Below are 226,444 nucleotides of genomic sequence, written 5' to 3' on the forward strand. Positions count from 1 at the left end.
CGGGTCGACAGCCGCGCGAAGCACGACCCGTTCCGGCTGCCGGAGAAGGTGTCGACGTCGTACGTCCGGCTGCAGCACGGCTCGACGCTGCCGGAGGACCACGACCACGTCTGGATCGCGCTGCTGCTCAACAAGGCGGGTCACCCGGAGATGTGGGACCTGGAGCAGGTCGAGGCGGACCCCGGCGGGGAGGGGATCATCCAGATCCAGGACCCGAACGGCGGCCTGAAGACGTTCCGGATGATCGGCCGGATCTTCGACGACACCACGGGGATCTTCATCGACCACGACCGGTGGGCGGTGTGGAACATCGTGCACGTCGCGAACGGCGGGCCGGCGCACCCGGTCCACATCCACCTGACCGAGTTCCAGGCGCTGTTCCGGCGGAAGTTCACCACGACGTTCGACCAGGCCACCGAGCGGACGACGGCGCCGATCGACGGCTTCACCGACGTCCCGCTGGAGAAGTACGAGGAGGGCTGGAAGGACACGATCATCGTGAACCCCGGCCAGTGGGTGAGCGTGGCCGGGCAGTTCGGCGGCGGCACCGGCCAGTTCATGTACCACTGCCACATCCTCGACCACGAGGACGAGGGCATGATGCGGCCGTTCGTGGTGCACCCGCCGGAGGTGGCCAAGTTCCACGTCCACCCGGGCGGCGGCCACCACCACGACGGCTGACCCCGGGACTCAGGGGGCCGCGGCCGGGTGCACCGCCACGGTCGCGGCCTTCACCGACAGCGTCACCGCCGAGCCGGGCTCCAGCGCGAGCTCGGCCACGGCGGCCGGCGTCAGGTCGGCGGTCAGGCCGTGCGCCCAGCCGTCGCCCTCAGCGCGCAGCCGGATCACCGGCCCGTGCGGTTCCAGCGCCGAGACGACGGCGTCGGTGGTGTTGCGCGGGCTGCCGCGGTGCTCGCCGTCGTGCGGGTAGACGGCGACGGCGTTCGGCGGGAACACCGCCACCGCCGGCTCCCCGGGCACCACGTCGGCCGCCGGGATCCCGCTCACGACCTCGCCGGACGCGGTCCGCAGCCCGCCGGGAACCGCGGTGCCGGCGACCAGGTTGAGCCCGGCGATCCGCGCGGTGAACGCCGTCCGCGGGGCCGAAAGCACTTCTCGGGTCGGGCCGCGTTCGACGACGCGGCCGCCGTTCATCACCGCGACGTGGTCGGCGAGCGCCAGGGCGTCCAGCGGGTCGTGCGTGACGAGCACGGTCGTCGGCCCGGTCCTGAGCACGCGCCGCAGCAGGCCGCGGATCGCGGGCGCCGCGTCGACGTCGAGGGCGGCGAACGGCTCGTCGAGCAGCAGCAGGTCCGGCTCGGCGGCCAGCGCCCTGGCGATCGCGACGCGCTGGGCCTGGCCGCCGGACAGCTGCCCGGGCCGCCGGTCCGCCAGCGCGACGGCGTCCACTTCGGCCAGCCAGTAGAAGGCCCGCTCCCGCGCGGCGCGGCGGCCGGCGCCGGTCGAGCGCGGTGAGAACGCGACGTTGTCGGCCACGGACAGGTGCGGGAAGAGCAGCGCGTCCTGGGACAGCAGGCCGATCCCCCGCCGGTGCGGCGCGACGCCGGCCAGCGCGCGCCCGGCCACGGTGATCTCCGCCGACGTCGGCGTGATCAGCCCGGCGAGGCAGCCCAGGACCGTCGACTTGCCGGAGCCGTTCGGCCCGAGCAGCGCGAGCACGTGCCCGGCCGGCACGTCGAGGCCGACGTCGAGGGAGAACGAGCCGCGGACGGCCTCGATCCGGGCGGTCAGGCTCACCGCAGGCCGCCTTCCCACGAGCGCGGCCGCGCGACGGCGATGACCAGCACCGCCACGACGATGAGCAGCAGGGACAGCGCGACGGCGCTGTCGATGTCCACTTCGGCCTGCGTGTAGACCTCCAGCGGCAGCGTGCGCGTGACGTCTTCGAGGCTGCCGGCGAAGGTGATCGTGGCGCCGAACTCGCCGAGCGCGCGGGCGAAGCTGAGGACGACGCCGGAGCCGAGCGCGGGCAGCAGCAGCGGCAGCGTGACCCGGCGGAACACGGTCCACGGGCGCGCGCCGAGCGTCGCGGCCACCTGCTCGTAGCGGTCGCCGGCGTTGCGCAGCGCGCCTTCGAGGCTGACGACGAGGAACGGCATCGCGACGAACGTCTGCGCGATCACCACCGCGCCCGTCGTGAACGGCACCGATTCCCCGGTCAGCGTGGTGATCAGCATGCCGAGGAAGCCCTTGCGGCCGAGCAGGTAGAGCAGTGCGAGGCCGCCGACGACCGGCGGCAGCACCAGCGGCAGCAGCACGACCGAGCGCAGCAGCCGGACCCCGCGGAAGCGGGCGCGCGCCAGCACGACGGCCAGCGGCACGCCCAGCAGCACGCAGGCCACGGTGGACAGTCCCGCGGTGATCAGCGACAGCCGCAGCGCGTGCCACGACGACGGCGTGGCGACCAGCGACGGCAGCCGCGTCAGGTCCGAGCGGACCAGCAGGCCGACGACCGGCAGCACGACGAGCGCCAGCGCCAGCGCGGCCGGGATGCCCAGTACCCACGGGACGCGCGAACGGCCGGCCGGGACGGATCCCGGCCGGCCGTTCGGGCGTCGCTCACTGCGCAGGACCGAACCCGGCCTTCGTCAGCTCGTTCTTCCCCTCGGTGCCGAGGACGAACTCCTCGAACTGGTGCGCCAGCTCGGCCTGCCCGCCCTTGACCGCGGCGATCGGGTAGCTGTTGACCGCCTGCGCGGCCTCGGGGAAGTCGACCTTCTCGACCTTGCCCGCGGCGGAGGTGGCGTCGGTGACGTAGACGAGGCCCGCGTCGGCGTCCCCGGCGGCGACCTTGTTCAGCACCTGCTTGACGTCCGGCTCCTCGCTCTTCGGCTTGAGCGTGACGCCGGTGTTCTGCTCGACCTTCTTGGCCGCCGCGCCGCACGGCACCTGCGGCGCGCACGTCACGACGTTCAGGCCGGCCTTGTTGAGGTCGGCGAAGGACTTGATGCCCTTGGGGTTGCCGGGCGCGACGGCGATGGCGAGCTTGTTCGTGGCGAACACCGTCGCCTGGCCGTCGATCACCCCGCCCTGGTTCGCCTTGTCCATGTTGGCCTGGTCGGCCGAGGCGAAGACGTCGGCCTTCGCGCCGTTGGTCAGCTGCTGCACCAGGGTGGACGAGCCCGCGAAGCTGAACTTCACGGTCACGCCGGAGTGCTGGGCTTCGAACTCCTTGCCGAGCGCGGTGAACGACTCGGTGAGCGACGCGGCCGCGAACACGGTCAGCGTGCCGCCGCCGGCGTTCCCGGACCCCTTGGGCGCGGGCGCGGTGACCGACGACCCGCCGGTCTGCGTGCTGGGCTCGTCCGAGCTGCTGCACGCGCCCGCGAACAGGGCGACGGCCGCGACGGCGAGAGCGAGCTTCTTCATCGACTTCCTTCCGGTGTTTCCACCACAACGGTGGTCGCCTTGACCACTGCAACCGCGAGCACTCCGGGGCGCAGGCCCAGCTCGCGGACGGCTTCCGTACTCATCAGGGACACCACCCGGTGCGCCCCGCACTGCAGTTCCACCTGCGCCATCACCTTGTCGGCGATGACCTCGGTGACCAGCCCGACGAACCGGTTGCGGGCGGAGCGGCCGACCGTCGACGGGTCTTCGGGGCCGGCGGCCTGCGCCCGGGCGAACCCGGCCAGCTGGGCGCCGTCCACGACCTTGCGGCCGGCGGCGTCGTCGGTGGCGGTCAGCTGCCCCGCGCGCACCCACCGGCGCACGGTGTCGTCACTGACCCCGAGCAGGCGTGCGGCCTCGGACAACCGAAATTGCGGCATGCCTGAGACATTATCTCCGCAGTTGAGGGAAAGCTACGTGGGGCGGCCATTGTCGAGGATTTCCGCGCGCAGCTGTTCGAGCATGACGTTCTGATAACGCTCGATGGCTTTTCGCTCGGTCGGGGAGAACTGCGCCAGGGTCTCGCGAAGGGCGTCGAAGGCGGACTCGAAGAGCGGCGCGAAGCGCTCCGCGGCCCCCGGCACGACGGCCACGAGGACCTTGCGGCGGTCCTCCGGATCGCGGACGCGGCGGACCAGCCCGACCTTCTCGAGCCGGTCGATGACGCCGGTCACCGCCCCGGTCGACAGGCCGGTCAGCTCGGCGATCCGCCCGGCGGTCAACGGTCCGCCCGATTGCACGACCAGGTCGAACGTCTTGTGGTCGGTACCGGACAGGCCCATCCGCTCGGCGATCCGGGCGTGCCGGAGGACCGTCAGCGTGCTGCCCTGACGGCCCAATTCCGCGAAGCGGAAGAGTTCATCGTCGGTGACCGGGTAGGTCTTTTCCGTCACGGGACCTCTTAGTTCGGCAACTGAACCACTCACTCGTCAAAGTATCGTAGCGAGCCACTCACTTCGGGCGTTCCGGAGCTACGCTGTGCGTAATGACGGCAGTGGATCTCGGGTTTCCTCGCGTCCCCGGTACACGAGGGTCATCTCGCGTGCCCAGGCCCGAGAACCCGCACCTCATCGACACCTTCGGCCGGGTGGCCACCGATCTCCGGGTTTCCCTCACGGATCGGTGCAACCTGCGCTGCACCTACTGCATGCCCGCGGAAGGCCTCGACTGGATGCCGGGCGACCAGGTGCTGACCGACGACGAACTGGTCCGCCTGATGCGGATCGCCGTCGAGCGGCTCGGCATCACCGACATCCGGCTCACCGGCGGCGAACCGCTGCTGCGCCCGGGCCTCGAGGACCTCGTCGGGCGGATCACGGCGCTTTCGCCGCGGCCCAAGCTGTCCATGACCACGAACGGGATCGGCCTGGCGCGCCGGGCGGCGGCGCTCGCCGAGGCGGGCCTGAACCGGATCAACGTCTCGCTGGACACGATCGACCCGGAGCTGTTCAAGACGATCACCCGGCGCGACCGGCTCTCGCACGTGCTGGCCGGCATGGCGGCCGCGCGGGACGCCGGGATGTCGCCGGTGAAGGTCAACGCGGTGCTCATGCGCGGCGTCAACGAGTCCGAAGCCGTGCCGCTGCTGAAGTTCTGCCTGGCCGAGGGCTACCACCTGCGGTTCATCGAGCAGATGCCGCTGGACGCCCAGCACGGCTGGAACCGCGGCGAGATGATCACCGCGTCGGAGATCCTTTCGATGCTGGAGGAGTCGTTCGAGCTGACGCCGTTCCCGGCGGCGCGGGGCGGCGCCCCGGCCGAGCGCTGGCTGGTCGACGGCGGCCCCGGCGACGTCGGCGTGATCGCCTCGGTGACCAGGCCGTTCTGCGCGGCGTGCGAGCGCACCCGCCTGACCGCCGACGGCGCGGTCCGCTCCTGCCTGTTCAGCAACGACGAGACGGACCTCCGCTCCCTCGTGCGCGCGGGCGCGCGCGATGAGGAGGTGGCGGACGCCTGGCGGGCCACGATGTGGGGCAAGCTCGCCGGCCACGAGATCAACGACGCCGGATTCGCCCAGCCGATCCGGCCGATGAGCGCGATCGGCGGTTGAGATGACGACCCTGACCATCGTGGTCCGCTACTTCGCCTCGGCCCGCGCGGCGGCGGGGGTGGACGAGGAGAAGGTCCAGCTGCCGTCGGGAGCCTCGGTCGCCGACGCGGTGAGCGAACTCCGCCGCCTGCACCCGGAGGGCCTGCCGCGGGTGCTGGACGCGGTCAGCTACCTGCTGGACGGGGTCGCGGTGCGCGACCTCGGCCGGGTGCTGGTGGACGGGGCGGAGCTGGACGTGCTGCCCCCGTTCGCCGGGGGCTGACGCAGCCTCTTCGCCTGGACGCGCTGCGAGGCTCTGACAGCCCGTACGACGGTCTCCTCTCGCGCTGAGCGCGGAGCAGCAGCCCCCTCATGCGCCGCCCACCTGCGGGCGCGACTTCGCCCCTCCCGTTATTTCCCCACCGCTCGGGCGGCGCGGCCGACCGCTCGCCGACCGCCCTCCCGGGCCTCGGCGTGACGCGTCATCAAATCCGGGTGTTCGCGAGAAGCTGATCCGAGCCCGCCGCGACGCCCATCCGGTGACCCGTTTCGCCTGGTCGGTCGCGGTGCGTGGCCCCCACCCGGGGGCATCGCCCCTTCGACCGGCTTCGGCCGGGGATTCAAACCCCACTAACAGGTGGGGCTGATGTGACTCGTGGGGCATGAGTGACTGGATTGTCAAGTCTGGCGCACTCCGGCCAGCGGTCATAAGATGCGCGCTTCAATCGCCGAGCGGGCGACGCGAATGGTCCATTCGCTGCGCGAATCACGTGATGCAAGCCTCACGATCCGTGTTTTGTCTCGGCAAGGAAACGGGCAGATAACGGCCCTCTGACCTGCGCAAACAGCCGTATCGACCGAGGTTGCGTGCTGTTACTGTGACGTAGGTCACGCCCCGAATAATTTCCGATCACGGCGATCGTTACGTACCGTCGCTTTTCGGTTGGCCCCGACCAGCCAGCAAGACCGGGAATCCGTAGCGCCTAGCCCTGTCCACCGGATCCCCGGACCCATACCCCGAGCGAAAGCATTTCCGGACAGGGACGAGGGGACGACGAAGACGCGCCGTGCGTCGGACTCGTCTGCCGGCCTGAGACGGCCGGCGCCAGGACCCCGATCCTGACCCTCAGCACCGGCTCGTAGGCGCAGGAAAACCGAGATGCATTCAGATGTCTTACCGAGGCAAGCACCGCAAGATGTCCGCTGCCACCCGCACCGTCGCTCGCGTCGCCATCGCGGGCATCGCGGTCGGCGCTCCCCTCGCGATCGCCGCGACCCCCGCGTCGGCGACCAACTGGGACGCGATCGCGCAGTGCGAGAGCGGCGGCAACTGGAGCACCAGCACCGGCAACGGCTACTACGGCGGCCTGCAGTTCACGCAGAGCACCTGGAAGGCCTACGGCGGCACCGGCAGCCCGCAGAACGCGTCCCGCGAGCAGCAGATCGCCGTGGCCGAGCGCGTCCTGCAGGGCCAGGGCATCGGCGCCTGGCCGGTCTGCGGCAAGAAGGGCGGCGGCTCGTCGGCCCCCAAGGCGAAGACCAGCACCACCAAGAAGGTGACCCCGAAGAAGAGCACGACCGCCCCGAAGGCGGCGGCTCCGAAGGCGGCCCCGGCGGTGTCCGGTGTCAGCAGCTCGAACCCGGCCGGTGACTACACCGTCGTGGCGGGCGACACCCTGTCCAAGATCGCCAAGCAGTTCAACGTCCAGGGCGGCTACGCGAAGCTGCAGGAGCTGAACGCGAAGTACATCCCGAACGCGGACCTGATCCTCGTCGGCCAGAAGATCGCCACCAAGTGACGATCGCGCAGCGATGCGCAAGTCCGGCCTAGCGCCGTGACTCCTCACAGCCCTCCACCGCCGATCCCCCGGGCGGTGGAGGGCTGAGTGGTTCCCGGGCCCGGATCCGGGCGGCTTCCGCCCGCTGCATCCGCTCGCCCTTCCGCAGCACCTCGATCACCAGCGCCAGCTGCTCCGGCGCGTAGTCCTCCAGGATGGCGCGGCCCGCGCGCTCGATCGGCGCGTAGATCTCCGCCAGCAGCTCCGCCGCGCCCGGCGTCAGCTCCACCACCGCCCGGCGCCGGTCGTCGGCGTCCGTCCGGCGGGTCAGGTGCCCCGCCCGCGTCAGGCGCTGGATCGCCGTCGTCGTCGCCGCGGGGCTCAAGTTCGCCTCCGCCGCCAGCCGGCCCGCCGTCAGCGCGCCCGATGCCGCGACCAGGCCGATGATCCGCAGGTCCGTGCGGTTCACCCCGAACGCGGCCGCCGCGGCTTCGTCCACCACGTCGTTCGCCGCGCCGAAGTCCGACGCCGCGTGGGTCGCCTCGGTGACCAGTGATTGCTTCGACACTCGAAAGAGTCTACCTTGGCGAGCAAATATTTCGATCGTCGAAAGGTTTTGCCGCCATGCGGACCCGAACCGCCCTGCCTCGCTGGCTCCGTCCCGCCAACCGCGTCGTCCGGCTCCTGACGCGGCTGGGGCTGCGCCTGGGCACCATCCACGTCCTGACCGTCCCCGGCCGCCGCTCGGGCGCGCCACGCCCCACGCCGGTCTCGCCGCTGACCGTCGACGGCCACCGCTACGTCATCGCGGGCGTGCCCGACGGCGACTGGGCGCGCAACGTCCGCGCCGCCGGCCGGGGCGAGCTGGCCCACGGGCGCCGGAAGCAGGCCGTGACGCTCGAGGAAGTCACCGATCCCGGCGTCCGCGAGCAGGTCATGCGGGCGTTCCCGCGCGAGGTGCCGCACGGGGTGCCGATGTTCGTGAAGCTCGGCCTCGTCGACGGCGCCGACCCGGACGGGTTCGCCGCGGCCGCCGGGCGCGTGGCCGTCTTCCGGCTCAGGGCGAGTTGACCCACTCGTCGGTGCCGTCGGTGAAGTGCTGGTGCTTCCAGACCGGCAGCCGCGCCTTGACCTCGTCCACGAGCTCCGCGCACGCCGAGAACGCCTGGCCGCGGTGCTCCGCCGCCACGGCGCACGCCAGCGCGACGTCGCCGATCGTCAGCGGCCCGACGCGGTGGCTCACCGCCACCGCGCGGACGCCGGTCCAGCGCGCCGCCAGGTCCGCGACGACGTCCGCGATCACGTCGCCCGCGCTGGGGTGGCCTTCGTAGGTCAGGTCGCGCACGCCCTTGCCGCCGTCGTGGTCGCGGACGACCCCCGCGAAGGTCGCGACCGCGCCCGCGGCGTCGTCCTCGACCAGGCGGGCGTGCTCCTCGACGGACAGCACGTCCTCGGTGACGAGCGCCCGTGCCACGCGGACCGCCGGGCCGGCCGCGACGGGCCGTGGGTGGTCTCCGCCCGCCAGCTGGTCGACGGCGTGGTCCAGGATGCCGTCCAGGACGCCCAGGCCGTCCTTCACGCCGCCGCTGGAGCCCGGGAGGTTGACGACCAGGGTCCGCCCGGCCACGCCAGCGACCCCGCGGGACAGGACCGCCGTGGGCACCTTGGGCAGCCCGGCCGCGCGGATCGCGTCCGCCACACCCGGCAGCTCGTGGTCCAGGACGGCGCGGGTGACGTCCGGCGTGCGATCGGTCGGCGAGATGCCGGTGCCGCCGGTGGTGAGCACGACGGCGACGCCGTCCGCGAGCGCGGCCCGCAGCGCGACCCCCACCGGCTCGCCGTCCTCGACGACCACCGGCGCCGGCACGTCGTACCCGCGCCCGGCCAGCCAGGCGACGATGACCGGCCCGGTCTTGTCCTCGTAGACGCCCTTCGCGGCGCGGTTGGACGCCACGATCACCCGCGCGGTGCGCTTCACGGCCGCTCCCAGGTTCCGGTCTTGCCGCCGTCCTTGCGGAGCAGGCGGACCTCGTCCAGCGTCGCCGCCGGGTCGACGGCCTTGATCATGTCGTGCAGCGTCAGCCCGGCGACCGCAACGGCGGTCAGCGCCTCCATCTCGACGCCGGTGACGTCGGTGGTCTTGGCCGTCGCGCGGATCCGGACCTCGGCCTCGCCCAGCTCGAACTCCACCTTCACCCCGGACAGCGCGATCTGGTGGCACAGCGGGATCAGCTCGGGCACCCGCTTGGCACCCATGATCCCGGCGATCCGCGCGGTGGCGAGGGCGTCGCCCTTGGGGAGGCCGTCGCTCGCGAGCAGCCGGAGCACCTCGGCGGTGGTCCGCACGGTCCCGGCCGCGAGCGCGGTGCGCGCGGTGGCGGTCTTGCCGGAGACGTCGACCATCCGGGCGGCGCCGGTTTCGTCGACGTGGCTGAGTTCACTCACACGCCGAGGCTACTTCCGGCGCCGGCGGGCGGGTCGCCGCGACCCCTTGATTCAGGATCTCGGAATCTGATAATCTGAATCTCGTGATCGAACTATCCGCTTCCGAGGCCTCCAGGTCGTTCTCGGCCGTGCTCGACGAGGCGGAGAACGGCGAAACGATCGCCGTCACCCGCAACGGCAAGCGGGTCGCACTGATCACGCCCGCCCCGCACACGAACGGCGTCGCGGTGTGCGCGGTGTTCCACCGCTGGGCCGGCAAGCTCGACGTCGACGACCGGTTCGCGGAGAACGTGGCCAAGGTCCGCGAGACAGCGTCGGCCGAGCTGGACAGCGACCCGTGGCACGACTGATCCTCGACACCGGAATCCTCATCGACGCCGCCCGCGGCCGGCTGCCGTCGGGAGCCATCGGGGATGACGATGACGTCGCCGTCCCGGCGCTGGTGGTCACGGAGTACCAGGCAGGCCTGTTGCTCGACCCGAACCCGGCGCGGCGGGCGGCGCACAGTGCGTTTTTGACCGAGCTGCTGGCCGTGACGCCGGTTGTCGATTACTCGGCGAGTGTGGTCGAGCACCACGCTGAGCTGCTGGCTCATCTGCGGCGGGGTGGGCAGGTGCGCGGGGCGCACGACCTGATCATCGCGGCGACTGCTCGGGCTACCGGCCGGGTTTTGGTGACGACGGATGGGCGGGCGCGGTTCGAGGATCTGCCGGAGGTCGAGGTGCGGGTGCTGCAGCGGAGCTGGTGAGCGGCTGCCGGGGCTTGGTTGAGCGTGAACTGGGATGCCGCCGAGCGCCTGGGCGGCGGGGTTGAGCGGCTTGGCTGCCCGGGGACGCCGGGTTGGTGAGCTGGGCAGCTCGGCTGCCGAGGGCGGCGCCCGACGGGATGGGCGGCGCAGCCCTCGTTCACCTCGGCTGGCTGAGCGGACGAGGCGGGCAGGCCGCCAGCCCGGCTCGGCCAGCTGAGCGGACCGACGGGATGAGCGGCGCAGCCCTCGTCCACCTCGGCCGCCCCAGGACACCGGGGGCAGCGAGCTGAACAACTCGGCTACCGAGGGCAGCGCCCGGCGGCATGGGCGGCACAGCCCTCGTCCACCTCGGCCGCCCGAGGACACCGGGGCAGCGAACTGAACAAATCGGCTACCGAGGGCAGCGCCCGACGGAATGGGCAGCACAGCCCTCGTCCACCTCGGCCGACTGAGCGGACGACGCAGGCAAGCCAGCCAGGCTCGGCCAGCTGAGCGGACGAGGCCAGCCAGGCTCGCGCGACTGAGCGGACGAGGCGGGCAGGCCGGCCAGCCAGGCTCGGGCCGACCGGACTAGCCCGACTGGCTCTGCGGGCGGCGCCGGTCAGTGGGCCGGGTGAGCCTGGCCGGCCGCGCGGGCGGAGCCGCGCAGGTGCTGGGCTAACTCCGGAAGAGCCCCACCCCCAACCCCGCCGCCAAGCGCAGGTGGGCTTGCGCCGCCGGAGCGGGGCGGGAGGGCTCGGCGGCGCAAGCCTTGTCCTGTGGCGGGCGGAGTCCCGTCGTCAGGAAGGCCGTCACCGTGTCGTTCGCGCAGCTGTTGGTGCCGAACAAGTACGTGCCGTGGCCGCCTTGGTCAGCTGTCACCAGGCGGGCTCGGTTGCCCAGTGCCTGGCGTAGTCGCAAAGCGCCGGTCAGTGGGGTTGCCGGGTCGCGGAGGTTCTGGGCCAGCAGCACGTTCGACGGGCCTCGGTCGCTGATGCGGACCGGGGGTTCCAGCGGATCCGTCGGCCAGTACGCGCAGGGCCAGATGTTGGCCGCCGCCGGGCCGAACAGGGGGTGGTGGAAGCGGTTCAGGGCTACGTTCTTCTGGTACGTCCAGACCGACTCGGGCCAGTTCGAGTCGCCGCAGATCACGTACAGCTGGCTGGACAACAGGTTCTCGATGCCCGGGATCGTGTCGCCGGGTGGGGGTGCGATCGGCTGGCCGGTGTCGAGGGCGTGCCACGCCGTCGCCAGGTACGGGAGGGTGGCGTCGTAGTACAGCATGCCGAACGTGAGCTGGCGGAACAGCTTGCCGTCGATGCCTTGCGAGTTCGGGACCGCGTCCAGGCGACGCGCCAGGTCGAAGTACTTCGCCGTCACCTGGGCCGGCGAAGTACCCAGGCCGTTCTCCGGGTGCGACGCGGCGTACGCGGCGAAGTCCGGGAAACGGTCGTCGAAGCCCTGGGCCAGCAGGCGGGAGCCCGTGAGGTCCAGGCCGCCCGTGGAAGTGTTGCTGTCCAGCACGATCCGGTCGCTGCGCTGCGGGAACAGCGTTGTGTACACCGCCCCGAGGTACGAGCCGTACGAAACGCCGTAGTACGACAACTTCGGCTCGCCCAGTGCCGCGCGGATGCGGTCCATGTCGCGGGCCGTGTTCGCCGTTGTGACGTACGGCAGCAGCCACGCCGATCGCGACGTGCCGCACTGGTGCGCGATGCCCTTCACGTACTCGGCGCGTGCTGCCACGTCGGCCGGGTTCGTGGCGTACGGCGGGACGTTGCTCCTCAGCTGCGCCGGGGCCAGGTCACACGTCACCGGTGTGCTGTGGCCGACGCCGCGCGGGTCGAAGCCGATGACGTCGTACGCGTCCAGCACTCCTTGCGGCAGCCCGATCAGCTTCAGGGCCGCCGGCAGGTCGAGGCCCGGCCCGCCGGGGCCGCCCGGGTTGGTCAGCAGCACGCCACGGCGGTGCGCCGGGTTCGTGCTCTTCAGCCGCGAGACGGCGACCTCGATCTGCGTGCCGTCCGGCTTCCGGTAGTCGAGCGGGACGTCGAGCGTCGCGCACTCCAGGCCCGGCAACGTCACGTCCGCCGGGCACGCGCCCCACGTCAACGGAACAGACGCCTCCGCCACCGCGGGCGCCAACGTCACGGTCATGGCCGCCACCACGGCGGCCAGCGAACTCCTCAGCATGTGATCTCCCCCTGGTGAGTCGCCTCTCAGCCTAGGGAAGGGAAGGACCCCGGTCGTCCTGCGAAGGAACGATTCCGGGGTCCTCCGAAGTGATGACTCAGCCCTGCTCGGCGCGCACGGCCTTCCGCACGGCCTCGGCGACCGCCGGCGCCACCGCGCTGTCGAACACGCTCGGGACGATGAACGACGCGTTGAGCTTGCCGTTGTCGACGACGTCGGCGATCGCGTCGGCCGCCGCGAGCAGCATCGAGTCGTCGATGTTGTGCGCGTGCGCGTCCAGCAGGCCGCGGAAGACGCCGGGGAAGGCCAGGACGTTGTTGATCTGGTTCGGGAAGTCGCTGCGGCCGGTGGCCACGACGGCGGCGTGCTTCTGCGCTTCCAGCGGGTCGATCTCCGGGTCCGGGTTGGCCAGCGCGAAGACCACGGCGTCCTTGTTCATCGTCGCGACCTGCTCGGCGCCGAACAGGTTGGGCGCCGAGACGCCGATGAAGACGTCCGCGCCGGCCAGCGCCTCGTGCAGGGTGCCGCTGACCTGCTCCTTGTTCGTGTGCGACGCGATCCACGTGAGGTTGTCGTCGAGATTGCCGCGCGCGGAGTGGACGACGCCGTCGATGTCCGCGGCGACGATGTCGGCCGGGTTCTTGTGCAGCAGCAGGCGGATGATCGCCGAGCCGGCCGCGCCGACGCCGCTGACCACGATCTTGCAGTCCTCGATGTTCTTGCCGACCACGCGCAGGGCGTTGCGCAGCGCGGCCACGACCACGATCGCGGTGCCGTGCTGGTCGTCGTGGAACACCGGGATGTCGAGCTGCTCGCGCAGGCGCTTCTCGATCTCGAAGCAGCGCGGCGCGGCGATGTCCTCGAGGTTGATGCCCGCGTACACCGGGGCCAGCGCCTTGGCGATCATGATGATCTCTTCGGTGTCCTGGGTGTCCAGGCAGACCGGCCACGCGTCGACGTCGGCGAACTTCTTGAACAGCGCCGCCTTGCCCTCCATCACCGGCAGCGCCGCGGCCGGGCCGATGTTGCCGAGGCCGAGCACCGCGGAGCCGTCGGTGAGCACCGCGACGGTGTTGCGCTTGATGGTCAGCCGGCGCGCGTCCTCGGGGTTGTTCGCGATCGCCTGGCAGACGCGGGCGACGCCCGGCGTGTAGGCGCGGGAGAGGTCGTCGCGGTTGCGGAGCGCGACCTTGGGGGTGACCTCGATCTTGCCGCCGAGGTGGATCAGGAACGTCCGGTCGGAGACCTTGCGGACCTTGACGCCGGGCAGCGAATCGAGCGTCTGCGTGATGTCGTTCGCGTGGTTCTCCGACAGCGCGTTGGCGCTGATGTCGACCACGATCGAGTCCGAGTGCGACTCGACGACGTCGAACGCGGTCAGCACGCCGCCGACCCGCCCGACGGCGGTGGTGAGGTCACCGGCCGCGCTGGACGAAGCCGGGGCCTCGACCCGGACGGTGATCGAATATCCGGGACCGGGAACCGGCATGGCACTTACCCCCGCATGGGAAAGGTGGCTGGGACGGGTGCGAACCTACTCCCGTGACCGCCCTCACGAGGGGCCGATACCGGTACTGACCAGTAACTTTACGGCTGGCGGTTGATCTCGGTCTCGGGGTGCACGTAGGGCACCGAGTCGAGCGGGAAGGTGATGTCGCCGAACGGCGACAGCGAGCCCTGGCGGTCGGACGCGAGCTCGGTCACGGGGTGCTCGCCGGCCTCGCCCGGCCAGGTCGGGTCGATGCCCTTGTGCTTCTTCTCACCCTTGGCCACAACGTCCTCCACAGCTGTGCTCGGTTCTCCGACCACAGTCTGCCTGAGCCCGGCGGCGCGGTCGCAACCGCCCGGTATCCTGGTCGTCTATGCCCGCGACCTCTCTGGCGGACTGGCTGCGCGCGGAGTCCGACGGCGCACTCACCGAACTGCTCCGCACGCGGCGCGACCTGTCCACGCCGCCGCCCTCCGACAGCACGGTGCTGGCCACCCGGGCCGGCACGCCGGGCTCGGTCGCGCGTGCCTGCGAAGACCTCGACAGCTTCACCCTCGCCGTGCTCGAAGCCTGCTTGCTGGCCGGCGCGGACCGCGACCCGGTGCCGGTCGAAGACGTCGCGAAGCTGGTCGGCGCCGACGTCGCCGAGCCGCTGACCCGGCTGCGCAAGCGGGCGCTGGCCTGGGGTACCGACGACGCCGTGCGCGTGCCGCCCGCGGCCAGGGAGGCGCTCGGGCCGTTCCCGGCCGGGCTGGGTGCCTCCTCGCCGTCGCTCGCCGGCGAAGACCTCGAAGCGCGGCTCGCCGAGCTGTCCGACGACGAACGCGGGGTGCTCGCCGCCCTCGCCGCCGGGCCGCCGATCGGCCGGACCCGCGACGCCGGCCTCGACCTCTCGCTCGAGAAGGCCGAGACGCCGGTGCAGAAGCTGCTGGCCCGTGGGCTGCTGCTGCGCCGCGACGACCAGACCGTCGAGCTGCCGCGCGAGCTCGGCATCGCGGTGCGCGGCGGGGCCTTCGCGCCCGGGACGCTCACCGAGCCCGCCCTGCCGGTGCACCCGCACCAGCCGTCCACTGTGGACCAGGCCGCGGCCGGCGAGGCGATGGAGTTCCTGCGCCACACCGAATCCCTGCTGCGGGCGTGGTCGGCCGCGCCGCCGCCGGTGCTCAAGTCGGGCGGCCTCGGCGTGCGCGAGCTGAAGAAGCTCGCGAAGGACCTGGAGATCGACGAGGCGCAGGCGACCCTGCTGGCCGAGCTGGCCGTGGGCGCCGGGCTCGTCGCCGACAGCGAGACGACCGCGCCCGAGTGGGTGCCGACGACGCTGACCGACTCGTGGCTCGCGTCGCCGACCGCGCAACGCTGGATGACGCTGGCCCAGGCGTGGCTGGAGCTGCCGCGGCTGCCCGGGCTGGCCGGCGGGCGCGACGCCAAGGACAAGCCGGTCGCGCCGCTGTCGGAGGAGCTGCGCCGCCCGCTCGCGCCGGTCGCGCGGCGCCGGGTCCTCGCGGCACTGGCCGACCTCCCCGAGGGTGCCGGGGTCAAGAGCGTCGACGAGCTCGTCGCCGTGCTGGCCTGGCGGGCGCCCCGGCGCGGCGGGCGGCTGCGGGACGAGACCGTGCGCTGGACCATGGCCGAGGCGAGCGCGCTGGGCCTGGTCGGGCTCGGCGGCGTCACGACGGCGACGCGCGCGCTGCTCGCCGATGACCGGCCGGGCGCCGTCGAGGCGATCCTGGACGCGCTGCCCGCGCCGGTGGACCACGTGCTGCTGCAGGCCGACCTGACGGTGGTCGCACCGGGCCCGCTGGAGCCGGAGCTGGCCGCCGAGATGGACGCGGTCGCCGACGTCGAATCGGCCGGGCACGCGACCGTCTACCGGATCACCGAGGCCTCGGTGCGGCGCGCGCTGGACACCGGCCGCACCGCCGACGAGCTGCACGCGCTCTTCAAGGCCAAGTCGGCGACGCCGGTGCCGCAGGGGCTGAGCTACCTGGTCGACGACGTCGCCCGGCGGCACGGCAGGCTGCGCGGCGGGGTCGCGGCGTCGTTCCTGCGGTGCGACGACGAGGCGCTGCTGGCGGAGGTGCTGGCCCACCCGGTCGCGGCGGAGCACGACCTGCGGCTGATCGCGCCGACCGTCGTGGTCAGCCCCGACCCGCTGCACGAGGTGCTGGCCGGGCTGCGCGGGGCCGGGTTCGCCCCGGCCGCGGAGGGTCCCGACGGGCGGGTCGTCGACATCCGCCCGGGTGGCAGGCGGCTGCCCGCGAAGGCGCGCGCGGCCCGCCGGAACCCGGGTGAGCAGGCGGTGCTGACCGAAGACCAGGCGACCCGGATCGTGTCCAACCTGCGCGCGGGCGACGCGGCTTCGGCCCGGCGCCGCGGCTCGGCGGTGCGCGCGCCGGTCGGCGGCGGCGCGGACACCTCCGCCACGCTGGAGCTGCTGTCCCGGGCCACGCTGGAGCGCCGTGAGGTGTGGATCGGGTTCGTGGACTCCCGCGGCACGGCCAGCCAGCGCGTGATCCGGCCGGTGCGGGTCGGCGGCGGGATCCTCGAGGGCGAGAACAACGAGCGGTACTCCCTCCACCGGATCACCTCGGCGGCGATCGTCGAGGACTGAGGCTTATTCTGGTTAGGCCGCCACGCCCCACGCTGGATACCGCTGGTCACTGCGAAAGTCATGTGGCGGCCGACGGCTGAATAAGCCTCACTGATTCCGGTGAATCCCCACCGGACCGTCGTCGCAGGTGGTAAGCCTGGTCCATGAAGTGGGGAACGCGGGTGACCGCCGTAGCGGCGGCGACGATCGTGGGTGGGGCGGGCTTCTCCGGAGCGGCCGAGGCAGCCGGGCCGCCGGTCTACTCGAAGTACACCGTCAGCGGGACGACGCACATCGCGAAGCCGGGCGCCGAGCTGAAGCTCGGACCGGGGCAGTTCGACATGTACACGCAGATCGGCTCGTACACCTTCTACGGCACGATCACGCTGCCGCCGGTGAAGGTGACCAAGGTGGTGCCCGGCATCGGCGCGGTCAGCGGCACCGTCACGCTCGGGCCCGGCAGCGCCGGCGGCTCGGTCTTCGGCGGCTTCACCGGCTCGGCGACCTGGCCGGTCAAGCTGTCGGACGTGCGCGTGAACGGCGTCCCGTACGACGTCGGCGCGTCCTGCGGCACCGCCCAGCCGGTGACGACGGAACTCGTCTCGGACGGCTTCGTCACGGGCCAGGGCGGCCGCCTCACCTCGACGTACTCGCTCGGCGAGTTCGCGAACTGCGGGTCGGCGACGCCTGTGCTCAACACGGCGGTGGCGGGGCCGGGCAACACCCTGGCCCTCGACCTCACCGCGGGTTAGAGGGCGCGCAGTCCCGCGAGCACGCGCTCCATGAACTCGCGGGACGAGCGGTCGCCGAGGATCAGCTCGGTCTGGTGGATCAGCACCAGGCCGATGTCGGCCATGTCGCCGACGAGGATCTTCACCACGCCCAGCGGCAGCCGCAGGTGGGCGGCGATCTCGGCGACCGACCGGGTGTCCAGGCACAGGTCGCAGATCCGGCGGTGCTCGACCGACCGGACCCCGCGGTACCGGCGGCCGTCGTCGGACGTCGAGACCAGCGCCTCCAGCGCCAGGTTGTGGTCGGACCGCGTGCGCCCGCCGGTGCGGGTGTACGGGCGGACCCGTGAGTTCGCCGAAGCGACCGGCACCGGGCTCGCGACGCGGGCCGGTTCGTTCCAGGCCGGGTCCTCCCACGGCTCCGGCTGCGGGATCCAGCGGGTCTCCGGGTCCGGCGGGGGCGTCCACGAAGGCGGGGCCGCCATCGGGGGCCGGGGCGCGGGCGGGCGCGGTGGCCGAGGCGGCGCGGGCGGCCGGGCACCCCGCGGCGGGGTCCAGGCCGGTTCCAGTGCGGGCGGCTCCGGCTCGTAGACCTCGCCGTCCTGCCACTCGGGCTCGGCCGGGTCGTAGTCGTCCTCGGCGTAGTGGGTTGCCTGCGCGTCCGCGTAGTCGTCGCGGCGCCGGTGGCCGCCGGTGTACTCCTCGTCGGCCGCCGACGAGCCCCACTCACGGGTGTCCTCGTCGGTGTAGCCCTGCGGGTCCGGCTGCGGCCGTGACGGCTTGCGCTTGGGCATGATCATCGACAGCGTCGACATGTCGAACTTGCTGGGCGAATCGAAACCCTCGCGCTCGGTGCCGCGGTGCAGTGCGTCCCAGCCGCTGGAGTCCGGATCGTCGAATCCCGAAATCCTCATCTCGACCTACCCACGCACGCCGCCCTGGAGCTGCGCGCGCAGCTCGGGGGTGATCTGCTGGCCGACGCGCTCGACGAGCAGGGTCATCTCGTAGGCGACCGTGCCGATGTCGCACGTCGGGGCGGCCAGCACCGCGAGCGACGAACCGTCCGAAACGGACATCAAGAACAAGTAGCCGCGCTCCATCTCCACCACGGTCTGGTTGACGCCACCGGCCTCGAAGCAGCGCGCGGCGCCCTGCGTCAGGCTGATCAGCCCGGACGCGACGGCGGACAGCTGCTCGGCGCGCTCCTGCGGCAGCCCTTCCGACGGCGCCAGGAGCAGCCCGTCCGCGGACACCAGGACGGCGTGCGCCGCACCCGGTACCCGGCGCACGAAGTCCGTGATGAGCCAGCCGAATGTGCCTTGGCCGGAAGCCGTCACTACTGCCCCTCCTTGCTCGTGCGGCATCGCGCGCCGCACCCCGGAGCGTCCGGCACGGCCGGTCGACAACGCCACGGTAAAGCGTATTCGCACCGCCCGTGGTGTCGAGTCCACCACGGGCCGGCCGCTGCGCACCCTACGTGTGCGCGTGGCCGCGCTCCGCGCCGACCCGGACGGGGTCACGCTTCCGGGCGACAGCCGACGACGCCGGTCCCGCACCGCCACCGCGAGGTGTCGGCGCAGGTCAGCCGGTGTGCCGCCGGCCACGACCCGCGGCCGCGCCGCCGGTCGCCGCGGACCGGCGGGGCCGGCCACTGCTCCGGACGGCAGCACCACTCCCCGAAGTGGGTGAAGCACGCGGAGTTCACTCCAACGGCCGCATCCGGTTCGGGAGATCATCCGCTATCCCGCGCGCAACGCCGAATCGTGCGCGATCGCGTGCTGGACGACGGAGATCAGCACCTGCTTGGCCGAGTCGCGCTCGCGCGCGTCGCACGCCATGATCGGGACCGACGGCGCGATGGTCAGCGCGTGCCGGACGTCCTCGATCTGGTGGTGCAGCAGCCGGTCGAAGCAGTTGATCGCCACGACGTAGGGCAGCTTCCGGTTCTCGAAGAAGTCGATCGAGGGGAACGCGTCGGCGAGGCGCCGCGTGTCCACCAGCACGACCGCGCCGATGGCGCCGACCGCGAGGTCGTCCCACATGAACCAGAACCGGTGCTGACCCGGCGTGCCGAAGACGTACAGCACGAGGTCCGAGTCCAGCGAGATGCGCCCGAAGTCCATCGCCACGGTGGTGGTGGTCTTGTTGGGCGTGGCCGAGGTGTCGTCGTGCCCGACGCTCGCCTCGGTCATCATGGCCTCGGTGGTCAGCGGGTCGATCTCGGAGATCGCCCCGACCAGCGTTGTCTTCCCCGAACCGAACCCGCCGGCGACCACGATCTTGGCCGACGAGGTCGGACCCGTCACCTGCGGCGCGTTCGCGTCGGAGTCAAATTCTCCGAAGCCCACTGAGCACCCTTTCCATGAACTCGATACTCGGGCGGTCACCCACGGTCGGGCTGCTGGAGTGCACCAGCACCAGCCCGAGGCCCGCCACGTCACCAATCAACACCCGCACCACGCCGAGCGGCAGGCGCAGCAGCGCCGCCACCTCGGCCACCGACCGGGTGTCGAGGCACAGGTCGCAGATCGACCGGTGCTCGGGCACCCGGACCCGGTCGAGCATCCGGCCTTGTTCGCTGGTCGAGATCAACGCCTCGATGGCGAGGTCGAGCGTCGCCTTCGTCCGCCCGCGGGTCCGGAAGTACGGCCGGACCAGCCCGGACGTCTCCATCTCCGTCGGCGGCGGCGCGTCGACGTACTCCTGGTGGGCCTGCTGCGGCAGCGCCGCGGCGAACTCACCGGAGTCCGGCCCGCCCGCCCCGAAGTCCCGCTCGGTGCTGTACGCGGCGAACTCCTGCGCGTCGTACAGCGGCCCGCTCGAACCGCCGAACAGCTCCGCGCCCGGCCCGCCGAGCAGCCGGTCGCGGTACTCGGTGCCGCCCGCGATCGGCCGGATCGGTTCCTGCCCGGCATTGCTGTCCGTCAGCCAGTTCGGCGGCTCCCGCACGGGGTCGCTGTCGGACGCCTGCACCCGCCTCGCCCGCCATTCGCGGTCGACGCGGTCCCGGAACGACTGCCAGTCCTCCCGGCCGTCGTCGCCCTGCTCGGACCAACCACCGGAGAAGTCGTCACCGAGCCGGCCATCACCCCTCAAGCGCCCGTCGTCCACGGCTCTCTCCTCGGTTCCCAGGTCCTCAGCGGCGGACGGCCGCGCCCTGCAGTTGCGCCCGCATCTCCGGAGTCAGCTGCTGGCCGACCCGCTCCACCAGCAGGGTCATCTCGTAGACGACCAGGCCGATGTCACTCTCCGGCGATCCCAGCACCGCCAGACACGAACCGTCGGAAACCGACATGAGGAAGAGGAAGCCGTTGGCCATCTCGACCACCGTCTGCGCCACCGTGCCGCCCTCGAACACCTTGGCCGCGCCGCGCGCGAGGCTGGTCAGCCCCGACGCCACCGCGGCCAGCTGGTCCGCCCGGTCCTTCGGCAGCCCTCGCGAGGCCGCGAGGAGCAGGCCGTCGGCCGACACCACGACCGCGTGGGCCGCGCCGGGCACCCGGTGCACGAAATCCGTGATCAGCCAAGCGAAGCTGCCGGCATTGTTCGCCTTGGCATGCGCCTGGCCGTTCGGCTGCGCGGAGCCACCCGGCTGCATTGCACCCGCCCGTGTCACTTTCACTCCTCACTGCTGTCTGTGGTGTTGCCACTCACCGGAACCTCGTCGCCCGGTCGCTCCTTCAGCGCATGGCGCCCCGAGGTGTACCCACGTTGGAAGCTTGCCATCCGGTTCCGCGCCGCGGACGCCGAGCGGGTGATCGCACCCGTTCCGGGCATGCCCGCCGTGGCATCCGCGAAGTTGTTCTGCGCCGGCGCGTCGGGGGTCGAGCTCGGACCGCCGATCGAACCGGGCACCAGGTAGGCGTTCGGGATGCGCTTGGGCAGCCCGGCCGTGGTGATCTCCTCGTTCTTGGACTCGAGCAGCGACTGCGCCGCCTGCCAGCCGTCGTCGGAGGCGCTGTGCCAGCCGTCGTCGGGCGGGAGGAGCGGGTGGCGGGTGGCCGCCGTCGGCTGCAGTTCGTCCACGGGTTCCGGTGCGGGTTCGTCGCGGCCGGTGAGGGGCGGCAGGTTCGGGTCCTCGCCCGCGTCCTGCGCGCTCCGGTGGCCCTGGTCGCCCTGCGGCACCGGGTCGGCAGCCGCGTCGTCGCCCTCACTGAACCAGCGTGACAGCACCGACTGGTAGATGGGCAGCCGCCGGGTGGGTACATCGTCCTCGAGCGCCGACGAGCCGACCTCCGCCGCGGGCGGCGGCGCCGGTGGCGGCTCCTCCGGCGGGACGAACTTCGGCTCGCGCTTGGGCAGCACCAGCGGCGCGAACTGGGTGTCGCCGGCCCGCGAGCTGGCCCCGTCGCCGTTCGACGACGGCGTCAGCGGCGCGAGGTCCTCCGCGGTCGGCCACGCCGGGACGTCCGGCTTGGGCAGCTCGGGCGACAGGAACGGGCCCGCCGCGCGGCCACCGCTGACCAGGTCGTCCAGGCTGATCGGCTGGTCCAGCGGGACCAGGCCGCCCTGGTTCGCCACCGGCTCGTGCGCCGGCGGGGCCGGGGGTGGCGGCGGCGCCGGGGTCGGCGTCGAAGGCGGCGGGGTCGGCTTGAACGCCTGCGTCTGGTCGAAGTCCGAGCGCGCGGCCGGGATCGGGATGCTCGGCAGCGACGTGGACGTCTCGGACCGGCCCGGCGGCGGCGGGGTCTGCCGCGACATGCCGGGGCGGAGGTGGGTCAGCAGCTCCGCCGGGACGACGACGCGGGCGATCACGCCACCCTCGATGTCCTCGTTCTCGCGCAGCCGGACCTCGATGCCGTGGCGCTTGGCCAGGCGCGAGACCACGTACAGACCCATCCGCCGGGTCACCGACACGTCCAGGTCCGGCGGCTCGGCGAGCCGCGCGTTGACCTCGGCCAGCCGATCCTCGCTCATGCCGACACCGTGGTCGGTGACCTGGATGGCGAGCGCCTTCCGGCGGGTCACCACGGCCCGGACGATGACCTTCGTCTCCGGCTCGGAGAAGTAGGTCGCGTTGTCGAGCAGCTCCGCGAGGACGTGCACGAGGTCGTGGATCGCCAGGCCCTGGACCGCGACGTCGGGCACGATGCCGACCTCGATCCGGGCGTACTGCTCGATCTCGGACACCGCGGCGCCGATGACGTCGGCGGCCGGCACCGGCTTGGGCACGGACTTCGCCAGGCCGGCGCCGGAAAGCACCAGCAGGGACTCACCGTTGCGCCGCAGCCGGGTGGCCAGGTGGTCGAGCTCGAACAGGCTCGCCAAGTGGTCCGGGTCCTGCTCGTCGGCCTCGAGCCGGTCGATGACGCCGAGCTGGCGTTCCACCAGCCGCTGCGACCGCCGGGAGAGGTTCACGAAGATGCCGTTGACGTTCTCGCGCAGGAGGGCCTGCTCGGCGGCCATCTTGACGGCCTGTTCGTGGACGATGTCGAACGACCGCGCGACCTCGCCGATCTCGTCGCGGGAGGTGACGGGCACCGGCTGGACGGCCTTCTTGGAGGCGCCGACCGGGTCCGGGTCGTCGAGGATCGCCTGCACGGTTTCGGGCAGCCGGGTGTAGGCGACGTCCAGCGCGCTGCGGCGCAGCACCCGCAGCGGGCGCAGCATCAGGCGGGCGACGATGAGCATCAGCGCGATCGCGGCGGCCAGCGCGGCGAGCACCACGGCACCGCCGACCCACGCCGAGTTGACCGCCGCCGTGGCGAGGTCGTCCGCGCGGGTCTTGAGCTGGGCCAGCAGGTTCGACTCGACCGCGTGCAGCTTGTCCGCCGACACGGTGCTGTCCTTGCCGAGCGCCGTGGTGTCGATGTTCGGCGCCTGGTCCAGCTGGGCGAAGGCGAACGCCGCGGTCTGGATCCGGCGGCGGTCGTCGACCTCCGGGCCGGAGTAGGTGTCGTTGTAGAGCTGGCGCTGGTCGTCGTCGGCGTTCGCGAGGAACGCCTGGACCGAGGCGTCCGCGCTGGAGGCCGACGCGCGCGTCTGGTCCAGGAGGTCGCCGGGGAAGCTCCCGCGGAACGCGGCGATCTGCAGCTCGGCGTCGGAGCGGGTGGTGAACTCCTTGGCCTCGCTGATCGCCTGCGTGCTCGTGCCCAGCCGCAGCACGTCCCGGTCGGTGACCGCGGTGGTCACCTCGCGGCCGAGCTCGATGAGCGAGTCGAGGATGCCCGAGTAGGCCGTCATCACGGTGATGTCGGGCAGGCCGTTCTGCGCGTTGAACGCGGCGCGCAGCGGGCGCAGGGCGTCGAGGCGCTGGATACCGCGGGTGTAGCGGTCCTTGGTCGCCTGGTCGTCGTAGTTGAGCGTCGACGCCGCCGAGCGCAGGTCCGCGACCTCGCGGTCGACCTTCGCGATCTGCGAGTCGAGGCCGGTCTGCAGGAGCGAGTTGCCGGACGCGATCCGGGCGACGGCCAGCGAACGCTCGTTCTGCAGCTCGTGGACCACCGTCGTGACCTTGACGGCGAACGCCACCTGGTCGGCCGTGCGCTGGAACTCCGCCGCTTCCCTGGCGTCGTCGACCACGCGCAGTGCCCCCAGCACCGCCGCGGTCAACGTCGGGATGATCAGGACGGCGGCCAGCTTGGAGCGCAGCCGCCAGTCGCGCATGCCGGAGAAGAACCCGGCCTTCCGGCCCGGACTCTCTCCGGGCGACTGCGCGGGGGCCCCTCCTACCCCCGCGGCGTCTTCGTTCGGCACCGCCGCACCACCATCGTCGTTCGTGCTCGTGAAACCCTGGTCGGTCCAGCGCCCACCCGGGCGCATCGCGTTCTCGTCAGCCACTCGTCTGCACGCTCCCGGCGCTCAAGCGCAGCGGCAGGTCGGAACGAGCCCAGCGCGAGACGGTACCCGTACGGGTGAAAAGATCGTCTTCGGTGGGCGTTCCTGAACCCCGTCCGACTGGACGGAATCGGTTCAGCTCGAGCATCACGGTCGGGTCCCTGCGCTGGTCTCGCATCGGTCTGTTGGTTCGGCCTAGCCCACCGGCGCGGCGGCTGTGCCCGGCCAGGCAGTGGCCTCTGCGGGGACGAATCTCTCAGGAAAAGCACAGCGTGCCCTGGTAAACCGGGGATCGACTTGATCGGCCATCCAGGCACTCTCTCTCACTACATCGGAGGTTGATACCTCCCCGCAGGTGCAGAGGGTAGCGAACGGCCGGGGAAGATGTAACCCTCCCGACAGGACGCGCTCGATGTTGCACAGCGTTCGCTCAGTCGGCACACAGCTGGACATCTCTTATTCAGGATCTGGGCCCTACGCTGGGTGAACGCTTACGGCGAGTGGAGCAGTGGGTCTAGACCAGAGGCCAAAAGAGTGACGTGCGCCACCCTCTCGGGTATTGATCCCACCCGTTGTGAGCAAGCTGTCACGTTCTCTACAGTGGCCGCGTACTCCCGAGAATGAGTTACGTACTTCCCCGGGATTCGGTCCATCAACCGTCACTTTTTTCACCCAAGGAGCAGGCCTTGCTTGGAAACGCCATGAGCAGTGGCCGGGTTCGCACTCGCCGCGCCGCGCTCGGGCTCGCCCTCACCGTCGCAGCAGCGACAGCCCTCACGGGCTGCAGCGCCCTCGGCTCGGACGACTCGAACGCCTCGTCGAACGGGGGCGGCCTGGAGAAGTCGAAGATCAAGGTCTCGATCATGCCGACGACGGACCTGGCGCCGTTCTGGCTGGCCTTGGACGGCGGGTACTTCAAGGCCGAGGGTCTCGACGTCGAGCAGATCGTCGCCAAGAGCGGCCAGGAGTCGATGACGAAGGCGCTGAACGGCGAGGCCGACATCGCGCTCTCGACCTACACGCCGTTCTTCGTCGCCAAGAGCAAGGGCGCCGCGGACATCTCGCTGGTCGCCGACGCGACGTCGGTCAACGCGAAGAGCAACGCGATCGTGACCGTGCCGACCTCCAACGTGAAGACGGTCAACGACCTGGCCGGCAAGCGAATCGCGATCACGGCGATGAACACCGCGTCCGACATCCTCACCAAGTCCGTCATGAAGGACCACGGCGTCGACTTCAGCACGGTCAAGTGGACCCTGGTCCCGCTGCCGAACATGGCGGCGGCGCTGAAGGACAACCAGGTCGACGCGGCCTACATGCCGGAGCCGATGCTCTCGCAGTCGGCGAAGACCGTCGGGGCGACCCCGGTCATCGACATCAACACCGGCGCCAGCCAGGACTTCCCCCTGACCGGCTACGGCTCGACGACGAAGTGGGTCCAGGCGAACCCGAAGACCCTCGCGGCCTTCCAGCGCGCCATGAAGAAGGCCACCAGCGACGCGCTCAACGACCGCTCGAAGGTCGAGCCGCTGCTGGTCAAGTACGCGAAGATCGACGAGGACACGGCCAAGCTGCTCACCCTGCCGGGTTACGGCTCCACGCTGGACGCCCGTCGCCTGCAGCGGGTGCCCGACCTGCTGCTGCAGATGGGCGTCATCACCAGCAAGGTCGACGCCGCGCCGATGATCGCCCCGCAGGCGACCAGCTGACGTGAAGAAACTGCTCCGCGGCCTGGCCGGCCTGGTCGGCTTCCTCCTGCTCTGGGAGGTCGTCGTCCAGGTCGGCCTGGTCAGTAAGACGTTCACCCCGCCGCCGAGCGTCGTCCTGGTCACCGTCGGCGACCTGCTGGGCGACCCCGAATTCCTCCGCGACATCATCGCGACGATGCTGGCCTGGCTGATCGCCATCGCGATCGCCATCGCCATCGGCGTACCCGCCGGCTTGCTGCTCGGCAGCGTCCCGGTGCTGCGCACCGCCACCGCCGCGATCGTCGAGTTCCTCCGCCCGATCCCGGTCACCGCGCTCGTGCCGCTGGTGCTGCTGGTGATCGGCTCCGGCCCCGACGCGAAGATCACCCTCGCGGTGTACGCGTCGCTGTGGCCGATCATGTTCAACACCATCTACGGCATGGGCGAGATCGACCCGGTGCTGATGGAGACCGCGCGGGCGTGCGGGACCAGCCGGTTCCGCATTCTGACCTCGGTCGCGCTGCCGCAGACCGCGCCGTTCGTCTTCACCGGCCTCCGGCTGTCGGCGACCATCTCGCTGATCGCCGTCGTCAGCGTGGAGTTCCTGGCCGGTTCCCAGGTCGGGCTCGGCAGCTTCATCCTGATCGCGAGCAGCGGTTCGGCCCGGTTCGACCTGGTGCTCGCCGGTACCGTGGTCGCGGGGGTGCTGGGCTACCTCATCAACGAGGGGCTCGAACAACTGGGCAAGCGGCTGTTCCGCTGGAGCAGCGTCGACCGGGAGGCGATCGCGTGACCGCGGCAACTCTTTCCGGCCGGGTGGGCCGCCGGGCCGCCCGCGGCGCCGCCGCCGTCGTCCGCAACTGGCTGCTCTTCGCGATCCTCGTCGTCGGCTGGGAGTTCGCCGCCCGCGCGGGCGGCAGCAAGTTCTTCCCGCCGCCGACGGAGATCGCGACCACCGCCGCGAAGCTGTGGTTCACCGGTCCCGCGTCCCAGCTCTTCCTCACCGACGCCGTCTTCGACAACGTCTTCCCCAGCCTCGGCCGGATGCTCGGCGGCTGGGGGCTGGCCGCCGTCGTCGGCGTCGCGCTCGGGGTGCTGGTCGGCCGGTCCGACACGGCGATGGACTACGTCGGCCCGCTGTTCGCGTTCTTCCGCTCGATCCCGCCGCCCACGCTGATCCCGGTGTTCGCGGTGCTCTTCGGGCTCAGCTCGGGCATGCAGATCGGGTCGATCATCTTCGGCGCGGTGTGGCCGGTGCTGCTCAACGCGGTCGACGGCGTCCGCTCGGTCGACCAGGTGAAGGTGGAGACGGCGCGGTCCTTCCGCACGCCCCGCCGGTACTGGATCGGCCTGGTCGTCCTGCCCGCCGCGGCCCCGAAGATCTTCGCCGGCCTGCGGGTCAGCCTGTCGATCTCGCTGCTGCTGATGGTCGTCTCCGAACTGGTCGGCGCGTACAACGGGATCGGCCGGGCGCTGCTCAACGCCCAGCAGGACTTCGACTTCGCCATCATGTGGTCCTGGCTGGTGCTGCTCGGCATCCTCGGCTACGTCTTCAACACGATCTTCCTGGTCGCGGAACGGCGGGTGCTGGCCTGGCAGCCGACCCGCCTCGGCCGCGACTGACGCTGGAAAGGCCTCTCCCCATGTCCACCATGCTCGAAGTTTCCGGCCTCAGTCACCGGTACGGCACCGGCGCGAAGGCGCACACCGCGGTCAACGAGCTGTCGTTCACCGTCGAAGCGGGGCAGCTGGCCAGCATCGTCGGCCCGTCGGGCTGCGGGAAGTCGACGCTGCTGCGCTGCATCGCCGGCCTGACCCCGCCGACCGAGGGCGCGGTGAGCCTGCACGGCGACCGCGTCGACGGCGTGCCGGACGACCTCGCCGTCGTGTTCCAGGACTACAGCCGTTCGCTGTTCCCGTGGCTTTCGGTGCAGAAGAACGTCGAGTTCCCGCTGCGGTGGCGCTCGCTCGCCAAGGCCGAACGGCGGAAGCGCGCGGCCGAGGCGCTGGAGCAGGTCGGCCTGTCCGCGGTCGGCGGCAAGTACCCGTGGCAGCTCTCCGGCGGCATGCAGCAGCGGGTGTCGATCGCCCGCGCGCTGGCCAGCCGCCCGGCACTGCTGCTGATGGACGAGCCGTTCGCCTCGGTCGACGCGCAGACGCGCTTCGAGCTCGAGGACCTGACCCGGCGCGTGCAGCGCGAGCAGGGCAGCACGATCCTCGTCGTCACGCACGACATCGACGAGAGCGTGTACCTGTCCGACCGGGTGCTGGTGCTGTCGAAGTCGCCGGCGTCGATCGTGGCGGACCTGCCGGTGGGCCTGCCCGCCGAGCGCGACCAGATCACCACGCGCGAGTCGGCGGAGTTCGTGACGCTGCGCGGCGAAGTGGCCCGGCTGCTGCACGGCGGTACCCCCTCTTCGGAAACCGCTGCGTCTGCCACGGCGGCGTCGGACGCCGCAGAATGGGACCTGGCCGAGCACGCGTCGGACGTGACGGAGACCAAGACCGGGAGCTGACGAACCACGGGGGGAACCATGGCGAGGGCGGTACTGGCCGGACTGCTGGCGTTGCTGCTGGCGGGTTGTTCGGCGCTGAGCGGCTCCTCGTCACCTCCCGCGGCACGGGACAAGCTGCGCGTGTCGATGATGTCGACCATCGACACGGCCCCGTTCTGGCTGGCCAAGGACGGCGGGTACTTCGAGCGCGAAGGCCTGGACGTCTCGACGACCGAAGCCGCGACCGGGCAGGCGTCGCTGACGAAGCTGGTCAGCGGCGAAGCCGACATCGCGTACTCGAGCTACACGCCGTTCTTCGTCGCGCGCAGCAAGGGAACGGCGGACATCCGGCTGGTGGCCGACGCGTCGTCGGCGGGCCCGCGCTCGACGGGCGTGGTGGCGCTGCCCGCGTCCGGCATCCGTTCGGTGGCCGACCTGGCGGGCAAGCGGATCGGCATCTCGGCGCCGAACACGATCGCCGACACGCTGACGAAGTCCGTGCTGGCCGACCACCACGTCGACGCCGCGGGCGTCAAGTGGGTCCCGCTGCCCCTGCCGAACACGGTGGCGGCGCTGAAGAACGGCGACATCGACGCGGGCTTCCTCACCGAGCCGTTCATCACGCAGGCTTCGCGGTCGGCGGGCGCGGTGCTGGTGGCCGACACCGGCACGGGCTCCACAGTGGACTTCCCGACCGCGGGCTACGGCGCACTGGGCTCGTTCACCACGGCCTCCCCGCGCGCGGTGGCGGCGTTCCAGCGCGCCATGGCGGCGGCGACCCGGGACGCGGCGGCGGACCGGAAGAAGATCGAGCCGCTGATGGTGAAGTACGCCAAGATCGACGCGGCCACCGCGGCGAGCACCGGGCTGCTGACCTTGCAGTCCACTTTGGACGCCCGTCGGCTGCAGCGGGTCCCGGACCTGCTGCTGAAGACGGGCGTCCTGACCACCCCGGTGGACGCCGCGGCGATGGTGGTGCACTAGCAGTCGTGAGTGTTCAGTCGGGCCGCCCGCAGCGGCCAACTCATGCACCGGAACGGCCAACTCGCCGGCGGTGTGGGTGTGTTGGCTGTTCCGGCGGGTGAGTTGGCCGCCGGGGGCGTTGTGGTCGGTGTTGCTGCTGGCGGCTGACTCCAACCCGACTGAACACTCACGACAAGTCAGTACAGCGTCCGGTCCGACGGTGCGACCTTGACGTGCACCAGGGTCGGGCGCGGGTCGGCCAGTGCCGCCGTCAAGCCCGGTGCCAGGCCGGCCGGTTCGGTGATCGTCACGCCGTGGCAGCCCATGCTCGCCGCCAGCGCCGCGAAGTCGATGCCGCCGAGTTCGGTGCCCGGGAGCTTCGCGCCGCCGATCGTCTCGCCGAGGATGCGGACCGCCGCGTACTCCGTGTTGTCCATGATCAGGATCGTCACCGGGAGCTCCTCGCGCGCGGCCGTCCACAGTGCCTGGATGCCGTACATGCTGGAGCCGTCGCCGACGACACCGACGACCTTGCGGTCCGGGCGGGCGAGCGCCGCGCCGACCGCGCCCGGGACGCCGTAGCCGAGCGTGCCGCTGGCCATCGTCAGGAAGCCCGTGTCCGTGGCCGTGATCGGCAGGTGGTCGTGCAGGATGCCGCGGTGGCTCGGCGTCTCCTCGACGACGATCGCGTTGTCCGGCAACAACTCCGCCAGCGTCGAGTAGACGTACTCGGCGGTGAGCTTCTCGTCTCCGGGCTTCGCGGGACGCTCCAGCGGGGCCGGCGCGGGCCTGCCGCTGCGGTCGACGACGTTGAGCAGCGCGCGGATGCCGAGCTTCGGCGTGGCGCGGATGCCGGTGCCTTCGAAGGCGCGCGCGAGGATCTGCTCGTCGTCGCTGAGGACGAACAGCGGCGGCAGCGGAGCTTCCCCGCGCCCGCGGTCGACGTGGTAGGTGAACGCTGGCGCGCCGAGCACCAGGACGAGGTCGTGCCCCGCCAGCTTGTCCGAGACGGCACCGCGTTCGGGGTCCAGGAAGCCCTGGAACAACGCGTGGTCTTCGGGGAACGAGCACCGGAACGACATCGGCGCGACGTACACGGCGGCGTTGAGCCGTTCGGCGAGGGCGACGGTCTCGACGACCGCGCCGTCCTGGTCGACGGCTCCCCCGACGACGATCGCCGGCCGCTGCGCCGCCTCGAGCGCGGCCACCAGCTCGTCGACGGACTCGGGATCCGGCGCGAAACCCCGGATGCGCGGCCGCGAGACGATGGGCCGCTCGGTGGTGGCGGTCCAGTCGTCGGCGGGGACGGACACGAAGACCGGGCCGGACGGTGCCTGCGTCGCGACGTGGTAGGCCCGCGCCAACGCGGCCGGGACGTCCTCGGCGGTGGCGGGCTCGATCGACCACTTGACGTACGGCTTCGGGAACTCGGGCGCTTCCATCGCGCCGAGGAAGGGGTCGTGCGGCAGGAGCGCGCGGTTCTGCTGGCCGGCCACGATGATCAGCGGCGTCCGGTTGCGGTAGGCGTTGAAGAGGCTGCCGAGCCCGTGCCCGACGCCGCCCGCGGAGTGCAGGTTGACCAGGACGGCCTGGCGCGTGGCCTGGGAGTAGGCGTCGGCCATCGCGACGACGGCGGATTCCTGCAGGCCGAGGACGTAGTCGAAGTCGTCCGGCCAGTCGGTGAGGAAGGGGACCTCGGTGGTGCCGGGGTTGCCGAACACCGTCGTGAGGCCCAGTTCGCGGAGCAGTTCCCTGGTGGCGTCCAGCACCGTGCGCTTGATCATGCCCCCAGGCTAACGCTTAGCGTTGCGAAGAAAATCCCCCGAATGCCGGGCACGGGACCGCGCGGCCCGTGCCCGGCAACGCGGTCAGCCGATCAGGCCCGAGAGCCCGGTGCCCTTGAACGAGCCCCAGCCGGTCACCTGGTCGTACTTCGTGCCGGCGGTGAAGCCGGTGGTGCCGTGCAGGGAGTTGTTGCCGGTCGTCACGTCGTGGAAGCCGGTGGCGTAGGACGAGCCGTTGCCGATCGAGTAGAACTTCGGGTTCAGGTTGCCCAGGCCACCGCCGTGGACCTGGTTCTGCAGCGTCGCGAAGGCCGCCCACAGCGGTGCCGCGCCCGACGTGCCCCAGACCGTTTCCCACGCGCCCGCGGTGTAGATGTAGTAGCCCGAGCCGCTCGCCGCGTCCGCCGAGACGTCCGGCACCTTGCGGTAGGTCGTGCTCTGCGCGGACTGCCACGACGGCGCCGTGAAGACCGTCGAGGTGCCGCCGCCGGTCGAGCCGTTCGACGCGCCGTCGTTCCAGGCGGTCTCGCTGCTGTAGGTGTTCGAGGACGTGACCGTCAGCTGCGTGCCGCCGACGCCGGTGACGTTCGGGCTCGACGCCGGGAAGTCCACCGCCTTCGCCGTCGAACCGGTCTGGCGGTAGCAGTCGGTCGTACCGTCGTCGCCCGCGGCCGCGAAGTACGAGATGCCCTCCGCGGTGCCGGTCGCGATCGCGCTGCTGACGCTCTTGGCGGCGCTCGAACCCTCGGCGGATTCGCAGGCGCCCCAGGAGATCGAGACGACGTTGACCGTGTGGTCGGACGCGATCTTCTGGTACATCGCGAGTTCGCCGGCGCTGGAGTTCGGCGCTTCGTAGACGTAGTCGCTCGCGGCGGCCGCCAGCGCGTGCACGACCTCGATGTCGAGCTCGACCTCGATCTGGCCGTCGCCCGGCGAGGAATCGTAGTTCGCGCCGCTGACCGGCACCGTGGTGACCGAGCCCGCCGAAAGGCCGTACGTGCTGTCGTACTTGGTGATGTTGGCCTTCTGGTAGCCGTCGAACTCGACGAAGCCGACCTTGACGCCGCTGCCGGTCGCCGAGAGACCGCTGGTGCCGTAGGCGGTCTTGAGCACCGGCGGGGTCACGGCCTTGACGGCGTTGGGCTTGACCGCCGCCTTCGACGAGTGGGTGCGCACCGCGTGGTCGTCGAGGCCGACGACCCCGCTCACGACGTCCGAGACGCCGGCGGGGACGGCGGGCGCGGCGTCGTTGGCGAAGAAGTCGCGGCCGGAGACCTGGTCGTGGTAGGTCCCGATCCGGGTGCCGAACGCCGATTCGAGCCGCGCCGCCGACCCGGTGAACGTGACGGCCTGCCGGTTCCCGGAAACCTTGATCCCGGTGGCGCCCGCTTTCCCGAGGAATGAGACGGCCTTGTCGACGTCGGCCTGCGTCGGACCGAACCGGGCGTTGAACTGCGCCGGGGTCAGAAACCGGTGGTATTGCGGTGAAGCGGGGTTCTGCACGTCGGCGAGGAACTTTTCCAGTGCCTGCTGGTCGTGCAGTTTCAGCGAGAGCGCCGCGGTGATCGGCCGGTCCGGCGCGACGTCACCGGTGCGGACGCTGTTGATCAGCGGAGCCGCGTTGTCGGCCAGTGTGACCAGGGGTTCTGGCGCCGCGGCGGCCGGGACGGCCACGGCGAGGCAGAGCAACGCAGGCAACGGCACAGCGGCCGCGACGAGCTTGCGCAAGCGCATGGGGGAATTTCCTCTCGGCGGTGGGGACCGGGCCTGCGCGGAATGCTCGCCGCAGGTTGCCGAGAAGCATAAGAAGCCGCTATTGCGTCAGGAACCTACTTTCGGTTGCCTTTCACGTTTTGCGAATGGTTTACCCTTCGATTATTGTCCGGAATGCCGGAGAACGTCGACGCGGTCGGCGATATCCTGCGCGTCCGCATTGCCGGAAAAGCGCCGGGCGGCCGTGGCGAGCGAATGCAGCCGCTGCCGGGTCCGCGGCGACCGCAACGCGGCCGCCAGCTCGATCGCCTCCTCCCCGACGGCCGAGGCGACGTCGAGGTCGCCGTCCAGCGCGTGCACGGTGGCCAGCCAGATCAGCGTCAGCGACCGGCTGCGGGTCATCCCGCGGCCGTACCCGGCGATCGCCTCGGTGAGCGCGGGGATCCCGTCCCGGCCGTGCCGGATGTCGACCACCTGCGCGAGTTCCGCGTGCACCGTGCCGATCATCGCCGCCAGGTCGGTCGGCCCGAAGAACTCCGCCCACGGCGAGGGCTCGCGGTCGGCGGCTTCGGCGAACTCCTCTCGGGCGCGGCGCAGGTAGGTCAGCGCGCCGCCGACATCGGCCTTCTTGGCGTAGGCCCAGGCCTGGTTGGCCGACAGGATCGCCTGCGCGAGCTTGGAGTGCGCCAGCAGCGCCGCGTCCCGGCCCCGCTCGAACTCCGCCAGCGCCGCGTCGACCGCGCCGTAGTGCAGGTGCAGCCGTCCGGTGCGGTAGTGGATGTTGGCCTGGAGGTCGTCGTTGCCCGCCTGCCCGGCGAACTCCAGCGCGCGCCGGAACGCGGCCAGCGCGGCGGCCGGGCGGTCCTGGTCGAAGCTGGTCCAGCCGGCGAGGTTGTAGAGGTCGGCGACGGCGGTGCACAGCCGGGCCAGCACCACGGTCTTGGTCACGCCGTCCAGCAGGGCGACGGCGGCCGGGAGCCGCGCCTCGACGGCCGCCCTGCAGGCGCCGCCGCCGTAGCGGTAGTCCAGCGCCCGCAGCTCCGCGACCGTGTCCTCCAACCGCCGCACGTCGGCGATCCCCACACGGGTACCGCGGAGGTCTTCCTGCCCGTCGTTACCGGTCATGGTGGCCCTCCGTCCGAAGAGAGCCGCCGCGGGCAGCCCCCTGGTCATTCCCCGCCGGGCCAGGCCGGTGCCTTCTCCTTCGGGGTGCTGGCACCGGGGAGCACCCCGGTGGCGGTCAACACCACGCCGGTGGCGGTTTCCGCGATCTTGACAGCGGCCAGGAGGCCGGTGAGGGCGAGCGAGCCGCCGAGCCCCAGTCGGGCGAACTCGTCTTCGGAGGTTTCGGTGCCGCGCTGCCGCGGTAGCGCGCCGGTCACGATTCGGTCTTCCGGCTCGTTCCGGACGCGCTCGAGCGGTAGTCGCGTTGAATCAGCCGCTCCCGGGCGGCGGAAATCCACCGGATGGTCGACATCCTGGTTTCTTGATGACTCCTCATTGAATTGACCGCGAACCGAATACGCGCGCTCACAGCGCCGCCTCCTGTGTTGGCCGAACAATTCTGGCACCGCCCGGGCAGGCTTCTCGCTCACGATAGCCAGCACCTGCCACGGCTTCAGCCCCCAAGCAGGCGAACCAGGTCAGTGCACGTGCAGTTGCACGACCGACGACGGAGCAGCATTCGCAAGAACCGAATGCAATTTCATTTCGCCGATTCCAGGAAATCGAATACTGGTATGACCGGCTGCGGATTCCCGGACGGAACCACGGCACGCGTGCGGGTTTCGCAGTGGATCAGGATTTGACGAGATCCACCCAGTGGCGCACGGTTTCCGCGTCCACCGGCGCCTGCCACCCGCCCGGCCGCACGGCGCTCCCGACATGGAACCCGCGCACCCCGCCCGCGCGCAACAGGTGCACCTGCTGCGCCCGCAAACCACCGCCCACGAGCAGTTCCGGCCCGCTCTCCCGCTGCGCCAGCCGCTGCAGCACGGAAAGCCCGCTCGCGACGCCGTTCGGGTGGCCGGCGGCGAGGACCGTGTCGCAGCCGAGCGCCGTCAGCTGGTCGTACGCGCGCAAGGGGTCGCGTGTCCGGTCGATGGCGCGGTGGAACGTCCACGGCAGGCCGTCGATCTCCTTGATCAGCGCTTCGCAGGCGTCCACGTCGATCTCGCTGTCGATGTTCAGGAAGCCGAAGACGAACTCGCGCGCGCCCGCGTCGATCAGCCGGGCGGTGTCCGCGCGCAGCCCTTCGAGGTCGCCGACGGCGAAGGAACCGTTGTCCCGCAGCATCACCCGGACCGGGAGGTCGGTGGCGGACAGGACGTCCCGGAGCGTCTCGACCGACGGCGTCAAGCCGTCCTGCGCCATGTCCGCGACCAGTTCGAGGCGGTCGGCCCCGCCCGCCTGCGCGCCTTCGGCGTCCGCCGCGTCCAGCGCGATCACTTCCAGCAGGGGCGTCTTCGAGCTCATGCCTCAATCCGTTCACTGGTTCCGGGTGTCGTCTCCCCTCGCGTGCCGCCCTCGCCGGAAGCCGCCTTGAAGGCTCGTCATCCGCTCGCGCACCGCTTCCGGGGAAAGTGAGAGTATCGGCCGCTGTTCCGGCACCGCTCCCGGCCCGGCGGCCACGTCGCCGGTCTGCAGGAACGGCCAGGTGTCCTCCGCGCCGTCTTCCTGTTCCAGCTCGGCCGGGGTCGGCCACTCGTACTCGGGCTCGATCGCGGCCGGCGGCGACACCGGCCGCAGCCGCGGTTCGGTGTCCTCGTCGTCCGGGTCCGGCGCCGCACTTTCACGTGAAAGTGCGGCTTTGCGCGGCAAAGCGGAGCTTTCACGTGAAAGCGGCGGGGGTGGTGGGGGTGGCGCGGCGAGGGCGTGGCGGGGCTCCGGGTCGGCCGGGCGCGGTTCTTCGGCGACCGGGAGGGGTTCCGCCGGGCGGCGCGGCTGTTCGGGCGCCGCGGCCGCGTCGAACCAGCGGGACAGGACGTCGCGGTAGGCGGGCATCCGCTCGGTCGGCGCGTCGAGATCGAGGTGGTTGTCGTCGTCCGCCGACGGCCATTCCGGCGCCTGTTCGCGGGCCACCACCGGGGCGCGGCGCGGCGGGCCCGCCTCGATCGACGGCGGGCTCAGCTCTTCCGGTTCCGGTTCCGGTTCCGGCTCGGGTTCCGCCGGCGTGAGCGGGGCGAGCGGCGCCAGCAGTTCGGGTTCCGGCTGCGCCACCGGCTCGGCGGGCGGGGGCGGCGCCGGCATCGGCGGCAGCTCGACGATCAGCGCCGACGGCACCAGCACGGTCGCGACCAGCCCGGACTCCGCGCCCGCGCTCAGCTTGACGTCGATGTGGTGCCGGGTGGCCAGGGTCGCCACCACGAACAGCCCCATCCGGCGCGACACCTCGACGTCGACGTCCGGCGGGTGCGCGAGCCGCACGTTGGTGCGGTCGATCTCCGCCTGGGGCATGCCGGCGCCGTGGTCGACGATCTCGATCTGCCAGTCGCCGTCGTGGGTTTCGGCGCTGGACACGGTGACCGTCTCGTCGCCGGAGTAGCGGGTCGCGTTCTCCAGCAGCTCCGAAACGACGTGCACGAGGTCGTTGACGGCCTCGCCGCGCACCGCGACCTGCGGCGCCGGCCCGAGTTCGATCCGCTGGTAGTGCTCGACCTCCGAGAGCGCGGCGCCGACGATCTCGTCGGCCGAGACGGCGCCGGCGTCCTCGCGTGCGGAGTCGTGGCCGGAGAGCACCAGCAGGTTCTCGCTGTTGCGCCGCATCCGCGTGGCGAGGTGGTCGAGCTCGAACAGCCCGGCGAGGGTGTCCGGGTCCTGCTCGTCGGCCTCCATCCGGTCGAGCACCGACAGCTGCCGCTCGACTAGGTCCTGGCTCCGCTGCGAGAGGTTGACGAACATCGCGTTGACGTTCTCGCGCAGCATGGCCTGTTCGCCGGCCAGCCGGACGGCCTCGCCGTGCACCGCGTCGAACGCGCGGGCCACCTGGCCCACTTCTTCGCGGGTGAACACCGGCACGGGCGCGACCGCCAGCCGTTTCCGCAGGTTTTCCGGGGCGGGCTCGGGATCGGTGAGCAGGTTCTGCACGGCCGCGGGCAGCCGGTGCTCGGCGACCTCGAGCGCCGTCCGGCGCAGGATCCGCAAGGGGCGCAACAGGGACCGCGCGATGACCACCGACAGCACACCCGCGACGAGGAGGACGCCGAGCACGACGCCGCCGTCCCAGAGCGCCGCCGTGCGGGCCTGCGCCGCCAGCGCGTCGGTGCGTTCCTGCAATTGCACGAGCAGCGCCTGCTGCACCTGGTGGGCGAGGTTCACCGTGTGGGTCGCCGAGGTGTCCCACTGGTTCGGGTCGAGACCCGAGAGGTTCTGGTTGTTTTCGGTGCGGGTGAGCGCGGATTCGACCATGTCGTTGCCGATGTCGACGACCAGGCCGATCACCGTGTCGTCGAACATCCGCTGCTGGTCGGGCGTCGCGAAGGTGCGGTAGTCGTTGCGCGCGGCGGCCAGCTCGGCTTCCGCGCCGAGCAGCGCGCGCGTGCGGTCGCGGTCGAGCGTGCCCACGGCGAGCGCCTCGCCCAGCACCGCCCGCTTGACCGACATCTGGTCCTTGATGCGGGCCAGCGCGTTGCCCGCCAGCCGCAGCCGCGCGAGCTCCGGGTCGGAGACGTCGGCGGCGGCCGAGTCGCTGATGTCGAGCAGGCCGGAGATCAGCTCGCTGTAGGAGCGCAGCACGGCGTCCGCGGGGAACGCCGAGTGCTCCGCGGAGAACCGGAGCCCGCCGAGCACGCGCAGCCGGTCGTCGGTCTGCTGCAGGCTGTCCGCGGCCTTCGCGTCGAGCCTCGGCTTGCTGTCGGCGAGCGTCCGTTCGAAGGTGCCGATGGCCTGGTCGACGCGGTTGCGCTGGGCGGTGAGGTCGGCGGTGTCGCCCTGCCGGTTCTGGGCGACGAACCGGACGGTGAGGTCGCGCTCGCGCTGCAGTTCGTGGACGGCTTCGGCGACGGTGCTGTCGACGCGGCCGCGGGTGGCGAACTCGGCGAGCTGCTGCGCGTCACGCAGGTCCGAGCTGATCCGCAGGCCGACGAGCGCGATCACGGCGAGCGCCGGGATCAGCAGGACGGCGAAGAGCTTCGTGCCGAGGCGCCAGTTCCGCAACCGCCAGCGGCCACCGGCCGGACGCGGATCCGCCGCGTCGCCGCCCTTGCGGGGACGCTTGTCGCGACGGGTCACCTGGTTTCCTTTTCCGCCGCGGGCGGGAACCCGCGGATCTGACAACACTCGAACCTACTGAACGGTAGCCCGCACCGTGAAGATCCGAAAGCCGCGCTGGCGCGATCCGGCCCTGCCCGCGATCGTATGGGGCGCGGACCATACGATCCAGCACGAGAACCAGATTCTCGCGGTAGGTGAAGGTTCATGATCAGACGCGGACGGACGATTCCGCTGGTGGCGGCGCTCCTGGCGACCGCCGGGTGCAGTGTGTTCTCTTCGGGCACCCCGGCGGCCCCACCGCCACTGGAACGGACCACCCTGCGCGTCGGTGTGGGCAACGCCATCGACACGGCCCCGCTGCGGATCGCCGTGGCGAGCGGGAAGTTCGGCGCCTCCGGGCTGAACGTCCAGCTGGTGGAACTCGGCGCCGAAGACGGCCTCGCCAAGGTGGCCGCCGGCGACCTCGACGTCACCTTCGCCTCCGACATCGCGATGTTCCGCGCGGCGGCCGGCGGATCGGCGTTGCAGCTGCAGGGCGAGGCGTACACGTCCGGCCCCAACACGATGGCCCTGGTCACCCTGCCCGGCTCCGGCTACACCGTGCCGACGGCGAAGAAGTCCCCCGAGATCGCGGTCAACATGCTCGACGACATCGGCGCGCTCGTCGCGCGGTCGGTGCTGGTGACGGCGGGCGTCGACGGAGCGAAGATCAAGTTCCGGCAGGTGGCGTTCGACGGGATGCCGCAGGCGCTGCAGGCCGGCGACGCGGACGCGGCGCTGATGGTCGAGCCGTACATCACCCGCGCCGAGAAGGACCTGGGCGCGCACATCCTGGCCGACGGCGCGCGCGGTTCGACGCTCGACTTCCCGCTGTCCGGCTACGCGTCGGCCAAGCCGTTCGCGCAGGCCAACCCCCGCACGCTGGCGGCGTTCCGGACGGCGCTGGGCGCGGCCCAGCAGAGCGCGACCGACCCGGCGGTGGTCCGCGACGCGCTCCCGAAGTTCTCCGACATCGACTCGACGACGGCGGCGTTGATCTCCCTCGGCTCGTACCCGGCCTCGCTCAACGGCATCCGGCTGCAGCGGGTGGCCGACCTGATGCACAACTCGGGGTTGCTCGCGGACCGCCTCGACGTCCAGGCGCTGCTGCCCGACCAGACCGGTTATTAGCTTCCCCACGCGGGACGTCAGCGGCGCGGCCGGGCACTCTGCCACCGGTCACCCGCTCCCCGGCGCGACCTTGCCGAGCCCCTGCCGTCCCCAAACTTGCACTTGGTCTACTTTTGCACTCAGTCTACTTGAAGGAGTGCGCAATGACCGACGTCCTGATCGCCGGAGCCGGCCCCACCGGGCTGGTGCTCGCCGCCGAACTCGCCATCGCCGGCGTCGAGGTGACCGTCCTGGACCGCCGCGACGGGCCCGGCCTCCCGCGGCCGGTCGGGCTCCAGCCCCGGACCGCCGAGCTGCTCGAACTCCGCGGCCTCGACCCCGCCCGCCCCGAGGCCGACGGCCCGAGCGGGCACTTCGCCGGTCTCCCGGTGCCGCTGGACCACAGCGTCTGGCGGACCCGCCAACCCCGTGTGCTCAACCGCACCCAGGACGACGTCGAGGCGATGCTGGCCGAGCACGCGGTCAAGCACGGCGCGGTCGTCGAACGCGGCCACGACGTGACCGCCGTCGAGGCCGACGGCGACGGCGTCACGGTCGATGGCCGCCGGGCCCGCTGGCTGGTGGCCTGCGACGGCGCGCACAGCACCGTCCGGCGGCTGCTGGGAGTGCCGTTCCCCGGCCGCACCGAGACCTACGTCGCCACGCTCGCGCACGTCCGGCTCGCCGCGGCGTCCGCGCTCGTCCCCGCCCGCGCCACGCACTTCAGCGAGGTCACCCGGCAGGCGAACGGTTACTGGGCGATGCTCACCCCGCTCGGCGACGGCGGCCACCGGTTCGTCTTCGGCTCGGCCACGCGGCAGCCCGGCCGCGACGCGCCGGTGTCGGACACCGAAGTGACCGAAGCACTCACAGCCTTGTACGGCGCTGAGACGCGCTTGGGCGAGCTGTACGGCGCTTCGCGGTTCAACGACGCGACGCGGCAGCTGGAGCGCTACCGGCACGGCCGCGTGCTGTTCGCCGGCGACGCCGCGCACATCCACCCGCCGCTCGGCGGGCAGGGCCTCAACCTCGGGGTGCAGGACGCGATGAACCTCGGCTGGAAGCTGGCCGCGACCGTCCACGGCACGGCGCCGTCCGGGCTGCTGGACACCTACCACGCCGAGCGCCACCCGGCGGCCGAGCGCGTGCTGCGGCACACGGCGGCCCAGCGCGTGTTCACCGCGCCGGAGCGGAGCGAGAACGTCGAGGCGCTGCGCGAGATCGTCGTCGACCTGATGCGCACGCCGGACGGCAACCGGTACTTCAGCGGGCTGCTGTCCGGCCTCGGCCTCGGCTACCCGGGCGCGCACCGGGTCCCGGACCTCGACCTGACGACGGCGGACGGCCCGGCGCGGCTTTCGGCGTTGCTGCGGGACGGCCGCGGCCTCCTGCTCGACCTCGGCGACCACCCGGTCCCGGCGGGCTTCACCGGGCAGGTGCGCCGGGTGCGCGCGAGCACCGGCGACGCCGAGTACCGCGGCCGGCTGCTGCTGGTGCGCCCGGACGGGTACGCCGTCGACCCTGCCGAGCTCGACCGCTGGTTCGGCTAGATGTTCTCGCCGGGCGGCGCCAGGCACACCAGGCGAATCGGCGGACCGGTGTAGACCCGGATCTCGTCGGCGTCTTCGCAGTCGGTGCGGTCGCGGGAACCGGTGAGCACCTCGACGCGTTCCGTCGCCGCCGGGTCGGAGCAGCTCACCTTGGCGACCGTGACGTCGTCGTCGATGTCGCGGAGGCAGTCACCGGTGCGGACGTTCAGGGCGAGGCAGAGCGTCCGCCCGGTGCCGGAGCCCGTCGTGGTCTTGAACCGCACGTAACCGTTGGAGGGACAGCTCGAGGACCCGCTGTAGACCCTGTCGACCTGGTACGTCGCGCTGTCGGAGCCGCAGCCGACGCGGTGGTAGGCGGTCCGGTCGCCGCTCTCGCGCGTCAGGTACAGGCAGTCGCCGTTCGACGGCGTGCCGCTGCCGCCGAGCGAGTTGAGGCCCAGCGCGGCCAGCGAGCCGAGGGCCAGCGCCAGCACGACGCAGGCCGCGAGCGTGATCCGCACCTTCACGGTGAACCAGTGCGGGATGGCCGGCTGCCCCGGAACCGGCGCCATCGGCGGGTACTGCGTCGCGTAGTCGGGCGTCCGGAACGGGTTGTCGTCGGACGGTGGTGTGGTCAACGTGCCCTCCAGTGATCCCCTCGGCACCTCGTCCCATCGACGCCGGCCGCGAGCGAGGCACGTATAACAGTAGTTGTGACTGATGGCCCGCTGATCGTCCAGTCCGACAAGACCGTGCTCCTGGAGGTCGACCACCCCCAGGCCGATGACGCGCGGATCGCCATCGCGCCGTTCGCCGAGCTCGAACGGGCGCCGGAACACGTGCACACCTACCGGATCACGCCGCTGGCGTTGTGGAACGCGCGCGCCGCCGGCCACGACGCCGAGCAGGTCGTCGACGCGCTGACGACGTACTCGCGCTTCCCGGTGCCGCAGCCGCTGCTGATCGACGTCGTCGATGTCATGGGCCGGTTCGGCAGGCTGCAGATCGCCAACCACCCGGCGCACGGGCTGGTCATGTCGACCACCGACCGCGCGGTGCTGGCCGAGGTGGTCCGGAACAAGAAGATCAGCCCGATGCTCGGGGCGCGGATCGACGAAGACACCGTCGTCGTGCACCCGTCCGAACGCGGGCGGCTCAAGCAGGCGCTGCTGAAGGTCGGCTGGCCTGCCGAGGACCTCGCCGGGTACGTCGACGGCGAAGCGCACCCGATCGCGCTCGAGGAAACGGACTGGCAGCTGCGCGACTACCAGCGCCAGGCCGCGGAGGCGTTCTGGGCGGGCGGCTCCGGCGTCGTCGTGCTGCCGTGCGGCGCGGGCAAGACGATGGTCGGCGCGGCGGCCATGGCGAAGGCCGCGGCCACGACGTTGATCCTGGTGACGAACACGGTCGCCGGGCGGCAGTGGAAGCGCGAGCTGATCGCGCGGACGTCGCTGACCGAGGAGGAGATCGGCGAGTACTCCGGCGAGAAGAAGGAGATCCGGCCGGTCACCATCGCGACCTACCAGGTGATCACCCGCAAGACCAAGGGCGAGTACAAGCACCTGGAGCTGTTCGACTCGCGCGACTGGGGCCTGGTCGTCTACGACGAGGTCCACCTGCTGCCCGCGCCGGTGTTCCGGATGACGGCCGACCTGCAGTCCCGGCGACGGCTGGGCCTGACCGCGACGCTGGTGCGCGAGGACGGCCGCGAGGGCGACGTCTTCTCGCTGATCGGGCCGAAGCGCTACGACGTGCCGTGGCGCGACATCGAGGCGCAGGGCTGGATCGCGCCGGCGGAGTGCACCGAAGTCCGCGTGACGCTGACCGACGCCGAACGCCTCGAGTACGCGACGGCCGAGGCCGACGAGCGGTACAAGCTGGCCGCGACGGCGCTGACCAAGACCCCGGTGATCAAGTCCATCGTGGCGAAGCACACCGGCGAGCCGACGCTGGTGATCGGCGCCTACCTCGACCAGCTGGAGATGCTCGGCGACGAGCTCGACGCGCCGGTCATCCAGGGCGCGACCCGCAACAAGGAGCGCGAGGAGCTGTTCGACAAGTTCCGCCGGGGCGAGATCCGGACGCTCGTGGTGTCGAAGGTCGCGAACTTCTCGATCGACCTGCCCGAGGCGTCGGTGGCGATCCAGATCTCGGGCACGTTCGGCTCACGGCAGGAGGAAGCCCAGCGCCTCGGCCGGTTGCTGCGCCCCAAGGGCGACGGCAGGCAGGCGCACTTCTATTCGATCGTCTCGCGCGACACGGTCGACACGGAGTACGCGGCGCACCGGCAGCGGTTCCTCGCGGAGCAGGGGTACGCCTACCACATCGTCGACGCCGACGACCTGCTCCGGCCGCTCTAAGCGGGCTTCTCGAGCAGCGCTCGCGCCTCGGCGGCCGCCGAGGCTGCGGTCCCGTCGGTGGCCAGCTGCGCCAGGACCCGCTCGACCGCGGCGGCTTCGCGCTCGTCGCGAAGCACGCCGTCGGCCACTCCGGCCAGCTCCGCCGCCGCCCATGGCAGGTTGGAACGCGCCTCGGCGAGCAGCGCGAGGAGCTCGACCAGCCGGCCACGCGCCTGCGGCCGTCGCACGCCCGACTGGGCCGCGCGCATCCGGTTCCACCACTCGGCCGTTCGCCGGGCTTCGTCCTCGGACTCCCACAAGCGCATCGCCCGGTCGTCCAGCGGCAGGCGCAGGTCCCGGAGGACGGCGGGGCTGTAGACCCCGCGCACCCGGAAGTCCTCGAGGTGGTGGCGCCCGACGACCAGCCGGGCGAGCCGCCCCCGGCCCCGGCCGCGGTGGCGCCCGAGGACGACCACGCTTTCCCCGCCATCGCCCCACTGCGGCGGCAGCACCCACACCTTCGCTCCCGGCGCGAAGTGCTTCAGGCCGCGCTGGACGTCTTGCCCGCCTTCACCGTGCGTCGTCTCGGCGAGCACGTTCGCGACCACACACCACGCCAGGAGTTCCCCCTCGTTCACGGGAGCAGCCTAGCCCGGCCACCCCTTCGGCCCAGCGAATCGTCACAGCAGCAACTTCCACCACTTGCGTCCCGGTCAGGCTTCTGACCTGCGGATTTGTGGATTCACTCGAACGGATGAGCGGGTCGAACGCTGGAAATTGTCGGACCCTCGAACTACTGTTCGAGATGCAGTAGCCGAACACAAGTTCGAGGGGACGTCCATGACGATCGCACCGCTCCGCCCCGGTACGCCCGCGCCGCCGGTCCAGACCCTGCCACCGGGGTCGTGGCACGGCCGGCTGTGGGTGTCCGACCTGCCCTTGAGCCGGCCGGAACGCTTCCTCGGCTGCGTGGCCGAGTTCGAGCGGTCCGGCCTGTGGCCGGTGCTGATCCCCCACGACCAGCGCTTCGCGGCGAACGGCGAGGACTGGATCGACGACCGCGGCCGCCTGGCCCCGGCCGGCCACCGGGTGGCGTCCGCCGACCCGGCGGCGGCCCTGTCCCGCTGGTGGGACACCTCCTGCTGCGACGGCGCCTGCCTCCGCCCGTTCGGCGCCCGCTTCCCCGGGCTGGCGAAGCGCAGCCCCCGCAAGTCGGACCCGCTGGCGGAAGCGGGCAACACGGGTTCGATCCTGGCCACCCGGGCCCCGCACCGCCTGGGCCTGGTCCAGACCGAGCGCCCCGCCGACATCCCGGCGCTGCTGGGCTGGACGGGGATGATCAAGTGCACGGACCAGGTGGCCGAACTGTCGGCGGTGCTGCGCAGCTGGGAGGACCGCTTCGGCGCGACGCTGGTGGTACTGGGCTTCGACGCGATCGAGTTGTCGGTGTCGGCGCCGCCCCGGAACCAGGCCCGAGCGTTGACGGTGGCGGCGGAGCACCGGGCGTTCAGCTTGCCGACGTTCGCCGGGCAGCCGGGGAATTTGAGGGAGTACGCGTCGGGGTTGGTGCAGTCTCGGCATTGGAGGTTTTCCTGGGCGTAGCGGGGATCGATCGCGGGCAAGGGATCCCGGGGAGGTCGGCCGGTCCGGGCCGGGCGGCGATTCGAGTCCGGCGCCACGAGCCGCACGACGCGGCGACGCGATCCGGCGACGCAGGCCCGGCCAGGGCGGCGCGGCAGCGCGGGCCGCAGCGACTCCAGTCCGGCAGCACGAGCCGCACAGCGCGGCGGCGCAATCCGGCGACGCAGGCCCGACCAGGGCGACGCGCCGTTCGGGCGGCGCGGCAGCGCTGGCCGGGCGCGGCGGCGGCGCGGATCGTCCGGCGGCGCCGGGCGGGGCAGCGGGCCCAGCGACCACGGCAAAGTCGCCAAGGCGACCACCCCAGCCAGCGAAGCAAGCCCACTTCCCCCGCCCCGGCGACCGAAACCGAACCCAGCCAACCAACTCCAACCACCCGGCGGTGCTATGAGCAAACGCTTCAAAGGCCCCTTGAGACGCCCGTCCCCAAACTCAGGTCACTTGTCCCACCCCGCGGCCCACCAGTCCGGCAGGCACCGAGTTTCGACCCGCCGCCGAACGGGAATCACCTTCCGCGGGAACGGAAAGGCGGTGACGGCGATCGCCGAAATCCGGATCGGGACATCGGGTTGGCGCTATCCGCCCTGGCGTGGCGTTTTCTACCCGCACGGGCTCGCGCAACGGCGGGAGCTCGAATACCTCTCGCGGCGGATGAACGCCGTCGAGATCAACGGCTCCTTCTACTCGCTCCAGCGCCCCGAGCGGTACCGCGCCTGGTTCGACGAGACGCCCGCGGGCTTCCTCTTCGCCGTCAAAGGCGGCCGCTTCATCACGCACATGAAGCAGCTTCGCGACGTCGAAACCGCGCTCGCGAACTTCTACGCCTCCGGTGTCCTCGCGCTCGGTGCGAAGCTGGGCCCGTTCCTCTGGCAGCTGCCACCGCGGCTCGCGTTCGACCCGGATCGGCTCGCGAACTTCTTCGCGCTCCTACCCCGGACCACCACCGAAGCCGCCGAGCTGGCCAAGAAGCACGACGACAAGCTCAAAGGCGATCCCTACCTCGAAAGCGGCCCGAAAAGACCACTGAAACACGCGCTCGAAGTGCGGCACCCCAGCTTCGCCCAGCCCGCGGCGACGCAGCTGCTGCGGGAGCACGACGTCGCGCTCGTCGTCGCCGACACCGCGGGCAAGTGGCCGTTCCTCGAAGAGCAGACCGCGGACTTCAGCTACGTCCGGCTGCACGGCGACGAGGAGCTCTACGTCAGCGGCTACTCGGACCAAGCCTTGCGCACCTGGGCCGACAAGATCCGGGCCTGGCACGACGGCGGGCGGCGGGACGTGCACGTCTACTTCGACAACGACGTCAAAGTGGAGGCTCCGCGCAACGCCGAATGCCTCGCCGAGCTGCTCGGGACGCGTGGGCAGTGAGTGGACAGTGAGCGGGGTCCGCTTGACTCGTCGGGCAGGCGGACCGGCTTGCGTGCTGTCGCTGGGGGTCGGCACGCGGGCGGTCCGCCGCACGTCTTTCAGGCGCCCGCGCTGACCAGTGCCGCCAGTTTGGCCCGGACGTCGTCCGCGTCGGGGTGGCCGAGTTCCGTCAGCAGCCGGACCGATCTGACCCAGCACTCGCGGGCCAATGCCTCCTCGCCGTACCGCGAATAGATGGTGCCCAGCTGGGCCAGGACGTCCGCGGCTTCGTACTGCTCGCCCATCTCGAAGAACATCGCGACCGAGTCGCGGATGCAGGCAATGCCCTCGTCGAACCGGCCGAGGCCGATCAGGGCGAGGCCGCGCGTGTGCTGGGTGAACCGGGTGTCGACCGGGCGGCCGTCCGGGCCGACCACGGCCAGCGCCGCGTCCGCCAGGCGCAGGGCCTGCTCGTGGTCGCCCATCGACGTGCAGACGTCGCCGAGCGCGCGCAGCACGCTCGCTTCGAACTGGCCCATCCCCAGCTCGCGGACGATCTCCAGGGCCTGCTTGCCGTGCTCGTACGCCGAGGCGTACTCGTCGAGGTTGTGCGACGCCAGCGCCAGGTTGTACTGCGCCCGCGCCTCGCCCTCCCGCGAGCCGAGCTCGCGCTGGATCGCCAGCACTTGCTCCAGGTAGCGCCGCGACTCCGCGTACCGCCGGGCGACGCCGTCGACGACGCCGAGGCCGCTCAAGATCCCCGCCTCGCCGGGGCGGTGGCCACTGGCTCGCGCCGCTTCGAGCGCCACCGCGAACACCGAACGCCAGTCGTCGAGCCGCGAGCGCGTCACGAAGTAGCTCTGCAGCAGCCAGGCGAGCTTCCAGCAGACGTCGTCGCGGCCGAGGCGCCGCGCCAGGTGCACCGCGGCGATGAGGTTGCCGGACTCTTCGACGAACCAGTCCAGTGCCTCGTGGTGGGAACCGAAGGCGAGACCGCCGTCGAGGTCGTCGAGCTCCAGCAGCCGGTAGTAGCGCTCCGGCCGCATCCGGCGGGATGCGTCGAGGGCCGACGCCAGGTACCAGTTCAGCAGCCGGTCCAGAGCATCGGCTCGCTGCGAAGCCGAATCGACCTGCGAAGCGACTTCGCCGGCGTAGGCCCGGATCAAGTCGTGGAACTGGTAGCGGCCCGGGCGCGGCCGGGCGAGCAGGTGCGCGGACGCCAGCGTCTCGAGGTCCGCGCGGGCCGTCGTGAGGTCCAGGCCGGCGAGCGCGGCCGCCGCGGGGGCGGTGAAGTCGGCGCCGGTGGTCAGGCCGAGCAGCCGCAGCAGCCGCGCCGCCCGCGGCTCCAGTGCCTGGTAGGAGTACGAAAACACCGAGCGGATGTTCGTCCCTTCGCCGTCGGCGAGGTCGAACGAGCCGAGCAGGTCGCCGGCCAGCGAGCCGGCGAACTCGTCGAGCGCCAGGTCGGGGAACTGGGCCGCCCGCACCGCGAGGATCCGGATGGCCAGCGGCAGCCCGCCGCAGTAGCGCACGAACCGTTCGGCCGCCGCCGGGTCGCGGGCCACCCGCTCGACGCCGATCGTCGCCGCGAGCAGCTCGACGGCGTCCTCCTCGCCGAGCTCCTCCAGCGCGATCCGCCGCGCGCCGTGCGTCGCGACCAGCCCGCGCAGCTGCCAGCGGCTGGTGACCACGACCAGGCAGCCCGGGCCGGGCAGCAGCGGGCGCACCTGCTCGGTGCGGTTGGCGTTGTCGAGCAGGACCAGCAGCCGCCGTCCCGCGGTGTGCGTCCGCCAGCTCGCCGCGCGGCCGTCGAGGTCGGCCGGGATCGCGTCGCACGGCACCCCGAGCGCGGTGAGCATCGCCTCCAGCGCCGCCGCCGGTTCGACCGGTTCGCCTGGGCCGTAGCCGCGCAGGTTGAGGTAGACCTGCCCGCCCGGGAACCGGTCGGCGATCTCGTGCGCGAAGTGCACGGCCAGCGTCGTCTTGCCCACGCCGCCCATGCCTTCGACGGACGCGATCGGCGTGGACGCGCCGGCGTCGACCGCCTCCGGCAGCAGCGCGTGCAACGCCTTGAGGTCGCCTTCGCGCCCGGAGAAGGTGCGCAGGTCGGCGGGCAGCTGGTGCGGCACCTGCGGTTCGGCGCCGAGCCGGTAGCGCGCCAGCCGCGCGGGCTCGTCGGCGCCGGTGAGGATCGCCTGCCGGGTGCGCTGCAGCGCCGGCCCGGGGTCGAGCCCGAGCTCGTCGGCCAGCACCCCGCTGATCCGGCCGTACACGGCGAGCGCGTCGGCCTGGCGGCCCGACCGGTACAACGCGGCCATCAGCTGCTCGTGCAGCCGCTCCCGCAGTGGGTTTTCCCTGGTCAGCCGGGTCAGCTCGGGGATGACGGTGCCGTACTCGCCGACTTCGAGCAGCGCGTCCGCCCACTGTTCGCGCACGCGCAGCCGCTCTTCGGCCAGCTGGCCGGCTTCGTCGCGGTGGAGCGCGTCCGACTCGACGTTGAGCAGCGCGGGCCCGCGCCACTGTTCGAGCGCCTCGGCGAAGTGCGCGGCCGCCTGGCGGCTCTCGCCCCGGTCGTGCGCGGCCTTGCCGCGGGCGGCGAGCGCGCGGAACCGGGACAGGTCGAGCAGCCCGTCGTCGAGCTCGATCAGGTAACCGCCGCTTTCGGTGCGGATCGCGACCTGGTCGCCCAGCGCCCGGCGCAGGCGCAGCACGTACGTCTGGAGCGCGCCCTTGGAGCGGCGGCGGTCGTCGTCCCACAGCCAGCGGCCCAGCTCGTCGACCGGCACGACCCGGTTCGCGCGCAGCAGAAGGCCGGCCAGCACGATCAGCGGCCGGCTGCCCCCGAGCGGTACCGGGCGGCCGTCGGCCGTGACCTCGGCCGGACCCAGCACGCGGAAATCGAGGACCACGGGGTCATTCTCTCCTCCGGATGCGCGGTTCTGCATCCGTTCGCCGATCCTGGGACGGTGGCATGATCGGGCCTGATGAAGGTCTACGCGATTCCCCTGCGCACCCGGTTCCGCGGCATCACCGTCCGTGAAGGCGTCCTGCTGCACGGCCCGGCGGGCTGGGGCGAGTTCTGCCCGTTCGCCGACTACTCCGACGCCGAGAGCGTGCCCTGGCTGGGTGCGGCGCTGGAAGCGAGTGAGACCGGCTGGCCGGCCCCGGTCCGCGACCGGGTCGAGGTGAACACGACCGTCCCGGTGGTCCCGCCGGAGCAGGCGTACGAGCTGGTGCGCGCGTCCGGCTGCCGCACGGCGAAGGTGAAGGTCGCGGACCCGCGCGTCTCCCTGGCGGACGACTGCGCGCGGGTCGAGGCGGTCCGCGACGCGCTCGGCCCCGACGGCGCGCTCCGCGTCGACGCCAACATGGCCTGGGACGTCGACACCGCGGTCCGCGCGATCACCGACCTCGACAAGGCAGCGGACGGGCTGGAGTACGCGGAGCAGCCGTGCCCGACGATCGACGACCTGGCCGCGGTGCGCCGCCGGGTGGGCGTCCGGATCGCCGCCGACGAGTCGATCCGCCGCGCGGAAGACCCGCTCAAGGTGGCGGTCGCCGGCGCGGCGGACATCGCGGTCCTGAAGGTGGCGCCGCTCGGCGGCGTGCGGCGCGCGCTGGAGGTCGCGGAGGCGTGCGGGCTGCCGTGCGTGGTGTCGTCGGCGGTGGAGACGAGCATCGGTCTCGCGGCGGGCCTGGCGCTCGCGGGCGCACTCCCGGAACTGGACTTCGCTTGCGGGCTGGGCACGATTTCGTTGCTGCGAGGAGATGTCTGCGCCGATTCACTGTCCCCTGTGGACGGTTACCTGCCGGTGCCGCGCCAGGCGCCGGAGCCCGCGGACGCGTACCCGGCCACGCCGGACGTCCAGGCTGCATGGGAAGCCCGGCTGGCGCGGGTACGCGGGTTGTCGTGAGTCACGCCGCCTGCCAGGCCGAGGCGTAGGCCCGTACGAGCCAGCGGTCGGCCCAGTCGCGGTCCGGTTCGTCCGGCAGGGGTGAAGCGCCCCGGACCAGCCGGCCGAGCCGGTCTTCCAGCTCGGCGGCGGCCTCGAGGGCTTCGTCCTGCGTGTGCTTGCCCCGGCGCAGCTCACGCAGCCAGCTCAGCCAGGGTTCGGCGATCGGCAGCGTCATCCGGCCGGTCTCGAGCAGTTCGACGCCCTGCACACCGAGGCGCACCATGTGCATGGCGTACTTGGTGTCGAAGCCGTACTTCTCGATGAGCTCCGGGCGGTTGACCTTGGTGGCGCCGTCGAGCATGCGCTGCCGCTGGGTCCGCAGGTAGCCGGCGAACCGCAGCCCGGCCTGCCGCGACACGATCTTCGCGGCGTTGGCGCGCAACTCGCGACCGAGCTCGGTGATCCGCACGATCTCGTTGTCCGGTACGTAAAGCGGCAGCAGGACGGTCGGGTTCCCGGTGAGGGCGAGCCGCATCCACTTGCGCAGCGAGTAGACGATGAGGTCGAGGTCGCCAGGCCCGGACCGCACGCCTTCGGGCTGGGTGCGGAAGACGTACTGCTCGAACCGCCGAAGCCCGCTGACGTATTCGGCGGGCTCGACGCACAGGCCCATTTCGTCGCGGTCGTCCTGACCGTCGACGGCGGTGCCGTGCAGCCCGGACCCGACCTGGCAGCGCAGGATCGTGCCCCGCTCGGCGATGGCGGCGAACTCCGGGGTGTCGTGCTTCATGGTCCGCAGTTGTACCGGGCGCCCACCGTCGGGAGCACGTGGTTTTCCCTGAGCCCGAAGTTCAGGGTCGGGGTCCGGGCCGTTCCCGATGTGGTCAGGGTGGCCCGCGAGCCAGTATTGAGCCATGACGAACAGCGTGTACGCCCCCACCAAGAAGCTCCGCCGCAGCAAGTCCGACAAGATGCTCACCGGCGTCTGCGGCGGCTGGTCCACCTACCTCGGCATCGACGCCAACGTGCTGCGCATCGGCCTGGTCGCCGCCGTGTTCCTCTCGGTCGGCATCGCGATCCCGATCTACATCGCCGCCGCCATCCTGACGCCGGAAGAGGACTCCTGACGGTGGCGGGCGCCGGTTCGCAGGGGGAACCGGTGCCCGCCGGGGGTGCGTTCGGCTGAGCACGGTAGGCCGGGCGGCGCAAAAGGAACGCGCGGATCCCGTTCGAGGGGTTAGGGTCCGCGTTCGTGGATCAAGGGAGCAGAACGGCCGCGAAGGTCGTCGTCGGGATCCTCGGCGGGCTTTACCTGATCGCGGGGCTGGGGCTGACCGCCTTCGCCGCGTTCTTCGCGCTCGCGTTCAACGACACCGGCAGCACGACGGTCACCAAGACCGTGCTCTACACCGCCGCGGGGCTGGCGATCTGGATCCTGCTCACCGGGATCGGGGCGATCGTCGTCGCGCTGGAAGCGGAAGAGGCGAGCACCGCCTGGCTCGGGGGCCTCGGGGTGCTCGCCCTCGGCGTCGTCATCTTGGGTGCGTACGCCGTCTGGTTCTTCACGAAGCCATGAGAAAAGCCCGGCCCGCCGAAGCGGACCGGGCTTTTCCCGTCAAGCGGCCGAACTCAGAAGTCCATGCCACCCATGCCACCGGACGGGTCGGCGGGAGCGGCCGAAGCCTTCTCCGGCTTGTCCGCCACGACGGCCTCGGTGGTCAGGAACAGCGCCGCGATGGAAGCGGCGTTCTGCAGCGCGGAGCGGGTGACCTTCGTCGGGTCCGGCACGCCGGCGGCGAGCAGGTCCTCGTAGACACCCGTGGCGGCGTTGAGGCCGTGACCCTGCGGCAGGCCCTTGACCTTCTCCACCACGACGCCGCCCTCGAGGCCGGCGTTGATCGCGATCTGCTTGAGCGGGGCCTCGACGGCCACCTTGACGATGTTGGCACCGGTGGCCTCGTCGCCCTCGAGCTTCAGGCCCGCGAACGCGGCTTCGGCGGCCTGGATCAGGGCCACGCCACCACCGGCGACGATGCCCTCTTCCACGGCGGCCTTCGCGTTGCGCACCGCGTCCTCGATGCGGTGCTTGCGCTCCTTGAGCTCGACCTCGGTCGCGGCGCCGGCCTTGATGACGGCCACGCCGCCGGCCAGCTTCGCGAGCCGCTCCTGCAGCTTCTCGCGGTCGTAGTCCGAGTCCGAGTTCTCGATCTCGGCGCGGATCTGGTTGACGCGACCCTGGATCTGGTCGGCGTCGCCCGCACCCTCGACGATGGTCGTCTCGTCCTTGGTGATGACGGCCTTGCGGGCCTTGCCCAGCAGGGACAGGTCCGCGTTCTCCAGCTTGAGGCCGACGTCCTCGGAGATGACCTGGCCACCGGTCAGGATCGCGATGTCCTGCAGGATCGCCTTGCGGCGGTCACCGAAGCCCGGGGCCTTGACGGCGACGGACTTGAAGGTGCCGCGCATCTTGTTGACGATGAGGGTGGCCAGGGCCTCGCCCTCGACGTCCTCGGCGATGATCAGCAGCGGCTTGCCGGACTGGATGACCTTCTCCAGCAGCGGCAGCACGTCCTTGACGGTGGAGATCTTGGAGCCGAAGAGGAGGATGTACGGGTCCTCGAGCTCGGCTTCCTGACGCTCCGGGTCGGTCACGAAGTAACCGGAGATGTAGCCCTTGTCGAAGCGCATGCCCTCGGTGAGCTCGAGCTCGAGGCCGAAGGTGTTGCTCTCCTCGACGGTGACGACGCCTTCCTTGCCGACCTTGTCCAGCGCCTCGGCGATCAGCTCGCCGATGGTGCGGTCAGCGGCCGAGATCGAGGCGGTGGCAGCGATCTGCTCCTTGGTCTCGATCTGGACGGCGGCCTTGTGCAGCTGCTCGGTGACGGCCTCGACGGCCGCCTCGATGCCACGCTTGAGCGAGATGGGGTCGGCGCCGGCGGCGACGTTGCGCAGCCCCTCGCGGACGAGGGCCTGGGCGAGCACGGTGGCGGTGGTGGTGCCGTCACCCGCGACGTCGTCGGTCTTCTTGGCGACCTCCTTGACGAGCTCGGCCCCGATCTTCTCCCACGGGTCCTCGAGCTCGATCTCCTTGGCGATGGAGACACCGTCGTTGGTGATGGTCGGCGCGCCCCACTTCTTTTCGAGCACGACGTTCCGGCCCCGCGGGCCGAGGGTCACCTTGACGGCTTCGGCGAGGGTGTTCAAGCCGCGCTCGAGACCGCGGCGGGCGTCCTCGTCGAACGCGATCAGTTTGGCCATTGCGGTGTGGTCCTCCGGTATTGGGCGCCACCGCCGCGCTGCGCTGTTCGATGTCACAGCCTTGCAGCGGCGGCAGCAGGACTCTTTCCTCGGCCAGGCTCGGTGCCCGCGACGGACGACTGCACCCGGGTGGGGGCCAGCCTCACCGTCCCGACCTTTGGCACTCGACGGCGTCGAGTGCCAAGACCGTGTTTAGCACTCTCGGGGGGAGAGTGCAAGAAGACCTGCTCAGCGCCGCACGATCTCGCGAGCCCGGACGCCGGCCGAGCGCGGACGCGTGGTCTCCCGGCGCCGCAGGGATGTCATGAATGGGTCGTTCATGTCGTCTGGCGAGGTGAACGACCCTTTCATGACATCGCGGACCGCCGCACCGGCCCGTCAGTTGCCCGGCTTGATGCTGATCGACGTCGGGGGCGCGTTCAGCGACGACGTCGGGTTGGTCTGCGAGTCACCACCCGGGCCGACCGGGATGTTCGGGGCCGTCGTCGTGCCGCCACCGCCGCTGCCGCCGTCGGAGAACAGGAAGATCGCGCCCACGACCAGCCCGGCCACGACGACCAGCCCGAGCACGATGAAGATCCACTTCTTGCCGCCACCGCTCTTCGGCTGGTGGAACGCGCCCGCGCCGCCCGCGGGCATCGGCGGGCGCAGACGCATCGGGTCCTGGCCGTAGCCCTGCGGGGGCATGCCCTGCGGCGGCATCCCCGGCTGCTGCTGGGGGTAGCCGTACCCCGGCGGCGGGCCCTGCGGCGGCATGCCCGGCTGCTGCGGGTAGCCGTAGCCGGGCGGCGGGCCCTGCGGCGGCGGCCCCTGCGGCCCACCAGGCCCCTGCGGGCCCTGCGGCCCCTGCGGGCCCTGGCCGTAGCCGGGCTGCTGCTGTCCTCCGTACGGGTGCACGGGGGCCCCCTCTCCCTGCGGTGCGCTGTTCTGGTGCGGCCCCTGTTGTACCTGACCAGGACGGTGCGGCGCGGGAACTCCACCCGAATTGGACCCGGGCGGGCCCGGCGGGGTGTCGGACGTCGCCAGCTGGCCGAGCGCGCGGCGGGCGGCCGCGACCATCTCCACGCAGCTCGGGTAACGGTCCGCGGGGTTCTTGGCCATGCCGCGCCGGACGACCTCGTCGATCGACGGCGGCAGCGCGACCGCGCGCGAGATCGCCGGCGGTTCGCCGTTGAGGTGGCCCTTGATCACCGTCGGCACGTCGCCCTTGAACGGCGGGCTGCCGGTCAGGCACGCGTAGAGGACGCACGTCAGCGCGTACTGGTCGGTGCGCCCGTCCAGCGGCTCGCCGCGCAGGTGCTCCGGCGCCGCGTACGTCGGCGAGCCGAGGAAGTCGCCGCCGCGGGTGCGGTGGCCGGTCGCGCCGCGGCGCGTCAGGCCGAAGTCGGCGACGTACACGTGCTCGCGCGACGTCTCCTTCTTCGTCACCAGCACGTTCGCCGGCTTGACGTCCAGGTGGACCAGACCACGGTTGTGCAGGGTGTCGAGGGCGTCCGCGACCTGGTCGAGCATCGTCAGGGCGCGCGCGGGCGCGATCGGGCCGCCGGCGATCAGGCCGGCGAGGTCACCGCCGTCGACCATCCGCATGGCGATGTACAACATGCCGTCGAGCTCGCCGAAGTCGTACAGCGGCACGACGTTGGCGTGGTCGATCGCGGACGTGTTGCGCGCCTCGTCGACGAACCGCTCGCGGAACTCGGCGTCGGCCCCGAGGTGGTCACCGATGACCTTCAGCGCCACCTTGCGGCCGAGACGCACGTCCGTGGCCTTGTAGGTGACGCTCATGCCGCCCTTGCCGAGCACCCCGTCGATGCGGTAGTTGCCCAGCCGGCGACCGGTGAGGTCCCCCGACACATCGCCTGTCACGCCCGCAGCCTAACGCCCCAGGTTCGGCGCTTGCCGGGGGTTCACCGATCAGCTGACCGGCTCCGCTACGAAACCTTGCGCACGTCGGCTGCCTGGCTGCGGCCGTCGCGGCCGGACTGCACTTCGAACTCGACGCGATCGCCCTCGTCCAGAGTGCGGAATCCTTCGGACTGGATGGCCGAATAGTGGACGAAGACGTCCGGACCCTCCGTCGATTCGATGAACCCGTAGCCCTTTTCCGAGTTGAACCATTTGACGGTGCCGACAGCCACGGCGCCCTCCCTCAGCACAAAGGATCCGCTGGCCCGAGCGGAGGCCAGCGGCGGAAGTGCCAATCACGCTACCGGAATTATTGTCCGCGGCAATGGGCAATTCGTCCGAAGATCACGTGCCCGAAAGGCGTCTGTTCCGCGCGTGCACGAGCACGGTGCCCGGTCCCGCGAAGTCGACGGCGAGCCCTTCGCCGCTGCGGAGCGACTGCGGGCCGCCCGGGTCGAGCGCCCGCAGGCGGCACTGGACCGTGTCCGGGTAGGCCAGCAGGTAGTCCGGCCGGACCGTGACCAGCTCGCCCTTGCCCAGCTCGAACGCGTCCACCGGGCCGGGCGCGGCCAGCACGAGCGGGCCGGTTCCGCTGTAGTGCTCGAGGAACCCCGAGTCGGCGCCGAAGAGCTGCTGCAACGGCGTCCAGTTCGGGTCGTGGCGGACCGTCGAGGGCCGCACCAGCACCGCGTCGCGGTGCACCGACCAGCCCGTGCCGCCGCCGACGTCCAGCGGGTAGACGTCGCCGGGGCGCAGCGGCGCGAAGTCGATCCAGCCGCCGTCGGACGGCGCGGTGTAGACCACCGTCGTCGCCTTGCTCGCGCGGACGCCGCCGCGGCCGGCCGGGGTTTCGGTGACCCCGAACCGGCTGGCGAGCAACGTCTCGGGCGACGCCTGCACGGCCTCGCCCGGGTCCAGCAGGACGCGGGCGACGCCGAAGCCGGGGGTGTGCCGGGTCTGGACGCGCATCAGCGGGACGGGACGTGGGAGATGATCCAGCTCACCAACGCGGACGGGTTGCGCGTCTGCGTCATGATCTGACCGGGGCCGACGAAGTCGAACACCAGGCCCTCGCCGCTCTTCATGGACTGGATGATGCCCTGCGCGACCTTCCGGATCTGGTACTGCACGGTGTCGGCGTACGCGACGACGTGCCCGGTGTCGATGGTGACCATCTCGCCCTGCTGCAGCGTGATCGTCTCGACCGCGCCGTAGCAGGCGACGAGCAGCTGGCCCTGGCCGGTGGCGTGGGTCAGGAACCCGCCTTCGCCGCCCATCAGGTTCTTCATCCCGCCCCACTTGGTCTCGGTCTGCACGCCGTGCGACGACGCGAGCCAGCAGCCGCGGGTGACGGCCCAGCCGGTGCGGCCGTCGAGGGGGATCACCTGGATGTCGCCGGGCAGGTTGGCGGCGACGTCGACCCAGCCGCCGTTCTGGGGCGCGGTGAAGGTGGAGATGAAGAAGGACTCGCCGCCGAGGAACGCGCGGCCCAGCCCCTTCATGATCCCGCCCTGCGCCTGCGACTGGACCTGCACGCCGTAGCTGGTGGCCATCATCGCGCCGGATTCGACCTGGCACGGCTCACCGGGCGCCAGCATCAGCCGGGCGACGGCGAACGAAGGCTGTTGACGGACCTGAACCTGCATGCTTGCTCCCCATTGGCGTGCTCGTGACGGGGCAGAGTCTTGCACGACCCCGAAAGGCGGGGAGGATGGTCCGGTGATCTCCGTCGACGACTACCGCGACCGCGTCGCCGAGCTGCTCGGCACCGCACCCGCCACCGCACTGCCCCTCGCCGCCGCGGCCGGCCTCGTGCTGGCCGAAGACGTGCGGGCCGGCGTGTCCCTGCCGCCCTTCGACAACTCCGCCATGGACGGCTACGCGGTCCGCGCCGCCGACGTCACCACCGCGCCGGTCACCCTCCCGGTGGCCGACGACATCCCGGCCGGCCGGGTCGACGTCGGCAACCTCGAACCGGGCACCGCGCACCGGATCATGACCGGCGCCCCGCTGCCGCCCGGCGCCGACGCCGTGGTGATGGTCGAGGACACCGACGGCGGCACGGAGACCGTGACGATCTCGGCGCCCGCCCGCGAGGGCGCACACATCCGGCGGACCGGCGAGGACGTCGTCGCCGGCAGCGTCGCCCTGCACGCCGGGACCGTGCTGGGCCACTCCCAACTCGGGCTCGCGGCCGCGGTCGGGCTGGCCGAGGTGCGGGTGCACCGGCCGCTGCGGGTGCTGGTCGCCTCGACCGGCACCGAACTGGTCGACGCGCCAGCCCCGCTGCGCCACGGCCAGATCTACGAGTCCAACAGCGTGATGCTCGCCGCGGCGATCCGCGCGCTCGGCTGCGAGGTCGACGTCGTCCGCAGCGTGGTCGACGACGTCGAGGAGTTCCGCAAGGTCATCGAGCCGAAGCTGGCCAACGCGGACCTGCTGGTGACCTCCGGCGGCGTCAGCGCGGGCGCCTACGAGGTGGTGAAGGACGCGCTGACCGGCCAGGGCGTCGAGTTCGCCAAGATCGCGATGCAGCCGGGCGGGCCGCAGGGCTGCGGGCACTGGCAGGGCGTGCCGGTGGTGACGCTGCCCGGCAACCCGGTCAGCGTGCTGGTGTCCTTCGAGGCGTTCCTGCGCCCGGCGCTGCTGACGGCGATGGGCCACACCGACGTCTCGCGGCGGCGCGTGCGGGCCCGGCTGACCGAAGAGATGTCCTCGCCCGCCGGGCGCCGGCAGTACCGCCGGGGCGTGTTCACGCCGTCCGACCGCGAAGTCACCGGGATCGTCGGGCCGCGCGGCGGGCCGGGCTCGCACCTGCTGGCCGCGTTCACGCAGGCCAACTGCCTGATCGTGCTGCCGGAGGACGTCACGTCGGCAGCGGCCGGGCAAGAGGTGGACGTCCTGCTGCTCTGACCGGGAAGTCCCGCAGCTTCCCGTACGGCGCCAGCAGCGGCAGCGCGACGATCGAAACCCCCGCGGCCACCCAGAGCGTTTCGCGGGTGCCGAGCACCTCGCCCAGCAGGCCGCCCAGGACCCCGGCCAGGGGGATCGACCCGTAGTTGACGATCGACATGCTGGAGTTGACCCGGCTGAACAGCTCGGGCGGGCAGTACTGCTGCCGGAACGTCGTGACCAGCACGTTGCCGGCGACGACACCGACGCAGACGCCGAACTCCGCGAGCACGAACAGCGTCAGGCCCCAGCCGGGACCGCTCAACGGCCCGAGCAGCAGCATCGGGGCCGCGACGATCTCGCACAGCAGCCACGCGCGGGCGGCGCCGAAGCGGGCGGCGAGCCGTCCGGCCAGGGCCGCGCCGAGCACACCACCGGAGGCGGCCGTCGCCAGCACCAGCCCGACCAGGCCGGGCGCGGCGCCGAGCGTGCGGGACAGGAACACGATCTGGATGGCCTGGTAGCCGGCGAGGGCGAGGTTCGAGACGGCGCCGAAGGTCATCAGCGATCGCAGGTAGCGGTCACCGGCGACGAACCGCAGCCCTTCGGCGATCTGGCTGCGCAACGGCGTCCGGACCGGCGGGACGACGGTCTCGCGCACCCGGATCGCCCGCACGCACAGCACGGAGACGCCGAAGCTGACGGCGTCGGCGAGGATGCCGCTGACCGGGCCGAACGCCTGCGCCAGCAGCCCGGCCAGGCCGGGCCCGGCGACCTGCGTCGCGGACTCGCTGCCCTGCAGCTTGGCGTTGGCCTCGAGGAGTTCGCCCGGGGCGACCAGCACCGGGAGGTAGGCCCGGTAGGCGAGGGTGAAGAAGACCTTCGCGATGCCGCCGAGCAGCGCGGCGGCGAGCAGGTAGGGCATGGTCAGCGCGCCGAGGACGGCGACGAGCGGGACGCTGCCGAACACCGCCATCGACACCGTGTTGCAGAGCAGCATGACCGGCCGCTTCGGCAGCCGGTCGACCCAGGCCCCGGCGGGCAGGCCCACCAGCAGCCACGGCAGCCAGGCCACCGCCGTCAGGAGCGCGACCTCGAACGTGCTCGCCTCCAGCGTGACCACCGCGACCAGCGGCAACGCCGTGCTCGCGACCATGCTGCCGAGCATGCTGGTCGTCTCGCCGGTCCAGAGCAGCCGGAAGTCCCTGTTCCCCCAGAGCCCCTTCACGGCTGGCCCAGCGAAGCCCGCGCGGCGAAGAAGACCGGACGGCGCTCGACGCCGTCACCGGGTTCGGTGCGGTTCTCGAACTCGCCGATCATCAGGAAGATCCGCTCGTTCAGCTCGTCGAGCTCCTCGCGCGAGAGCCGCACCCACGTGTCGATGCTGAACGGGCCGCCGCGCCAGTGTTCGGGGTAGGTGTCCCGGTTGGCGATCCATTCGCGGGCGACCGCCGTCTGGTGGTCGAGCACGAGGACTTCGGCGGCTTCGGCGACCGGGTCGCCGGGGAAGTCGGCCGCGGCCCACCGCAGGGTCTTCGCACTGCGCTTCCACCACCGTTCCCGCTGGTCGCGGGCCAGTTCCGGGGCTTCTTCGACCAGCTTCGCCGCGGCCAGCACCTTCATGTGGTGGCTGACGTTGCCAACCGCCTGATCGGTCTTCGCGGCCAGCATCGACGCGGTCGCGGGGCCGTCGAGGTGGAGCAGCTCCAGGAGCCGGCGGCGCAGCTGGTGCGACATGGCCGCCAGCACCTTCGAATCCCGGATCTCCCGGATGTCGTCGCTCATGACGAACAAGAGTAGTTGTACAAGACTTCTTGTGCAATGGCTCTTGTACGTCTGCTCGCGTAAGCTCCCGCCATGGGCTTCGTCGCATGGGTCATCTTCGGCGCGATCGTCGGCTGGGCCGCAAACCTGGTCGTCGGCGGCCGGGCGCGGCGCCGGCAGGGTTGCCTGGTCAGCGTGCTCGTCGGCGTGGTCGGCGCGGCGCTGGGCGGGCTGGTCTACCGGCTCGCGACCGGCCAGCCGAAGACGTTCGACTTCGACTTCCCCAGCTTCGGCGTGGCCGTCCTCGGCGCTGTCGCGCTGCTGGCGATCCTGCGGCTCGTGAGCGCGCTCGGCCGACGTCCGAGTGACCGTTGGTAACTTTTGCCGGACGAATCGTGATCGACAGCCCTTCGGCCGCTAGACTGCTTCGTCACGCGCATTACCCGGTGGCCGGGTGCATGCGCCGTCGGGGGGCGGATGCACCCGGCCCCCTTTTTCCTTCGCTTCGATGACGACGTCGACCGCGTGCACCGGGTCCACCAGCGACGGCAGCGGCACTTCGTCGATCTCCGCGCGCCACGCGCCGAACAGCTCGACGAGGCGGACGTGGGCCGGATCGCGGTGGTCGGTCATCGTCCCCCTCTTCGGGTCGGGCGGGGTGCGTGGCAGCGCCCCGAACGGCATCAACTACCCAGAGTTATCGGTGAAATCGACCTTGCGTTACCGAGGTGTGGTCGCTCCCACCCGTCGCGGTGACCCCCTCGCGGAGGAGCCACCGAGGGGGACGCGGACACGCTCACCTGGGGCAGCGGTAGCGTGGTGGCGCCCGTACGCGGCCGCCGGACCACCGGCGCCGACAGTTCTTCCGACACGAAACCAGGGGACCCGACCATGAGCGGCACCCGGCCGGAGCCCGCCGGCAACCCAGTCGCGCACGCCGTGCAGCTCGCCCGCGAAACGCTGCCCCCGATGCACCCCGCGGGCCGCCCGTTCGTGGCGGGCGGGGCCGTCGCGACGCTGGTCGCCCGCCGGTTCTCCAAGCGCCTCGGTGTCGTCGGCGCGCTCGCGACCGTGGCGATGGCCGCGTTCTTCCGCGAGCCGAAGCGGGTCCCGCCGCCGCGTGACGGCGTCGCGCTCGCGTCGGCCGACGGGCTGGTGTCGCTGATCGAGGAAGCCGTCCCGCCCGCCGAGCTGGGCCTGCCGGCCGAGCCGCGGATGCGCGTGTCGGTGTTCCTCTCGGTGTTCGACGTGCACGTCCAGCGCGTGCCGGCGAACGGCGTGATCGAGCGGGTCGCCTACCGGCCCGGCAAGTTCCTCTCCGCCGACCTGGACAAGGCCAGCGACGACAACGAACGCAACTCCGTGCTGATGCGCACCGAAGACGGCCACGAGCTCGTCGTCGTGCAGATCGCCGGGCTGGTCGCGCGCCGCATCCTCTGCGAGATCCGCGAGGGGGACAAGGTCGGCGCCGCCGCGACCTACGGCATCATCCGCTTCGGCTCGCGGGTCGACCTCTACCTCCCGCCGGGCTCGACGGTGCTGGTCAGCAAGGGCCAGCGCACGATCGGCGGCGAAACCGTGATCGCCGAACTCCCTGCCGCGCCTGCGAAAGGCTGATCGATGGTCCGCGTGACCACCCCGGGCGTCCGGTTGCTGCCGAACGCCATCACGGTGCTGGCGCTGTGCGCGGGCCTCTCGGCCGTGCAGTTCGCGCTGACGAAGAACTACGCGATGGCGATCGCCTCGATCGGCATCGCCGCGGTGCTCGACAGCCTCGACGGCCGGATCGCCCGGCTCTTGGACGCGACGTCGAAGATGGGCGCCGAGCTGGACTCGCTGTCCGACGGCATCTCCTTCGGCGTGGCCCCGGCGCTGGTCATCTACGTCTGGCAGACCGGCGCGGACCGGATCGGCTGGGTGGCGTCGCTGATCTTCGCCGTCTGCATGATCCTGCGCCTCGCGCGGTTCAACACGCTGCTGGACGACACCGAGCAGCCGCCGTACGCGAGCGAGTTCTTCGTCGGCGTCCCGGCGCCCGCGGGCGGCCTGCTCGCGATGCTGCCGCTGGTGGCGTACCTGCAGTGGGGCGAGGGCTGGTGGTCCTCGCAGTACGTCGTGTGGGCGTGGACGGTCGCCATCGCGGCGCTGCTGATCAGCCGCATCCCGACGCTGTCGCTGAAGACGGTCAAGGCCCCGGCCAAGGCGATCGCGCCGCTGCTGATCGGCGTCGCGCTGCTGGCCGCGGCGATCATCCAGTTCCCGCTGGTCGCGCTGATCGTGGCGATGGTCCTGTACCTGGCGCACATCCCGTACTCGGTCTACCGGCACCGCTGGCTGGCCGCGCACCCGGAGGCCTGGACGGTCCCACCGCGCGAACGCCGCGCGATCCGCCGGGCCCGCTCGACCCGCCGGCTCGGCCTGCGTCCCCCGCTGCGCCGCCGCGTCGCGGGCGCGGCGATGCGCGCGGTCCGGCTCCCCCGCACCGGCGAAACGGTCCGCACCCCCCGCAGCCCGTCGGAGAACGGCCAGCGCCGCCGCTCCTGGCGCCAGATCGGCCTGCGCCGCAAGTAGTCCCGAAGATCCGTGAAGGCCTCCTTACCGGCATTTATGACCGGCAAGGAGGCCTTCACGGCTTTCGGGTGGGCCGTGGATCGCTAGGGTGAACGGCGTGAGCCACCCCCAGATCACGCTGACCGTCCGGCACACCCCGTCCGCGCTGGACACCCGTCGCGGTGTCGTGCGGCTGCACCCCGAAGTCCTCGACGCGCTGGGCCTGCGGGCCTGGGACGCCGTGCACCTCACCGGGGCGCGGGTCAGCGCCGCGCTCGCCGCGCCCGCCGACGAGGCCGGGATGCCCGGTGTGCTGCTCACCGACGACGTCACCATGTCGAACCTCGGGGTCACCGAGGGCTCGGAGGTCGTGGTCGCGCCGGCCGAGGTCGCCGCCGCGCGGACCGTGACCGTGGCGGGGTCGCGGCTGGCCAGCGTCTCGGTCAGCCCGCACATGCTGCGGCTCGCCCTCATCGGCAAGGTGCTGACCGTCGGCGACGCCGTTTCGCTGCTGCCGCAGGACCTCGCGCCGACGCCGGGGTCCGACCCGGCCGGGCTGCGCGGGCAGCTGTCCCGGGCGATCGGCGCTACCTGGACCAACGAGCTGCTCACCGTCACCGCGACCGAGCCGGCCGGCACCGTCGCGGTCGGACCGTCCACAGTGGTCGTCTGGCGCGACGGCGCCCGGCCGGCCGCCGAGCCCGCCGCGCCCCGGACGGCGACCGCGCTGGTGCGCACCTCCGCCGTCACCGCCGCCGAGGAGTGGATCGACGCGGAGATCGTCGAAGACGAAGTCGCCGTCGTCGAGGAGACCGCCGAACCGGCCGTCCCGCTCGCGGACCTGATCGGCGCCGAGGCCGCCGCGCGCAAGCTCGGCGAGTGGTTCGACCTGGCGTTCCACCGGCCCGAGCTGCTCGCGCGGCTGGGCGCGCCCGCCCACCTCGGCGTCCTGCTGTCCGGGCCCGAGGGCGTCGGCAAGGCGACGCTCGTGCGGTCGGTCGCGGCCGAAGCGGGCATCCACGTCGTGCCGCTGGCCGCGCCGAACCTGGCCGTGCTGGACCCGAACGTCGCGGTCGCGCGCCTGCGCGAGGCGGTCCGCTCCGCCGACGGCCCCGCCGTGCTGCTGCTCACCGACGTCGACGCGCTGCTGCCCGCGGCCACCCCGCCGCCGGTCGCCACGGTCGTGCTGGAAGAGCTGCGGACAGCGCTGCGGCGCGGGCGGTTCGCCGTCGTCGCGACGACGGCCCGCGCGGAGTCCGCCGACCCGCGGCTGCGCACCGCCGACCTGCTGGACCGCGAGCTCGGCCTGGCGCTGCCGGACGCGAAGACCCGGCGTGAGCTGCTGAACGTGCTGCTCCGCGACGTCCCGCTCGAAACCGGCATCGACTGCGGTGTCCTCGCCGAGAAGACTCCGGGGTTCGTCGCCGCCGACCTGATCGCGCTGCGGCGGGACGCGGCGCTGCGGGCCGCGCTGCGCCAGCGCGACACCGACGAGCCGCGGATCTCGCAGCAGGACCTGCTGGACGCGCTGGCCACCGTCCGCCCGGTGTCGATGTCCACTTCGGACAACCTGGCCACCGGCGGGCTGACCCTGGACGACGTCGGGAACATGGTCGACGTCAAGCAGTCCCTCACCGAGGCCGTGCTGTGGCCGCTGCGGTACCCGGACTCGTTCGCCCGGCTCGGCGTCGAACCGCCGCGCGGGGTGCTGCTCTACGGGCCGCCCGGCGGCGGCAAGACGTTCCTCGTGCGGGCGCTCGCGGGCACCGGCGCGCTGAACGTCTTCGCGGTCAAGGGCGCCGAGCTGATGGACAAGTGGGTCGGCGAGTCCGAGCGCGCGGTGCGGGAGCTGTTCCGCCGGGCCGCCGAGGCCGCGCCGTCGCTGATCTTCCTGGACGAGATCGACGCGCTGGCCCCGCGCCGCGGCCAGTCGTCGGACTCCGGTGTCGCCGACCGCGTGGTCGCGGCGCTGCTCACCGAGCTGGACGGCGTCGAGCCGATGCGCGAGGTCGTCGTGCTGGGCGCGACGAACCGGCCCGAGCTGGTCGACCCGGCGCTGCTGCGGCCGGGCCGGTTGGAGCGCCGCGTCTACGTGCCGCCGCCGGACGCCGAAGCCCGCGCCGCGATCCTCGCGGCCAGCTCGAAGAACACGCCGCTGGCGTCCGATGTGGACCTGACCGAGGTCGCGTCCACTCTGGACGGCTACTCGGCGGCCGACTGCGCCGCGCTGATCCGCGAAGCGGCCCTGACGGCGATGCGCGAGTCCCTGGAGGCCCGGGAAGTCACGGCGGCGCACCTGGACGCGGCCCGCAAGACGGTCCGGCCCAGCCTCGACCCGGCCCAGCTCGCGGCACTCGAGGCATATGCGAAAACCCAGGCCGCGAACTGACCCACTTTGTAACGCAAAGCCGCACTTTCCCCGAGAAAGTGCGGCTTTGCGTTACAAAGTGTGCGGTCAGCTGCCCTTGTGGCCGGACTGGTATTCCTTCGTCACGATCACGATCACGCCGGGGCTCGCGCTCTCGATGCCCGGGAAGCGCGGCTCCGCCTTGATGCCGAACTCCTGGGCGAGCTGCTTGGCCGCGGCTTCCTCGTCGGTGCCCGGGCGGTAGAACGCCGTCGTCGTCGGGATGACGCCCTGCGAGTAGTTGCTGACCTCGTTGACGTTCCAGCCGCTGCCGCGGAAGTCCTCCGCCGCCCGGTCCGCCAGGCCCTTGATCGTCGAGTTGTTGAAGACCCGGACGGTCACCCACTTGTTGGACGCCTGCTGGTCGCCACCCGGCTGCCCCGGCTGGCCCTGCGTGGGCTGCCCGGGCGGCGGCGTGGTCGGCGACGGCGGCGTGGGCGACGTCGGGTTCGCGGACGTCGAGGGCGGGGTGGCCGTCGACGAGGTGGCCGGCGGCGCGGACGTCCCGCCCGAGGTGCCCGGCGAGGTCGACGACGTACCGCTCGGCCCGGCCTCGTTGGCGCCGTCGCCGCTCAGCGCGGTGATCCCGCCGACGACCGCCGCGACGACGGCGACGCCGATCAGCGCGACGCCCGCGGCCTTCATCGGCCGGGACATGCCCGAAAACACACTCATTTCAGCTCGATCCCCAGTCGCCGGGCGCCTCGCTTGCGCTGCCGGGCGGCGCGCGTCTTGCGCAGCCGCTTCACCAGCATCGGGTCGGCCTCGATCGCCTCGGGCTTCTCCAGCAGCTTGTTGAGCAGCTGGTAGTAGCGGGTGGCCGACAACGAGAACCGTTCGCGGATGGCGTTCTCCTTCGCCCCGGCGTGTCGCCACCACTGACGTTCGAAGGCGAGGATCTCGACCTCGCGTTCGGTCAGGCCGGGCACGGGCTTCGGCGGCGACGGCTGCGGCTCAGCCATCGACTCCGCGGCGTCCATCCGAGTCCCTCTCAATCGGGCGTATGGCGATCAGACCTAGCTCTTCCGCGGGCGCCATTCAACCACGGAAGCGGCCGCCGACGTGGGCATCGACCCCGGCGCGTCACGGTCTGATGCAGGTCTACCAGAAGGGTCCGACTAAACTGGCTCGCCGTGACCATCCACCCCATCGTTATCGCCGGCGAACCCGTGCTGCACCAGCCGACTCGGGAGATCACCGAGTTCGACGAGAAGCTGCGCACCCTCGTCGACGACATGTTCGAGACGATGTACGCCGCCGAGGGCGTCGGCCTCGCGGCCAACCAGATCGGCCTCGACCTGCGGGTGTTCGTCTACGACTGCCCGGACGACGAGGGCGTGCGGCACAAGGGCGTCGTCGTCAACCCGAAGCTCGAGACGTCGGAGATCCCGGAGACCATGCCGGACCCGGACGACGACTGGGAGGGCTGCCTTTCGGCGCCCGGCGAGTCCTACCCGACGGGCCGCGCGAAGTGGGCGAAGGTGACCGGCTCCGACGTCGAGGGCAACCCGATCGAGGTCGAGGGCACCGGGTACTTCGCGCGCTGCCTGCAGCACGAGACCGACCACCTGGACGGGTACATCTACCTCGACCGCCTGGTCGGCCGCCACGCGCGCGCGGCGAAGAAGATGCTGAAGCACAACAAGTGGGGCGTCCCGGGCAACTCCTGGCTCCCGCCGAAAACCCCCGAGGACGACGGCGCCGTCATCTGACCCGAAGTCCGTGAAGGCCTCCTTACCGGTCATAAAAGCCGGTAAGGAGGCCTTCACGGCTTTTCAGCAGCCGAGGTAGTGGCAGCGGACCGCCCGAGGCGTTTCCAGGACCGAGCCCGCCTGCACGTCCCAGGCCAGGCGGACGTACTGGGCGTGCGTCCAGGCCAGCGGCGTCGCCGAGTTGTTCGGCGTGCCCGGCGGGAAGCCGGTCTGCCCCGACGGCGGGTTCTCGTCCCACACCTGCTCCGGCATGGTCTCCGCCGAGCTGCTCACCCGGCCGAGGTCACGCAGCCGCCGCGCGGCCGACGCCGGGTCGCCCAGCGTCAGCTCGTACTCGCCGCGTTCGCCGGCGAGCAGCGGCCACAGCCTGCCGAACGTCGTGCGGCTCTCGGCCGGGAACGTGTAGTCCCACGGCGACCCGTCGGCCTGCTCGCCGTAGCCGTCCTTCGTGTACCGGTGCCAGAACTGCCCGGTCGGCGTGGTGAACGCGATGTCGGCGTCGGTGACGCGCACGCTGTTGCGGATCACCGGGTCGTCGGCCCGGTAGATGCCGAGCCGGACCAGGTCGAGGAAGCCCGCGTCGGTGACCGCGCGCTGGTCCATCGTGACGCTCGAGTTGCCGAGGTTGTACTTCGTCCCGTTGTTGGCGTTGGCGTCCTTCGTGAGGCGGACGAAGTACGGGTCCTTCGACAGCGGCCCGTTCGTGGTGATCGTCTGCTTCGGCAGGTCGGCCTTGAACTTGTCCGCCGCGGCGAGGTAGCGGGCGGCGTCGGCCGGCGCGCCGTTGTGCGAAGCCAGGTCCGCGGCGCAGACCAGCCCGGCGATCACCGAGGCGATGGTCGACGGGGACCAGCCGTCCTGCTCCTCCCACCGCTCCTGCTGGGTGTACGGCGCCGGCTGCCCGTTCGGGCCGACGTACCCGATGATGAAGTCGGCGGCCTTCCGGACGCCGGGCCACAGGTCGTTGCGGCCGAGCTGCTGGGCCAGCACGATCGGGAACGCGGTCTCGTCGAGCTGGATCGACGTCCAGTACGGCACGCCGTCGACGCGGCTGTTCTGCGGCATGTGCCCGTCGGCCTGCTGCTGCGTACCGAACATGTAGGACACCGCGCGGTTCGCGGCCCCGGTGTCGCCGCCGGCGGCCAGCCCGGTCGCGATCTGGTAGAGGTCACGCGGCCAGACCAGGTGGTAGGTGCCGGACGGCGACCACTCCGGGTCGTTGTTCCCGAACCGCCACGGCATGCTCGGCGACGCGATGAAGGCGCCCGGGTGGTGCTTGTCCTCGCTCGCGGCGAGGGTCAGCATCGACGCCTTGTAAAGGTCGCGCTCGGCGTCGGTCTTCAGCGACGACGGCGGCTTGCTCACCCCGCGGAGGTACTGCTGCCAGCCGCGGTCGTACGCGCGCGTGATGTCGCGGACGCCGCGTCGCTGCGACGCCTGCGCGCTGCCGAGCGCGTCGGCGGCCATCGCGCCCATGCCGAGCGCGAGGGTGACGTGCCGGTTCCGGACGCCGTCGGCCGCGGTTTGCCCGGTCAGCAGGACGTTGCCCTTGTTCGCGGTGTCGTAGGTGCTCAGCTTGAAGGTCTTGGTGAGCTGCGTGTTCCCGTCGGACGCGCCCGCGTAGCCGACGCTCGTCTTCGTGAACGCGGGCTTCGCGGTGAGCGCGGCCGCGGTCGTGGCGTCCTGCGCGGTGAGCGCGTCGCCCTGGCGCGCGGCCGAGTCGTCGGAGCCGTCGTTGGTCAGGTCCGGGTCGGCGACCGCGTAGAGCTGGTACGGCCGCCCGGTGAGCGACTGGAAGTCCACGTCCACCAGCACGGTCGTCGCGGCCGGGTCGGTGACGTAGGTCTTGCGCAGCCGCCAGCGGTGCTGGTCGTCGGTGATGGTCTGCTCGTAGGTCAGGCTGTCGTCGTCGGTGCGCCGGACCTGCTGGGACTTCGCGGTGTGGTCGAGGGTCGCGAAGCCGCGGCCGTCGGTGACGACGAAGTTCAGCGACCGGACGCTCGGCGTCGACAGGTCCGGGTAGTAGACCTCGGACAGCTGCCCGCCCTGGAGGGTGAACCAGACGTTGGACGACCGGTCGTGGGCGGTCCCGAAGCCGGTCTTGTTCGCGGGCAGCCAGCTGGGATGGGCGCCCGGGGCGCCGGGAGCCGCTCCCTGGGCCACCGCGGTCGCCGGGATCAGGCCGGTGACCAGCAGCCCGGCGAGGGCGCCGAACATGAGTTTTCGCATATCAACCCCACAGAAGATCGCTTCTGCACCGTTACAGAAGCGACTTGGGAGTCTGCCGCCGATCCTTCACCGGCGCATGGTCCGATCCGGTGAACCACTGACCGTCACTGGTCCGGTGAACCGGTTCACGGACAGCGAACGGACTTCGAGCCCTTCCCGGCGCACACTTGTATTACCTGCAACGGTGTAATCGAGGTGCGCATGGACGAAGCGATGGACGCCTACTCGCGCGCGGTCAGCACGGTCGCGAAGACCGTCGCCCCGCACGTCGCCGGGGTCCAGCTCGCGCGCGGCAGCGGGTCGGCCGTCGTCTTCGCCGACGACGGGCACCTGCTCACCAACGCCCACGTCGTCGCCGACCACCGGCACGGCGTCGCGACCTTCGCCGACGGCAGCGAGGTGGACTTCGACGTCGTCGGCGCCGATCCGCTGTCGGACCTCGCCGTGCTGCGGGCGCGTGGCGAGACGCCGTCGGCCGCTGTCCTGGGCGACGCCGACCGGCTCGTCGTCGGGCAGCTCGTCGTGGCCATCGGGAGCCCGCTCGGGTTCTCCGGCACCGTCACCGCCGGCGTCGTCAGCGCGCTCGGCCGGGCGCTTCCCGTGCGCCACGGCCGGGCCGGGCGGGTGATCGAGGACGTCATCCAGACCGACGCCGCCCTCAACCCCGGCAACTCCGGCGGCGCGCTCGCCGACTCCGCCGGCCGGGTCGTCGGCGTCAACACCGCCGTCGCCGGCGTCGGGCTCGGGCTCGCGGTGCCGATCAACGCGACCACCCGCCGGATCATCGACACGCTCGTCGTCGAAGGCCGGGTCCGGCGCGCGTACCTCGGCGTCGTCGGGGTGCCCGCGCCACTGCCGGACGACGTCGCCGAGCGCACCGGGCAGCAGGCCGGGCTGCGGGTGCGCGAAGTCGTCTCCGGCGGGCCCGCCGACCGGGCCGGGCTGCGCGCCGGCGACCTCGTGCTGACCGTCGGGCGCACCCGCGTCTCGGACGCCCAGGGCATCCAGCGCCAGCTGTTCGCGGAAGTGATCGGCACCGCACTGCCGATCACCGTGCTGCGCAACGGAGCCATGGTCGACGTCTACGCCACTCCGGCCGAGTTGGCCGGGTGACTTGAGTATCGCGCTCCGGCGTGGCATGGTCGGTGGCACAACACCAACGCGGGAGCTCGCGCCATGGCGGGCTGAGAGGGTGACTTGCGTTTCGCAGGCGTCACCGACCGCATGAACCTGACCGGGTAATGCCGGCGTAGGGAGTGAAAGTCGTTGACGACGCTGGAGAACAAGGACGTCTCCGTAACGACCGGTCCGATCACGGGCTCGCACAAGGTCTACCACCAGACGGAATCCGGGTTGCGGGTTCCCGCGCGCCGGATCGACCTTTCGAACGGCGAACACTTCGACGTCTACGACACTTCGGGCCCGTACACCGACCCCGACGCGTCCATCGACGTCCACAGTGGACTGCACCGGCTGCGGGCGGGCTGGGCCGACGGCCGGGAGCACAACACCCAGCTCGGCTGGGCCAAACAGGGCGTCATCACCCGCGAAATGGAGTACATCGCCGCGCGTGAACGGGTTTCGCCCGAGTTCGTGCGCGACGAGGTGGCCCGCGGGCGCGCGGTGATCCCGGTCAACCGCAAGCACCCCGAGTCCGAGCCGATGATCATCGGCAAGAACTTCCTCGTGAAGATCAACGCCAACATGGGCAACTCGGCCGTCTGGTCGTCGGTCGAGGAAGAGGTCGACAAGATGGTCTGGGCGACCCGCTGGGGCGCCGACACGATCATGGACCTCTCCACCGGCAAGCGGATCCACGAGACGCGGGAGTGGATCATCCGCAACTCGCCGGTGCCGGTCGGCACCGTGCCGATCTACCAGGCACTCGAAAAGGTCGACGGGGAGCCGGAAAAGCTGTCGTGGGAGATCTACCGCGACACGATCATCGAGCAGTGCGAGCAGGGCGTCGACTACGTCACGGTGCACGCCGGCGTGCTGCTGCGCTACATCCCGCTGACCGCGCGGCGGGTCACCGGCATCGTCAGCCGCGGCGGGTCGATCATGGCGGCGTGGTGCCTTGCGCACCACCAAGAGTCCTTTTTGTACACGCACTTCGAGGAGCTCTGCGAGATCCTCCGGCAGTACGACGTCACGTTCTCCCTCGGCGACGGCCTGCGCCCGGGCTCGATCGCCGACGCCAACGACCGCGCGCAGTTCGCCGAGCTGGAAACCCTGGGCGAGCTGACGCACATCGCGCGCTCGCACGACGTCCAGGTGATGATCGAGGGCCCCGGCCACGTGCCGATGCACAAGATCAAGGAGAACGTGGAGCTGGAGGAAAAGCTCTGCGGCGAGGCGCCGTTCTACACCCTCGGTCCACTCGCGACGGACATCGCGCCGGCGTACGACCACATCACGTCGGCCATCGGCGCGGCCCAGATCGGCTGGTACGGCACGGCGATGCTGTGCTACGTCACGCCGAAGGAGCACCTGGGCCTGCCGAACCGCGACGACGTCAAGACCGGCGTGATCACGTACAAGATCGCCGCGCACGCCGCGGACCTGGCCAAGGGCCACAAGTACGCGCAGGAGTGGGACGACGAGCTGTCGAAGGCGCGCTTCGAGTTCCGCTGGAACGACCAGTTCAACCTCTCGCTCGACCCGGACACCGCGCGTTCGTTCCACGACGAGACGCTGCCCGCCGAGCCGGCCAAGACCGCGCACTTCTGCTCGATGTGCGGGCCGAAGTTCTGCTCGATGCGGATCACGCAGGACGTCCGCAAGTACGCCGAGGAACACGGTCTGTCCACAGTGGAGGCCATCGAGGCCGGCATGGCCTCGAAGTCGGCGGAGTTCACCGAGTCCGGCGGCAAGGTGTACCTGCCCGTGGTGGGGCAATGACCCCTCGGACCGCCCTCACCATCGCCGGATCGGACTCCGGCGGTGGTGCGGGCATCCAGGCCGATCTGCGCACGTTCTTCGCGAACGGCGTCCACGGGCTGGTAGCGCTGACCGCGGTCACCGTGCAGAATTCCCTTGGCGTGCAAGGCTTCACGGAGATCCCCGCCGAGGTCGTCTGCGCGCAGATCAAGGCGGTGGCGTCCGACATGGGCGTCGACGCGGCCAAGACGGGCATGCTCGCGACGGCCGAGATCATCCGTTCGGTGGCGAAGACCCTGGACGAGCTCGGCCTGGACTTCCCCCTGGTCGTCGACCCGGTGGCGGCGTCGATGACCGGGCACGCCCTGCTGCGCGAGGACGCGCTGGAGGCGATCCGCACGGAGCTGTTCCCCCGCGCGACGCTGATCACCCCGAACCTCGACGAAGTCCGCCTCCTGACCGGCGTTTCCGTGGTGGACCCGGCCTCCCAGCGCACGGCGGCGGACGCGTTGCTGGAGTTCGGCTCCCGCTGGGTCCTGGTCAAGGGCGGCCACATGACGGGCACGGAGGACTGCGTCGACCTCCTGTCCGACGGCCGCGAGTACCTCGAGCTGACCGGCCCGCGCTACCTCACGGAGAACACCCACGGCGGCGGCGACACCCTGGCCTCGGCGATCACGGCATCGCTGGCGAAGGGCACCTCGGTGCCGGACGCGGTGGCGGCGGGGAAGAAGTTCATCGAGCGCTGCGTGGCGGAGTCCTATTCGCTGGGTGCGGGCGTGGGCCCGGTTTCGCCGTTCTGGGTCTTGGACCGGTAAATCGCGCGCAGCCGCGGAGCCGGCGCTGCCAAACTGGGCCGGTGACGAACCGCGAGCTGTGGCAGGCCCTGCCCGAGGAGCTGCGGGAGGAGTTCGACGCGCTGGTCGGCAAGGGGCTCAACATCCAGGCGATCTTCGTCCTCCGCGAAAAGTCCGGCCGCACACCGCCACCGAGCATCCACGAAGGTGTGGCGCTCCTCGACCACCGCGCCCGCGTCCTGGGCGAGCGCGACCAGCCGCGGCAGGCTTAGCGAACCGGCTGCAGCTCCCGGCCGTCGTACTCCTCGCGCGCCGAGCGGATGCGGTCGAAGTTCGCCTGCGACCACGCGCTCAGCGCGATCAAGTGCGCCCCCACCTCGGCCCCCATCTCCGTCAACGCGTACTCCACCGTCGGGGGTGTCGTCGGGTACACCGTGCGGGTCACGAAGCCGTCGCGCTCCAGCTGGCGGAGGTTCTGGGTCAGCATCTTCTGGCTGATGCCGTCGACCGCTCGGCGCAGTTCGCCGAAGCGGTGGGGGCCGCGGGCCAGGGCGCCCAGCACCAGCGCCGTCCACTTGTTGGCCAGCAGGTCGAGCACGTCGCGGCAGGGACAGTTGCGGAGGTACACGTCCCAGGTGGTTTCCATCAGGTACCTACTCCACTTCCAAGTGCCTTCTGGCGAAAAGTGACCAACGCTCCGAATATAGGCGAGACAGCCGAACCGGAAGGAGTGAAGTGATGCGCATCGTGACCCAGCAGGTCCTCGGCGGGCCGGAGGTGCTCCGCGTCACCGAGGCACCGCGGCCGGCACCCGGGCCCACGGAGGTCCTGGTGCGGGTGGAGGCCGCCGGGATCAACCCCGTCGACTGGAAGGTGCGGGCCGGCGGCGGGTTCCTCGGCGAGCCGCCGTTCACCGTCGGGTGGGACGTCGCCGGTGTCGTCGAAGAGGCCGGTTTCGGGGCCACCGGCGTCCGCGAAGGCGACGAGGTGCTCGGCATGCCGTGGTTCCCGCGCCCGGGCAACGCCTACGCGGAGTACGTCACCGCGCCGTCGCGGCACTTCGTGCGCAAGCCCGCCGGCCTGTCGTTCGCCGAGGCCGCCGCGCTCCCGCTCGCCGGGCTGACCGCGTGGCAGGGGCTGGTCGACGTCGCGGGTGTCCACAGCGGACAGCGGGTGTTCGTCGACGCGGCCGCCGGTGGGGTCGGGCACCTCGCCGTGCAGATCGCCAAGGCGCGCGGCGCGCACGTCATCGGCACGGCCAGCGCGGGCAAGCACGACCTGCTGCGCGAACTCGGTGTCGACGAACCGATCGACTACCACGACGAGACCGCCACGACGTCCGATGTGGACGTCTACTTCGGACTCGTCGGCGAGGAGAGCGACCTGCGCTGGCTCCCCGCGATCAAGGAAGGCGGCCTGCTGATCGGCGTCCCCAGCGGCGTCGCGGACCGGGTCGAAAAGGCGGCCGCCGAACGGAAGGTGCGGACCGAGCGGATCCTCGTCGAGCCCGACCGCGGCGGGCTGACCGGCCTCGTCGAACTGATCGAGGCCGGCCAGCTGAAGGTCCGCGTCGAGCGAACGTTCCCGCTCGAGGACGTCGCCGAAGCGCACGAGCTGGGCGAAACCGGGCGTGTGTCCGGCAAGCTCGTGCTGCTCCCCTAACCCCGGGCGACCACCTGCGGCAGCACCGTCGTGAGCCCGGTCCAGTCCGCGGTGACCACCGACGCGTGCTGCTTCGCCAGGTCGGCGACGCGCTGGTTGGCCTGGTCGACCGTCGGGCTGTGGGCGTCGATGGCCGGCGCGACGTTCTGCGCGTCGGTCATCACCACGTAGTAGTGGTTGGCGTCGTACCACCACGGCCCGGTCTGCGTCACCCACGTGTTCGCGTCGCCGTCGAACACCACGAACCACGGCTTGAGGTCGGCGGTGTACTTGTCCCGCGGGTCACCGCCGGCCGCGCCGTGCACCGTCGGGAAGATGTTCGCGTCGCCGAGCTTGCCGGCCTTCTTGAGGCCCACCAGGTACCGCGCGTACTCGACGTCCGTGTGCAGCGTGTCCGTCGGGTTCCCCTCCTCGACCGTGCCCGGGATGATCTCGGTGAGCACCCGGCCCCGCAGCGCGTCCACCGACGGCCAGTTGTCCGCCTTGGCCGCGTCGTCGAGCGTGCCGTAGCCGCCGAGCAGCTCGGCCGGGCGGAACGCGACGCTGCCCAGGTGCGCGCGGAACGTGGCGTCCAGCTCGTCCGGGCCCATGCCGGTGTTGTCCGAGAAGCCGGTCTTCATTTCGAGCTTGAGCGTGATCGGCGTGTGCCCGGGGTGGGCCGCGAGCCAGATCCGGATGTCGTCGAGGCAGTACTCGAGGTTCTTGTTCTTGCCGCCGCTGTAGAGCTGCGCCGCCGAGGTCGCCGCGACGCAGTTGTTGTTGTTCCCCAGCGGGTTCGAGTGGCTGACCTTCCACTCGTGGGTGAAGAAGTCCGGCCAGACGTCCAGCTCGATGAGCGACGAGCCGGCGTCGAGCGCCTGGGCCAGGTAGCCGTAGGCCGCCGGGTCGTAGGTGTTGTGCACGCCGACCGTCGTGACGTGGGAGAGCTTCGGGCTGTCCGCGTTCGCGGCCGTCGCCCCGGAGAGCACGAGCGCCGCCGTGAGGACCGCCACCGAGAAGAGCTTCATCCAGGCTCCTTCGAACGTGAGTAACGTTCACAATGTCCCACCGTGGTTGACTGGTGATGAAGCAAAAGAGGCTGATTGGCCTAGACCAGAAGTCGGGAAACCACCATGACCACGAGCCTGCCGACCGCTTTGACCATCGCCGGGTCGGACTCCGGCGGCGCCGCCGGGCTGCAGGCGGACCTGCGCACGTTCCTGACCTGCGGCGTGCACAGCCTGGTCGCGGTCACCGCCGTCACCGTCCAGAACACCCTGGGCGTGCACGACCGCGCCGACCTGCCGCCGCACATCGTCGCGGGGCAGATCGAGGCCGTGGCCGCGGACATGGGCGTCGGCGCGGCCAAGACGGGCATGCTGGCGTCGGCGGAGATCATCCACGCGGTCGCGGCCGCGTGCGACGAGGCGGGGATCGGCCGGGACGCCGGGATCCCGTTCGTCGTCGACCCGGTCGCGGCGTCGATGCACGGCCACCCGCTGTTCGACGAGGCGGGCCTGCACGCGCTGCGCGACGAGCTGCTGCCACGCGCGACGGTGCTCACCCCGAACCTCGACGAGGTCCGGCTGCTGACCGGGATGACGGTGACCGACCGCGAAGGCATGCACACCGCGGCCGTGGTGCTGCACCGGATGGGCCCGCGGTACGTCCTGGTCAAGAGCGGCCACCTGCAGTCCGACCCGGAGTGCGTGGACCTGCTGTTCGACGGCTCGACGTTCGTGGAGCTGCCGGGCAAGCGCTACTCGACGCCGCACACGCACGGCGCGGGCGACACGATGGCGTCGGCGCTCACCGCCGGCCTCGCGAAGGGCATGTCGGTGGTCGAGGCGGCCCGCTACGGCAAGTGGTTCGTCTCCCACGCGGTCGAGCACGCCTACCCGATGGGCGCGAAGGTCGGCCCGGTCTCGGCCTTCTGGCGGCTGGCACCCGAGCAACGCTGAGAACCCGCCCGGTTACCATCCCTGCGTTTACTGATCCTTGAAGCAAGCGAGGGGCGGCCTTGACCGGACGCGAGCGGGCGGCGAAGGTCCTCGAAGACCGTCGCTTCCAGAACTTCATCATCGCCGTGATCGTGTTCAACGCGGTCACGCTCGGCATGGAGACCTCGACGTCGATCATGGCCGGGTACGCCGGCCTCCTGCACGCGCTCGACCACATCGCGCTGGGCATCTTCGTCGCCGAGCTGCTGGCGAAGTTCTACGCCTACCGCGGCCGCTTCTTCCGCGACAGCTGGAACATCTTCGACCTGCTGGTGGTCGGGATCGCGGTGATCCCGGCGACCGGGCCGTTCGCCGTGCTGCGGTCGCTGCGCGTGCTGCGGGTGCTGCGGCTGATCTCGGTGGTGCCGTCGATGCGGAAGGTCGTCTCCGGGCTGCTCGCCGCGATCCCCGGCATGGCCTCGATCGCCGCGCTGCTCGCGCTGATCATCTTCGTGGCCGGGGTGATGGCGACGAAGCTGTTCGGCGCCATCGACCCGGGCGACTTCGGCGACCTCGGCACGTCGCTGTTCACCCTGTTCCAGGTGATGACCGGCGAGGCCTGGCCGGACATCGCCAAGACGATCATGGAACAGGCGCCGCTGGCCTGGATCTTCTTCGTCGTCTACATCCTGGTGTCCAGCTTCGCGGTGCTGAACCTCTTCATCGCCGTCGTGGTCAGCGGCATGGAGGACGAGCTGCGCCAGGACATCCGCGAGGAAGAGGCGAAGCAGGCCGAAACCCAGGCGGCCGCGAACCAGGAGATCCTCGACGAGCTCCGCGCCCTGCGCGCGGAGCTGGCCGAGCTGCGGCAGAAAGCCGCTTAGCGGAACGCGGCGACGTTGCGGGCGGCCCAGTCGGCGAAGCTGCGCGGGGCGCGGCCGAGGACCCGCTCGACGTCGGGGCTGACGCGCACCTCGGCCGGGCTCGGCGAGCCGAGGATGTCCAGGGTGTCGTCGGCCAGCTCGCCGGGCATGCTCCGCGTCATGCCCGCCTTGGCCTCCTCGCGGGTCTGCTCGTGGAACCGCACCGGCGAGCCCAGCGCGGCGGCGATGGCCGCCGCCTGCTCCCGGGGCGTGACCACCGCCGGTCCGGTCAGCTCGTAGACGCCGCCGGTGTGCACCTCGTCCACCAGGCAGGCCGCGGCGACTTCGGCGATGTCCGCCGGGTCGATGACCGGCACCCCGGTGTCGCCGAAGGGCGCTTCGACGACCCGCCGAGTGCGGACGCTTTCGGCCCACCACAGCGCGTTGGACGCGAAGCCACCCGGCCGCAGGAGCGCCCAGTCGACGCCGGACTCCCGCACGGCGTCTTCCAGCTCGCGCATCGCGACCCGCGTCGTACCGAACGGCCTGGTCACCACGCCGAGCGTGGACAGCAGGACGATCCGGCCGACCCCGGCGCGCGCGGCCCGCTCGACGACGTCGGCGGGATTCGCCCCGGCGGCGTGCAGGTCGCCGGACAGCAGCAGGAACAACGCCTTCGCCCCGGCCAGCACGGGCTCGAGGCCAGCTGGTTCGGCCAGGTCCGCGACCACGTGCTCGACGCCGTCCGGCAGCGCCGCCGCGTGCCGCGACACCGCCGTCACCCGCTGCCCCGCCTCGGCCAGCGCCCGCGTCAGCGGCCTGCCGATGTTCCCGGTCGCCCCGGTCACCACGATCATGAACTGCTCCTTCGTCCGTTTTCCCTGGTGATCGGGACGGTAGGAGCTTGGGCTTACTCCTGGTAAGTACATACCTTTCGGTAAGCTCATGACATGACCGGAGGCTCGCAGCTCACCCCGACCGGTACCGAGGCCCGCTATGAGGTGTTTCACACCGACTGCGCCGCACGGGACGTCGTCGACCACGTCACCAGCCGGTGGGGCATCTGGGTGCTGATCTGCTTGCGGCGCAGCGACCTCAGGTTCTTCGAGCTGCGGGAAAGCATCCAGGGCATCAGCGAGAAGATGCTCGCGCAGTCGCTGCGCGCGCTGGTGGCGGACGGCCTGGTCTGGCGGCGGGTCGAGCCCACGACGCCGCCTCAGGTCACCTACGGGCTGACCGAGTTCGGCCGGGACGTCGGCGAGCCGCTGACGGAGCTGTTCGACCGGATCACGCGCCGCCTCGCGGACTAGCTCAGTCGTCCGCGATCAGGGCCTCGAGCGCCGGGATGGCCGCCGTCAGGGCTTCGCGGTGTTCGGGTGTGAGCCGGTCGAGGCGGCGGTTCAGCTCCTGCACGCGGGTGGACCGGACGCCGGAGACGAGCCGCTCGCCCTCCTCGGTCGCCTTCGCCAGCCAGGCCCGGCGGTCGACCGGGTCGGACTCGCGGCTGACGTAGCCCGCCTCGACCAGGGACGCGATGATCCGCGACATCGTCGCCGCGGCGACGCCCTCCTTGGCCGCGAGGTCGCCGAGGCGGAGCTGGCCGGAGTTCACCAGCGTCGCCAGCGCCGAGATGGCGCCGTGGCCCGGGCCCGGCACGCCGGCCTGGCGCAATGACCGGGACAGCCTGCCGACGGCCAGGTACAACCTGCCCGAGACGTCCTGGACCGATGTGCTCGTCACGGCTGGCTCCTTCTGCCCTGCCCCGCCGCCGGTGCGCCGGAAAGTGCCGTCCACCTTACGGGTTCGAGGTGCGCGTTCGGCGTGAAGGCACTCCGGTTCACCGGGGTGGACTCGACGCCTTCGCCCAGAAGCGCTGCGGCACCCGGCCGGCGCCGCGAGCCAGGTGACCGGCCACGACGGCCGAGCGCATCGCCGACGCCATCCGCTCCGGATCGGCCGCACGGGTGACGGCGGTGGACAGCAGGACGGCGTCGCAGCCGAGCTCCATCGCCAGCGTCGCGTCGGACGCCGTGCCGATTCCGGCGTCCAGGATCACCGGGACGCCCGCCCGCGAAACGATCAGTTCGATGTTGTGCGGATTCCGGATGCCGAGGCCGGTGCCGATCGGCGCGCCCAGCGGCATCACCGCGGCGCAGCCCGCCTCCTCCAGGCGCAGCGCGAGCACCGGGTCGTCGTTCGTGTAGGCGAACACGGTGAACCCGTCGGCGGCCAGCCGTTCGGCCGCGTCGAGGGTTTCGATCGGGTCCGGCAGCAGCGTCCGGTCGTCGGCGTGCACCTCGAGCTTGATCAGGTCGGTTTCCAGCGCTTCCCGGGCCAGTTGCGCGGTGAGCACGGCTTCGGCGGCCGTGCGGCAGCCCGCGGTGTTCGGCAGCAGCTCGATCCCGAGCCGCTTCAGCAGCTCGAGGACACCGGAGCCGCCTTCGGCGTCGGCGCGGCGCATGGCGACGGTGGTCAGCTCCGTGCCGGAGGCGACCAGCGCGCGTTCGAGCACGACGAGGTTGGCCGCGCCGCCGGTGCCGATGATCAGCCGGGACGTCAGCTTGGTGGTGCCGATGACCAGCGGTTCTTCGTCCACTTCAGCCTCCCTGGACCGCAGTGAGCACGTCGACGCCCGCGCCCTTGGGCACGGGGGTGGCCGCCCAGTCGGCGCGGCGGACGACGACGCCGTCGACCGCGACGGCGATCCCCGGCCGCGGCCCGCCGGTGTGCTCGAGGACGTCGGCGACGGTCGCGTCGTCCGGGAACTCGGTCCACTCGCCGTTGAGCTTGATCTCCATCACACGTGCTCCTTCTGGTGCAGCCGGGCGGGCGAGGCCGCTTCGACGCCTTCGGGCGGCGGTTCGCCCTCGAGCCAGGCGACGACAGCGGCCGCGGTCACGGGGGCCATCAGCAGGCCGTTGCGGTGGTGGCCGGTCGCGGCGAAGACGCCGTCGTCCAGGACGCCGATGTAGGGCAGCACGTCCCGGCTCGCGGCCCGCAGGCCGGCGGCGGTCTCGACCAGCTCGTACTCGGTGATCGCGGGGAAGACGCGTTCGGCGCCTTCGAGCAGCTCGCGCACGCCGCGCGCGGTGACGGCCCGGTCGAAACCGGCCTCGTACTGCGTGGCGCCGAGGACGAGCTCCTGGTCTCCGCGCGGGACGAGGTAGATCGGCCGTCCCTCGACGACGGCCCGCACGGTGCGCGTGGGCGGCGGCAGGCAGCCGCGGCGGGGTTTCAGCCGCAGGATCTCGCCCTTGAGCGGCCGGACGGCCCCGGCGAGCTGCGGGTGCAGCCGCCCGGTCCAGGCCCCCGCGGCGAGCACGACGGCTTCGGCGTCCGGCGGCGTTTCGACGCGCTCGCGCACGAACCGGACGTCGTGGTTGACGCACGCGGCGTACAGCGCGTCGAGCAGTTTCCGGTTGTCCACGGCCAGGTCGCCGGGCACGTGGAGTCCACTTCGGACGGACCCGGCGCCGGGTTCGAGCCGCTTGGTCTCCCGGCCGGTGAGGCGTTCGGCCGCCCGGCCGATGGAGTGCAGGTAGCCGGCCAGGATGTCGAGGTGCCCGGCGTCGGCGCTGTCGAACGCGACGACGAGCGTCCCGTGCGCGGCGAGGCCTGGGGCGACGCCTTCCTGCGCGAGGTCGCTCGCGAAGCCGGGCCAGCGCTTCAGCGACGCTTCGCCGAGGCTGAGCACGTCTTCTTCGCCGGGCCAGGCCTCGGTGACCGGGGCGAGCATGCCCCCGGCCAGCCAGGACGCGCCGCCGCGGGCGGGCTCGGGATCGTGGACGGTGACGTCGTGGCCCGCCTTCGCGGCGCACCACGCCGCGGACAGGCCGATCACGCCGCCGCCCACCACTGCCAGGTTCGTCATGGAATCACGCTCCCTGCGCCGGCATGACCCGGATCAGGTTCCACGGTCGGAGCGGCAGCTCCCTCTCAGCCCGTGCCTCGGGCTCCCGTGCGGACCCCTCCACCCTAGCTCGCCGGGTACCGTCGCCGCTATGCCCGCCCTCTCCGGTGACAAGATCCGCGCCCGCCTCGACTCCGCGCGCCTGTACCTCTGCACGGACGCCCGCACTTCCCGCGGCGACCTCGCCGACTTCGCCGACGCGGCGCTGGCCGGCGGCGTCGACGTCATCCAGCTGCGCGACAAGACCGGCGCGTTGGAAGCCGCCGGCGAGATCGCGGCGCTGGAGGTGCTGGCCGAGGCGTGCGCGCGCCACGGGGCGCTGCTGTCGGTGAACGACCGCGCCGACGTGGCGCTCGCGGTCGGCGCGGACGTGCTCCACCTGGGCCAGGACGACATCCCGGTCCCGCTGGCCCGCCGCATCCTCGGCGACGACGTCGTGATCGGCCGTTCGACGCATTCGGTCGACCAGGCCCTCGCCGCGGCTTCGGAGCCGGGCGCGGACTACTTCTGCACCGGCCCGTGCTGGCCGACGCCGACCAAGCCGGGCCGCCACGCCCCGGGCCTCGACCTGGTGCGCGCGGTCGCTTCGGCGGCACCCGACCGCCCGTGGTTCGCGATCGGCGGCATCGACGGCGACCGTCTGCCCGCGGTGCTGGACGCCGGCGCGTCCCGGATCGTCGTCGTCCGCGCGATCACCGAGGCCGAGGACCCGGCGGCGGCCGCCCGAGCCCTCCGCGCCCGCATACCCGGCTGAAAGCCGTGAAGGCCTCCTTACCGGCCATTAGAGCCGGTAAGGAGGCCTTCACGGCTTTACGGGGTCGGGGTGGTGGCCGCGCCCTGGCTGGTCGGGGGCGCGGTCGTGGCCGGGGCCGAGGTCGACGGCTGCTGCGTCGACGTGCTCGGGGTCGTCGTGGGCGTTTCCGACGTGGTCGTCGGGGCCGTCGACGTGCCCGGCGGGGTCGTGGTCGTTTCCGTCGGGGACACCTGGGTGTCGTCCGTGCCGGTGGTGGGTGTCGTCGACGGCGTGGGGTCGGTGTGGCCCGAGCCGCCGCCGAGGATCTTGCCGATGCTCTTGCCCGTGCCGCCGCCGATCTGGGTGCCCGTCGCCGACTCGAAGCCGACGATCGCCAGGATCGCCACCGCGAACGCCGCCACGCTGGTGCCGATGATCAACGGCCAGCGCAGTTTCCGCAGCCGCGAGGGCCCCTCCTCGGGCGGCTTCTCCAACTGCACCGTGGGTTGTTCGGCGATCGGGATTTCCCCCGGCACGACGGCGCCGCGCCGCCGGATCCCCGACGTCGCCAGCATCCGCGCCTTGAGCGCCGCTTCCCGCGTGCGTTGCAGTGAGCGCAAGTACAGCTCGCCGCCGACCGTCGACACCACGCTCGCCACGCCGGCGCCGACGACCGTGCCCGCCACGCCGAGCGTCGAACCGAGCAGCGCCGCGGTCACCGCCGCGAGCGCCGCCGCCGCGACCTGCGCGATGCGCAGGCCCGACTTCTCCTCCGTCTTTCCTTCGGAAGCCGCCGCGTTCTCCTTCGTCATGATCCCGATCCGGTAGTCCGTCTTCTCCCCTGGTCCAACGGTTAAGGCGCGCCAGGAACTCCCCGCGTTGCCACGGCGTGAGGAGGACCACTCTGTCTGTCCACAATAGACACTCCCAACCGAACGATTTCTTGACATACTCGGCACATGGAACTGGTGACGATCTCCGACATCGAGGCCGCCGCGAAGCGCGTCGAAGGTGTCGCCGTGCGCACGCCCCTGCTGCTCCAGACGTGGGATCCCCGCGGCACCCTGTGGCTCAAACCCGAAAGCCTGCAACCGATCGGCGCGTTCAAGGTGCGCGGCGCGTTCAACGCGATCGGCTCCCTCGACGACGCGGCGCGCGAACGCGGTGTCATCGCGTACTCGAGCGGCAACCACGCGCAGGCGGTCGCGTACGCGGCGCAGCGGTACGGCGTGCCCGCGGTGATCGTCGTGCCGGACGTCGCGCCGCGGATCAAGGTGGAGGCCACCCGCGCGTACGGCGCCGAGGTGATCGAGGTGCCGATCGGCGAGCACGAGGCGAAAGCGCGTGAACTGGCGGCCGAACGCGGCCTGACCCTCGTCCCGCCCTTCGACGACGCGGCCATCATCGCCGGGCAGGGCACCGCGGGCCTGGAGATCGCCGAGGAGCTGCCGGAGGTCGACGTCGTCCTCGTCCCGATCAGCGGCGGCGGGCTGGCCGCCGGCGTCGGCACCGCGATCAAGGCCCGCTGCCCGCGGGCGCGCGTGATCGGCGTCGAGCCGGCGCTGGCCGCGGACGCCGCCGACAGCCTCCGGCGCGGCGAGCTGGTCCGCTGGCCGCAGGCCGACCGCGCCCGCACGATCGCCGACGGCCTGCGCTCGCAGCCGTCCGAACTGACCTTCGCGCACCTGCGGGAGGTCGTCGACGCGATGGTCACGGTCACCGAGGACGAGATCCGCGAGGCCGTCCGCGTCCTGGCCCGTCAAGCCCGGTTGGTCGCCGAGCCCAGCGGCGCGGTGACGACGGCGGCGTACCTCTTCCACGCCGAGGAGCTGCCGGCCGGCAAGACGGTCGCGCTGGTCTCCGGCGGCAACGCCGACCCGGCGATGTTCGCCGAGATCCTCGCGGGCTGACCCTCGCCCCAAGCGCCCCAATGTGGCGTTGGTTGCGTCAGACGCACCGAACGCCACATTGGGTGCGCTGGACGCACCGAACGCCACATTGGGGCGCTCCGAGGTGCTAGGAGCCGGCGACCGGGGTCCCGCCGCCGCGGACGTGCGTCGGCGGGCCCTCGACGCCGCAGTGGTAGCACTCGCCCAGGTGGGGGCACTCGTCGTCGGGCTTGGGCTTCGACGGCGGCTCGAGGACGCCGTTGTGGATGCCCAGCGCGATCAGCCCGCCCGCGATGGCCAGCGCGGCGCAGATGACCAGCGCCGTCCGCCAGCCCGCGGTCAGCGCGACCGGGTCCGCGTACGCCTCGCCGGTCAGCCCGGCCGCCGCGGGCAGCACCGCCACCGCCAGCAGGCCGCCCGAGCGCGCGATCGCGTTGTTGACGCCGGAGGCGACGCCGGCGAAGCGGTCCGGGGCCGCGGCGAGCACCGTCGCGGTCACCGGGGCGACGACCGTCGCCAGGCCGAGCCCGAACACCACGACCGCGGGCAGAACCGCGCCGAGGTAGGACGCGCCGGGCGCGATGCGCAGCATCAGCAGCATCCCGATGCCGACGACGATCGGGCCGACGACCAGCTGCGTCCGCGGCCCGATGCGCTGCGCGAGCGCGCCGGAGCGCCCCGAAAGCAGCAGCATGACGACCGTCAGCGGCAGTCCCGCCAGCCCGGCCAGCGTCGGCGAGTAGCCCAGCGACACCTGCAGCTGCATGACCAGCAGCATCATCACCCCGCCGAGCGCCGCGTAGACGACGAACGTCAGCGCGTTCGAGAGCGTGAACGTCCGGTCGCGGAACAGCGACGGCGGCACGAGCGGCTCGGCCGAGCGGTGCTGGACGGCGACGAACGCGGCCAGCCCGGCGATCCCGAGCAGGCCCGCGACCAGGACGACCGGGTCGCCGATACCGCGGCCCGGCGCCTCCACCAGCGCGCCGGTGACCCCGGCGAGGCCGACGGCGCCGAGCGCGGCGGCGCCGAAGTCGGGGTGGCCGGTGGCCTCCGGGTCGCGCGATTCGGGGACGAACTTCCGCGCCATCAGGACCACGGCGACGGCGATCGGAACGTTGATCAGGAACGCCAGCCGCCACGACCACACCTGCACGAGGAACCCGCCGAGCAGCGGACCGGCGGCGGCCGCGATGCCGCCGAGCCCGGACCACGCGCCGATCGCGCGGGCGCGGGCGTCGTGCGCGAAGGACGACTGGAGGATCGCGAGCGACCCGGGCGTCAGCAGCGCGCCGCCGATGCCCTGCAGGATCCGGGTCGCGACGAGCATCTCCGTGGACTGCGCCGCCGCGCACAGCCCCGAGGCGACGCCGAACCAGACGACGCCGACGAGGTACGTGCGGCGCCGCCCGTAGCGGTCGCCGAGCGAACCGGCGACGAGGATGAGCGCGGCGAGCGCCAGCATGTACCCGTCGAGGATCCATTGGAGCCCGGCGACGGAGGCGTTCAGCTCCGCGCCGATGCGGGGCAGGGCGACGTTGACGATGGTGCCGTCGAGCATCGCCATGCCCGACCCGAGGATGGTGGTGGCGAGGACGCCGCGCGCGGCGTGCGTCCCCCACCGGATCCCGGTGTCTTCGGTGGCAGTCACGTGCTCAACTCCACCGCGCCCGGAGATCCCCGTCAACCGGTCCCTACGGCAGCAGCGTCGTGACGAACTTGTAGCGGTCGCCGCGGTAGACCGAGCGGGCGAACTCGACCGGCTTGCCGTCCGTGGCGAACGAGTGCCGGGTCAGCATTAGCACCGGCATGCCGACGTCGGCGCCGAGCATCTCCGCTTCCTGCGGTCCGGCGAGCGAAGTCTCGATCGTCTCTTCGGCGCGCTCGAGCTCGACCCCGTAGTGCTCGCGTAGAACGGCGTACAACGAGCCGCCCTGCGAGACGTGCTTGCGCAGCCCGCGGAAGCGGCCGAGCGGGAGGTGGGTCGTCTCCAGCGCCATCGGCTGGGAGTCCGCGAGTCGAAGGCGTCGAAGGCGAAGGATTTTCGCACCCGTGCGGATTCCGAGGAGCTTCGCGAGGTCACCCTCGACCGGCAGCTCCTCGACTTCCAGGAGCTTCGACGACGGCTTCAGGCCCTGCTTGCGCATGTCCTCGGTGTAGGACGACAACTGCAGCCGCTGCGCGAGCTTCGGCTCGGCCGCGAAGGTGCCTTTCCCCTGCACCCGGTGCAGGCGGCCCTCGGCGGTCAGGTCGGCCAGCGCCTGCCGCACGGTGGTGCGGGAGACCGTGAACTCCCCGGCGAGCGCGCGTTCGGTCGGGATCGGCGACCCGGGCGGGAGGACGTCCAGGAGGTCGAGGAGGTGCTGTTTCAGTGCCCAATATTTGGGCTCGCGCTGCCCGCGCATCCCGGCGACGGTGCCCGCCTCGCCCGTGGTGGTGGTCTCCAACATGCCCGACTCCCTATGCCTTCCCTCATCGCACGCCACGTCCCCGTAAGAAACGTACCCTTTTCCACCGACGGGCCGCCCCACTAACATTGGTCTAGACCTGACCGACGCCGCCTGAGTCCGGTACATAATGCCGGAGGTGGAGAGGAAAATGATGACCCAACAACGGCCCGGCGAGCACATGGCCGCGGAGATCGCCCAGCAGCCGGAGGTCTTGGCGGGACTGGTACAGCGTCAGGCGGAAATCGCCGAAGTGGCGGAAAAGATCTCACAACGGCCCCCGCGCTTCGCTTTGCTCGCCGCGCGTGGATCGAGCGACCACGCAGCGTTGTACGCGAAGTACCTGATCGAGGTACTCCTCGGCCTGCCGGCCGGTCTGGTTTCCCCGTCCACGGCGACCCTGTACGGCGCGCGGCCCGATCTGCGGGACGTGCTGTTCGTCACCGTCAGCCAAAGCGGTGGCTCGCCTGACCTGATCGAGGTCACCGAAACGGCGCGGCGCCAGGGCGCGCTGACCGTTTCCGTCACCAACACCCCGGACTCGCCGCTGCGGGCGGCGTCCGAGCTCGGCGTCGACATCGGCGCCGGCGTCGAGCAGGCGGTCGCGGCGACCAAGACGTACTCCGCGACGCTGATGGCGCTCTACCTGCTGATCGACGCGGTGCGCGGCGGCAAGGCGGCCGACGCCGAGAAGATCGGCGAGCTGGCGCAGCAGACCCTCGACGGCGCCACCGAGGGCGTCCAGCGGGCGGTCGACCGGTACCGGTTCGTGAACCGCGTGCTGACCGCCGCGCGCGGCTACTCCTACGCGACCGCGCTGGAGGCGTCGCTCAAGCTCGCCGAGACGAGCTACCTCGCGGCGCGTGCGTACAGCGGCGCGGACCTGCTGCACGGCCCGGTCGCCGCGGTCGACGACCAGACCGCGGTGCTGGCGGTGACCAGCGCCGGGCACGGCGCGGAGGCGATGCGCGACGTCATCGACGCCGTCGGCAAGCGCGGCGCGGACGTCGTCGCGGTCGGTTCGGCGTCCGCGGACACCCCCGCGGCGCTGCGCATCGACGTCCCGCAGACCGTCGAGGAGCTGGCGCCGATCCTGGAGATCCTGCCGATCCAGCGGATCGCGCTCGGCCTGTCGCTGGCCCGCGGCGGCGACCCGGACAGCCCGCGCGGCCTGCTCAAGGTGACCAAGACCCGGTGACCTCCGCGATCGGCGTCGACGCCGGCGGCACGTCGACCAGGGCCGCACTGGTCGACGCCGCCGGCGTCGTGCTCGGCACCGGGCGCGGCGAAGGCGCCAACCCCAACGCGCACGCGCCGGAAGTCGCCGCGGGCCGGATCGCCGGCGCGATCACCGCGGCGCTCGGCGGCCGCGACCCCGGCGGCGTGCGCGCGTGCGTCGTCGGCATGGCCGGGGTCAGCAAGCTGAGCGATCCGGCGGTGGCGGCGGTGTTCGACGCGGCGTGGGCGCGGATCGGGCTCACGTGCGTGGTCCGGACCGTCGCCGACGCCGAAGTGGCGTACGCGTCGGCGACTTCGGCTCCGGACGGGACGGTCCTCGTCGCCGGCACCGGCTCGATCGCCGGCCGCATCCGCAAGCGGCGCCTCGCCGGCACCGCGGGCGGCTACGGCTGGCTGCTCGGCGACGAAGGCTCGGCGTTCTGGCTCGGCCGCGAAGCCGTCCGTTCCACTTTGGAGGCACTCGGGCGCGGCCTGCCGCTGGACGGACTGCCGTCGGCGGTGCTCGGCGCCGCGCTCGGACCGTCCGGTGTGGACGTCCGGACCGACGCGGACCGGCTCGCCGCGTCCCGCGCGCTCATCACCACCGCCAACGCCGAGGCGCCGGTGCGGCTCGCCCGCTTCGCGCCGTTGGTGAGCGCGGCGCACGACGCCGGCGAGCCCGCGGCGCGGGAGATCGTCGCCCGTGCGGCCGAGCTGCTCGTCGCGAACGCCCTCGCCGCGCGCGAGCCCGGCGAGTCGACTCCGGTCGTGCTCGTCGGCTCGGTGCTCACCGGAGACAGCCCGGTCGGCGCGCTCGTCCGCCGTGGATTGTCCGGCCTCGAGGTGCTGACCAGCTCCGATGGCGTACTCGGGGCGGCCTGGCTGGCCGCGGTGGACGCGTTCGGCGAGGGTGTGCCGAGACCCACGTCACGGGGAGATTGAGCAAAACGCGGCGCGAAAGCGCGAAAACGTCGACTGAACCCGGGTAGTCCGGGTACCGTAGGCAGTGGCCCCCGGACCCTCCCCCCTCGCCGGGGGCCGCCTTATGTCCTGGGTACGTCGTCCGAGCCCGGCTCCGGCGCCAGGCGCAGGCCGGGGTGTTCCGGCGGCAGCGCGCGGTAGAGCACCCAGCCGCTGACCGCGACGGTCAGCGCCACGAGCGGCCACGACAGCACCGTACGGGCCACGCCGAGCGCGATGACCTGGCCGGCCCACCACAGCAGGCCGTAGACGACCACGCGCAGCACGTACTGCAGCACCCACACCCAGCTGGCCCGCGAGTACGCCTTGAGCAGCACCGCGTCCCGGCGCCAGCGCGCCTTCTGCCCGAGCAGCAGCCCGACGACGACGCCGAGCAGCGGCCACCGGACCACGACGCTGGCCGCCCACAGCAGGGCGCTGGCCACATTGGACATCAGCTGCAGCAGGAAGAAGTCCTGCGCGCGCCCGGTGTGCAGGGCGATCAGCGCGGCCGCGACGACGGCGGCGAGGCTGACCACGAGCGCGCGGACCTTGCCACCCCCGGCCACCCGGTAGACCCCGAGCACGAGGGCGACCGCGATGGCGGCCCCGGCACCCCAGGCGACGGACTGCCCGGCCACGAGCCAGCCGACGACGAAACCGGCGGGCGGGACGCTGGCGTCGAGCGCGCCCCGGCGGCCGCCGAGGATCTGCGCGAGCGACTCACGGGGTTCTCCGGACACGTGTCCAGCCTGCCGGAAACCGCCCGGGACGCTCCAAGCAGGGAGATCTTCGCCACATCGGGTGCCCGGTTTAGCTCCGAGTGTGCTGTTTCACGGCATGCCGAAGGTGAAGACTGCGTAATAGAGGAGCGGAGAAGGCCGACAAGATAAGACACTGTTACCCCGGGCTGAACAGCCGGGGTTGCACGGGGGTAGGACCCCGATTATTAGTTGTGGTGTACAACTACATGTCGGGGAGTCGGTCGCAGGATGGGGAAGGGGACCCAACGTGTACGGAATCGACAGCTATGTAGCCATAGGAGACAGCTTCACCGAGGGCCTCAACGACGCCCTCCCGGACGGCTCGTTCCGGGGCTGGGCCGACCGCCTCGCGGAGATCCTGGCGGCGGGCAGGCCCGACTTCCGGTACGCGAACCTGTCGCTGCGGGGCAAGATGCTCGACGAGATCATGGACGAGCAGCTCCCGATCGCCCTGGAGCTGAAGCCCGACCTGGTCACCCTCTGCGCCGGCGGCAACGACATCATCGTGCCCGGCGCGGACGTGGACGCGGTGGCGGAGCGCCTGGAGGAAGGCGTCGCCAAGCTGCGCGAGGCGGGCATCCCGGTGCTGATGTTCAACGGCCCGGACACGAAGGTCCTCTCGGTGATGTCGGTGCTGCGCGGCAAGGTCGCGATCTACAACACCCACCTGTGGGCCATCGCCGAGCGCCACGGCGCCCGCATGGTCGACCTGTGGGCCATGACCCCCCTCCACGACCGCCGAGCCTGGAGCGACGACCGCCTCCACTTCTCCCCGGACGCCCACCGCCGCATCGCGTTGAAGTCGGCGGAGGTCCTGGGCATCCCGGTCGAGGGCGACTGGCGCGAACCGTGGCCGGTGGAGGCGGTGCCGAGCCGCTGGATCGACTCGCGGCGGTCGGACCTGACGTGGACGAAGGTGCACCTGCTCCCGTGGATCCGCCGTCAGCTGCGGGGCGAGTCGATGGGGGACGGGCTGTCGCCGAAGCGGCCGCAGCTGGCGCCGTTGGCTCCGGTGACGCCGTTGGCTCCGCTGGAGGTGCTCGAGGTGCCGGACAACGCCCAGCAGGCCAGCTGAAGGGGTCGTCGACTCCCCCGTGAGGGGCACCTTCATGGCTTCGCTGATGTCTTGAATGAGTCATTCAGGTCGTCGGAGGTCCTGAATGACTCATTCAAGACACCGCGGACTCACCCGGCGCGACTTTGCCGGAGTCACGACCTCCGACAGAAAGTGCCCACCCGATCACAAACCCCCAAGTTGTCCACATGTCGACTTACCTGGGGACAACTTGGGGACGGACCGCCCCGGCCGACTCGCCAACCCGTCCCGCCCGGCTTACAGTCCCTTTATGTCCGGTCGGCGTCGCTGGATCCTCCTGGTCCCGATCGCGGTGCTCGTCACGGCGCTGCTCGCGGGCGTCGCGACCTGGGCACAAGCCGGGAGCCTCCAACGTGACCTGAGCGCGCGGACGCAAGCCGCGCTCGCCGCCGCCGGGTTGCCCGCCGGGAACGTCAGCTTCGACGGGCGGGACGCCACCCTCACCGGGTTCCCGCCCGGCCAGGCCCTGCGCGCCCTCGAAGTCGTCCAGGGCGTCGACGGCGTCCGCGCCGCCAAGTTCGAAGGCGACGTCGTCCCCATGGCCCCGAGCACGACCGAAGCCCCACCGCCAAGCAGCACCACCACCAGCAGCAGCCCGCCGCCCACCACGACCACGACCGCGCCGCCGCCGACCGACAAGGCCGGGGTGCAGGCCGAGATCGATCGGATGCTCGCCGAGGCGCCCGTGACCTTCGTGCCGGACACCGCGAAGCTCACGCCCGAAGGGGAACAGGCCGCCCGCGGGATCGCCGTCGCGCTCGCCAAGTCGCCGGAGACCTTCCGGTACCGCGTCACCGGCCACGTCGCCCGCGGGCCCGGCGGCGAGAGCGCCGCGCTGAAGCTGTCCCGGGACCGCGCGCGGGCCGTCGCACGGATCCTCACCACCAACGGCCTCACGACCAAGCGCGTGACCTACCGGGGCCTCGGCGACACCCGGCCGGCCAGCGGCGGCGAAGCGGACCGGCGGGTCGAAATCACGGTCATCTGAAGGGGTGGTGCCGATGTTGTGGCTGTTCGGGCAGATCTGGCTGTGGCTGATCGTCGCCTTCGCCCTCGGCGCGCTCACCTCGTGGCTCGTCCTGCGGAGCGCGAAGCCCGCCGAACCCGCCGAAGAAGCCCGGTACGAGCCCGAACCCGAGCCGCGGTACGACGAGCCGCTCGCCGCCGAGCAGACGCAGTTCATCCCCGCCGCCTGGGCGCAGGGGCCGCCCAAGGAGCCCGGCGAAGCCGACGACGAGCCCGAGCCCGCCGGGCACCGCGAGGGGCACCTGCCGCTGCCGCCGCAGCGCGGGGCCGAGGCCGAGGACTGGCCGACCGAAGAGGAACCGGCCTGGCCCGAGAGCGAAGACGCCGCTCCTCAGTGGCCGCAGCAGCCTGGGCGCGGTGGCTGACACCCATCCTGGTAAATTCGGCTACGCACTGTGAGCGAGGCTGAGGAGGGAGTGGCGTGACGCTCCCCCATTGGACGGCGCAGCAGGTCCTGCCGCCGGGCCGCCACGCGTGCGACCTCGCCGACGTCTACGAGCGCCTGGTCTTCGACGCGCCGCACCAGAACGAGCGCGAGATCCTCTTCAGCGCGCTCAACAGCTACCTCGGCGTGGCCCGCCGGATCATGCCGTCCGGCCGCGCCTGGATCGGCGGCGAGCTGATCACGCGCACCGCGCACCCGCCGCGCGGCCTCGACGTCGTCCTGATCCCGGACGAGTGGGGCGCGCTCAAGCGGCTCGACGACGCCGGCCGGTCGGCGCTGTACGGCCTGCTCACGCTGCGCGGCGTGATCGTCGGGCAGCCCGCGATGTACCTCGACCAGGTGCAGCCGGTCGGCGGCATGCTGGACGGCTTCCTGTGCCGCCCCGGCGACGAGGACACCTGGGCCGAGGTCTGGGCCGAAGGCGGCAGGGGCTACCCGGAGATGATCTGGTGAGGAACGAGTTCCGGCGCATCGCCGACGAAATCCCCGGCGGCACGTGGCTCGACGACCTCGCGCGCGCCTCGGCGATGGCGGCCAACGCCAAGTTCGAGCGGACGTCCCGCTCGCCGCTGCTGCACGTCTCGGTCATCGGCGAGCAGAGCATCGACGCCTACACCTTCTCCGACATCAGCCGGGCGCTGCAGGACGCGACCGCGAAGATCGGGCACATCATCCGGAACCCGTCCGGCGAGGTCACCCAGGTCCAGCAGGCCGACCGCGACAAGGCGCCGCTGATCCAGCGCGGCCAGGCGGGCAACGCGATCTTCTTCGGCTTCCCCGAGCCCGCGCCGGACGACGCGCTCATCCTCGACGGCATCGAGACGCTTTCCGAGCGCGCCGTCAAGGAACTGTGCGACTTCCTGCCGGCGAACGGCTCGGACGACGGCGCGCTCGACGCCGTGCTGCTCCAGCGCGACACCGTCCGCAACGCGGTGAGCGACATCGTCAACGCCGTCGCGAAGAACGCCGGCATCGGGATGGCGCTGACCCCGACCGCGGGCGAGCAGGTCACCCGCAGCATGACGACCGAGCAGGCCCGCATCCTCCAGGGCAGCCTCCGCGAGTCCCGCGAGGCGGTCGGCTACGAGACGGTGCGCGGGCGGCTCGACGGCGTCCGCACCCGGCGGCGCATCTTCTACCTCGACCGCGAGTCGGGCGGGACCATCCAGGGCGCGGTGGCGCCGGACCTGCTCGACCAGATCAAGGAGAACCTCGACCGCCCGGTGACCGCCCGGCTGCGCGTCGTGCGCACGACGACGATCGACGGACGGCGCGGCCGTCCGGTGTTCGAACTGCTCGAAATCACCCCCGAAGTGAGCCTTTTCGACTGAAAAGTCCTGCTTGCGACTTTCGTCTTGAACACCGGTACCGACGCTCGTCGTAGGCCGTCCGACGCCGAAAACAGTGGGAACCCCGATATTCTTCGCATTGATCACATCGTCACACCCTGCGCGCGATGTCAGGAAATACCGGTACTTGCGGCAAAATGGTGGGACAATGACTTTTTCCAGAATGTAACAATTTCGTTCGCGGGCACTCTTATGGGTTAACGTCGTCGCACTCCCACCCGAAGGGGCCCGCATGATGACCGACCCGCAGTACCCGCCGACCACCGCGCGCCACGGCAGACCCGCGCCGCCGGTGACGGCCACGGAGCGTCGTCAAGCGAACGCGAAGCCCGGGCGCAACATCCTGGCGATCGTCGGCCTGCTGCTCGGCTTGGCGGCACTCGGTGTCGCGTTCGTCCCGGACATCGGATTCGTCGCGTGGCCGCTGGCCGGGCTCGGGCTGATCCTCGCGATCGCCGGGTTGGTCCAGGTCAAGAAGGGCACCGCCGGCGACCGCGGGGTGGCGATCACCGCCACCGTCGTCGCGGTCGCCGCACTGCTGTCGACGGCCGGGCTGCTGGTGTACTCGACCTTCCTCGGCGGCGGCGAGTCCGGGCTGCACCTCCCGGCCGTCTCGGGCGACAAGCACACCGTGACGTTCGAGGTCACCTCGGCGGGCGGCGCGACCGTCCGCTACGGCAGCCTCAGCGACCAGCGCACCGAAAACGCGCCGGCCAGCACCGACGCGTGGGAAGGCCAGGCTTCCTACAACAATGGTTCGTACCTGTTGACGCTCACCGCGGACACCCGCAATTCGAACGTCAACAACGAAATCCGGTGCGCCATTTCGGTCGACGGCAAGAAGGTCGCGGAAAACAGCGGGACGACCATCGCGCTGTGCACCGCCAACGTGGGCTGACCCCTGCCTGGCGTCCGGCCGGCCTACCCCCACGTCGGCCGGCCGGAGCGCCACGAGCCGCTCCTGGCGGCTCCCGGCCCCGTCGCGGTTTCCCGCGCGGGGCCCGGCGCCGGCGTCTCAGCCTGCCCCTCCCCTAGGGCTCAGCCGGCACCGCCGAACCTACGCGGGCGCCGCCCGCGCGCACTAAGAATCCACTAAGGATTCACGGCCCGGACCCGGCCGTGACCCATTCGCAACCGAATCATCGCCATGAATGCATCGGGCCGCCAGCGAGTTGTCGCAGTTCGAAAGCGCGGGCGAATCTTTACTGCAGTTCGGCGAGTTCGGCGCGAACCTCACCGACGAGCTTCGGGTGCACCCGCTCGTAAATGCGCACCGACAACGCGAGTTGTTCGCGCGCGCCGTCGATGTCGCCGCGGGCCCGCAGCACCCGGCCCAGCGTCAGCCGCAGCGCGCCCTCCCGCGCGACGAACTCGCGGCTGATCGCGAGGTCGATCGCCTCCCAGACGTGCCGCTCGGCCGCCTCGACGTCGCCCGCCCGCAGGCTGAGGTCGGCCAGCTTGTCGAGCGAAACGACGACCCGGTCGTCGTCGCCCAGCTCGCGGTCGATGCGCAGGCCGGCGAGCTGGTGCGCGATGGCCTCGGCGAGCAGGCCCGCCCGCTTCTCCGCCTGGGCGCAGCTGCTGAGCGCCTGCCCGCGCAGGGTGACGTCGCCGGCCTCCGCCACCGCCTTGCCCAGCCGCTCGATGGCCCGCTCGTGCTCGCCGAGGCGGCTGAGCGCGCGGCCGAGGTGCAGGTCGGCCGACGTCGTCAGCCGCTCGTCGGCGAGCCCGGCGGCCAGTTCCGCCGCCCGCTCGGCGTCGGCGTGGCCGAACCCCGGCAGTTCGAAGGCCAGCGCGATCTCGGACCGCGCGAGCCGCAGCCAGCACTGCCCGGCGACGTCGCCCGCGGCTTCGGCGGCCGCGACGCCGAGGTCGGCCATCCGCGTCCACTCGTCCAGCAGCGGGCAGGCGACGCGGTAGCTGTGCCCGAGCCGGGCCAGCCGCCAGACGTCGTCGTGGCGGCCCGCGGCGAACGCGGCGTCGAGGACCGCGAGGAGGTTCGGCCACTCGGCCGCGAACCAGTCGTGCGCCTCGGTGAAGTCGCGCAGCGGGGGCATCGCGTCGTCGGCGAGCACACCGGTGAAGTCCAGCGGGTCGGCGACCGGGCCCAGCCGGCGCCGCGCGCGGTCGGCGACGGCCTGGTAGTAGCGGACGGTCCAGCCGAGCGCCTCGTCCCGCTCCTTCTCGCCGAGTTCCTGTTCCGCGAGCTCCCGCAGGTAGAGCCAGACGAGGTCGTGCGGGACGAAGACGTCGCGGGCGGTCTCGGCGATGAGGTTGTGCGCGGCCAGGGCGCGCAGCCGCCGCCGGGCCTCGGTGACCGGGATCTGCGCGACCGCGGCCATCAGGTGCGGCCCGACCAGCACCCCGGGCACCGTGCCGAGCTGCAGGAACGTCTCGGCGATCTCGCCGGGCAGCCCGCGGAAGGAGACGTCGAACGCGGCGCGCACGCCGTCTTCGGCGCCCTCGACCTGCAGGCCGGCCAGCCGGGTGCGCTCGTTGCCGAGCTCGTCGACCATCTCCTCCGCGGTGCGCAGCGCGGACGCCGACAGCCGCGCGCCCGCGATCCGCAGGGCGAGCGGGAGGTAGCCGCAGAGCCGCGCGAGGGCGTGGTTGAGGTCGGCCGGGCCGGCCAGCTCCTCGATCAGCCGGACGGCGTCGTCGGGGGCGAGGGTGCCGAGCACGCGCTGCTTGGCGGCGTTCGACACGGTCAGCCCGTCGAGGCGCGAGCGGCTGGTCACCACCGTCATCGTCCGGGCGCTCGGCGGCAGCAGCGGGCGCACCTGCTCGGCGGTGCGGGCGTCGTCGAGCAGCACCAGCATCCGCCGCCCGGCGATCAGCGACCGGTACAGCGCGACGCGTTCGTGCAGCAGCTCGGGGATCTTCGCGGTTTCGACGCCGAGGCCGAGCAGGAACTGGGTGAGCAGCTCGGCCGGCTCCAGCGGCGGGTGGTGCGGGTCGAAGCCGCGCAGCGACGCGAACAGGACGCCGTCCGGGAACCGCGACGCGACGCGGTGCGCCCACCACACGACCAGCGTGCTCTTGCCGACCCCGGCGGTCCCGGTGACGACGGCGATCGTGGTCTCCCCGGCTTCGGCACGGGTCACGAGCCCGTCCAACCACGCCAGCTCGTCCCCCCGCCCAGCGAGACTCGGCACCGCGGCCGGCAACTGCGACGTCGGCCTCGCGGCGGCGTCGCTTTCACGTGAAAGCGACGCCCCCAGGTGGGCGCTTTCACGTGAAAGCGGCGGCAGGTCGTCGTTGAGGACGCGCTCGTGCAGCCAGCGCAGTTCGGCGCCGGGCTCGACGCCCAGGGTGCCGAGGGTGGCGCGCGAGACGGTCCGGTACAGCTCGAGCGCGTCCCCGCGGCGACCGGCGTGGTAGAGCGCGCGCATCAGCTGCCCCGCCGTCCGCTCGGCCAGCGGATCGGCCCGCACGATCGGGCTCAGCTCGACGATCAGCTCGGCGTGCCGCCCGAGTTCGAGGTCGGCGTCGACGCGGGCGCCGTGCACGGCCAGGCGGAGGTCTTCGAGCTCGGGGGCCCGCAGCGAGTCGGGCACCCCGCCGAGCGCGGGCCCCTGCCACAGCGCGAGCGCCTCGGCCAGCAGCGCGGCCGCGACCTCGGGCGTGGCCACCGAAGCCCGGTCCAGCAGCGCGTGCGCGCGGTGGACGTCGACGCGGTCGGGGTCGACGTCGAGCCGGTAGCCCGGCGGCGTGGTGAGGATGCTGGGGCCGTCGAGCTCCCGCAGGATCCGCCGCAGGTGCGAGACGTTGCCGTGGATGATCGTGCGGACGGTCGCGGGCGGGTCGTGCCCCCACAGCGCGTCGATGATGTCGTCGAGCCCGACGACCTTCCCCGGCTTGAGGGCGAGCAGCGCGAGCAGGCCGCGGACGCCGGGGCCGCCGATCGGCACGGGCTGGTCGCCGTGGACGAGCTGGACGGGCCCGAGCAGCTGGAACCGGATCGGGGCCATGCTCGCGCCCACCTCCCCGGGTTCCGCCTTGCCGCGGAAATCAACCTACCGTGGTGACGGGGTGTCGAGCAGGTCCGGTACCAGGAGTTTTGGCGGTTCTGCGAATTCCGCAGCACGGGTGTCCACGCCCTGCGACATCCCCCGGACGTGGAACGACCCCGTACCACCGGTCCCGATCCGGTGGTACGGGGTCGTGCTGGAACTCCCGGCCGGGCCGCCAGGGGGCGCGGTCCGCCCGTCGTCTTCGCCGGCGATCGGGCGGGTGTGCTCACCCCGAGCGAAGCACCCGCCGCCGATCGTCTGCCAAGACGTCTGTTGCGCGGACCACACGCCCGCGCGGTGGCGACACGGTAACAAAGCGCACCGAGTTCGTCACCGGCGGGTTCACCGTGTGATCGGCGACGAGTCTCGTCCCGCGATGAAGGCCGGTCGCGGGACGCTCGCCGCGAACGGTTCCTGCAGCGCGTTTTCCACGCTGTTGAACACCAGGAAGATGTTCGAGCGCGGGTACGGCGTGATGTTGTTCCCGGAGCCGTGCATGATGTTCGAGTCGAACCACAGCGCCGAGCCCGCCTGGCCGGTGAACTGGTCGATGCCGTGCTCGGCCGCCATCTTGGTGATGTCGTCCTCGCTCGGCACGCCCACCCGCTGGTCCTTGAGCGAGCTCTTGTAGTTGTCCTCCGGCGTCTCGCCGGCGCACTGGACGAACGTCCGGTGCGAGCCCGGCATGATCATCAGGCCGCCGTTGAACGGGTAGTTGTCGGTCAGCGCGATGGAGCAGCTCACCGCGCGCGGGGCCGGCATGCCGTCCTCCGCGTGCCAGGTTTCGAAGTCCGAGTGCCAGTAGAACCCGGTGCCCTTGAACCCCGGCATGTAGTTGACGCGGCTCTGGTGGATGTACACGTCGGAGCCGAGCAGCTGACGGGCCCGGTCCAGCACGCGCGGGTCGCGCACCAGCTCGGCGATCAGGTCCGAGATCTCGTGGACGTCGAAGATCGACCGGACTTCACCGGTCTTCGCCTCGGTGATCACGCGCTCGTCCTTGGCGAGCTCGGCGTCGGAAGACAGCCGCACCAGTTCCTGCCAGTACGTCTGCACCTCCCCGACGGAGAGCATGTCGTCGACCACGGTGTAGCCCTTGGTCTCGTGGTTCGCCAGGGTGGCGGCGTCGATCGGACCGTCGGCTTCGGTACCCCACACGGTGGGGTGCACGCGCGGCAGATGAGCCGGCGTACCGGTGATCCGGGTCGGGTAACCGTCGTCGACCCGGGTGTCCGTCAGCGTCACGGGCTTCGCCTCCTGTTTCCTCTCCGGTGTTTTACGAGTCCTCGGTGACCAGCGGGTACACGCCGTTTTCGTCGTGCACCTCGCGGCCGGTCACCGGGGGGTTGAACACGCACACGCACTTGATCTCGGTGCGCGGCCGGACCTGGTGCTTGTCGTGGTCGTTGAGCAGGTACAGCGTCCCCGGCTTGAGCGGGTACACCTTGCCGGTGGCGAGGTCTTCGATCTCGCCTTCACCGGAGGTGATGAACACCGCCTCGATGTGGTTGGCGTACCAGAAGTCGTTCACCGTTCCCGCGTACAGCGTGGTCTCGTGGACCGAGAAGCCGACGCCTTCCTTGGCGAGGATGATTCTCTTGCTGCGCCAGTTGGGGGTCTTGATGTCGGCGTCGGTGTCGGTGACCTCGTCGAGCGTGCGGACGAGCACGGGTACTCCTTTACTTCTTCAGAACGGCCTTGATGGACTCGTCGATGATCGACAGGCCCTGGGTCAGTTCGTCGTCGGTCAGGGTCAGCGGCGGCAGCAGCTTCATGACTTCGCCGTCGGGACCGGAGGTTTCCATCAGGAGGCCGCGCGCAAACGCTTCCGCGCAGACGCGGCCGGCCAGGTCGCCGTTCTGGAACTCGATGCCGCGCGCCAGGCCGCGGCCCTTGGCGAGCAGTTCGGCCTCGGGGTAGGCCTCGACGATGCCGGAGAACGCGGCGGCGATGCGCTCGCCCTTCGCCTTCGTCGACTTCTCGAGCTCGTCGTCGCTCCAGTAGACGTCGATCGCTTCCTTGGCCGTGACGAACGCCGGGCTGATGCCGCGGAACGTGCCGTTGTGCTCGCCGGGCTCCCAGACGTCGAGCTCGGGCTTGATCAGCGTCAGCGCCATCGGGATGCCGTAGCCGCCGATGGACTTCGAGAGGCAGACGATGTCCGGCTTGATCCCGGCGTCCTCGAAGCTGAAGAACGGGCCGGTGCGGCCGCAGCCCATCTGGACGTCGTCGAGGATCAGCAGGATGTTGTGGCGCTTGCAGAGTTCGTCGAGGCCCTTCAGCCACTCCAGGCGCGCGGCGTTGATGCCGCCTTCGCCCTGCACGCCTTCGACGATCACCGCGGCCGGCTCGTTGAGCCCGCTGCCGGAGTCTTCGAGGAGCTTCTCGAAGTAGAGGAAGTCCGGCATCGCGCCGTCGAAGTACTTGTCGTACGGCATCGGGGTGGCGTGCACCAGCGGGACGCCGGCGCCGCCGCGCTTCATCGAGTTCCCGGTGACCGACAACGCGCCCAGCGTCATGCCGTGGAAGGCGTTGGTGAAGTTGATGACCGCTTCCTTGCCGGTCACCTTGCGCGCCAGCTTCAGCGCCGCCTCGACGGCGTTGGCGCCACCCGGACCCGGGAACACGACCTTGTAGTTCAGGTCGCGCGGGTCGAGGATCTTGTCGCGGAAGGTCTGCAGGAAGTCCCGCTTGGCGACGGTGAACATGTCCAGCGCGTGCGTGACGCCGTCGCGCTGGATGTAGTCGATGAGGGCCTGCTTCAGCTTCGGGTTGTTGTGCCCGTAGTTCAGCGCGCCGGCGCCGGCGAAGAAGTCCAGGTAGGCCTTGCCGCTCTCGTCGTAGAGGTGGCTGCCCTGCGCGCGGTCGAACACGACCGGCCAGCCGCGGCTGTAGCTGCGTACTTCGGATTCGAGCTCTTCGAAGATGCTCATGGTGTTTCTTTTCTCCTACTCGCCCGGATCTTTGCGTGGCGTGAGCGGACCGATGCGGTAAAGCTCTTCGGCCAGGTGCCCGGCTTCGGGGAAATCTTCCCCGGCGAACAGCACACTGGTTTCCATCGCTGCGTTCCACCGCTTCGCGAACGACGCGAAGAGCCGGGTGGACGCCTCGTTGTCCGGGGTGATGGTGGTCTCGAGGTAACGCACCCCGTCGGCGACGAGTCTCGTGTAGAGCGCGTCGAGCAGGGCCCCGGCCAGGCCCTTTCCGCGCTGCGACGCGTCGACCGCCACCTGCCAGACGAGCGCTGCTTCGGGCTCGTCCGGCCTGCGGTAGGCGATGACGAATCCGACCGCCTTGCCGTCCTCACGCGCGACCACCGAAGACCCGGCGAAATCGCGGCACCACAGCATGTATGCGTACGGCGAGTTGAGATCGAGCTTGGCGGAATCGCGCGCGATTCTCCACAGCTCCGCGCCGTCCGCCTTGGTCGGGGATTCGATCAAGTGCGTTACGGACATACTCAGGAAACGTAACAGAGAATTTTCCGCCCGCCAGCGACGCGGCTCACGACCCCCGTCATGACCTGCGGCGACGCGGGGTACCCGGTGAGGAGTCCCACAAACATGTTTGAAGTGGACGGTGCTTGGGCACACGCGCGCCCGGGTCGCTCGCGCGTGGCTCGCGGCCTATGCGCACGATGAACCCAAACGGGGTTGATCGCAAGGCGACGGGCCGATCACGCTCCGGCCCGAGGCGTAGCTTTCACGTGAAAGCTACGCCTTCGCGCGCTTGCGGTTGCGGACGCCGCGCGCGATCGCGCTCACCGGCATCACCACCGCGGGCAGGACCAGCAGGCCCGACACCGCCAGCCACCACACCGCGCCGTCGCCGCGGCGCCAGCCGGCGACGACCGAGCCGAGCCAGCCGAAGAACGGCTGGGCCAGCGGTGGCAGGAACGCGGCCAGCAGCAGCGCCGCCACCACGAGCACGCCGAGCGCGGCGAACAGCTTGCGCGCGAAGTGACCCATCGTGAGCAGCGCCGTCGCCAGGTAGACGACCGCGCCCGCGAGCACCGGGAGGCCGATCCACTGCAGCACCGCGCCGCCGTTGCCGCCGAGCACCAGGCCCGCCAGCAGCGCGAGGACGCCGGCGGCGAGCGAGCCGGCGGTGCCGAGCCGCGACGCGCCTTGCGAGACCTTCGCCGTGCTCCTGGCGACCGTGCGCAGGATGCCCGCGACCGTCCGCGGCCAGCCGCCCGGCAGGCGGAACGCGACCGTCCCGGCGTTCACCGTCGCCGCGCCGAGCGAGACCAGCGTGCGGGTCAGCCGCGCGGTGCCCTGCTCGCCGGCGAGCCGCTCCGCCGAGACGCGGCAGGCCTGGAACCGCGCCTGCGCGCCACCGACGTCGGCCGGCGGGCGTTCCTTCGCCAGGGCCTCCCCGATGTCCCGGCGGTCGTCGGCGTCGTGGCGCGAGGTGAGCGTGACGACCGGCAGTTCCTCCGCCGCGATCTCGGCCTGCCGCGCCCTGGCCAGCACCATCGCCGTGACCGGCAGGCCGACCGGCCGTTCGGTGCCGAACTCGACCGGCTTCAGGTCGGCGTCGAGCCCGAGGAACGCCAGCTCGGCGGTCAGCTGGTCGCGCAGCTGCGCCGCCTCGGCCGGGGTGCAGCGGTCCCGCTCGTCCGGCGGGCGCCAGTCCGAGCCGAACGCGGCGATCAGCTCGTCGCGGAACCGGTCCCGCCCGAGGACGTCCCGCAGCGTTTCGAGGCGGACCGGGTCGAGCAGGCACTGGACCAGCCAGCCGGCGCCGTCGACGCGGCCCCACATCCAGTCGCTGGCGCGCCACGACGCCTTGTAGAACGCGCCGAAGTAGTTCGCCTGCAGCCCGGTCAGCTTGTCCTCGGCCCGGCTGCGCGTCATGTCCAGCAACGTCCGCGAATCGGCGCTGACCTGCACCAGGTCGACCCGCTGATCGACCGACGGCGCCTGCGCGAGCAGCCCGCGCGTCGCCACGTGCAGCGCCACGAGCCGGGCCTGGACCACGTCGTCGACCGCGTCCGGTGCCAGCGCGAGCCAGTCCAGCAGCGTGGTCACCGTGCCGGCTTCGTCCCCGGCGGCGGCCAGCGCCCGCAACGTCGGCGCGGCCGCGCGCAGGCCCGCGACCACCTTCGGCCACGCCTCGGCGACGGCGGCCGAGCGGCCCAGCCCGGCCCACTCCTCGGCCAGCTCGCGGATCCACACCTCGAGGGTGCTGCTCGCGCCGGGCTCGGCGTGCGCGGCCACCCACTGCCCGAGCCGCACCCCGCGCGACGCCGTCGAGCGCGCGGCGTGCAGCTGGGCGCGAGCGTCGTTCAGCGCCCGCACGGCGGCGGCGTCCGGCCGGAGCCGGAACCCGGCGTTGACCAGCTGCAGCCCGGTCGCGACGGCGTCGTCGAGCGCGGTCGTCCGGTACCCGACCAGGTCGGCGACCGCGAGGCTCCCGGCCGGCGGCCCGGCCGGAACGCCGCTGCTCAGCCCGGCGACGGCGATCGTGCGCAGCTGCCGCGACATCCCGGACGCCCACTCGCGGTCCGGGGTGTCCGCTTCGGACAGCGCGTACCGCCGCGCGGCGACCCGGACCAGCTCCGCGGCGTCCTCGGCGGTCCGCCGCTCGAGGTACGCGGTGGCGATCCGCTGGTCGACCAGGCTCTCGGGCCCGCCACGCAACCCCAGTGCGGCCAGGGAAACCCGGGTGTCCCTGGCGCGCAGCACGGCGTCGTTGTGGCGGGTCAGCTCGTCCAGCTCGGCGCTGATCGACTGGCTCATCACGGTGTTGACGACCTTGGCCATCGCGTTCGACAGCAGCGGCGGGTCCGCCGGGTCGCACTCGACGGCTTCGACGACCTTCTCGCCGGTCGGCACGACGTAGAGCAGCAGCCGCCGGACGTCCGCGTGCGACGGGCGTTCGAAGATCTCGCGCAGCGCCGGCCGCAACGGCTTGTTCAGCAGCACCCCGCCGTCGGTCAGCCAGTGCGAGCGGGTCAGCTCGGTGTAGGCCGTCATGTCGGGGTGCAGCCGGTCGGTGCCGCCGGTGCCGATCGGCATCCGGGACAGCTCGAACGCGCCCGGGAACGACGCGGTGGAGCGGGCCGCCAGCGCGAGCGGCGCCTCCACGCCGTTCGTCCACAGTGGACCGCAGAACCGGAACAGCATCCGGTGTTCGGTGTCCCGCACCAGGTTCCCGAGCGCGTCGTCGAACCGGGTGGTCTCGCCGTCGATCATCGTGCCGGTGAGCAACACGGTGACGTCCGGTTCCTCGACGGGCCGCGCGCCCTTCGCGGTGATCTCGCACAACACCTTTTCGAGGTCGCCGAGCAGCACGCGGTCCCCGTCGAGCACCGACCGCGGTGCCTGCTCGCGCGCGTCCCGGATCAGGTTCTCCAGCGACCCGGTGGTGATCCAGGTGTCGCGCAGCACCTCCGGCGAGGAGCCGAAGGCTTCCGCGAGCCCCAGGCAGGCGGCGTTGATCCCGCCGGCGCTGGTCCCGGTCAGGACGTCGAGCGAAACGGTGGCGCGCAGGACGTCGAGCAGCTTGCGGTAGCGCCCCGGCTCGGCGGTCCCGTGCGATTCCCGCAGCAGCCGCGACGTCTCGGTGGCGACGCCGCCCATCCAGATCGCGAGGCTGGCGCCCCCGACCATGGTCACCGCCAGCCGGATCTCCTGCGGCCAAGGTTCGGCAGTCATGGGCTCCCCCGCCCGGTCGTAGTCGTGACGCACAGTAGAGGCGCAAGGTAAGCGCCGGGATACGTCCAGGTGTACGGCCGTTCGGGTGGACTTGCTCGCCCGCTCAGCCGCCCACGCCGACCACCACTTTCCCGAACTGCCCGTTCGCCTCGAGGTACCGGTGCGCCGCGCCGATGTCGGCGAGGTCGAAGACGCGGTCCACGCGCGGCCGGAAGGTCCCGGCCCGGACACCGGCGCGGACGAAGTGCCCGGCGCGGGCGAGCCGTCCGGGGTCCAGCGTGAGGTCGAAGGCGTTGAACAGCCGCATGGTGGGCACGAACCACAGCGGGAACGGCGTTTCCTTCGTGTCGAGCGCGCCGTAGACGACGAGCGTCCCGCCCTTCGCGGTGGCGGCGGCGAGCTTGCGCACGCCGTCCCCGGCGACGGCGTCGAAGACGAACTCCGCACCCCGCTGCCCGGTGATTTCGAGCGTGCGCCCGGTGATGTCCTCGTCGTCGGTGACGATCACGTGCGCGGCACCGGCGTCGAGGAGCCGCTGCTTCTTCGCCGCCGTGCGCGTCGCGGCGATGGGGATCGCACCGATGTGGTTGACGACGTCGATGGTCGCCAGCCCCACGCTGCTGGAGGCGGCGGTGATCAGCACGTGGTCCCCGGGCCGGACGTTCCCTTCCTCGACGATCGCGCCGTACGCGGTGAGGAACGGCCCCCACAACGCGACGGTTTCGGTGGCGCCGAGCCCTTCGGGGCGGCGCAGGACGGCGGACGCCGGGACGATGGCCGCCTCGCCGTAGACGCCGTAGTCCCGCATCGAGAAGCCCGCGACGGTGCTGACGGCGTCGCCGGCCGCGAACCCGGTGACCCCTTCGCCGACGGCCTCCACGATCCCGGACGCGGAGTACCCGAGCTTCGCGGGAAACGCGTCCGGGCGCTCGAAGTAGGTGCCGGAGCGGAACATCGCCTCGGCCCGGTTGAGCCCGATCGCCTCCACCCGCAGCCGCAGTTCCCCGGCTCCGGGGTCGCCGAGCTCGACGTCCACGAGCTCCAGCACTTCCGGCCCGCCTTCGACGGCGAACCGCACTGTCTTCGTCATTCCAGGTTCCTTTCCGGTGCTTGCCGGAATCGATCGTGGACCGCCGGCGTTCCCGCTGGAAGACGGCACTTTCCTGGTACGACGGCACACTCCTGTTACGAATGAGGTCACAGCGGTGGACAACGGCGAAGTTCTTCCGGCGGAGATGTGTTCCCTGCGCGAGGTCCTGGACTTGGTGGGCGACAAGTGGGCGATCCGCGTCCTGGTCCAGCTCGGCGACGGCGCCCGGCGCTTCAGCGAACTGGAGCGCGCGCTGGACGGCGTCTCCCGCCGGATGCTGTCGCTGACATTGCGCGGCTTGGAGCGCAACGGGCTGGTGACGCGGAAGGTGTACCCGGAGGTCCCACCGCGGGTGGAGTACACGATGACACCGCACGCGGCGGAGCTGGACGAGCCGCTGCACGCGTTGTCGGCGTGGGCGGCGAAGCACCGGGCCAAGGTCGCCGCGGCGCGGGAGGCCTACGACGTCGGCTAGGCCGCCAGGTGCTCCAGCACCAGGACCTGCGCCTCACCGACCGCGAAGCCCAGCACCGCGCCCGTCGCGATCAGGATCCACTCGTCCTGCTCGAACGCCGGCCGCAGCAGGCGCTCGAACTCCTTGGGGGACAGCTGCTTCATCTTCGAAACCAGCACGTTCCGGATGTCCATCGCGTCGGTCGCGTAGTCCTCGATGTAGCGCATCGTGTCCGGCAGCCGGGACATGATCTGCGACGCGATCGCCAGCTTCATGTCCTGGTACTTGCGGCTGCCCACCGCGAACACCAGCACCGGCTTCGCGACGCTCCCCAGCTCCCGGTCCAGCTGGCGCTGGATCAGCGCCAGCACGCGGTCCGACAGCGGGCCGTGCAGGATGGCCTCGATGACGTTGTGCGGGGTGATGATCTCCTTCGCGATCAACGACCCGTAGGCCTCCGCGACCTCCGCGCGCCGCTTCAGGAACAGGCCTTGCCACTGGACGCCGAAGTACCGGCGGGGCTCGATCGGGTAGAAGATCATCCGCAGCGCCAGCCAGTCGGTGAACCAGCCGGTGAACAGGCCGAAGACCGGCATGATCGGCGGGAACTTGAACAGCACCCACGCCACCATCTGGATGACGCCGATCGCGCCGCCGAAGACCAGGCCGGAGCGGGCGATGAACTTGAACTCCTTCGCGCCCGCCTCCTGGAAGATCCGGTTGAGCAGGCGCTTGTCCTTGACCAGGCTGGTGACCACCATGCCCTTGAGGTCGAACACGCTGTCCACATCGGACTTGATCAGGTCGAGCACCGCCGCGACCATCCGCGGCGACTCGTGCTGGACGCGCTCGATCACCAGCCGCTGCACGCGGACCGGGAGCGACTCCCACAGGCCCGGCTGGTAGTGGCCGGCCACCTCGCGGACGATGTCCTCGACGCCGGCCAGCAGCGGTTTCTCGATCTCCTGGGCGATGCGGGACGCGTCCAGCCGCGCGACGACCTCGGCCGGCTTGATCAGCTGCTCGGTCATCGTGTCGCAGGCGATGCTCGCCATCCGCGCGGCGCGCTTGGGCACGATGCCCTGCCAGCCGAGGAACGGCTTGACGCCGATGAACTCGACCGGCTGGAACATCATCCGGATGGCGACGAGCTTGGTGCCGTAGCCGATCAGCGCGGCGACGACGGGGATCGAGACGTAGAGGGGCCAGTGCTGCGCGAAGTCGGCGACGATGCCGGCGAGGAACGACCCCATCCGGTCAGCCGAGGCTCGGGTCGCAGGCTTGCCAGAACTGCGCGCCGAGGCGCGAGATGTGGATCGTCCGCCGGACGTACTTCGCGCGCTTGACGTGCTTCTCCGCGTCGCGCACGGTCTCGTCGGTCAGCAGGATCTCGTACTGCGTCTCCAGCGACGGCACCTCTTCGTCGAGGTCGACCAGGCCCAGCCCGATCAGCCGCGTGACGTAGCCGGGGACCTGGTCGGGCAGCGACACCCCGGCCGCCTTGCCGACCGTCGAAGCGTTGCGCAGCGCGACCCGGCCCGTGCCGCCGATGCCGGTGCGCTCGACGACGTCGACCGCGGGGAACGGCGAGCCGTCCGACAGCGCGGAGAGGATGCGGGCCTCGTCCGGCGTCAGCTGGCGCAGGATGATCGCGTAGAAGTACTCGCGAGCGCGGTCGCGGCCGAAGCCGATGGAGTGGTTGAGCAGCTCGGCCATCGCGGCGCGCAGCGGCTCGTGCGCGTTGTCGCGCGCGGGCACGATCGTCACGGTGGCTTCGACGGTCCCGGGCACCGAGGGCCGGTTCATCGCCGAGGCCGCGGTCAGCGCCGCGTGGTACGGGTCGTCGACCTCGTCGAGCCGGCGGCGCAGCTCGGTCAGCAGCTGCCGTTCCACCTGCCGGACCCCGCGTTCGGCGGTCTCGACGCCGGGGAGCTTGCGCCCGAGCGCGAAGCCGGTGCGCGCGGCCCAGCCGGCCAGCTGGCCGGCGCGGCGGGCCAGGTCGGCCACCTCGTCGGCGGTGCCCCGGCCGTTCGGTCGCTCTGCGTTCACGAGCCCACTCCCCTCTGCGTACGCGGTGATGCTACCTGTGGGTAGGCCGAATGCCCCAATCCCTCGGGGGTCCGGGTGGCGGAGCCCCCGGCCCGGGGCGAAGCCCCGGCGCAACACGGTGTTTGGATGCCCACATGAGTCCGACGCGCTGGGGTCCGCCGATCGACGTCCTCCCGTACTTCTCGAAGGAAGAGCAGGCGCTGATGACCTTGCTCGGCGCGTTGACCGAGGAGGACTGGACGCGGCCGACGATGTGCGCGGGCTGGACGGTCAAGGACGTCGCCGCCCACCTGCTGGGCGACAAGGTGGGCCGGTTGTCCCGAAGCCGCGACGGGCACACCTCGGAAGCCCCCCGTCCGGGTGAGTCCTTCCCCCGCTTCATCGACCGGATCAACGAGGAGTGGGTCGTCGCCTGCCGCCGGCTCTCGACCGACGTCCTGCTCACGATGATGTACGAGTTCATGGGCCAGACGACCGAGTACTGGGCGAAGCTGGACCTCGACGCCGTCGGCGACCCGGTGAGCTGGGCCGGCGACGAGCCCGCGCCGCGCTGGCTGGACGCGGCCCGGGACTACTCGGAGTTCTGGGTCCACCACGTGCAGCTGCGCGAAGCGCTGGAGCACACGCCGCTGGAGGCGGAGTACGCCGAGCCGATCGCCGACACGTTCGTCCGGGCGCTGCCGCACACCCTGCGTGACGTCGAAGCGCGCGTCGGGAAGCAGGTCGGCTACACCGTCACCGGCGCCGGAAAGTGGTACGCCCGCCGCGAGCGCGACGGCTGGGTCCTGGACCGCGGCGCGCCGCCGTCGCGCACCCCGCTGGCCACGGTGACGACGGACCTGGACACGTTCTGGCGGCTCTGCACCCGCAACGCCGCCGACGTCTCCCGCGTCCGCACCACCGGCGACGAAAACGTTTGCGAGGTAATGCTGACCATGACCTCAATCATCGCCTAACCGCCACTTTCTCTAGGAAAGTGTTGTGGAGGAGAGACCTCCGGATCACTTTCCCTACGAAAGTGACGCGGTCAGCGGCGGCGGGCCTGCTTGCGGAGCTGCAGGATGCGGGCGCCGCCGATCAGCGCGACCAGCGCCGCGCCGCCGATGGCCGAGAACAGCATCGCGATGGCGAGCGGCAGGCTGCCCTCGCCGCCGAAGAAGTGCACGGTCACCGAGTCCAGGTTCTGCAGGATGAAGATCAGCAGCAGGACCAGGACGACCAGGCCGGCGATCACCGCGACCCAGGTGCCGCTGATCCGGGTCCGCTTGATCTTCGCGGGCGCAGGCCTGGCCGGCGCCGGACGCACCGGCGTGGCCTCCTCGGCGCCCGGCCGGACGTCGCCGGCCCGCAGCTCAGCGGGCTCGAGGGCGCCTTCGGGCACGTCGTTTTCGGCCAGCTGGTGGCGGCCCGGCGCGTCGGTGCCGGGGTGGTCGTGGTGGGCAGGTCCGGTGGGGCGGTCGGCCGCGCCCCCGCGCGCGTGCGTCATGTGCCCAGTGTCCGTCCGGCACGCGGGGAGCGCCGCCCCAAACCCCCTAACGGGCGAAGCCGTCGACCTCCCGGAGGACGCGGAGCGTGTTCTTCCCGGCCAGCTTCGCGCAGTCTTCCTCACTCCACCCGCGCTCGAGCAGCGCGGCGAACAACACCGGGTACTTGGAGGTGTCCTCCAGCCCCTCCGGCAGGGTGCCGACGCCGTCGTAGTCGCCGCCGAGGCCGATGTGGTCGACGCCGGCCACCTCGCGGGCGTGCTCGACGTGCGCGACGACGTCGTCGACGGTGGCCTTCGGCTTGACCGGGCCGTCCCACTCCTTCACGAACTCCCCGCGCTGGGCGAGGTTCCGGTACTCCCGGCCCGCGGCTTCCATGGCGGCCTTCAGCTCCTGGTCCCACGCGGCGACCTTCGGCGAGATGAACGCCGGCACGAAGGTGACCATCGCGACGCCGCCGTTGCCGGGCAGCTTCGCCAGGACGTCGTCGGGGATGTTGCGCGGGTGGTCGTTGACGGCGGTGCACGAGGAGTGGCTGAAGATCACCGGGACCGAGCTGACCTCCATCGCCGCCCGCATCGTCGACGGCGCGACGTGGGAGAGGTCGACCATCATCCCGATCTTGTTCATCTCGCGCACGACGTCGCGGCCGAACTCGGTGAGTCCGCCGTGGGCCGGCTCGTCGGTGCCCGAGTCGGCCCACGTGGTGTTGAAGTTGTGCGTCAGCGTCATGTAGCGGACGCCGAGGCGGCGCAGGATCCGCAGCACGCCGAGTGACTCGGCGATGCTGTGCCCGCCCTCGGCGCCGAGCAGCGACGCGATCCGGCCGTCGGCGAACGCGGCCTCGGCTTCGTCGGCGGTGTCGACCAGCCGGAGCCGGTCGGGGTAGCGCTCGGCGAGCTGGTGGACGACCTCGATCTGTTCGAGGACGGCGGTCACGGCGCTGTGGCCTTCGAACTCACACGGCACGTAGACCGACCAGAACTGCATGCCGAGCTTCCCGTCGGCGAGCTTCGGGAAGTCGGTGTGCAGGGCCGGCTGCCGGACGGTCAGGTCCAGCGACGCGGCCGCCTCGACCGGGTTCGGGCCGCCGTGCTGCCGCAGCTCCCACGGCAGGTCGTTGTGCCCGTCGGCCAGGATGGCCGCGTCCAGCAGTTTGCCGGCACGCTGTAGTGCCTCGTTAGTCATCGCCCGATCGTAGGGCCGCCCGGTATACGCTCCGTACAAACGCTAGTTCTTGATCCACTCGGCCGCGGCGCGGACACCGTCCACAGTGATCTGGTGCCCGCCGGGGTGGCGCTGGGTGACGACGTCGGCACCGCGCTCGCGCAGCAACCGGATCAGTTCCCCGGTGGACGCCAGCGGCGCCATCGGGTCGTTTTCCCCGTTGGCCAGGAAGACGCGCGAGCCGCTGAGGTCGTGCTCCGGCGGCTCCGGCACCGGCGACATCGACGCGAACAACGCGGCTTCGCGCACGACGTCGGGCCGCAGCAGCACGAGGGCGGCCGCGATGTTGGCGCCGTTCGAAAACCCGACCGCGATCAGGCGACGGCCACCGAACCCGTACTCCTCGCCGGCTTCGACCACGAAGTCGGCGAGTTCGTTCGCACGCTTGACGACGTCTTCGTGGTCGAACACGCCCTCGGCCAGCCGCCGGAACCAGCGCGCGGCGCCGTGCTCCGACACCGGGCCCGCCGGGGCCAGCACGGCGGAGTCCGGGCTGAGCTCGCGCGCCAGGCCGAGCAGGTCGTCCGGGCCGCCGCCGGTGCCGTGCAGCAGGAGGAGCACGGGCGCGTCGGGCGCGCCCTCGATGAACTTGTGGCGCAGCGTCATCACAGCTCCGGGTTGTTTTCGGCGGGGAGGTCGAGCTTGGGCAGCATGTGCTGGATCTCTTCGCGGCGCGGCTCCAGCCACGGCGGCAGCTTGAGCGCGCGGCCGAGCTCCAGCAGCGGCTCGTCGATCGCGAAGCCCGGTTCGTCGGTGGCGACCTCCAGCAGCGTCCCGCCCGGCTCGCGGAAGTAGATCGAGCGGAAGTACTGGCGGTCCAAAATGGACGTCACGTGCACGCCCCGGTCGACCAGCTCTTCGCGCCAGGCCTTCTGGGTCTCTTCGTCGGGCGCGCGCCAGGCCACGTGGTGCACGGTGCCCGCGGCGACCAGCCCGCGCGGCGCGTCCGGCGTCACGAGGACGTCGACCAGCGCGCCCGGCCCGCCCTCGCCGGCGGCGAAGCGCAGGCGGTTGCTGTCCTGGCCGGCGAAGCTGAGGCCGAGCCCGTCGGTGAGCATCCCGGCGGTGGCGTCCTCCTGGTTCACCGAAAGCGTCACCGAGTGCAGGCCGCGGATGGCGTGCGCGGCCGGGACGAGCTCGGTGTCCCACGGGTCGCGCGGGTCGCCCTGCGGGTGCGCGACCAGGGCGAGCTTCAGGCCGTCGGGGTCGCGGAAGGTCAGCGTGTCCTCGCCATCGGCACTGCGAACTTCGCCGGTCTCGATCTGCTGCGCGGCGAGGTGCTGCTTCCACCAGCCGATCGAGGCTTCCGGCACGGAGAACGACGTGGTCGTCGCCTGGCCGGTGCCGTGGCGGCCGCTCGGCGCGTCGGGCCACGGGAAGAAGGTCATCAGCGAGCCGGGCTTGCCCGAGCTGTCGCCGTAGTAGAGGTGGTAGGTGCCCGGGTCGTCGAAGTTGACCGTCGTCTTGACCAGCCGCAGGCCCAGGGTGCGCAGGTAGAAGTCGGCGTTGCGCTGCGGGTCGCCGCCGATGGCGGTCACGTGGTGCAGGCCGGACGTCTTGATCGACATGGTTGCCTCCTCGGCTCAAGGTATCCCGAAAACCTCTCGCGCGCAAGATATATTCCGGCAAGGTAAGGTGGCGTCCGTGGAAGCGACCGACGACGACGAGATCGTCACCTGGTGGGGTCTGGTGATCGAGGGCTACCTGGCCACGCAGGACAAGCTGATGGGCGAGATCGCCGACCGGTTCGGGCTCGCGCCCGCGTCGTTCGACATCCTGGTGCGGCTGGTCCGCTCGCCCGAGCACCGGATGCCGATGACGAAGCTGGCGACCGAAGCGGCGCTGTCGAGCGGCGGCTTCACGAAGGTGGCCGACCGGCTGGTGGCGGCGGACCTGATCTGCCGGATCCCGAGCCCGGACGACCGCCGCGTCACCTTCGCGTCCCTGACCGAGCACGGCCTCGAAGTGGCGAACAAGGCCCGCGAGGCGGCCGCGGACATCCTGCGCCGGATCGTGCTGACCCCGCTCGGTGACGACGCCCCGGCACTGGCGGAAGCGATGCGGACACTGCGCGCGTTCAACACCGATCGTTGAAAAAGTCGAGGTCACGGCGGTGCGCACGGGAGCGCACCATGGATCCATGCTGACCGAATCGACGATCACGACGATGCTCCCGGTGACCGACAGCGCACGCGCCGGCCACTTCTACGCGGACTCCCTCGGCCTGAAGCAGACGGGGAAGGGCGAAGACGGAACGCTGTACTTCGAGGCGGGCGCGGGCTCGATCGGCCTCCGCGCCATGCCGGCGGGCGCGCAGAGCGAGAACACGGCGCTGAGCTTCGAGGTCACCGACCTGGAAGGCGAGATCAAGGCGCTGGAGAGCCGCGGGGTGCGGTTCCAGGACTTCGAGATGGAGGGCCTGAAGACCGTGGCCCACATCGCGGAGCTGGGCAACGAGCGGGCCGCGTGGTTCAACGACTCCGAAGGCAACGTGCTGTGCCTGCACCAGGTTCTAGGCTAGCCCCGGCATCAGCTTGACCGCGTTGCCCGACAGGACTCCGGTCAGCACGTCGCCGGGCAGGCCGAGACCGATCAGCGTCCGCACGTTCTTCGCCACCGAGGGCACGCCGGGCCAGTCCGTCCCGAAGACGAACTTCCCGGCCAGCCGGGTGAAGTCGAAGCGCTGGTAGTACTCCTTGAGCTTCTTCGGCGGCAGCCCGGCGAGGTCGAGCCAGACGTTGTCCCGCGCCAGCGCGAGGAACGCGGCCACGTCGTACCACCACCCGCGGCCACCGTGGGCGAAGACGAACTGCAGCGAAGGGAAGTCCTCGACCACATCGGACAGCAGCTCCGGGTTCCCGAAACTGGCCCGGGAACCCGGGAAGCTCGACGTCCCGGAGTGGAAGATCACCGGCACCCCGCGCTCGGCGCACAGCTGGTAGACCGGGTACAGCTCCTTCTCCGCCGGGGAAAAGGCGCCGTGCACCGGGTGGATCTTCAGCGCCACCGCGCCCAGGTCCAGCTGCCGCTCGACTTCCGCCGCAGCGGGGTGGTGCAGGTACGGGTTGACGCTGGCCACCAGCCGGAACCGCGTGGGGTTGTGCTCGACCAGCGGCAGGTTGTCCTCGATGGGCTGGATCCCGGTGGCGCGCGGGCTGTACTCGCAGAACAGCAGCACCCGGTCGACGCCTTCGGACGCCATCAGCTCGTCCATCGCCGCCGGGACCACCGTGCCTTCGGCGTCGTACACCGAACGCCACGGGTACGAGCCCGCGAAGTCGTGCGCCCACTGCAGCCAGGCGGGTTTCAGCGTCGGCAGCCGCGGGGTGTGGACGTGCGCGTCCACCACGAAGTACCCGTCGATCACGGACTGGGCACCACCCGCAGCACATCGCGGACCTGCTCGCGGATCACGTTGCGGCGGATCTTGCCGGTCGCCGTCTTCGGCAGCTCGGCCAGCTCGACCACGCCGCGCGGCCGCTTGAACGCCGCGAGCCCCTCGCGGCAGAACTCGATCAGCTCCGCCGGGTCCACCGCGAAGCCGGGCGCGGCCACCACGCACGCGACCGGCTTGTCGAGGCCGTCGGCGTCCGGCGCGGCGACGACGGCGACCTCGGCCACCGCCGGGTGCTGCCGCAGCCGTTCCTCCACTTCGGACGGTGACACCCAGATCCCGCCCGCCTTCAGCATGTCGCCGAAGCGGCCGAGGCAGGTGTACGTGCCGTCCTCGTTGCGGACGTAGCTGTCGCCGGTCCGCAGCCACTCGCCCTGGAAGACGAGCTTCGTCGCGTCGTAACGGGCCCAGTAGCCGGTCGCCGTCGAGGGCCCGGCGACGAACAGCTCACCGGGCTTGCCCGCGGCGTCGATCACCGCGCCCGCCTCGTCGCGGATCTGCAGGGAATACCCCGGGACGGCGACGCCGGTGCTGCCGGGCCGCACCGAACCGGGCTGGTTCGACAGGAAGATGTGCAGGGCCTCGGTCGACCCGATGCCGTCGAGGATCTCCAGGCCGAAGCGGGCGCGGAACCGTTCGAACAGCGACGCGGGCAGCGGTTCCCCGGCCGAAACCGCCTGCCGCACCGAAGCGAACGAGTCGTCCGGGACGTCGCTGGCGAGCAGGGCCGCGTAGAACGTCGGCACCGCGAAGAAGAGCGAAGGCCGTTCCTCACGCGCGCGCCGGGCGAACAACGCGGGCGTCGGCCGCGAAGGCTCGAGCAGCACGGTGCCGCCCGCGCCGAGCGGGAAGAAGCAGGAATTCCCCAGCCCGTAGGCGAAGAAGAGCTTCGGCACGGACAGGAACCGGTCCGACGGCGTCGTCGCCAGCACCGAACGGGCGTAGGTCTCGCAGACCGCGCGGATGCTCGCGTGCCGGTGCATCGCGCCCTTCGGCTGCCCGGTCGTCCCCGACGTGTACAGCCACAGCGCGGGCGAGTCCTCCCACGTCCGTCCACTTCGGAACGTCCCGCCGAGCGACGCCCATTCGTGCGTCCGGCCGCCGAACCCGTCCGCGTCGCACCGGTCCAGCAGCACGTCGGTGACCTCGGGGGCGAAGCCGAGCGCGGTGGCGGCCTGCTCGGCGAACTCCCCGGACACGCCGAGCACGCGCGCCCGCGAGTCGGCCAGCACCTTGCCCAGCTCGAGCCCGGTGACCATGGTCGACACCGGCACCGCGACCGCGCCGGCCAGCATCGCGCCGAGGATGCCGGTGAGCAGCTCGACGTCGTCGACCATGCAGAACATGACCCGCTCTTCGGGCCGGACGCCCAGCTCCACGAGCCCGGCGGCGACCCGGCGGGCCTCCGCCGCCAGCTCGGCGTAGGTCAGCGACCGGCGGGGCGACACGACCGCGGTCGCGTCCGGGTGCCCGGCCGAGAGCAGGTACTCCGCGGCGTTGAACGCTGTCGCCACCAGACCTCCTACGTGAGGTACACGTACTCGTAGTCGAAGGGCTTCCCGTTGATGCCCTGCCGCGGTGGCGCGACCCAGCTCGCGATCTTCCCCCGCTCGTACACCGGGTGCATCAGCGAGCGGACGAACGTCAGGTCCTCGGTGGTGGGCAGCCACTTGCGCTTGCCTGCCTCCCAGGTCGCCTCGTCGACGATGGTGCCGTCGGGAGTGACGTGGTGGCCGGAGTTTATGCCGACTTCGCGGTTGAAGCCAGGGTGCGGCAGCCGGAACGCGAAGTCGATGCCGGCGTCGGAGAGGATCTTGTTCCAGCGCTTCACGCCGGTCTGGCAGTCGGCCACGTACTCGCTGCGCAGGTCGAGGTTGAGCAGCAGGATCGCCTGCAGCTCCTCGCTCGTCCACGTGCCGTCGCCGTTGGGCCGCTCCAGCGTGCGGGCGTCTTCGGTGAGCTTGTGGTCGTCCTTGCGGCGGGTCTCCTGCCAGCGGCCCTTGAGCCCGGCGGTGTAGTAGTTCGCCGCGTTCGTCGACGTCTCGCTGCCGAACAGGTCCAGGGACACGGTGTAGTGGAAGTTGATGTACTTCTGGATGATGTCCAGCGGGATGCCGCCGTGCGGGCCGATGTCGAGCGTGTCGTGCTCGCGGATCAGCTCGGCGCTGCGGGTCACCACGCGGTCGACGCCGGTGGTGCCGACCATCATGTGGTGCGCCTCCTCCTTCAGCATGAACTCGCAGGTGCGCGAGAGCGGGTCGAAGGAGGACTCCTTGAGCGTGCCGAGCTGGTACTTCCCGTCGCGGTCGGTGAAGTAGGTGAACATGTAGAAGGCCAGCCAGTCGGCGGTCTCCTCGTTGAACGCGCCGAGGATGCGGGGCGCGTCCGGGCTACCCGAGTTGCGCAGCAAGAGCCCTTCGGCCTCGTCGCGGCCTTCGCGGCCGAAGTAGGCGTGCAGCAGGTAGACCATCGCCCACAGGTGGCGGCCTTCTTCGACGTTGACCTGGAAGAGGTTGCGCAGGTCGTAGAGGCTCGGCGCGGTGAGCCCGAGGAGCTTCTGCTGCTCGACCGACGCCGGTTCGGTGTCGCCCTGGATGACGATCAGCCGCTGCAGATCGGCGCGGTACTCGCCGGGCACCTGCTGCCAGACCGGCTCGCCCTGGTGCTCCCCGAACGCGATCCGACGGTCCGGGTCGCGCTCGGCGAGGAAGATGCCCCAGCGGTAGTCGGGCACGTTGACGTGGTCGAAGTGCGCCCAGCCTTCGCGACCGACGCTGACCGCGGTGCGCAGGTAGACGCCCTGGGTCTCCAGCGTCGGGCCCATCTCGCCCCACCAGTGCATGAACTTCGGCTGCCAGCCCTCCAGCGCGCGCTGGAGCCGCCGGTCCTCCGAGAGGTTGACGTTGTTGGGGATCTTGGCGTCGTAGTCGATCTTCTCGGGCATCTGCGCTAGACCCGCTTCCTGTCGAAGACGGCCTTCTGCCCCGTACCGTATCGGCGCAGCGCGCCTTCGGGCCCGGATGCGTTCGGCCGGGTGAAAATCCAGTTCTGCCAGGCCGCCAGCCGGCCGAAGATCTTGGTCTCGATGGTCTCGGGACCGACGAACCGGTGGTTGGCCTCCATCCCGGTGAGCGCGTCCGGGGAGAGCGACGCCCGGCCTTCGAGCGCGATCCGGATCTCGTCCTCCCAGTCGAGGTCGTCCGGGGCGTCGGTGACCAGGCCGAGTTCGACGGCTTCGGCCGCGCTCAGCTGGTGGTCCTTTTCGCGCGCGAGCCAGGCGAGGTGGTCGTCGTCGCCGTAGAAGCGCGTCTGCAGCCTGGTGAGCCCGTTGCCCATCGGGAACGGGCCGAAGTTGGCTTCGGACAGCCTGATCGTGGCGCGTTCCTCGGAGTCTTCGTCGTCGATCGGCGGGCCGTCGAGCATGTACTGGCGGTCGGCGGCGAGCGCGAGTTCCAGCAGCGACCCGGCGAAGCAGCTGCCGGGCTCGATCAGCGCGATCAGCGTGCGGCTGGTGACGTCGAGCCGCTTGAGCGTGCGCTTGAAGTAGTGCGTGATCTCGTTGCCCAGCCAGTCCTTCGCACCGAACACGGCCCGTTCGTGCGCGAGCACCTTCTCCGGGTCGCCTTGCGTTTTCAGGATCCACGTTCCGGCTTCGACTTCGTTGGTGCGCAGCCGCAGGATGGCGTCGTCCAGCTCGCGGGTCATCGCGAGGAACCAGCCGTTCGCGCCCTCTTCGTGCAGGTCGCCGGGGTCGTTTTCGGGGCCCTTGACGGTGATCGTGGCCTGGTCCTTGGCCACTTCGATGTCGACATAGCGATGTTCCAGCGGGGTCAGCTCGATGCCGCCCTCGCCGGTCCGGTCGGATTCGCGCGCGATCTCCCGCGCCCGCTTCGCCACGGCCTCGCGAAACCCCTGGCGCGGCACGAGTTCGTCGACCAGCTTCCAGTCGACCGCGGTCTTGCCCTTGACGCCGTCCGGGCGCGTGGCGAAGACGTCGGCGAGGTCCTTGCGCACGCGCCGCTTGTCGACGACGCGGGTCAGCCCGCCGGTGCCGGGCAGCACGCCGAGCAGCGGCACCTCGGGCAGCGCGACGGTCGAGGAGTTGTCATCGATCAGGAGGATCTTGTCGCAGGCCAGCGCGATCTCGTAGCCGCCGCCGGCGCAGGTGCCGTTGACCGCGGCCACGTAGGTCTGGCCGGAGTGGGCGGTGGCGTCCTCCATGCCGTTGCGGGTCTCGTTGGTGAACTTGCAGAAGTTCACCTTCCAGTGGTGCTCGGACGCGGCCAGCATCCGGATGTTGGCACCGGCGCAGAACACCTTGTCCTTGGCGCTGGTCACGACCACCACGCGGACCTCGGGGTGCTCGAACCGCAGCCGCTGGGTGGCGTCGTACAGCTCGATGTCGACCCCGAGGTCGTAGGAGTTGAGCTTGAGCTCGTACCCCGGGACGAGCCCGCCCTGTTCGTCGACGTCCAGCTCCAGCCAGGCCACCTCCCCGTCGACGTTGAGCCGCCAGTGGCGGTACTCGTCCGGACGGCGGTCGAAGGTCACCGGTGTGGTGGTGGTCACTCACCCGAGTGTCTACATAGTTCCGACGGACGTCAATGTTGTGTAGAAACTTGATCTCGCGCGGTCACCCGGTTGAGCACCGACCACGCCCACGTTACGAACACCCACAGGGCGAGCGCTGCCGCCGAGTCGGTGAAGATCGTGGCGAACCAGAACGCCGGGATGTGCAGCTCGCCGACCAGGAAGTGCCCGGCGCTGGCCACCCCGGACAGCGAGTAGACCAGCAGGAACGCGAGCGCACGCGGGTACCGCTCCTGCCGGTAGGCGCGGTAGCCGAGCCAGCCGAACACCGTGAACAGCACCCAGCCGAACGCGACCACGACCTGCGTGACCAGCAGCGGAACGCCCGGGACCGGCGGGTAGTCCGCCGCCCTGACGACGTTGTGCGCGTAGTGCAGCGTGGTCGTGAGCAGCGAGAAGCCGAGGATCGCGCGGAGCGGCGTCAGCCCCTTCTCTTGCAGAACGTCCATCACGGGCCCCCTGTCCGATTTGATAGATCGCTCTAGCGACGGTACCGCCGCCTCTTTCGCAGGGAAAGTGCAGGACCGCACTTTCCCTGCGAAAGCTCCGTCTCAGACCAGGTCGATGCGGTGCTGCATCACCGGGTAGCCCGCCTTCGCGAAGGCCTTGGCCATCGGGACGTTGCCGACGTCGGTGCCCGCCACGATCCGGTCGGCGCCGTGCCCGACCAGCTCGTGCGTGGCCTCGACCAGCAGGTCGTACGCGTAGCCGTGCCCCCGGTGCTCCGGCACGACGGCGATGTAGCCGACCACGGGGTCGTAGACGTTGCGGCTCGGCAGGGTGAGCCCGACGAGCTCACCTTCGGGCGTGTACGCCAGCCGCCACCAGTCCCGCGGGGCCGGCATCCACTTCATGATGTCGAGGTCCTCGCGGGCCGCCGCGTCGAGCCCGTGCTCCTCGACCGTCCTGCGGACGTGCGCGTCCAGGCTCCCGACGTGCACGCGCTTGAAGACCTCGAGGATGACGTCGTCGTCCGGCTCAGGCCGGAAGACGAGCCGCCCGGGCCGCTCCGGCAGGCCGTTTTCCGGCGTCCAGCGGAACCGGTAGCGCTCGACGAGCTTGCGGTAGCCCGCCCGCTCCGCCGCCTCGACCCGCGTGGTCACTTCGCGGGCGACGGCCGGGTCGTCCTGCCACGCGGGCGGCGTGGTCAGCGAGTACTCCGCGCGCAGCGGCGCCGTCTTCAGCAGGTGGACGCCCGCGTCGAAGTCGGTGAAGTCGAACCAGTCCAGCGCGATCGGTTCCTCGTCGCCGGGCTTGGCCCACCAGGCGGCCCGCGCCACGACGACGTCGTCGCGCAGTGCCACCCAGGTCCACTCGGGCCGGTATTCGCCCTGCTTCGCCATCTCGGTGAAGTCGTCGCCGAGCAGCGCGCGGCCGACGAGGCCGCGGTCGGGCAGGGAGGTGAAGAGCGATTCTTCGCCCGCTTCGAGCGGGCGCACGACCAGTTCGGTCATGGTGGTCCTTCCAGGAGAGCGCGCTCCCGGTCTACAGACCCGGCACCCTCGATCCGGGGTGGGAGCGCGTGATCGGTTGGGTGATCATCGGACCCACCTCCTTTCGCTGGTCAAGGGTGCGTTGCGGAGCATAGGGGCGCCACCCGGGGTTGATCAACGGATTTTCTGGAGGACGATCCGGGTGCTCAGCCGCGGCTCGGCATAGGAGTGCGAAGCGGCCAGGACGTACTCGCCGGCGATGTGCTGCCAGCCGTCCCGCCAGACTTCGGCGGACCGCGGCGTGATGACGATGTCGGTCTCGACCGCTTCGCCCGGCCCCGCTTCGACGCTCGCGAACCCCGCGAGCCAGCGGTCCGGCCGGTCGCCGCGCTCGGTCGGGGCCAGGTAGAGCTGGACGACTTCGCGGCCCCGCCGCTTTCCCGTGTTGCGCACGCGGACCCGGACGCGCGCGCCGCCTTCCTCGTCCGGGTAGCCGTCGAGCTCCTCGTACGCCCAGGTCGTGTAGCCCTGGCCGTGGCCGAACCAGTACGCGGGTTGCGTTCCCTTCGCGGCGTAAGCGCTGTAGCCGATGTACACGCCTTCGCCGTACTCGAGGACGCCCTCCTGCGGCGTCACATCGGTGACGGGCGCGTCTTCCAGCTTCGCCGGCCAGGTCGTCGGCAGGCGGCCGCCGGGTTCTTCGCGGCCGAAGAGGACGTCGGCGAGCGCGTCGCCGCCGGCCTGGCCGGGGAACCAGGTGAGCAGCACCGCGGCGACGTCGGCGCGCCACGGCAGTTCGACCGGGGAACCGGCGTTGACGACGACCACGGTGTTGGGGTTGACGGCCGCGACCCGGGTGACCAGCTCGTCCTGCCGTCCCGGCAGCGCGAGGGAAGTCCGGTCGAAGCCCTCGCTCTCGACCTCGGCGGTGGTGCCGACCACGACGACCGCGACGTCCGACTTCGCTGCCAGGGCAACGGCTTCTTCGAGCGCGGCGTCCGGGTCGGGGACCGGGCCGCGGTGGCCGAGCGCGAACGTCACCCAGGCGAAGCTGCCCCTGGCGAACTCCGCCATCTCCGACGGGATCCAGTACGTCAGGCTGACGTCGACGAGTTCGCCGTCGGTCAGGTCGATCTCCCGGCGCTGCTCGTTCACCTGCATGATCGAGGTGAAGACGTCCCCGCCGGGCGGCAGGTTCACGCCGTCGAAGAGGGTCCGGCCGGCGACGGTGAGGCGGAGGTCGCCGGGCCCGGTGACGGCGAAGGTGTGCGTGCCGGTCCGCTCCGGCAGGTAGGTGCCTTCGATTTCCACCGACGCCAGGGTGTTGAGGTCGAGCCCGGCGGGCAGTTCCCCGATCCAGTCGATTTTGGCTTCACGGAGCGGGAATTCAGCCAATCGGGTGCCATCGGCGGCTTTGGCGATCGCGCGGAGCCGGAAATTGTCGGTGGCCGGCGGTAGCGTCGTCCGCGGATCGGCACCGGTGGCGAAAGCCAGGTCGGTGCCAGGGGGAACGGCCTTGCGGAGGCCGTCGAGAGGGGAGACGACGTGAGCGGGGAACACCGTGGCGCTGCCGCCGCCGAGGATCTTCGGGTCCGCGGCGAGCGCGCCGATGAGGGCGATGCTCTGCGGTTGCTTGAGCGGGAGCACGCCGGTTTCGTTGCTGAGCAACACGAAAGACCGGTGCGCGACCTCGCGCGCGATCGCGTCACCGTCTATTTCGGACTGGTGGGCGGCCGGGCTCCCTTCGAGCGCGCCGGTCCGGTGGGCGAGCAGGAGCACGCGGCGGACCATGTCGTCGACGACGCTTTCGTCGACTTCGCCGCCGCGCACGGCTTCGGCGAGCCGCGCGCCGAAAACCGTGCGGGGGCCGGGCATCGCCACGTCGAGGCCGCCGTTGGCGGAGGCGACGGTGTCGCGCGCGGCCAGCCAGTCGGAGACGACGAAGCCGTCGAAGCCCCATTCGCCGCGCAGCACGCCGTCGAGCAATGCGGCGTGCTGGGTCATCGTGGTGCCGTTGACGCTGTTGTAGGCGGCCATGATCCCCCACGGCTTCGCGCGCTTCACGATCAGCTCGAAGGGCGCGAGGTAGAGCTCGCGCAACGCGCGTTCGCCGACGCGGACGTCGGCGGTGAAGCGTTCGGTCTCGAAGTCGTTGGCGACGAAGTGCTTGACCGTGACGCCGACCCCGCCGTCCTGCACGCCGGTGACGTAGCCGGCGCCGATCATCCCGGTGAGGAGGGGATCTTCCGAGTAGCACTCGAAGTGGCGGCCGCCCAGCGGTGAGCGCTGGAGGTTGACCGTCGGGGCGAGCAGCACGTGCACGCCCTTGCGGCGGGCTTCCTGCGCGAGCAGGCGGCCGGCGCGCACGGCGAGCCGCGGGTCCCAGCCGGCGGCGAGCGCCGTGGGGCTGGGGAGCGTCACGGAGGGGTCGTCCTGGCTCCAGCGGACCCCGCGGACGCCGACCGGGCCGTCGGAAAGGACGAGGGAGTCCAGGCCGATGTCCGGCCGGGCGGGCAGGGTCCAGACGTCCTGCCCGGCGAGCAGGCTCGCCTTGGCGTCCAGGTCGAGCTCGGCCAGCAGCGCGTCGACGTCGAAGCTCATGGGCCCACTCTACCTGGCGGTGAGTAGTGAAAGTTATGGTTCCGTGACAGCTCGTCCCGTAGGCTCGGGATCATGACCCGGGCCAGGGGCGCCGACCGCCGCGCGAGCATCGTCCGAGCGGCCTTCGAAGTGATCGCCGAACGCGGCTACCGCGGCACCTCACTGGCGGCGGTCGCCGAGCGCGTCGGCCTGACCCAGCAGGGGCTGATGCACTACTTCCCGACGAAGGAAGACCTGCTCACGGCCGTCCTGGAGACCCGCGACGAGTGGGACCTGCTCCACTTCGGCCACGCCCCACCGGGCGACGAGTCGGCGATGACGGTCAACCAGCTGGCCGACCTGGTCGACTACAACGCCACGCGCCCGGGCATCGTCCAGACGTACACGGTGCTGTCCGCGGACAGCGTCACCGAAGACCACCCCGCGCGCGAGTACTTCCACGACCGCTACGCCCGCGTCCGCGCGGGCATGACGCAGATGCTGGAACGCCACCGCGACGAGCTCCCCCCGGGAACAACCCCGGAACAACTCGCCCCGATCGCCATCGCCGTCCTCGACGGCCTGCAACTGCAGTGGCTCCTGGCCCCGGACGAGGTCGACATGTCCACCGGCTTCCGGACCTTCCTGACCATGCTGGGCATCAAGCCGGACTGACCCTCCCCAGCCGCCGCGACGCCGTGAACGACCCGTTCATCTCGTCCGACGCCAGGAAAGAGTCGTTCACGACGTTCGGCGAGTTCCCCACGCGCCTGCCGAGTTACCGCCCGGCCACACAGCCGCGGTCTTCGCCAAGCCGACCGACCGGCCCCGCGCGCCCGCCGCCGACACCCTGCACCTCAAGCTCGCGATCGCTCGGCCGCCACCAGACCGACCGCGACCGCCACCCACCGGCGCCGCGCCGGATCCGCCACCGGCCACCACTGCTGCCGAAACCCACGATCACCGGCCGCCACCCGCCGGCCACCACACCATCCCCCTCACGACAACCGTGGCTGGGCCACCAGCTCCCGCAACCGCCGCAGCGTCCGCAGCGTCGTCTCCAAGTCCTCCTCCGGCACCTCGGCCGCCACCCCCTCCGCCCACTCGACCTGCGACCTCCCCAGCTCCCGCATCGCATCCTTCGCCCGCCGCGTCAACGACAGCAGCGGTGCCCGCGCGTCGCCCGGGTTCGGCAGCCGGTCGAGCATTCCGTTGCGCAGCAACCGGTTCACCGTCTCCTGCACGCTCTGCCGGCGCAGCCCCCGCCGTCGCGCCACCTCCGCGGCCGTGGCCGGGCCGTCCTCCAGGTAGCCGAGCACTTGCCACTGCGCCGCCGTCAGGCCGACCGGTTCGGTCAGTGCGTCGCCCGCCGCGAGGAAGCCGCCGTTGCACGCGAAGACCGCGTCGATCACCCGGGTGAACGTCTCGGCTCGAGGGGATCGCATGCGTGCTAGTCTCACACATCGACAGGTGCCTGTCGAAATGGAGATGACGATGGACATGCCCACGCTCGGCCCCGCACACGACGCGCTGAAGGCCTTCGTCGGCGACTGGACCGGCACCGAGGAACTCGCCGCCTCGCCGTGGGCGCCGGCCTCGACCGCGCGGGCCGACTGCGGGTACCGCTTGGCCCTCAACGGGTTCGCGCTGATCCAGGACTACCGCCAGCGCCGCGAAGACGGGTCGGAGTTCCTCGGCCACAACGTCTTCACCGCCGACCCGCACACCGGCGAGACGCTCTGGTACGGCTTCGACAGCTACGGCTTCCCGCCCGACTCCCCCGCCCGCGGCGGCTGGACCGGCGCCACGCTGACGCTGGAGAAGAAGACCGCGCGCGGGATGGCCCGGCACCGGCTCACCCCGGACGGTGACACGCTGACGCACGAAATCGACGTCAAACTGGGCGAAGACCGCGAATTCAGCCCATTCCTGCGCGCGCGGTACACCCGCACCGAGAAGTAGGGGAAACGGGTGACGTCCCTCCCCCTGGCACGAGGACGTCACCCGTTTCCGGTCTCTGCCAGCACATCCGCGAGCAGCGCGCTATTTCACAACAATGGCTACTTATTCGGCGTTGCCCGCTTTCGAGCCGTTCAGCGAGTGTGTCTTCCAATACCGCCGGAGGCCTAGGGAAAACGATTACTTTCACCCGAACGGCCTAGCGGTCTCCCGGAATTGTCGGACCCCCGGAGTACAGATGAAGCCGTGCCCGGAACCGCAGAACCGCAGCCCACGGACTCGCCCCCGCTGATCGGGGTCGAGAACATGAAGATGCCCGAGTGGGCCCGCGTCGACGAGCGCGTGGCCGCCGCGGGCTTCGGCCAGGCCGTGCGCGCGCTGCCCACCGCGATCTCCGTCGTGCTGCGGCTGGCGTGGCGGACGTCGCCGCGGCTGACGTTGCTGGCCGGCTTCGTGCACGTCGTTTCCGGCTGCGTCACGGCGTTCGGGCTGCTCGCCACCGCGAACGTCTTCACCGCGCTGCTCGAACAGGGCCCGACACCGGAGCGGGTGCTGCAGTCGCTGCCCGCGATCGCGGTCGTCACGGGGTCGTACGCGGCGCGCGCGACGCTGGACGCGGCGGTCGCGGCCGTCGAGGGCGCGCTGCGGCCACGCGTCACCGCGGCGGCGGACGACGCCGTGACGGCGGCGGTGGTGCGTGTCGGGCTGATCGCGTTCGAGGACGCGGACTTCCGCGAACTGGCGCGGCAGGGCGCCCGGTTCGGCGTCCGGGCCATCGAAACGAGCCTGCGCCGGCTGGCCGACCTGACGTCGTCGGTGATCTCGCTCGCGGCGGCGATGATCACGGCCGGGCTGCTGAACCCGTGGCTCGCGCCGGTCCTCCTGCTGGCCGCGGCGGCCGACGGCTGGGCCGCCGCGCGCGTCGCGAAGCTGAACTACCGGCACTTCCTCGACACGGTCGGGCGCAACATCCGCAAGTCGGTCGTCGAGGAGGTCGCCACCTGGCGGACGATGGCCCTCGAACGGCACGCCTTGACGCTGCAGGAGCCGCTGCTCGGCGAGTACCGGCGCATCTCGCGCAGCCTCGCGCGCGAGGAGATCCGGCTGGCGCACCGCAGCAACCTGGTGCGCACGACCGGCCGGGCGGCGGCCGGGCTGGGCACGGCGGTGGCGTACCTGGTGCTCGGCTGGCTGCTCTACACCGGCGCGATGGAGCTGGCGCTGGCCGGCACGGCGGTGCTGGCGATGCGCACGGCGTCGACGGCGCTGTCCAACACCACGCGCGCGGTCAACTCGCTGTACGAGGACTCGTTCTACATCGGGTTCTACAACCAGCTGCTCGCGGAATCGCGCAAGCGCCGGCCACCGGAGACGTCGCTGACCGCACCACCCGACCCGGACGAGATCCGGCTGACGGGCGTCACGTTCACCTACCCCGGCCGCGAAACCCCGGCCCTGCGGGACATTTCAGTGACCATCCGGCGCGGCGAAGTGGTCGCGCTGGTGGGCGAGAACGGCTCCGGCAAGACCACGCTGGGCAAGCTCCTCACCGGCCTCTACCCGCCGGACGAGGGCACCGTCCACTGGGACGACGTCGACCTGGCCCGCGCCGACCCGGCGTCGGTGCACGCCAACATCGCGGTGATCGCCCAGGAACCGGCGGAGTGGCCGATGACGGCGGCGAACAACGTCAGGGTCGGCCGCCTCGGCCGCGCGGACCCGGACGGCCGGGCGTGGCGCGAAGCGGTCGACTACTCGGGCGCGGACGAGGTGATCGCCGCCCTGCCCGCCAAGGAGAACACGGTGCTGTCGAAGAAGTTCGACGAAGGCCACGACCTCTCCGGCGGCCAGTGGCAACGCATGGGCATCGCCCGCGGCATCTACCGCGACGCCTCGATCCTGGTGGCCGACGAACCGACGGCGGCGCTCGACGCCCGCGCCGAAGCCCGGGTGTTCGCCGGCCTCCAGCACGCGAGCACCTCCCACCGCGGCCGCCGCACCACGGTCCTGGTCACCCACCGCCTGGCCAACATCCGCTCGGCGGACCGCATCCTGGTCCTGGAGAAGGGCCGCCTGATCGAGGAGGGCACCCACGACGACCTGATCCGCGCGGCCGGCGTCTACCACGAGCTGTACGAGATCCAGGCCCGCGCCTACCGGTCCGGCCCACCGTGAAGCCCCGGCCGCCCGATGCCACCCCGCCGGCAGGTGGCCCGCGGCGTCGACGCGAAACACACTGCGCGTGACCTCAGCCGGACAGCGTGATCGACCCCAGGTGCGAAAAGTGCGCCGCCACCCGCGAGCCACTCCGCAGCGGCACCGCGTCCGTCATCCCGCCGGTCAGCACCAGCCATCCCGGCTCAAGCGCCAGCCCCCGCGCCGCCAGGGCATTCGCCGCCAGCGCGAGTGCCTCCGCCGGGTGGCCCTGGACCGCCGCGCCGGTGGCCGTGTCGACTACCTGGCCGTCGACCTCCAGGAGCGCCGCCTCCAGGGACAAGTCCAGCGAAGCCGGCGGCAGCCCCACCGGGCCGACGCTGAAGTACGCCGACGAGCCGTTGTCCGCGACCGCGTCCGGGAGGGTGAAGCGGTAGTCCGCGTAGCGGCTGTCGATGACCTCGATCCCGCCGTACACGCGGTCGACCGCGGCCAGGGCCGTCGCCGCCGTGACGCCGGGGCCGGCCAGCCGCTTGCCGAGCACGAAGACCAGTTCCGGCTCGGCACGCGGGTGGATCAGCGAAGGCACCGGCACCCCCGCGGGCAACACCATCGCGTCGGTGAGCCAGGCCAGCAGGGGCGAGTCGATGCCCATTCGCTGCTGCTTCGCCCGGGACGTCAGGCCCAGCTTCACGCCGATCAGCGTTTCGCCGCGGGCGCGCCGTTGCCGCAGGGCCTCGTCCTGGATCGCGTACGCCGTGTCGACGTCGAGGTCCGGCCACTCCGCCGACAGCGGCGAGCGCTCCGAAACGGTTCCGAGCAGCGCGGCGGCCGCCTCGCGCACGTTCATGATTCCTCCGAGAAGACCGCGGTGACGCTGCCCAGGCCGGCGATGGTCGCGACGATCGTGTCGCCGGGGGACACCGGGATCGCCCGGGTCATCGACCCCGGCAGCACGACGTGCCCCGGCTCCAGCGTGACCCCCAACGGCCCGACCGTGTTCGCCAGCCACACCAGCGAATTCAACGGCGAACCGAGCACCGCGCCGCCCGCGCCCGTCGCCGCCACCGAGCCGTTCTGGTAGAGGACACAGCCCGCCAGGCGCAGGTCCACCGCGCCCAGCGCGGTCGGGCTGCTGCCCAGGACCACGCCGCCGGACGAGGCGTTGTCGGAGATCGTGTCGAAGAGCGAGATCTTCCAGTCGCGGATGCGGGAGTCGACGATCTCCAGCGACGGCAGCACGAAGTCGACCGCGCGCACCGCGTCCGCCACCGTCACGCCGGGGCCGCGCAGCGCCGAGCCGAGCACGAACGCGATCTCCGGCTCGATGCGCGGCTGCAGGAACGCCGACGTCGGGATCGGCTGGTGCTCCAGGTGGAACATGCTCCCGGTGAGGTGGCCGTAGTCGGGCTGGTCGACGCCCATCTGCCGCTGCATCGCCGCCGAGGCGAGGCCGACCTTGTGCCCGCGGACGGCGTCGCCGCCCTCGACCCACTGGCGCACCTGCTCCTGCTGGATCCGGTACGCGTCCTCGACGGTCGCCTCCGGGAACAGCTTGATCAGCGGCTCGACCGGCTCGCGCGTCGCGTAGGCCCGCGCCAGTACGGCGGCGGCCTCCTGCACCTTGCTGACGTCCACGCCCCGGACTCTGCCCGGCGCGCACCCCGCGCACAAGCCTCGATGTTCCACCCAGCGGAACTCTCGCCAGGCAACCTCTTGCGCGCGAGATAAATCGGGCGTAGCGTGAACAACACCACCAGGAAGGGACGTGAGGGACATGGCACCGACCCAGGCCGAGGTCACCAAGCTCGCCGAGATCCGCGACGAGCTGCGCGAGCGCCACCTGCGCCCGGCCGCCGAGCGCCCGGCGACGAACGGGCGCGGCATCCACCACACCGCGCTGATCTCCAGCGACGTCGAGCGGACCATCGAGTTCTACCAGGACGTCCTCGGCTTCCCGCTCACCGAGCTGATCGAGAACCGCGACTACCCCGGCTCGAGCCACTTCTTCTTCGACGTCGGCAACGGCAACGCGGTCGCCTTCTTCGACCTGCCCGGTCTGGACCTCGGCCCGTACGCGGAAGTCCTCGGTGGACTGCACCACCTGGCCCTCTCCGTCACGCCCGATCGGTGGAACGCCATCAAGGACAAGCTCGACGAAGCCGGCGTGCAGTACCTGCTGGAAAGCAAGACGTCCATCTACCTGTCCGATCCGGACGGTGCCCGCGTCGAGCTGATCTCCGACCCGCTGGGCGAGATGTACGGCGAGAAGATCGGCTGAAAGCGTGTTCCCGGCGTCGCGCGCCGCATACCCTGTGCGCGACGTCTGGAGGTGCGATGTCCGACTGGTCCCTGTCCCGCGCGAAAGCCCGGCTCGATCGCCGTGAGCAGCTCGACGAGCTCACCGCGCGCACCCGGTTCGAGGTGCGGCTGCACCTGAACGAGCCGGCCACCAACGGCAGCTACGACGAGCTGACCAGCATCTTCGCCATCGGGCACGGCGAGTGCGCCGCGCTGCTGGCCCACCACCGGCTGCTGCCGTGGTGGGAGCGCTCGCTGCTGTTCCGGTACGCGCGGCGGATGCACGGCAAGGCGATCACGCGCAGCGTCGGCGTGGTGCCCGCCGAGGTGGCGCCACAGGCCGCGCGCGCCTTCGGGGCCGAGATCGCCGAGCTCGCGCCGGACTCCGGGGACACCGGCGCGAAGTACGACCTGCAGGGCCGGGGCCTGCTGACGGTGTTCCGCATCGCCGTCGGCGCCAAGGGCGAGTCCTGGCCGGACCGGCACGAGGTGGCGACGACGTCCGCCCGCAACATCCTGACCTGCGCCGCCACCTTCGCCCGGCGGAAGCCGTGGCACGTGCTCTGGCCCGTCTACCGCGTGCGCGGCCTGCGGCTCTGGAAGCTTTGACGCCCGCCGGGCGTTCTCCCGGTATGACCCCAGAGGAAATCCTCGCCGGCGCGAAGACCATCGCCGTCGTCGGGCTGAGCCGCGACCCGGCCAAGGCGGCCCACGGCGTCCCGGCGGTCCTGCAGGCGCACGGCTTCCGGATCATCCCGGTGCACCCGAGCGCGACCGAGCTGCTCGGCGAGAAGGTCTACCGCTCGCTCAAGGACATCCCGGAGCCGGTCGACCTGGTCGATGTCTTCCGGCCGTCGCCCGAAGCACCGGGCATCGCGCGGGAGGCCGTCGAGATCGGCGCGAAGGCGCTGTGGCTGCAGCAGGGCATCGTCTCCGCCGAAGCGCGCCGCATCGCCGAAGAAGGCGGGCTCGCCTACGTCGAGAACCGCTGCACGGCCGTGGTCCGGGCGACCGCCGCGATCTCGAAGAACTAGGCCGGCGCTCCGAAGTGGACGATCCGGTGGTTGCCGGTGTCGGCGACCCAGACGCCGCCCGCGCCGTCGCCCGCGCTGTCGCGCGGTGAGCTGACCCACTCGGCGGCGTCCGGCAGCGCCGCGCCGGTCCGGGTGTCGAACCGCGCGACGCGGCCGCCGTCGTCGACCAGCAGCCGGCCGGCCGCGTCCACCGCGACCGCGCGGGGCCTGCCGAAGTCGCCGAAACCGCGCACGTACCCGCCCCACCACGTGTACTGCACGACCCGGCGGTTGCCGGTGTCGGCGACGTAGACGTTGCCCGCCGCGTCGACCGCGATCCCCTCGGGCGCCTTGAGCCGCCCGGCGATGACGCGCACGAGGTCGCCACCGCGGGTGAAGGCCTGCACACGGTCGTTGCCGGTGTCGGCCACCCACACCCGCCCGCGCGCGTCGACCGCGATCCCCGACGGCGCGCGGAACCGGCCCGGCCCGGAGCCGGGCCCGCCGATGGCGGCGAGCTCACTGGTGGTCACGGCGCCAGGATCGCCGATCGCGGGCGGTCACGACCAGTACCGAAATGAGTGTTCAACAGCTGTTCCGCCCACGATCACCAGCTCCAGCGCGAGCACGTCCGCCGCTCGAGGAAGCTGTACGCGGGCAGCGGCCCGAGCCAGTCGGCCTGGACGCCGCCGCCGCGCCCGAGCCCGGCGACGGCGTCCCGGACGACGAGCAGGTCGCCCAGCCCGACCAGGAACGCCCACCGCTCGTCGGCGGACTCGCCCGCCGGCAGCGCCACCGAGTCGCGGGCGCGTTCGGCGACCTCCGACAGCAGCCCGTCCGAACGCGCCGAGCGCCACGCCGACCCGGGCTCGGTGAACCGCAGGCAGACGTGCACCTCCGCCAGGCCGTCGAGCCGGTCGAGGTCGGCGCGGTAGGTGTCGGCGGCCGGGGCGAGCACCTCGGCGCGGACGGCCTCCTCGTCCGCGGCCGTCGTGCCGAACCGGACCGGCAGCACCGGGCCGCCTTCGACGAGCGCGGACACCACCGCGAGGTGCGCCGCCGGGTCGGGCTCGGGATCGCCGACGACCATGGCCAGGTCGTCCCAGCACACGGTGCGCGACGCCCGCGGGTGCCCGGCGCGCACGACGCCGTAGAGCTGCAGCGTCACGGCTGTTCGACGGGGACGGCCGGCTCCACGGGCACCGCCACCGCGGGGGTGGGCGGCGGGGGCGGGATCAGCCCGGTCGTCTGGCCGAGCCCCTGCGAAATCTGCCCCGGCGCGGGCGTGCTCTGCAGGCGCTGCATCGCTTCGAGGTAGCGGATGTAGGTGTCGACGCTGGCGATCACGATCCGGGCCTCGATGGCCAGCAGCTCGATCCCGATCACCGACACCCGCACCGACGCGTCGATCACGAGTCCCTTGTCCAGCAGGATGTCCAGCGTGTCGGCGAGCCCGCCGCCGGTCTGCCCCGGTCTGGTCAACTCACGTCCTTTCGTCGAGGGCGGCCCGGATCTCCGCGAACCGGAGGTCCAGGTCGAGCAGGACCTGCCCGAGGTCTTCGATCTGGGCGGGGCTGAGGGAGTCCATCCGCCGGAGGGCCTGCCGTTCGAGCACCTCGCGGAGGATGTCGAGCACGGTGACGACGAGGTGCCCCAGCCCGCGCCCGGCGTCGGCGGGCAGCCGGACGGGCTCGCTCATCCCGGGGCCTCCTCGAGCCCGAGCAGCAGGAGCCGCAGGTCGAGCCGGACGAGGTCGATGCCGGCGAGCGAGATGATCACGTCGCCGGTGACGACGGCCCCGCGGTGCACGACCCGGTCCAGCAGGTCGGCGACGGCTTCGGCGGGCGACCCCGCGTCCAGGCGCACCACCTCGGGGTCAGCCATCCGCCGCACCCAGCTCCACGTCGGTGAACGAATACGGCGGCCACGGCCCGGACGTCTCCACCGTCGCGCCCGCCGCGCGCAGCTCGCGGGCGAACCACTCGAACTCCGCGTGGAACGCCGCTTCCCGGCCGGTTTCCACCAGGTACGCCGTGTTGACCAGCACGCCGTGCGGGCGCGCCCGGCCGATGCTGTCGGAGGCGTGCCGGCGCAGTGCTTCCTCGAGCCGGCCGGCGGCCGCCAGGACTTCGTCGCGCCCGCGCTGGATCGCCTTCAGGCGTTCGCGGCGCCGGACGAGGTACTGCGTGCCCGTCAGGCCCGTCGCGTCCGGGCGGCTGGTCGCGGCGGGCTCGGCGTGGCGGACGCGCACGCCCCACTCGCGGTGCCCGTCGACCTCGTCGAGGCAGCTGCGCGCCTGCTCGTACCCCGCTTCGAGGAGCCGGACCGCCGCCGCCTCGCCGTCCAGGACCGTGCCGAACCGCAGTGGCAGCACGGGTTCGTGGCGGAACACCGCGCGTACCACGGCGTCGTGCTCGCGGGCCAGTTCGGCGAGCGCGCCGTCGACCGGGTCGAGCGTGTCGATGCGGTCGAAGCGGGCCGGGGACGCCGCGGCGACGACCACCCCGAGGTCGCGGTAGCCGATGAGCCGGGGCGACTCCCCGATGTCCAGCGCGGGCCGGTTGCGCGTGATCGCGTACGCGCACAGCCAGTTCTTGGTGCTCACCGCGGTGGTTCCCCTTCCGGCAGCAGCGGCTCCGGTCCGGCTTTCCCGAGTTCGGCGCGGGCGGCGTTGGGAGCGAAGAACGGGTCACCGGTCCACCAGTCCATCCCCATTTCCTTCGCGGTCTGCGCGGAAGCGATGAAGAGCCGGATCCGCAGGGTCAGCAATTCGACGTCGACGACGCTGACCCCGATGTCACCGGCAATCACGACCCCCTTGTCGAGTACGCGTTCCAGAACGTCCGCCAACGAATCGGACGAAGCGGCCAATCGTGTCACCTCTCGTTTCACAAATCGGTGGCGCCACGGGTGAAGCGCCGCAGCCGCTCGCACGCGCTGAGCTCACCGGCCCCGTCGACGTCCACCCGGTAGGTGGCCAGCACACTGGTGGAATCCGGGATCCGGGCCAGCTCGACGACGTCGACGAGCACGGACCAGCCGCCGTCGGCGCGGCCGCGGACGCCCGTCACGGCGTGCGGGGTCAGCCCGGTCACCACAGCGAACTGCTCCTTCGCGGCCCCGATGGCATCGGCGGCGCGCAACCGGGAAACGGATTTCCCGGCGCGCTCCGGAATATCGTTGTTTGACGCAAGGAACGGCTCGGGCGATTCACTCATCGCTTTCCTGGGTCGCGGTCGGGTGCCCACCGTAGCAACGGCCACAACTCCCCGATGAAGCGTCGCGGGACAGTATTTTTCACCGGTTCGCGGTAACGAATGGGCGCAATGCGGCAACCGGCGGCGGCAAACGGCGCAATGCCGGGACACCCGGCGGAACCAATGCGCCGGATCCGCCGATGAGGTTACGATCGAGTAACGTCCACGAGCCGGTACCCGACACCGCGGACCGTCTCGATGGTGCGCGTGCCGAACGGCGTGTCGATCTTGCGCCGCAGGTACCCGATGTAGACCTCGACGACGTTCTCGTCGCCGTCGTAGTGCGCGTCCCAGACGTGGTTGAGGATCTCGTTCTTCGTCAGCGCGGTTCCCGGCCGCCGCAGCAGGAACTCCAGCAACCCGAACTCCCGCGCGGTCAGCTCGATCCGCTTTTGTCCTCTGTAGACGGTACGCGCGGACGGGTCGAGCCGCAGGTCGCCCGCCTCCAGCACGGCGGGCCGGGCCGGTGCGCCGCGGCGCAGCAGCGCCCGCAGCCGGGCGATCAGCACGACGAAGGAGAACGGCTTCGACAGGTAGTCGTCGGCGCCGAGGTCGAACGCGTCGGCTTCGTCGTACTCGCCGTCCTTGGCCGTGAGCATCAGCACCGGCGTCCAGTTTTCGGCCGCCCGCAAGCGTTTCAGCACCTCGTAGCCGGACAGCTCGGGCAGCATTATGTCGAGCACGACGACGTCGTACTCGTGCTCGGTCGCCCGCCAGAGCCCCTCGCGGCCGGTGTGGGCGACGTCGGTGGTGAAGCCCTCGGCAACCAGCCCGCGCCGCAACGTCTCCGCGAACTCGCGCTCGTCCTCCACGATCAGCAGGCGCACTACTCCTCCTTCGGCACGGCGATCACCGGCAGCTCGATCACGAACAGCGCGCCCGGCTCGCCGGGTTCCGCGCAGCGCGCCCGGCCGCCGTGGCGGGCCGCGATGCCGGCCACGATCGGCAGGCCCAGCCCGGTGCCGCCGTGCCCGCGCTGCCGCGACGCGTCGAGCCGGACGAACCGCTCGAAGATCCGTTCCCGGTCGGCTGCCCCGACGCCGGGCCCGTCGTCGCCCACCTCGACCACGGCGAGGTCGCCGCGCACCGCGCTGCTGACGCGGATGCGCGACCGCGCGTGCCCGCGGGCGTTGTCGACCAGGTTCCGCACCGCCCGCCGCAGCTGGGCCTCGCTGCCGTGCACCTTCGCCGGTCCGGCCCGGACTTCGACCTCCAGCGCGCTTTCGCCGCGGACGCGCTCGGCTTCGGCGCGGACGATGTCGTCGAGGTCGACCTCGGTGCGCTGCGGCCGGTCGGTGGCGTCGTCGGTGCGGGCCAGCATCAGCAGGTCGTCGACGAGCTCGCGCAGCCGCGCGGTTTCGCGGCCGATCACCGGCACCAGGTCGCCGGTGCTCTCCGGGTGCCGCCCGGAGACGTCGAGCGCGGTGCTGATCGTCGAGAGCGGCGACCGCAGCTCGTGGCTGGCGTCGGCGACGAACCGGCGTTGCGCGGCCTGCGCGGACGCCAGCCGGGACAGCATTTCGTTGAGCGTCACGGCCAGCCGGTGCACCTCGTCCCCGCCCGGCGGCAGCGGCACGCGCGCGGTGAGGTCGCGCGTCGAGATCTCCGCGACGGTCCGGCGCATCCGCTCGACCGGCCGCAGCGCCGAGCCGACCGCGCGGTACACGGCGAGGCCGGAGATGGCGAGCAGCGGCACGGCGATCAGGCCGAGCAGCAGCGTCAGCCGGGTGGACGCCTCGGTCACCGGCTCCAGCGAGCGCGCGGAGATCACCGTGAACGGCCCGCCCGGCCCGTTCACCTCCTGCGACACCACACGGTAGTCGTCGCTGTCGCCGTTCAGCCCGAGCGGGAGCGTCTCGATGGTCTCGAACCCGACGACCGGCCGCGCGGCGGTCAGCGGCGGGTGCCCGACGATCGCGGGGTCGCTCGCGATCGGCACGCCCCGCGCGTCCAGCACCTGCGTGACGGCTTCGGTGTCCCCGGTGCTGGCGACGTCGCTCGCGCTGAGGTCGCGCGCGCCTTCGCGGACGAGCTGGATGGCGACCTGGCGGCCGGTGCTGCGGGCACTCTCGGTGACGCTGCGGTCGAGCGACTCCTCCAGCAGCAGCACGACGACCACCCCCGCGGCGGCGATGGCCAGCGCGAGCGCGAACACCGCCACGGCGGTGGTGCGCATCCGGACCCCGGTCGCGGCGATCACCCTGCCCAGCTTCACCAACGCAGCGTAACCGCGGACCGCCGACCACCGCGGTTCCGCCGCGGTCACGTCCACCACGTCACCGCCCCACCCCGCGCCCCGACCACCCCAATGTGGCGTTGGGTGCGTCCAACGCACCCAATGTGGCGTTCGGTGCGTCCAACGCACCGAACGCCACATTGGGGCGCTTGTCAGGGGGCACTTCGGTCACCGCCGGCGTCGGGTGGTGGTGAGGCGTTCCGTGCGCAGGCGGTCGACCTCCGGCAGGTCCAGCGGGGGCAGCGGGTGGCCCGCCACCCAGCTCAGCAGCAGGTCCGCCAGCTCCGGGTTGCGGGCCAGCGCCGGGCCGTGCAGGTACGTGCCGATGACCCGGTCGGTCACCGCGCCTTCGGTGCCGTCGCCGTTGCCCGTGCCGCGCACGACCGTCCCGAGCGGCTCGCTGTCCGCGCCGAGCTTGCTGACGCCCAGGTGGTTCTCGAAGCCGGTGAGCGGTTCCGGGAGCAGCCCGGACGACGTCGCGACCAGCTCGGCCACCGCGCGCCGCTCGCCGGGTTCCGTGCTGACGTCGAGGAGGCCGAGGCCGTCGTGGTCGACGCCGTCGAGGCCGCGGAAGCGGGTGCCGAGCACCTGCAGGCCCGCGCAGACGCCGAACACCACCGCCCCGCGCGAGCGCGACCGCCAGTGCTTGCGCAGGTGGGCGGCGGCCAGCGCCTGGGCGCCGTCTTCGCCGCCGCCGAGCAGGTACAGGTCCAAAGTGGACGGGACCGGCTCGCCCAGCCCGACCGGCACCACCTCGGCGTCCAGTCCGCGCCAGCGCAGCCGGCGGCAGAGCACCTGCGCGTTGCCGGTGTCGCCGTACGTGCCCAGCACCTCGGGCAGCAACAGTCCGATGTGGACGACCGACTCAGCCATCGGGCAGCCGTCCGACCAGGTCCCGGAACGCCGTGTAGTTGGCGACCAGCTCGACGCCGCCGGGCGGGAGGCCGTCGATCGCGGCGACCGGGTCCGGCTCGGTCCAGTGCGCGACTTCGGCGTAGCAGAGCCGGACGGCGAGATCGGCGGCGCGCTCGCCGGTCACGACGACCTGGCGCCCGCGCAGCCGCTCGAAGTGCACGTCCCAGAGCCAGGACAGGTCCCGCCCGTCGGCTTCCTGCGCGTTCACCGCGACGATCACCGGCGTGTCCTCGTCCAGCACGCGCAGCGTTTCGACCCAGCCGGCCGGGTTCTTCGCCAGCATCAGCCGCACGAAGTGCCGGGACCGGCGGATCGTGCGGTAGCGGCCGCCGATGTCGGAGATGGTGCGCAGCCGGGCGGCCGCGGTGTGCGGTGGCACGCCGAGCCGGTGCGCGGCGGCCAGCGCGAGCGCCGCGTTGGCCCGGTTCGCGTCCCCCGGCAGCCGCAGGTCGAGGTCGACCTGGCGGCCACCGGGCGTGCGGACGAGGTCGCCCTCGAGGGTCCAGCCGGGCTCCGGGCGGGCCAGCCCGCAGCCGCAGCTCCAGTCCTTGCCCTGGAACCCGACGAGACCGTCGCAGCGCGGGCACGCCGTCGAGTCGCCGGTCCAGCGCCGTCCGGTGCTCACCCACACCGGCCGCGCGGCCGCCTTCGCCGCGGACGTCACGAGGACGTCGTCGCAATTCGCGACGACCACCGTGCCCGGCAGCCCCGCCAGCGCGGCCCGCAGGTCGCGCTCGGTGGCGCGGACCTCGCCGACGCGGTCGAGCTGGTCGCGGCTGAGGTTCAGCAGCACGACCACGGCGGGCTGGAGCTGCCCGGCCACCCACGGCACGTGGGCCTCGTCGACTTCGAGGACCGCGTAGGGCGCGTCCGGGCGGGCGGCCAGCGCGGCGAGGACGCCGTCGGGCATGTTCGAGCCGTCGCTGTTGGCGGCGACCTCGGCCAGCGCCTCGAGTGCGCGGGTGAGCATGAGCGACGTCGTCGTCTTGCCGTTGGTGCCGGTGACCAGCACGACGGTCCGCTCCCGCCCGAGCCGGCGCAGCGCCCGCGGGTCGAGGGCGAGCGTGACGCGGCCGCCGATCATGCCGCCGCGGCCGAGCCCGGAGCTGCGGGACAGCCAGGCGGTCAGCCGGCCGGCGGCCACGGACGCGCGGGTGCGGAGGGGGTTTCGGGCGGTCATCGGTGCGGATGGTGCCCCGCGGGCGCTGTGAGTTCCCTGAGTCCGTGGCCCGCGTCTCTCAGAGCGTGACGACGACCTTGCCGTGCACGTGCCGCCCGGCCTGCAGCTCGACCGCGTCGCGGATCTTCTCGACCGGGAAGACGGCGGCGACGGGCACGGTCAGCTCGCCGGCCGCGATCGCGGCGGTGATCCGCGCGAGCGCGCCCGGTTCCGCGTCGGCACCGCCGGTGGCGCGCACCCCGCCGGGCGGGGTGGGGCCCGCGGCGATGGTGGAGATCCGCTCGGGCGGCACGCCGAGGGCCAGCGCGGCCTCGGCCGTTTCGGTGCCGAACAGGTCCGTCGCCGCGGTGATGCCGCGGTCCCGGACCCGGTCGGCCAGTCCGGGGCCGTAGGCGACCGGCTCGGCGCCGAGTTCGCGCAGGAAGCCGGACGTGCTCTCCGACGCGGTGCCGATGACGGTGGCACCCGCGAGCTTCGCGAGCTGGACGGCGAAGATGCCCACGCCACCCGCGGCCCCGCCGATCAGGACGGTGTCGCCGGCGCGCAGGCCGATCGCCGCCAGCGCCGCGGCCGCCGACGACCCGGCCACCGGGAGCGTGCTCGCGACCTCGTCGCTGACCCCGTCCGGCGTGGCGAACAGGGCGTCCGACTCCTCGATGACGACGAAGTCGGCGACGGCCCGTCCGAGCGCGCCGCCGTGGACGCGGTCGCCCGCGGCGAACTTCGTGACGCCGGGCCCGACCTCGTCGACGACGCCGGCGAAGTCGTACCCGAAGCCGGACGGCAGCGTGATCCCGAACTGCGCGGCCGCCTCGGGCCGGGCGGCGAGGCCCCAGTCCATCGGGTTCAGCCCGGCCGCGGTGACGCGCACGCGCACCTCGCCCGGCCCGGCGTGCGGTTCGGGCACCTCACGCAGCTCCAGGACTTCGGGACCACCGAACTTCTCGTAGACGACGGCTCGGCTCATGACGACCTCCAGTGCAGTGATGAGACTTGGTCCCATCACCGTACACCGATGACGGGACCAAGTGCCGTAAACTGGTCCCATGGCCCGCTGGCAACCGAACGCCCCGGAGCGGCTGAGCAAGGCCGCCCTCGAGCTGTTCGCCGAGCGCGGCTACGAGAACACGACGGTGATCGACATCGCCGAGCGCGCCGGGCTGACGAAGAGCACCTTCTTCCGGCACTTCCAGGACAAGCGGGAAGTGCTCTTCGGCAGCGGCACGCTGGCCGGCCTGATCACCGAGGCGGTCGCCGCGGCGCCGGAAGCCGCGGGCCCGCTCGAGGCCGTGACGGCGGCGATGGACGCGGTCGGCCAAGCCGCCTTCACGCCCGAACGCCGTGAGTTCGGCACCCTCCGGCGCGCGGTGATCGACGCCAACCCGGAACTGCGCGAGCGCGAAGCACTGAAGGGCCTGGCGCTCACGGCGGCGCTGGCCGACGCGCTCGAGCGGCGCGGCATCCCCGGCCTGACCGCGCGCGTCGCCGCGGAACTCGGCGCGCTCGCGATGACGCTCGCCCACGAGCGCTGGAGCGACGGCGGCGACTTCGGCGAATGCGCACGGCAGGCCCTCGCCGAAGTGCTGGCGGCCGTTCCGGCATTCGCGGCAATTCCACGCTGACCCCGCGCGATTCAGGTCCGTGAATGCACATTCACGGACCTGAACGACAACGTTGTCGAACGGGTCGATCGCGGCTGGTCAAGGTCCCACAACCGCCATAGGTAGGAAACTTAACCATCGGAGGTTGTACCTATTAGCATCCACAACTACCCGCATTTTTCCTGAGACGTTTCAAGATCTTCCGTACATACATCGGAGGTGTTACCGTCCAAACCCACCCAGCGGAAAGCCTTGCCGCTGAGCGGAAACCGGGAACGTCCAACGGAGGGCAACGTGGGACCGGAGCGCGGGCTGGAGAACAGCGGAACTCTCGAACGCGGACTCGCGGTGCTGGAGCACGTGGGCCGGCACCAGGAGATTTCCACCAATGCGATCGCGCGGCAACTGGGGCTTTCCCGCAGTGCCGCGTACCGGATCGTCGGCACCTTGAAGAACCTCGAGTACCTCGAAGCCGACCAGATCACCGGCCGGGTGCGGCTCGGCACGCGGCTGGTCGAGCTCGGCGCCCGCGCGATGGCGGCGACCGACCTGCACCGCTGCGCGCCGCGGTACCTCGCGTCGCTGGCGGAGCGCTCGGGCGAGACGACCTACCTGGCCGTGCCGGACAACGACACCATGGTCTACGTCGCCACCGAACGCAGCGCCAGCGCCGTGACGCTCGCCTGCCGCCTCGGCACGCGGCGCCCGCAGCACGCGACGTCGCTCGGGAAGGCGTGGCTCGCCGCGCTGCCGGAGGTCGACCGCGCCGAGCGCGTGCGCCGGATGAAGCTGGATTCGCTGACCCTCAAGACGATCATCGACCCGCACCGCCTCCTCGACGAGCTCGCGCGGACGAGCCGGCGCGGCTGGGCGATCGACGAGGTGGAGAACGAGCCGGACGTCGGCTGCGTCGCGGCCGCGGTCCGCGACCACTCGGGACGGCCGATCGCGGCGATCAGCATCGCCGGCCCGGCCCCGCGGGTGCTGCGCCGCCTCGACGAACTCGGCGCGTCGGTGGCGGGCACGGCGGCGGCGTTGTCGCTGCGGCTCGGTTTCGTGCGGAGCCGGCCCGCCTGACCCGGCCGCACGGCCCGCGTTTCGCACCCCGCCCAGTGTCTTGAATGAGTCATTCAGGTCACCGGAGGTCCTGAATGACTCATTCAAGACCACCCGGCCAACCCCTGAGCGCTTTCCCACCACCCGGCGAAGGAGCCGACCGTGACCTGGATCCAGGACTACCAGCCGGCGGGCGGGCTGTGGGTGTCCGCGCTGCTCGCGGCGCTGCCGATCGTCGTACTGCTCGTCGCGCTCGGTGTCGTCCGCTTCTCCGCGCACCTCTCCGCCGCGCTCGCGCTGGTCACCGCGCTCGGTGTCGCGCTGCTGCTGTACCGGATGCCGGCCGCGCTCGCGTTCGACTCCGCGGCCATGGGGGTGGTGTTCGGCGTGTGGTCGGTGGCCTGGATCGCGTTCCACGCCGTGTACTTCCACAACGTCACCGTCGCCACCGGCCGGTTCGACAGCATCAAGCGCGTGCTCGCCGGGTTCAGCGAAGACCGGCGGCTCCAGGCGCTGCTGATCGCGTTCGCCTTCGGTGCGCTGCTCGAAGGCGTCGCGGGTGGCGGGTCGCCGATCGCGATCACCGCCGCGATGATGGCCGCGCTGGGGTTCCCGCCGGTGAAGGCCGTCGTGCTGGCGTTGCTGGCGAACACCGCGCCGGTCGCGTTCGGCGGGCTCGGCAACCCGCTGATCGTGCTGGGGCGGCTCACCGCGCCGATCATGCACCTCAAGCAGGACCAGGCGACCGAGCTGTTCTCGGCGATGGTCGGGCGGCAGGTTCCGGTGCTGGCGCTGATCATCCCGGCGTTCCTGGTCGTGGTCCTGGCCGGTTGGAAGCGCATGCTCGAGGTGTGGCCCGCCGTGCTGACCGCCGGGCTCGCGTTCGCGGCCATGCAGTTCGTCGCGTCCAACTACATCAGCGCCAGCCTCGTCGACGTCCTCGCCGCGCTCACCGCGATGGCGGCCCTGTGGGTCCTGACGCGGTTCTGGCAACCCGCGACCGTGTGGCGGTTCGACGGTGAAGAAAGCGCTGTCTCGACCACCGCGAAATCCGATCGGCGCGCGTTCTACGCGTGGATGCCTTACATCATCCTGATCCTGGCGATCTTCCTGTCGCGGATCGGCACGATCTTCAAGAACCTCCCCGCGTGGCTGGACCTGACGAAGCTGCTGCACAAGGCGGACTGGATCTTCGCGTGGCCGGGGCTGCACAACCACGTCGTCCAGCACCCGCCGATCACCGCGAAGAACACGCCCTACGCGGCGACGTTGACGGTGGACTTCCTGTTCTCGCCGGGCACGGTGGCGCTGATCGCCGCGGTCATCTCCGGCTTCGCGATGGGCGCGGGGCCGGGGCTGCTGCTCAAGACGTACCGGCGGACGCTGGTCCAGATGCGCTGGGCGCTCGCGACGATCTTCATGATCCTGGCCATCGCGTTCGTGATGAACTACTCCGGCGCGACGCAGACGCTCGGCCTGGCACTGGCGACGACCGGCGCGGTCTTCCCGCTGTTCTCGGCCTACATCGGCTGGCTGGGCGTGTTCCTGACCGGCTCGGACGCGTCGACGAACAGCCTGTTCGGCCCGATGCAGGTGATCTCGGCCCAGCAGCTGAACCTGAACCCGATCCTCGCGGGCGCGACCAACACGTCCGGCGGCGTGATGGGCAAGATGATCTCGCCGCAGAACCTCTCGATCGGCGCGACGGCGATCGGCCAGAGCGGCAAGGAGGGCTCACTGCTGCGGCAGACGTTCCTGTGGTCCCTGCTGCTGACGGCCGTCGTCGGCGTGATCTCCCTCCTGCAGGCGACGATCCTGACGGCGCTGATCCCGTCGCCCTAGGCTGGGCGGCATGACCTCTGAAGCGCTGGCCTCCTTCGGCTACGAGCTCGGCCTCCTCAAGCGGATCCGGCGGTCGGGCTGGTGGCACGCGGGTGTGCGCGACCCGGAGTCGGTCGGCGAGCACAGCCTCCGCGCGGCCCAGCTGGCCGCGCTGATCGCGGCGGAGGAGGGCGCGTCCCCGGAGCGGGCGGCGTTCCTCGCGCTGTGGCACGACACGCAGGAGACCCGGACGGGCGACCTCCCGCTGACGGCGGTGGAGTACCTGCGCAAGCCGGAACCGCGCGAGATCACGGCGGACCAGACGGCCGGGTTGCCGTCGCGGTCCCGGGAGCTGGTGCGCGAGGCGGTGGACGAGTACGAGACGCGTTCGTCGGCGGAGGCGTTGTGCGCGAAGGACGCGGACAAGCTGGAGATGTTGTTGCAGGCGCTGGAGTACCGCGACGTCGGGGTGCGGCCGGTGGACGAGTGGATCGCGTCGGCGACCAAGGGGCTCAAGACCGGAACGGCGAAGAAGATCGCGGAGGCGGCGTTGACGCTGTCGCCGCTTTCGTGGCGGGGCCGCTAGGCGCCGACGGCCTTCGCGCGGTTGAGGAGCAGCTCGCGCTCACGAGCGTTCCCCGTCATCTCCGCCGCGCGCCGGAACTCGCGCTCGGCCTCCTCCAGCCGGCCGAGCTTCTCGAGCAGGTCGCCGCGGACGCTCGGCAGCAGGTGGTAGTCCTTCAGCGCCGCGTCGGACGCCACCGCGTCCACCACCGCCAGGCCCGCTTCCGGGCCGTGGGCCATCGCCACCGCGACGCCGCGGTTCAGCTCGATCACCGGCGACGGCTGGAGCTTGCCGAGGCCTTCGTACAACGCCGCGATCCGCACCCAGTCCGTCTCCTCCGGGGTACGGGCGCGGGCGTGGCAGGCCGCGATCGCCGCCTGCGCCGAGTACGGGCCGTACGCCCCTTCGGCGATCTGCTCCGACAGCGCCAGCGCCGCCAGGCCGTGCTGGATCAGGAGGCGGTCCCAGCGGGAGCGGTCCTGGTCCAGCAGCAGCACCGGCTCGCCGTCCGGCTTGGTGCGGGCCTTCGCACGCGACGCCTGCAGTTCCATCAGCGCGACCAGGCCGTGCACCTCGGACTCGCCCGGCATCAGCGCGGCGAGCACGCGGCCGAGGCGCATCGCTTCCTCGCACAGCGCCGGGCGCATCCAGTCGTCACCGCGGGTGGCCGAGTAGCCCTCGTTGAACACCAGGTAGAGGACCTCGAGCACGGACGACAGCCGGGCGACGCGCTCGTCGCCCTCCGGGACCTCGAACGGGACCTTCGCCGCCGCCAGCGCCTTCTTCGCCCGCACGATGCGCTGGGCGATCGTCGATTCGCGGACCAGGAACGCGCGCGCGATCTCGTCGGTCGTCAGGCCGCCGAGCATGCGCAGCGTCAGCGCCACCCTGGCCTGGGTGTTCAGCACCGGGTGGCACGCGACGAACAGCAGGCGCAGGACGTCGTCCTCGATGTGGTCGTCGAGAGCCGCGTCGAAGTCCGGCAGGACGCCCTCGTCGAGCTGCTGGTCGCGGCCGACCTCTTCGAGCTTCTCCGCGTACCGCTCGTTGCGGCGGAACTGGTCGACCGCGCGGCGCTTGGCGATGGTCATCAGCCACGCGCCGGGGTTGCGCGGCACGCCGGACTCCGGCCACTGCTCCAGCGCCGCGACCAGCGCGTCCTGCGCCAGCTCTTCGGCGAGCCCGACGTCACCACGGGCCATCCGGGCCAGGCCCGCGATGAGCCGCGGCGACTCGATGCGCCAGACCGCTTCGACCGTGCTCCGGGTGTCCGCAACCGTCACCCGGCCATCAGACAGGGTGATCGGCCGCGGTGCAACCCACTACTCGGCGATGGTGCGGATCTCGATCGTGCCGATCTTGGCGTCCGGGTTCGGGGCCTGCTTCATGAGCTCGACCACGTCTTCGAGCGACTCGCCGTTGAGCACCCAGAACCCCGCGATCAGCTCTTTCGTCTCCGCGAACGGCCCGTCGATGAGCTTCGGCTCCGCCTCCCCTTCGAAGACGACCCGCACGCCGTCGGCGCTCGAGGTCAGGCCCTCGGCCATCACGATCCGGCCCTCGTCGGCCAGCCGCGCGTTGAACTTCGTCATCTCGGCCAGCTCCTCGGCGCCGGGCTGGAACCCGGGCGCCTCGGACTCGGGAGTGGCCTTCACCATCACGAGGAACCGCATCACGCGTCCTGGGCGCTCTGCGCGCGAAGCCGCCCTTCCAGCTCCGCGACCTCGGGCGTCATGTTCTCGAAGTCGGACATCTCGGCGACCCGCCGGATCTCGACCTCGCCGTGCTCGCCCTCGGGGTTCGGCATCCGCTTGATCCACTCGATGCACTCTTCGCGGTCGCGGCACTGGAGGATCCAGAAGCCGCCGACGAGCTCCTTCGACTCGGTGAACGGGCCGTCGACGACCTTGGGCGCCGCGGAACCGTCGAAGACGACGCGCGCGCCTTCCGAGCTCGGCGTGAGGCCCTCGCCCGCCAGCAGGACGCCGGCCTTGACCATCTCCTCGTTGAACTTGCCCATCTCGGCCAGCAGCTCGGCGCTGGGGGCCTTGCTGTCGGTCTGCTCGTTCGTCTTGACGATCACCATGAACCGCACGGCGGTCTCCTCTCGGTCGGTCTCTTGCCCACGCGTCGAACGGCGGCGCCCCGGATCGACAGGTCCGGCGAAAAAGTTTTCGCGCGGGAAAACTAGCAGCTCAGGCTCGCTCCGGGGGATGATTCGGACACGCGGGGCGGCCCCGGACCGGGTCCGCCGGCCCAGCGGCCGTTCCCGGTCTGGGACAAGTCCCTGAGCCGCGTCCGGCGCCGGTACCCGCGCGCGGTGAAGATCTGGCGGGCCACCGAAGACCGGCCGGGGCTGCCGCGGCCGCTGCGGCGAGCCGGGCAGCTCGTCCGGCGGAGCTTCACGCGCGCCTGGCGCTGGGCCCGGAACCGCGACGCCGAACCCTGGTGACAGCCCGGCTAACCTGCCGTCGTGGCGGTACTCCCCGACGACCTCTCCTCCGCGCTCGACGAAGAGCTGGCCAGGCACCCCGTGGCCCGGCTGGCCCAGTCCGTCGACCGGCTCAGCGCGCGCTACCGCCAAGGTGACGCCGCGACCTCGCCGATCCTGACCTCCGAAGCCGACGTCGCCGCGTACGCCGGCTACCGGATGCCGGCCACCTACGCCGCCGTACACGCTGTGCTCGCCGAAGCCGCTTCGCGCGCGCCGGGCTTCGAGCCGCGTACGCAGGTCGACGTCGGCGGCGGGACCGGGGCGGCGGTGTGGGCGGCCGCGTCGGTGTGGCCGTCGCTCACCAAGTGCACCGTGCTGGAGCAGGTCGCCGGGGCGATCGGGCTGGGGAAGCGGCTGGCCGCGAACGCGGTCCAGGCGCCGGTCCGGGACGCGGAGTGGCGGCGCGGGCTCGTCGACCCCACCGCCCCCGCGCCCGAAGCCGATCTCGTCACGCTCTCCTACGTGCTGGGCGAGCTGCCGGACGCCACCCGCCCCGATGTCGTGCGCTGGCTGGCGGCGAAGGCCGGGGCGGTCGCGCTGATCGAGCCGGGCACTCCCGCGGGTTACGAGCGGATCCGTGCCGCCCGCGCCCAGCTGATCGAACTCGGCCTGCACGTCGTCGCGCCCTGCCCGCACGACGCGGCGTGCCCGATCGTGCCCGGTGAAGACTGGTGCCACTTCGCCGCGCGTCTTCCCCGCTCGGGCCTGCACCGGCGGCTCAAGACGGGCACGCTCGGCTTCGAGGACGAGAAGTTCGCGTACGTCGTCGCGGGGCGGTTCGAGCCGGAGCGGCCGGACGCGCGGATCATCCGGCACCCGAAGAAGCACAAGGGCTGGGTCGCGCTCGACCTGTGCACCGCCGACGGCCTGAAGCCGGGCGTCGCGGTCTCGAAGAAGCAGGGCCCGCGGTACCGCGCGGCCCGCGATGCGGAATGGGGTGACGTCTGGTGACGGTCATCGCGGAGATCAGCGTGTCGGCCGACGGGATCGTGGCCGGGCCGGACACCAGCGCCGAGCACCGGCTGGGCAAGGGTGGCGACCTGCTGCACGAGTGGCTGTTCGACGGCACCGAAGCCGACGGCGAAGTCGCGGCGAAGCTGTTCGAGGGCACCGGGGCGTTCGTCGTCGGCCGGACGATGTTCGACGTCGGCATCGACGTCTGGGGCGACGACGGCACGTTCGAGAAGCCGGTCTTCGTCGTCACGAACCGGCCGCACGACCCGGTCGTCAAGGGCCCGACGACGTTCACCTTCGTCACCGAAGGCATCGAAAGCGCCTTGGCGCAGGCAAAAGCCGCGGCCGGCGCGGACAACGTCGTCGTCATGGGCGGCGGCACCACCCTGCGGCAGTTCCTGAGCGCCGGGCTGGTCGACGAACTGCGCCTGCACGTGGTCCCGCTGCTCTTCGGCCACGGCGTCCGGCTCTTCGACGGCCCCGCGGGCGAGCACGTCCGGCTGGAGCGCACCGCCGTCAGCGAGACGCCGAACGCGACCCACCTGACCTTCCGCGTGCTCCGCTAAGGCATCCGCACGGTCCGCAGGAACTCCGGGAGCAGCCACGGCCGCCGCCCGGAGATGCGGACCCCGCCGGTCAGGACCGCGCGGGCCTTCGAAATCCGGCCGAACATCATCGGGACCAGCACCGCCGGGTCGAAGCGCAGGCGCACGTCCGCCGTGCCGTCCGGTTCCTCGAAGCGCAGCCGTCCGTGTTGCAGCGCCAGCACACCCGGCTTCGTGTACGCCGACCGGAACTCGACCGCGATCCGCCGGGGTGACGGCGTCGCGTCGTCGAGCAGGCTCCCCATGTCGTTGCGCACCATGCCGAACAGGAACAGCTCCAGGAACATCGCCTCGTACCGCGCCGGGACCGGCCACGGCCGGCCGAGCGCGCGGGCGATGTCGAGGCCGTGCAGCAGCATCTCGTTGACCAGGTGCGCGAGGACGCCGGCCACCGGGACGCGCGAACCGCCCAGCCACCACACCGGTTTCTCCGGATCGAGGTCGGCGCTGACCAGCAGGACCTCGGCGATGTCCGCGCGCAGCCGCTCGGCCAGGCGGACCGGGTCGCGCTCGGGGTACAGCTCGAGGGCGAGCGCGTTCATCCGCGAGATCGTGTCGACGCTGGCCGAGTCGATCGGCTCTTCGAGGCCCGGCAACGGCAGCGGGCCGCCGTCGCCGCGGATCATCGCCGTGTACATCAGCGCGATCATCCCGACGTGCGACGCCGTTTCGGCGATCGACCACTCGCCCAGCGACCTCGCGCGCGCGTCCGGCACGCTCGCCACCAGGTCCGCGAACCGGCCGCCGACGTCCGGCAGGGCCGCGCGGACCGACTCCCACTGTTCGACCGTCACAGCCTTCGACGGTAAGGCGCCGGGACACCGGCCGGGTCTCCGAAGGTGCGGTTATCTTCTGCGGATGGCCCGGTTGCTGCCCCGGTCGACCCGGTGGCGGGTCGCCCTCTTCGCTTCGCTCGCGTCCGCGCTCGTGCTCGGCCTCGGGTCGTACTGGTTCGTCAACGCGCTGCGCGACGGCCTCGAAGCCGCCGCCAACCGGCTCGCCAACGAGAAGGCGGAGGCGATCGCCGCGCTGCTCGACGCCAAGGTCACGCCCACCGCCGTGGCCGCGCAGCTCGGCTACGGCGGCTACTGGATCACCCGCGACAAGGGGCCGGACAACGGCTGCCCGGCCGACCCTGGCACCGGCGCGAGAGTCGGGCAGGCCTTCGTCTACGCGCCCGATTGCGTGCTCGGCTGGCCCTTCGGCGGCGAGAACACCGTCGTGTCGCAGTCCGGGACCACCGACGGGAAGCACTTCGTCCAGGCGTCGGCGCCGCTCGACCCGATCGGCCTCGAAACCGTCGCCACCGCCCAGCGGATCCTCTGGGGCGGGGTACCGGCGGCCGCGCTGCTCGTCGGCGGCGTCGCCTGGTTCGCGGTCCGGCGCTCGCTGCGCGCGGTGGGCGCGATCCGCGCCGAGGTGGACGGGATCCGCGCACAGGACCTCGGCCGCCGCGTGCCGGTGCCCGACTCCGGCGACGAGATCACCGCGCTCGCCGTGACGATGAACGAGATGCTGGCCCGGCTCGACCGGTCGGTCCGGCGGCAGAGCCGGTTCACCGCGGACGCGTCGCACGAGCTGCGCACCCCGCTGGCGTCGATGCGCACCCAGCTCGAAGTGCAGCTCGCCCACCCCGACCGGCTCGACTGGCGCCACAGCTTCGAAAACGCCGTGCTCGACGTGACGCGGATGGAGGCGCTGGCGAGCGACCTGCTGCTGCTCAGCAAGCTGGACGCGGACCAGCCCGCCGGCCGCGAACCGGTCGCGCTGGCGGACGTCGTGACCGGGCACGTCGCCGCGCGGCTGCCCCGGGACGGCGTCGAGGTGCGCACGGAAATCGAAGCCACGCCGGTGGTCCGGGGCCACGCGGGACGGCTCGAGCGCGTGCTGCGCAACCTCGCCGACAACGCCGAGCGGCACGCGGAGAGCCGCGTGACGATCACGCTTTCCGCGACCGGCGGCGAGGCCGTGCTGACCGTTCAGGACGACGGCCCCGGCATCCCGGCCGAGCACCGCGAAGCAGTCTTCGACCGGTTCGTGCGGCTCGACGCCGACCGCGCTCGCGACGACGACGGCGGCTCCGGGCTGGGCCTGGCGATCGCGGCGGAGATCGCGCGGACGCACGGCGGCACGCTGCGCGTCACCGAAAGCACGTCCGGCGCGCGTCTGGAACTCCGCTTGCCGCTTGCCTGAAGACTTCTTCAGGCTGCTTAAGCTCCGGTTCAGCGTGGCGCCAAGAGCATCCCGCCATGCTGATCGACTTCGCGCCTTCCCCGGCGCGCCCGCGCGAAACCCGCGCGCTCCCCTACGCCGTCGCCGCGGTCGCGTTCGCCGGGTACGCGGCCTGGTCGCTGCAGCGGCTCCGGACGTTCGACGCGAGCGGCTTCGACCTGGGGATCTTCGAACAGGCCGTGCGGTCCTACGCGCACGGGCACTGGCCGGTGTCGGACCTGCTCGGCCCCAGCGCGCCGACGCTCGGCGACCACTTCCACCCGATCCTCGCGCTGGTGGCGCCGTTTTACCTGCTCTGGCCGTCGCCGGGGTGCCTGCTGGTGGCGCAGGCCCTGCTGTTCGCGCTGTCGGCCGTGCCGGTGACGCGGTGCGCGATCGAGGTGCTCGGCCGTCGTCGCGGTGTGGTCGTGGGTGCGGGGTACGTGCTGTCGTGGGGGCTGCTGTCCGCGGTGAACTTCGACTTCCACGAGGTCTGCTTCGCCGTGCCGATGCTGGCGTTCACCGCCGAGCACCTGCTGCGCGAGCGGTGGCGGGCCGCGGTCTGGTGCGCGCTGCCGCTGGTGCTGGTCAAGGAGGACCTGCCGCTGACGCTCGCGGCCGTCGGCGTGGTGCTGGTGCTCAACCGGCAGCGACGGCTCGGCTGGGCGGTCGTCGTGTTCGGCGTCGTCACGTCGGCGGCGTTGTTCCTGGTCGTGCTGCCGGCGCTGAACCCGGCGGGCGCGTACGCCCACGGCGGCGGCTTCGACCCGTTCGGCGGCGCGATCGTGAAGGTGTCGATGCTGCTGGCCCTGCTGGTACCGATGGCGTTCGCGGCACTGCGGTCGCCGGTGCTGCTGCTCGCGGTGCCGACGCTGGCGTGGCGGCTGGTGGCGGCGAACGACCGGTACTGGGGCCTGGGCTACCACTACAGCGCGGTGCTGATGCCGATCGCGTTCCTCGCGGGCCTGCACGGCGCCCGGCGCGTCGCCCGGCTGCTGCCCGCGTGCGCGCTGGTCGCCGGACTGGCGTCGCTGGGGCTGCAGGCGGCGCACCTGACCAGCGGCGTCTGGACGCCGGCGCAGCGCGCGGGCATCGACGCGGTCCTCGCCCGCATCCCGGACGGCGCCACCGTCCTGGCGTCCAACCGGCTGGCCCCGCGGCTGACGTCCCGCTGCACGGTGCTGTTCTTCGACGGCGTGAACGCGTCGCGGCCGGAGTGGGTGGTGGTGGCGAACCCGGAGCAGTCGTGGCCGACCACGCTGGCGACGAAGGCGGCGGCGCTGGAAGAGCTGGAAAGCACGGGGTACCTGCGCGTCGACGGGACGGACGCCGTCGTGCTGCTCCACCGTGAGTAGGGAACTCGCAGCGGTAACCGGCCAGTCGGGGGGCGTGCCGGCCGGTTACCGCCGCAGTGAGGAAGAGGGGACCCCGCGCCAGGAATGACGCGCGGCCCCCGGCTTCACCCGATCGAGTGACGAGCGCCCCGAGGCGGCCTTGGTTGCGTCTTGCGCACCGAAGGCCGCCTTGGGTGCGCAAGACACAACCAAGGCCACATTGGGGCGCTTGGGTCAGGACGGGTCGGCGAGGATGCCGTTCACGTACGAACCCGGGTGGGTCGCCGCGTCCTGGCGGAGGACCGGCAGGTCGGGCAGCCAGGCCGCGGACAGCGCCCGGGTCGAGCCCGGCGGGATCGTGTTCAGCTTCGACGGCGTCCAGGCCGGCTGCCCGTCCGCCGGCTTCAGCACCGTGATCGTCGCCGAGGCCGTCGTGCCCGCGGTGACCTCGTTGTACTTCACGCCGTTGTCGACGCGCGGCAGGTGGTACACCGGGCCGAACGCCGGCTCGTCCGGGCCGACGAGGTCGACGCCCGGGACGCCGTACAGGCCGCACGTGTGGTCCGTCGTGTTCCGGTACGTCAGCGGGATGTCGTACTGGCCCGGCGCGTCGTTCTTCTCGGCCGGCTTGCCCAGCAGGACCTCCAGGTCGGCCGTCGTGCACCGCGGGGTCGCAGTCGACGCCGCGGCCACCCCGCCGCCGGCCGGAGCCGCCGCCGCGCCGTTCGCGGCACCCGCCGCGGGTGCCGGAGCCGCCGTGGACGTGCCGCACGCCGCCAGCAGGAAGGCCCCCGCCGCCGTGCCGATCCCGATCAAGATGCGCTTCACGTGGAATCCCCTCCCGAAGTTCAGTTGCCGACCGGCGTGACCTGGACGGTGTCGCCCTTCACCGGCGCCCCCGCCGGCCACGCGACGCTCACCGGCTGGCCGTACGGCCCGGTCGGCAGGTCGAACGTGACGAATTCGGCGGCCGCGGGCGCCCCTGCCGAGCGCTGGACGATCCGGGACACCGCCGGGTGCCCGGCACGCAGGTTCACCGGAAGCACCTCGGAAGCGTCCGTCGTCACCGCGATCGGCAGCCGCTGCCCGCCGGCGAGGAAGCCCACCGCCGTCGGCGCGCCCTCGAGCTTGCAGTTCGTGTTCGGCGACGCCGCCGTGTAGGTGAGCACGTAGGCCTCGTGCCCGGCCGCGTGCGCCGGGTCGTGGGCCACGGTCACGCGGACGTCCGAGGCGCCGCACGGGTGGTCGCTCGGCATGGCGTTCGCCACCCCGCCCGCCACCAGCAGCCCACCGGCCGCCAGACCCCCGGCGATCAGCGCGGTTCCAGCTCGCTTCATGGTCGTCCTCCCTCGTTCCGTGCTCGACTGGACTCACCGGGAGAGATGCCCGGCCACCCCACGGGGATGCGCCGCGATGCGATCGATCACCGGAAAGCAACCTTCAAGATCGCCGGACGTCGAAAAGAGTGTCAGCTGCGACCGAAGCAGACGAACGGCATCAACGGTTCCGCCGTGGCCGCGTCCGCCAGCGCCCGCGCCGGCGGGGTCCCGGCGGCCAGCGCGCGGTGGAACGCCAGCATCACGCCGCCCGCGGTCCGGTCGTCGACCCGCGCCACGCTCGAGACCACCGTGCGGCTGCCGCCGTAGAGCAGCGCCGCCGTGAAGCCGAGGACCTCGTCGCCCGCGCGGACCACGGTCTGGCCGACGTCGCACGAGGACAGCACCACCTGCTCCGGCGCCGTCGCGAGCTGCTGGACGTCGTAGGCCATCAGCGGCCCGTCGGCGAGGTTGAGCCGGGAGAACAGCACGTTCTCCCGCTCGTGGTGACCGTGCGCGGCGAAGTGCGCCAGCCGGCAGCCGTCGAACGCCTTGAGCGTCGCCGCGACCGTCGCGTCCGGCCCGGTCAGCACCTCCGCCTCCGGGTACAGCGGCGCCAGCGCCGAGATCTCGGTTTCCGCGTGGGTCAGGTCCGAGCCCGCGACCAGCAGCGGCGCCCCGCCCGCGCGGCGGGGACGGCGGCCCGCGTCGAGCCAGGCCGACGACGACGGCGTGACCGTCACCGGCCGCCCGCGCAGCGTCGGCAGCAGCCCCCACGGGATCGCCGAGAGCGCGCCGGTCGGCACGACGACGACGTCGAGGTCGCCCAGCCGGTTCGCCAGCGGCGCCAGCAGGATCGCGTCCAGCGCGGTGACCTGCGTCCGCACCGACCGGCGGATGACCTGGTCCAGCTGGGCGGGGAGCTGGCGCCCGCACAACGCGTCGAGGTCGCTGTGCAGCCGCGCGACCGGCTCGGCGACGGCCGACGCCGGGCCGAGCTCGATCAGCGCCACCCGGTGGTTCGCGATCACCTGCGCGCACAACGCGCCGTGGTCGGCGAGGAAGCAGACCATCGCGCTGCCGCTGTCGGCGAGCTCGTCGCCGACCTCGCGCAGCTTCGCCTCGGGGTGGTCCTCGTCGGTGCCCTCGGCCTGCCAGCCCTTGGCGCGGATTTCCCGTTCCAGCGCGGCACACCGCTTCACGGCCTGGGCGTCCGGCTTCCCGGACAGCTCGCCGGCGCGGATCTGCATCGAGAGGTACCGCAGCTCGGCGACGGCATCGACGGTCTCCGGGTGCGCGGGCGGGCGCACCGGCCGGAACCGGAACGCCTGCGCACGCGAGCGGTCGAGCCACCGGAACACCACCCCCGGCGACCGCTGGGCGAGCGCGGCGGCGAGACCGGCGTCGGCGAGTTCCTTGCCCAGCGACGTCGTCGCGGTCTGCAGGTCGACGCTGCCGAAGCGGCTGCGGTGGCGCTGCAGCTGGGCGAGCCCGGCGCGCGCGTTCGCGAACGTCGTGCGCCGGTGGCCGGTCGCGGCGCCGAGTTCGGCCAGCGCGAGCCGCCGGACGAGGCGGTTTTCCAGCGGCGCGGCCCGGCGGTCGCGCGGCGCGATGCCGGCCCGGGCACCGTCGAGGTCGCCGAGCGCGATCCGCGCCCGCGCGGCCAGCAGCGCCGCGATTTCGGCGTCGTTGCGCAGGCCCAGCCCGGTGAGCCGGCCGGCCAGCGCGGTCGCTTCGGTGGCGACGCGGGCGATCCGCCGTCCGGCCGCGAAGTCCGCGCGCAACGCGGTCAGCTGCGCGACCGCGGCCCAGGTTTCGTTGCCACGACGGCGAAACCGCCGTTCGGCGCGCCCGGCCCAGCTGCGCGCGGTCGCCGGGTCGCCACTCGCCAGCGCGGCGAGCGCGCGCGTGAGCTCGGCTTCGGCGTGCTCCTGGTTCATCCGCGACCGCGGGAACTGCTCGAGGGCGGCGTCCAGCTCGGCGGCGGCTTCCTGCGGCAGCCCGGCGGCGAGCAGCGCCCGTGCCTTGTCGACGGCCAGCACGGGCAGCATCCCGACGCTCTGCTCGGCGTAGAACCCGCTCGCCGCGTCGAAGTCGCGCAGCGCGCCCGGGATGTCGCCGGTCAGCACCCGCGCCTGCCCGCGCCCGTGCGCGGCCTTCGCGAAGATCCGGGCCAGGCCCTCTTCTTCGGGCTGCCCGGCCCCGATCTGCTCGCACTGGTCGAGATCGGCGAGCGCGAGCCGCACGCGTCCGGCGTACTGGTGCAGCATCGCGCGGTTGAGCAGCGTCCGGGCGAGCACGACGAACTCGCCGGCCTGCCGCAGCAGCGGGATCGCCTCGTCGAAGCAGGTGAGGGCCTCGTCCATCCGTCCGATGAGGATGAACACGAGCCCGCGCTGCTGCCGCAGGATCCCGCGCCCGGCCTCGGAAACGAGGGCGTCGGCCTCATCGAGCAGGGCGAGGCCGCGCGCGCTGTTGCCCAGCGCGGTCTCGACGGCGGCGTACGTCCCGAGCACGCGCGTGGCGAGATCGGGCCAGGCCGGCCACCCGTCCGGCGGCGCGGTGGCGGGCAGGCCGAGAAGCCGTGCGGCGGACCGGATCAGGCGCCCGCCGACCACGGGCTGGCCGTTGTTGGTCGCCGCGACCGCACGCCGATGCAGGTCGCGCACCCGGTCTTCCGCCCTCGGCGACGCGACCACAGGCTGCCCTCCCGGCCGGAGCCGTCCCCCTCGGCCGAGAAGGACGACCCGGATCGTACCTCCGGGTCAGGGAGGTTCGGGAGTTGTCGCGGGCAGGCGGATTTTCACGTGACAGAGCGATATCCGGTGTGCTGCCCGCCGCCATGAACGACTCTTTCATGTCACCGGACGCGATGAACGACCCGTTCATGACGTCGGCGGCCACCGGGTGCGCGCGGTCAGAGTTCGATCGCCGGTGTGCTCACCGTCCTCGACCTCCCGAGCGTCCGCACCAGCACCTGCACCATCCCGTGCGCGACCCCGCTGACCGCGAAGCGCCCCTCGGCGTCCGAAGTGGTCGTCAAGGGGCCGTTCGCCGTGCGGACCTCGATCGGGTGCTCGGCGGGCGGGGTCAACCACCCGTCGAGCCGGATCGTGCCCGTCGCTTCGGGGCTCACGTTCACCATGATCGTCAGGCTTTCGCTGTCGAACGTGATGAGCCGGCCCTGCTCGGCGGCGCTTCGCGTGACGGCGAGGGCCTCCTGCTCGCGGATGCGCATCACTTCCAGGTCGACGTCCTCCAGCGCGATGGCGAAGCGGATCTGCTCCACCAGCGTGGCGGGCATCGGGTCGGCGTCTTCCCACAGCTCGCGCACGCCGGCGAGGAGCCGGAAGTCGAGCTCGTCCAGCGGCTCGTTCGCGCCTGGTGGTTCGACGGTGGTCACAGCCAATCTCCTTCGCCGTTGGCGAGTAGCTGCTCGCGCAGGCGCGCGAGGCAGCGTCCCCTGGTCGGGCCGATACTCCCCCTCGGCATTCCCAGCCGGGCGCCGACTTCGGCGTAGTCCGGCCGGTGCACGAACGCCACGATCCGCAGCAGGCTGCGGCAGCGTTCGGGCAGGTTGTCGACCGCGCGCCAGAGCCGCACGCGCTGGTCGTCGCGCAGCACCCCCTCCTCGGGTGCCGGTGACGCTTCGGCGAGCCGCTCCGGGAGCTCCGGCAGCGGCCGCTCGACCTGGCGTTTTTCCCCAGTCCGCCAGGCCTCCCGCTTGGTCACGGTGATCAGCCAGCCGGTCAGCGCGACCGGCGAGCGGATCTCCGCGAACGAACCGAGCAGGCGCAGCCACGCCGTCTGCACGACGTCGCCCGCCTGATCGGCGTCCAGACCCTGATCCCGCGCCACCTGCCAGAGCAGCGGCGTGAGCAGGGAAACCAGTTCGTCCAGCGCCGCGCGGTCGCCTTCCCGCGCGGCGTCGAACAGTGCCGCTACCCGGCTGTGGTCGGTCTTGGCCACGTTCACAGCGAACCCAGCGCGGACCAGGCCCGCTTGACGACCGTTTCGCGGTCGACCGTGGCCAGGTCCCCGGAGTGCAGCAGCAGCGCCTTGCCGATCTCGGCCGCGGCGAGCGGGGCGGCGAACGACGTCCCGTCCCAGACCGCGAAGCCGGCGCTGTAGTCGTCGGGGTCGAAGGAGTTGCGGCCGTGGTCGGGCACCTGGTGGTCGGCGGCCGCGGTGCCGCGGACGTCGGTCGGGTAGGTGCTGACCACGCCGGCGCCGGTCGCCCAGCAGCGCACCCACGGGCCTTCGTTGGAGAACAGCGCCTTGCTCGTGGTGACGTCGGGGTTGAGCGCGCCCACGCTGATCACCTGCGGGCCGCAGCCCGGGCCGAGCGGCTGGTCGGCGAAGGCCGCCGGGTAGAAGCGGCGGGTGGTGGCATCGTTGCCCGCGGCCGCGACGACCAGCACGCCGAGGCCGAGCAGCTCGGCGATGACCGAGCCGAACTGGCCGGTGAACGCGACGTCCGCCGGGTCCTCGACGTAGTAGCCCATCGAGATCGAGACGATGTCGACCAGGTCCTCCGGCCGGTTGTTCGCCTGCGCGTTGCGGACGCGGTCGGCGAGCAGGTGCAGCGCGAGCAGCACGTCGCCCTCGTACGCGACGCCGTCGCTGTGCACGACGCGGATCGCGAGCGTGTCGGCTTCGGGGCAGGCCTGCCGGATGATGCCGGCGATGAACAGGCCGTGCCCGGTGTCGGTGTCGATGTCGCCGATCAGCGGCTGGCCGGTCGTCGGCGCGTCCCAGTAGTCGGTGAGCAGCTGCGTCGGGACGGTGGTCCCGGCGTCGATCTCGGCCTGCAGGATCGCCGCCTGGATGTCCGGCGCGACGGCTAGCCCGGAGCCGGGCGCCGGCGGGCCGGAGCGGTCGGCGAGCCCGAACCACGGGTGCGGGCCGATGCCGGTGTCGAGCACGGCGATCACCGGCCGGCGGTGCGCGGGCTTGCGGCTGCGGTACGGCGGTTCGGCGGCCAGCGTCACCGGGATCCGGTTCGCGCCGTGGGTCCGCCCGTACGAGCTGCCCGCGCCGAACCCGCTGGTCTCCCACGGCGTGCCGCCGAGGCCGCTGGTCTCCCACGGGACCCCGCCGAACACCGGCGAGGTGAAGAGCAGGTGCTCGACGGACATCTCCTTGACGATCTCGGGGTCGAGCTCGGGCTTTTCACCGGACGCGGCGGCGCGCAGCAGCTGCAGTGCCTTCCAGCAGTCGACGACGACCGGGTCGGAGTCCTCCCGGACCTGCAGCAGCGCGCGGACGGGCACGTCGTCGAGCTCACGGACGCGCGCGTACTCCTGGCCTTCGCCGCCGCGGTCGGCCGGGGTCGCGTAGACGCCGATGCGCGCGAGCACGCGGTTGATCGCGGCCAGTGCCTCCGGGTCGCGCAGGTACCGGTTGGGCAGCAGGAACGTGCCGGGCCGGTACACCGTCGTGCGCGGCACCGGCTGGCCGGCGGCGACGACCGCGGTCGCCGGGTCCAGCACGCGTGCGCCGTGCCGGTCGAGCAACTGCCTCGGCGGGGTCGGGAGCTCGTTCAGCGTGCTCGCGTCCTCCGCCGCCACTTCCGCGCCCTCGTCCCGGACGAACTTGACGACCATCGGGTCCACCCTCCGCCATTGATCACTGATGGCACCCGGGAAAGACCCGTGGGCCGCCACTGGAATACGACACGGACGTCTCGAATGGGTAACGACCGTGGCAAACGGGTGAAGAGGTATCTGACGTGCCCGGCTCACCCACTTGGCCCTCCGGAAGTCACGGATCCATGCGGGGAGATCACCATGGTTGTGCTCCGGTCGAGCACGGGGGAGGCGACCCGGCCGGCACCGGTCCGGGGACAGGGCGGGGTGTTCACCCCGGACCCGGCCACCGGCGGCGGGCGGTTCGCGGTGCCGCTCGACCTGCCGCCCGGTCCCGGCGGCGGCGCCCCGGCGCTGGCGCTGCGCTACACGACCGGCGCGCCCAACGGCCCGTTCGGCGGCGGGTTCGCGCTGCCGCTGCCGCACGTCCGCAAGACCGGCGGCCAGGCCCGGTCCGGGACGGCGGGCCGGCTCACCCGCCACGGCGACGGCTACGTGCTGACCACCCGGTCGGGGACCCGGCACTTCCTCGGCCCCGCCGACGGCGACGGCTGGTACCTCGACCGGACCGAGGACGCGCTGGGCGCGACGGCGACGTTCGGCTGGGCGCACCACAGCGGCCAGGCGTACCTCGCCCGCGTCGCCTACGGACCGTACGAAGTGGACTTCGCCTACGAGCCGCGGCCGGACGTGCTGCGCTGGGGCCGCGGCGGCACCCTCGTCACGACGGCGCTGCGGTGCGCGCGGATCGACCTGCGGGTGCCCGCCGACGCGCGGCCGCTCGTCCGGCGGTGGACCCTCGGCTACGACCCCGACGACGTCACCGGCGCTTCCCTGCTGACGTCGGTGGCGCTCACCGGGTTCGACGCGCGCGGCGCCGAAGCCGCCGCCCCGGTGCTGCGGCTGGCCTACACCCAGGTCGAAACCCCGGTCGCCCGGCGGGTCCAGCTCGCCGCGAAGGCCCGCTCCGGCGGCGGCGTTTCGCTGCTCGACGCCGACGACACCGTGCCGTACTTCTCGTTCGAGGACCTCCCCCGCACCGGGCGGCTGAGCGGGATCGACAACGGCATCGGGCTGCGCACGGAGATCGAGTACACGACGGTGGAGGCGGTCCCGGTGGTCCGGCGCGTCTCGCGCCGCGAAGTGGCCACCGGCCACGTGGGCGTGACCGAGTTCGAGTACCACGACAGCCGGGCGCCGGTCTTCGGCCGGGTCGTCCAGGACGACCTCGGCGACGAGCACGCGCCGACGTTGCGGACCGTGCGCTGGTTCGGCGACGACGGGCGGCTGACGAAGGAGGAGACCTACGGCCTCGACGACTCCCCCGCGCGCGAGCGGCCGTACCGCCGGGTGGTGCACCTGCGCCGTCCACAGTGGACTCGCACGGTGGTGACCGAGTTCGACCGGCGGCCCGGCCCGGTCTCGGTCACCACGACGGAGACGGACCTCGACGCCGCCGGGAACCCGGCCCGGGTGGTGGAAACGACCGAGCGGCCCGGCCGCGGGACCGTCGTGCGCGACACCCGCACGACGTACGCGACCGACCCCGACGGCCGGTTCGCGGCGCTGCCCGCGCGGATCCGCGTGGTGGACGGCACCGGGACGGTGGTGTCCGACCGGCTGTTCCGCTACGACGAGACCCCGGACGGCCGGGCCGGCGCGCACGGGCTGTGCACCGCGCGGGAGGAGCTGGTGCTCACCGACGCGCTCGTCGCCGACGGCTACGGCCCGGTCCCGCCGGACCTGCGCCACCACGGCTACCACCGCCGTCCCGGCGAGGACGGCTGGTGGATCACGACGTTCCACGGACGGCTCGACACCGTCGCGGGGCTGCGCACCACGATGACCGATCCGCTCGGGCACACCACCGAAGTGCGGTATTCGGCCGACCACTGCTTCCCCGAGGTGACCACGGATCCGCTCGGGAACGTGACGATCACGCGCCACGACGTCCGGACCGCGCGGGTGCGCGAACTGATCGCCCCGGCGGGCGCGGTGACCACGGTGACCCACGACCCGCTGGGGCGTCCCGAAACCGTCGTCCGGCCCGGTGATTCCGCGGAGCTGCCGACGATCCGGTACCGCTACGGCACCGGCGGCCCGGTGCGGGTCACGACCGAGCAGCGCGCGGTGTCCGGCGAGGCCGAGGTGCTGCTGACGACCGAGGTGCGCGACGGCGCCGGGCGGCTGCTGGAGCGGCGGCACACCGAGCTGCTCGGCGACGTCGTCGACGAGCGCCACGAGTACTGCGCCCGCGGCTTCGTGCGCCGGACGAGCCGGTCCTTCCGCGACGGCGACCGCCCACCCGCCCCCGAAGAGTTCCACTACGACGCCCTGGGCCGGCCCACCGACGTTCGTGAAGGCCACCTTGAGGAACTTGTAGCTCGTGAAGGTGGCCTTCACGACCTGCTCGGGCGGGAGCTGCGCGGCGCCGACGGGGTCGTGCTGGTGCGGGACGCCGCGGGGAACCCGGTCGAGGCGCGGACGCCGGACGGGCACACCGTGTACCGGGTGCACGACGCCGTCGGCAGGCCGGTGGCGGTGCTGGTCGACGACCCGCACGGCACGCCGGTCACGACGTTCACCCACCACGACGGCGGCCTGCCGGTGCCACCCGGTGCCGGGCCGCACAGCTGCGGGCGGCTGGTGCGCGTGTCCGACGAATCGGGCGTGACCCTGTTCGGCTACGACGCGCTCGGCAACCCGGCCGAGAAGCGCTGGCGGCCGGCGCACGTCGCCGTCGAGTACCGCCTGGACGTGGTGCGCCGCGCCGACGGGCGGCCGGCGAAGGTGGTCTACCCGGACGCCGGCGACGGGCGGCTGACGGTCCACCACCAGTACGACGAGGTCGGCAGGCTGGTGAGCGTGCCGGGCTTCGTCGACGCGGTGCACTACGACCTGCGCGGCCACCGCACGGCGGTCCACTACGCGAACGGCGTCACCGAGGCGTGGACCGGCGGCCGCCACGTCGTCACCGGCCCGGGCGGCACCTGGACCCGCGAAATCGGCGCGGCCGCGGCCCCGGAACCGTTGTGCGGCACGGAAATCCGCGACGCGTTCGACCGCCTGCGCGGCGTCCACGGTGACGACGGCGTCAACGCGCTGTACGGCTACGACCACACCGGCCGCCGCGTCCGCACCCTGGTCTCCGACGGCACACGCGTCCACGAAGTCCTGACCCCGGACGAGCTGTACGCCATCGAGGACGGCGAGCTGGTGGCCGTGGTGGCGGGCGCGGTCCGCCGCTACGCCGACGCCAGGCAGCACTACCTGCACTTCGACGGCGACGCCGGGATCGCCCTGGTGACCGACGAGTCCGGCGCGGTCGTGAGTGGCTAGTGGGGTTCTAACCCGACTTGCCACTCACGACCGTCAGTCGAGCACGGCCAGGTCCAGGCGGTCGAGGCGGTCGGGGTCGGCCAGGATGTCGATCTCCACGATCCGGCCGCCGGCCACGGTGAAGCCCAGCACCGAGAACGGGCGGCCGTCGCGGGTCGCCACCACGCCGGCCGCGCCGTTGACCAGGGCGCGGTGGACCACGCCGCCGCCCGCGCCGAGGCGGGAGAACGTCAGGGCCTGGTTCGCGACCGCCGCCGCGCCGCGGACCTCGTCCGAGCCGCCGTGGGCCGCGCCGCGGTCGGCGCGCAGCACGACGTCGGGGTCGAGGACCGAGACCAGCGCGTCGAAGTCACCACCGCGGGCCGCGGCCAGGAAGGCGTCGACGACTTCACGCTGGCGCGCCAGGTCCGGGTCCGGCGCGACCGGCGCGCCCTGCACCCGCCGCCGGGCGCGGCTGGCGAGCTGGCGGGTCGCCGCTTCGGAACGGCCGACGATCGGGGCGATCTCCTCGAACGGCATCGCGAACATGTCCCGCAGCACGAACGCCAGCCGCTCGCCCGGGGTGAGCGTGTCCAGCACGACCAGCAGCGCGAGGCCGACCGAGTCCGCCATCAGCACCTCGTGCTCGGGACCGGCGTCCTCCCGGCTGACGATCGGGTCCGGCACCAGCGTGTCCCACGGCTCCTCGCGCCGTGCCTTGCGCGACCGCAGCATGTCCAGGCAGACCCGGCCGACGACGGTCGTCAGCCAGCCGCCCAGGTTCTCGACGGCGGCGCTGTCGCTCCGGCTCAGCCGCAGCCAGGACTCCTGGACGGCGTCTTCGGCTTCGCTCAGCGAGCCCAGCATCCGGTAGGCGACGGCCCGCAGGTGGTTGCGGTGGGTCTCGAAGCTTTCGGCCAGGAAGTCGTCGTTCACGGGTGGTCCTTTCGCGTGCGTCACCACCTTGACGTATCGCGCCGTGAAGATGTGACAGGTCTGATGATTCGATCCCGCTCAGCGGCATCCTCCCTTGACGGACGAGATACCGGCTGACAATCATCAGATCTCTCCGAGTCGAGGAGAGGCCATGAGAGTCCGAGCCTGCCTCGCCGCGGCCATCGTGCTGCTGGCGACCCTGATCACCCCGGCGAACGCCGAAGTGCGGCACCCGCGCCAGGACTGGCTGCGCGCCTCGACGGCCGGGCTGTTCCTGCACTGGGGCATGTTCACCGCGCCGCGGCACACCGACTGCGCCGCCTGGGAGCACGACGTCACCGCCGGCGGCTGGACGCCGGGCTACTGGATCGACGAGGCGAAGAAGCTCGGCGCGTCCTACGTCGTGCTCGCCACGTTCCACAGCAGGCTGGGCTACGCGCGGCCGTGGCCGTCGAAGATCCCCGGCAGCTGCTCGACCCAGCGCGACTTCCTCGGCGAGCTGATCGCCGCGGGCCAGGCCAAGGGCGTCCGCGTTCTGTTGTACATGACCGACGATCCCCAGTGGCACAACGAAACCGGCCACGAGTCGCTCGACTCGGCCGCCTACTCGGCGTACAAGGGCCACCCGGTCGACCTCACCACCCGCCCGGGCTTCGGCGAGTACAGCTACGACCTCTTCGACGAGGTCATGGACCGGTACAGCGACCTCGCCGGGTTCTGGATCGACAACGACAACGAGTACTGGGAGCAGCACGGGCTCTACGAACGCGTCCGCGAGAAGCGGCCGTCCTGGTTGCTGAGCAACAACAACGAGGACACCCCGATCATGGACACGGTCAGCAACGAGCAGAAGACCGGCATGACGCCGTCCTACGACTACCCGCAGGCGGTCTACACGCCGATGCCGCGGCTCACCGAAGCCGACTACAAGCTGCCGACCAACGGCGACTGGTGGTACAGCGGCGGCGACCAGCCCGTCGACTTCCGGCTCTCCACCGGCCGGTACATCACGAACGCGGGCTCGTCGATCAAGTCGCTGATGGCCGAAACCGCCATGCTGAACGGGAAGTTCCCACCGCGGCAGGAGGAGTTCAACGACTTCATGGCGTCGTGGACCCAGCCGATCAAGGAGTCCTTGCAGGGCACCGAAGGCGGCGGCTACCTGTACGGCGGCATGCAGCCGGGCTTCTGGAACGACGGCGCGCACGGCGTCATCACCCTGAAAGGCGCTACGCAGTACGTCCACGTCGTGACGCGGCCGTCGACGAACCTGGTCCGGCTGCGGGACAACGGCTACCGCGTCACCCGCGTCTCGGACCTGCGGACCGGAAAACCGATGCGGTTCGCGCAGTCCGGCGGCTATCTGTCCATTCTGGACATCACGGACTGGGACGCCTACGACACGGTGTTCAAAGTGGACACCGCCGGGCAGCAGTACTTCTACGACAAGAGCACGATCAAGGCGACCGCGTCGGCGGCCGCACCGGGGCACCCGGCGGCGAACCTCGTCGACGGCAGCTACGAAAACTACTGGGACGCCGACGGCCGGCAGCCCGTGTCGATCACCCTCGACCTCGGGAAGAAGCGGTCGACGGCCTACCTTGCGGTGCACGAGCGCGAGTCGTCGCCGACGTACGCGCGGGAATCGTTCGGCCGCGCCGAGGATTCCGCGCGGATCAAGGACTACCGCGTCTACGCCAGCGACGACGGGAACAACTGGCGCACGGTGCGCACCGGCGCGCTGCCCAGCACCCGCGGCGTGCAGTTCGTCGACGTCGGCGAGGTGCACGCGCGGTACCTCAAGCTCGACGTGCTGAACACGTGGTCCGGACCGCAGGCCAAGCCGTTCTTCCACCAGCTCGCGCTCGACGAGGTCGACGTCGCCTACGGCTACCCGGACCCGCGCGGCGAAGTGCCGCTGGAGGCGGAATCGTGGCGCAACGGCTTCGAGGGCAAGGCTTCCCCGGTGTGGTGCGAGGCCTGCTCGGGCACGGCCGCCGTCACCGGTCTCGACCGCGGCGCCGTCGTCTTCCGGAACGTCCAGGCGTCGGGTCCCTCGCGCCTGCAGCTGGACACGACCGGACCGGGCACGCTCTCGGTGAGCGTCAACGGCGCAGCACCCGTCGCGGTCAGCGCCCCGGCGGCCATCGCCGTGCCGTTCACCGCCGGGCCCAACACGGTCAAGGTCTCCGGCACGACGGGTCTGGACCGCATCGCGGTGGCACCGCTGCCGCCCGAGTCGTACACGCCGAAGACGACGTTGACGGTCCAACCCGCTGGTGTGCAATGGGTTTCGCCCGGACGGCAGGCGATGACGATCACCGCGTCGCTGCGGCTCGACGTCGACGACCCGATCGACGACGTCACGCTGGCGCCGGTCGTCCCGGCGGGCTGGACGCTCGAAGGCACACCGGTGACCGCGTCGAACCTGCGGCTCGGTCAGGTCCTCAGTGGATCGTGGACGGTGACCGCCCCGGCGGCCGGGGACGTGACCATCCCGGTGACGGCGGCGTTCCGGACGCTCGGCCGCGCGAAGTCGGTGAGCAAGCCGGTGGTGGTCAAGCCGCGTCCGGCGGACCGGGTGTTCATGCGCGAGGCGGAGGACTCGGCCAACGACATCGGCGACGCCGGCGTCACGAGCTGTTCGCTGTGCTCGGGCGGGCAGAAGGTCCGCAACATCGGGGGCGGCGCGGGTGCGGCGGTGACCTTCCCGGACGTCGTCGTACCCGCGGCGGGGCAGTACGAGCTGTTCCTCGACTTCACCGTCAACGGCGACCGGTCGTACTTCGTGTCGGTCAACGGGGGCGCGCCGGTGGAGGTGAAGGTCAGCGGCGCGGGGAACAACACCCCGTACACCACTTCGGTCCCGGTGCCGCTGACCGCGGGCGCCAATGCGATCCGGATCGGCAACGACCGCGCGGGGGCTCCGGATCTGGACCGGATTTCACTGGGCCAGCTCCCGTAGCACCCGCCCCGGGTCGATGTCGACCGCGCGGCCGGGGTCCCCGTCCGGCCCGCTCCACGCGACGGTGACCCACAGTTCGGCGTAGTCCCCGCGCTCGACACCGGGCAGCTGCCAGGTGAGCCGCGCGCCGTCGAGCCGGACGGCGTCGGCCAGCTGCCCCGACCAGTACGGCGGCACGTGCTGCCCGGTGCGCGAGCAGTGCAGCAGCATTTCGGCACCGGGACCGCCGACGCTCACCACGGCGTCGGCGGTCGCGGCCGTGAAAGCGCCTTCCCCACCGCGGACGTCCGGCGGCGGGGCGGCCAGCTCGGCCTGGACGACGAACTCGCTGAGCGCTTCCCTGGCCAGCACGCGGAAGATGACGGTTTCCCGGGTGACGCCCGGCTGCTCGGCCTTGGTGGGACCGGAGAGCACGTCGAGCCGCACGGACCGGTGCCGCCACCGGCACAGCCGGGAGCCGGAGTCCAGGCCCCAGGTCAGTTCCGGTCTCGCCGGCACGTCCCACCCACCGACGCGGACGGCGAAGCGCACATCGCCGAGCGGGGTGACGACGTCGAGCGCCCGCGAGGGCGTCCGCGAGAGCAGCTCGGTGTCCAGCATGCAGTCATCCTTACCCCGCACCGGCGGACCGCATGCAAAGGTCACCCGTCCGTGGCATGTGGACGGTGCGCCCGGCGTCGCGGGGAATGTCATGAAAGGGTCGTTCATGTCGTCTGACGACAGGGCTCCGGCAAAGTCGCCGAGGGCCGACCGCTCTCGGTCTGAACCGACCGGTGCCGGCCGCAGCGAGTGGCGCCGGGCGGCCCTGTGGTGTCTTGAATGAGTCATTCAGGACCTCCGAAGACCTGAATGACTCATTCAAGACGTCGGCGAAGCCGCCGACATCGTGGACCGCCGGACCGGCCGCACCGGCCCGACTTCGCCGAGGCCCGGCGTCGCGGGAAATGTCATGAAAGGGTCGTTCATGACCTCTGGCGAGGTGAACGACCCTTTCATGACATCCGGCCGGGGCCACCCGCGCTCAGAACCCGGCGGTCCCGTGCGGCGTGCCCAGCCCGGTCGGTCCGTCGTACCCGGTTCCCGCCGTGCAGAGGTACGTCCCGCCGCAGCTGCCGTTCGAGCCCGACGTCACGTCGTACAGCCCGTCGGCGTGCGCGTACGGGTAGGACCCCGACGTCACGGAATTCCCCGCCAGCGCGTACACGCTCGCGATCACCGGCGAGGACAGGCTCGTCCCGCCGACCTGGATCCAGCCGTCCGCGCCCTGGGCGAGGCCCAGTGACAGCAGCAGGTCGCAGAACGACGAGCTGCCGCAGCTGTTGTACGTGTCGTAGACGCCGAGCCCGGTGGCCGGGTCCGCGACCGCCGAGACGTCCGCGACCGTCCGCTTGGCGCACCCGGTGTCGTGCTGCCACGCCGGTTTCGGCTCCAGCGCGGAACACCCGCTGCCGCTGCCCTTCCACGTCGTCTCGGTCCAGCCGCGCGCGGCGGTCGTGGACTTCTTGAGCGTCGTGCCGCCCACCGCCGTGACGTACGGCGACGAAGCCGGCCAGCTGACGCCGTAGCCGGAGTCGCCCGAGGACGCCGTGACCGCGATGCCCGGGTGGTTCAGGTGGGCGTCCGCGGCCAGGATCGTCGAGTCTTCGGTGCCGCCGTAGCTGTTGGAGATCGCCACCACGCCCGGGGTCGCCGCGGCCGTGTCGACCGCCGTCATCAGCGGGTCGACGTCCGGGGAGTTGGCCTCCACCAAGAGGATCTTGCAGTCCGGGCAGGTCGCCGACACCGCGTCGAGGTCGAGGCTGATCTCCATCGCCCAGCCGTAGTCGGGCGCCGGCAGCGGGCTCGCCGCGCCGTTCTGGTTGACCTTCTTGAAGCAGCCGTTGGCCGTGGTGCACGGCGGAAGCCCGCGCGCGGACCGGAACTTGGCCAGGTCGGCCTCGGCCGTCGGCGCGTCCTGGGCGTCCACGATGGCCACGGTCTTGCCGTTCGCGTGCAGGCCGCCGAGGTTGTACGCGGCTTGGATCTCGGCCGGGCCGTAGCCGACCGGGGTCGAGGTGAGCAGCGGGCCGGAGCCCTTCGGTGACCGGATCGACTTGCCGAGGCAGTGCAGCTTGCCCGACGTGGCGCAGCCGAAGCTGACGACGCCGCCGCTCCGCGGGGGAGCGGCTTCGGCGGTCGAGGTGGCCACGGTCAGCGGGGCGGCGATCAGGGAGAGGACGACGAGGGACCGGAGCAGCCGTGGAGGCGACATTGCCTACTCCTCGGTAGGGGACGAGTGGCACGGGATCGTCGCATGTCACTCGTTCGAGGTCACCCGGCAGAAGCATGTTTCTCGGTTCAGTCATTCGCCCACCGGGTCGCCAATCAGACGAAGAGCCACGAAACGCTTCACCCGTTCGCATATTGGTCCAGACAAGTGTTACCAAAAAGTGATCAACGGCCCGCTGAGCGGGAGCTAATTTGTTGTGACTCACAACGAATGCTCGTGGATCCCCAACGGCGGAGGTCGGCGTGACCCGGACCCTGGACAAGCTTCGACGACGCGGCCCGAGGCTCGCGCTCGTCGCATCCGCACTGCTGGTGGCGGCCGGGCTGAGCGCCCCCGCCGCCCTCGCCGCGGACGACTACACGCAGAGCGTCAGCCAGCTCAGCTCGACGCAGGTGCAAATCAACTTCACCCCGACGACCCCCGCGCTGTACGTGGACGTCCACTACACCGGCGTGCCCGGCCTCGGCCAGCAGAACGTGCGGATGACCAACGGCTCCGGCACCTGGCGGACCACCGTCGGCGGCCTGAGCACCGGGAACACGCTCGACTACTGGTTCACCTACGAGAAGAGCGGGCCGCAGTACGACACCCCGCACTTCAGCTACACCGTCGGCGGCGGCACGACGACGGTCGCCGCGCCGACGTTCAGCCCGCCCGGCGGCACCTACTCGGCCGCCCAGACGGTGACGCTCAGCAGCGCCACCTCGGGCGCGACCATCCGGTACACAGTGGACGGTTCGACGCCGACCGCGTCCTCGACGCTCTACAGCGGACCGATCAGCGTGCCGAACTCCCGCACGGTCAACGCGATCGCGCTCAAGTCCGGCTCGACGACGTCGCCGGTGTCGAGCGCGACCTACACGATCGGCACCCAGGCCGGCTGCCCGGCGCAGTCCGACACCCCGAACTTCGGGCCGAACGTGCGGATCTTCGACCCGGGCATGTCCGCGGCAACGATCCAGGCCCAGCTCGACACGGACTTCAACAACCAGAAGGACACGCTCACCGCGCAGATGGCGGACCGGCGCGTCGCGCACCTGTTCAAGCCGGGCACCTACAACAACGTCCACGACAACGTCGGCTTCTACACCTCGGTGGCCGGCCTCGGCCAGAACCCCGGCGACGTCCTGATCAACGGTGACGTCACCGTGGACGCCTTCAACGCCTCCGACAACGGCGTCGCGCTGCAGAACTTCTGGCGCTCGGCCGAGAACATGGCGGTCAACCCGTCCGGCGGCAACGAGCGGTGGGCGGTCGCGCAGGCCGCGCCGTTCCGCCGGATGGACGTCCGCGGCGGGCTGCAGCTGTACCCGGCGAGCTACGGCTACGCCAGCGGCGGCTACATCGCCGACACGAAGGTGGCCGGCCAGGCCGCGTCGGTGTCGCAGCAGCAGTGGTACACCCGCGATTCACAGCTCGGCAGCTGGGCAGGCGGCGTGTGGAACATGGTCTTCTCCGGCACCAGCGGCGCGCCGGCGAACACGTTCCCGAACCCGCCGGAGACCACGCTGGCCACGACCCCGGTCTCGCGCGACGTGCCCTACCTCTACGTCGACGGCACCGGCAAGTACCGCGTCTTCCTGCCTTCCCTGCGCACCAACGCCTCCGGCCCCAGCTGGGCGAACGGCAGCACCCCGGGCACGTCGGCGCCGATGAGCCAGTTCTACGTCGTCAAGTCCGGTGACACGGCCGCGTCGATCAACAACGCGCTCGCCGCGGGCTGCAACCTGTTCTTCACGCCGGGCGTCTACCACCTCAACCAGACGCTCAACGTGACGAAGGCGAACACGACGATCCTCGGCATCGGCTACCCGACGCTGGTGCCCGACAACGGCGTCAACGCGATGCAGGTGTCCGATGTGGACGGCGTGCGGCTCAAGGGCCTGCTCTTCGACGCGGGCACGACGAACTCGCAGGCCCTGCTGACCGTCGGGCAGTCCGGGTCGTCGGCGTCGCACGCCTCGAACCCGACGACGATCCAGGACGTGTTCTTCCGGATCGGCGGCGCGATCGCCGGCAAGGCGACGAACAGCCTGATCGTCAACAGCGCCGACACGATCATCGACCACATCTGGGCGTGGCGGGCCGACCACGGCAACGCGGGCACGTACGGCTGGACCACGAACACCGCCGACACCGGGCTCGTGGTGAACGGCGCGAACGTGCTGGCCACCGGCCTGTTCGTCGAGCACTACCAGAAGTACCAGGTGATCTGGAACGGCCAGGGCGGGAAGACGATCTTCTTCCAGAACGAGATGCCCTACGACGTGCCGAACCAGGCGTCGTGGAACGCGCCTTCGGGCGTCGCCGGGTACGCCGCCTACAAGGTCGCGTCGAACGTGACAACGCATGAGGCGTGGGGTCTCGGGAGCTACTGCTTCTTCGACACCAACCCCGCGGTGTCCAGCTACCACGCGTTCGAGGTGCCGAACACCAGCGGCGTGAAGTTCCACGACCTGCTGACGGTTTCGCTCAACTACCGCGGCACGATCACGCACGTCATCAACGACACCGGCGGCGTCACGCCTTCGGGCACGGTGCCGGTCAACGTGGTCAGCTACCCGTAGGCACGGGTGATCGGTGGCGTCAGGCGACGTGCAGCACGGCGTCGACGCCGCCGATCATCTCCGCGTCCAGCGGGAAGTACCCCTGCTCGGGCCTGGTGTCGGTGCGGGTCCGGCCGGGCGGGACGTCGGCGGTCAGCCGCCAGCCGTCGGTGTCGCGCTGCAACAGGCCTTCGTAGGTGTCCGCGGCCGGCTCCCCGAGCCCGAGGGCCTCGCTGCGGCCCAGGCTGCCGGCGATCACGGCGTACCGGTCGCCGAGCAGGGACGCCACGATCGCGCCGGCCCCGGCCCCCGTCCGCCGCAGGTGGCCGTTGTTCGCGAACACCAGTGTCCGGCCGGGCGTCGCCGCGTGGATGTCGAGGAGGTTGCGGGCCATGACGACCGCCCGGGCGCGCGAGAGGCGCGCGATCCGCGTGTCCCGGTCCCCGGGCACCGCCGAAGCCGCGTGGTAGCGCAGCAGGTCGAGCCCGGCGGTGGCGTGGATCCGGGCGCGGTCCCACGCGGCGCGCGACGTCGTCGCGATCAGCCGGGGCGCCTCGGCGTGGAGCGCGGTGAGCAGGTCGTCGGCGAGGATCCGCAGCTCGCGGGCCTCCGGCGTGGCACCGGGTGACGCGGCCGGGTCGAGGATCGCTTCGGCGCGGCTCCACCGTTCGTCGTCGCCCGCCGGGACGTCGACGTCGAGGCCGAGGTAGTCGCGGACGTGTTCGAGGTAGTGGCGCGGGCTGGGCGCGCTGAACATCTCGGTCGGGGCGTCGAAGCCGTGGAAGGCGAGCGGCTCGTCGGCGGTCTCGTTGTACTCGCTCAGCCACTCGAGCAGCTGCCGGTTGGCGGGCACCTCGCCGAACCCGTGCGAGAACCCGCCGTCGAGCGCGGCGACGCGGTCGGTCTCCAGCGCGATCGCCCGGAAGCCGTGGGCGGTCAGCCGCACGAACAGCTCGTTGCGGACGCGCGCGAAGGCCGGTTCGAAGTGGGTCGGCTCGCCGAACGCGAGCAGCTCGGCGGTGAAGTCCGTGATGTCCATGTGGTTGAATCGTATCCTTGAACACCCGGTTGAGACCCGCTGATCTGGCCCGCGAGCACGGCCTGTCCACGCAGGCGGTCCGCAACTACGAACGCGACGGCTTCCTGCCGCCCGCGGCCCGCACCGAAAGCGGCTACCGCGTCTACACGGAGCTGCACGCGGCGGCCTTGCGGGCGTTCCTCGCGCTGGTCGCGGCGTACGGCCACGGGATGGCGGGCGGCATCATGAGCGCCGTCAACACCGGCGACGTCGACCGCGCGCTGGCGCTCGTCGACCGCGGCCACGCCCAGCTCGCGCGCGACCGCGAAACCCTCAACACGGTGCGCACGGCCATCGGCGACCTGACCGGCGACCCCGCCCCGGCGCCCGCCGGGCAGGAGTGGTCGATCGGCGAGCTGGCGCACCGCCTCGGCGTCACCGCGGCGACCGTGCGGGCGTGGGAGCGCGCCGGGATCTTGGTGCCCGAGCGGAACCGGGCGACCGGCTACCGCGTCTTCCGCGCCACCGACATCCGCGACGCCGAGCTGGCCCACCTCCTCCGCCGCGGCGGCTACCCGCTGACGCACATCGCGACGGTGGTCGAGCAGGTCCGCACGGCGGGCGGCACCGAGTCACTGGCCCGCGCGCTGGCGGGCTGGCGCGACCGGCTCACGCGGCGGGGCCTGGCCATGCTCGACGCCGCCGGCCGGCTCGCGGAGTACGTGAAGCTAAGGCCGTGACTTCGGGTGCAGGCGGTCGTACTCGAGCGCGGCGGTGTGCTGGGTGCGCACGGGCAGGGACTTCTCCTTCTCGGCGTCGTCCATGTCGTTGAGCCCGAGCTGCACGGCCAGCCGGATCTGCTCGCGGTTGTCGCGCACGACGGCGGAGAAGAAGTCGTCGATCCGCGGGTCCAGCAGGACTTCGAGCAGCACGCGGAACGAGGTGTCCACGCAGGCGCGCACGATCTCGTCGTGGAACGGCAGCCGCTTGAGCCGCCCGAGCTGCGGATCCGCGGCGATCTTCTCGGTGATGATCGCGCGCAGCTCTTCCTTGTTGGCCCCGAGCGACTTCGCGAGGTTTTCCGGGTAGTTCCCGGTTTCCAGCACCTTGACGACCTCGTCGAGCACGGCGATGGTCACCGGTTTCTTGATGGCCTTCACGATCGGCTCGGACAGCTTGTCGACGAGCCGGTAGGTGAACTGCTCCCCGACAGCCCGGTCCGCGGCCCGCCCGATCCGGATCAGCAGCAGCACGACGCTGACGAACTTGTGCGCGGCCATCGCGGGGTGCGCGACCGGGATCATCGCGAACAGCTCGTACCAGTTGCGCACCAGGAACTTCCGGGCCCACCGGCGTTTCCGCCACCGCCACAGGAACTCGAGGAAGAAGACCCCGCAGATGCCGCAGTCGACGGAGAAGATCACCAATCCGGTGTCCCGCGCCGGCGGGCTGAGCACCATGAACCCGAGCAACCCGACCGACCCGGCGGCCAGGATGAGCATGATCCAGTCGTCGGCGCGCACGTTCCCGGGCAGAATCCCGCTGTTGAGCTCCGGCTCACGGGCGTCGCGAAGGGTGGTCATGCCCGATCATGGCACGCACCGGCCCGATCAGCCGCTTCGCGATGTCATGAAAGGGTCGTTCACCTCGTCAGACGACATGAACGACCCTTTCATGACATTCCGCGAGGCCGGGCAGACCACGCGGCCAGGGCACGTCTCAAGGCTGCTCGTCCGGCAGCGCCGCCAGCCACACCGACAGGCAGCGCTCCGCCGCGCGCAGCTCTGTCGCCGTGCACTCCGCCAGCACCGCGTCCGGGAGCCGGGCCACTTCGCGCCGGGCCGCGGCCAGGCGGGACGCGCCCGTGGCCGTGCACTCCACCAGGACCCGGCGCCGGTCGCCGCGGTCCTTGCGGCGCCGGACGTGGCCCGCGCGCTCCAGGCGGTCGAGCAGGCCCGTCACCGCGCCCGTGGAGAGGCGGGTCGCCGCCGCGATGCGGCCCGCCGTGACCGGGCCGTCGGCGAGGGTGTCCAGGCATTGGTACTCCCGGAACGTGAGGCCGAGGCGGCCGGTCACCTCGGCCAGGCGCTCGCGCAGCGCCGAGCCGAGCCGGCCGCCCAGTTCCGCGATCCGGACCGGGTCCGGTGCCGTGCGCGTGGCCAACGTCAGCTCCGCAGCAGCGACGTGTCGTGCCGGCCGGCGTGGAACACCGGGTCGGCGAGGACGTCCTGCAGCAGCTCGCTCGTCGTGGCGACGCCGGGGCCCGCGATCCGGAACTCGCCGAGCGCGCGCCGCATGCGGGCGATCGCCTGGTCGCGGTCCGGGGCCCAGACGATCACCTTCGCCAGCAACGAGTCGTAGTACGGCGGGACCTGCCAGCCCGCGTACGCGTGGGTGTCCACCCGGACGAACTGGCCGCCCGGCGGGACGAACTCGGTCAGCAGGCCCGGGCACGGCGCGAAGTCGCGGCGCGGGTCCTCCGCGTTGACCCGGCATTCGATCGCGACGCCGTTCGGGCGGACGTCCTCCTGCGCCACCGAGACCGGCAGCCCCGCCGCGACGCGGATCTGCTCGCGGACCAGGTCGATCCCGGTCACCGCCTCGGTCACCGGGTGCTCCACCTGGATCCGGCAGTTCACCTCGATGAACGCGACCTCGTCCCCCTCCACGAGGAACTCGAACGTGCCCGCCCCGGTGTAGCCGACGGCCGCCGCGCCGCGGACGGCCGCCTGCGTGAGCCGCTCGCGCACCGCCGCCGGGAGCAGCGGGGCCGGGCTCTCCTCGATCAGCTTCTGGTGCCGCCGCTGCACCGAGCAGTCCCGCTCGCCCAGGTGCAGCACCGTGCCGTGGTTGTCGGCGAGCACCTGGACCTCGACGTGCCGCGCGTGCTCCCAGTACCGCTCGAGGTAGACGCGGTCGTCGCCGAACACCCCGCGCGCGGTCGCCCGCGTCGTGCGGAACGCCGGGAGCAGCTCGTCCCACTCCCGGACCACCGCCATACCGCGGCCGCCACCGCCGGCGGACGCCTTGATGATCACCGGCAGGCCGACGCGCTTGGTGGTCTCGACCAGTTCGGCCGGGGTGCTCACCGCCTCCGCCGAGCCGGGGACGACCGGCAGGCCGGCCGCGGCCATCAGCTCGCGCGCGGTCGCCTTGTCGCCGAGCCGGGCCATGACGTCGGGGTGCGGGCCGATGAAGACGATCCCGTTCTTGTCGCAGATCTCGGCGAAGTCCGGGTCCTCCGACAGGAACCCGTAGCCGGGGTGGATCGCCTCCGCGCCGGTGCGCAGCGCGGCCTCGATGATCATCGCCGGGTACAGGTAGCTCTTGCGCGGCGCGCCGGGCCCGATCTGCACCGCCTCGTCGGCCAGCCGCACGGCGGCCGAGTCGCGGTCGGCGGTCGAGTGCACGACCACCGTGCGGATCCCCATTTCCCGGCAGGTCCGCACCACGCGCAGCGCGATCTCACCGCGGTTGGCGACGAGGATCTTTCGGAACACCGGCGTCACCCTTCGGCTCGCGGCCGGACCAGCAGCAGCGGCTGGCCGTACTCGACGGACTCGGCGTCGCCCGCGACGACTTCGGCGACGACACCGGCGGTCTCGGCGAGGATCGGGTTCATCAGCTTCATCGCCTCGACGATGCCGACCTGCGTGCCCGCCTCGATCTCGTCGCCGGCCTCGACGAACGGCCGCGCGCCCGGCTCCGGCGCCCGGTAGAACGTGCCGACCACCGGCGCGACCACCGCCGCCAGGTCCTCGGCGGGCTCGGCGGCCGGCTCCGGCCGGGCCACGCCTTCGACGACGCGGGTGCCCACCGGCCACTCGACCTCGATGCTGGCGCAGCCGAACCGCACCACCGCCCGGCTCGGCGCCTCCGGGGCCGCCCGCACCGCTTCGGCGAGGCTGCGGCCGAGGATCGCCATGGCGTCCTCGGCATCGAGCCCGCCCAGCGTGGTGGCCTCGCCGGGGGTGATCTCGGGGTATGTCCTGGTCATCGCTTCAGCTCCGTTCCCGCGCCGCGTCGAGCGTCCCGAACCGGCGGAACTTCGCCCGCCGGGCCGCGGCCAGCCCGGCGCCGTCCTGACCTCGCAGCTCCCTCAGCGCGCACACGACGGCGTCGCGCACGAGCAGTCCCGCACCAGCCGGGTCGCGGTGCGCGCCACCGGGCGGCTCGGGCACCACCCCGTCGACGACCCCCAGCTCCAGCAGCGACCTCGCGTCGACGCGCAACGCCTCCGCGGCGGCGCCGGCGGCGGCCGGGTCGCGCCAGAGGATCGCGGCGCAGCCCTCGGGGCTGATCACCGAGTAGGTCGCGTTCTCGCACAGCAGCACCCGGTCGGCGACGGCCAGCGCGAGCGCGCCGCCGCTGCCGCCTTCGCCGGTGACGACGGCGACCACCGGCACCCGCAACCCGCCGAGCACCCGCAGGCACTCCGCGATCGCCCCGGCCTGCCCGGCGCGTTCGGCGTCGAGGCCGGGGTGCGCGCCCGGGGTGTCGATCAGGGTCACCACCGGCACGCCGAGCTTGCCGGCCAGCCGCATCAGCCGGGCCGCCTTGCGGTAGCCCGCGGGCGAGGGCATGCCGAAGTTGCGGCGCACCAGCTCGTCGGTCGCGTGGCCCTTCTGGTGGCCGATCAGCATGACCGGCAGCCCGTCGAGGACGGCGAGGCCGCCGACGATCGCCGGGCAGTCCTCGCCCGCGCGGTCGCCGTGCAGCTCGACGAAGCCGTCGAGCCAGGTGAGCGCGTGGTCGAGCGCGGTCGGCCGGTCCGGGTGCCGGGCCAGCTCGACGACCTCGCGGACGTCCCGCTCCGGCAGGTCGGCGGCTTCCCGGAGCACCGGGTCGGTGTCGCCCGCCGCCCAGTCCGGGTCGCCCGGCCGGGTGGCCGAGCACAGCGCGGCCAGCACGAACGGCAGCTCCGCGCGGGCGCGGACGTCGTCGACGAGCCCGTGCTCCAGCAGGAACTCCGCGGATTGGAAGCCCTCGGGCAGCCGCTGGCGGATCGTCTGCTCGATCACGCGCGGCCCGGCGAAACCCATGCGGGCCCCGGGTTCGGCGATGATCACGTCGGACAGCGTCGCGAACGACGCGGCGACGCCGCCGAACGTCGGGTCGGTGACGAGGGTGACGGTGAGCAGCCCGGCCTCGTCCAGCTCGGCCATCGCGTTGCTGGTCTTGGCCATCTGCACCAGCGAGAGCACGCCCTCCTGCATCCGGGCCCCACCGGACGCGGTGACCAGCAGCAGCGGGACGCGGTCGGCGAGCGCCGTCTCGGCGGCGGTCGTGATCGCCTCGCCGGCGGCCGCCCCCAGGCTGCCGCCGAGGAAGCCGAAGTCCATCACCGCGGCCACCACCGGCGCGCCGCGAACGGTGCCGCGCGCGACGAGCACCGCGTCGGTGCCGCCGGTGGTCTCCCGGGCCTTGGCCAGCCGGCGCTCGTAGGGCTGCAGGTCGGTGAACCCCAGCGGGTCGTGCACCGTCGCGCCCGGCTCGACGAACTCGGCCGAGCCCGGGTCGAACAGCAGGTCCAGCCGTTCCGCCGCGGTCAGCCGGAAGTACCGGCCGCACTCGTAGCAGACCTTGGCCCCGCGCTCCAGGCGCTTGCGGTAGAGCAGCGACCGGCAGTCCGGGCAGGACAGCCACTCCTCCTCCACCGCCTCCCCCGGCGGCCGGTTCGTCACCGATGTCGTCATGCCGCTCCGTCTCCCTCATGCGTGTCGAAGGGGTCTTCGTCGTGGTCGGGGGCCGGGGTGAACGGCGGCTGCCCGGCCAGCGCGCTCCCGCACTCGATCAGCGCGGCGAGCACCGTGCGGCCCACCGCCCGCCACCGCGGGTCCACCGCCGTGTCCGGGTTCACGACGCGGTGTGGGTCGCGGCGACGCGGTACACGGCGAACGGCCGGTCCAGGGACAGGTCCCGGTAGGGCCGCAGCGGCGCCGTCTGCTCCTTGTGCCCGGCGCCCCGCTCCCAGGCGTCGAACGCGGCCAGGTCCGTCCAGGAACTGACCACCACGAACCCGTTTTCCGCGTGGACCGAGCGCAGCAGCTCGTTGCCGAGCAGGCCCGGCACGCCCTCGAGCCGCCGGCTCGCTTCGTGGTAGGCGGCTTCGATGCCGGCGGCGTCGTCGGCCAGGTGGTAGAGCAGGACGCGCACGCCGCCGTCGGTCACCGGGCCACCGCCCAGTCCGCGTGCGCGCGCCCGGCGTCCGCGGTGCCCGGCAGGTGCGCGACCACGTGCATGGTCGTCATCGAGCCGCCGGAGCGGTACGGGTGCAGCTTCTGCCGGTGCTCCAGGTGCCGCTCGCTGGTCTCGAACTCGCGGAACTTCGGCTCGTCGACCCAGTCGCTGACGATGTAGTAGACGTTCTCCTCGTCCGACCGCGACAGCCACTGGCCGAGGTTCGCCGGGTGCGACGTCACCGAGCCGCCGATCTCCGTCCACACGCGCTCGAACTCGCCGCCGAGGCCGGGCTTGATCTCCATCCGCAGCATCACGCGGAACGCCGTGGCCATCACGCGATCCCGCCGTCGACCGGGATGACCGCGCCGGTGACGTACCGCGCGGAGTCACCGGCCAGCCAGAGCACGGCGCCGGCGATGTCGTCCGGCGTGCCCAGCCGGCCCAGCGCCGTCTTGTCGCTGTAGCGCTGGATCATCTGCGCGCGCTGCTCTTCCGGCATCGCGTCGATGGCCTCGGTGTGGATCATGCCGAGCGACAGGACGTTGAAGCGGATCCCCCGCGGGCCCAGTTCCCGGGCCACCGAGCGGTTGAGCCCGTGCAGGGCCGCCTTCGTCGTCGTGTAGTGCGCGCGCAGCGGGATCCCGACCTCGATCGACTTCGAGCTGAGGCTCATGACCGAGCTGCCCTCGCGCAGCAGCGGAAGCGCGCCCTGGATGACAAGGTGCACCGCGGTGACGTTCGTGGTCAGCGTGCGCTGCCAGTCCTCGAGTGACAGCTTGTCGTAGGGGACGTGGTTGATGATCGCGGCGTTGTTGACGATGACGTCCAGCTGCCCGAAACGCGCCTGGCACTCGCCGAGCAGCTCGGTGATCTGCGCCGGGTCGGCCAGGTCGGCGCGCACGACGTGGTGGTTGCCGCCGATCTCCTTCAGCTCGCGCTCCAGGGACAGCGCGGCCTCGCCCTCCTGCCGGTAGCAGGTGATGACGTCGACGCCGGCCCGCGCGAGGGCGAGCACCACCCCGCGGCCGACCCCGCGCGTCCCGCCGGTCACGAGGGCTTTCTTGCCTGCCAAACCGAAATTCATCGCTTCCTCCGTGTTCTGGTGGTGGGCGCCGCGGCTCACAGCGAGAGGCCGAGCGCGAGGCAGTTGGCGACCAGGGCGAGCACCGCGAGCGCCGTGCGCGTCCGGTTCCACCGCCCCCACGCCGGCCGCGGGTCGCGGCCGGCGAAGTCGGCGGGCAGGTCGTCCGGGTCGAGGGCGCGCACCCACTTGTTGACCGGGACGTTCTTGAGCAGGGAGATGGTGATCGTGGCCAGTGCGAACGCCGTCGCGGCCAGGAACAGCGGCCGCGTGCCCGCCGCGTCCGCGAACACCGCGAGCACGACGTCGCCCAGCGCGGTCACGATCAGGCAGATCGGCATGAACGGGTCGTAGCGCGTGGCGAAGAAGGCGTGCGCGTGCACGTACCGGTCCGCCGGCAGGCTCACGAGCAGCGGCCAGCCCCCGAGCTGGGTTCCCATCAGCACTCCCGCGGCGAGGCCGTTGGCCAGCAGCACCAGCGGGACGAGCACCTGCAGCACCGCGCACCTCCTTCTTCGGTTCCGCCGGTCAGACCGCGGCGCGCGCGGCGGCCTCGACCTTGTCCTTGATGAGCCGCATCTGCACCGGGGTGTTGCGGTTCAGCCGGTCCTGCATGGCCTGGTCGCCGACCGGCGCCTGCGGCTTCATCTCGAAGTCCTGGACCCAGCGCATGCGCGTGCCGTCCGGGGTCTCGAAGTACTCCCAGAAGATCCACATGTACTTGAACGGGCCGGTTTCGACGCGCTGCGAGCGCACGGTGTGCGTGGCCTCGTCCGGCGTCCGCGCGGACACCCAGCTCCAGACCTTGCCGTTCTCGTCGGGGTGCAGCGCGAGCCGGAACCGGATCGTGCCGTCCTTTTCGGACAGCACGGTCGCCTCGGAGTACTCGCTGAACAACGCCGTCCACGCCGGGATGTCGTTGGTCATCGCCCAGACGAGGTCGAGCGGGGCGTCGATGACGATCTCGTTGTCGGTGTGCCCGGCCATCTCAGACGGCCGCCTTCGCGAGCAGGTCGTTGACGAACGCCACGGCGTCGCCGGGCGTGGTCGTCTCGGACACGGCCTCGTCGGGCAGGACCACGCCGTAGCGGCGCTCGACCTGGCTGCGCAGCTCCAGCAGGGCCAAGGAGTCGTAGCCGAGGTCGGAGAACTCGACGCCGGTGATGTCGCCGTCCAGCTCGACGCCTTCGTCGACGCCGGCGCTGGCCGTCATGATCTCCTTCAGCTCCACCATGGTGAACTCGCTCATCGGTTGCTCCGTTCCTTCGTTCTTCACGGGCGGCGCAGGACCAGCGCCGCGGTGAACCCGCCGTGCCCGCGGGCCAGCACGAGCGCCGTGCGCAGGTCCGCGTCGCGCGGGCGGGTGACCAGGTCGATGTCGCAGCCGGGAGCGAGCCGCTCCGGGCCTGCCGTGTGCGGGACGACGCCCGCCCGCATGGCGAGCAGGGCGGTGGCGGCGTCGAGCGCCGCGCCGCCGCCGTAGAGCCGTCCGGTGAGCGTCTTCGGCGCGGTGACCGGTACCGACCCTGGTCCGAACGTCTCGACGAGGGCTCGAGCTTCGATCAGGTCGGCGGCCGGGACCCCGGCGGCGTCGGCGAACACCACGTCCACTTCGGACGGTCCGATCCCGGCGTCGGCCAGCGCCCGCTCGATGGTCCGCCGCAGCACCGGCGGCCGGGCCGAGCCGGGCGGCGGGTCGAACCCGGCGGCGTAGCCGGCGACGACCCCGTACGGCTCGGCACCGCGGGCGGCGGCACCGCCGGCGCTCTCCAGGATCAGGATCGCGCCCCCTTCACCCGGCAGGTACCCGGACGCTTCGGCGTCGAAGGGGACGTACGCCCGCGCCGGATCGTCCACTGTAGACAAAGCACCGGTGGACAGCTGGGCCACCAGGCCGTACGGGCACAGCGACGCGTCGGTGCCGCCGCTGACGACTACCCGCGAGCCGCCGCGGATCAGCCGCCGGGCCTGCCCGAGCACGTCGAGGCCGCCCGCCTGCTCGCAGGCGAGCACCCCGCACGGGCCGCGCATGCCGTGCCGGATCGAGATCTGGCCGGTGGTGGCGGCGTAGAACCAGGCGATCGACTGGTAGGCGCCGACCCACGACGGGCCGTTCCGGTACAGGCGCTCCATCTCGTGCTGGCCGAACTCGGTGCCGCCGGACGAGCTCGAGGTGACCACGGCCATTTCGAACTCGGGCACGCTCGCCGGGTCGAGCGCGGCGTCGGCCAGCGCGTCCGCCGCGGCGGCGAGGCCAAGGTGCGTCCAGTGGTCGGTCTGCGGGATCAGCCGGCCGGGAACGCGTTCCTTCGCGGAGAACCCGGGCACCTGCCCCGCGTGCTTGACGGGGTAGCCGGAGGCGTCGAAGCGGTCGATGCGGGCGATCCCCGACTTGCCCGCCAGCACCGCCTCCCAGTGCGCCGCCGCGCCGATCCCGGTCGGCGCGACCACGCCGATCCCGGTGACAACCGTGCTCATCGGTGCCCTCCACGACAAAGGAATCCAACTTCGGGGTCAAGAATGCGCAGCACTGCTGAAGATGACCTAGGACCGGACTCGAAACCGGTTTTCACGCCGGCACGAGCGCGGCCGCGTTGACCAGGACCGCCAGCAGCGCCAGCGTGGTCCGCAGCAGGTGGAAGCGCCGCCAGAGCGGCCGGGGGTCGCGCCAGCCCGCCGGGATGCGTTCCGGGTCGAGCTCCTTCACGACGCGGTTGATCGGCACGTTGCAGAAGTGCGAAACCACCGAAACCGCCAGCAGCAGAACCGCCGCGATCGCGAACAGCGCGTTGCGCGAATCGGCCAGGAAAACGAGCACCACGTCGATCGCGGTCGACGACAAGACGATGACCGGCATCGTCGGGTCCCAGCGCCGCCCGATCAGCTGGTGGGCGTAGACGTACCGGTCGGCGGGCATCGCGATCAGGGCGGGCAGCACGCTCAGCGCCACCGCGAACAGCACCCCGGCCACGACGCCGCTGCCGGCCAGCACCGCGACGGACAGCAGCCACGTGATCATGGCCGGACAGCCGCCCGGGCGAGGTCGACGACGGCGGCCGCGTCGTCGTCGCCGCGGCCCAGTGCCAGCAGTTCCGCGAAGCGCTCGGCCGTCCGCGACGTCAGCGGCAGCTCGGCGCCGTGCCGCTCCGCCTCCGTCGTCGCCAGGCTGAGGTCCTTGTGCATCAACGCCGTCCGGAACGCGGCCGGGCGGTAGGCGCGCCGCCGCATGAACTCCCCGCGGAACGCCAGCACCGGCGACCGCCAGCCGCTGCCGTCGACCGCGTCCAGCAGCAGGTCCCGGTCGAGGCCGAGCGACTCGGCGAACGCGACCGCTTCGGCCAGCCCGGCCGTCTGCACACCGAGCAGCAGGTTGAGCGCCAGCTTCAGCACGCCGGCGCTGCCCGGCCCGCCGAGGTGGCGAACGTCCTTGCCCAGCGCGGAAAGCACCGGCGCGACGTCGTCGGCCCACGCGCGTTCCCCGGCCGTGAACACCCGGAGCCCGCCGGACGCGGCCATCTTCGGGTTGCCGATCACGCACGCCTCGACCCGGCGGACCCCCAGCGCGTCGAGCCGCTCGGTGATCTCCCCGGCGAAGGCGGGCGAGACGGTCGACGTGTCCACAATGGTCAGTCCGGGCCGCAGCCGGGTGGCCAGGCCCTCGAAGACCACTTGCGTCACGGCGGCCTCGTCGGCGAGGCTGAGCAGCACGACGTCGCCGTCCGCCGCCTCCGCCGGTGACGCGGTGATCCGCGCGCCCGCCTCGGCGAGCGGCGCAGCCTTGGCCGCGGTGCGGTTGTACGCGGTGACGTCGAAGCCCGCGGCGAGCAGCGAGCGGGCCATGCCACCGCCCATCATGCCCAGGCCGATCACCCCGATCCGGGTCAGCGTCATGGCCGGCTCCCCGCCGGGTGGGTGTCCACCGACAGCTGGGAAACGCAGCGCATGGTCGCGTTCCGGAAGTACTCGGCGAACCCGGCGGCGCTGTCGGTCTCGCGCTGCTCGGCCAGGTACGGCGCGAGCTCGTGCTCGACCGTGTGCACGCCGCGCTGAGCGGCCATGTGCTTGCCGATCGCGGAGAAGTCGCCTTCGAAGTGGATGAACCGCACCACGATGTCGTCCTGGACGAACACCGCCGTGCCGAGCAGCCGGCCGGCCGCCTCGCCGCCGTCCCCGCGGAAGTCCGGGGTGTCGACCCGTTGGAACCGGGCGAAGATGTCGGCGATCTCGTCCTCGTGCCCGGGCTTGACCCGGTAGCTGATGGCTGCGTACGGCATTACGCTTGTCCTTTCCGGACTTCGGAGTCGATGCCGCTCGCCAGGGCGGCGCCCAGCGTGCGGCGGGTCACCAGGAAGACGGCGCCGGCGACGACGGCCGCCCCGCCGAGCGCGGCGTAGTAGACGGGCTCGCTCACCGCGGCGCTGAGCCGCACGAGCATGCTGCCCAGCCCGCCACCGAGCGCGGCGAACAACCACAGCAGCCCGATCACGCGCCCGACGAACGCGGGCCCGAGCACGTCGGCGGCCGAGGAGATCGCGACCGCCGCGATGATCACCTCGCCCGCGGCGTGCAGCAGGTAGACCAGCGCCAGCCAGGCCAGCGACACCCGCTCGCCGTCCGCGGCGAACGACGAGCCGACGGCCATCACCAGGAACCCGGCGCCGACCATGAGCAGCCCGGCGCCGAGCTTCACCCCGACCCCGCCCGCGTTCGGCAGCACCGCGGCGACGACCGGGGCGAGCAGCAGGATGAACGCCGGCGTGGCCGCCTGCAGCCAGCTGGCCGGGATGGCCAGCCCGAACACCGCCAGGTCGGTGTGGTCGCGCGCGAACAGCGTCAGCAGGGACGCCGAATGCGCGATGATGATCCAGAACAGCGTCGCCCCGAGGCACACGGCGAGGTAGCCGCGCAGCCGGCGCCGCCCGGACGCGGTCAGCCCCGGGTTCCGGTACAGCGTCGCGTACCCGGCCACCGGCAACGCGATGCTGAGCACGCTCGCCACCATGATGGCGGCGGTCGCCGACAGCCTGCCGGTCACCGCCAGCACCACGACGAGGACGACGGCGGCGCCGAGCACCAGGCCCGCCCCGCGCAGGGCCCGGGTCCGCTCGGCCGCCGTGGCCGGGCGGCCCGGGCGCAGGCCGGTGCCGCCGAACTGCCGCACCGAGAACACCAGCAGCAGCGCGGTCGCCAGGACGGCGGCCGAGGCGACCGAAAACCCGAGGTGCCAGCTGACCTTCTCGCCGAGGTAGCCGGTGACCAGCGGCGCGGCCAGCGCCGAGACCTGGACCCCGACGTACATCAGCGAGATGCCGGACTCGCGGCCGCGGCGGCCGTCGAACATCAGGTTGATCAGCGCCTGGTGGTTGGGCTTGAACAGCCCGCCGCCCGCGGCCAGCAGGACCAGCCCGGCGGCGGTGGCCCAGCCGGTCGGCGCGGCCAGCGCCAGGTAGCCGGCGCCGCTGAGCACGCACCCGCACAGCAGCGCCCGCCACTGCCCGAGCAGCCGGTCCCCGATCCAGCCGCCGGGCAGCGACAGCAGGAACATCACGCTGATCCAGGCGCCGAACAACGCGGCCGCGTCCGCCGGGCGCAGGCCGAGCCCGCCGCGTTCGAGCGGCGCGGCGGCGTACAGCACGAGGATCGCCTGCATGCCGTAGAACCCGAAGCGCTCCAACGTGTCCGTGACGAACAGCGTCGTGTACCAGCGCGGCATGCGCCGCAGCGACACCGTGCCGCCGGCGGCGGCCGCGGTCCGGTCGGTCTCCGGGGCGCTCACGCCGCACCCTCCGGCGGGAGCCCGCTGGCGCGGGTCAGCGCGGCGGCGAGCACGGTGTCCTGGTCGGCGACCTTGCCGGCGGACCGCCACGCGACGAAGGCGTCCGGCCGCACGAGCACGGCGCCGTCCGCCGAAACGCCGTAAGCCGCTGCCCAGTCGCGGTCGACCGCCGTCAGCTCGCGGCCGTCGACGACGTGCACCTCCAGCGGCAGGCCGGTCTGCTTGGCGACGCGCTCGGCGGCCTCGACCCAGCCGTTGCCCCGGGACGCGGTCAGCAGCACGAACCCGCCCCAGAACAGGTCTATTGTGGACAGCCGCGCGCCGTCGCGCTCCAGCCAGACGTGCGGGGCGCGGGTGCCCGGCTCGCCGGCCAGCTCGAGGCCGGGACTGAGCGTCGGCGCGTCCGGCTGCCCGCCGGTGATCGCGTCCGAGTGGTAGCGGTAGCCGAGCGTGATGATGATGTCGTCGACCAGCGACGCGCGGGTCTCCTCGTCGGCGTAGCCGTGCCGGATCCGGTTGCGCACCATGGCCTGGCGGGCCATCGCCCCGCCGACCCCGCGCCGCTCGGCGTCGTAGCTGTCGAGCAGCGGGTCGCCCGCCGTCCCGGCCAGCACGGCGGCGATCTTCCAGGCCAGGTTGTGCGCGTCGTGGATGCCGGTGTTGGCCCCGAACCCGCCGGCCGGCGGGTGCACGTGGGCGGCGTCGCCGGCCAGGAAGACGCGCCCGCGGCGGAAGGTCTCGGCCACCAGCTGCGCGCCCTGCCACGGCACCTTCGCGACGATCTCGACGGCCATGTCCGGCACCCCGGCGGCGGTCCGCACGATCTCGACGCAGCGCTCGTCCGGGTAGTCGGCCGGCGTCTCGCCCTTCTCCGGGTAGTACAGCGGCGCGGCCAGCCACGGGTCGGCGCCGTGCAGCCGGGACAGGCCCATCAGCGTGCCGGGCGCGGCGGTGGCGTAGCAGAGGATGAACTTGCGGTCCTTGAGCACCTTCGTCAGCTCCGGCGCGCGGAAGTACACGCTCAGCGCGTTGAACACGGTGCCGATCCCGGTCCGCTCGACGCCGAGGGCACCGCGGATCTTGCTGCCCGCGCCGTCCGCGCCGACCAGGTAGTCGGCCCGGACCGTGCTTTCCTCGCCGGTGGCCAGGTCCTTGATCCGCGCGGTGACGCCGTCCTCGTCCTGGGTGAACGAGGTCAGCTTGGTGCCGAACCGGATGTCGGCGCCCGCGTCGGACGCCAGCTCGGCCAGCACCCGCTCGTAGCGGTCCTGGCCGCAGCCCATCACGCGCTCCGGGCTGACGGTCGGGCCGTCCAGCGACGGCGCCTCCAGCACCTCGGCGTCGTCGATTTCGGCGAACGTGCGGACCTGGATGATCCCGCCTTCGAAGTACGGGTGGGAGTCGCCGACCTCGAGGGCCCGGATCTCCTTGTTCACCCCGGCCGCGCGGAACAGCTCCATGGTGCGGGCCTGCAGGCCGGGCGCGCGCGGCAGCGTGGACGTGCCGTCCCGCTGCTCCACCAGCAGCGGCCCGACGCCGTGACGCGCCAGGAACAGCGCGGTCGAGATGCCGACCGGGCCGGCCCCGACGACGAGCACCGGCACTCGGATGTCAGTCATGCGTTTTCCTTCGCTCGAGGGCCGGGTTCAGGACAGGCAGAGCTTGGCCAGCTCGTCGAGCTGGTCCACATCGGACGTGCAGGGGAACAGCAGCAGCTCGTCGCAGCCGGCCTCGGCGTAGGCGTCGATCGCCTCGCGCAGCCGGGTTTCGTCGGAGATGACGCCGTTCGCCAGGAACTGCGCCTTCTCGCCCATGTAGGAGTAGTAGTCGAGCAGGTAGCGGCCGCCGGCCGCCTTGCGCTCCTCGCCGAGGGCGACGTAGGTGAGCGCGCCGAGCTTCGGGGTGTCCGTGCGCCCCGCCGCCGCGAACGCCGCGCGGACCTGGTCGGCCTGCTGCGGGTAGCGGGAAACCGGACCGCCGCCGGACACCCAGCCGATGCCGTGCTCCGCGGCGCGCCGCACGAACGCGGGCGAATTGCCCCCGGCCCAGATCGGGACCGCCGCGCCGTTCGAAGGTTTCGGGCCGATGCCGGGAACCGGGCCGCGCCCGGCCCACACCTCCTTCAGCTCGGCCAGCAGTTCGTCGAGCCACTTGCCGCGGGTGTGGAAGTCGACGCCGGTGGCGAGGAAGTCGTCCTCGCGCCCGCCGGCGGCGACGCCGACCACCAGCCGCCCGCCGGACAGCCGGTCGACGCTGGCCAGCTGCTTGGCCAGCAGCGCCGCGCTCGGCCAGTAGCCGGCCAGCAGGATGGTCGGGGCCAGGGTGATGCGGCTGGTGGCGGCGGCCGCCGCGGCCAGCGCCACCGTGGCGTCGTAGCTGTCGTAGACCAGCCGGTCGAGCACGGCGAGCGTGCTGAACCCGAGCTCGTCCGCGCGGGCGGCGAACTCGACCAGCTGCCGTCCGTCCGTGCCGGGAACGGTGTTGGGCAGGCCAACTCCGATGTCCATGGTTCGTCCTTTCCGTCTCGGGGTCAGCCGGCCGCGTTCGCCGTGAGCACCGACTCGTCGAAATCGATCCGCTTCAGCGACCACCGCGCCACCTGCAGCGACGTGGCGACCGCGGCGGTGGCGTAGCCGAGCATTTCCGCCTGGTACCGCTCGGAAGCCGCGGCCACCGGCTGCTCGCCGCGGTCGGCGGCGAGCAGTTCGCGGGTGAGCGTGGCGGCGTCGCGCACCGCCGTGTTCGCGCCGACCCCGCCCGACGGCGGCATCGCGTGGACGGCGTCGCCGAGCGGGATCACCGGCCCGGGCGCCCACGGCTCGATCGGCGCGCACGCCCGGACCGCCACTGGGAACGTCTCGGGGATGTCCGCGTACTCCAGGACGGCCCGCAGGTGCGGGTGCCAGCCGGTGGTCCGCTCCCGGACCAGCCGCCACAGCTCGGCACCGCTCAGCGCGAGGAACTGCTCGTCCGGCATCCCGGTCGCGGTGCGGTGCATGGAGAAGACCGACATGAAGTAGTCCTCTGTGGACTCGAGCGCCTGCTCCGGCCACAGCCGGGCCGCCGCCGTCGCCGGGTCGGTCCGGAAGACCATCGGCATCAGGCCGAGCTTGTGCTCGTCCGAGCCGATCACCCAGGTGAACCGGTCCTGCAGGATCTCCGGCAGTTCGGCGCGCAGCCGGCCGGTCAGCGGGATCCGCCCGAAGATCGTGCGGACGCCGAGGTCCCGCGGTTCGGCGAAGCCCTGGGCCCGGCGGAGGACGGAGTTCGCGCCGTCCGCGGCGACCAGCACGTCCCCGGTGTCGACGCTGCCGTCGGCGAACCGCACGGCGACCGTGCCGTCCGGCCGGACCTCGTGCCGCGTGTAGCGCTTCCCGAAGTGGACGGCGTCCTCGATGCCGGCCAGCAGCACCCGCCGCAGGGTGACCCGGTCGACGGCGTCGACCTTGTCGGCCGCGCCGGCCCGCGGGTCGCTCATCTCCGGTGTCCACTGTGGAGCGAGGTGCTCGTCGTAGATCGCCATGCCGAAGCCGTAGCGGCTGTTGGCCGTCGCGGTCAGCAGCGCCTGCGCGCGCTCGGGCAGGCACTCCCGCAGCGCCTTCTCGCCGTCGGGGCTGATGTGCAGCCGGTAGCCCTGGTTGCGCCCGCGGATCGAGCCGTCGCGCTCGTGCACGGAGACGTCGATGCCGGCCTTGCGCAGCCCCTGGGCCAGGCACAGCCCGCCGACGCCGCCACCGATGACGACGACCCGCAGGCCGCGGCGCGCGGTGCCCATCAGACGCCGCCGTCGACGTTGAGGGTGACCCCGCTGATGTACTTCGACGTGTCCCCGGCCAGGAACAGCACGGCGCCCGCGACGTCGTCCGGCTGGCAGATCCGCCCGAGCGCGGTCATCCCGACGATCCGCTCGACCGCGTGCGGCGGCAGCCCGGCGCCCGGCTCGGTCTCGGTGAGGCCGGGCGCGACGGTGTTGACGCGGATGCCGCGCGGGCCGAGTTCCTTGCACAGCCCGCGGGTGAAGCCGATCAGTGCCGCCTTCGACGCGGTGTAGTGCACGCCGTTGACGCGGCCGCGCAGCGCGACCGACGACCCGACGTTGACCACCGAAGCGCCGTCGGCCAGCAGGTCGAGCACCGCCTGGGTGACCAGGTAGGCCGACGTCACGTTGTGGTCGATCAGGCGGGCCCATTCGGCGTCGTCGATGTCCCCGAACGGGACCCCGCCGTCGACCCCGACGTTGTTGACGACGACGTCGAGCCCGCCGCACTCGGCGCGCACGGTTTCCGCCAGCCGCGCGACTTCCGCGCGGTCGGTGACGTCGGCCTGCACCAGCCGGTGCTGCTCGCCGAGCGCCTTCAGCTCGCGCGCCAGGCTTTCCGCCGCCTCGTCCCCGGTCCGGTGGCCGGCGAGCACCGTGGCCCCGGCCCGGGCGAAGGCGAGCACCGTGGCCCGCCCGATCCCCTTGGTGCCACCGGTCACCAGCACCCGTTTGCCCCGCAGTCCCTGCTCCACGCCGACGCCCCTTCCTGGCGGACCTGCACGTTGGCCGTGAGCCTGGCAAGCGGCGCTGAACCGGAACTCGAACCCGGGTGGAGCCCGCCGGTTCGAAGCGGGTTCGAGCCGCGCTCCACCTCGCGGTGGAACGGTGGCCCGAGATCCGGCCTGGTCAGTGGCCGAGCGAATTCCGAGAAGGGACCCCGGCATGACGAGTACCACACCGGACGTCAGCACCCCGGCAGGGATCATCCGGCTCTGCAACGCTTTCTGCGATGCGAAGGCACTGCTCACCGCGGTGGAACTCGACCTGTTCACCACGCTGCACGCCGGACCGGCGACCGAGGAACAGCTCAAGGACAAGCTGGCGCTGCACGGCCGCGGCCTCGGCGACTTCCTGAACCTGCTGACCGCCCTGGGCCTCCTGGAGAAAGAGGGCGGTGTCTACCGCAACGCGCCGGGCGCGGACCAGTACCTGGTGACGCACCTCCCGGCGTACGTCGGCGGGTTCATGCACCGCGCCAACAACAACCTGTACCCGGCGTGGGGCCGGCTCACCGAAGCCCTGAAGACGGGCAAGCCCCAGGCGGAAGGCGACTTCGAGCAGGTCATCGCGAACCCGAAGGTGCTCGGCCAGTTCATCCGGATGATGGACGCGCTCACCCAGGTGCTCGGCCCGCAGCTGCTGGAGGCGTTCCAGTGGTCGGAGTTCAAGACGATGCTCGACATCGGCGGCTGCCGCGGCAACATGGCGAGCCAGATCGTCAAGGCCAACCCTGGCCTCTACGGCCACGTGTTCGACCTGCCCCCGATGAAGCCGTTCTTCACCGAGCACATGGCGAACCTCGGCCTGACCGACCGCCTGGAGTTCCACGGCGGCAACGTCTTCCACGACGACCTGCCCACGGCCGACCTGGTGGTGCTGGGCCACATCCTGCACGACTTCGACCGCGACCACCGCAAGCGCATCCTCCAGAAGGCGGCGGCATCGGTGAACCCGGGCGGCACGCTGCTGGTGTACGACCGCATGCTCGACGAGGACCCCCGCCACGTCGAGAACCTGGTGATCAGCATCGACATGCTCCTGGTCAGCGACGGCGGCTCGGAGTACCCGGCCGAGGAGGTCCGCGAGCACGCGGCCGAGGTCGGTTTCACGGAGTTCTTCTCGAAGCCGCTGGGTGACTACGACACGCTGGTGTGGTGCCGCAAGCCCTGAGCACCGCCCCCTCCGACTCGACCCCCTGGCCGGCCCCGCCAGGGGGTCGAACCTTTTGCGCGCACCTGCGGTCTCCCCGACGTCTTGACACCGCAGGGCCCACTCCGGCGCGGCCGGACCCCGCGAACCACGAAAGCGCACGAGAAACGGGCCGGGATCCGAAGACCCCGGCCCGCTCCCCGCTTCTCTCAAGCCGCCCGCGGCACCGCGAACTGCGTGACGCACCGCAGCAGGCTCGCCCGGAACGTCTTCACGAACCCCTCGACCGTTCCCGTGTCGCGCGGGTTGTTCAGGTACGGCGCGATCTTCCGCTCCACCTCGCGCACCCCCGGCTGCATCGCCATGAACCGCGCCACCGCGTCGAGGTCGCCTTCGTACTCGATGAACCGGACCAGCGTCGCGTCCCGGATGAACACCGCCGTCGCGAGGATCCGGCCGCCGTCGGGGACCGCGGTGGACTTCGGGCGCTGGAAGTCGCTGAACACCTCGGCCACTTCGTCCTCGCAGCCGCTCTTGATGTCGTAGGTGATGGCGGCGTACGGCATCAGCGGGCCTTCCGGCAGACGACGGCCGTCTCGAGGCCGTCGAAGAGCGGGAGCGCCGTGGTCGACTCGAAGCCGGCGTCGGCGGCGTACTTCCGGCAGTCCGCGATCGTGTACTCGGACCCGCCCGGGGTCACCACGAGCAGGTTCAGGCAGCCGAGCAGGCCGACCTTGTTGACGCGGCGGTCGTCGTCGATCATCCGGTCGTAGATCACCACGATGCCGCCCGGGTTGACGGCCTCGTACGCGCGGCGCACCAGCGTCGCCCGCTCCTCGTCGTTCCAGTCGTGCAGGATGTGCCCGAACACCAGCACGTCCGCGGCCTGGATCGGCTCGGTGAAGAAGTCGCCGACGACGAAGCCGACCCGGTCCGCGGTGCCCTTGGCCGCCATGTGCTCGTGGAACAGCTCGGCGATCTCCGGGCGGTCGAACACGACGCCGTCCAGGTGCGGGCGCGCCTTCACCAGCGACGCGGACAGGTTGCCGCGCGCGCCGCCGACGTCGACGAACGTCTTGTGCTCGGTCCAGTCGATGCCCTCGGCCAGCTCGGTCGCGATGTGCGTGGTCCACGCGTCCATCGCGGCGATGAAGCTGCGCCGCTCCTCGATGTCCTCGTACAGCCGCTCGAAGTAGTCCGCGGTGTCCCAGCCGATGAACGGCTTGCCGGAGCGCAGGCTCTCGGTCAGCCCGCCCCACGCGCGGAAGAGGTGCTTGCTGGCCTGCCGCATCCAGCCGCCGAGGAAGGTTTCCTTGTTCTCGTCGAGGAAGTAGCCGGTGGTGGCCGTGTTGCGGTACAGCCCGTCCTCGCGCTCGAGCAGGTCGAGGGCGACCAGCGCGTCCAGGAAGTCGCGCGACGAGCGCGGGTGCAGCCGCAGCTTCTCGCGCAGCTGCTCCTCCGACGCCGACCCGGCGCCCAGGGTCGTGAACACCCCGATCTCGACGGCGGTGAGCAGCGTCTTGGCGGCCCAGAACGACGTCCCGAGCTCGATCAGCGGGCGGGCGTTGATCGCGGAGATCGTGCCCTGGTCAGCAGTGGTGGTCATGAACGGTGGTCCTTCCCTCGCGTAACGTGATCAACAGGGGTCACCACTGCAGCGGCAGGGTGTCCGGTCGGGTGAAGGCGCGGTTCGCGCTCCACTCGAGTTCGGCCGGGGGGACGGCGACGCGGAACTCGCCGAAGTGGGTCAGCATCCGGTCCAGCGCCACGGTCAGCTCGACCCGCCCGAGGTGGGCGCCGAGGCAGTGGTGGATGCCGTGCCCGAAGGCCAGGTGCGGGTTGTGCGCCCGGGTCAGGTCGACCCGCGCGGCCTCGGCGAAGACGTCTTCGTCGCGGTTGGCCGAGTTGATGCAGGGCAGCACCGCGTCGCCGGCCGCGATCGTGACGCCGCCGATCTCCATGTCTGCCAGCGCGATCCGGATCGGCCCGACGCCGCCGCCCGCCTGCGAGTAGCGCAGCAGCTCGTCGACGGCGGCGGGCAGTTCCTCCCGGTGTTCGTGCAGCCGCCGGATCGCGCCGGGCTGTTCGGCCAGCGTGAGCACGCCGTGCGCGATCTCCGACGTCGTCGCGTGGTAGCCGGCCATCAGCATCGTCTCGGCGAACGCGAGCAGCTCTTCGGTGCTGAGCGAGTCGTCCTCGTCCCGCGCGGTGATCAGCACGGTCAGCAGGTCGTCGGCCGGGTCCGCCTGCTTGGCTTCGATGAGGTCGTTCAGGTACTGCCGCAGCTTGCCGGCCGCCTCGCCGACCTGCCCGGACGACCGGTGCCCGACGCTCAGCATGACGTCGGTCCAGCCGCGGAACAGGTCGTGGTCGCCCTGCGGGACCCCGAGCATCTCGCAGATGACGGTGATCGGCAGCGGCTGCGCGAGGTGCTCGATCAGGTCGGCGCCCGGGCCGGCCTGCACCATCGCGGTCACCATCTCGTCGGCCAGCTCTTCGACGCGCGGCCGCAGGTTTTCCACCTGCCGGGTGGTGAACACGCGCCCGACGAGCTTGCGCAGCCGGGTGTGCTCGGGAGGGTCCATCACGAAGATCGACTTGGAGCCCGCCGCGACCGGCAGCAGCCGGGGCGCGTCCGGCCGGGTGATCGCCTCGCGGCTGAACCGCGGGTCGGCCAGCACCTTGCGGACGTCGGCGTGCTTGGTGACCAGCCAGACGGCGTGCCCGTTGGGCAGGGTCGCCTTCGCGACCGGCGACTCGGCCCGCAGCCGCGCGTACTCTTCGGGCGGCAGCAGCGGGTGCTTGCTGGTGAACGGGAACCGCAGCGTCTCCACGGCTTCTCGGGTCATCGGCTTCTCCAATTGGGGTCCACTAAGGACGGTTGAGGACCGGGCCGGTCAAGGTGGGCAGCGCGGCGGCGACCCGCGCCGGGGACGGCTGCGCCCGCATCTCCGCGGCGACCTCCCGGGCCGCCGTCCGCTGCGGCGCGCCGGGCTCGGCGAGCCGGCGGATCTGCTCGCGCAGGACGTCTTCGGTCGCGTCGGCCACGCCGACCACCACCCCGGCGCCGCGCGCCGCGACCCGCGCCGAGTGCCCGGCGTGGTCGGGCAGCTGCGGGACGAGCAGGAGCGGGACGCCTTCGTGCAGCGACGTGAGGACGCTGCTCGCGCCGCCGTGCCCGACCAGCAGGTCGCAGCCGGCCAGCACCGGTTGCAGCGGTTCGTCGACGAGCACGCGGACGTGCCCCGGCAGCGGCCCGAGCAGCGGGCGCTGCGCCGCGGACACCGCGAGCACGACGTCGACGCCGAGGCCGGCGGTGGCGGCGACGACGCGGTCGACGAGGAACCGGCGCGGGTCGACCTTCGCGATCGTGTGCCCCCAGCTGACGCAGACCCGCGGCCGGTCGCGCCCGGTGCGGAACGCCTTCGCCGGCTGGACCGGGCCGTTCACCGGCACGTACCGCACCGGCAGCCGCGGCGGGGTCCCCGGCACCTGCACGCTCGGCGGCACCGGGTCGATGGTGGCCGTCCCGCAGGCGTCGAAGGGCAGGCCGCCGAACCGGGCGGCCAGCGGCGCGAACGCCTCGGCCAGCACCCCGCTCACCCGGCTCAGCAGGTCGGCGCCGTAGAGGTGGCGCACCGCGGGGACGCCGGCGGCCGCGGCGGCGAGCGGGCCGGCCAGTGCGGTCGGGTCGTACACGACGACGTCGGCGCGCCAGTCGCGGACCAGCTCGGCCAGGTCGTCCACCATGGACTCGGCGTGCGCCAGCAGCAGCCGCACCGCGCGGGGCTTCCCGGTCGGCGGCACCGCGCCGGGCACGGTCGGCAGCAGGTACTCCCGCACGATGCCGGCCGTGTCGACGTCGGTGCCGACCCGCGCGGCGGTCAGCTCGGCGCGCCGGATCTCGCGCGCCAGACCGGGCTGGCTGGCGAACAGCACTTCGTGGCCGGCGGCCCGGCACGCCCAGGCCAGCGGTGCCAGCGCGTACAGGTGCGTCGGCCAGGCCCACGTCGTGAACACCACCCGCATGTCCGTTCCTCCTCGCCGTCTCGGCGACGACGGTGGCACCGCGCGCTGAAGGCTCACTCGAACGACCGGTTCCCCAGCGCGGATCGAGGCCCGGCCGCCACCATCGCCGCCAAAGGACCCCGCCCGCATCGGAGGAACGCCGTGGCCGCACACACCGCCCTGATCACCGGGGCCAACCGGGGGCTCGGCCTGGCCGTCGCCGCCGAGCTGGCCGGCCGGGGGCTCGACGTCGTCCTGACCGCACGCGACTTCGACGCGGCCGCGAAGGCCGCGGCCGAGATCGGCACCGCCGCGCGGCCGTACGAACTCGACGTGACCGACCCGGCGAGCGTCGCGCGGGCCGCCGCCGAACTGTCCGAAGTGGACATCCTGGTGTGCAACGCCGGCGTCCTGCTCGACGGCGGCCACGAGCCGCTGACCGTGCCGCTGGACCTGGTCGAGCGCACGCTGTCGGTGAACCTGCTCGGCGGCTGGCGGACCGCGCAGGCGTTCGTGCCCGCGATGGTGCGCCGCGGCTGGGGCCGCGTGGTGTTCCTCTCCAGCGCCACCGGTTCCTTCGAGCTGGGCCTGTGGCTGGGCGCGCCGGCGTACTCGCTGTCGAAGACCGCGGTCAACGGGCTGACCACGATGCTGGCGCGGCAGACCGAAGGCACCGGGGTGCTGGTCAACGCCGTCAACCCCGGCCAGGTGCGCACCCGCATGGTGCCCGCCGCCCAGCGCACGCCGGAGGAGGCCGCGGTGGACGTCGCCGACGTCGCGACCCTGCCCGGCGACGGCCCGACGGGCGCGTTCCTGCGCTCCGGCGAGCGGATCCCGTGGTGAAGCCCCAGGCCGGTTCGAGCCGCGCTACACCGGCGGCCCCGAGCATGGGCCGTCCACTGGAACCACGTTGCCGGGAGGCGAGAACGTGCACCGCACCCTGATCGTCGCGAAGCTCAAAACCGACTCACCCGAACGGATCGCGGACGTCTTCGCCGAGTCCGACGCCACCGAGCTGCCGCACCTGGTCGGCGTCTCGCGGCGGACGCTCTTCAACTTCCACGACCTGTACTTCCACCTCGTCGAGGCGGAGCGGGACATCAACCCGAGCCTGTACCGGGCCCGCACCACCCCGCTGTACCAGGACATCAACACGAAGCTCGCCGAGCTGGTCTCGCCCTACGACCCCGCTTGGAAAGAGCCGAAGGACGCGATGGCGTCCCCGTTCTACGTCTGGACTCCCGAGGAAGGCCGCGTGCGATGACGACGGTGGACAAGGTCAAGGTCAACGTCTCCGAGGCGGTGCCGAACCGGCGCCGCGGCGGCGACATCCGCGTGACGCTCAGCCCGAAGACGGTCGGCTCGACGTCCGGCTTCGGCGGCTTCCTGGTCCTGGGAGCGGGCGAGCACGTCACCGAGCACTACCACCCGTACTCCGAGGAGTTCCTGCACGTCGTCGAGGGCGAGCTGGAGATGACGCTGGACGGCGTCGCGGTGCGGCTCGGGCCCGGCGACTCGCTGCTCGTCCCGATCGGGGTGCGGCACCGGCTGGTCAACGTCGGCGCCGTCGAAGCGCGGGGCGTGTTCCACCTGTCGCCGCTGGCGCCGCGGCCGGAGCTCGGCCACGTCGACACCGAGCCGGTGCGGCGGCCGGACGCGGCGAACCCGGCGGTCGGGGGTGCTTCGTGACCCGGAGCGTCTCCATCACCGGGATCGGTGCGGTGGCGCCAGGCGGGATCGGCCGGGAGGCGTTCTGGGACCTGCTGAGCGCCGGCCGCACGGCGACCCGCCGGATCAGCCTGTTCGACGCCGCGGGCTTCCGCTCGAAGATCGCGGCCGAAGTGGACTTCGACCCGAAGGCGGCGGGCCTGTCCGTCCAGCAGATCCGGCGGATGGACCGGGCGGCGCAGTTCGCCGCGGTGTGCACGCGCGAGGCGGTCGCGGACAGCGGCGTCGACCTCGCCGCGGTGGACCCGGGGCGGATCGCGGTGAGCATCGGCAGCGCGGTCGGCTGCACGACGGGCCTGGAGGAGGAGTACGCCGTCCTCGCCGACGAGGGCAGGCGGTGGCTGGTCGACCACACCTACGGCGTGCCCCACCTGTACGGCTACATGGTGCCGAGCACGCTGGCCGTGGAGGTCGCCTGGGAGGTCGCGGCCGAGGGCCCGACCGCGCTGGTGTCGACGGGCTGCACGTCCGGCCTCGACGCGGTCGGCCACGGCGTGGCGCTGATCGAGGAGGGCACGGCGGACGTCGTCCTCGCCGGCGCGACGGACGCCCCGCTGTCCCCGATCACCTCGGCGTGCTTCGACGCGATCCGGGCGACGTCGGCGAACAACGACGACGCCGAGCACGCGTCGAGGCCGTTCGACGCGCGCCGCGACGGCTTCGTGCTCGGCGAGGGTTCCGCGGTCCTGGTGCTCGAAGAGACGGGCGCGGCGCTGCGGCGAGGCGCCCGCGAGTACGCGCGGATCCTCGGTTTCGCCGGACGCAGCAACGCCTTCCACATGACCGGCCTCAAGCCGGACGGCCGCGAGATGGCGGAGGCGATCCGGGTGGCGCTCGACGCGGCCCGGCTGGCCCCGTCGGACGTCGACTACGTCAACGCGCACGGCTCGGGGACGAAGCAGAACGACCGCCACGAGACGGCGGCGTTCAAGCGGAGCCTCGGTTCGCGCGCGTACGAGGTCCCGGTCAGCTCGATCAAGTCGATGATCGGCCACTCCCTCGGTGCGATCGGCTCGCTGGAGGTGGCGGCGTGCGCCCTGGCGATCGACCGCCAGGTGGTGCCCCCGACGGCGAACCTGCACGAAGCGGACCCGGAGTGCGACCTCGACTACGTCCCGCTGACGGCCCGGGAGCACGCGATGGACGTGGTCCTGTCGGTGGGAAGCGGGTTCGGCGGCTTCCAGAGCGCGATGGTCCTGGGCCGCCCGGGAGCCGCCGCGTAGGGGCCGCCGAACGCCGTGAAGGCCACCTTGAGGAACTTGAAGTTCCTCAAGGTGGCCTTCACGCGCTTCGGTGGCCGCTCAGCGCTGCTCGGGGTTCAGGTGCTCGATCAGGCGAGCGAGCTGGTCGGCGTAGTGCTTGACGAACTCCGGTTCACCCGGGTCCGTCCGCGCCAGGCCCTCGATGACGTGCGGCAGGGTCACCGGGGCCATCGCCGCCGCCATCAGCATCACGGTCAGGCAGGCCGGATCGACCCAGTCCGGCAGCTTCCCGGCCTTCTGCAGCTCCGCCACCTGGTCCACCGTGCCGCCCAGGCTGGCCGAGCGGCGCGCGTGGTCGGGGTCGGTGTCCGGGCCGCCGTACTCCAGGCCCGACCACGCCATCAGGCGCATGCCGTCGCGGGAGCTCAGCACCTCCAGCACGTACCGGCGCAGCTGCTCCGAGAGCGGGGTGCCCGGGTCGGCCAGCTCGGTCTCGCGCCGGCCCCAGCCCTCCGAGATCGCCTGGTACAGGCCGTCCTTGCCGTCGAAGTAGTACGAGATCAGCTGCTGGTTCACGCCGGCGCGCGCCGCGATGGCGGCGATCCGCGCGCCCGCGAAACCGTGTGCCGCGAACTCCGCCACCGCCGCTTCCAGGATCAGCCGGCGGGTGCGCTCGGGGTCCCGCTGCCGCTCCTGCGGCTTGGGCGAGCGGCGGGGTTTCGACGACGCAGTCACGCGACCGACTATACATGTGCCCAACCCGCTCAACCGGATGCTCGACTCAATGAAACAGATGGTTGACACAGTGGGGCAAGTCCCTGACTATGGTAGGAGACAGGACGGGAGCGACACCCACGGACGGGAGCGGCCGGCGGCGCAATTCGGAGAGAACGCTTTCTCGCGTCCCCGAAAATGCGCTGACCGCTCCTCGGTAGCCGTCTCCCCCGGCGACTTGTGCGCCATTCTTGGAATTGACGACCCGGCGATACTCCGCGGCTTTTTTCCGCGTCGAGCGCGAACCGCCGCGTCGGTCTATTCGGGACCCCCGGAACACTTTCCCGACCCGCGGGACGCCGCGTGGGACACCCGTTCCCCAATGGACTAACCCCAGGTCAGAACGTCGCGGGCCGATCAGGTGAATGTGCTGGAACCGAAAGCCTCCGTTCGCCGCCTTCCATCGTGCGCTCTTCCCCCATATTGTGACCCGTGGTCACTAGAATGCACCTGGAGCTACGAAATCCTTGCGCGACCGGGCGACTTCACCAGAGCGGCGTCAGCGCTCTGCTAATGTTCGTCAAGCACACCAAGTCAAGGTGACCACTAGCCGCTCCCGTGTTCATTACCGGCACGGGGAGCCGGCGAACCTGGGGACTGGGGAAGCGGTGTTCATCCGACGGGGAACGGACCTCGCCGCATTGAGACTTGGAGGATGCAGATGTTGTGCGTCAAGGTTCTCGGCCCGTTGGAGGTCGTGCGGGACGGAGTGGCGATCACTCCGTCCGCGCCGAAGCTCCAGCGCGTGTTCAGCCTGCTCGCCGTGTCCGCGAACCACATCGTGCGGACCGAGCAGCTCATCGAAGAGCTCTGGGAGGAGAACCCGCCGACCAGCGTCAAGACCACCCTGCAGACCTACGTCTACCAGCTGCGCAAGCTCCTGGAGATGGACGCCGCGCAACGGCAGCCGGCCCGCCGCGACGACGGGCGGCCGGTGCTGCTCACCCTCTCCGGCGGCTACATGCTCGCCGTCGACCGGGAGGCGCTGGACTCGAGCCACTTCGAGCGCCAGGCCACGCAGGGCTGGACCGAGCTCGACGACGGCGACCCGGAAGCGGCGTTCCACACGCTCGACGCGGCCCTGCGGCTGTGGCGCGGCTCCGCGCTGGCCGACCTCAACCCCGGCCCGGTGCTGCAGGCCGAGGTGCTGCGCCTCGACGAGATGCGCAAGAACGCGCTGGAGCACCGGATCGACGCCGCCCTGCAGCTCGGCAGACACCAGGAGGTCCTGGGCGAGCTGACCCGGCTGGCGGCGCGGCAGCCGACGCACGAAGGCTTCCAGGCCAAGCTCATGCTGGCGCTCTACCGGGCCGGACGCCGGTCCGAGGCGCTGGGCGTCTACCAACGCACCCGCGCCGCGCTGGCGGACGAGCTGGGCCTCGACCCGGGCGCGGAGCTGCGGCGCGTGCACCGCGCGGTGCTGGCCGCGAACGGCAGCCTCGACGCCGGGCCGGCCCGGGCTCGGCGGGCGCGGCCCGAACCACCCCGCCAGCTGCCGCCGCAGCCGGGCGCCGGGCTGGCCGGGCGGGAGTCGGAGCTGCACACCGTCCTGACCGCGCTGACCGCGCCCGGGCAGCGCGGGCCGTCGGTCGTCACGGTGGACGGCCCGCCGGGATCGGGCAAGACGGCGCTGTGCGTGCACGCCGGCCACGAGGTCCGGGAGACCTACCCGGACGGCCAGTTCCACGCGAGCCTCGCCGACCCGGCGGGCCGTCCGGCCGACCCGGGCGCGGTGCTGGCCGGCTTCCTGCGCGCGATCGGCGTCCCGGACCACGCGATCGGCGGCTCGACGGCGGAGCGGAGCACGCAGTTCCGCACCTGGACGGCCGACCGGCGCGTGCTGGTGGTGCTGGACGACGTGCTGGAGGACAGCCAGCTGGCACCGCTGCTGCCCACCGGCCGCGGGTGCGGCGTCATCGTGGCGAGCCGGGTCCAGCTGGCCGACCCCGCGGTGACGACGGTGGTGAGCCTGAGCCCGCTGGGCGGCTCCGACAGCGTCCGCGTGCTGACCGGCCTGGTCGGCCCGGAGCGGCTCGCGAAGGACCCGGAGGGCACGCGCGTCCTGGCCGGCCGCTGCGACGGCCTCCCGCTCGCCCTGCACGCGGCGGCGACCCGGCTGCGGCACCGCCCGCACTGGCCGGTCCGCCGCGCCGTGGACTGGGCGGGCACGGGCGCGGACGACCCGTTCGACCTGCGCGCGAGCGTGTCCCTGACGTACAGCGTCGCGACGCCGGAGGTGCGGTGGGCGTTCCGCGCGCTGAGCCTGTCGGACGCCGGGAGCCTGTCGCTGGCGGACGCGTCGGCGGTGCTGGACCTCGACAGCTGCCTGGCGGAGACGTTGCTGGACGACCTGGTGAACCTGCACCTGCTGGAGTTCGACCACGCGACGGACCACACCGACGAGCACCACTACCGCATGCTGCCCAGCTTCCGCGCGATCGGCCGCCAGCTGCACCTGGAGGCGGAACTCCTGGGCGCGGACCACGAAGACCACCAACCGGCCATGGCCACCACCACCGGCGACCCGTACCCCCTGTGCCGCGAGGCCGGCCGGGTCGCGGTCGCCCCGAACCGGGGTTGACCCCCAGCCTCCCCGGTGAAGAGAGCGCGCACCGCACGGAAACCCCCCAGTGCGGTGCGCGCTCTCGTCGGTCTCCCACCTCTGAACGCCGTTAAGGCCACCTTACGGGCGTCTGACGCCCGTAAGGTGGCCTTGACGGCACTTCGGATCGGAACGAACGACCCGGCGTCAGTCCAGCCGCATCGAACCCGCCGCCAGGCGGACCGACTCCTCGACCGCGGCCGTGCCGCGCCGGACGAGGTCCGACTGGTACTCCGCCAGCGCCTCCGACAGCAGTCCCGGGGCCACCAGAGCCGCGCGCAGCGCCGCCGCGTCCTGGGCAGCGACGTTCGCGCCCGCCCCGCCCGAGAGCGGCATCGTGTGCGCCGCGTCGCCCAGCGGGACCACCGGACCCTGGCCCCACGGCCGCACCGGCACCGACGCCCGCAACGCCAGCGCGTGCGTCTCCGCCGGCTCGACGTGCTCGAACAACCCGTGCAGGTCGGGGTGCCAGCCCGCCGTCCGGTCGAGCAGCACCTCGCGCAGCGCGCCACCGGACAGCCCGAACAGCACGTCGTCGGGGACGCCGAGGTCGTCGCGGTGGGCGTTGAACACCGCCGTGTAGTAGTCCTCCGCGTCGGCCCCCGGCCGGAACTCCATGGGCAGCAACCCGAAACTCGCCGCCGCGCCGACGACCGACGTGAAGCGGTCGCGCATGAAGTCCGGCAGGCCGCCCTTGATCGCGCGCGCCATCGGGATCCGCGACACGATCGCGCGGACGCCGAGGTCCCGCGGCACGTCGGCCGGGCGCCACGCCGCGCGCACCGCCGAGTCCGCGCCGTCGGCCGCGACCAGCACGTCGCCCTCGTCGGACGCGCCGTCGCGGAAGTGCGCCCGCACCCCGCCCGACGGCGTGAGCTCCGCGCGCGCGAACTCCTTGCCGTACCGGACGATCTCGCCGAGACCGGTCAGCAGCACCTCGCGCAGGGTCCGGTGGTCGACGGCGTCGACGCGGTCGGGATCGCCGTCGTCGGGGTCGTCGTGCTCCCACTTCGGCACCAGCTGCTCGTCGTAGGCGGCCATCCCGTTCGTGTAGCGCATCGACGTCGCCACCAAGGCGCCGAACACCGGCGGCGGCAGGCACGCGCGGAAGGCGGCCGCGCCGTCCGGCGTGATCCGCAGCCGGTGGCGGGGCGAGGGCACCGCGGCGCGTTCGTGCACGACGACGTCCACATCGGACTGCCGCAGCGCGTGCGCCAGGCACAGCCCGCCGATCCCGCCCCCGATGACCAGGACGCGCCGGGTCACCGCACACCGGGCCCGGTGTACGCGCCGATGCTCGGGTTCACCCGCGGCACCGGGTAGCCGAAGTAGTCGCGCACCCCCGGGTTCGGCGCGCCGGCCGACAGCGCGGGCGACCCCGCGCGCAGCCGGTAGCCGCCGGTGCCCTGCCCCGGCGCGGTGAACCGCGGGTCGGCGACCACGGCGTGCGCGTCCCCGGCCGGGACCGGGGTGACGTCGCGGTACAGGTTGTGGTCGTAGACGCCGTACGGGTCGGAGAACTGCGAGCCGCCCGCGCGGCCGACGAAGATGTTGTCGGTGAACTCGAGCGCGTTGGTCGTGTAGTTCATCAGCAGGCGCTCGGCGTTGGGCGCGTAGACCGTGTTGCCGTACACCTGCACGCGCCCGGTTTCGAGGCAGATCACCGTGATGACGCCGACCGGGTCCGTGCCGCCGGAGAAGTCCGGGTAGTAGCCGTTGGAGAAGTCGTTCTGGCTGATGTTGTAGCGGATCGTCGTGCGGTCCGTCGGCCGCCCGGCGTCGGCGCACACCACGAGCATGCCGCCCTGGTTCTCGCGGCTGAGGTTGTGCTCGAACACCGTGTCGAGGTTCGCGTGCTCGGTCATGTACGCGGCCGAAGGCAGCGGGCCGGAACCGTGGCCGTAGGAGACCTCGTTGTAGCGGAACACCGTGCCGTCGGCGTTGAACGCGCTCAGCGCGGCGGTGTAGGACGGCGCCCGCTCGGCCCAGCCGCGGAAGGTGTTGCCCTCGACGACGGCACCGGTCGCGTTGTAGACGCCGACCGCGTCGCCGCCGAGGTCCTCGCCGTAGTTGTGCGCGATGCGCAGCCGCGTGATCGCGACGTAGGTGGTGCCGCGGCCGTCGGGGTACTGCGCCCGCCGCTCCCAGTCGGACGAGGTCGCGATGCCCTGCCGGTCGACGTGCTTGATCGTGTTGCCTTCGATGACGACGTCGTCGAAGCCGCTCGGCGTCGTCGTGCCGCCCGCCTTGAAGACGATGCCGCCGCTGACGGTCGGGGTGTGCGGGTTGCGGCAGTCGCACCCGTTGACGTCGTGGACGTCGACCCCGGACACGACGATGTGGTGCGCGACGCCGAAGTCTTCGAGCAGCACGTAGACGCCGATGCGCAGCTCGGACTCGCCGGGCGGCGGGCCCTGGTCGGTCAGGTCGAGGTCGCGCAGCTCCCAGTGCTCGACGTTGTGCAGCAGCACCGCGGCGAGCGCGCCATGCGCGTCGATCCCCGGCTTGGCGCCGGTTCCGTAGGCACCGGTGGTGATCGGCCGCGCGGCGGTGCCGGACCCCTTCGGCGCGAAGGTGCCGTCGCAGCGCGTGCCGCGCTTGAACACGATCCGGCTGCCGGGCGCGAACACCACCGAGTTGACCTTGGCCAGGCTCTTCCACGCCTGGCCGGCGCCGAGCCCGGACGCCGAGTCGCTGCCGCCGGCGCAGTCGACGTAGTACTGGGTCCCCCACCGGTTCGCGGTGTCGGCGAGCGCGGCCGGGGCGCCGGTGCCGGCGGCGAGCAGCGCCGCGGCGACGAGGGCGAGTCTGCGAATCCACGCAGCGGTCATCGTGAATCCCTTCCTGGTTGCGGCGGGAGTCCTGCGAGCACCCGGATGGTCGCCGGGCGCGCTCGGGCAGGACTCGGGACGACCTGGAAGCGCCGGGCGCGTCAGCCGGGTTCGAGCCGGGTTGGAGCACCCGCTGCCACGGTGGGTGGACCCCTGACCCAGCAGAAGGCAGGAATGATGAAGAGCCTTTCCGACGACGCCATCCACAGGCAGGGCGGTGATCTCCGGGGCCTCGCCGGTGACGCGTACCTGGACCTCGGCACCTGCGTCAACCGGTACGGGCCGCCGTCGGCCGTGCGGGTCGCGCTGCGGGAGCTGGACGTCCAGCGGCTGCGCGCCCACCCCTACGAAGCCGACTCGCTGTTCCGGGCCACCTACGCGAACTACCTTTCGGTGGACCCCGAGCTGCTGGTGTCCGGACGCGGGATCACCGAGTTCATCCGGCTGCTGGCGCGGCTGCTGCCGCCGGCCGAGGTGGCGGTGGTGACCCCGGACTACACCGACAGCATCCGCTGGTTCCCGAACCACCTGCCCCCGCGCGACGGCGCGATCGACACCGTCGAGACCCGCCTCGCCCGGATCGCCGAAGGCATGGCGCGCTACGGCTACGTGGTCGTGTCCAACCCCAACAACCCCCTCGGCCTGCACATCCCGGCCGCCGAGCTGGCCGAGGTGTGCCGCGCGAACCCGACGTCGACGCTGATCGTGGACGAGGCCTACGTCGACTTCCTCGGCGGCGGGCGGCGCCAGTCGATGGCATGGGCCGGACTGTCCAATGTGGTCGTGCTGTCCTCGCCCAACAAGCTGTTCGGCATCGCAGGCGCCCGCACCGGCGCGCTGTGGACCCCGGACGAGCGGCTGCGCACGGCCGTCGCGGCCCAGCGGCTCAACTGGCCACTGTCCTATGTGGACTCGGTGGTGGCGATCGCGGCCCTGCGCGAGACCGGCTGGGCCGAGCGGACGCTGACCCGCCTGCTGGCCAACGCGGAAGCGATGGAGGGCCTGCTCGCCCGCCGCTACCGGGGAGTGGTGAAGGGGGCGCCGGTCCACTACCGCTTCGTCGCTTCGGCGGACCCGCAACGCGACCACGACGAGCTGGTCCGCGCGGGCGTGGTGGTCCGCGTCTTCGGCGACGACCAGGCGGGCCGCGTCCCGGGCCTGCGCATCACGGCCCCGACGGACGACGAGTTCCCCCGGCTGGCCGCAGCACTGGCCGGCTGAACTGCTTCGCCCGCGCCCCCGTTGCCCGGGTGCCGGAGCGTGCCCACCACCGCTCCGGCACCCGTCCCCACTCTGTGCACCACCACCGCCCCGGCTGCAGCTCCGTCGGCTGCGCACCACCTCAGCGCCAGGCCCGCGCCCCCGCCTCCCGGAAGCCGGAGTGTGCCCACCGCTCCGGCACCCATCCCCACCACGGCGCCCCGGCTGCAGCTCGCCGGCTGCGCACCACGACCCCAGCGCCAGGCCCACGCCCCGTTTCCCGGAAGCCGGAGCGTGCCCACCGCTCCGGCACCGGCCGCCACCCGGCGCCGCCGACCGCTGCTCGCCGGCCGCGCCCCCGTTGCCCGGGTGCCGGAGCGTGCCCACCACCGCTCCGGCACCCGTCCCCACTCTGCGCACCACCACGACACCAACCGCCGCACCACCATCTCGGCGCGAAGCCCGCGCTCCCGTTGCCCAGGTGCCGGACCGGCCCACCACCGCGCCGGCCCTGATCGCAGCTCGCCGGCCGCGCACCACCCCAGCGCCAGGCCCGCCAGCGGAAACGCCCGAAGCACCCGCAGGTTCACCGTCCCGGCAACAGCGACCGCAGCAGCGAAGCCGTGCCCTCGACGTGCACGGCCATCGCCGCCCGCGCGGCCGCCGGGTCGCCCGCCAGGATCGCCTCCAGGATGGCCGCGTGCTCGGCGTCCGAACGCTCGCGCCGGGTCAGCGGAACCTCGTCGAGCAGCCAGGCGATCCGGACCCGGACGTCCGCGACCGCCGTCGTCAGCGCGCCGGACGCCGTCACCTCCGCGATCGCCAGGTGCAGGCGGGAGTCGCGGCGCCGGTACTCGGCCGGGGCCGCCGCCTCCGCCTCGGCGAACGTGCCGGTGAGGTGACGGCGGGCCGCCGAGCTGAGCGGGCGGGCGGCCGCCAGCTCGGCCGCGCCCGGTTCGACCACGCGTCGCAGGCGCAGGAGGTCGTCCAGCTCTCCGGCGCTCGGGCGCTCGGCCCGCCGCGGCGCCGGCAGCTCGCCCGCGACGAACGTGCCGCCGTAGCGGCCACGCCGCGATTCGACGTAGCCCGCGACCGCGAGCGCTCGCAACGCCTCCCGCAGCGTCATGCGGCTGACCGCCAGGCGCTCGGCGAGCTCGCGTTCCGGCGGCAGCCGCGCCCCCGCCCCCAAGACACCGAGGCGCACCAGCTGCAGCAGCCGCTCCCGGGTCTCCTCGGCCGCGCCGGCCGCCCGGACCGGCCGGAACACCGCGTCGAACTCGGCGCCGTTCACGGCCGGGGCCGGCAGCTCAGCAGCAGCGGTTTCCCGCCGGCGACGGCGAACTCGGTGGCGACCGGGCCGTCGAGCCGGCGCGCCACCGCGACGGTGAGCGTGGCGATCTCCTGCAACGCCGCCACCCGCAGCACCGGCGCGCGCCGCCGCAGCTCGGGGGTTGCGACCGTCCGGGTGCCCCCGGCCGCGGCGAGCGTGGCCGTCGGTTTGTCCGCCACGCGGTACTCGTGGACGGCGAGCAGCGGACCGGCCAGCACGACCAGGTCGGGGTGCAGGGGCTCGGCGAGCTGCTCGGCGAGGCCGAGGAACGCCTGCAGCCGCACGCGTTCGCCGTCGGGCGCGGCCTGCGCGAGCACGGTCGCCTCGGCCGCCGTGAAGCGCTGCACCGCGAACGCGAGCCGCGGGAACCCCCGCGGCCCGTCCTCCGCCCGGCCGATCAGCTCGAGCATCCCTTCGGCGACCGTGCCCGGGCCGAGGTTGTGGAACACCGGCCCGATCGGCACGTCCGGCTGCCCGGCCCGCGGCCACCAGGCCCGCACCGACACCGGCTCCTCGACCAGGTCCGCGTACCCGGCCAGCGGGTCGGGCCGCCGGGCCAGCTCCCGCCAGTGCGGGACGGGCGCCGTCAGCACCACCGTTTCGGGGACCGTGGTGACGGCGGCGGCGCGGTGCAGGGCGCGCACGCCCGGACCGGCGAACCGGTCGTCATCGCAGCCTTCCGCCGTGACCGGCAGCCACCGCACCTCGTCCGGCGCGGCCGGGTACGACGGCCGGGCGGATTCCCCATCGCGCGATGCGCACAACTCGTGCTCCCAAGAACGTGGTGGCCGAACCGGAGCCGACGCGCCCCGGGCCGGTCAGCAGGCGGATTGGCGGCCTTCCCCGCTGAGCGCGAGCACCCGGCTCAGCGCGTCGCGCAGGTCGTGCTCCGGGTCCCCGGGCAGCTCGCCCGCCCGCCACGCGACGAACCCGTCCGGCCGGACGAGGACCGCGCCGCTCGGGGTGACGCCGTACACCTCGGCCCAGCGGTCTTCCGGGTCGTCGAACTCGAAGCCGACGCGGTGCACGTTCAGCTCCAGGCCGAGCGCGGCCGCGGCCGCCTTGGCCGCCGCGACCCAGCCGACGCCCGCCGGGCCGGCCAGCACCGTGAAGGCGCCGGTGAACAAGTCCAGTGTGGACAGTGGACTGCCGCCCTGCTCCAGCCGGACGTGCGGGGCCCGCAGGCCCGGTTCACCGGTGGGGACGCGGGGGTCTTCGACCGGGCGGCGGCCCGCGCCCGCGGCCCCGGCGAGCACCGCCGCCGAGGTGTAGCGGTAGCCGAAGATCATCGCGAGGTCGTCGATCTTCGTGGTGTGTCCCGCGCCTTCGTGGCGGTCGTGCAGCAGCCGCATCGCGCTGTCCAAGGTCAGCCGGGCGACCGGCCGCCGCTCGTCTTCGTAGGTGTCGAGCAGTGCCTCGCCCGCCCCCTGCGTCAGCACGGCGGCGAGCTTCCACGCCAGGTTGTGCGCGTCGGCGATGCCGGTGTTCGCGCCGTAGGACCCCGACGGCGGGACGACGTGCGCCGCGTCGCCGGCGAAGAACACCCGCCCCGCCCGGTAGGCGCGCGCCACCCAGCCGCCGATCGTGGTGGTCGAAACGATCCGGTCCGACCCCGGCATCGACGGGACGAGCCGGACGTCGGCGTCCGGGATCCCGATCGCCTGCCGGGCCGCCTCGACGCAGCGCCGGTCGGTGAAGTCCGCCGCGCTCTCGCCCAGTTCGGGCCGGTACGGCACGGCGAGCGCCCACCGGCCGAACTCCCGCAGCGGGATCAGCGTCGAGCCCTTCGCCGGCCGGTCCAGGTAGGCCAGCAGGAACCGGCGGCCCTGCAGCGCGGCACCGAGGTCGGCGTCGAAGACGAAGTTCACCACCCGCAGCAGCACGCCGGGGCCGTCGGCCGCGATCCCGAGCCGCTCCCGGATCCCGGCGCGGTGGCCGTCGGCGGCGACCACGTACTCGGCGCGGATCCGGTGGTGGAACCCGGTTCCCAGGTCGCGCACGACCGCCGACACACCGTCGGCGCCGTCGGTCAGCGCGACCAGTTCGGTGCCGAACCGCACGTCCGCGCCGCCGTCCTCGGCACGGGCGCGCACGATCCGTTCCAGTTCGTCCTGGTCGATCATCTCCCATTCCGCCGGGCTGAGGGACGCGGGCGGGCGGGCCTTGGCGAGCACGTCGAAGCGGAAGTGCTCCTGCCCGGCCAGCGTTTCCACCCCGATCATGTCGGGCATGTCGGTGAGGATCGACGTCCGGTCCCGGATGGCCGCCGCGAGCCCCAGCGCGCGGTAGATCTCCATCGAGCGCGGGTTGAACGCCCGCGCCTGGGGCAGCACGGCGGTGGAGGGGTGACGTTCGACCAGGATCGGGCGAACCCCGAGCCGGGCCAGGAAGAGCGCCGTGGACAGGCCGGTGATGCCGCCTCCGACGATCAGCACCGGAGTCTCGAGGGTGCCCGATCCGGTCATCGCGCCGACGCTCCCGCGTGCTCGCCGGCGGCCGCGCCGGCCGGGGCCGCCGCGTTCTTCTTGCCCGGCAGCGCGGTCGTGAACAGCAGCGCCAGCACCAGCACGCCGACGCTGACCGCGATCGCGCTGACCGTCGCGGACTCGAACCCGTTGCCCAGCCGCGAGAAGAACACCGTGCCGAACAGCGCGATACCGGTGGCGGTGCCGAGCTGGACGGTGGTGTTCACCAGCCCGGACGCGGCGCCGGCCTGCTGCATCTGGATCTCCGACATCGACACGCCGAACAGCGAGTTCAGCACCGCGCCCATGCCGAGCCCGAAGCCGATCACCGGGGCGAGCAGCGCCCACACGTTCAGGTCGTGGCCCAGCACCTGGACGACGACCGCGATCGCGACCAGGCTGGCCAGCAGCACCACGATGGACGCGGCGGTGAACGCGCGGCCGAGCTTCGGCGCCAGCTGCATGCCCAGGACGTTGCCGACGACGATGCCGATCGTCGAGGGCGCGAAGGTCAGCGCCGCCGCCAGGGGCGAGAACCCGAGGCCCAGCTGCAGGTGCAGGGTCAGGATGAAGAACACGCCGACCGCGGTGTTGATGCACAGCATGACCGCCTGGCCGCCGGACAGGCTGCGGTACTTCAGCAACGCGGGCGGGACCAGCGGCTCGCCGCCGCGCTTGGCCAGCAGCCGCTGGTGCACCGCGAAGACCGCGAACACCGGGACAGCGGCGACCATGAGCACGATCGACCAGGTCGGCCAGCCCAGCTCCCGCCCCTGCACCAGCGGGTAGAAGATCGCGAACAGCCCGGCGGTCAGCAGCAGCAGGCCGCCGAAGTCCATGCGGTGCCGGAAGAACCCGGGCCGGCTCGGCATGGTGATCAGCGCGCCGATCAGGGCGAGCACGCCGATCGGCAGGTTGACCAGGAAGATCGCGCGCCAGCCGGTGTCGAACAGGTTGGCCTGGGTCAGCACGCCGCCCAGCAGCGGGCCGGCGAGGCCGCCGATCGGGAACGCGCCCGCGTAGAAGGTCATCGCCTTCGGGCGTTCCTTCTCGTCGAACTCCGAGTGGATGAACGACAGGACCTGCGGCACCATCAGCCCGGACCCGACGCCCTGGACCACGCGCGCCGCGATCAGCACCCCGACGTGCCCGGCGAGCCCGGCCGCCAGCGAAGCGCCGGTGAACACGACCATGCCGGCCAGGAACAGCTTCTTGGTGCCGTGCCGGTCACCCAGCCTGCCGCCGGTGATCAGGGTGAGCGCGAACCCCAGCGCGTAGCCGGCCGAGATCCACTGCAGCGCCGAATCGCCCGTCCCGAGCTCCCGCTGGATGGTCGGTAGCGCCACCGCCACGATCTGGTTGTCGATCATGTCCACGAGGACGGCCAGGACGGCGACGGCGAGCGCCCACCACCTGAGCGGATGCTTCTCCACGACGTACTCCTTTTCCCACAGTGCAACTCGTCCTCCTCATAATCAAGGAGGCGGCGCACTGTGTCAACTACCTGTTTGATTAAGTCGAACAGCGAGCTAACCAGCTCATCCGCGGGTACAGCCGAGGCCCGCCGACCCGGCCACGGGCACAAAAAAGCTCGCACCGGCCGGCGGCCGGTGCGAGCGACAAGGGCCGGCGGCGCGTCCGCCACCGCTTCACGGGCTCACCAGGCGACCGGCACCTCGTGCGCACCGTAGATCTGCATGTCCGTGCGCATCCGCACGGACTCCAGCGGTACCGCCAGCCGCAGCTGGGGGATCCGCTGCGCGAGCTTCGCGAAGGCGATCCGCATCTCGATGCGCGCCAGCTCCTGGCCCAGGCACTGGTGCGCGCCGTAGGCGAACCCGACGTGCCGCTTGGGCTTGCGGGTGATGTCGAACCGCTCGGGGTCCTCGAACTGCGCCGGGTCCCAGTTGGCCGATTCGGTCGACAGCAGCAGCGGGTCGCCGGCGCGGATCTGCCTGCCGCCGAGCTCGAAGTCCGTCTTCGCCGTGCGCGGCAGGCAGAACGGGCCGACGGTGAGGTAGCGCAGGATCTCTTCGACCGCCCGCTCGGCCAGATCCGGTTGCCGGCACAGGGTTTCCCACTGGTCGCGGTAGTGCAGCAGGGTCAGCGCGCCGAGGCCGATCATGTTCGCGGTGGTCTCGTACCCCGCGATCATCATCAGGTTCCCGATGGCCACCAGCTCGTCGTCGGTGAGCGGGACGCCGTCGTCGGGCACGGCTTCGATGAGGTTGCTGATCAGCTTGCCGTCCGGGTTCGCCCGCTTCTCGTGGACGAGCGCGCGCATGTCGTCCGACATCCCGGTCATGGCGTCGAGCAGCGCCTCCTTCGTGCGCTCGAGGCTCATGATGACGTGCGTCCGGTCCTGGTAGAGCTTGCTGTCCTCGTACGGCATCCCGAGCAGCTCGCAGATCACCAGCGACGGCACCGGCTGCGCGAACTCGCGGATCAGGTCGGCGGGCGAACCGGCGTCGAGCAGGACGTCGAGCTGGTCGTCGACGATCTTCTCGATCCGCGGCACCAGCGCCCGCAGCCGCTTCACGGTGAACATGCCGGTCATCAGCTTGCGGTAGTGCGTGTGGTCCGGCGGGTCCATCCCGATGAACGACACCCCGAACCCGGACGCCAGGTACTCCTCGGGGCTGAGGGTGACCGACGTGACCGAGGTCTGGAACTTCCGCTGGGCGCTCACCTCCGGGTGCACCAGCACGGCGGTGACGTCCTCGAAGCGCGTGACGAGCCAGCCGGTGTTGCCGTCCGGCAGGGCCACCTCGCTCACCGGGGCTTCTTCGCGCAGCTGCGCGTATTCGTCGGGCGGGGCCAGCGGGCACCGCCGGGTCATCGGGACCGGCTTCGGCTCGGTCTGCGTCATCGGGCTTGCTCCTTTCCGCGGGTGGCGGGCTCAGATGTCGAGGGTGATGCCGTAGTGCCGGAGCCAGGTGTTCATCTGCAGCACCATTTCCACGTTCATCCGGCTCGGCCAGTCCTGCGAAACACCCTTGGGGTGCCGGTAGACCTCTTCGACGGCCCGCTGGTCCAGCAGTGGCCGGATCGGCGCGGCCGGGTCGGCCAGCGTCTCGGCGAGCAGCGCGTGCAGCGCCTCGGTGTAGGCCGGGTCCTGGGTGACCGGGTAGGGCGCCTTGCGCCGCTCGACGACCGACGCCGGCAGCAGGTCCTTCACCGCCGCGCGCAGGATGCTCTTCTCACGGCCGTCGAAGGACTGGTACGACCACGGCGTGTTGTACATGTACTCGACCAGCCGGTGGTCGAGGAACGGCAGCCGCGCCTCGAGCCCGCACGCCGCGGCCAGCCGGTCGCCGCGTTCGAGCAGCATCGGCAGCCAGCGCATCAGCTTGACGTAGCGGACCGTCCGCATCAGGCTTTCGTACTCGCTTTCGCCGTCCTGGTGCGGTGTTTCCCGCTGCGCCTGCGCGAACACTTCGCGGTAGTAGGTGTCCATGTCGAGCTTCTTCAGGAAGCCGTCGTCGAACAGCCCGCGGCCCTGGCCCTTGACGCAGCCCGGCACCCGCTTTTCGTTGGCGATCCAGGGGAACGTGCCCGAGCGGACCAGCTCTTCGTCGTGCATCCAGCGGAACCCGCCGAAGACCTCGTCGCCGACTTCGCCGGTCAGCGCGACGACCGAGTGCTCGCGGGTGGCGCGCATCATCAGCAGGTGCGACGCGTCCATGTCGCCCGCGGTGGTCGGCATGTCCTGCGCGGTGAGCGCCGCCAGCCGGACCTCCGGGTCCATCAGGTCCCGGGTGTCGAGCACGAGGTGCAGGTGCTCGGCGCCGACGTGCTGGGCCAGCTCGTCGGCGAACGGGCCGTCCGCGGTGTCGCGGGTGTCGTCCGGCTTGAAGTTCTCGCTGTAGCCGACGTAGGTGGTGGTGACGCTGCGGACGCGTTCGCCGTTCTTGCGCAGCCAGCTCGCGGCGACGGCGGTGACCGCGCTGGAGTCGAGACCACCGGAGAGCAGGGTGCACAGCGGGACGTCGGCGGTCAGCTGGCCGAGGACGATGTCCTCCAGCAGCTGCCGGGTGTGCGAAATGGTGTTGGGCAGGTCGTCGGTGTGCTCGGTGGCGGCCAGCTCCCAGTACGTCCGGTCGATCACGCGGCCCTGGCTGATCGACAGGGTGTGGCCGGGGCGCAGCTGGTCCTGGTCGCGGAAGACGGCTTCGCCGGGCCGCTTGGCGGTGGAGAACACCTCGCGCAGCCCGTCGAGGTCGACGGTCGCCTTCGTCAGCGGGTGCGTCAGCAGCGCCTTCGGCTCGGACGAGAAGATGACGCCGTCCGGCTGGAGGCTGTAGAACAGCGGCTTGATGCCGAACCGGTCGCGGACCAGCAGCAGGGTCTGGGTGCGCAGGTCCCAGACCCCGAAGGCGTACATGCCTTCGAGGTGCTTGCCGCAGTCGGCGCCCCATTCGAGGTAGGAGCGCAGCACGACCTCGGTGTCGCTGCGGGTGCGGAAGTGGTGCCCGCGCCGTTCGAGCTCGCCGCGCAGCTCCTGGAAGTTGAAGACCTCCCCGGAGTAGGTCAGCACGGCGATGGTGCGGCCGTCCTCCTCCGCGTGCATCGGCTGGATGCCGCCGGCGAGGTCGATCACCGAGGTCCGGGTGTGCCCGATGGCGACGTTGGCGGCGCACCAGACCCCCCGGGCGTCGGTACCCCGGTGCTTCTGGGCTTCGTTCATCGCATCGATCGTGGCGCCCGCCCCGGACAGATCACGCCCGAAGTCCACCCACCCGGCGATACCGCACATGCTGGCCTCCATCTGGTCATTCGGCTGCCGCCGAGCCTGTCGACCGCGGCTCGAACCCGCCTCGACAGCACCTCGACGCGACCAGGGAGCGCCCGCTCAGCCCTCCTCGCGGACCTCCAGCACCTCGCGCACGTACCCGGGCCAGAGGTGCGGCGCCGGGTTGTCCTTCGCCAGCAATTCCTCGGCGTAGCACCGGGTGATCGGGTGGAACTCGAACCGCACCGGGCCACCGCCCGCGCCGTCCGGCCGGATGCGCAGCAGGCCGTGCCCGACCAGCCGGGCCAGCAGGGCCTCGGCGCGTTTCGGCGAGCAGTCGAGCCGCGGTGCCGCGTCCTCGGCCGAGAACGGGCCCGTCCCCAGCGTCGGCAGCAGCCGGAACGCCGATTGCGCCGGCGCGGGCACCGTGCGGTAGCTGCCGGCCAGCCGCGACCGGACGTCGAGCCGGTTGAACTGCAGCAGGTCCAGCGGGCGGGTGCTGCTTTCCAGGTGCCGTCGCATGTTCCGCACCGGCCAGCCGGGCACCGACCGCAGCCGCGCGCCGAGGCAGCGCACCGCGAGCGGCAGGTGCCCGCACAACCCGACCAGGCCGAGCGCGTCGTCGCGTTCGGCGGCGATCCGCTCCCGGCCGACGATCACCGACAGCATCTCGAAGCTTTCCCCGGCGGTGAGCGGTTCGAGGTCGATCGTGTGCGTGCCGGCCAGCCCCTGCAGGCCGGAGCAGGCGGTCGCGACGACGGCGCACCGCGGGCCGGCGGGCAGCAGCGGCTGCACGTCGGCGTCCGAGGTGACGTCGTCCAGCACGACCAGCACGTTGCGGTCGACGCTCCAGGAGCGGAACATCGTCGCGCGCTCCTCGACGCTGTCCGGCAGCCGCTCGGGGGGAACGCCGATCGCGCGCAGGAACTGGCCCAGCACCTCCTTCGGGCCGGCGTCGGCCGGCCCGAACCGGGCGTAGAACTGCCCGTCCCCGAAGGCCGGCCGCAGCCGGTGCGCGACGCGCACCGCGAACGCCGACTTGCCGACCCCCGGCATGCCCATCACCGACACGATCCGCAGTCCTTCGTCGGTGCGTTCGGCGGGGGAAAGCCACCGCACGGCCGAACCGAGCAGCTCGGTCCGGCCGGTGAAGTCGGCGATGTCGTTGGGCAGCTGGGCGGGCGCGTCGACCTGCACCCGTTCGGCGGGCACCTCGGGCGCCGGGCGGGGCTCGGTTTCCGCCGTCAGCAGCGAGCGGTGCAGGCGCTGCAGGTCGGGCGACGGTTCGAGGGCCAGCTCCTCGACGAGCCTGCCGCGGAACCGCCGGTAGACGTCGAGGGCTTCGTCGCGGCGCTGGCAGCGGTGCAGGGCGAGCATCAGCTGGCCGTGGAACCCCTCGTGGAGGGGCTGGGTCATGGTCAGCTCCTTGAGCTCGCTCACCAGCCCGCGGTGCCTGCCCAGCTGCAGGTCGGCCTCGACGCGCCCCTCCAGCGCGCGCAGCCGCCCCTCCTCCAGCCGCACGGCGTAGGCGCTGAGCAGTTCCCCCGTCTCGACGTCGCTCATCGCCGGGCCCCGCCACAGCCGCAACGCGTGCCGCAGCAGCTCGGTGGCCTCGGCCGGGTCACCCTCCTCGAGCGCGACGCTGCCCCGCTGCGCCATCTGCTCGAACTGGATCTTGTCCACGGCCTCGGCGGCGATCTCCAGCCGGTAGCCGTGCCACCCGGTGTGCAGCCCGGCCGGCTCGTGGCCGGATTCCCGGGGGAACAACGACTTCCGGAGCCGGTGGATGTAGGTCTGCACGGTCACCTGGGCACTGCGCGGCGGGTCCGCGCCCCACACCTCGTCGACGAGGTCGGTGGTCGAGACGAACTGGTTCGCGCGCACGATCAGCAGCGCGAGGATCTCCCTGAGCTTGGGCGCGCTCGGGGTGATGTCCCGCTCATCGGACAACACGCACAACGGGCCGAGCAGTTTGAATTGCAGCAACACCGGATCATCCCCCAGATGAAACTCCGCGCGTCGATTCCCCGAATTCCGGAAATGCACTGCGGTCACCGGAAACCGGGATCCCCCATTGACCACCACCCCAGGTGACACATTCGTAGATCGACTTGTGCCGCAAGAAGGTTACCCGCGGTCGTCACCCCAGGTCAACCCGCATACAGCAGGGTAACCCGGGGTGGGTGGGCATTGCACCATTCAGAGCAAACCGAACAAATGATCTTCCGCGCGATTCATTTCCCGGCGAAATCACCGGACCGGCACCACCGAAGGTCGGCTACGCGGAGCCGCCGAGCACCTCGCGCAGCTTCGCGGCGAAGGCCTCCGGCTTCCCGGCGTAACCGTGCTCCCCGCCCAGGAAACCACCGTGGTGGCTGGGGAAGACCGTCGCTTCCTGACCCAGCGCCGCGGCCGTGGCGAGGCCGGCGCGGCCGGTCATCTCGTCGATGGACTCCTCGCCGACACCGATGACGATCCGCGTCGGGGCCGCCGTCAGCGCGGCGAAGTCGGGGCGGAAGGCCGTGACCGCCAGGGAGCGGTCGGACAGCAGCGGGTCGTCGCGGCGGCCGTCGTCCTCGGTGGGCAGGCCGAACTGGGCGGGATCCGCCGGCGGGAGCGCGAAGTAGTCGTCGGTGAACTCGCCCTGCCACGACGCGAGCTTCATGAACGCCGCCATCCCCGCACCGAAACCGCCGGCCTGGTACGCGTCCCGCATCTCCCGGCCGGCCCGGTCGGCCGCGGCCGCGTCGGGCAGCAACCCGGCCAGCGGCGGTTCGTGGGCGACGAGCGTGCTGACGTCTTCCGGGTGCGCCGCGACGAGCGCGAGCGCGGCGACCGCGCCGCCGCTGCTGGCGAACACGTCGACCGGACCGCCGCCGAGCGCCTGGATCACGGCGTGGAGGTCGCCGGCCTGGACGTCGGGCACGTGGTCCTCGCGGCCGTCCTTGCGGACGCTGCGCCCGATCCCGCGCGGGTCGTAGGTGACCACCGTCCGGTCGGGGAACTGCGCGGCCAGCGAGCCGAAGCCGTCGGCGGCCATGGGCTGCCCGACCAGGAGCAGCGGCCGTCCGCCGGACGCCGGGCCGTGGACGTCGTAGACGATGTCGGCTTCCGGCGTTTCCAAGGTGTACGTCGCGGTCATGGCGTCACTCTCCCAGAGCGAGGCCGCTCGCGACGGCTTTGACGCGGCCGAGGCCGGGGACCCGCACCGGAACCGTGGCCCACCACGGGTACGCCGTGACGCCCTGCCCCAGCTCGAGTTCGTAGTTGTCACCCCAGCCCCAGACCGTCCCGTCGGACTTGACGGCGTACCCGCCGCCGCCGAAGATCCCGAGCGCCTTCACCCCGGTGAGGTCGCGCACCGCGACCGGCACCGCCGACGTGCAGTTCGGGCTGGTGTCCGTCGATTCGCAGCTCACGCCATTGCCGAGCCGGCCGCGGTCGTTGGCGCCCCAGGCGACGACGGTGCCGTCGGCGCGCAGCGCGTACGCGCCCGACCAGTTGCCGGTCACGGCGGTGACCCCGGTCAGGCCGGACACCGCCACCGGGGTGCGGGACACACAGCTCGACGTGGTGCACGTGACGCCGTTGCCGAGCTCGTTGTGGGTGTTGTCGCCCCACGCCCACACGGTGCCGTCGGTCTTGACGGCGTACGCGCTGTAGCCGTCGCCGCTGCTGATGGACTGGACGCCGCTGAGGCCGGCGACGCGCACCGGCGTGGCGGAGCTCGCCGCGGTGGAGCCGTTGCCCAGCTCGCCGCGGGTGTTGCTGCCCCAGGCCCAGACGGTGCCGTCGGACTTCAGCGCGTACGCGGTGTCCCGCGCGGCGGCGATGGCGGTGACCCCGGTGAGGCCGGCGACCTGCACCGGCGCGTCGACGTTCTGCCCCCACCGCCACACGGTGCCGTCGGAGCGCCGGGCGAACCCTTCGTTGTCGCCCGCCGCGACGGCCGTGACCGAGGTGAGCCCGACGACCGGGACCGGCGCGGGAGAGGCCCCGCTGAACCAGCCGTTGCCCAGTTCGCCGGTCCAGTTGTGGCCCCAGGCCCGGACGGTGCCGTCGATGCGCAGCGCGTACCCGTGCGAGATGGAGTCGGCGATGGCGACGACGTCGCTCAGCCCGGCCATCGTCTTCGGCGTCCCGATGTACCCGGTGCCCTGCTGCCAGGAGTAGCTGCTCCAGGTCGACACACACTGGTTGAAGCAGTCGGCGAGCGGCAGGGTGAAGTAGCCGTAGAGGTCGGCCGTCACGTCGACGGTGCCGGCGCGGTTGTGGACGTAGACCGCCCGGTCCGTGTCGTAGGAGGCGCTGACCGCCGGCCCGACCTGGGACACGACGGGCGCGGCCGCCACCGAGACGGTCTGCCCTGGTGTGAGGGACAGGCCCGGGTCGGGCTGGCTGGTCGACGGCCGGTCCCACGCCGTGATGGCCGTGGTCGCGGTGGCCGAGTAGCCGGTCACGTTGAGGGCGACGGCGAGCGCGTTCGAGGGGATCGACGGCTGCAGCCGGTAGGAGATGTCGCTGTTCGCGCCGATCTTCCGCGGCGCGCCGTCCCACGTCCCGAGCCCGCTGCGGCTGTCCAGCACCCGCTCCGGGGCGACCGGGGTGAAGTAGGCGCCGTAGTCGGTGGCGTAGAAGCCGACGAGGTCGGCGTACGACTCGACCTGGCCGGCGAGGTTGTAGAAGTCGATGGAGCGGTCCGCGCCGATCTTGACGGTGACCAGGTTCGTCCCCTGCCCACCGGGGTAGGCGGCGACGTTGGCCATGGTCGGCCGCGGCGTGTTGTGCGGGAACACCGTGGCGTAGGTGGCCGCGGACGGGTTGGTCAGCGTCAAGGCGAACGTCACGGCGGTGGCGGTCGCGGGCACCTCGTCGACCAGGCTGAGCTTGGTCGTGGTGCCGTTCCCGAGCCAGTCGATCAGCAGCCGCGAGGGACTGACCGGCGTGTAGCGCGAGCCGGCGTCGGTCGTGTAGTAGCCGACGATGCTGGCGATGAGGTGGACCGACCCGGCCTCGTTGTAGAAGTCGACGGTCCGATCCGCCCCGACCTGCACGGTGACCTGGTTGGACCGCCGCTTGCCCGCCTGCACCCGCAGGCTGGGCAGCGCCGGCCGCGCCTGCCCGTGCGTGAAGGCGGTGACGGCGGAGTCCGCGGTCGGCCCCTCGACCCAGAGGTTGACGACCACCGCGGTGCTGTTGACGGGCGCCAGCGAGGCGGCGCTGCCGGTGACGGTGGTCTTGGCCCCCACCGGCCCGACGGGCACCCCGACCCCGCGAACGGTGTCGAGGAACCGCGTCGGCTGCACGGCGGTGAAGCTGGAGGCGGGCGACGTGACGGCGGCCTGCGCCGCGGTGCCACCGGTGGTGACGAGCCCGGCGACCAAGGCCACGACGAGCGCGAGCGAACGTGACACGGCCATGTTGTTCCCCCCAAGGACCCCCAGAATGGGCCTGGCGGGACTGTATGCCGGTTCCGGGAACGGGGGTAGCGGCCGTTCGGCGGATGCCGAGGTCAGAACTGCCCGGTCAAGCAGACGGACGAGACCTGGTAGCAGTCGGCGTACCCGGTGACGTCGTGGCTGTCGTCCACCGCGAAGACTTCGAGCTCCTGGATCCCGCCCGCGACTTCGGCAGTCTGGCTGACGGTGCCGATCGGATTCTGGTAGCCGGCGATCAGCAGGTGCCCGCACTCACCACCTTTGACGAAGAGCTTGACGTTGGCCAAGGTGACCGTCTTCAGGGAGGTGGACCAGTCCAAGCTCCCTGTGGCGGACACGGCGGTCGCACCGGCGCCACCGCTGTGTACGGCCTTCGCGACGAAGACGGACGGTGCGGCCGACGCGGCTCCCGCCGCCGCCAAGGTGAGCGCCGCCGCGGTTCCCACGGTGGTACCGAATCGAGAAATCCCTCGCATGAAACGTCCTTCGCGGTGAGTGGATGCGGGTGAACCACAGCCACCACACGCGGACGGGGCCGCCGGTTTGGGGACCGGCGTGGTGATCACCCGGACGGACCACCGGGCCGCAATGTCATGAAAGAGTCGTTCACCTCGCCAGACGCCATGAAAGAGTCGTTCATGACGTCGCCGCGCCGCCGGACCGACCGCAGCGTGCGACTGCGCCGATCGGCCCCACCGGGAAGGAAAAGAGAGCCGCCAAGGGGGCTCGAACCCCTGACCTTCTGTTTACAAGACAGATGCTCTACCAGCTGAGCTATAGCGGCCTGGCACCGAAGCGCCAGCCACAGTGTATCGGCCTGCTCCCGAGATCCGTCCGATAGGCACCGTCCCCAGCTCCAGGCCACTATGGAGGAACGTGGTCAACGCCACTGCAACGATCACCACACCGGCGTCGATGGTCCGGGAGGAGCAGAGCGAGGAGGTGGATGGATCATGAAGATCAACGAGCGCGCCAACGGGGGCAGGGCGGCCAGATGGCCCCTGCTCGAGCCGCCCGAACAGCGGCCGAAGGTCCATCGGCCGAACCTGCTCAAGCACCGGCCGTGGCACGTGCTCGAGGCGCCGACCGGGGAGCTGCCCGCCGTCGAGACCGATGCGGCGATGGGGCCGCAGCTGCCCGACGAGACCACCGTCAACTTCGTGCTCGACCTCTCCCTGCGCATCGGTGAGGTCCAGATGGCGAGCGGGGCCGGTGCCTCGGACGTCACCGCCACGATCATCGCCATCGCCGGGGCGCTCGGGCTGCCGCACTGCGAGGTCGACGTCATCTTCACGTCGATCACCGTGACCTGCCACCGCGGGACCGAGCTCGCGCCGGTCACCGCGCTGCGCGTCGTGCGGAGCCGGAGCCTCGACTACACGCGGCTGACCGAGACCGAGAAGCTCGTCCGGAAGATCGTGCGCGGGCACATGGGGGCCGAGCAGGCGCAGACCGAGCTCGAGCGGATCACGTCGGCGCCGCACCCCTACCCGCGCTGGATCGCGACGCTGGCCTGGGGTGGCGTCGCCGCGTTCATCACCCTGCTGCTCGGGGGCGGCCTGGACATCGCGCTCGTCGCCTTCGTCATCTCCGGCGTCATCGACCGGATCGGGCGGTTCGTGAACCGCTACGGCCTGCCCTTCTTCTTCCAGCAGGTCATCGGGGGCCTGGTCGCGACGCTCTCGGCGATGGCCATCGTCAGCATGAACGTCCTGACCACCGACAAACCGACGCTGGTGGTCGCCGCCGCGGTCACCGTGCTGCTGTCCGGGCTCTCCACCGTCTCCGCGGTGCAGGACGCCATCACCGGCTACAACGTCACCGCCGCCGGCCGCACCATGGAGACCGCGCTGATGTCGGCCGGCCTGATCGCCGGGGTCGTGCTCGCCCTGCGGATCGCCGTCATGCTCGGCCTGCCGCGGACGCCGCTGCCCGACGTGCCGACGTCGACCGCGCTGCAGCTGCCGATGGTCGTGCTCGGCGGGGCCGGCGCGGCCGCCTGCTTCGCACTCGCCAGCTACTCGAAGATGCGCGCGATGCTGGTCGCGGCGGCCGCCGGGGGCATCGGCGCCGCCGTCTACGGGTCGCTCATGCTCGCCCAGCTGGACGGCGTCAGCTCGTCCGCGATCGCCGCCACGCTCGTCGGGTTCTGCGGTGGTGTGCTCGCGCGGCGGCTCGGCGTTACTCCACTGGTGGTCGCCGTGTCCGGGATCACTCCGCTGCTTCCGGGCCTTTCGACCTACCGTGGTCTGTACCAAATCGGCGTCGAGCCGGGCGGCAACATCTCGACGCTCATGACGGCCGTCGCGATCGGGCTTGCGCTGGCAGCGGGCGTGGTACTCGGGGAATGGCTCGCCCAGCCGGTCCGCACCGGCCTGGGCAGGCTGGAGCGCCGGTTCGCCGGGCCACGCATGGCCGGCCCGCTCGAACCGACCGAACGAAGCTTGGAGTAACGCAGCGGTCACCGGCTGTTCATCGCTCACGCGATAGGGTTTCACCCTGGGGCCGCGACCCAGAACGCGAGGAGCAGTCGACGTGGGTGAACCGAAGGAGAACGGGAACCAGGCCGATTTCGTCGTGGTGGCGAACCGGCTACCGGTGGACCTGGAACGCACGACGGACGGCGAGCGCCGCTGGACGGCCAGCCCGGGCGGGCTCGTCTCCGCGCTGGAGCCGTTCCTGCGGTCCCGCAAGGGCGCCTGGGTGGGCTGGCCGGGCGTGCCCGACGTCGACGTCGAGGAGTTCGACGACGACGGGCTCGTGCTCCACCCGGTTTCGTTGAGCGCCGACGAAGTCCGCGACTACTACGAAGGTTTCTCCAACGCCACCCTCTGGCCGCTCTACCACGACGTCGTCGAGCGCCCGGTGTTCGACCGCGTGTGGTGGAACAGCTACGTCAAGGTGAACCGCCGCTTCGCCCAGGCCAGCGCCGACGTCGCCGCGCCGGGCGCGACCGTGTGGATCCAGGACTACCAGCTGCAGCTGGTGCCGGCGATGCTGCGCGAGCTCAGACCGGACCTGCGCATCGGCTTCTTCCTGCACATCCCGTTCCCGCCGGTCGAGCTGTTCATGCAGATGCCGTGGCGCGCCGCGATCATCCGCGGCCTGACCGGCGCGGACCTCGTCGGCTTCCACCGCCCCGGCGGCGCGCAGAACTTCCTCTGGCTGTGCCGCCAGCTGATCGGCCTCGAGTCGACGCGCGGCGCGGTCGGCGTGCGGTCGCGGCCGGGCACCATGCAGGTCGGCGACCGGACCGTCCGGGTCGGCGCCTTCCCGATCTCCATCGACGCCGCCGGCCTCGACACCCTCGCCCGCACGAAGGGCGTCCAGGAGCGGGCCGCGCAGCTGCGGCGCGACCTCGGCAACCCGAAGACGGTGATCCTCGGCGTCGACCGGCTCGACTACACCAAGGGCATCGACCTGCGGCTGCAGGCGCTGCACGAGCTGCTGCACGAAGGCAGGCTGCAGCCGGACGACGTCACGTTCGTCCAGCTCGCCACCCCGAGCCGCGAGCGCGTCGAGCACTACCAGCGGATGCGCGGCGAGATCGAGCAGATGGTCGGCCGGATCAACGGCGAGTTCGCCCGGGTGGGCCACCCGGTCGTGCACTACCTGCACCAGTCCGTGGACCGGACCGAGCTGGCGGCGTTCTTCTCCGCCGCGGACGTCATGGTCGTGACGCCGCTGCGTGACGGCATGAACCTCGTGTGCAAGGAGTACGTCGCGGCCCGCCACGATCTGGGCGGTGCGCTCGTGCTCAGCGAGTTCGCCGGGGCGGCCGCGGAGCTCTCTAGCGCATTCCTCGTCAACCCCCACGACCTGGACGGGGTGAAGGACGCGCTAGTGGCTGCCATTACCCTCGACCCGGCAGAGGGCCGTCGCCGGATGCGCGCCATGCGTCGCCAGGTCCTCACGCACGATGTCGATCGTTGGGCGCGCTCTTTCCTACAGGCGTTGGGTGCCGAGGCGGTCGATTAGCCCGAAAGACCACGCACGAGCTCCTGAGGAGGAGTGTTGACTGCCGAGGCCCTGCCCGCCGAGCTGCGGCGTGCGATCGTCCAGATCGCCCGCACGCCGCGCCTGCTGGTCGCTTGCGACTACGACGGCACGCTGGCACCCATCACCCTCAACCCGGACGAGGCACGCCCGCTGCCGGAGTCCGTCGGCGCCCTCAGATCGCTCGCGGGCCTGCACGAGACCACCACCGCGGTCATCTCCGGCCGCGCGCTGCGCGACCTCGCCACGCTGTCGCGGCTGCCGTCCGAGGTGAACCTCGTCGGCAGCCACGGCTCGGAGTTCGACATCGGCTTCATCCACGCCCTCGACGAGAAGGCGCGTGAGCTGCACCGGCGGCTCGAAGCCGAGCTCGAGCAGCTGGTGCTGGACGTCCCCGGCGTGTCGCTGGAGGTCAAGCCGGCGAGCATCGCGGTGCACGTGCGCCGGGCCGAGCACGAGGCCGGGCGCCGCGTGCTGGCCGCCGTCCACTCCGGACCGTCGACGTGGGAAGGCGTGTCCACCACCGACGGCAAGGAGGTCGTCGAGCTCGCGGTCGTCCAGACGGACAAGGGCCGCGCGCTGGACATCCTGCGCCACCAGGTCGGGGCCACCGCGGCGATCTTCCTCGGCGACGACGTCACCGACGAGAAGGCCTTCGCCCGCCTCTCCGGCCCGGACCTCGGCATCAAGGTCGGCGAGGGCGAGACCCTGGCCGGGTACCGCGTCCCGGACACCGTGGACGTCGCACTGGTGCTGGCGTTCATGCTGGAGGAACGCCGGAACTGGCTGTACGGCGAGTCCGCGCCGCCGATCGAGCGGCTGTCGATGCTGGCCAACGAGCGGTCGGTCGCGCTGGTCACGCCGGACGCGAAGCTGACCTGGCTGTGCCACCCCGGGCCGGACGCGCCCGCCGTGTTCGCCGACCTGCTCGGCGGCGAGGGCGCCGGTCACTTCTCCATCAAGCCGCACCGCAACGGCCTGCCGCTCGGCCAGCGCTACCTGCCGAACACGATGACGGTGGAGACGCGCTGGTCGCGCCTGCTCGTCACCGACTACCTCGAGCCGGAGAGCCCGCAGCACCGCACGGACCTCGTCCGCGTGATCTCGGGCGAGGCGGCGGCGAGCGTCAAGTTCGCGCCGCGCCCCGAGTTCGGCGGCGTGCCGGTGAAGCTGGAGGTCACCGAGGGCGGCGTGCGGGTGCTCGGCACGTCCGAGCCGTTCGTGCTCTATTCGCCGGGCGTCGAGTGGACCATCACCTCCGACGGCCTGCACGACACCGCGACCGCGCTGGTGCAGCCGACGCCGACCCAGCCGGTCGTGCTCGAACTGCGCTGCGGCACCACGGACCTCGGCCCGCACGAACTGTCCGAAGTGGAGCGACGCGACCGCGCCGGCCGCTACTGGAGCGAGTGGACGTCGAAGCTGCAGCTGCCGAAGGTGCAGACCGACCTGGTGCTGCGCTCGGCGCTGACGCTGCGCGGCCTGGTCAACACCGACACCGGCGGCGTGCTCGCCGCGGCGACGTCGTCGCTGCCGGAGGAGATCGGCGGCGTCCGCAACTGGGACTACCGCTACTGCTGGATCCGCGACGCCGCGATGACCGTGCGGGAGCTCGTGCACCTGGGCTCGCTCGAGGAGGCCGAGGGCTACCTGCGCTGGCTGCACGGCGTGCTCGCGACGCTGGCCGGCCCGGAGCGGCTGCACCCGCTGTACACCTTGGCGGGCAGCGTGATCGGCGCCGAAGCGGTGATCGAGTCGCTGCCCGGGTACGCCGGTTCGCGCCCGGTCCGCGTCGGCAACCTGGCGAACCACCAGGTCCAGCTGGACGTCTTCGGCCCGGTCGTCGAGCTGGTCGGCACCCTGGCCGCGGCGCGCGGCGACCTGCGCGACGAGGACTGGCAGCTGGTCCGCGCGATGGCGGAAGCCGTGACGCGGCGCTGGAACGAGCCGGACCACGGGATCTGGGAGGAGCGGCACGTGCCGCGCCACCGGGTCTACTCGCGGGTCATGTGCTGGGTGACGATCGACCGCGCGGTCAAGCTGGCCGAGCAGTACGGCCGGGACGTGCCGAGCCAGTGGCCGCCCCTGCGCGACGCGATCGCCGCCGACGTCCTGGAGCACGGCTGGAACGACGAGGTCCAGGCGTTCACCACGGCCTACGACGGCACGGACCTGGACGCGGCGTCGCTGTTCGTCGGGCTCACCGGCCTGATCGACCCGGCCGACGAGCGCTTCCAGCACACGGTGACCGCGATCGAGGCGGAGCTGCGCAGTGGGTCCACTGTGTACCGTTACCGCCGCGACGACGGCCTCCCGGGTGGTGAGGGCGGGTTCCACATCTGCGCGGCGTGGCTGATCGAGGCGTACCTGCTCACCGGGCGGCGCACGGAAGCGCAGGAGCTGTTCGACCAGATCGTCGCGGCGGCCGGCCCGACCGGCCTGCTGCCGGAGCAGTACGACCCGATCGCGGAACGGTCGCTGGGCAACCACCCGCAGGCCTATTCGCACATCGGGCTCATCCGGTGCGCCAACTTGCTGGCGGCGAGTTAGCCCTTTCGGTCCGAATCTGTCGTGAAGGCCACCTTGAGGAAGCACAAGTTCCTTATGGTGGCCTTCACGGCATTCGGAGGTGAGCTGGGTGCAGGGGACGTTCGGGCAGGTCGAGTTCGTACCGCTGCCGCCCCGGTTCGCCGCCCGGGTGCGGTGGGGCTCGGTGGTCGTCGGGTCCTCGATGATCGCCGGCATGGTGCTGCTGTTCGGGCTCACGACGTTCCTGCAGGGCATCGTCCACGGCCACGCCTTCCCGGACACCCTGCTCGGCAAGGCCGCGGCGGTGCTGCCCCCGCTGGGCGTGCTGGCGATCGCGGTGCTGGTGCTGTCGTCCCGGCGCTGCCTGCGGGGTGACTACCTGGTCGTGGCGAGCGCCGCGTCGGCCCACCACGCGCTGCTGTTCACGTACGTGCTGACGCTGGTGCTGATCCTCGGGTCCTTCGCGGTGCCGATCGTGTTCCGGGTGTGGCGGGACACGCCGGACCTGCGGGCCCCGGACCTGCTCACGGTGTTCGCGACGCTGGCCTTCGCGACGATGGGGTTCCTGGCGGGCATGTTCTACGTGCGGCCGAGCGTGCAGACGCTCAGGAAGTTCAGCGACCACCCCATCTGGTGAGTCCACAGTAGACACCCACCTCCCGGCTCCGACGGGTGTCGCGATGTCTTGCATGAGTCATTCAGGACACCTGAGGGCAGGGCCCCGGCAAAGTCGGACCGGTGCGGCCGGTCCGGCGATCCGCGATGTCATGAAAGGGCCGTTCACCTCGCCAGACGACATGAACGACCCTTTCATGACATCCCCGCGGCGCCGGGAGACCACGCGGCCAGGCGACTCTGCCGCCGGTCACCCGCTCGCCGGCGCGACTTCGCCGGGGCCCTGACCTCCGCACCCCACGACGCCGAGCGCCGAGGTCACCCCGTTGAGCTCGTACGACTCGACCTGGCTCCAGCTCGCCGTGGCCGACCTTGCGGCTGCTGTCGCTGCCTAGGCGGAGTACCCCTTCGGCGGGATCAGCGTCGCGAGCTGGTCGAAGCTCAGCCAGTAGATCTGGTTCCCGCCGAAGCTCGCCGGGTCGGCGATCTTGACCGTCATGTCGGAGCTGTCGTAGCCGATCACCGTGAAGTAGTGGTAGATCGTGTAGTTCGGGTAGCCCGGCGGGTGGTTGTTCGCCGGGGCGACGATGTTCGCCACGATCGGGTAGCCGTTGTTGATGTCGAGCGTGATGTCCCGCCACAGCAGGTCGCGCTGGGCCTGGGTCGGCGGGTCGTTCGGCATCTCCTTGGTCTCGTACCAGCTGGTGCCGAGGTCTGCGTTGAGGACGCCGGTGACTTGGCCGATCCAGTCCGTGCCGTTGGTGGTCGTGCCGAGCTGGGCGGCGAGCGTCGCCTGGCTCGGCAGGTTGCCGGTGCGCGCGGACATGGCGATCCGGGTGGCCGCTGGGCCGCACCAGTAGCCGGTCTCCTGGACCTGGTACTGGATGTTCAGCACGGCTTCGGTACTGGCTTGGGCGACCGCGGGCAGCGAGACGAGCCCCATGGCGGCGACGAGCGTGACGAACCCCAGGCGGAATCTGCGCATGACGTTCCTTCCCCAGTTTTGGCGCCGGTTGGCCAACGCCTTACCGGTGGATGATCTCGGCAAGGTCCGACGTTTGTCCCTCACCCACCCCGAACGGATCACGACGAAGGTAGGTTCGCCCGTGAACGCTCGCGCGCGCTGCGGGCAACTGGGGGCATGCAGGTGATCCACGAGGGATCGGAGATCTGGGGGCACGACCGCCCTGACCTGGGCGGAGCCGAGCCCGGGCAGGCGTTCGGCAGGCTCTTCGACGCCCACGCCGCGCAGCTGCGCCGCTACCTCGCCCGCCGCGTCGGGCCCGAACCGGCGAACGACCTCGTCGCCGAGACGTTCCTGGTGGCGTTGCGGCGGCGCGAGACGTACCGGCCGGAGCTGGGCACGGCCCGGTCGTGGCTGTACGGCATCGCGACCAACCTGCTCCGCCACCACGTGCGGTCCGAGCTGCGCGGGCTGCAGGCCACGGCGCGGCTGGCCCGCACCGGCGAAACGAGCCACGCGGGCCACGACGGCCGCGTCGCCGAGCAGGTGGACGCCCAGGTCCGGGCGGCGCAGCTGGCCGGCGCGCTGGCACGGCTCAGCCCGGCCGACCGCGACACGCTGCTGCTGGTGTCGTGGGCCGGGCTCGAACCGGCGGAGGTGGCCGAGGCCCTCGGCATCCCGCCGGGTACGGTCCGCTCCCGGTTGCACCGGATCAGACGCTGGCTCAGGACGAACGCCCCGGCCCAAGAGGAGGTGCAGGACCTTGCGTGAAGACAACGTCCGGAAGATCTGGTCCGAAGCCGAGCTCGACGCGGCCTTGTCCGACCTGCACGGCGACGTCGACGCCGAGAACGGGCTGGCGTTCGCGCGCGCGACCCTGATGGCGGCGGCCGGCGGCGCCGAGGCCCCGCCGCCCGAAACCCGCAAGGCCCCTTGGCGGTGGCTCGCGGTGGCCGCGGCCGTGGTCCTGCTGGTGGGCGGCCTGGCGGTGGTGACGTCGCTGCGGCCGTCGGCCCCGGAGCCGTCCCGCCCGGCGGCGACCCTCACCGACCTGGACCGCCCGCTGGAGCCGGGCGAGTTCCGCTACGCGCAGAAGCTCAGCTGGGTACCCGAGACGTCCAACGGCACGCAGGTCCAGGTCCAGCGCAAGGTGGAGCTGTGGATCCCGGCGGACCCGAAGGACCTGTGGCACCGCCGCACGTCGTCGACGGGCGCGGTGCGGGGACTCCACCCCGGCGAGGCGATGCGGGTCGACCAGACCCCCACCGACGAATACGGCCCGGGCGGCCGCTTCCCCGGCGAGCCGTCCGTGCCCGGGACGGCCCTGCCGCACTGGAACACGCCGTTCCAGAACTGGCTGAGCCCCGACGCCGCGCTGGTCGCCTCCCTGGTCCCGGACCGGGGAACGCTGGTCAAGCGCCTGCAGTTCGACACCATCGACACCACCGACGACGGCCGCATGCACAGCGCCACGGAGTCGCTCACGATGGTTCGGAGGGTCCTGGAGCTCGGCCTGGCCCCCAAGGACGTCCGCTTCGCCCTGCGCGACGCGCTCACCGATGTCGAGGGGATCTTCGAGACCCCGGGCCACACCCCGGACGGCCGCCCGGCCACGGTGATCGCCGCCAAGGACACGGGCCAGCGCTTCTACCTCGACCCGACGACGGCCCAGCCGCTGGCCTGGGACTTCCCACCCGGCACCCCGACGACCACCACGCCGCTGAGAACGAACCAGACCTCGCCGAGTTCGGGGATCTCGCCGCCGGTGGCCACGACGAGCCGGGAAACACCGCTCCCGCCGGTGCTGAAGACAACGCCGGAGACGCTGTACTCGTACGCGATCACCCGCACGTCGGGCTGAGCGGCGGGGGTGCCGCGGTTTCGGCGGCACCCCCGGGCTGCCAGCCCCGACGTCAGCGGGCGTGACTGGCCGCGTTCAGTGCGTCCGCGACGTTGGCCACCTCCAGCACCCGGATCCCCGCCGGCGGCTTCCCCGAATCCGGCGGCACCAGCGCGTGCGTGAACCCCAGCCGCGCCGCTTCCGCCAGGCGGCGGCTCACGCTCGGCACCCGGCGGATCTCCCCGGCCAGCCCGACCTCACCCACCGAGACCAGCC

General features: G+C 72.0%; 221 protein-coding genes, 1 tRNA gene and 2 riboswitches (2 of these 224 running past the window's edge). Of the genes, 82 read left to right on the forward strand and 140 right to left on the reverse strand.

The genetic code is table 11. The annotated features are described in order from the left end of the window. Positions 1-681: the 3' end of a multicopper oxidase family protein gene (locus EIY87_RS13295; protein WP_125308011.1), read on the forward strand. It extends 1,101 nt beyond the left edge of the window; the window shows 681 of its 1,782 coding nt (coding positions 1,102-1,782); its start codon lies off the left edge, out of view; the stop codon is at positions 679-681. A 9-nt stretch (positions 682-690) separates the two neighbouring features. Here EIY87_RS13295 and EIY87_RS13300 read toward each other — a convergent pair whose 3' ends face one another. The 5 genes from EIY87_RS13300 to EIY87_RS13320 all read right to left on the reverse strand — a co-directional run bounded on the left by EIY87_RS13300 (position 691) and on the right by EIY87_RS13320 (position 4,304). Then, on the reverse strand, positions 691-1,758 hold the full coding sequence (locus tag EIY87_RS13300) for a sulfate/molybdate ABC transporter ATP-binding protein (RefSeq protein ID WP_125308012.1): 1,068 nt from the start codon (positions 1,756-1,758) through the stop codon (positions 691-693). Beyond that, complete coding sequence (locus EIY87_RS13305; RefSeq protein WP_125308013.1) at positions 1,755-2,519, reverse strand: ABC transporter permease; 765 nt, start codon at positions 2,517-2,519, stop codon at positions 1,755-1,757. The genes EIY87_RS13300 and EIY87_RS13305 overlap by 4 nt, the downstream gene beginning before the upstream one ends. Positions 2,520-2,580: 61 nt before the next feature. Beyond that, a complete protein-coding gene (modA, locus tag EIY87_RS13310) occupies positions 2,581-3,390 on the reverse strand; it encodes a molybdate ABC transporter substrate-binding protein (RefSeq protein ID WP_125308014.1) in 810 nt (269 codons plus the stop codon). Continuing rightward, complete coding sequence (locus tag EIY87_RS13315; protein ID WP_086857225.1) at positions 3,387-3,791, reverse strand: TOBE domain-containing protein; 405 nt, start codon at positions 3,789-3,791, stop codon at positions 3,387-3,389. The genes modA and EIY87_RS13315 overlap by 4 nt, the downstream gene beginning before the upstream one ends. Positions 3,792-3,824: 33 nt before the next feature. Continuing rightward, positions 3,825-4,304, reverse strand: a complete 480-nt coding sequence (locus EIY87_RS13320) for a MarR family winged helix-turn-helix transcriptional regulator (RefSeq protein ID WP_125309717.1) — start codon at positions 4,302-4,304, stop codon at positions 3,825-3,827. 149 nt (positions 4,305-4,453) lie between these two features. Between EIY87_RS13320 and moaA the strand changes: the two genes are divergently transcribed. The 3 genes from moaA to EIY87_RS13335 all read left to right on the forward strand — a co-directional run bounded on the left by moaA (position 4,454) and on the right by EIY87_RS13335 (position 7,239). Beyond that, positions 4,454-5,461 (forward strand): GTP 3',8-cyclase MoaA, encoded by a 1,008-nt coding sequence (gene moaA, locus EIY87_RS13325; RefSeq protein WP_125308015.1) that lies wholly within the window; start codon positions 4,454-4,456, stop codon positions 5,459-5,461. Between the two features lies 1 nt (position 5,462). After that, on the forward strand, positions 5,463-5,723 hold the full coding sequence (locus EIY87_RS13330; protein WP_191984080.1) for a MoaD/ThiS family protein: 261 nt from the start codon (positions 5,463-5,465) through the stop codon (positions 5,721-5,723). 886 nt (positions 5,724-6,609) lie between these two features. Then, a complete protein-coding gene (locus EIY87_RS13335; protein WP_125308016.1) occupies positions 6,610-7,239 on the forward strand; it encodes a LysM peptidoglycan-binding domain-containing protein in 630 nt (209 codons plus the stop codon). A gap of 28 nt (positions 7,240-7,267) precedes the next feature. Here EIY87_RS13335 and EIY87_RS13340 read toward each other — a convergent pair whose 3' ends face one another. Further along, on the reverse strand, positions 7,268-7,786 hold the full coding sequence (locus EIY87_RS13340; RefSeq protein WP_225439855.1) for a MarR family winged helix-turn-helix transcriptional regulator: 519 nt from the start codon (positions 7,784-7,786) through the stop codon (positions 7,268-7,270). 56 nt (positions 7,787-7,842) lie between these two features. Between EIY87_RS13340 and EIY87_RS13345 the strand changes: the two genes are divergently transcribed. After that, on the forward strand, positions 7,843-8,289 hold the full coding sequence (locus EIY87_RS13345; RefSeq protein WP_125308017.1) for a nitroreductase/quinone reductase family protein: 447 nt from the start codon (positions 7,843-7,845) through the stop codon (positions 8,287-8,289). On the opposite strand, the gene EIY87_RS13350 is transcribed toward EIY87_RS13345, so the two are convergent. After that, positions 8,276-9,196 carry a molybdenum cofactor biosynthesis protein MoaE gene (locus EIY87_RS13350; RefSeq protein ID WP_125308018.1) on the reverse strand — a complete coding sequence of 307 codons (921 nt, stop codon included), beginning with the start codon at positions 9,194-9,196 and terminating at the stop codon, positions 8,276-8,278. The two genes, EIY87_RS13345 and EIY87_RS13350, sit on opposite strands and share 14 nt — an antisense overlap. Next, a complete protein-coding gene (gene moaC / locus EIY87_RS13355; RefSeq protein WP_125308019.1) occupies positions 9,193-9,663 on the reverse strand; it encodes a cyclic pyranopterin monophosphate synthase MoaC in 471 nt (156 codons plus the stop codon). Before moaC ends, EIY87_RS13350 begins: the two co-directional genes overlap by 4 nt. A gap of 83 nt (positions 9,664-9,746) precedes the next feature. Between moaC and EIY87_RS13360 the strand changes: the two genes are divergently transcribed. After that, positions 9,747-10,013 carry a type II toxin-antitoxin system Phd/YefM family antitoxin gene (locus EIY87_RS13360; RefSeq protein ID WP_125308020.1) on the forward strand — a complete coding sequence of 89 codons (267 nt, stop codon included), beginning with the start codon at positions 9,747-9,749 and terminating at the stop codon, positions 10,011-10,013. Continuing rightward, entirely contained in the window at positions 10,001-10,411 is a 411-nt protein-coding gene (locus EIY87_RS13365) for a PIN domain-containing protein (protein ID WP_125308021.1), read from the forward strand. Before EIY87_RS13360 ends, EIY87_RS13365 begins: the two co-directional genes overlap by 13 nt. Before the next feature lie 657 nt (positions 10,412-11,068). On the opposite strand, the gene EIY87_RS13370 is transcribed toward EIY87_RS13365, so the two are convergent. From EIY87_RS13370 to EIY87_RS13380, 3 genes are all read right to left on the reverse strand, one after another. Then, entirely contained in the window at positions 11,069-12,583 is a 1,515-nt protein-coding gene (locus EIY87_RS13370) for an alpha/beta hydrolase (RefSeq protein WP_125308022.1), read from the reverse strand. 97 nt (positions 12,584-12,680) lie between these two features. After that, positions 12,681-14,072, reverse strand: a complete 1,392-nt coding sequence (locus tag EIY87_RS13375; protein ID WP_125308023.1) for an NAD-dependent malic enzyme — start codon at positions 14,070-14,072, stop codon at positions 12,681-12,683. 98 nt (positions 14,073-14,170) lie between these two features. Continuing rightward, complete coding sequence (locus EIY87_RS13380) at positions 14,171-14,356, reverse strand: hypothetical protein (RefSeq protein ID WP_125308024.1); 186 nt, start codon at positions 14,354-14,356, stop codon at positions 14,171-14,173. Between the two features lie 89 nt (positions 14,357-14,445). Here EIY87_RS13380 and EIY87_RS13385 point away from each other — a divergent pair, with 89 nt between their 5' ends. Both EIY87_RS13385 and EIY87_RS13390 read left to right on the forward strand, forming a co-directional pair. Continuing rightward, entirely contained in the window at positions 14,446-16,683 is a 2,238-nt protein-coding gene (locus EIY87_RS13385; RefSeq protein WP_125308025.1) for a helicase-associated domain-containing protein, read from the forward strand. A 161-nt stretch (positions 16,684-16,844) separates the two neighbouring features. Next, positions 16,845-17,414 carry a hypothetical protein gene (locus EIY87_RS13390; RefSeq protein ID WP_125308026.1) on the forward strand — a complete coding sequence of 190 codons (570 nt, stop codon included), beginning with the start codon at positions 16,845-16,847 and terminating at the stop codon, positions 17,412-17,414. Here EIY87_RS13390 and EIY87_RS49120 read toward each other — a convergent pair. The 6 genes from EIY87_RS49120 to EIY87_RS13420 form a co-directional block, all read right to left on the reverse strand. Then, positions 17,411-18,307: a DUF742 domain-containing protein gene (locus EIY87_RS49120; RefSeq protein WP_125308027.1), complete on the reverse strand. Its 897-nt coding sequence runs from the start codon at positions 18,305-18,307 to the stop codon at positions 17,411-17,413. The two genes, EIY87_RS13390 and EIY87_RS49120, sit on opposite strands and share 4 nt — an antisense overlap. Before the next feature lie 6 nt (positions 18,308-18,313). Beyond that, positions 18,314-18,730, reverse strand: coding sequence for a roadblock/LC7 domain-containing protein (locus tag EIY87_RS13400; RefSeq protein WP_072476021.1), 417 nt, complete (start codon positions 18,728-18,730; stop codon positions 18,314-18,316). A 402-nt stretch (positions 18,731-19,132) separates the two neighbouring features. After that, on the reverse strand, positions 19,133-19,741 hold the full coding sequence (locus tag EIY87_RS13405) for a GTP-binding protein (RefSeq protein ID WP_086861435.1): 609 nt from the start codon (positions 19,739-19,741) through the stop codon (positions 19,133-19,135). Next, positions 19,722-20,504, reverse strand: a complete 783-nt coding sequence (locus EIY87_RS13410) for a DUF742 domain-containing protein (RefSeq protein WP_125308028.1) — start codon at positions 20,502-20,504, stop codon at positions 19,722-19,724. Before EIY87_RS13410 ends, EIY87_RS13405 begins: the two co-directional genes overlap by 20 nt. A gap of 25 nt (positions 20,505-20,529) precedes the next feature. After that, complete coding sequence (locus EIY87_RS13415) at positions 20,530-20,991, reverse strand: roadblock/LC7 domain-containing protein (protein ID WP_003085376.1); 462 nt, start codon at positions 20,989-20,991, stop codon at positions 20,530-20,532. 20 nt (positions 20,992-21,011) lie between these two features. Further along, positions 21,012-24,155, reverse strand: a complete 3,144-nt coding sequence (locus EIY87_RS13420; protein WP_125309723.1) for a sensor histidine kinase — start codon at positions 24,153-24,155, stop codon at positions 21,012-21,014. 716 nt (positions 24,156-24,871) lie between these two features. Between EIY87_RS13420 and EIY87_RS13425 the strand changes: the two genes are divergently transcribed. Genes EIY87_RS13425 through EIY87_RS13445 form a run of 5 tightly spaced genes read left to right on the forward strand, consistent with a single transcriptional unit; the run spans position 24,872 to position 29,337 of the window. Then, positions 24,872-25,879 (forward strand): ABC transporter substrate-binding protein, encoded by a 1,008-nt coding sequence (locus EIY87_RS13425; RefSeq protein ID WP_191984081.1) that lies wholly within the window; start codon positions 24,872-24,874, stop codon positions 25,877-25,879. Position 25,880: 1 nt separating this feature from the next. After that, entirely contained in the window at positions 25,881-26,651 is a 771-nt protein-coding gene (locus EIY87_RS13430; RefSeq protein WP_125308030.1) for an ABC transporter permease, read from the forward strand. Next, entirely contained in the window at positions 26,648-27,481 is an 834-nt protein-coding gene (locus EIY87_RS13435) for an ABC transporter permease (RefSeq protein WP_125308031.1), read from the forward strand. Before EIY87_RS13430 ends, EIY87_RS13435 begins: the two co-directional genes overlap by 4 nt. A 20-nt stretch (positions 27,482-27,501) precedes the next feature. Continuing rightward, on the forward strand, positions 27,502-28,374 hold the full coding sequence (locus EIY87_RS13440; RefSeq protein ID WP_125308032.1) for an ABC transporter ATP-binding protein: 873 nt from the start codon (positions 27,502-27,504) through the stop codon (positions 28,372-28,374). Positions 28,375-28,392: 18 nt separating this feature from the next. Then, the gene (locus EIY87_RS13445; RefSeq protein ID WP_125308033.1) at positions 28,393-29,337 is read left to right on the forward strand and encodes an ABC transporter substrate-binding protein; all 945 of its coding nucleotides are present in this window, start codon (positions 28,393-28,395) and stop codon (positions 29,335-29,337) included. A gap of 176 nt (positions 29,338-29,513) precedes the next feature. Here EIY87_RS13445 and mdlC read toward each other — a convergent pair whose 3' ends face one another. The 6 genes from mdlC to EIY87_RS13475 all read right to left on the reverse strand — a co-directional run bounded on the left by mdlC (position 29,514) and on the right by EIY87_RS13475 (position 38,042). Beyond that, positions 29,514-31,100, reverse strand: a complete 1,587-nt coding sequence (mdlC, locus tag EIY87_RS13450; RefSeq protein WP_125308034.1) for a benzoylformate decarboxylase — start codon at positions 31,098-31,100, stop codon at positions 29,514-29,516. Positions 31,101-31,184: 84 nt separating this feature from the next. After that, the gene (locus EIY87_RS13455) at positions 31,185-32,834 is read right to left on the reverse strand and encodes a S53 family peptidase (protein ID WP_125308035.1); all 1,650 of its coding nucleotides are present in this window, start codon (positions 32,832-32,834) and stop codon (positions 31,185-31,187) included. Positions 32,835-32,975: 141 nt separating this feature from the next. Continuing rightward, positions 32,976-33,938: a hypothetical protein gene (locus tag EIY87_RS13460; protein ID WP_125308036.1), complete on the reverse strand. Its 963-nt coding sequence runs from the start codon at positions 33,936-33,938 to the stop codon at positions 32,976-32,978. 44 nt (positions 33,939-33,982) lie between these two features. Next, a complete protein-coding gene (locus EIY87_RS48345; RefSeq protein ID WP_225439856.1) occupies positions 33,983-34,408 on the reverse strand; it encodes a hypothetical protein in 426 nt (141 codons plus the stop codon). A gap of 202 nt (positions 34,409-34,610) precedes the next feature. After that, positions 34,611-35,288, reverse strand: coding sequence for a copper homeostasis protein CutC (locus tag EIY87_RS13470; RefSeq protein ID WP_125308037.1), 678 nt, complete (start codon positions 35,286-35,288; stop codon positions 34,611-34,613). 12 nt (positions 35,289-35,300) lie between these two features. Continuing rightward, positions 35,301-38,042, reverse strand: a complete 2,742-nt coding sequence (locus EIY87_RS13475) for a sensor histidine kinase (RefSeq protein WP_191984082.1) — start codon at positions 38,040-38,042, stop codon at positions 35,301-35,303. Between the two features lie 186 nt (positions 38,043-38,228). Here EIY87_RS13475 and EIY87_RS13480 point away from each other — a divergent pair, with 186 nt between their 5' ends. Together EIY87_RS13480 and EIY87_RS13485 are read left to right on the forward strand one after the other, a co-directional pair. Beyond that, positions 38,229-39,194, forward strand: coding sequence for an ABC transporter substrate-binding protein (locus EIY87_RS13480; protein ID WP_125308039.1), 966 nt, complete (start codon positions 38,229-38,231; stop codon positions 39,192-39,194). A gap of 143 nt (positions 39,195-39,337) precedes the next feature. Continuing rightward, complete coding sequence (locus EIY87_RS13485) at positions 39,338-40,723, forward strand: FAD-dependent monooxygenase (RefSeq protein WP_125308040.1); 1,386 nt, start codon at positions 39,338-39,340, stop codon at positions 40,721-40,723. On the opposite strand, the gene EIY87_RS13490 is transcribed toward EIY87_RS13485, so the two are convergent. Continuing rightward, complete coding sequence (locus EIY87_RS13490) at positions 40,720-41,340, reverse strand: LppU/SCO3897 family protein (protein WP_125308041.1); 621 nt, start codon at positions 41,338-41,340, stop codon at positions 40,720-40,722. The genes EIY87_RS13485 and EIY87_RS13490 overlap by 4 nt on opposite strands. 75 nt (positions 41,341-41,415) lie before the next feature. On the opposite strand from EIY87_RS13490, the gene EIY87_RS13495 reads away from it, so the two are divergent. Further along, complete coding sequence (locus EIY87_RS13495; RefSeq protein WP_125308042.1) at positions 41,416-43,062, forward strand: DNA repair helicase XPB; 1,647 nt, start codon at positions 41,416-41,418, stop codon at positions 43,060-43,062. Here EIY87_RS13495 and EIY87_RS13500 read toward each other — a convergent pair. Continuing rightward, on the reverse strand, positions 43,059-43,679 hold the full coding sequence (locus tag EIY87_RS13500; RefSeq protein ID WP_125308043.1) for a hypothetical protein: 621 nt from the start codon (positions 43,677-43,679) through the stop codon (positions 43,059-43,061). The two genes, EIY87_RS13495 and EIY87_RS13500, sit on opposite strands and share 4 nt — an antisense overlap. A gap of 202 nt (positions 43,680-43,881) precedes the next feature. Here EIY87_RS13500 and EIY87_RS13505 point away from each other — a divergent pair, with 202 nt between their 5' ends. Both EIY87_RS13505 and EIY87_RS13510 read left to right on the forward strand, forming a co-directional pair. Continuing rightward, positions 43,882-44,643: a DUF4253 domain-containing protein gene (locus EIY87_RS13505; protein WP_125308044.1), complete on the forward strand. Its 762-nt coding sequence runs from the start codon at positions 43,882-43,884 to the stop codon at positions 44,641-44,643. 567 nt (positions 44,644-45,210) lie between these two features. Then, positions 45,211-46,047, forward strand: coding sequence for a DUF72 domain-containing protein (locus EIY87_RS13510; protein WP_125308045.1), 837 nt, complete (start codon positions 45,211-45,213; stop codon positions 46,045-46,047). Positions 46,048-46,145: 98 nt separating this feature from the next. Here EIY87_RS13510 and EIY87_RS13515 read toward each other — a convergent pair whose 3' ends face one another. After that, the gene (locus tag EIY87_RS13515; protein WP_125308046.1) at positions 46,146-48,935 is read right to left on the reverse strand and encodes an AfsR/SARP family transcriptional regulator; all 2,790 of its coding nucleotides are present in this window, start codon (positions 48,933-48,935) and stop codon (positions 46,146-46,148) included. 75 nt (positions 48,936-49,010) lie between these two features. Between EIY87_RS13515 and EIY87_RS13520 the strand changes: the two genes are divergently transcribed. After that, positions 49,011-49,940, forward strand: a complete 930-nt coding sequence (locus EIY87_RS13520) for an o-succinylbenzoate synthase (RefSeq protein ID WP_125308047.1) — start codon at positions 49,011-49,013, stop codon at positions 49,938-49,940. 1 nt (position 49,941) lies between these two features. On the opposite strand, the gene EIY87_RS13525 is transcribed toward EIY87_RS13520, so the two are convergent. Further along, on the reverse strand, positions 49,942-50,712 hold the full coding sequence (locus EIY87_RS13525; RefSeq protein WP_125308048.1) for a nucleotidyltransferase domain-containing protein: 771 nt from the start codon (positions 50,710-50,712) through the stop codon (positions 49,942-49,944). A 124-nt stretch (positions 50,713-50,836) separates the two neighbouring features. Here EIY87_RS13525 and EIY87_RS13530 point away from each other — a divergent pair, with 124 nt between their 5' ends. Both EIY87_RS13530 and EIY87_RS13535 read left to right on the forward strand, forming a co-directional pair. Continuing rightward, on the forward strand, positions 50,837-51,049 hold the full coding sequence (locus tag EIY87_RS13530) for a PspC domain-containing protein (RefSeq protein ID WP_125308049.1): 213 nt from the start codon (positions 50,837-50,839) through the stop codon (positions 51,047-51,049). A 125-nt stretch (positions 51,050-51,174) separates the two neighbouring features. Next, positions 51,175-51,498, forward strand: coding sequence for a hypothetical protein (locus EIY87_RS13535; protein WP_125308050.1), 324 nt, complete (start codon positions 51,175-51,177; stop codon positions 51,496-51,498). Between the two features lie 53 nt (positions 51,499-51,551). Here the strand turns inward: EIY87_RS13535 and groL are convergent, their stop codons facing one another. The 5 genes from groL to EIY87_RS13560 all read right to left on the reverse strand — a co-directional run bounded on the left by groL (position 51,552) and on the right by EIY87_RS13560 (position 56,731). After that, a complete protein-coding gene (gene groL, locus EIY87_RS13540) occupies positions 51,552-53,180 on the reverse strand; it encodes a chaperonin GroEL (RefSeq protein ID WP_086857657.1) in 1,629 nt (542 codons plus the stop codon). 378 nt (positions 53,181-53,558) lie between these two features. Then, a complete protein-coding gene (locus EIY87_RS13545) occupies positions 53,559-55,046 on the reverse strand; it encodes a serine/threonine-protein kinase (RefSeq protein WP_191984083.1) in 1,488 nt (495 codons plus the stop codon). Positions 55,047-55,111: 65 nt separating this feature from the next. Next, a complete protein-coding gene (locus EIY87_RS13550; RefSeq protein WP_003085446.1) occupies positions 55,112-55,318 on the reverse strand; it encodes a cold-shock protein in 207 nt (68 codons plus the stop codon). A gap of 112 nt (positions 55,319-55,430) precedes the next feature. Beyond that, complete coding sequence (locus EIY87_RS13555) at positions 55,431-56,054, reverse strand: AIM24 family protein (RefSeq protein WP_125308051.1); 624 nt, start codon at positions 56,052-56,054, stop codon at positions 55,431-55,433. Then, a complete protein-coding gene (locus EIY87_RS13560) occupies positions 56,054-56,731 on the reverse strand; it encodes a TIGR00266 family protein (protein WP_125308052.1) in 678 nt (225 codons plus the stop codon). Before EIY87_RS13560 ends, EIY87_RS13555 begins: the two co-directional genes overlap by 1 nt. Positions 56,732-56,804: 73 nt before the next feature. On the opposite strand from EIY87_RS13560, the gene moeA reads away from it, so the two are divergent. Next, a complete protein-coding gene (gene moeA / locus EIY87_RS13565) occupies positions 56,805-57,998 on the forward strand; it encodes a molybdopterin molybdotransferase MoeA (protein WP_125308053.1) in 1,194 nt (397 codons plus the stop codon). On the opposite strand, the gene EIY87_RS13570 is transcribed toward moeA, so the two are convergent. Both EIY87_RS13570 and EIY87_RS13575 read right to left on the reverse strand, forming a co-directional pair. After that, positions 57,952-59,205: an MFS transporter gene (locus EIY87_RS13570; RefSeq protein WP_125308054.1), complete on the reverse strand. Its 1,254-nt coding sequence runs from the start codon at positions 59,203-59,205 to the stop codon at positions 57,952-57,954. The genes moeA and EIY87_RS13570 overlap by 47 nt on opposite strands. After that, positions 59,202-59,762 (reverse strand): helix-turn-helix domain-containing protein, encoded by a 561-nt coding sequence (locus EIY87_RS13575; protein ID WP_125308055.1) that lies wholly within the window; start codon positions 59,760-59,762, stop codon positions 59,202-59,204. Before EIY87_RS13575 ends, EIY87_RS13570 begins: the two co-directional genes overlap by 4 nt. A gap of 72 nt (positions 59,763-59,834) precedes the next feature. Here EIY87_RS13575 and EIY87_RS13580 point away from each other — a divergent pair, with 72 nt between their 5' ends. After that, positions 59,835-60,119 carry a GlsB/YeaQ/YmgE family stress response membrane protein gene (locus tag EIY87_RS13580; RefSeq protein ID WP_125308056.1) on the forward strand — a complete coding sequence of 95 codons (285 nt, stop codon included), beginning with the start codon at positions 59,835-59,837 and terminating at the stop codon, positions 60,117-60,119. A gap of 39 nt (positions 60,120-60,158) precedes the next feature. Here EIY87_RS13580 and EIY87_RS13585 read toward each other — a convergent pair whose 3' ends face one another. Further along, complete coding sequence (locus EIY87_RS13585; protein WP_125308057.1) at positions 60,159-60,374, reverse strand: hypothetical protein; 216 nt, start codon at positions 60,372-60,374, stop codon at positions 60,159-60,161. A 258-nt stretch (positions 60,375-60,632) separates the two neighbouring features. Here EIY87_RS13585 and EIY87_RS13590 point away from each other — a divergent pair, with 258 nt between their 5' ends. From EIY87_RS13590 to EIY87_RS13600, 3 genes are all read left to right on the forward strand, one after another. Then, on the forward strand, positions 60,633-61,358 hold the full coding sequence (locus tag EIY87_RS13590) for a phosphatidylserine decarboxylase (RefSeq protein ID WP_125308058.1): 726 nt from the start codon (positions 60,633-60,635) through the stop codon (positions 61,356-61,358). A 3-nt stretch (positions 61,359-61,361) separates the two neighbouring features. Continuing rightward, entirely contained in the window at positions 61,362-62,312 is a 951-nt protein-coding gene (pssA, locus tag EIY87_RS13595) for a CDP-diacylglycerol--serine O-phosphatidyltransferase (protein ID WP_125308059.1), read from the forward strand. Between the two features lie 97 nt (positions 62,313-62,409). Beyond that, a complete protein-coding gene (locus EIY87_RS13600) occupies positions 62,410-64,680 on the forward strand; it encodes an AAA family ATPase (RefSeq protein WP_125308060.1) in 2,271 nt (756 codons plus the stop codon). 66 nt (positions 64,681-64,746) lie between these two features. Here EIY87_RS13600 and EIY87_RS13605 read toward each other — a convergent pair whose 3' ends face one another. Beyond that, positions 64,747-65,373, reverse strand: coding sequence for a LytR C-terminal domain-containing protein (locus tag EIY87_RS13605; protein ID WP_225439857.1), 627 nt, complete (start codon positions 65,371-65,373; stop codon positions 64,747-64,749). Further along, positions 65,370-65,678: a DUF3263 domain-containing protein gene (locus EIY87_RS13610; protein ID WP_086857646.1), complete on the reverse strand. Its 309-nt coding sequence runs from the start codon at positions 65,676-65,678 to the stop codon at positions 65,370-65,372. Before EIY87_RS13610 ends, EIY87_RS13605 begins: the two co-directional genes overlap by 4 nt. Before the next feature lie 153 nt (positions 65,679-65,831). Between EIY87_RS13610 and EIY87_RS13615 the strand changes: the two genes are divergently transcribed. Then, complete coding sequence (locus EIY87_RS13615; protein WP_125308061.1) at positions 65,832-66,410, forward strand: peptide deformylase; 579 nt, start codon at positions 65,832-65,834, stop codon at positions 66,408-66,410. Positions 66,411-66,473: 63 nt separating this feature from the next. On the opposite strand, the gene EIY87_RS13620 is transcribed toward EIY87_RS13615, so the two are convergent. Next, positions 66,474-68,639: a glycoside hydrolase family 15 protein gene (locus EIY87_RS13620; protein ID WP_125308062.1), complete on the reverse strand. Its 2,166-nt coding sequence runs from the start codon at positions 68,637-68,639 to the stop codon at positions 66,474-66,476. A gap of 201 nt (positions 68,640-68,840) precedes the next feature. Here EIY87_RS13620 and EIY87_RS13625 point away from each other — a divergent pair, with 201 nt between their 5' ends. From EIY87_RS13625 to EIY87_RS13640, 4 genes are all read left to right on the forward strand, one after another. After that, entirely contained in the window at positions 68,841-69,752 is a 912-nt protein-coding gene (locus EIY87_RS13625; protein WP_125308063.1) for a S1C family serine protease, read from the forward strand. Between the two features lie 38 nt (positions 69,753-69,790). After that, positions 69,791-69,912, forward strand: a riboswitch (TPP riboswitch). Next, positions 69,906-71,540: a phosphomethylpyrimidine synthase ThiC gene (thiC, locus tag EIY87_RS13630; RefSeq protein ID WP_125308064.1), complete on the forward strand. Its 1,635-nt coding sequence runs from the start codon at positions 69,906-69,908 to the stop codon at positions 71,538-71,540. It overlaps the preceding riboswitch by 7 nt. Continuing rightward, positions 71,537-72,337, forward strand: coding sequence for a bifunctional hydroxymethylpyrimidine kinase/phosphomethylpyrimidine kinase (gene thiD, locus EIY87_RS13635; protein WP_125308065.1), 801 nt, complete (start codon positions 71,537-71,539; stop codon positions 72,335-72,337). Before thiC ends, thiD (EIY87_RS13635) begins: the two co-directional genes overlap by 4 nt. A 41-nt stretch (positions 72,338-72,378) precedes the next feature. Beyond that, a complete protein-coding gene (locus tag EIY87_RS13640) occupies positions 72,379-72,588 on the forward strand; it encodes a hypothetical protein (RefSeq protein WP_125308066.1) in 210 nt (69 codons plus the stop codon). On the opposite strand, the gene EIY87_RS13645 is transcribed toward EIY87_RS13640, so the two are convergent. Next, a complete protein-coding gene (locus tag EIY87_RS13645) occupies positions 72,585-72,962 on the reverse strand; it encodes a winged helix-turn-helix transcriptional regulator (protein ID WP_191984084.1) in 378 nt (125 codons plus the stop codon). The genes EIY87_RS13640 and EIY87_RS13645 overlap by 4 nt on opposite strands. 92 nt (positions 72,963-73,054) lie before the next feature. Here EIY87_RS13645 and EIY87_RS13650 point away from each other — a divergent pair, with 92 nt between their 5' ends. Further along, a complete protein-coding gene (locus EIY87_RS13650; RefSeq protein ID WP_125308068.1) occupies positions 73,055-73,978 on the forward strand; it encodes an NADP-dependent oxidoreductase in 924 nt (307 codons plus the stop codon). Here EIY87_RS13650 and EIY87_RS13655 read toward each other — a convergent pair. Then, positions 73,975-74,985 (reverse strand): phosphatidylinositol-specific phospholipase C domain-containing protein, encoded by a 1,011-nt coding sequence (locus EIY87_RS13655; RefSeq protein WP_125308069.1) that lies wholly within the window; start codon positions 74,983-74,985, stop codon positions 73,975-73,977. The genes EIY87_RS13650 and EIY87_RS13655 overlap by 4 nt on opposite strands. A gap of 105 nt (positions 74,986-75,090) precedes the next feature. Between EIY87_RS13655 and thiD (EIY87_RS13660) the strand changes: the two genes are divergently transcribed. Together thiD (EIY87_RS13660) and EIY87_RS13665 are read left to right on the forward strand one after the other, a co-directional pair. Then, positions 75,091-75,918 carry a bifunctional hydroxymethylpyrimidine kinase/phosphomethylpyrimidine kinase gene (gene thiD / locus EIY87_RS13660; protein ID WP_125308070.1) on the forward strand — a complete coding sequence of 276 codons (828 nt, stop codon included), beginning with the start codon at positions 75,091-75,093 and terminating at the stop codon, positions 75,916-75,918. A gap of 59 nt (positions 75,919-75,977) precedes the next feature. Beyond that, positions 75,978-76,781 (forward strand): ion transporter, encoded by an 804-nt coding sequence (locus tag EIY87_RS13665; protein WP_125308071.1) that lies wholly within the window; start codon positions 75,978-75,980, stop codon positions 76,779-76,781. Here the strand turns inward: EIY87_RS13665 and EIY87_RS13670 are convergent. Beyond that, positions 76,778-77,617, reverse strand: a complete 840-nt coding sequence (locus tag EIY87_RS13670; protein ID WP_125308072.1) for an SDR family oxidoreductase — start codon at positions 77,615-77,617, stop codon at positions 76,778-76,780. The two genes, EIY87_RS13665 and EIY87_RS13670, sit on opposite strands and share 4 nt — an antisense overlap. Positions 77,618-77,710: 93 nt before the next feature. Here EIY87_RS13670 and EIY87_RS13675 point away from each other — a divergent pair, with 93 nt between their 5' ends. After that, the gene (locus tag EIY87_RS13675) at positions 77,711-78,070 is read left to right on the forward strand and encodes a winged helix-turn-helix transcriptional regulator (protein WP_125308073.1); all 360 of its coding nucleotides are present in this window, start codon (positions 77,711-77,713) and stop codon (positions 78,068-78,070) included. Position 78,071: 1 nt separating this feature from the next. Here the strand turns inward: EIY87_RS13675 and EIY87_RS13680 are convergent, their stop codons facing one another. The 4 genes from EIY87_RS13680 to thiO all read right to left on the reverse strand — a co-directional run bounded on the left by EIY87_RS13680 (position 78,072) and on the right by thiO (position 80,631). Continuing rightward, a complete protein-coding gene (locus EIY87_RS13680) occupies positions 78,072-78,500 on the reverse strand; it encodes a MarR family winged helix-turn-helix transcriptional regulator (protein WP_125308074.1) in 429 nt (142 codons plus the stop codon). Between the two features lie 97 nt (positions 78,501-78,597). Beyond that, positions 78,598-79,356, reverse strand: coding sequence for a thiazole synthase (gene thiG, locus EIY87_RS13685; protein ID WP_125308075.1), 759 nt, complete (start codon positions 79,354-79,356; stop codon positions 78,598-78,600). A gap of 1 nt (position 79,357) precedes the next feature. Next, on the reverse strand, positions 79,358-79,558 hold the full coding sequence (thiS, locus tag EIY87_RS13690; protein WP_125308076.1) for a sulfur carrier protein ThiS: 201 nt from the start codon (positions 79,556-79,558) through the stop codon (positions 79,358-79,360). Next, positions 79,558-80,631, reverse strand: a complete 1,074-nt coding sequence (gene thiO / locus EIY87_RS13695; protein ID WP_125308077.1) for a glycine oxidase ThiO — start codon at positions 80,629-80,631, stop codon at positions 79,558-79,560. The genes thiS and thiO overlap by 1 nt, the downstream gene beginning before the upstream one ends. After that, positions 80,625-80,730: riboswitch (TPP riboswitch) on the reverse strand. Its footprint overlaps the gene before it by 7 nt. A gap of 31 nt (positions 80,731-80,761) precedes the next feature. Here thiO and thiE point away from each other — a divergent pair. Further along, positions 80,762-81,424 carry a thiamine phosphate synthase gene (gene thiE, locus EIY87_RS13700; RefSeq protein WP_125308078.1) on the forward strand — a complete coding sequence of 221 codons (663 nt, stop codon included), beginning with the start codon at positions 80,762-80,764 and terminating at the stop codon, positions 81,422-81,424. A 56-nt stretch (positions 81,425-81,480) separates the two neighbouring features. Here thiE and EIY87_RS13705 read toward each other — a convergent pair whose 3' ends face one another. Next, the gene (locus EIY87_RS13705) at positions 81,481-82,215 is read right to left on the reverse strand and encodes a hypothetical protein (protein ID WP_125308079.1); all 735 of its coding nucleotides are present in this window, start codon (positions 82,213-82,215) and stop codon (positions 81,481-81,483) included. Between the two features lie 147 nt (positions 82,216-82,362). Here EIY87_RS13705 and EIY87_RS13710 point away from each other — a divergent pair, with 147 nt between their 5' ends. Next, entirely contained in the window at positions 82,363-83,313 is a 951-nt protein-coding gene (locus EIY87_RS13710) for a threonine ammonia-lyase (protein WP_125308080.1), read from the forward strand. A 106-nt stretch (positions 83,314-83,419) separates the two neighbouring features. Here EIY87_RS13710 and EIY87_RS13715 read toward each other — a convergent pair whose 3' ends face one another. Further along, a complete protein-coding gene (locus EIY87_RS13715; RefSeq protein WP_125308081.1) occupies positions 83,420-84,943 on the reverse strand; it encodes an MFS transporter in 1,524 nt (507 codons plus the stop codon). Between the two features lie 43 nt (positions 84,944-84,986). Next, positions 84,987-85,742, reverse strand: a complete 756-nt coding sequence (locus EIY87_RS13720) for a GntR family transcriptional regulator (protein WP_125308082.1) — start codon at positions 85,740-85,742, stop codon at positions 84,987-84,989. 148 nt (positions 85,743-85,890) lie between these two features. On the opposite strand from EIY87_RS13720, the gene EIY87_RS13725 reads away from it, so the two are divergent. Together EIY87_RS13725 and EIY87_RS13730 are read left to right on the forward strand one after the other, a co-directional pair. Then, positions 85,891-86,937, forward strand: a complete 1,047-nt coding sequence (locus EIY87_RS13725; RefSeq protein ID WP_125308083.1) for an SIS domain-containing protein — start codon at positions 85,891-85,893, stop codon at positions 86,935-86,937. After that, positions 86,934-87,899, forward strand: a complete 966-nt coding sequence (locus EIY87_RS13730) for an N-acetylglucosamine kinase (RefSeq protein WP_125308084.1) — start codon at positions 86,934-86,936, stop codon at positions 87,897-87,899. The genes EIY87_RS13725 and EIY87_RS13730 overlap by 4 nt, the downstream gene beginning before the upstream one ends. A gap of 101 nt (positions 87,900-88,000) precedes the next feature. On the opposite strand, the gene EIY87_RS13735 is transcribed toward EIY87_RS13730, so the two are convergent. Continuing rightward, positions 88,001-88,660, reverse strand: coding sequence for a DUF3159 domain-containing protein (locus EIY87_RS13735; protein ID WP_125308085.1), 660 nt, complete (start codon positions 88,658-88,660; stop codon positions 88,001-88,003). 268 nt (positions 88,661-88,928) lie between these two features. Between EIY87_RS13735 and EIY87_RS13740 the strand changes: the two genes are divergently transcribed. From EIY87_RS13740 to EIY87_RS13765, 6 genes are all read left to right on the forward strand, one after another. Then, positions 88,929-89,756, forward strand: coding sequence for an SGNH/GDSL hydrolase family protein (locus EIY87_RS13740; protein WP_125308086.1), 828 nt, complete (start codon positions 88,929-88,931; stop codon positions 89,754-89,756). Between the two features lie 271 nt (positions 89,757-90,027). After that, on the forward strand, positions 90,028-90,765 hold the full coding sequence (locus EIY87_RS13745; protein WP_191984085.1) for an OmpA family protein: 738 nt from the start codon (positions 90,028-90,030) through the stop codon (positions 90,763-90,765). Between the two features lie 13 nt (positions 90,766-90,778). Next, a complete protein-coding gene (locus tag EIY87_RS13750; protein ID WP_125308087.1) occupies positions 90,779-91,168 on the forward strand; it encodes a hypothetical protein in 390 nt (129 codons plus the stop codon). A 56-nt stretch (positions 91,169-91,224) separates the two neighbouring features. Continuing rightward, on the forward strand, positions 91,225-91,701 hold the full coding sequence (locus EIY87_RS13755) for a DUF6932 family protein (RefSeq protein ID WP_125308088.1): 477 nt from the start codon (positions 91,225-91,227) through the stop codon (positions 91,699-91,701). Beyond that, a complete protein-coding gene (locus EIY87_RS13760; protein WP_125308089.1) occupies positions 91,698-92,579 on the forward strand; it encodes a hypothetical protein in 882 nt (293 codons plus the stop codon). The genes EIY87_RS13755 and EIY87_RS13760 overlap by 4 nt, the downstream gene beginning before the upstream one ends. A 250-nt stretch (positions 92,580-92,829) precedes the next feature. Continuing rightward, positions 92,830-93,495, forward strand: a complete 666-nt coding sequence (locus EIY87_RS13765) for a DUF4190 domain-containing protein (protein WP_125308090.1) — start codon at positions 92,830-92,832, stop codon at positions 93,493-93,495. 304 nt (positions 93,496-93,799) lie between these two features. Here the strand turns inward: EIY87_RS13765 and EIY87_RS13770 are convergent, their stop codons facing one another. The 7 genes from EIY87_RS13770 to EIY87_RS13800 form a co-directional block, all read right to left on the reverse strand. Further along, positions 93,800-96,568, reverse strand: coding sequence for an AfsR/SARP family transcriptional regulator (locus EIY87_RS13770; RefSeq protein ID WP_125308091.1), 2,769 nt, complete (start codon positions 96,566-96,568; stop codon positions 93,800-93,802). A gap of 384 nt (positions 96,569-96,952) precedes the next feature. Further along, positions 96,953-97,855: an ectoine hydroxylase gene (thpD, locus tag EIY87_RS13775; RefSeq protein ID WP_125308092.1), complete on the reverse strand. Its 903-nt coding sequence runs from the start codon at positions 97,853-97,855 to the stop codon at positions 96,953-96,955. A gap of 31 nt (positions 97,856-97,886) precedes the next feature. Beyond that, complete coding sequence (locus EIY87_RS13780) at positions 97,887-98,279, reverse strand: ectoine synthase (RefSeq protein WP_125308093.1); 393 nt, start codon at positions 98,277-98,279, stop codon at positions 97,887-97,889. Positions 98,280-98,289: 10 nt separating this feature from the next. Continuing rightward, positions 98,290-99,543, reverse strand: coding sequence for a diaminobutyrate--2-oxoglutarate transaminase (gene ectB, locus EIY87_RS13785; RefSeq protein ID WP_125308094.1), 1,254 nt, complete (start codon positions 99,541-99,543; stop codon positions 98,290-98,292). Between the two features lie 15 nt (positions 99,544-99,558). Beyond that, complete coding sequence (gene ectA, locus EIY87_RS13790) at positions 99,559-100,068, reverse strand: diaminobutyrate acetyltransferase (protein ID WP_191984086.1); 510 nt, start codon at positions 100,066-100,068, stop codon at positions 99,559-99,561. 255 nt (positions 100,069-100,323) lie between these two features. Next, positions 100,324-103,272, reverse strand: a complete 2,949-nt coding sequence (locus EIY87_RS13795; RefSeq protein ID WP_125308096.1) for a patatin-like protein — start codon at positions 103,270-103,272, stop codon at positions 100,324-100,326. Between the two features lie 103 nt (positions 103,273-103,375). After that, positions 103,376-104,362, reverse strand: coding sequence for a zinc-dependent alcohol dehydrogenase family protein (locus EIY87_RS13800; RefSeq protein WP_125308097.1), 987 nt, complete (start codon positions 104,360-104,362; stop codon positions 103,376-103,378). Between the two features lie 115 nt (positions 104,363-104,477). On the opposite strand from EIY87_RS13800, the gene EIY87_RS13805 reads away from it, so the two are divergent. Next, complete coding sequence (locus tag EIY87_RS13805) at positions 104,478-104,837, forward strand: winged helix-turn-helix transcriptional regulator (RefSeq protein WP_125308098.1); 360 nt, start codon at positions 104,478-104,480, stop codon at positions 104,835-104,837. On the opposite strand, the gene EIY87_RS13810 is transcribed toward EIY87_RS13805, so the two are convergent. Beyond that, complete coding sequence (locus EIY87_RS13810; protein ID WP_125308099.1) at positions 104,834-106,069, reverse strand: DUF445 domain-containing protein; 1,236 nt, start codon at positions 106,067-106,069, stop codon at positions 104,834-104,836. The genes EIY87_RS13805 and EIY87_RS13810 overlap by 4 nt on opposite strands. A 4-nt stretch (positions 106,070-106,073) precedes the next feature. Next, positions 106,074-106,865, reverse strand: a complete 792-nt coding sequence (locus tag EIY87_RS13815; RefSeq protein WP_125308100.1) for an Abi-alpha family protein — start codon at positions 106,863-106,865, stop codon at positions 106,074-106,076. A 134-nt stretch (positions 106,866-106,999) separates the two neighbouring features. Between EIY87_RS13815 and EIY87_RS13820 the strand changes: the two genes are divergently transcribed. Further along, the gene (locus tag EIY87_RS13820) at positions 107,000-107,821 is read left to right on the forward strand and encodes a maleylpyruvate isomerase family mycothiol-dependent enzyme (RefSeq protein WP_125308101.1); all 822 of its coding nucleotides are present in this window, start codon (positions 107,000-107,002) and stop codon (positions 107,819-107,821) included. A gap of 71 nt (positions 107,822-107,892) precedes the next feature. Here the strand turns inward: EIY87_RS13820 and EIY87_RS13825 are convergent, their stop codons facing one another. The 4 genes from EIY87_RS13825 to EIY87_RS13840 are packed head-to-tail and all read right to left on the reverse strand — an operon-like array spanning position 107,893 to position 111,144. Continuing rightward, positions 107,893-108,351, reverse strand: coding sequence for a LapA family protein (locus tag EIY87_RS13825; protein ID WP_125308102.1), 459 nt, complete (start codon positions 108,349-108,351; stop codon positions 107,893-107,895). Positions 108,352-108,397: 46 nt separating this feature from the next. Then, positions 108,398-109,537: a dipeptidase gene (locus EIY87_RS13830; RefSeq protein WP_125308103.1), complete on the reverse strand. Its 1,140-nt coding sequence runs from the start codon at positions 109,535-109,537 to the stop codon at positions 108,398-108,400. Between the two features lie 42 nt (positions 109,538-109,579). Further along, positions 109,580-110,182, reverse strand: a complete 603-nt coding sequence (locus EIY87_RS13835; RefSeq protein ID WP_125308104.1) for an alpha/beta hydrolase — start codon at positions 110,180-110,182, stop codon at positions 109,580-109,582. Beyond that, positions 110,182-111,144: a ring-cleaving dioxygenase gene (locus tag EIY87_RS13840; RefSeq protein ID WP_125308105.1), complete on the reverse strand. Its 963-nt coding sequence runs from the start codon at positions 111,142-111,144 to the stop codon at positions 110,182-110,184. The genes EIY87_RS13835 and EIY87_RS13840 overlap by 1 nt, the downstream gene beginning before the upstream one ends. Positions 111,145-111,220: 76 nt before the next feature. Between EIY87_RS13840 and EIY87_RS13845 the strand changes: the two genes are divergently transcribed. Both EIY87_RS13845 and EIY87_RS13850 read left to right on the forward strand, forming a co-directional pair. Continuing rightward, positions 111,221-111,670, forward strand: a complete 450-nt coding sequence (locus EIY87_RS13845) for a MarR family winged helix-turn-helix transcriptional regulator (RefSeq protein WP_086858929.1) — start codon at positions 111,221-111,223, stop codon at positions 111,668-111,670. Positions 111,671-111,716: 46 nt separating this feature from the next. Next, positions 111,717-112,097, forward strand: a complete 381-nt coding sequence (locus tag EIY87_RS13850; protein ID WP_125308106.1) for a VOC family protein — start codon at positions 111,717-111,719, stop codon at positions 112,095-112,097. Here the strand turns inward: EIY87_RS13850 and EIY87_RS13855 are convergent. From EIY87_RS13855 to EIY87_RS13885, 7 genes are all read right to left on the reverse strand, one after another. Continuing rightward, a complete protein-coding gene (locus tag EIY87_RS13855) occupies positions 112,089-112,943 on the reverse strand; it encodes an amidohydrolase family protein (protein ID WP_125308107.1) in 855 nt (284 codons plus the stop codon). The two genes, EIY87_RS13850 and EIY87_RS13855, sit on opposite strands and share 9 nt — an antisense overlap. Further along, positions 112,940-114,484: a benzoate-CoA ligase family protein gene (locus tag EIY87_RS13860; protein WP_125308108.1), complete on the reverse strand. Its 1,545-nt coding sequence runs from the start codon at positions 114,482-114,484 to the stop codon at positions 112,940-112,942. The genes EIY87_RS13855 and EIY87_RS13860 overlap by 4 nt, the downstream gene beginning before the upstream one ends. Before the next feature lie 8 nt (positions 114,485-114,492). Continuing rightward, positions 114,493-115,914: a benzoyl-CoA 2,3-epoxidase subunit BoxB gene (gene boxB, locus EIY87_RS13865; RefSeq protein WP_125308109.1), complete on the reverse strand. Its 1,422-nt coding sequence runs from the start codon at positions 115,912-115,914 to the stop codon at positions 114,493-114,495. 5 nt (positions 115,915-115,919) lie between these two features. Beyond that, positions 115,920-117,539: a 2,3-epoxybenzoyl-CoA dihydrolase gene (gene boxC / locus EIY87_RS13870; protein WP_125308110.1), complete on the reverse strand. Its 1,620-nt coding sequence runs from the start codon at positions 117,537-117,539 to the stop codon at positions 115,920-115,922. Positions 117,540-117,571: 32 nt separating this feature from the next. Further along, a complete protein-coding gene (locus EIY87_RS13875; RefSeq protein WP_125308111.1) occupies positions 117,572-118,009 on the reverse strand; it encodes a hypothetical protein in 438 nt (145 codons plus the stop codon). Between the two features lie 102 nt (positions 118,010-118,111). After that, the gene (locus EIY87_RS13880) at positions 118,112-119,014 is read right to left on the reverse strand and encodes a GNAT family N-acetyltransferase (RefSeq protein ID WP_125308112.1); all 903 of its coding nucleotides are present in this window, start codon (positions 119,012-119,014) and stop codon (positions 118,112-118,114) included. A gap of 153 nt (positions 119,015-119,167) precedes the next feature. Then, on the reverse strand, positions 119,168-121,594 hold the full coding sequence (locus EIY87_RS13885) for a beta-glucosidase family protein (protein WP_125308113.1): 2,427 nt from the start codon (positions 121,592-121,594) through the stop codon (positions 119,168-119,170). A gap of 72 nt (positions 121,595-121,666) precedes the next feature. Between EIY87_RS13885 and EIY87_RS13890 the strand changes: the two genes are divergently transcribed. Then, positions 121,667-122,248, forward strand: coding sequence for a TetR/AcrR family transcriptional regulator (locus tag EIY87_RS13890; RefSeq protein WP_125308114.1), 582 nt, complete (start codon positions 121,667-121,669; stop codon positions 122,246-122,248). Positions 122,249-122,571: 323 nt separating this feature from the next. On the opposite strand, the gene EIY87_RS13895 is transcribed toward EIY87_RS13890, so the two are convergent. Beyond that, the gene (locus EIY87_RS13895; RefSeq protein ID WP_125308115.1) at positions 122,572-123,018 is read right to left on the reverse strand and encodes a MarR family winged helix-turn-helix transcriptional regulator; all 447 of its coding nucleotides are present in this window, start codon (positions 123,016-123,018) and stop codon (positions 122,572-122,574) included. Between the two features lie 49 nt (positions 123,019-123,067). Between EIY87_RS13895 and EIY87_RS13900 the strand changes: the two genes are divergently transcribed. Continuing rightward, on the forward strand, positions 123,068-123,535 hold the full coding sequence (locus tag EIY87_RS13900) for a DUF1579 family protein (RefSeq protein ID WP_225439859.1): 468 nt from the start codon (positions 123,068-123,070) through the stop codon (positions 123,533-123,535). Between the two features lie 243 nt (positions 123,536-123,778). Beyond that, positions 123,779-125,707: an ABC transporter ATP-binding protein gene (locus EIY87_RS13905; protein WP_125308116.1), complete on the forward strand. Its 1,929-nt coding sequence runs from the start codon at positions 123,779-123,781 to the stop codon at positions 125,705-125,707. Between the two features lie 73 nt (positions 125,708-125,780). Here EIY87_RS13905 and EIY87_RS13910 read toward each other — a convergent pair whose 3' ends face one another. Continuing rightward, positions 125,781-126,536, reverse strand: a complete 756-nt coding sequence (locus EIY87_RS13910) for a 2-keto-4-pentenoate hydratase (RefSeq protein ID WP_191984087.1) — start codon at positions 126,534-126,536, stop codon at positions 125,781-125,783. Further along, entirely contained in the window at positions 126,533-127,324 is a 792-nt protein-coding gene (locus tag EIY87_RS13915; RefSeq protein ID WP_125308117.1) for a 2-keto-4-pentenoate hydratase, read from the reverse strand. Before EIY87_RS13915 ends, EIY87_RS13910 begins: the two co-directional genes overlap by 4 nt. 139 nt (positions 127,325-127,463) lie before the next feature. Between EIY87_RS13915 and EIY87_RS13920 the strand changes: the two genes are divergently transcribed. The 3 genes from EIY87_RS13920 to EIY87_RS13930 are packed head-to-tail and all read left to right on the forward strand — an operon-like array spanning position 127,464 to position 129,021. After that, entirely contained in the window at positions 127,464-127,967 is a 504-nt protein-coding gene (locus tag EIY87_RS13920) for a VOC family protein (RefSeq protein WP_191984088.1), read from the forward strand. A gap of 56 nt (positions 127,968-128,023) precedes the next feature. After that, positions 128,024-128,596 (forward strand): hypothetical protein, encoded by a 573-nt coding sequence (locus EIY87_RS13925; RefSeq protein WP_125308119.1) that lies wholly within the window; start codon positions 128,024-128,026, stop codon positions 128,594-128,596. Positions 128,597-128,619: 23 nt separating this feature from the next. After that, positions 128,620-129,021, forward strand: a complete 402-nt coding sequence (locus tag EIY87_RS13930) for a CoA-binding protein (protein ID WP_125308120.1) — start codon at positions 128,620-128,622, stop codon at positions 129,019-129,021. On the opposite strand, the gene EIY87_RS13935 is transcribed toward EIY87_RS13930, so the two are convergent. The 13 genes from EIY87_RS13935 to EIY87_RS13995 all read right to left on the reverse strand — a co-directional run bounded on the left by EIY87_RS13935 (position 129,018) and on the right by EIY87_RS13995 (position 137,555). After that, entirely contained in the window at positions 129,018-129,533 is a 516-nt protein-coding gene (locus tag EIY87_RS13935) for an NHL repeat-containing protein (RefSeq protein WP_125308121.1), read from the reverse strand. The genes EIY87_RS13930 and EIY87_RS13935 overlap by 4 nt on opposite strands. Positions 129,534-129,607: 74 nt before the next feature. Next, on the reverse strand, positions 129,608-130,168 hold the full coding sequence (locus EIY87_RS13940; protein WP_125308122.1) for a GvpL/GvpF family gas vesicle protein: 561 nt from the start codon (positions 130,166-130,168) through the stop codon (positions 129,608-129,610). After that, positions 130,165-130,482, reverse strand: coding sequence for a gas vesicle protein GvpJ (gvpJ, locus tag EIY87_RS13945; protein ID WP_125308123.1), 318 nt, complete (start codon positions 130,480-130,482; stop codon positions 130,165-130,167). Before gvpJ (EIY87_RS13945) ends, EIY87_RS13940 begins: the two co-directional genes overlap by 4 nt. Position 130,483: 1 nt before the next feature. After that, positions 130,484-130,699 carry a gas vesicle protein GvpK gene (gene gvpK / locus EIY87_RS13950; RefSeq protein WP_125308124.1) on the reverse strand — a complete coding sequence of 72 codons (216 nt, stop codon included), beginning with the start codon at positions 130,697-130,699 and terminating at the stop codon, positions 130,484-130,486. Next, positions 130,696-130,884 (reverse strand): gas vesicle protein GvpJ, encoded by a 189-nt coding sequence (gene gvpJ, locus EIY87_RS13955; protein ID WP_125308125.1) that lies wholly within the window; start codon positions 130,882-130,884, stop codon positions 130,696-130,698. The genes gvpK and gvpJ (EIY87_RS13955) overlap by 4 nt, the downstream gene beginning before the upstream one ends. Next, positions 130,877-131,605 carry a GvpL/GvpF family gas vesicle protein gene (locus tag EIY87_RS13960; RefSeq protein ID WP_125308126.1) on the reverse strand — a complete coding sequence of 243 codons (729 nt, stop codon included), beginning with the start codon at positions 131,603-131,605 and terminating at the stop codon, positions 130,877-130,879. The genes gvpJ (EIY87_RS13955) and EIY87_RS13960 overlap by 8 nt, the downstream gene beginning before the upstream one ends. After that, entirely contained in the window at positions 131,602-131,934 is a 333-nt protein-coding gene (locus EIY87_RS13965) for a gas vesicle protein (protein ID WP_404800040.1), read from the reverse strand. Before EIY87_RS13965 ends, EIY87_RS13960 begins: the two co-directional genes overlap by 4 nt. Then, positions 131,889-132,218 (reverse strand): gas vesicle protein GvpO, encoded by a 330-nt coding sequence (locus tag EIY87_RS13970; protein ID WP_125308128.1) that lies wholly within the window; start codon positions 132,216-132,218, stop codon positions 131,889-131,891. The genes EIY87_RS13965 and EIY87_RS13970 overlap by 46 nt, the downstream gene beginning before the upstream one ends. A 185-nt stretch (positions 132,219-132,403) precedes the next feature. Beyond that, complete coding sequence (locus tag EIY87_RS13975; RefSeq protein WP_125308129.1) at positions 132,404-133,084, reverse strand: response regulator transcription factor; 681 nt, start codon at positions 133,082-133,084, stop codon at positions 132,404-132,406. Then, positions 133,084-134,472 (reverse strand): sensor histidine kinase, encoded by a 1,389-nt coding sequence (locus EIY87_RS13980; RefSeq protein WP_225439861.1) that lies wholly within the window; start codon positions 134,470-134,472, stop codon positions 133,084-133,086. The genes EIY87_RS13975 and EIY87_RS13980 overlap by 1 nt, the downstream gene beginning before the upstream one ends. 189 nt (positions 134,473-134,661) lie before the next feature. Continuing rightward, positions 134,662-135,366: a type 1 glutamine amidotransferase gene (locus EIY87_RS13985; protein WP_125308130.1), complete on the reverse strand. Its 705-nt coding sequence runs from the start codon at positions 135,364-135,366 to the stop codon at positions 134,662-134,664. Continuing rightward, on the reverse strand, positions 135,359-136,588 hold the full coding sequence (locus EIY87_RS13990) for a Mur ligase family protein (RefSeq protein ID WP_191984089.1): 1,230 nt from the start codon (positions 136,586-136,588) through the stop codon (positions 135,359-135,361). The genes EIY87_RS13985 and EIY87_RS13990 overlap by 8 nt, the downstream gene beginning before the upstream one ends. A 58-nt stretch (positions 136,589-136,646) precedes the next feature. Further along, positions 136,647-137,555, reverse strand: a complete 909-nt coding sequence (locus tag EIY87_RS13995) for an NADP-dependent oxidoreductase (RefSeq protein ID WP_125308131.1) — start codon at positions 137,553-137,555, stop codon at positions 136,647-136,649. Between the two features lie 79 nt (positions 137,556-137,634). Here EIY87_RS13995 and EIY87_RS14000 point away from each other — a divergent pair, with 79 nt between their 5' ends. From EIY87_RS14000 to EIY87_RS14015, 4 genes are all read left to right on the forward strand, one after another. Continuing rightward, a complete protein-coding gene (locus EIY87_RS14000) occupies positions 137,635-138,210 on the forward strand; it encodes a TetR/AcrR family transcriptional regulator (protein ID WP_125308132.1) in 576 nt (191 codons plus the stop codon). Positions 138,211-138,483: 273 nt separating this feature from the next. Then, complete coding sequence (locus EIY87_RS14005) at positions 138,484-139,266, forward strand: IclR family transcriptional regulator (RefSeq protein WP_086860412.1); 783 nt, start codon at positions 138,484-138,486, stop codon at positions 139,264-139,266. Positions 139,267-139,407: 141 nt separating this feature from the next. Then, positions 139,408-141,087 (forward strand): L-lactate permease, encoded by a 1,680-nt coding sequence (locus EIY87_RS14010; RefSeq protein WP_125308133.1) that lies wholly within the window; start codon positions 139,408-139,410, stop codon positions 141,085-141,087. 10 nt (positions 141,088-141,097) lie between these two features. Next, positions 141,098-141,652, forward strand: a complete 555-nt coding sequence (locus EIY87_RS14015; protein ID WP_125308134.1) for an HD domain-containing protein — start codon at positions 141,098-141,100, stop codon at positions 141,650-141,652. Here EIY87_RS14015 and EIY87_RS14020 read toward each other — a convergent pair. Genes EIY87_RS14020 through EIY87_RS14030 form a run of 3 tightly spaced genes read right to left on the reverse strand, consistent with a single transcriptional unit; the run spans position 141,649 to position 143,726 of the window. Further along, complete coding sequence (locus tag EIY87_RS14020; RefSeq protein WP_125308135.1) at positions 141,649-142,914, reverse strand: RNA polymerase sigma factor; 1,266 nt, start codon at positions 142,912-142,914, stop codon at positions 141,649-141,651. The genes EIY87_RS14015 and EIY87_RS14020 overlap by 4 nt on opposite strands. Positions 142,915-142,953: 39 nt before the next feature. Next, complete coding sequence (locus tag EIY87_RS14025; protein WP_125308136.1) at positions 142,954-143,304, reverse strand: YciI family protein; 351 nt, start codon at positions 143,302-143,304, stop codon at positions 142,954-142,956. Beyond that, entirely contained in the window at positions 143,304-143,726 is a 423-nt protein-coding gene (locus EIY87_RS14030) for a YciI family protein (RefSeq protein ID WP_125308137.1), read from the reverse strand. The genes EIY87_RS14025 and EIY87_RS14030 overlap by 1 nt, the downstream gene beginning before the upstream one ends. Before the next feature lie 225 nt (positions 143,727-143,951). On the opposite strand from EIY87_RS14030, the gene EIY87_RS48910 reads away from it, so the two are divergent. Genes EIY87_RS48910 through EIY87_RS14040 form a run of 3 tightly spaced genes read left to right on the forward strand, consistent with a single transcriptional unit; the run spans position 143,952 to position 145,645 of the window. After that, positions 143,952-144,083 carry a hypothetical protein gene (locus EIY87_RS48910; protein ID WP_263855609.1) on the forward strand — a complete coding sequence of 44 codons (132 nt, stop codon included), beginning with the start codon at positions 143,952-143,954 and terminating at the stop codon, positions 144,081-144,083. Positions 144,084-144,104: 21 nt separating this feature from the next. Further along, positions 144,105-145,076: a small ribosomal subunit Rsm22 family protein gene (locus tag EIY87_RS14035; protein WP_125308138.1), complete on the forward strand. Its 972-nt coding sequence runs from the start codon at positions 144,105-144,107 to the stop codon at positions 145,074-145,076. Further along, entirely contained in the window at positions 145,073-145,645 is a 573-nt protein-coding gene (locus EIY87_RS14040; RefSeq protein ID WP_225439862.1) for a dihydrofolate reductase family protein, read from the forward strand. The genes EIY87_RS14035 and EIY87_RS14040 overlap by 4 nt, the downstream gene beginning before the upstream one ends. Here EIY87_RS14040 and EIY87_RS14045 read toward each other — a convergent pair. Next, positions 145,642-146,478, reverse strand: coding sequence for a maleylpyruvate isomerase family mycothiol-dependent enzyme (locus EIY87_RS14045; RefSeq protein ID WP_125308140.1), 837 nt, complete (start codon positions 146,476-146,478; stop codon positions 145,642-145,644). The two genes, EIY87_RS14040 and EIY87_RS14045, sit on opposite strands and share 4 nt — an antisense overlap. 64 nt (positions 146,479-146,542) lie before the next feature. Between EIY87_RS14045 and EIY87_RS14050 the strand changes: the two genes are divergently transcribed. Then, positions 146,543-147,877 (forward strand): sensor histidine kinase, encoded by a 1,335-nt coding sequence (locus tag EIY87_RS14050; RefSeq protein ID WP_125308141.1) that lies wholly within the window; start codon positions 146,543-146,545, stop codon positions 147,875-147,877. Positions 147,878-147,933: 56 nt separating this feature from the next. Further along, positions 147,934-149,250: a DUF2079 domain-containing protein gene (locus EIY87_RS14055; protein ID WP_125308142.1), complete on the forward strand. Its 1,317-nt coding sequence runs from the start codon at positions 147,934-147,936 to the stop codon at positions 149,248-149,250. 213 nt (positions 149,251-149,463) lie between these two features. Here the strand turns inward: EIY87_RS14055 and EIY87_RS14060 are convergent, their stop codons facing one another. The 6 genes from EIY87_RS14060 to EIY87_RS14085 all read right to left on the reverse strand — a co-directional run bounded on the left by EIY87_RS14060 (position 149,464) and on the right by EIY87_RS14085 (position 156,151). Further along, positions 149,464-150,057: a DUF4232 domain-containing protein gene (locus EIY87_RS14060; protein ID WP_125308143.1), complete on the reverse strand. Its 594-nt coding sequence runs from the start codon at positions 150,055-150,057 to the stop codon at positions 149,464-149,466. Between the two features lie 20 nt (positions 150,058-150,077). Beyond that, complete coding sequence (locus tag EIY87_RS14065; protein ID WP_125308144.1) at positions 150,078-150,566, reverse strand: DUF4232 domain-containing protein; 489 nt, start codon at positions 150,564-150,566, stop codon at positions 150,078-150,080. 131 nt (positions 150,567-150,697) lie between these two features. Beyond that, positions 150,698-153,214, reverse strand: a complete 2,517-nt coding sequence (locus tag EIY87_RS14070) for a CHAT domain-containing protein (RefSeq protein ID WP_225439863.1) — start codon at positions 153,212-153,214, stop codon at positions 150,698-150,700. A 248-nt stretch (positions 153,215-153,462) separates the two neighbouring features. Next, complete coding sequence (locus tag EIY87_RS14075; protein WP_125308146.1) at positions 153,463-153,948, reverse strand: hypothetical protein; 486 nt, start codon at positions 153,946-153,948, stop codon at positions 153,463-153,465. Continuing rightward, positions 153,945-154,520 carry an RNA polymerase sigma factor gene (locus EIY87_RS14080; RefSeq protein ID WP_125308147.1) on the reverse strand — a complete coding sequence of 192 codons (576 nt, stop codon included), beginning with the start codon at positions 154,518-154,520 and terminating at the stop codon, positions 153,945-153,947. The genes EIY87_RS14075 and EIY87_RS14080 overlap by 4 nt, the downstream gene beginning before the upstream one ends. Beyond that, positions 154,517-156,151: a S8 family serine peptidase gene (locus EIY87_RS14085; protein ID WP_125308148.1), complete on the reverse strand. Its 1,635-nt coding sequence runs from the start codon at positions 156,149-156,151 to the stop codon at positions 154,517-154,519. Before EIY87_RS14085 ends, EIY87_RS14080 begins: the two co-directional genes overlap by 4 nt. A gap of 183 nt (positions 156,152-156,334) precedes the next feature. Between EIY87_RS14085 and EIY87_RS14090 the strand changes: the two genes are divergently transcribed. Continuing rightward, positions 156,335-159,472 carry a SpvB/TcaC N-terminal domain-containing protein gene (locus tag EIY87_RS14090; RefSeq protein ID WP_125308149.1) on the forward strand — a complete coding sequence of 1,046 codons (3,138 nt, stop codon included), beginning with the start codon at positions 156,335-156,337 and terminating at the stop codon, positions 159,470-159,472. Between the two features lie 33 nt (positions 159,473-159,505). Here EIY87_RS14090 and sigJ read toward each other — a convergent pair whose 3' ends face one another. Beyond that, positions 159,506-160,387 (reverse strand): RNA polymerase sigma factor SigJ, encoded by an 882-nt coding sequence (gene sigJ, locus EIY87_RS14095; RefSeq protein ID WP_125308150.1) that lies wholly within the window; start codon positions 160,385-160,387, stop codon positions 159,506-159,508. Between the two features lie 151 nt (positions 160,388-160,538). Between sigJ and EIY87_RS14100 the strand changes: the two genes are divergently transcribed. Further along, positions 160,539-163,352, forward strand: coding sequence for a discoidin domain-containing protein (locus EIY87_RS14100; protein ID WP_125308151.1), 2,814 nt, complete (start codon positions 160,539-160,541; stop codon positions 163,350-163,352). On the opposite strand, the gene EIY87_RS14105 is transcribed toward EIY87_RS14100, so the two are convergent. Together EIY87_RS14105 and EIY87_RS14110 are read right to left on the reverse strand one after the other, a co-directional pair. Next, positions 163,332-163,952, reverse strand: a complete 621-nt coding sequence (locus EIY87_RS14105) for a hypothetical protein (protein WP_125308152.1) — start codon at positions 163,950-163,952, stop codon at positions 163,332-163,334. The genes EIY87_RS14100 and EIY87_RS14105 overlap by 21 nt on opposite strands. 421 nt (positions 163,953-164,373) lie before the next feature. Next, positions 164,374-165,603 (reverse strand): S53 family peptidase, encoded by a 1,230-nt coding sequence (locus tag EIY87_RS14110; RefSeq protein WP_125308153.1) that lies wholly within the window; start codon positions 165,601-165,603, stop codon positions 164,374-164,376. A 260-nt stretch (positions 165,604-165,863) separates the two neighbouring features. On the opposite strand from EIY87_RS14110, the gene EIY87_RS14115 reads away from it, so the two are divergent. Further along, complete coding sequence (locus tag EIY87_RS14115) at positions 165,864-168,188, forward strand: chitobiase/beta-hexosaminidase C-terminal domain-containing protein (protein WP_125308154.1); 2,325 nt, start codon at positions 165,864-165,866, stop codon at positions 168,186-168,188. 19 nt (positions 168,189-168,207) lie between these two features. On the opposite strand, the gene EIY87_RS14120 is transcribed toward EIY87_RS14115, so the two are convergent. Next, positions 168,208-169,206, reverse strand: a complete 999-nt coding sequence (locus EIY87_RS14120; RefSeq protein ID WP_125308155.1) for an erythromycin esterase family protein — start codon at positions 169,204-169,206, stop codon at positions 168,208-168,210. Between the two features lie 29 nt (positions 169,207-169,235). On the opposite strand from EIY87_RS14120, the gene EIY87_RS14125 reads away from it, so the two are divergent. Continuing rightward, positions 169,236-169,925, forward strand: a complete 690-nt coding sequence (locus tag EIY87_RS14125; protein WP_191984090.1) for a TioE family transcriptional regulator — start codon at positions 169,236-169,238, stop codon at positions 169,923-169,925. Here the strand turns inward: EIY87_RS14125 and EIY87_RS14130 are convergent. The 21 genes from EIY87_RS14130 to EIY87_RS14225 all read right to left on the reverse strand — a co-directional run bounded on the left by EIY87_RS14130 (position 169,914) and on the right by EIY87_RS14225 (position 186,737). Then, entirely contained in the window at positions 169,914-170,768 is an 855-nt protein-coding gene (locus EIY87_RS14130; protein ID WP_125308157.1) for an ion transporter, read from the reverse strand. The two genes, EIY87_RS14125 and EIY87_RS14130, sit on opposite strands and share 12 nt — an antisense overlap. Before the next feature lie 136 nt (positions 170,769-170,904). Next, the gene (locus EIY87_RS14135; protein WP_225439865.1) at positions 170,905-171,348 is read right to left on the reverse strand and encodes a MarR family winged helix-turn-helix transcriptional regulator; all 444 of its coding nucleotides are present in this window, start codon (positions 171,346-171,348) and stop codon (positions 170,905-170,907) included. Between the two features lie 2 nt (positions 171,349-171,350). Further along, complete coding sequence (locus tag EIY87_RS14140; protein WP_125308158.1) at positions 171,351-172,685, reverse strand: acetyl-CoA carboxylase biotin carboxylase subunit; 1,335 nt, start codon at positions 172,683-172,685, stop codon at positions 171,351-171,353. A gap of 5 nt (positions 172,686-172,690) precedes the next feature. Beyond that, positions 172,691-173,182 carry an acetyl-CoA carboxylase biotin carboxyl carrier protein gene (locus EIY87_RS14145; protein ID WP_125308159.1) on the reverse strand — a complete coding sequence of 164 codons (492 nt, stop codon included), beginning with the start codon at positions 173,180-173,182 and terminating at the stop codon, positions 172,691-172,693. Between the two features lie 4 nt (positions 173,183-173,186). Next, on the reverse strand, positions 173,187-174,881 hold the full coding sequence (accA, locus tag EIY87_RS14150; protein ID WP_125308160.1) for an acetyl-CoA carboxylase carboxyl transferase subunit alpha: 1,695 nt from the start codon (positions 174,879-174,881) through the stop codon (positions 173,187-173,189). Continuing rightward, the gene (locus EIY87_RS47615) at positions 174,878-175,045 is read right to left on the reverse strand and encodes a hypothetical protein (RefSeq protein WP_158641302.1); all 168 of its coding nucleotides are present in this window, start codon (positions 175,043-175,045) and stop codon (positions 174,878-174,880) included. The genes accA and EIY87_RS47615 overlap by 4 nt, the downstream gene beginning before the upstream one ends. Beyond that, the gene (locus tag EIY87_RS14155; protein WP_225439866.1) at positions 175,042-175,356 is read right to left on the reverse strand and encodes an antibiotic biosynthesis monooxygenase family protein; all 315 of its coding nucleotides are present in this window, start codon (positions 175,354-175,356) and stop codon (positions 175,042-175,044) included. The genes EIY87_RS47615 and EIY87_RS14155 overlap by 4 nt, the downstream gene beginning before the upstream one ends. Further along, the gene (locus EIY87_RS14160) at positions 175,353-175,700 is read right to left on the reverse strand and encodes an antibiotic biosynthesis monooxygenase family protein (protein ID WP_125308161.1); all 348 of its coding nucleotides are present in this window, start codon (positions 175,698-175,700) and stop codon (positions 175,353-175,355) included. Before EIY87_RS14160 ends, EIY87_RS14155 begins: the two co-directional genes overlap by 4 nt. Then, entirely contained in the window at positions 175,700-176,452 is a 753-nt protein-coding gene (locus EIY87_RS14165) for an SDR family NAD(P)-dependent oxidoreductase (protein WP_125308162.1), read from the reverse strand. Before EIY87_RS14165 ends, EIY87_RS14160 begins: the two co-directional genes overlap by 1 nt. Before the next feature lie 35 nt (positions 176,453-176,487). Next, positions 176,488-176,949, reverse strand: coding sequence for a DUF1772 domain-containing protein (locus EIY87_RS14170; protein ID WP_125308163.1), 462 nt, complete (start codon positions 176,947-176,949; stop codon positions 176,488-176,490). A gap of 28 nt (positions 176,950-176,977) precedes the next feature. After that, positions 176,978-177,436: an SRPBCC family protein gene (locus tag EIY87_RS14175; RefSeq protein ID WP_125308164.1), complete on the reverse strand. Its 459-nt coding sequence runs from the start codon at positions 177,434-177,436 to the stop codon at positions 176,978-176,980. A 1-nt stretch (position 177,437) separates the two neighbouring features. After that, positions 177,438-177,698, reverse strand: coding sequence for an acyl carrier protein (locus EIY87_RS14180; protein WP_125308165.1), 261 nt, complete (start codon positions 177,696-177,698; stop codon positions 177,438-177,440). 23 nt (positions 177,699-177,721) lie between these two features. Beyond that, entirely contained in the window at positions 177,722-178,927 is a 1,206-nt protein-coding gene (locus EIY87_RS14185; protein WP_125308166.1) for a ketosynthase chain-length factor, read from the reverse strand. A gap of 91 nt (positions 178,928-179,018) precedes the next feature. Further along, positions 179,019-179,468, reverse strand: coding sequence for a DUF1772 domain-containing protein (locus EIY87_RS14190; protein ID WP_125308167.1), 450 nt, complete (start codon positions 179,466-179,468; stop codon positions 179,019-179,021). Continuing rightward, positions 179,465-180,340 (reverse strand): NAD(P)-dependent oxidoreductase, encoded by an 876-nt coding sequence (locus EIY87_RS14195; RefSeq protein WP_125308168.1) that lies wholly within the window; start codon positions 180,338-180,340, stop codon positions 179,465-179,467. Before EIY87_RS14195 ends, EIY87_RS14190 begins: the two co-directional genes overlap by 4 nt. After that, positions 180,337-180,723, reverse strand: a complete 387-nt coding sequence (locus tag EIY87_RS14200) for a SchA/CurD-like domain-containing protein (protein ID WP_125308169.1) — start codon at positions 180,721-180,723, stop codon at positions 180,337-180,339. Before EIY87_RS14200 ends, EIY87_RS14195 begins: the two co-directional genes overlap by 4 nt. Continuing rightward, a complete protein-coding gene (locus tag EIY87_RS14205) occupies positions 180,723-182,225 on the reverse strand; it encodes a peptide MFS transporter (protein WP_225439867.1) in 1,503 nt (500 codons plus the stop codon). Before EIY87_RS14205 ends, EIY87_RS14200 begins: the two co-directional genes overlap by 1 nt. Then, positions 182,222-183,844, reverse strand: coding sequence for an FAD-dependent oxidoreductase (locus EIY87_RS14210; RefSeq protein ID WP_125308170.1), 1,623 nt, complete (start codon positions 183,842-183,844; stop codon positions 182,222-182,224). Before EIY87_RS14210 ends, EIY87_RS14205 begins: the two co-directional genes overlap by 4 nt. 27 nt (positions 183,845-183,871) lie before the next feature. Beyond that, positions 183,872-184,732: an LLM class flavin-dependent oxidoreductase gene (locus EIY87_RS14215; protein WP_125308171.1), complete on the reverse strand. Its 861-nt coding sequence runs from the start codon at positions 184,730-184,732 to the stop codon at positions 183,872-183,874. 23 nt (positions 184,733-184,755) lie between these two features. Beyond that, on the reverse strand, positions 184,756-186,000 hold the full coding sequence (locus EIY87_RS14220) for an FAD-dependent oxidoreductase (protein ID WP_125308172.1): 1,245 nt from the start codon (positions 185,998-186,000) through the stop codon (positions 184,756-184,758). Next, the gene (locus EIY87_RS14225; RefSeq protein ID WP_125308173.1) at positions 186,000-186,737 is read right to left on the reverse strand and encodes an SDR family NAD(P)-dependent oxidoreductase; all 738 of its coding nucleotides are present in this window, start codon (positions 186,735-186,737) and stop codon (positions 186,000-186,002) included. Before EIY87_RS14225 ends, EIY87_RS14220 begins: the two co-directional genes overlap by 1 nt. Before the next feature lie 190 nt (positions 186,738-186,927). On the opposite strand from EIY87_RS14225, the gene EIY87_RS14230 reads away from it, so the two are divergent. Continuing rightward, positions 186,928-187,935, forward strand: coding sequence for a methyltransferase (locus tag EIY87_RS14230; protein WP_125308174.1), 1,008 nt, complete (start codon positions 186,928-186,930; stop codon positions 187,933-187,935). Between the two features lie 188 nt (positions 187,936-188,123). On the opposite strand, the gene EIY87_RS14235 is transcribed toward EIY87_RS14230, so the two are convergent. The 4 genes from EIY87_RS14235 to EIY87_RS14250 are packed head-to-tail and all read right to left on the reverse strand — an operon-like array spanning position 188,124 to position 191,943. After that, positions 188,124-188,480, reverse strand: a complete 357-nt coding sequence (locus tag EIY87_RS14235) for a SchA/CurD-like domain-containing protein (RefSeq protein ID WP_125308175.1) — start codon at positions 188,478-188,480, stop codon at positions 188,124-188,126. Further along, positions 188,480-189,520, reverse strand: coding sequence for a methyltransferase (locus EIY87_RS14240; protein WP_125308176.1), 1,041 nt, complete (start codon positions 189,518-189,520; stop codon positions 188,480-188,482). The genes EIY87_RS14235 and EIY87_RS14240 overlap by 1 nt, the downstream gene beginning before the upstream one ends. 40 nt (positions 189,521-189,560) lie before the next feature. After that, positions 189,561-190,763 (reverse strand): cytochrome P450, encoded by a 1,203-nt coding sequence (locus tag EIY87_RS14245; protein WP_125308177.1) that lies wholly within the window; start codon positions 190,761-190,763, stop codon positions 189,561-189,563. Positions 190,764-190,785: 22 nt separating this feature from the next. Next, entirely contained in the window at positions 190,786-191,943 is a 1,158-nt protein-coding gene (locus EIY87_RS14250) for a nucleotide disphospho-sugar-binding domain-containing protein (protein ID WP_125308178.1), read from the reverse strand. 141 nt (positions 191,944-192,084) lie between these two features. Here EIY87_RS14250 and EIY87_RS14255 point away from each other — a divergent pair, with 141 nt between their 5' ends. The 4 genes from EIY87_RS14255 to EIY87_RS14270 all read left to right on the forward strand — a co-directional run bounded on the left by EIY87_RS14255 (position 192,085) and on the right by EIY87_RS14270 (position 194,873). Next, complete coding sequence (locus EIY87_RS14255) at positions 192,085-192,765, forward strand: SDR family NAD(P)-dependent oxidoreductase (protein WP_125308179.1); 681 nt, start codon at positions 192,085-192,087, stop codon at positions 192,763-192,765. An 85-nt stretch (positions 192,766-192,850) separates the two neighbouring features. Beyond that, positions 192,851-193,186, forward strand: coding sequence for a TcmI family type II polyketide cyclase (locus EIY87_RS14260; RefSeq protein WP_125308180.1), 336 nt, complete (start codon positions 192,851-192,853; stop codon positions 193,184-193,186). Continuing rightward, on the forward strand, positions 193,183-193,611 hold the full coding sequence (locus EIY87_RS14265; RefSeq protein ID WP_125308181.1) for a cupin domain-containing protein: 429 nt from the start codon (positions 193,183-193,185) through the stop codon (positions 193,609-193,611). Before EIY87_RS14260 ends, EIY87_RS14265 begins: the two co-directional genes overlap by 4 nt. Beyond that, complete coding sequence (locus EIY87_RS14270) at positions 193,608-194,873, forward strand: beta-ketoacyl-[acyl-carrier-protein] synthase family protein (RefSeq protein WP_125308182.1); 1,266 nt, start codon at positions 193,608-193,610, stop codon at positions 194,871-194,873. Before EIY87_RS14265 ends, EIY87_RS14270 begins: the two co-directional genes overlap by 4 nt. Before the next feature lie 78 nt (positions 194,874-194,951). Here EIY87_RS14270 and EIY87_RS14275 read toward each other — a convergent pair whose 3' ends face one another. Continuing rightward, entirely contained in the window at positions 194,952-195,587 is a 636-nt protein-coding gene (locus tag EIY87_RS14275; RefSeq protein WP_125308183.1) for a TetR/AcrR family transcriptional regulator, read from the reverse strand. 694 nt (positions 195,588-196,281) lie between these two features. Here EIY87_RS14275 and EIY87_RS14280 point away from each other — a divergent pair. Continuing rightward, positions 196,282-198,207, forward strand: a complete 1,926-nt coding sequence (locus EIY87_RS14280) for an AfsR/SARP family transcriptional regulator (protein WP_125308184.1) — start codon at positions 196,282-196,284, stop codon at positions 198,205-198,207. 168 nt (positions 198,208-198,375) lie between these two features. Here EIY87_RS14280 and EIY87_RS14285 read toward each other — a convergent pair whose 3' ends face one another. Both EIY87_RS14285 and EIY87_RS14290 read right to left on the reverse strand, forming a co-directional pair. Further along, positions 198,376-199,494 (reverse strand): FAD-dependent oxidoreductase, encoded by a 1,119-nt coding sequence (locus tag EIY87_RS14285; RefSeq protein ID WP_125308185.1) that lies wholly within the window; start codon positions 199,492-199,494, stop codon positions 198,376-198,378. Then, entirely contained in the window at positions 199,491-201,059 is a 1,569-nt protein-coding gene (locus EIY87_RS14290) for a right-handed parallel beta-helix repeat-containing protein (RefSeq protein ID WP_125308186.1), read from the reverse strand. Before EIY87_RS14290 ends, EIY87_RS14285 begins: the two co-directional genes overlap by 4 nt. Positions 201,060-201,236: 177 nt before the next feature. On the opposite strand from EIY87_RS14290, the gene EIY87_RS14295 reads away from it, so the two are divergent. Continuing rightward, entirely contained in the window at positions 201,237-202,280 is a 1,044-nt protein-coding gene (locus tag EIY87_RS14295) for an aminotransferase class I/II-fold pyridoxal phosphate-dependent enzyme (protein WP_225439868.1), read from the forward strand. Between the two features lie 565 nt (positions 202,281-202,845). Here EIY87_RS14295 and EIY87_RS14300 read toward each other — a convergent pair. From EIY87_RS14300 to EIY87_RS14350, 11 genes are all read right to left on the reverse strand, one after another. Then, positions 202,846-203,550 (reverse strand): FadR/GntR family transcriptional regulator, encoded by a 705-nt coding sequence (locus tag EIY87_RS14300; protein WP_125308188.1) that lies wholly within the window; start codon positions 203,548-203,550, stop codon positions 202,846-202,848. Next, entirely contained in the window at positions 203,547-204,353 is an 807-nt protein-coding gene (locus EIY87_RS14305) for a PEP/pyruvate-binding domain-containing protein (protein ID WP_125308189.1), read from the reverse strand. Before EIY87_RS14305 ends, EIY87_RS14300 begins: the two co-directional genes overlap by 4 nt. A gap of 54 nt (positions 204,354-204,407) precedes the next feature. Then, positions 204,408-206,054 carry an FAD-dependent oxidoreductase gene (locus EIY87_RS14310; RefSeq protein WP_125308190.1) on the reverse strand — a complete coding sequence of 549 codons (1,647 nt, stop codon included), beginning with the start codon at positions 206,052-206,054 and terminating at the stop codon, positions 204,408-204,410. Next, complete coding sequence (locus tag EIY87_RS14315; RefSeq protein WP_125308191.1) at positions 206,051-207,487, reverse strand: MFS transporter; 1,437 nt, start codon at positions 207,485-207,487, stop codon at positions 206,051-206,053. The genes EIY87_RS14310 and EIY87_RS14315 overlap by 4 nt, the downstream gene beginning before the upstream one ends. A gap of 224 nt (positions 207,488-207,711) precedes the next feature. After that, positions 207,712-208,923 carry a cytochrome P450 gene (locus EIY87_RS14320; protein ID WP_125308192.1) on the reverse strand — a complete coding sequence of 404 codons (1,212 nt, stop codon included), beginning with the start codon at positions 208,921-208,923 and terminating at the stop codon, positions 207,712-207,714. A gap of 30 nt (positions 208,924-208,953) precedes the next feature. Continuing rightward, on the reverse strand, positions 208,954-210,822 hold the full coding sequence (gene asnB / locus EIY87_RS14325) for an asparagine synthase (glutamine-hydrolyzing) (RefSeq protein WP_318531889.1): 1,869 nt from the start codon (positions 210,820-210,822) through the stop codon (positions 208,954-208,956). Positions 210,823-210,906: 84 nt separating this feature from the next. Then, the gene (locus EIY87_RS14330) at positions 210,907-212,772 is read right to left on the reverse strand and encodes an AfsR/SARP family transcriptional regulator (protein WP_158641303.1); all 1,866 of its coding nucleotides are present in this window, start codon (positions 212,770-212,772) and stop codon (positions 210,907-210,909) included. 292 nt (positions 212,773-213,064) lie between these two features. Further along, positions 213,065-213,928, reverse strand: coding sequence for an alpha/beta fold hydrolase (locus tag EIY87_RS14335; protein ID WP_125308195.1), 864 nt, complete (start codon positions 213,926-213,928; stop codon positions 213,065-213,067). 4 nt (positions 213,929-213,932) lie between these two features. Continuing rightward, a complete protein-coding gene (locus EIY87_RS14340; protein ID WP_125308196.1) occupies positions 213,933-216,206 on the reverse strand; it encodes an RCC1 domain-containing protein in 2,274 nt (757 codons plus the stop codon). Between the two features lie 92 nt (positions 216,207-216,298). Further along, entirely contained in the window at positions 216,299-216,670 is a 372-nt protein-coding gene (locus EIY87_RS14345) for a hypothetical protein (RefSeq protein ID WP_125308197.1), read from the reverse strand. Positions 216,671-216,935: 265 nt separating this feature from the next. Next, positions 216,936-217,008: transfer RNA gene (locus tag EIY87_RS14350), tRNA-Thr, on the reverse strand. A gap of 169 nt (positions 217,009-217,177) precedes the next feature. Here EIY87_RS14350 and EIY87_RS14355 point away from each other — a divergent pair. From EIY87_RS14355 to EIY87_RS14370, 4 genes are all read left to right on the forward strand, one after another. Then, positions 217,178-218,677: a threonine/serine exporter family protein gene (locus EIY87_RS14355; RefSeq protein ID WP_125308198.1), complete on the forward strand. Its 1,500-nt coding sequence runs from the start codon at positions 217,178-217,180 to the stop codon at positions 218,675-218,677. An 82-nt stretch (positions 218,678-218,759) separates the two neighbouring features. Continuing rightward, positions 218,760-220,202, forward strand: a complete 1,443-nt coding sequence (locus tag EIY87_RS14360) for an alpha,alpha-trehalose-phosphate synthase (UDP-forming) (RefSeq protein WP_125308199.1) — start codon at positions 218,760-218,762, stop codon at positions 220,200-220,202. A 36-nt stretch (positions 220,203-220,238) separates the two neighbouring features. Next, a complete protein-coding gene (gene otsB / locus EIY87_RS14365; RefSeq protein WP_191984091.1) occupies positions 220,239-222,770 on the forward strand; it encodes a trehalose-phosphatase in 2,532 nt (843 codons plus the stop codon). Between the two features lie 88 nt (positions 222,771-222,858). Then, the gene (locus EIY87_RS14370; protein WP_125309747.1) at positions 222,859-223,386 is read left to right on the forward strand and encodes a hypothetical protein; all 528 of its coding nucleotides are present in this window, start codon (positions 222,859-222,861) and stop codon (positions 223,384-223,386) included. A 369-nt stretch (positions 223,387-223,755) separates the two neighbouring features. Here EIY87_RS14370 and EIY87_RS14375 read toward each other — a convergent pair whose 3' ends face one another. Beyond that, positions 223,756-224,349, reverse strand: a complete 594-nt coding sequence (locus EIY87_RS14375; protein WP_125308201.1) for a C39 family peptidase — start codon at positions 224,347-224,349, stop codon at positions 223,756-223,758. 156 nt (positions 224,350-224,505) lie between these two features. Here EIY87_RS14375 and EIY87_RS14380 point away from each other — a divergent pair, with 156 nt between their 5' ends. Both EIY87_RS14380 and EIY87_RS14385 read left to right on the forward strand, forming a co-directional pair. Beyond that, entirely contained in the window at positions 224,506-225,099 is a 594-nt protein-coding gene (locus EIY87_RS14380) for an RNA polymerase sigma factor (protein WP_125308202.1), read from the forward strand. Further along, on the forward strand, positions 225,092-226,189 hold the full coding sequence (locus EIY87_RS14385) for a hypothetical protein (protein ID WP_125308203.1): 1,098 nt from the start codon (positions 225,092-225,094) through the stop codon (positions 226,187-226,189). The genes EIY87_RS14380 and EIY87_RS14385 overlap by 8 nt, the downstream gene beginning before the upstream one ends. 52 nt (positions 226,190-226,241) lie before the next feature. Here EIY87_RS14385 and radA read toward each other — a convergent pair whose 3' ends face one another. After that, positions 226,242-226,444, reverse strand: the end of a protein-coding gene (radA, locus tag EIY87_RS14390) for a DNA repair protein RadA (RefSeq protein ID WP_125308204.1). 1,156 nt of this gene lie beyond the right edge of the window; only the last 203 of its 1,359 coding nucleotides appear in the window; the start codon falls outside the window, past its right edge — the gene reads right to left on this strand; it ends in the stop codon at positions 226,242-226,244.

Source organism: Amycolatopsis eburnea, assembly GCF_003937945.1.
GTDB lineage: Bacteria > Actinomycetota > Actinomycetes > Mycobacteriales > Pseudonocardiaceae > Amycolatopsis > Amycolatopsis eburnea.

Excerpts from the sequence above, each read along its gene's own strand:
- modA (WP_125308014.1), bottom strand. The coding sequence starts at position 3,390 with ATGAAGAAGCTCGCTCTCGCCGTCGCGGCCGTCGCCCTGTTCGCGGGC.
- EIY87_RS13315 (WP_086857225.1), bottom strand. The coding sequence starts at position 3,791 with ATGCCGCAATTTCGGTTGTCCGAGGCCGCACGCCTGCTCGGGGTCAGT.
- EIY87_RS13330 (WP_191984080.1), top strand. The coding sequence starts at position 5,463 with ATGACGACCCTGACCATCGTGGTCCGCTACTTCGCCTCGGCCCGCGCG.
- EIY87_RS13335 (WP_125308016.1), top strand. The coding sequence starts at position 6,610 with ATGTCTTACCGAGGCAAGCACCGCAAGATGTCCGCTGCCACCCGCACC.
- EIY87_RS13345 (WP_125308017.1), top strand. The coding sequence starts at position 7,843 with ATGCGGACCCGAACCGCCCTGCCTCGCTGGCTCCGTCCCGCCAACCGC.
- EIY87_RS13370 (WP_125308022.1), bottom strand. The coding sequence starts at position 12,583 with ATGCTGAGGAGTTCGCTGGCCGCCGTGGTGGCGGCCATGACCGTGACG.
- EIY87_RS13375 (WP_125308023.1), bottom strand. The coding sequence starts at position 14,072 with ATGCCGGTTCCCGGTCCCGGATATTCGATCACCGTCCGGGTCGAGGCC.
- EIY87_RS13385 (WP_125308025.1), top strand. The coding sequence starts at position 14,446 with ATGCCCGCGACCTCTCTGGCGGACTGGCTGCGCGCGGAGTCCGACGGC.
- EIY87_RS49120 (WP_125308027.1), bottom strand. The coding sequence starts at position 18,307 with ATGAGGATTTCGGGATTCGACGATCCGGACTCCAGCGGCTGGGACGCA.
- EIY87_RS13415 (WP_003085376.1), bottom strand. The coding sequence starts at position 20,991 with ATGCAGCCGGGTGGCTCCGCGCAGCCGAACGGCCAGGCGCATGCCAAG.
- EIY87_RS13420 (WP_125309723.1), bottom strand. The coding sequence starts at position 24,155 with ATGCGCCCGGGTGGGCGCTGGACCGACCAGGGTTTCACGAGCACGAAC.
- EIY87_RS13425 (WP_191984081.1), top strand. The coding sequence starts at position 24,872 with ATGAGCAGTGGCCGGGTTCGCACTCGCCGCGCCGCGCTCGGGCTCGCC.
- EIY87_RS13440 (WP_125308032.1), top strand. The coding sequence starts at position 27,502 with ATGTCCACCATGCTCGAAGTTTCCGGCCTCAGTCACCGGTACGGCACC.
- EIY87_RS13445 (WP_125308033.1), top strand. The coding sequence starts at position 28,393 with ATGGCGAGGGCGGTACTGGCCGGACTGCTGGCGTTGCTGCTGGCGGGT.
- mdlC (WP_125308034.1), bottom strand. The coding sequence starts at position 31,100 with ATGATCAAGCGCACGGTGCTGGACGCCACCAGGGAACTGCTCCGCGAA.
- EIY87_RS13455 (WP_125308035.1), bottom strand. The coding sequence starts at position 32,834 with ATGCGCTTGCGCAAGCTCGTCGCGGCCGCTGTGCCGTTGCCTGCGTTG.
- EIY87_RS13460 (WP_125308036.1), bottom strand. The coding sequence starts at position 33,938 with ATGACCGGTAACGACGGGCAGGAAGACCTCCGCGGTACCCGTGTGGGG.
- EIY87_RS13470 (WP_125308037.1), bottom strand. The coding sequence starts at position 35,288 with ATGAGCTCGAAGACGCCCCTGCTGGAAGTGATCGCGCTGGACGCGGCG.
- EIY87_RS13480 (WP_125308039.1), top strand. The coding sequence starts at position 38,229 with ATGATCAGACGCGGACGGACGATTCCGCTGGTGGCGGCGCTCCTGGCG.
- EIY87_RS13485 (WP_125308040.1), top strand. The coding sequence starts at position 39,338 with ATGACCGACGTCCTGATCGCCGGAGCCGGCCCCACCGGGCTGGTGCTC.
- EIY87_RS13505 (WP_125308044.1), top strand. The coding sequence starts at position 43,882 with ATGACGATCGCACCGCTCCGCCCCGGTACGCCCGCGCCGCCGGTCCAG.
- EIY87_RS13520 (WP_125308047.1), top strand. The coding sequence starts at position 49,011 with ATGAAGGTCTACGCGATTCCCCTGCGCACCCGGTTCCGCGGCATCACC.
- EIY87_RS13525 (WP_125308048.1), bottom strand. The coding sequence starts at position 50,712 with ATGAAGCACGACACCCCGGAGTTCGCCGCCATCGCCGAGCGGGGCACG.
- EIY87_RS13530 (WP_125308049.1), top strand. The coding sequence starts at position 50,837 with ATGACGAACAGCGTGTACGCCCCCACCAAGAAGCTCCGCCGCAGCAAG.
- groL (WP_086857657.1), bottom strand. The coding sequence starts at position 53,180 with ATGGCCAAACTGATCGCGTTCGACGAGGACGCCCGCCGCGGTCTCGAG.
- EIY87_RS13555 (WP_125308051.1), bottom strand. The coding sequence starts at position 56,054 with ATGCGCGTCCAGACCCGGCACACCCCCGGCTTCGGCGTCGCCCGCGTC.
- EIY87_RS13560 (WP_125308052.1), bottom strand. The coding sequence starts at position 56,731 with ATGCAGGTTCAGGTCCGTCAACAGCCTTCGTTCGCCGTCGCCCGGCTG.
- EIY87_RS13575 (WP_125308055.1), bottom strand. The coding sequence starts at position 59,762 with ATGAGCGACGACATCCGGGAGATCCGGGATTCGAAGGTGCTGGCGGCC.
- EIY87_RS13580 (WP_125308056.1), top strand. The coding sequence starts at position 59,835 with ATGGGCTTCGTCGCATGGGTCATCTTCGGCGCGATCGTCGGCTGGGCC.
- EIY87_RS13585 (WP_125308057.1), bottom strand. The coding sequence starts at position 60,374 with ATGACCGACCACCGCGATCCGGCCCACGTCCGCCTCGTCGAGCTGTTC.
- EIY87_RS13590 (WP_125308058.1), top strand. The coding sequence starts at position 60,633 with ATGAGCGGCACCCGGCCGGAGCCCGCCGGCAACCCAGTCGCGCACGCC.
- pssA (WP_125308059.1), top strand. The coding sequence starts at position 61,362 with ATGGTCCGCGTGACCACCCCGGGCGTCCGGTTGCTGCCGAACGCCATC.
- EIY87_RS13605 (WP_225439857.1), bottom strand. The coding sequence starts at position 65,373 with ATGAGTGTGTTTTCGGGCATGTCCCGGCCGATGAAGGCCGCGGGCGTC.
- EIY87_RS13610 (WP_086857646.1), bottom strand. The coding sequence starts at position 65,678 with ATGGACGCCGCGGAGTCGATGGCTGAGCCGCAGCCGTCGCCGCCGAAG.
- EIY87_RS13620 (WP_125308062.1), bottom strand. The coding sequence starts at position 68,639 with ATGCGAAAACTCATGTTCGGCGCCCTCGCCGGGCTGCTGGTCACCGGC.
- EIY87_RS13625 (WP_125308063.1), top strand. The coding sequence starts at position 68,841 with ATGGACGAAGCGATGGACGCCTACTCGCGCGCGGTCAGCACGGTCGCG.
- thiD (WP_125308065.1), top strand. The coding sequence starts at position 71,537 with ATGACCCCTCGGACCGCCCTCACCATCGCCGGATCGGACTCCGGCGGT.
- EIY87_RS13645 (WP_191984084.1), bottom strand. The coding sequence starts at position 72,962 with ATGGAAACCACCTGGGACGTGTACCTCCGCAACTGTCCCTGCCGCGAC.
- EIY87_RS13650 (WP_125308068.1), top strand. The coding sequence starts at position 73,055 with ATGCGCATCGTGACCCAGCAGGTCCTCGGCGGGCCGGAGGTGCTCCGC.
- EIY87_RS13655 (WP_125308069.1), bottom strand. The coding sequence starts at position 74,985 with ATGAAGCTCTTCTCGGTGGCGGTCCTCACGGCGGCGCTCGTGCTCTCC.
- thiD (WP_125308070.1), top strand. The coding sequence starts at position 75,091 with ATGACCACGAGCCTGCCGACCGCTTTGACCATCGCCGGGTCGGACTCC.
- EIY87_RS13670 (WP_125308072.1), bottom strand. The coding sequence starts at position 77,617 with ATGATCGTGGTGACCGGGGCGACCGGGAACATCGGCAGGCCGCTGACG.
- EIY87_RS13675 (WP_125308073.1), top strand. The coding sequence starts at position 77,711 with ATGACCGGAGGCTCGCAGCTCACCCCGACCGGTACCGAGGCCCGCTAT.
- thiS (WP_125308076.1), bottom strand. The coding sequence starts at position 79,558 with ATGGAGATCAAGCTCAACGGCGAGTGGACCGAGTTCCCGGACGACGCG.
- thiO (WP_125308077.1), bottom strand. The coding sequence starts at position 80,631 with ATGACGAACCTGGCAGTGGTGGGCGGCGGCGTGATCGGCCTGTCCGCG.
- thiE (WP_125308078.1), top strand. The coding sequence starts at position 80,762 with ATGCCCGCCCTCTCCGGTGACAAGATCCGCGCCCGCCTCGACTCCGCG.
- EIY87_RS13705 (WP_125308079.1), bottom strand. The coding sequence starts at position 82,215 with ATGACGAAGGAGAACGCGGCGGCTTCCGAAGGAAAGACGGAGGAGAAG.
- EIY87_RS13710 (WP_125308080.1), top strand. The coding sequence starts at position 82,363 with ATGGAACTGGTGACGATCTCCGACATCGAGGCCGCCGCGAAGCGCGTC.
- EIY87_RS13720 (WP_125308082.1), bottom strand. The coding sequence starts at position 85,742 with ATGTTGGAGACCACCACCACGGGCGAGGCGGGCACCGTCGCCGGGATG.
- EIY87_RS13725 (WP_125308083.1), top strand. The coding sequence starts at position 85,891 with ATGATGACCCAACAACGGCCCGGCGAGCACATGGCCGCGGAGATCGCC.
- EIY87_RS13745 (WP_191984085.1), top strand. The coding sequence starts at position 90,028 with ATGTCCGGTCGGCGTCGCTGGATCCTCCTGGTCCCGATCGCGGTGCTC.
- EIY87_RS13750 (WP_125308087.1), top strand. The coding sequence starts at position 90,779 with ATGTTGTGGCTGTTCGGGCAGATCTGGCTGTGGCTGATCGTCGCCTTC.
- EIY87_RS13765 (WP_125308090.1), top strand. The coding sequence starts at position 92,830 with ATGATGACCGACCCGCAGTACCCGCCGACCACCGCGCGCCACGGCAGA.
- EIY87_RS13770 (WP_125308091.1), bottom strand. The coding sequence starts at position 96,568 with ATGGCCCCGATCCGGTTCCAGCTGCTCGGGCCCGTCCAGCTCGTCCAC.
- ectB (WP_125308094.1), bottom strand. The coding sequence starts at position 99,543 with ATGAGCATCTTCGAAGAGCTCGAATCCGAAGTACGCAGCTACAGCCGC.
- ectA (WP_191984086.1), bottom strand. The coding sequence starts at position 100,068 with ATGTCCGTAACGCACTTGATCGAATCCCCGACCAAGGCGGACGGCGCG.
- EIY87_RS13795 (WP_125308096.1), bottom strand. The coding sequence starts at position 103,272 with ATGACTGCCGAACCTTGGCCGCAGGAGATCCGGCTGGCGGTGACCATG.
- EIY87_RS13800 (WP_125308097.1), bottom strand. The coding sequence starts at position 104,362 with ATGACGAAGACAGTGCGGTTCGCCGTCGAAGGCGGGCCGGAAGTGCTG.
- EIY87_RS13810 (WP_125308099.1), bottom strand. The coding sequence starts at position 106,069 with ATGGGGTCGTTCCTCGCCGGCATCGTCGCCGACTTCGCGCAGCACTGG.
- EIY87_RS13820 (WP_125308101.1), top strand. The coding sequence starts at position 107,000 with ATGAGTCCGACGCGCTGGGGTCCGCCGATCGACGTCCTCCCGTACTTC.
- EIY87_RS13825 (WP_125308102.1), bottom strand. The coding sequence starts at position 108,351 with ATGACGCACGCGCGCGGGGGCGCGGCCGACCGCCCCACCGGACCTGCC.
- EIY87_RS13830 (WP_125308103.1), bottom strand. The coding sequence starts at position 109,537 with ATGACTAACGAGGCACTACAGCGTGCCGGCAAACTGCTGGACGCGGCC.
- EIY87_RS13835 (WP_125308104.1), bottom strand. The coding sequence starts at position 110,182 with ATGACGCTGCGCCACAAGTTCATCGAGGGCGCGCCCGACGCGCCCGTG.
- EIY87_RS13840 (WP_125308105.1), bottom strand. The coding sequence starts at position 111,144 with ATGTCGATCAAGACGTCCGGCCTGCACCACGTGACCGCCATCGGCGGC.
- EIY87_RS13850 (WP_125308106.1), top strand. The coding sequence starts at position 111,717 with ATGCTGACCGAATCGACGATCACGACGATGCTCCCGGTGACCGACAGC.
- boxB (WP_125308109.1), bottom strand. The coding sequence starts at position 115,914 with ATGCCCGAGAAGATCGACTACGACGCCAAGATCCCCAACAACGTCAAC.
- EIY87_RS13875 (WP_125308111.1), bottom strand. The coding sequence starts at position 118,009 with ATGGACGTTCTGCAAGAGAAGGGGCTGACGCCGCTCCGCGCGATCCTC.
- EIY87_RS13880 (WP_125308112.1), bottom strand. The coding sequence starts at position 119,014 with ATGACCGAACTGGTCGTGCGCCCGCTCGAAGCGGGCGAAGAATCGCTC.
- EIY87_RS13885 (WP_125308113.1), bottom strand. The coding sequence starts at position 121,594 with ATGAGCTTCGACGTCGACGCGCTGCTGGCCGAGCTCGACCTGGACGCC.
- EIY87_RS13890 (WP_125308114.1), top strand. The coding sequence starts at position 121,667 with ATGACCCGGGCCAGGGGCGCCGACCGCCGCGCGAGCATCGTCCGAGCG.
- EIY87_RS13895 (WP_125308115.1), bottom strand. The coding sequence starts at position 123,018 with ATGCGATCCCCTCGAGCCGAGACGTTCACCCGGGTGATCGACGCGGTC.
- EIY87_RS13900 (WP_225439859.1), top strand. The coding sequence starts at position 123,068 with ATGGACATGCCCACGCTCGGCCCCGCACACGACGCGCTGAAGGCCTTC.
- EIY87_RS13910 (WP_191984087.1), bottom strand. The coding sequence starts at position 126,536 with ATGAACGTGCGCGAGGCGGCCGCCGCGCTGCTCGGAACCGTTTCGGAG.
- EIY87_RS13920 (WP_191984088.1), top strand. The coding sequence starts at position 127,464 with ATGGCACCGACCCAGGCCGAGGTCACCAAGCTCGCCGAGATCCGCGAC.
- EIY87_RS13925 (WP_125308119.1), top strand. The coding sequence starts at position 128,024 with ATGTCCGACTGGTCCCTGTCCCGCGCGAAAGCCCGGCTCGATCGCCGT.
- EIY87_RS13930 (WP_125308120.1), top strand. The coding sequence starts at position 128,620 with ATGACCCCAGAGGAAATCCTCGCCGGCGCGAAGACCATCGCCGTCGTC.
- gvpK (WP_125308124.1), bottom strand. The coding sequence starts at position 130,699 with ATGAGCGAGCCCGTCCGGCTGCCCGCCGACGCCGGGCGCGGGCTGGGG.
- gvpJ (WP_125308125.1), bottom strand. The coding sequence starts at position 130,884 with ATGGCTGACCCCGAGGTGGTGCGCCTGGACGCGGGGTCGCCCGCCGAA.
- EIY87_RS13970 (WP_125308128.1), bottom strand. The coding sequence starts at position 132,218 with ATGAGTGAATCGCCCGAGCCGTTCCTTGCGTCAAACAACGATATTCCG.
- EIY87_RS13985 (WP_125308130.1), bottom strand. The coding sequence starts at position 135,366 with ATGGCTGAGTCGGTCGTCCACATCGGACTGTTGCTGCCCGAGGTGCTG.
- EIY87_RS13990 (WP_191984089.1), bottom strand. The coding sequence starts at position 136,588 with ATGACCGCCCGAAACCCCCTCCGCACCCGCGCGTCCGTGGCCGCCGGC.
- EIY87_RS13995 (WP_125308131.1), bottom strand. The coding sequence starts at position 137,555 with ATGAGCCGAGCCGTCGTCTACGAGAAGTTCGGTGGTCCCGAAGTCCTG.
- EIY87_RS14000 (WP_125308132.1), top strand. The coding sequence starts at position 137,635 with ATGGCCCGCTGGCAACCGAACGCCCCGGAGCGGCTGAGCAAGGCCGCC.
- EIY87_RS14015 (WP_125308134.1), top strand. The coding sequence starts at position 141,098 with ATGACCTCTGAAGCGCTGGCCTCCTTCGGCTACGAGCTCGGCCTCCTC.
- EIY87_RS14025 (WP_125308136.1), bottom strand. The coding sequence starts at position 143,304 with ATGCGGTTCCTCGTGATGGTGAAGGCCACTCCCGAGTCCGAGGCGCCC.
- EIY87_RS14050 (WP_125308141.1), top strand. The coding sequence starts at position 146,543 with ATGGCCCGGTTGCTGCCCCGGTCGACCCGGTGGCGGGTCGCCCTCTTC.
- EIY87_RS14055 (WP_125308142.1), top strand. The coding sequence starts at position 147,934 with ATGCTGATCGACTTCGCGCCTTCCCCGGCGCGCCCGCGCGAAACCCGC.
- EIY87_RS14065 (WP_125308144.1), bottom strand. The coding sequence starts at position 150,566 with ATGAAGCGAGCTGGAACCGCGCTGATCGCCGGGGGTCTGGCGGCCGGT.
- EIY87_RS14085 (WP_125308148.1), bottom strand. The coding sequence starts at position 156,151 with ATGGTCGTCAAGTTCGTCCGGGACGAGGGCGCGGAAGTGGCGGCGGAG.
- EIY87_RS14090 (WP_125308149.1), top strand. The coding sequence starts at position 156,335 with ATGGTTGTGCTCCGGTCGAGCACGGGGGAGGCGACCCGGCCGGCACCG.
- EIY87_RS14100 (WP_125308151.1), top strand. The coding sequence starts at position 160,539 with ATGAGAGTCCGAGCCTGCCTCGCCGCGGCCATCGTGCTGCTGGCGACC.
- EIY87_RS14105 (WP_125308152.1), bottom strand. The coding sequence starts at position 163,952 with ATGCTGGACACCGAGCTGCTCTCGCGGACGCCCTCGCGGGCGCTCGAC.
- EIY87_RS14110 (WP_125308153.1), bottom strand. The coding sequence starts at position 165,603 with ATGTCGCCTCCACGGCTGCTCCGGTCCCTCGTCGTCCTCTCCCTGATC.
- EIY87_RS14120 (WP_125308155.1), bottom strand. The coding sequence starts at position 169,206 with ATGGACATCACGGACTTCACCGCCGAGCTGCTCGCGTTCGGCGAGCCG.
- EIY87_RS14130 (WP_125308157.1), bottom strand. The coding sequence starts at position 170,768 with ATGACCACCCTTCGCGACGCCCGTGAGCCGGAGCTCAACAGCGGGATT.
- EIY87_RS14145 (WP_125308159.1), bottom strand. The coding sequence starts at position 173,182 with ATGACCAGGACATACCCCGAGATCACCCCCGGCGAGGCCACCACGCTG.
- accA (WP_125308160.1), bottom strand. The coding sequence starts at position 174,881 with ATGACGACATCGGTGACGAACCGGCCGCCGGGGGAGGCGGTGGAGGAG.
- EIY87_RS14160 (WP_125308161.1), bottom strand. The coding sequence starts at position 175,700 with ATGGCCACGGCGTTCCGCGTGATGCTGCGGATGGAGATCAAGCCCGGC.
- EIY87_RS14165 (WP_125308162.1), bottom strand. The coding sequence starts at position 176,452 with ATGAATTTCGGTTTGGCAGGCAAGAAAGCCCTCGTGACCGGCGGGACG.
- EIY87_RS14175 (WP_125308164.1), bottom strand. The coding sequence starts at position 177,436 with ATGGCCGGGCACACCGACAACGAGATCGTCATCGACGCCCCGCTCGAC.
- EIY87_RS14180 (WP_125308165.1), bottom strand. The coding sequence starts at position 177,698 with ATGAGCGAGTTCACCATGGTGGAGCTGAAGGAGATCATGACGGCCAGC.
- EIY87_RS14185 (WP_125308166.1), bottom strand. The coding sequence starts at position 178,927 with ATGAGCACGGTTGTCACCGGGATCGGCGTGGTCGCGCCGACCGGGATC.
- EIY87_RS14190 (WP_125308167.1), bottom strand. The coding sequence starts at position 179,468 with ATGATCACGTGGCTGCTGTCCGTCGCGGTGCTGGCCGGCAGCGGCGTC.
- EIY87_RS14195 (WP_125308168.1), bottom strand. The coding sequence starts at position 180,340 with ATGACGCTGACCCGGATCGGGGTGATCGGCCTGGGCATGATGGGCGGT.
- EIY87_RS14200 (WP_125308169.1), bottom strand. The coding sequence starts at position 180,723 with ATGCCGTACGCAGCCATCAGCTACCGGGTCAAGCCCGGGCACGAGGAC.
- EIY87_RS14210 (WP_125308170.1), bottom strand. The coding sequence starts at position 183,844 with ATGACTGACATCCGAGTGCCGGTGCTCGTCGTCGGGGCCGGCCCGGTC.
- EIY87_RS14215 (WP_125308171.1), bottom strand. The coding sequence starts at position 184,732 with ATGGACATCGGAGTTGGCCTGCCCAACACCGTTCCCGGCACGGACGGA.
- EIY87_RS14220 (WP_125308172.1), bottom strand. The coding sequence starts at position 186,000 with ATGGGCACCGCGCGCCGCGGCCTGCGGGTCGTCGTCATCGGTGGCGGC.
- EIY87_RS14230 (WP_125308174.1), top strand. The coding sequence starts at position 186,928 with ATGACGAGTACCACACCGGACGTCAGCACCCCGGCAGGGATCATCCGG.
- EIY87_RS14235 (WP_125308175.1), bottom strand. The coding sequence starts at position 188,480 with ATGCCGTACGCCGCCATCACCTACGACATCAAGAGCGGCTGCGAGGAC.
- EIY87_RS14240 (WP_125308176.1), bottom strand. The coding sequence starts at position 189,520 with ATGACCACCACTGCTGACCAGGGCACGATCTCCGCGATCAACGCCCGC.
- EIY87_RS14245 (WP_125308177.1), bottom strand. The coding sequence starts at position 190,763 with ATGACCCGAGAAGCCGTGGAGACGCTGCGGTTCCCGTTCACCAGCAAG.
- EIY87_RS14250 (WP_125308178.1), bottom strand. The coding sequence starts at position 191,943 with ATGCGGGTGGTGTTCACGACGTGGGCCTGGCCGACGCACCTGTACGCG.
- EIY87_RS14265 (WP_125308181.1), top strand. The coding sequence starts at position 193,183 with ATGACGACGGTGGACAAGGTCAAGGTCAACGTCTCCGAGGCGGTGCCG.
- EIY87_RS14280 (WP_125308184.1), top strand. The coding sequence starts at position 196,282 with ATGCAGATGTTGTGCGTCAAGGTTCTCGGCCCGTTGGAGGTCGTGCGG.
- EIY87_RS14290 (WP_125308186.1), bottom strand. The coding sequence starts at position 201,059 with ATGACCGCTGCGTGGATTCGCAGACTCGCCCTCGTCGCCGCGGCGCTG.
- EIY87_RS14295 (WP_225439868.1), top strand. The coding sequence starts at position 201,237 with ATGAAGAGCCTTTCCGACGACGCCATCCACAGGCAGGGCGGTGATCTC.
- EIY87_RS14310 (WP_125308190.1), bottom strand. The coding sequence starts at position 206,054 with ATGACCGGATCGGGCACCCTCGAGACTCCGGTGCTGATCGTCGGAGGC.
- EIY87_RS14320 (WP_125308192.1), bottom strand. The coding sequence starts at position 208,923 with ATGACGCAGACCGAGCCGAAGCCGGTCCCGATGACCCGGCGGTGCCCG.
- asnB (WP_318531889.1), bottom strand. The coding sequence starts at position 210,822 with ATGGAGGCCAGCATGTGCGGTATCGCCGGGTGGGTGGACTTCGGGCGT.
- EIY87_RS14335 (WP_125308195.1), bottom strand. The coding sequence starts at position 213,928 with ATGACCGCGACGTACACCTTGGAAACGCCGGAAGCCGACATCGTCTAC.
- EIY87_RS14340 (WP_125308196.1), bottom strand. The coding sequence starts at position 216,206 with ATGGCCGTGTCACGTTCGCTCGCGCTCGTCGTGGCCTTGGTCGCCGGG.
- EIY87_RS14355 (WP_125308198.1), top strand. The coding sequence starts at position 217,178 with ATGAAGATCAACGAGCGCGCCAACGGGGGCAGGGCGGCCAGATGGCCC.
- EIY87_RS14375 (WP_125308201.1), bottom strand. The coding sequence starts at position 224,349 with ATGCGCAGATTCCGCCTGGGGTTCGTCACGCTCGTCGCCGCCATGGGG.
- EIY87_RS14380 (WP_125308202.1), top strand. The coding sequence starts at position 224,506 with ATGCAGGTGATCCACGAGGGATCGGAGATCTGGGGGCACGACCGCCCT.